The sequence below is a fragment of the Chitinophagaceae bacterium genome (assembly GCA_016717285.1).
GTDB lineage: Bacteria > Bacteroidota > Bacteroidia > Chitinophagales > UBA10324 > JACCZZ01.
Genome location: JADKFU010000005.1, coordinates 1,731,955 through 1,962,640, shown reverse-complemented (window position 1 = coordinate 1,962,640; position 230,686 = coordinate 1,731,955). Strand labels below are relative to the sequence as shown.

At 40.6% G+C, this 230,686-nt stretch carries 175 protein-coding genes, 1 tRNA gene and 1 pseudogene (1 of these 177 cut by a window edge); 115 read left to right on the top strand and 62 right to left on the bottom strand.

All coding sequences use genetic code 11. The annotated features are described in order from the left end of the window. A protein-coding gene (locus IPO83_17700) for a sulfatase-like hydrolase/transferase (GenBank protein ID MBK9733090.1) crosses the window boundary here: on the bottom strand, positions 1 to 3,563 show its 5' portion. The gene continues 40 nt to the left of window position 1, outside the view; only the first 3,563 of its 3,603 coding nucleotides appear in the window; it begins with the start codon at positions 3,561 to 3,563; its stop codon lies beyond the left edge, outside the window. Between the two features lie 472 nt (positions 3,564 to 4,035). Between IPO83_17700 and IPO83_17695 the strand changes: the two genes are divergently transcribed. Beyond that, positions 4,036 to 6,108: a dihydrofolate reductase gene (locus tag IPO83_17695; GenBank protein MBK9733089.1), complete on the top strand. Its 2,073-nt coding sequence runs from the start codon at positions 4,036 to 4,038 to the stop codon at positions 6,106 to 6,108. 158 nt (positions 6,109 to 6,266) lie between these two features. Here the strand turns inward: IPO83_17695 and IPO83_17690 are convergent, their stop codons facing one another. Next, on the bottom strand, positions 6,267 to 8,900 hold the full coding sequence (locus IPO83_17690; GenBank protein MBK9733088.1) for a TonB-dependent receptor: 2,634 nt from the start codon (positions 8,898 to 8,900) through the stop codon (positions 6,267 to 6,269). A 255-nt stretch (positions 8,901 to 9,155) separates the two neighbouring features. Between IPO83_17690 and IPO83_17685 the strand changes: the two genes are divergently transcribed. Then, positions 9,156 to 9,434 (top strand): hypothetical protein, encoded by a 279-nt coding sequence (locus tag IPO83_17685; GenBank protein MBK9733087.1) that lies wholly within the window; start codon positions 9,156 to 9,158, stop codon positions 9,432 to 9,434. 129 nt (positions 9,435 to 9,563) lie between these two features. On the opposite strand, the gene IPO83_17680 is transcribed toward IPO83_17685, so the two are convergent. Beyond that, entirely contained in the window at positions 9,564 to 11,171 is a 1,608-nt protein-coding gene (locus IPO83_17680; protein MBK9733086.1) for a peptide chain release factor 3, read from the bottom strand. Positions 11,172 to 11,350: 179 nt separating this feature from the next. On the opposite strand from IPO83_17680, the gene IPO83_17675 reads away from it, so the two are divergent. Next, positions 11,351 to 12,925, top strand: coding sequence for a T9SS type A sorting domain-containing protein (locus IPO83_17675; protein ID MBK9733085.1), 1,575 nt, complete (start codon positions 11,351 to 11,353; stop codon positions 12,923 to 12,925). Between the two features lie 156 nt (positions 12,926 to 13,081). Beyond that, entirely contained in the window at positions 13,082 to 14,158 is a 1,077-nt protein-coding gene (locus IPO83_17670) for a PA0069 family radical SAM protein (GenBank protein ID MBK9733084.1), read from the top strand. Positions 14,159 to 14,169: 11 nt separating this feature from the next. Here IPO83_17670 and IPO83_17665 read toward each other — a convergent pair whose 3' ends face one another. Together IPO83_17665 and IPO83_17660 are read right to left on the bottom strand one after the other, a co-directional pair. Beyond that, positions 14,170 to 14,685 carry a GNAT family N-acetyltransferase gene (locus tag IPO83_17665; protein ID MBK9733083.1) on the bottom strand — a complete coding sequence of 172 codons (516 nt, stop codon included), beginning with the start codon at positions 14,683 to 14,685 and terminating at the stop codon, positions 14,170 to 14,172. A gap of 4 nt (positions 14,686 to 14,689) precedes the next feature. After that, positions 14,690 to 15,019 (bottom strand): tRNA-binding protein, encoded by a 330-nt coding sequence (locus IPO83_17660; GenBank protein MBK9733082.1) that lies wholly within the window; start codon positions 15,017 to 15,019, stop codon positions 14,690 to 14,692. A gap of 150 nt (positions 15,020 to 15,169) precedes the next feature. Here IPO83_17660 and xth point away from each other — a divergent pair, with 150 nt between their 5' ends. The 3 genes from xth (at position 15,170) to IPO83_17645 (ending at position 17,848) form a co-directional block, all read left to right on the top strand. Beyond that, positions 15,170 to 15,934 (top strand): exodeoxyribonuclease III, encoded by a 765-nt coding sequence (gene xth, locus IPO83_17655; GenBank protein MBK9733081.1) that lies wholly within the window; start codon positions 15,170 to 15,172, stop codon positions 15,932 to 15,934. A 143-nt stretch (positions 15,935 to 16,077) separates the two neighbouring features. Next, positions 16,078 to 16,686, top strand: a complete 609-nt coding sequence (locus IPO83_17650) for a sigma-70 family RNA polymerase sigma factor (GenBank protein MBK9733080.1) — start codon at positions 16,078 to 16,080, stop codon at positions 16,684 to 16,686. Further along, entirely contained in the window at positions 16,670 to 17,848 is a 1,179-nt protein-coding gene (locus tag IPO83_17645) for a hypothetical protein (GenBank protein ID MBK9733079.1), read from the top strand. The genes IPO83_17650 and IPO83_17645 overlap by 17 nt, the downstream gene beginning before the upstream one ends. A gap of 189 nt (positions 17,849 to 18,037) precedes the next feature. On the opposite strand, the gene IPO83_17640 is transcribed toward IPO83_17645, so the two are convergent. Then, a complete protein-coding gene (locus tag IPO83_17640; protein MBK9733078.1) occupies positions 18,038 to 19,492 on the bottom strand; it encodes an amino acid permease in 1,455 nt (484 codons plus the stop codon). Positions 19,493 to 19,731: 239 nt separating this feature from the next. Between IPO83_17640 and IPO83_17635 the strand changes: the two genes are divergently transcribed. After that, positions 19,732 to 20,445, top strand: coding sequence for a murein L,D-transpeptidase catalytic domain family protein (locus tag IPO83_17635; protein MBK9733077.1), 714 nt, complete (start codon positions 19,732 to 19,734; stop codon positions 20,443 to 20,445). 45 nt (positions 20,446 to 20,490) lie between these two features. On the opposite strand, the gene IPO83_17630 is transcribed toward IPO83_17635, so the two are convergent. Next, complete coding sequence (locus tag IPO83_17630) at positions 20,491 to 21,171, bottom strand: hypothetical protein (GenBank protein ID MBK9733076.1); 681 nt, start codon at positions 21,169 to 21,171, stop codon at positions 20,491 to 20,493. Positions 21,172 to 21,298: 127 nt separating this feature from the next. Next, positions 21,299 to 22,255 (bottom strand): phosphoribosylaminoimidazolesuccinocarboxamide synthase, encoded by a 957-nt coding sequence (locus tag IPO83_17625; GenBank protein ID MBK9733075.1) that lies wholly within the window; start codon positions 22,253 to 22,255, stop codon positions 21,299 to 21,301. Between the two features lie 153 nt (positions 22,256 to 22,408). Here IPO83_17625 and IPO83_17620 point away from each other — a divergent pair, with 153 nt between their 5' ends. The 8 genes from IPO83_17620 (at position 22,409) to IPO83_17585 (ending at position 29,853) form a co-directional block, all read left to right on the top strand. Beyond that, positions 22,409 to 22,837, top strand: a complete 429-nt coding sequence (locus IPO83_17620; protein MBK9733074.1) for a GNAT family N-acetyltransferase — start codon at positions 22,409 to 22,411, stop codon at positions 22,835 to 22,837. Positions 22,838 to 22,843: 6 nt separating this feature from the next. After that, positions 22,844 to 23,251, top strand: coding sequence for a DUF3052 domain-containing protein (locus IPO83_17615; protein MBK9733073.1), 408 nt, complete (start codon positions 22,844 to 22,846; stop codon positions 23,249 to 23,251). A gap of 293 nt (positions 23,252 to 23,544) precedes the next feature. Next, a complete protein-coding gene (locus IPO83_17610) occupies positions 23,545 to 24,147 on the top strand; it encodes a DJ-1/PfpI family protein (GenBank protein MBK9733072.1) in 603 nt (200 codons plus the stop codon). 200 nt (positions 24,148 to 24,347) lie between these two features. Next, a complete protein-coding gene (locus tag IPO83_17605) occupies positions 24,348 to 25,373 on the top strand; it encodes a dehydrogenase (protein MBK9733071.1) in 1,026 nt (341 codons plus the stop codon). A 93-nt stretch (positions 25,374 to 25,466) separates the two neighbouring features. Next, complete coding sequence (locus IPO83_17600) at positions 25,467 to 26,048, top strand: D-sedoheptulose 7-phosphate isomerase (GenBank protein MBK9733070.1); 582 nt, start codon at positions 25,467 to 25,469, stop codon at positions 26,046 to 26,048. 64 nt (positions 26,049 to 26,112) lie between these two features. Further along, positions 26,113 to 26,817: a nucleotidyltransferase family protein gene (locus IPO83_17595; GenBank protein MBK9733069.1), complete on the top strand. Its 705-nt coding sequence runs from the start codon at positions 26,113 to 26,115 to the stop codon at positions 26,815 to 26,817. Then, entirely contained in the window at positions 26,792 to 27,352 is a 561-nt protein-coding gene (locus IPO83_17590; GenBank protein ID MBK9733068.1) for an HAD family hydrolase, read from the top strand. Before IPO83_17595 ends, IPO83_17590 begins: the two co-directional genes overlap by 26 nt. 212 nt (positions 27,353 to 27,564) lie before the next feature. Beyond that, positions 27,565 to 29,853 (top strand): CRTAC1 family protein, encoded by a 2,289-nt coding sequence (locus IPO83_17585; protein ID MBK9733067.1) that lies wholly within the window; start codon positions 27,565 to 27,567, stop codon positions 29,851 to 29,853. Positions 29,854 to 30,099: 246 nt separating this feature from the next. On the opposite strand, the gene IPO83_17580 is transcribed toward IPO83_17585, so the two are convergent. Together IPO83_17580 and IPO83_17575 are read right to left on the bottom strand one after the other, a co-directional pair. After that, positions 30,100 to 32,289: a T9SS type A sorting domain-containing protein gene (locus tag IPO83_17580; protein ID MBK9733066.1), complete on the bottom strand. Its 2,190-nt coding sequence runs from the start codon at positions 32,287 to 32,289 to the stop codon at positions 30,100 to 30,102. A gap of 475 nt (positions 32,290 to 32,764) precedes the next feature. Then, on the bottom strand, positions 32,765 to 33,763 hold the full coding sequence (locus tag IPO83_17575; protein MBK9733065.1) for a PhoH family protein: 999 nt from the start codon (positions 33,761 to 33,763) through the stop codon (positions 32,765 to 32,767). 350 nt (positions 33,764 to 34,113) lie between these two features. On the opposite strand from IPO83_17575, the gene IPO83_17570 reads away from it, so the two are divergent. Beyond that, on the top strand, positions 34,114 to 34,893 hold the full coding sequence (locus IPO83_17570; protein ID MBK9733064.1) for an SAM-dependent chlorinase/fluorinase: 780 nt from the start codon (positions 34,114 to 34,116) through the stop codon (positions 34,891 to 34,893). 154 nt (positions 34,894 to 35,047) lie between these two features. On the opposite strand, the gene IPO83_17565 is transcribed toward IPO83_17570, so the two are convergent. After that, entirely contained in the window at positions 35,048 to 35,590 is a 543-nt protein-coding gene (locus IPO83_17565) for a DUF922 domain-containing protein (GenBank protein MBK9733063.1), read from the bottom strand. Positions 35,591 to 35,762: 172 nt separating this feature from the next. Between IPO83_17565 and IPO83_17560 the strand changes: the two genes are divergently transcribed. Further along, entirely contained in the window at positions 35,763 to 36,401 is a 639-nt protein-coding gene (locus IPO83_17560; GenBank protein MBK9733062.1) for a carotenoid biosynthesis protein, read from the top strand. A 63-nt stretch (positions 36,402 to 36,464) separates the two neighbouring features. Further along, positions 36,465 to 37,235, top strand: coding sequence for a leucine-rich repeat domain-containing protein (locus IPO83_17555; protein ID MBK9733061.1), 771 nt, complete (start codon positions 36,465 to 36,467; stop codon positions 37,233 to 37,235). Positions 37,236 to 37,251: 16 nt separating this feature from the next. Here IPO83_17555 and IPO83_17550 read toward each other — a convergent pair whose 3' ends face one another. Together IPO83_17550 and IPO83_17545 are read right to left on the bottom strand one after the other, a co-directional pair. After that, entirely contained in the window at positions 37,252 to 38,166 is a 915-nt protein-coding gene (locus IPO83_17550; protein ID MBK9733060.1) for a ribonuclease Z, read from the bottom strand. Continuing rightward, positions 38,163 to 38,543, bottom strand: coding sequence for an STAS domain-containing protein (locus IPO83_17545; GenBank protein MBK9733059.1), 381 nt, complete (start codon positions 38,541 to 38,543; stop codon positions 38,163 to 38,165). Before IPO83_17545 ends, IPO83_17550 begins: the two co-directional genes overlap by 4 nt. Positions 38,544 to 38,913: 370 nt before the next feature. Between IPO83_17545 and IPO83_17540 the strand changes: the two genes are divergently transcribed. Together IPO83_17540 and IPO83_17535 are read left to right on the top strand one after the other, a co-directional pair. Then, positions 38,914 to 41,454, top strand: coding sequence for an ATP-dependent Clp protease ATP-binding subunit (locus tag IPO83_17540; protein MBK9733058.1), 2,541 nt, complete (start codon positions 38,914 to 38,916; stop codon positions 41,452 to 41,454). Between the two features lie 236 nt (positions 41,455 to 41,690). After that, on the top strand, positions 41,691 to 43,568 hold the full coding sequence (locus IPO83_17535; protein ID MBK9733057.1) for an ATP-binding cassette domain-containing protein: 1,878 nt from the start codon (positions 41,691 to 41,693) through the stop codon (positions 43,566 to 43,568). A 44-nt stretch (positions 43,569 to 43,612) separates the two neighbouring features. Here the strand turns inward: IPO83_17535 and IPO83_17530 are convergent, their stop codons facing one another. Then, positions 43,613 to 45,055, bottom strand: a complete 1,443-nt coding sequence (locus IPO83_17530) for a hypothetical protein (GenBank protein ID MBK9733056.1) — start codon at positions 45,053 to 45,055, stop codon at positions 43,613 to 43,615. A gap of 176 nt (positions 45,056 to 45,231) precedes the next feature. On the opposite strand from IPO83_17530, the gene pgi reads away from it, so the two are divergent. The 4 genes from pgi (at position 45,232) to IPO83_17510 (ending at position 50,149) form a co-directional block, all read left to right on the top strand. After that, entirely contained in the window at positions 45,232 to 46,893 is a 1,662-nt protein-coding gene (pgi, locus tag IPO83_17525) for a glucose-6-phosphate isomerase (protein MBK9733055.1), read from the top strand. A gap of 188 nt (positions 46,894 to 47,081) precedes the next feature. Further along, on the top strand, positions 47,082 to 47,435 hold the full coding sequence (locus IPO83_17520; protein MBK9733054.1) for a hypothetical protein: 354 nt from the start codon (positions 47,082 to 47,084) through the stop codon (positions 47,433 to 47,435). 82 nt (positions 47,436 to 47,517) lie between these two features. Beyond that, the gene (locus IPO83_17515; GenBank protein ID MBK9733053.1) at positions 47,518 to 49,731 is read left to right on the top strand and encodes a TonB-dependent receptor; all 2,214 of its coding nucleotides are present in this window, start codon (positions 47,518 to 47,520) and stop codon (positions 49,729 to 49,731) included. 61 nt (positions 49,732 to 49,792) lie between these two features. Beyond that, positions 49,793 to 50,149: a heavy-metal-associated domain-containing protein gene (locus IPO83_17510; GenBank protein MBK9733052.1), complete on the top strand. Its 357-nt coding sequence runs from the start codon at positions 49,793 to 49,795 to the stop codon at positions 50,147 to 50,149. A gap of 62 nt (positions 50,150 to 50,211) precedes the next feature. On the opposite strand, the gene msrB is transcribed toward IPO83_17510, so the two are convergent. Beyond that, positions 50,212 to 50,616 carry a peptide-methionine (R)-S-oxide reductase MsrB gene (msrB, locus tag IPO83_17505; GenBank protein ID MBK9733051.1) on the bottom strand — a complete coding sequence of 135 codons (405 nt, stop codon included), beginning with the start codon at positions 50,614 to 50,616 and terminating at the stop codon, positions 50,212 to 50,214. A gap of 275 nt (positions 50,617 to 50,891) precedes the next feature. Here msrB and IPO83_17500 point away from each other — a divergent pair, with 275 nt between their 5' ends. Genes IPO83_17500 through IPO83_17485 form a run of 4 tightly spaced genes read left to right on the top strand, consistent with a single transcriptional unit; the run spans position 50,892 to position 54,830 of the window. Next, positions 50,892 to 52,031, top strand: coding sequence for a type III polyketide synthase (locus tag IPO83_17500; GenBank protein ID MBK9733050.1), 1,140 nt, complete (start codon positions 50,892 to 50,894; stop codon positions 52,029 to 52,031). Between the two features lie 2 nt (positions 52,032 to 52,033). Next, the gene (locus IPO83_17495) at positions 52,034 to 52,756 is read left to right on the top strand and encodes a methyltransferase domain-containing protein (GenBank protein MBK9733049.1); all 723 of its coding nucleotides are present in this window, start codon (positions 52,034 to 52,036) and stop codon (positions 52,754 to 52,756) included. A 15-nt stretch (positions 52,757 to 52,771) separates the two neighbouring features. After that, positions 52,772 to 53,908, top strand: coding sequence for an NAD(P)/FAD-dependent oxidoreductase (locus IPO83_17490; protein MBK9733048.1), 1,137 nt, complete (start codon positions 52,772 to 52,774; stop codon positions 53,906 to 53,908). Between the two features lie 46 nt (positions 53,909 to 53,954). Continuing rightward, positions 53,955 to 54,830: a UbiA prenyltransferase family protein gene (locus IPO83_17485; protein ID MBK9733047.1), complete on the top strand. Its 876-nt coding sequence runs from the start codon at positions 53,955 to 53,957 to the stop codon at positions 54,828 to 54,830. Positions 54,831 to 54,836: 6 nt separating this feature from the next. Here the strand turns inward: IPO83_17485 and IPO83_17480 are convergent, their stop codons facing one another. Continuing rightward, positions 54,837 to 57,233 (bottom strand): glycoside hydrolase family 31 protein, encoded by a 2,397-nt coding sequence (locus IPO83_17480; GenBank protein MBK9733046.1) that lies wholly within the window; start codon positions 57,231 to 57,233, stop codon positions 54,837 to 54,839. A 196-nt stretch (positions 57,234 to 57,429) separates the two neighbouring features. Between IPO83_17480 and IPO83_17475 the strand changes: the two genes are divergently transcribed. After that, positions 57,430 to 57,777, top strand: coding sequence for a cupin domain-containing protein (locus IPO83_17475; protein ID MBK9733045.1), 348 nt, complete (start codon positions 57,430 to 57,432; stop codon positions 57,775 to 57,777). 59 nt (positions 57,778 to 57,836) lie between these two features. Here IPO83_17475 and IPO83_17470 read toward each other — a convergent pair. Further along, a tRNA-Val gene (locus IPO83_17470) sits at positions 57,837 to 57,911 on the bottom strand. 277 nt (positions 57,912 to 58,188) lie between these two features. Here IPO83_17470 and IPO83_17465 point away from each other — a divergent pair. The 4 genes from IPO83_17465 (at position 58,189) to IPO83_17450 (ending at position 61,653) form a co-directional block, all read left to right on the top strand. Then, positions 58,189 to 59,694 carry a GH3 auxin-responsive promoter family protein gene (locus tag IPO83_17465; protein ID MBK9733044.1) on the top strand — a complete coding sequence of 502 codons (1,506 nt, stop codon included), beginning with the start codon at positions 58,189 to 58,191 and terminating at the stop codon, positions 59,692 to 59,694. Between the two features lie 92 nt (positions 59,695 to 59,786). Then, positions 59,787 to 60,161, top strand: coding sequence for a hypothetical protein (locus tag IPO83_17460; protein MBK9733043.1), 375 nt, complete (start codon positions 59,787 to 59,789; stop codon positions 60,159 to 60,161). Positions 60,162 to 60,213: 52 nt separating this feature from the next. Further along, complete coding sequence (locus IPO83_17455; protein ID MBK9733042.1) at positions 60,214 to 61,245, top strand: hypothetical protein; 1,032 nt, start codon at positions 60,214 to 60,216, stop codon at positions 61,243 to 61,245. An 18-nt stretch (positions 61,246 to 61,263) separates the two neighbouring features. Further along, positions 61,264 to 61,653 (top strand): hypothetical protein, encoded by a 390-nt coding sequence (locus tag IPO83_17450; protein ID MBK9733041.1) that lies wholly within the window; start codon positions 61,264 to 61,266, stop codon positions 61,651 to 61,653. Positions 61,654 to 62,004: 351 nt separating this feature from the next. Here the strand turns inward: IPO83_17450 and IPO83_17445 are convergent, their stop codons facing one another. Together IPO83_17445 and IPO83_17440 are read right to left on the bottom strand one after the other, a co-directional pair. After that, positions 62,005 to 64,119, bottom strand: a complete 2,115-nt coding sequence (locus IPO83_17445; protein MBK9733040.1) for a gliding motility-associated C-terminal domain-containing protein — start codon at positions 64,117 to 64,119, stop codon at positions 62,005 to 62,007. 61 nt (positions 64,120 to 64,180) lie between these two features. Next, positions 64,181 to 66,955, bottom strand: coding sequence for a CotH kinase family protein (locus IPO83_17440; protein MBK9733039.1), 2,775 nt, complete (start codon positions 66,953 to 66,955; stop codon positions 64,181 to 64,183). A 204-nt stretch (positions 66,956 to 67,159) separates the two neighbouring features. Here IPO83_17440 and msrA point away from each other — a divergent pair, with 204 nt between their 5' ends. Both msrA and IPO83_17430 read left to right on the top strand, forming a co-directional pair. Next, the gene (gene msrA, locus IPO83_17435; GenBank protein MBK9733038.1) at positions 67,160 to 67,738 is read left to right on the top strand and encodes a peptide-methionine (S)-S-oxide reductase MsrA; all 579 of its coding nucleotides are present in this window, start codon (positions 67,160 to 67,162) and stop codon (positions 67,736 to 67,738) included. Positions 67,739 to 67,787: 49 nt separating this feature from the next. Further along, entirely contained in the window at positions 67,788 to 68,657 is an 870-nt protein-coding gene (locus tag IPO83_17430; protein MBK9733037.1) for a pirin family protein, read from the top strand. 100 nt (positions 68,658 to 68,757) lie between these two features. Here IPO83_17430 and IPO83_17425 read toward each other — a convergent pair whose 3' ends face one another. From IPO83_17425 to IPO83_17410, 4 genes are all read right to left on the bottom strand, one after another. After that, positions 68,758 to 69,918 carry a HAMP domain-containing histidine kinase gene (locus tag IPO83_17425; GenBank protein ID MBK9733036.1) on the bottom strand — a complete coding sequence of 387 codons (1,161 nt, stop codon included), beginning with the start codon at positions 69,916 to 69,918 and terminating at the stop codon, positions 68,758 to 68,760. A 3-nt stretch (positions 69,919 to 69,921) separates the two neighbouring features. Continuing rightward, positions 69,922 to 72,585, bottom strand: a complete 2,664-nt coding sequence (locus IPO83_17420; protein MBK9733035.1) for a hypothetical protein — start codon at positions 72,583 to 72,585, stop codon at positions 69,922 to 69,924. Positions 72,586 to 72,858: 273 nt separating this feature from the next. Further along, the gene (gene kdsB / locus IPO83_17415) at positions 72,859 to 73,611 is read right to left on the bottom strand and encodes a 3-deoxy-manno-octulosonate cytidylyltransferase (protein MBK9733034.1); all 753 of its coding nucleotides are present in this window, start codon (positions 73,609 to 73,611) and stop codon (positions 72,859 to 72,861) included. Between the two features lie 86 nt (positions 73,612 to 73,697). Beyond that, entirely contained in the window at positions 73,698 to 75,110 is a 1,413-nt protein-coding gene (locus tag IPO83_17410) for a nodulation protein NfeD (protein MBK9733033.1), read from the bottom strand. A gap of 86 nt (positions 75,111 to 75,196) precedes the next feature. Here IPO83_17410 and IPO83_17405 point away from each other — a divergent pair, with 86 nt between their 5' ends. After that, positions 75,197 to 76,084, top strand: coding sequence for a LysM peptidoglycan-binding domain-containing protein (locus IPO83_17405; GenBank protein ID MBK9733032.1), 888 nt, complete (start codon positions 75,197 to 75,199; stop codon positions 76,082 to 76,084). A 113-nt stretch (positions 76,085 to 76,197) separates the two neighbouring features. On the opposite strand, the gene IPO83_17400 is transcribed toward IPO83_17405, so the two are convergent. The 3 genes from IPO83_17400 to IPO83_17390 all read right to left on the bottom strand — a co-directional run bounded on the left by IPO83_17400 (position 76,198) and on the right by IPO83_17390 (position 79,678). Next, positions 76,198 to 78,156: a T9SS type A sorting domain-containing protein gene (locus IPO83_17400; protein MBK9733031.1), complete on the bottom strand. Its 1,959-nt coding sequence runs from the start codon at positions 78,154 to 78,156 to the stop codon at positions 76,198 to 76,200. A gap of 199 nt (positions 78,157 to 78,355) precedes the next feature. After that, positions 78,356 to 78,895 carry a hypothetical protein gene (locus tag IPO83_17395; protein MBK9733030.1) on the bottom strand — a complete coding sequence of 180 codons (540 nt, stop codon included), beginning with the start codon at positions 78,893 to 78,895 and terminating at the stop codon, positions 78,356 to 78,358. Positions 78,896 to 79,033: 138 nt separating this feature from the next. Then, positions 79,034 to 79,678: a response regulator transcription factor gene (locus IPO83_17390; protein MBK9733029.1), complete on the bottom strand. Its 645-nt coding sequence runs from the start codon at positions 79,676 to 79,678 to the stop codon at positions 79,034 to 79,036. 454 nt (positions 79,679 to 80,132) lie between these two features. Here IPO83_17390 and IPO83_17385 point away from each other — a divergent pair, with 454 nt between their 5' ends. Together IPO83_17385 and IPO83_17380 are read left to right on the top strand one after the other, a co-directional pair. Beyond that, positions 80,133 to 82,655: a M4 family metallopeptidase gene (locus tag IPO83_17385; GenBank protein ID MBK9733028.1), complete on the top strand. Its 2,523-nt coding sequence runs from the start codon at positions 80,133 to 80,135 to the stop codon at positions 82,653 to 82,655. Positions 82,656 to 83,043: 388 nt separating this feature from the next. Next, positions 83,044 to 84,573 carry a T9SS type A sorting domain-containing protein gene (locus IPO83_17380; GenBank protein ID MBK9733027.1) on the top strand — a complete coding sequence of 510 codons (1,530 nt, stop codon included), beginning with the start codon at positions 83,044 to 83,046 and terminating at the stop codon, positions 84,571 to 84,573. 120 nt (positions 84,574 to 84,693) lie between these two features. Here the strand turns inward: IPO83_17380 and IPO83_17375 are convergent, their stop codons facing one another. Both IPO83_17375 and ettA read right to left on the bottom strand, forming a co-directional pair. Beyond that, positions 84,694 to 85,647, bottom strand: coding sequence for a hypothetical protein (locus IPO83_17375; GenBank protein ID MBK9733026.1), 954 nt, complete (start codon positions 85,645 to 85,647; stop codon positions 84,694 to 84,696). Positions 85,648 to 85,689: 42 nt separating this feature from the next. After that, on the bottom strand, positions 85,690 to 87,369 hold the full coding sequence (gene ettA / locus IPO83_17370; GenBank protein MBK9733025.1) for an energy-dependent translational throttle protein EttA: 1,680 nt from the start codon (positions 87,367 to 87,369) through the stop codon (positions 85,690 to 85,692). A gap of 277 nt (positions 87,370 to 87,646) precedes the next feature. Between ettA and IPO83_17365 the strand changes: the two genes are divergently transcribed. Together IPO83_17365 and IPO83_17360 are read left to right on the top strand one after the other, a co-directional pair. Further along, complete coding sequence (locus IPO83_17365; protein ID MBK9733024.1) at positions 87,647 to 88,798, top strand: DUF2911 domain-containing protein; 1,152 nt, start codon at positions 87,647 to 87,649, stop codon at positions 88,796 to 88,798. A 230-nt stretch (positions 88,799 to 89,028) separates the two neighbouring features. Further along, positions 89,029 to 89,316 (top strand): hypothetical protein, encoded by a 288-nt coding sequence (locus IPO83_17360; GenBank protein MBK9733023.1) that lies wholly within the window; start codon positions 89,029 to 89,031, stop codon positions 89,314 to 89,316. Positions 89,317 to 89,450: 134 nt separating this feature from the next. On the opposite strand, the gene IPO83_17355 is transcribed toward IPO83_17360, so the two are convergent. From IPO83_17355 to IPO83_17345, 3 genes are all read right to left on the bottom strand, one after another. Continuing rightward, a complete protein-coding gene (locus tag IPO83_17355) occupies positions 89,451 to 91,046 on the bottom strand; it encodes a T9SS type A sorting domain-containing protein (GenBank protein MBK9733022.1) in 1,596 nt (531 codons plus the stop codon). A gap of 157 nt (positions 91,047 to 91,203) precedes the next feature. Next, positions 91,204 to 92,784 (bottom strand): T9SS type A sorting domain-containing protein, encoded by a 1,581-nt coding sequence (locus tag IPO83_17350; protein ID MBK9733021.1) that lies wholly within the window; start codon positions 92,782 to 92,784, stop codon positions 91,204 to 91,206. A gap of 197 nt (positions 92,785 to 92,981) precedes the next feature. After that, a complete protein-coding gene (locus tag IPO83_17345; GenBank protein MBK9733020.1) occupies positions 92,982 to 94,187 on the bottom strand; it encodes a class I SAM-dependent RNA methyltransferase in 1,206 nt (401 codons plus the stop codon). A gap of 265 nt (positions 94,188 to 94,452) precedes the next feature. Between IPO83_17345 and IPO83_17340 the strand changes: the two genes are divergently transcribed. Continuing rightward, positions 94,453 to 96,585, top strand: a complete 2,133-nt coding sequence (locus IPO83_17340; GenBank protein MBK9733019.1) for a S9 family peptidase — start codon at positions 94,453 to 94,455, stop codon at positions 96,583 to 96,585. A gap of 161 nt (positions 96,586 to 96,746) precedes the next feature. Beyond that, the gene (locus IPO83_17335; protein MBK9733018.1) at positions 96,747 to 97,226 is read left to right on the top strand and encodes a DUF962 domain-containing protein; all 480 of its coding nucleotides are present in this window, start codon (positions 96,747 to 96,749) and stop codon (positions 97,224 to 97,226) included. 126 nt (positions 97,227 to 97,352) lie between these two features. On the opposite strand, the gene IPO83_17330 is transcribed toward IPO83_17335, so the two are convergent. Then, positions 97,353 to 99,713 carry a TonB-dependent receptor gene (locus IPO83_17330; GenBank protein ID MBK9733017.1) on the bottom strand — a complete coding sequence of 787 codons (2,361 nt, stop codon included), beginning with the start codon at positions 99,711 to 99,713 and terminating at the stop codon, positions 97,353 to 97,355. Positions 99,714 to 99,854: 141 nt separating this feature from the next. Here IPO83_17330 and IPO83_17325 point away from each other — a divergent pair, with 141 nt between their 5' ends. The 5 genes from IPO83_17325 (at position 99,855) to IPO83_17305 (ending at position 108,765) form a co-directional block, all read left to right on the top strand. Continuing rightward, entirely contained in the window at positions 99,855 to 100,100 is a 246-nt protein-coding gene (locus IPO83_17325) for a (4Fe-4S)-binding protein (GenBank protein ID MBK9733016.1), read from the top strand. A 108-nt stretch (positions 100,101 to 100,208) separates the two neighbouring features. After that, positions 100,209 to 100,787: an NAD(P)H-dependent oxidoreductase gene (locus IPO83_17320; GenBank protein ID MBK9733015.1), complete on the top strand. Its 579-nt coding sequence runs from the start codon at positions 100,209 to 100,211 to the stop codon at positions 100,785 to 100,787. Between the two features lie 378 nt (positions 100,788 to 101,165). After that, a complete protein-coding gene (locus tag IPO83_17315; protein MBK9733014.1) occupies positions 101,166 to 106,049 on the top strand; it encodes a translocation/assembly module TamB in 4,884 nt (1,627 codons plus the stop codon). Between the two features lie 36 nt (positions 106,050 to 106,085). Then, positions 106,086 to 108,446 carry a BamA/TamA family outer membrane protein gene (locus IPO83_17310; protein MBK9733013.1) on the top strand — a complete coding sequence of 787 codons (2,361 nt, stop codon included), beginning with the start codon at positions 106,086 to 106,088 and terminating at the stop codon, positions 108,444 to 108,446. Positions 108,447 to 108,492: 46 nt separating this feature from the next. Beyond that, positions 108,493 to 108,765 carry a DUF167 domain-containing protein gene (locus tag IPO83_17305; protein MBK9733012.1) on the top strand — a complete coding sequence of 91 codons (273 nt, stop codon included), beginning with the start codon at positions 108,493 to 108,495 and terminating at the stop codon, positions 108,763 to 108,765. Positions 108,766 to 108,849: 84 nt separating this feature from the next. On the opposite strand, the gene IPO83_17300 is transcribed toward IPO83_17305, so the two are convergent. Next, positions 108,850 to 109,716 (bottom strand): EamA family transporter, encoded by an 867-nt coding sequence (locus IPO83_17300; protein ID MBK9733011.1) that lies wholly within the window; start codon positions 109,714 to 109,716, stop codon positions 108,850 to 108,852. Further along, on the bottom strand, positions 109,713 to 110,726 hold the full coding sequence (gene ribD, locus IPO83_17295) for a bifunctional diaminohydroxyphosphoribosylaminopyrimidine deaminase/5-amino-6-(5-phosphoribosylamino)uracil reductase RibD (GenBank protein ID MBK9733010.1): 1,014 nt from the start codon (positions 110,724 to 110,726) through the stop codon (positions 109,713 to 109,715). The genes IPO83_17300 and ribD overlap by 4 nt, the downstream gene beginning before the upstream one ends. A gap of 177 nt (positions 110,727 to 110,903) precedes the next feature. Here ribD and prmC point away from each other — a divergent pair, with 177 nt between their 5' ends. The 3 genes and pseudogenes from prmC to IPO83_17280 all read left to right on the top strand — a co-directional run bounded on the left by prmC (position 110,904) and on the right by IPO83_17280 (position 115,392). Next, positions 110,904 to 111,773, top strand: coding sequence for a peptide chain release factor N(5)-glutamine methyltransferase (prmC, locus tag IPO83_17290; protein ID MBK9733009.1), 870 nt, complete (start codon positions 110,904 to 110,906; stop codon positions 111,771 to 111,773). A gap of 69 nt (positions 111,774 to 111,842) precedes the next feature. After that, a pseudogene (locus IPO83_17285) lies at positions 111,843 to 113,930 on the top strand (sodium-translocating pyrophosphatase). 670 nt (positions 113,931 to 114,600) lie between these two features. Further along, positions 114,601 to 115,392: a T9SS type A sorting domain-containing protein gene (locus IPO83_17280; GenBank protein MBK9733008.1), complete on the top strand. Its 792-nt coding sequence runs from the start codon at positions 114,601 to 114,603 to the stop codon at positions 115,390 to 115,392. 80 nt (positions 115,393 to 115,472) lie between these two features. On the opposite strand, the gene IPO83_17275 is transcribed toward IPO83_17280, so the two are convergent. Beyond that, positions 115,473 to 116,024 (bottom strand): hypothetical protein, encoded by a 552-nt coding sequence (locus tag IPO83_17275; protein ID MBK9733007.1) that lies wholly within the window; start codon positions 116,022 to 116,024, stop codon positions 115,473 to 115,475. Positions 116,025 to 116,191: 167 nt separating this feature from the next. Beyond that, positions 116,192 to 116,554: a nuclear transport factor 2 family protein gene (locus tag IPO83_17270; GenBank protein ID MBK9733006.1), complete on the bottom strand. Its 363-nt coding sequence runs from the start codon at positions 116,552 to 116,554 to the stop codon at positions 116,192 to 116,194. A gap of 250 nt (positions 116,555 to 116,804) precedes the next feature. On the opposite strand from IPO83_17270, the gene IPO83_17265 reads away from it, so the two are divergent. Beyond that, the gene (locus IPO83_17265) at positions 116,805 to 117,128 is read left to right on the top strand and encodes a hypothetical protein (GenBank protein MBK9733005.1); all 324 of its coding nucleotides are present in this window, start codon (positions 116,805 to 116,807) and stop codon (positions 117,126 to 117,128) included. Between the two features lie 101 nt (positions 117,129 to 117,229). Here IPO83_17265 and IPO83_17260 read toward each other — a convergent pair whose 3' ends face one another. From IPO83_17260 to IPO83_17250, 3 genes are all read right to left on the bottom strand, one after another. After that, positions 117,230 to 117,943, bottom strand: coding sequence for an SDR family NAD(P)-dependent oxidoreductase (locus tag IPO83_17260; GenBank protein ID MBK9733004.1), 714 nt, complete (start codon positions 117,941 to 117,943; stop codon positions 117,230 to 117,232). 65 nt (positions 117,944 to 118,008) lie between these two features. Further along, complete coding sequence (locus IPO83_17255) at positions 118,009 to 118,692, bottom strand: endonuclease/exonuclease/phosphatase family protein (GenBank protein MBK9733003.1); 684 nt, start codon at positions 118,690 to 118,692, stop codon at positions 118,009 to 118,011. 112 nt (positions 118,693 to 118,804) lie between these two features. Then, positions 118,805 to 119,254 (bottom strand): type I restriction enzyme HsdR N-terminal domain-containing protein, encoded by a 450-nt coding sequence (locus IPO83_17250; protein ID MBK9733002.1) that lies wholly within the window; start codon positions 119,252 to 119,254, stop codon positions 118,805 to 118,807. A 178-nt stretch (positions 119,255 to 119,432) separates the two neighbouring features. On the opposite strand from IPO83_17250, the gene IPO83_17245 reads away from it, so the two are divergent. From IPO83_17245 to IPO83_17235, 3 genes are all read left to right on the top strand, one after another. Beyond that, on the top strand, positions 119,433 to 120,203 hold the full coding sequence (locus IPO83_17245) for an AMP nucleosidase (protein MBK9733001.1): 771 nt from the start codon (positions 119,433 to 119,435) through the stop codon (positions 120,201 to 120,203). Positions 120,204 to 120,301: 98 nt separating this feature from the next. Then, positions 120,302 to 121,318: a DNA polymerase III subunit delta gene (gene holA, locus IPO83_17240; GenBank protein ID MBK9733000.1), complete on the top strand. Its 1,017-nt coding sequence runs from the start codon at positions 120,302 to 120,304 to the stop codon at positions 121,316 to 121,318. 34 nt (positions 121,319 to 121,352) lie between these two features. Beyond that, the gene (locus tag IPO83_17235) at positions 121,353 to 121,799 is read left to right on the top strand and encodes a hypothetical protein (GenBank protein MBK9732999.1); all 447 of its coding nucleotides are present in this window, start codon (positions 121,353 to 121,355) and stop codon (positions 121,797 to 121,799) included. Positions 121,800 to 121,826: 27 nt separating this feature from the next. Here IPO83_17235 and tilS read toward each other — a convergent pair whose 3' ends face one another. Next, positions 121,827 to 123,152, bottom strand: coding sequence for a tRNA lysidine(34) synthetase TilS (tilS, locus tag IPO83_17230; protein MBK9732998.1), 1,326 nt, complete (start codon positions 123,150 to 123,152; stop codon positions 121,827 to 121,829). A gap of 243 nt (positions 123,153 to 123,395) precedes the next feature. Between tilS and IPO83_17225 the strand changes: the two genes are divergently transcribed. Together IPO83_17225 and IPO83_17220 are read left to right on the top strand one after the other, a co-directional pair. Continuing rightward, entirely contained in the window at positions 123,396 to 123,896 is a 501-nt protein-coding gene (locus IPO83_17225; GenBank protein MBK9732997.1) for a hypothetical protein, read from the top strand. A gap of 169 nt (positions 123,897 to 124,065) precedes the next feature. Next, positions 124,066 to 124,581: a hypothetical protein gene (locus IPO83_17220; protein ID MBK9732996.1), complete on the top strand. Its 516-nt coding sequence runs from the start codon at positions 124,066 to 124,068 to the stop codon at positions 124,579 to 124,581. A gap of 181 nt (positions 124,582 to 124,762) precedes the next feature. Here the strand turns inward: IPO83_17220 and IPO83_17215 are convergent, their stop codons facing one another. Both IPO83_17215 and IPO83_17210 read right to left on the bottom strand, forming a co-directional pair. Further along, on the bottom strand, positions 124,763 to 125,191 hold the full coding sequence (locus IPO83_17215) for a hypothetical protein (GenBank protein ID MBK9732995.1): 429 nt from the start codon (positions 125,189 to 125,191) through the stop codon (positions 124,763 to 124,765). A 40-nt stretch (positions 125,192 to 125,231) separates the two neighbouring features. Then, positions 125,232 to 125,480, bottom strand: coding sequence for a hypothetical protein (locus IPO83_17210; GenBank protein MBK9732994.1), 249 nt, complete (start codon positions 125,478 to 125,480; stop codon positions 125,232 to 125,234). Positions 125,481 to 125,654: 174 nt separating this feature from the next. Here IPO83_17210 and IPO83_17205 point away from each other — a divergent pair, with 174 nt between their 5' ends. Then, positions 125,655 to 126,221, top strand: a complete 567-nt coding sequence (locus IPO83_17205) for a DUF4294 domain-containing protein (protein MBK9732993.1) — start codon at positions 125,655 to 125,657, stop codon at positions 126,219 to 126,221. 17 nt (positions 126,222 to 126,238) lie between these two features. Here IPO83_17205 and IPO83_17200 read toward each other — a convergent pair whose 3' ends face one another. Beyond that, a complete protein-coding gene (locus IPO83_17200) occupies positions 126,239 to 127,219 on the bottom strand; it encodes a glycosyltransferase family 9 protein (GenBank protein ID MBK9732992.1) in 981 nt (326 codons plus the stop codon). A 36-nt stretch (positions 127,220 to 127,255) separates the two neighbouring features. Here IPO83_17200 and IPO83_17195 point away from each other — a divergent pair, with 36 nt between their 5' ends. After that, positions 127,256 to 127,888 (top strand): tRNA-(ms[2]io[6]A)-hydroxylase, encoded by a 633-nt coding sequence (locus IPO83_17195; GenBank protein MBK9732991.1) that lies wholly within the window; start codon positions 127,256 to 127,258, stop codon positions 127,886 to 127,888. A gap of 42 nt (positions 127,889 to 127,930) precedes the next feature. Here the strand turns inward: IPO83_17195 and queG are convergent, their stop codons facing one another. Both queG and IPO83_17185 read right to left on the bottom strand, forming a co-directional pair. Next, positions 127,931 to 128,854, bottom strand: a complete 924-nt coding sequence (queG, locus tag IPO83_17190; protein MBK9732990.1) for a tRNA epoxyqueuosine(34) reductase QueG — start codon at positions 128,852 to 128,854, stop codon at positions 127,931 to 127,933. Between the two features lie 391 nt (positions 128,855 to 129,245). After that, the gene (locus IPO83_17185; GenBank protein MBK9732989.1) at positions 129,246 to 131,084 is read right to left on the bottom strand and encodes a T9SS type A sorting domain-containing protein; all 1,839 of its coding nucleotides are present in this window, start codon (positions 131,082 to 131,084) and stop codon (positions 129,246 to 129,248) included. 334 nt (positions 131,085 to 131,418) lie between these two features. Here IPO83_17185 and IPO83_17180 point away from each other — a divergent pair, with 334 nt between their 5' ends. The 5 genes from IPO83_17180 (at position 131,419) to IPO83_17160 (ending at position 139,388) form a co-directional block, all read left to right on the top strand. Next, on the top strand, positions 131,419 to 132,090 hold the full coding sequence (locus IPO83_17180; GenBank protein MBK9732988.1) for a ribulose-phosphate 3-epimerase: 672 nt from the start codon (positions 131,419 to 131,421) through the stop codon (positions 132,088 to 132,090). A gap of 14 nt (positions 132,091 to 132,104) precedes the next feature. Then, complete coding sequence (locus tag IPO83_17175; protein MBK9732987.1) at positions 132,105 to 134,585, top strand: TonB-dependent receptor; 2,481 nt, start codon at positions 132,105 to 132,107, stop codon at positions 134,583 to 134,585. A 143-nt stretch (positions 134,586 to 134,728) separates the two neighbouring features. Continuing rightward, the gene (locus IPO83_17170) at positions 134,729 to 135,046 is read left to right on the top strand and encodes a hypothetical protein (protein ID MBK9732986.1); all 318 of its coding nucleotides are present in this window, start codon (positions 134,729 to 134,731) and stop codon (positions 135,044 to 135,046) included. Between the two features lie 174 nt (positions 135,047 to 135,220). After that, positions 135,221 to 135,886 carry a hypothetical protein gene (locus IPO83_17165; GenBank protein MBK9732985.1) on the top strand — a complete coding sequence of 222 codons (666 nt, stop codon included), beginning with the start codon at positions 135,221 to 135,223 and terminating at the stop codon, positions 135,884 to 135,886. Positions 135,887 to 136,169: 283 nt separating this feature from the next. Continuing rightward, entirely contained in the window at positions 136,170 to 139,388 is a 3,219-nt protein-coding gene (locus IPO83_17160) for a glycosyl hydrolase (GenBank protein MBK9732984.1), read from the top strand. Positions 139,389 to 139,499: 111 nt separating this feature from the next. On the opposite strand, the gene IPO83_17155 is transcribed toward IPO83_17160, so the two are convergent. Continuing rightward, positions 139,500 to 140,003, bottom strand: a complete 504-nt coding sequence (locus IPO83_17155; GenBank protein ID MBK9732983.1) for a DUF4251 domain-containing protein — start codon at positions 140,001 to 140,003, stop codon at positions 139,500 to 139,502. Positions 140,004 to 140,246: 243 nt separating this feature from the next. Here IPO83_17155 and IPO83_17150 point away from each other — a divergent pair, with 243 nt between their 5' ends. The 3 genes from IPO83_17150 (at position 140,247) to IPO83_17140 (ending at position 142,505) form a co-directional block, all read left to right on the top strand. After that, positions 140,247 to 141,230, top strand: a complete 984-nt coding sequence (locus IPO83_17150; protein MBK9732982.1) for an NAD-dependent epimerase/dehydratase family protein — start codon at positions 140,247 to 140,249, stop codon at positions 141,228 to 141,230. Positions 141,231 to 141,242: 12 nt separating this feature from the next. Beyond that, a complete protein-coding gene (locus IPO83_17145) occupies positions 141,243 to 142,013 on the top strand; it encodes a DUF1295 domain-containing protein (GenBank protein ID MBK9732981.1) in 771 nt (256 codons plus the stop codon). A gap of 144 nt (positions 142,014 to 142,157) precedes the next feature. Beyond that, positions 142,158 to 142,505 (top strand): hypothetical protein, encoded by a 348-nt coding sequence (locus IPO83_17140; GenBank protein MBK9732980.1) that lies wholly within the window; start codon positions 142,158 to 142,160, stop codon positions 142,503 to 142,505. 107 nt (positions 142,506 to 142,612) lie between these two features. On the opposite strand, the gene IPO83_17135 is transcribed toward IPO83_17140, so the two are convergent. After that, positions 142,613 to 144,334 carry a S9 family peptidase gene (locus IPO83_17135; protein MBK9732979.1) on the bottom strand — a complete coding sequence of 574 codons (1,722 nt, stop codon included), beginning with the start codon at positions 144,332 to 144,334 and terminating at the stop codon, positions 142,613 to 142,615. Between the two features lie 382 nt (positions 144,335 to 144,716). On the opposite strand from IPO83_17135, the gene purL reads away from it, so the two are divergent. From purL to IPO83_17075, 12 genes are all read left to right on the top strand, one after another. Continuing rightward, a complete protein-coding gene (purL, locus tag IPO83_17130; GenBank protein MBK9732978.1) occupies positions 144,717 to 146,963 on the top strand; it encodes a phosphoribosylformylglycinamidine synthase subunit PurL in 2,247 nt (748 codons plus the stop codon). A gap of 39 nt (positions 146,964 to 147,002) precedes the next feature. Then, a complete protein-coding gene (gene mqnE, locus IPO83_17125; protein MBK9732977.1) occupies positions 147,003 to 148,199 on the top strand; it encodes an aminofutalosine synthase MqnE in 1,197 nt (398 codons plus the stop codon). A gap of 176 nt (positions 148,200 to 148,375) precedes the next feature. Then, complete coding sequence (locus tag IPO83_17120) at positions 148,376 to 149,002, top strand: histidine phosphatase family protein (protein MBK9732976.1); 627 nt, start codon at positions 148,376 to 148,378, stop codon at positions 149,000 to 149,002. Between the two features lie 25 nt (positions 149,003 to 149,027). Then, positions 149,028 to 149,783: a menaquinone biosynthesis protein gene (locus IPO83_17115; protein MBK9732975.1), complete on the top strand. Its 756-nt coding sequence runs from the start codon at positions 149,028 to 149,030 to the stop codon at positions 149,781 to 149,783. A gap of 287 nt (positions 149,784 to 150,070) precedes the next feature. Continuing rightward, entirely contained in the window at positions 150,071 to 152,398 is a 2,328-nt protein-coding gene (locus IPO83_17110) for a TonB-dependent receptor (protein ID MBK9732974.1), read from the top strand. Between the two features lie 12 nt (positions 152,399 to 152,410). Then, positions 152,411 to 153,343 carry a DUF4249 domain-containing protein gene (locus tag IPO83_17105; protein ID MBK9732973.1) on the top strand — a complete coding sequence of 311 codons (933 nt, stop codon included), beginning with the start codon at positions 152,411 to 152,413 and terminating at the stop codon, positions 153,341 to 153,343. 232 nt (positions 153,344 to 153,575) lie between these two features. Next, the gene (gene trxB / locus IPO83_17100; protein MBK9732972.1) at positions 153,576 to 154,517 is read left to right on the top strand and encodes a thioredoxin-disulfide reductase; all 942 of its coding nucleotides are present in this window, start codon (positions 153,576 to 153,578) and stop codon (positions 154,515 to 154,517) included. A 203-nt stretch (positions 154,518 to 154,720) separates the two neighbouring features. After that, positions 154,721 to 155,290, top strand: a complete 570-nt coding sequence (rfbC, locus tag IPO83_17095; GenBank protein MBK9732971.1) for a dTDP-4-dehydrorhamnose 3,5-epimerase — start codon at positions 154,721 to 154,723, stop codon at positions 155,288 to 155,290. 139 nt (positions 155,291 to 155,429) lie between these two features. Beyond that, complete coding sequence (locus IPO83_17090; GenBank protein ID MBK9732970.1) at positions 155,430 to 156,380, top strand: SDR family oxidoreductase; 951 nt, start codon at positions 155,430 to 155,432, stop codon at positions 156,378 to 156,380. A gap of 136 nt (positions 156,381 to 156,516) precedes the next feature. Beyond that, positions 156,517 to 157,377, top strand: a complete 861-nt coding sequence (rfbD, locus tag IPO83_17085; protein MBK9732969.1) for a dTDP-4-dehydrorhamnose reductase — start codon at positions 156,517 to 156,519, stop codon at positions 157,375 to 157,377. A 31-nt stretch (positions 157,378 to 157,408) separates the two neighbouring features. Beyond that, complete coding sequence (locus IPO83_17080) at positions 157,409 to 158,521, top strand: DUF1972 domain-containing protein (GenBank protein MBK9732968.1); 1,113 nt, start codon at positions 157,409 to 157,411, stop codon at positions 158,519 to 158,521. A gap of 380 nt (positions 158,522 to 158,901) precedes the next feature. Next, on the top strand, positions 158,902 to 160,098 hold the full coding sequence (locus IPO83_17075) for an aspartyl protease family protein (GenBank protein MBK9732967.1): 1,197 nt from the start codon (positions 158,902 to 158,904) through the stop codon (positions 160,096 to 160,098). 25 nt (positions 160,099 to 160,123) lie between these two features. On the opposite strand, the gene IPO83_17070 is transcribed toward IPO83_17075, so the two are convergent. Next, positions 160,124 to 161,407, bottom strand: a complete 1,284-nt coding sequence (locus IPO83_17070; GenBank protein MBK9732966.1) for a bifunctional folylpolyglutamate synthase/dihydrofolate synthase — start codon at positions 161,405 to 161,407, stop codon at positions 160,124 to 160,126. 137 nt (positions 161,408 to 161,544) lie between these two features. On the opposite strand from IPO83_17070, the gene porQ reads away from it, so the two are divergent. The 5 genes from porQ (at position 161,545) to IPO83_17045 (ending at position 166,971) form a co-directional block, all read left to right on the top strand. Then, the gene (porQ, locus tag IPO83_17065) at positions 161,545 to 162,612 is read left to right on the top strand and encodes a type IX secretion system protein PorQ (GenBank protein MBK9732965.1); all 1,068 of its coding nucleotides are present in this window, start codon (positions 161,545 to 161,547) and stop codon (positions 162,610 to 162,612) included. Between the two features lie 53 nt (positions 162,613 to 162,665). Beyond that, complete coding sequence (locus tag IPO83_17060; GenBank protein MBK9732964.1) at positions 162,666 to 163,349, top strand: (d)CMP kinase; 684 nt, start codon at positions 162,666 to 162,668, stop codon at positions 163,347 to 163,349. Between the two features lie 25 nt (positions 163,350 to 163,374). Then, positions 163,375 to 164,259, top strand: coding sequence for a 4-hydroxy-3-methylbut-2-enyl diphosphate reductase (locus IPO83_17055; GenBank protein ID MBK9732963.1), 885 nt, complete (start codon positions 163,375 to 163,377; stop codon positions 164,257 to 164,259). A gap of 158 nt (positions 164,260 to 164,417) precedes the next feature. Further along, the gene (gene rpsA, locus IPO83_17050; GenBank protein MBK9732962.1) at positions 164,418 to 166,469 is read left to right on the top strand and encodes a 30S ribosomal protein S1; all 2,052 of its coding nucleotides are present in this window, start codon (positions 164,418 to 164,420) and stop codon (positions 166,467 to 166,469) included. 88 nt (positions 166,470 to 166,557) lie between these two features. Continuing rightward, positions 166,558 to 166,971, top strand: coding sequence for an EVE domain-containing protein (locus IPO83_17045; protein ID MBK9732961.1), 414 nt, complete (start codon positions 166,558 to 166,560; stop codon positions 166,969 to 166,971). A 1,261-nt stretch (positions 166,972 to 168,232) separates the two neighbouring features. Here the strand turns inward: IPO83_17045 and IPO83_17040 are convergent. Then, entirely contained in the window at positions 168,233 to 169,402 is a 1,170-nt protein-coding gene (locus tag IPO83_17040; GenBank protein MBK9732960.1) for a tetratricopeptide repeat protein, read from the bottom strand. Positions 169,403 to 169,431: 29 nt separating this feature from the next. Then, positions 169,432 to 171,954: a DNA gyrase subunit A gene (gene gyrA, locus IPO83_17035; protein ID MBK9732959.1), complete on the bottom strand. Its 2,523-nt coding sequence runs from the start codon at positions 171,952 to 171,954 to the stop codon at positions 169,432 to 169,434. 261 nt (positions 171,955 to 172,215) lie between these two features. Between gyrA and IPO83_17030 the strand changes: the two genes are divergently transcribed. Further along, entirely contained in the window at positions 172,216 to 172,794 is a 579-nt protein-coding gene (locus tag IPO83_17030) for an RNA methyltransferase (GenBank protein MBK9732958.1), read from the top strand. A gap of 289 nt (positions 172,795 to 173,083) precedes the next feature. Here the strand turns inward: IPO83_17030 and IPO83_17025 are convergent, their stop codons facing one another. Both IPO83_17025 and IPO83_17020 read right to left on the bottom strand, forming a co-directional pair. Then, positions 173,084 to 173,719, bottom strand: coding sequence for a response regulator transcription factor (locus IPO83_17025; GenBank protein ID MBK9732957.1), 636 nt, complete (start codon positions 173,717 to 173,719; stop codon positions 173,084 to 173,086). Between the two features lie 74 nt (positions 173,720 to 173,793). After that, complete coding sequence (locus tag IPO83_17020) at positions 173,794 to 176,760, bottom strand: hypothetical protein (protein MBK9732956.1); 2,967 nt, start codon at positions 176,758 to 176,760, stop codon at positions 173,794 to 173,796. 143 nt (positions 176,761 to 176,903) lie between these two features. Here IPO83_17020 and guaA point away from each other — a divergent pair, with 143 nt between their 5' ends. The 3 genes from guaA to IPO83_17005 all read left to right on the top strand — a co-directional run bounded on the left by guaA (position 176,904) and on the right by IPO83_17005 (position 181,033). Then, positions 176,904 to 178,442, top strand: a complete 1,539-nt coding sequence (guaA, locus tag IPO83_17015) for a glutamine-hydrolyzing GMP synthase (GenBank protein ID MBK9732955.1) — start codon at positions 176,904 to 176,906, stop codon at positions 178,440 to 178,442. After that, on the top strand, positions 178,399 to 179,721 hold the full coding sequence (locus IPO83_17010) for an amino acid ABC transporter substrate-binding protein (protein MBK9732954.1): 1,323 nt from the start codon (positions 178,399 to 178,401) through the stop codon (positions 179,719 to 179,721). Before guaA ends, IPO83_17010 begins: the two co-directional genes overlap by 44 nt. A 115-nt stretch (positions 179,722 to 179,836) precedes the next feature. Further along, positions 179,837 to 181,033, top strand: a complete 1,197-nt coding sequence (locus IPO83_17005; protein ID MBK9732953.1) for a DUF3179 domain-containing protein — start codon at positions 179,837 to 179,839, stop codon at positions 181,031 to 181,033. 176 nt (positions 181,034 to 181,209) lie between these two features. Here the strand turns inward: IPO83_17005 and IPO83_17000 are convergent, their stop codons facing one another. Beyond that, positions 181,210 to 182,382 carry a fibronectin type III domain-containing protein gene (locus tag IPO83_17000; protein ID MBK9732952.1) on the bottom strand — a complete coding sequence of 391 codons (1,173 nt, stop codon included), beginning with the start codon at positions 182,380 to 182,382 and terminating at the stop codon, positions 181,210 to 181,212. A 422-nt stretch (positions 182,383 to 182,804) separates the two neighbouring features. On the opposite strand from IPO83_17000, the gene IPO83_16995 reads away from it, so the two are divergent. The 4 genes from IPO83_16995 (at position 182,805) to IPO83_16980 (ending at position 189,931) form a co-directional block, all read left to right on the top strand. Beyond that, on the top strand, positions 182,805 to 184,943 hold the full coding sequence (locus IPO83_16995; protein MBK9732951.1) for an aryl-sulfate sulfotransferase: 2,139 nt from the start codon (positions 182,805 to 182,807) through the stop codon (positions 184,941 to 184,943). 79 nt (positions 184,944 to 185,022) lie between these two features. Then, the gene (locus IPO83_16990) at positions 185,023 to 187,149 is read left to right on the top strand and encodes an aryl-sulfate sulfotransferase (GenBank protein ID MBK9732950.1); all 2,127 of its coding nucleotides are present in this window, start codon (positions 185,023 to 185,025) and stop codon (positions 187,147 to 187,149) included. A gap of 208 nt (positions 187,150 to 187,357) precedes the next feature. After that, positions 187,358 to 189,457, top strand: coding sequence for an aryl-sulfate sulfotransferase (locus IPO83_16985; GenBank protein ID MBK9732949.1), 2,100 nt, complete (start codon positions 187,358 to 187,360; stop codon positions 189,455 to 189,457). 147 nt (positions 189,458 to 189,604) lie between these two features. After that, positions 189,605 to 189,931: an antibiotic biosynthesis monooxygenase gene (locus IPO83_16980; GenBank protein MBK9732948.1), complete on the top strand. Its 327-nt coding sequence runs from the start codon at positions 189,605 to 189,607 to the stop codon at positions 189,929 to 189,931. 45 nt (positions 189,932 to 189,976) lie between these two features. Here IPO83_16980 and IPO83_16975 read toward each other — a convergent pair whose 3' ends face one another. Continuing rightward, positions 189,977 to 190,699, bottom strand: coding sequence for a hypothetical protein (locus IPO83_16975; protein ID MBK9732947.1), 723 nt, complete (start codon positions 190,697 to 190,699; stop codon positions 189,977 to 189,979). Between the two features lie 10 nt (positions 190,700 to 190,709). Beyond that, positions 190,710 to 191,810, bottom strand: coding sequence for a tRNA 2-thiouridine(34) synthase MnmA (mnmA, locus tag IPO83_16970; GenBank protein ID MBK9732946.1), 1,101 nt, complete (start codon positions 191,808 to 191,810; stop codon positions 190,710 to 190,712). A 211-nt stretch (positions 191,811 to 192,021) separates the two neighbouring features. Between mnmA and IPO83_16965 the strand changes: the two genes are divergently transcribed. Beyond that, complete coding sequence (locus IPO83_16965; protein MBK9732945.1) at positions 192,022 to 192,501, top strand: ATP-dependent zinc protease; 480 nt, start codon at positions 192,022 to 192,024, stop codon at positions 192,499 to 192,501. Between the two features lie 76 nt (positions 192,502 to 192,577). After that, positions 192,578 to 193,483 (top strand): 30S ribosomal protein S6--L-glutamate ligase, encoded by a 906-nt coding sequence (gene rimK / locus IPO83_16960; GenBank protein MBK9732944.1) that lies wholly within the window; start codon positions 192,578 to 192,580, stop codon positions 193,481 to 193,483. Positions 193,484 to 193,500: 17 nt separating this feature from the next. Here the strand turns inward: rimK and IPO83_16955 are convergent, their stop codons facing one another. Continuing rightward, positions 193,501 to 194,919, bottom strand: coding sequence for a T9SS type A sorting domain-containing protein (locus tag IPO83_16955; GenBank protein MBK9732943.1), 1,419 nt, complete (start codon positions 194,917 to 194,919; stop codon positions 193,501 to 193,503). Between the two features lie 464 nt (positions 194,920 to 195,383). Here IPO83_16955 and mdh point away from each other — a divergent pair, with 464 nt between their 5' ends. From mdh to IPO83_16940, 3 genes are all read left to right on the top strand, one after another. Then, complete coding sequence (gene mdh, locus IPO83_16950; protein ID MBK9732942.1) at positions 195,384 to 196,322, top strand: malate dehydrogenase; 939 nt, start codon at positions 195,384 to 195,386, stop codon at positions 196,320 to 196,322. Between the two features lie 117 nt (positions 196,323 to 196,439). Next, positions 196,440 to 196,880, top strand: coding sequence for an aspartyl protease family protein (locus IPO83_16945; protein ID MBK9732941.1), 441 nt, complete (start codon positions 196,440 to 196,442; stop codon positions 196,878 to 196,880). 55 nt (positions 196,881 to 196,935) lie between these two features. Next, the gene (locus IPO83_16940; GenBank protein ID MBK9732940.1) at positions 196,936 to 198,402 is read left to right on the top strand and encodes a hypothetical protein; all 1,467 of its coding nucleotides are present in this window, start codon (positions 196,936 to 196,938) and stop codon (positions 198,400 to 198,402) included. Positions 198,403 to 198,839: 437 nt separating this feature from the next. On the opposite strand, the gene IPO83_16935 is transcribed toward IPO83_16940, so the two are convergent. After that, positions 198,840 to 199,412 carry a hypothetical protein gene (locus IPO83_16935; GenBank protein MBK9732939.1) on the bottom strand — a complete coding sequence of 191 codons (573 nt, stop codon included), beginning with the start codon at positions 199,410 to 199,412 and terminating at the stop codon, positions 198,840 to 198,842. Positions 199,413 to 199,514: 102 nt separating this feature from the next. Between IPO83_16935 and IPO83_16930 the strand changes: the two genes are divergently transcribed. Next, positions 199,515 to 200,210 carry an NAD-dependent deacylase gene (locus IPO83_16930; protein ID MBK9732938.1) on the top strand — a complete coding sequence of 232 codons (696 nt, stop codon included), beginning with the start codon at positions 199,515 to 199,517 and terminating at the stop codon, positions 200,208 to 200,210. 198 nt (positions 200,211 to 200,408) lie between these two features. Further along, the gene (locus IPO83_16925; GenBank protein MBK9732937.1) at positions 200,409 to 200,954 is read left to right on the top strand and encodes an NUDIX hydrolase; all 546 of its coding nucleotides are present in this window, start codon (positions 200,409 to 200,411) and stop codon (positions 200,952 to 200,954) included. A gap of 78 nt (positions 200,955 to 201,032) precedes the next feature. On the opposite strand, the gene IPO83_16920 is transcribed toward IPO83_16925, so the two are convergent. Then, positions 201,033 to 203,210 (bottom strand): sulfatase-like hydrolase/transferase, encoded by a 2,178-nt coding sequence (locus tag IPO83_16920; GenBank protein MBK9732936.1) that lies wholly within the window; start codon positions 203,208 to 203,210, stop codon positions 201,033 to 201,035. Between the two features lie 120 nt (positions 203,211 to 203,330). Here IPO83_16920 and IPO83_16915 point away from each other — a divergent pair, with 120 nt between their 5' ends. The 4 genes from IPO83_16915 (at position 203,331) to IPO83_16900 (ending at position 209,133) form a co-directional block, all read left to right on the top strand. Continuing rightward, positions 203,331 to 206,801 (top strand): T9SS type A sorting domain-containing protein, encoded by a 3,471-nt coding sequence (locus IPO83_16915; GenBank protein MBK9732935.1) that lies wholly within the window; start codon positions 203,331 to 203,333, stop codon positions 206,799 to 206,801. A 265-nt stretch (positions 206,802 to 207,066) separates the two neighbouring features. Further along, positions 207,067 to 207,888: a dienelactone hydrolase family protein gene (locus tag IPO83_16910; protein ID MBK9732934.1), complete on the top strand. Its 822-nt coding sequence runs from the start codon at positions 207,067 to 207,069 to the stop codon at positions 207,886 to 207,888. A gap of 132 nt (positions 207,889 to 208,020) precedes the next feature. Then, positions 208,021 to 208,500 (top strand): TlpA family protein disulfide reductase, encoded by a 480-nt coding sequence (locus IPO83_16905; protein MBK9732933.1) that lies wholly within the window; start codon positions 208,021 to 208,023, stop codon positions 208,498 to 208,500. 21 nt (positions 208,501 to 208,521) lie between these two features. Then, complete coding sequence (locus tag IPO83_16900) at positions 208,522 to 209,133, top strand: thioredoxin family protein (GenBank protein MBK9732932.1); 612 nt, start codon at positions 208,522 to 208,524, stop codon at positions 209,131 to 209,133. A gap of 123 nt (positions 209,134 to 209,256) precedes the next feature. Here IPO83_16900 and clpB read toward each other — a convergent pair whose 3' ends face one another. Beyond that, positions 209,257 to 211,881, bottom strand: a complete 2,625-nt coding sequence (gene clpB / locus IPO83_16895; GenBank protein ID MBK9732931.1) for an ATP-dependent chaperone ClpB — start codon at positions 211,879 to 211,881, stop codon at positions 209,257 to 209,259. 200 nt (positions 211,882 to 212,081) lie between these two features. Here clpB and prfB point away from each other — a divergent pair. From prfB to IPO83_16875, 4 genes are all read left to right on the top strand, one after another. Continuing rightward, a protein-coding gene (gene prfB, locus IPO83_16890) for a peptide chain release factor 2 (protein MBK9732930.1) occupies positions 212,082 to 213,165 on the top strand; the annotation gives its coding sequence in 2 pieces (ribosomal slippage) (positions 212,082 to 212,141 and positions 212,143 to 213,165; 1,083 coding nt in all). A gap of 248 nt (positions 213,166 to 213,413) precedes the next feature. After that, positions 213,414 to 213,842 (top strand): 30S ribosomal protein S16, encoded by a 429-nt coding sequence (rpsP, locus tag IPO83_16885; protein MBK9732929.1) that lies wholly within the window; start codon positions 213,414 to 213,416, stop codon positions 213,840 to 213,842. A 77-nt stretch (positions 213,843 to 213,919) separates the two neighbouring features. Next, positions 213,920 to 214,450, top strand: a complete 531-nt coding sequence (locus IPO83_16880; protein MBK9732928.1) for a hypothetical protein — start codon at positions 213,920 to 213,922, stop codon at positions 214,448 to 214,450. Between the two features lie 156 nt (positions 214,451 to 214,606). Then, a complete protein-coding gene (locus IPO83_16875; GenBank protein MBK9732927.1) occupies positions 214,607 to 215,335 on the top strand; it encodes a LamG domain-containing protein in 729 nt (242 codons plus the stop codon). Positions 215,336 to 215,341: 6 nt separating this feature from the next. On the opposite strand, the gene IPO83_16870 is transcribed toward IPO83_16875, so the two are convergent. Next, a complete protein-coding gene (locus IPO83_16870) occupies positions 215,342 to 217,828 on the bottom strand; it encodes a glycoside hydrolase family 31 protein (protein MBK9732926.1) in 2,487 nt (828 codons plus the stop codon). A gap of 234 nt (positions 217,829 to 218,062) precedes the next feature. Here IPO83_16870 and IPO83_16865 point away from each other — a divergent pair, with 234 nt between their 5' ends. The 6 genes from IPO83_16865 to IPO83_16840 are packed head-to-tail and all read left to right on the top strand — an operon-like array spanning position 218,063 to position 222,090. Further along, complete coding sequence (locus IPO83_16865; GenBank protein ID MBK9732925.1) at positions 218,063 to 218,683, top strand: hypothetical protein; 621 nt, start codon at positions 218,063 to 218,065, stop codon at positions 218,681 to 218,683. After that, positions 218,680 to 218,979 (top strand): transcriptional regulator, encoded by a 300-nt coding sequence (locus IPO83_16860; protein ID MBK9732924.1) that lies wholly within the window; start codon positions 218,680 to 218,682, stop codon positions 218,977 to 218,979. The genes IPO83_16865 and IPO83_16860 overlap by 4 nt, the downstream gene beginning before the upstream one ends. A gap of 44 nt (positions 218,980 to 219,023) precedes the next feature. After that, positions 219,024 to 220,562, top strand: a complete 1,539-nt coding sequence (locus IPO83_16855) for a DUF4173 domain-containing protein (GenBank protein MBK9732923.1) — start codon at positions 219,024 to 219,026, stop codon at positions 220,560 to 220,562. Continuing rightward, the gene (locus IPO83_16850) at positions 220,559 to 221,062 is read left to right on the top strand and encodes a hypothetical protein (protein MBK9732922.1); all 504 of its coding nucleotides are present in this window, start codon (positions 220,559 to 220,561) and stop codon (positions 221,060 to 221,062) included. Before IPO83_16855 ends, IPO83_16850 begins: the two co-directional genes overlap by 4 nt. Next, the gene (locus tag IPO83_16845) at positions 221,059 to 221,730 is read left to right on the top strand and encodes a DUF1361 domain-containing protein (protein MBK9732921.1); all 672 of its coding nucleotides are present in this window, start codon (positions 221,059 to 221,061) and stop codon (positions 221,728 to 221,730) included. Before IPO83_16850 ends, IPO83_16845 begins: the two co-directional genes overlap by 4 nt. A gap of 6 nt (positions 221,731 to 221,736) precedes the next feature. Then, positions 221,737 to 222,090, top strand: coding sequence for a diacylglycerol kinase family protein (locus IPO83_16840; protein MBK9732920.1), 354 nt, complete (start codon positions 221,737 to 221,739; stop codon positions 222,088 to 222,090). 44 nt (positions 222,091 to 222,134) lie between these two features. On the opposite strand, the gene IPO83_16835 is transcribed toward IPO83_16840, so the two are convergent. Next, the gene (locus IPO83_16835; protein ID MBK9732919.1) at positions 222,135 to 222,893 is read right to left on the bottom strand and encodes a T9SS type A sorting domain-containing protein; all 759 of its coding nucleotides are present in this window, start codon (positions 222,891 to 222,893) and stop codon (positions 222,135 to 222,137) included. Positions 222,894 to 223,363: 470 nt separating this feature from the next. On the opposite strand from IPO83_16835, the gene IPO83_16830 reads away from it, so the two are divergent. Then, positions 223,364 to 223,735, top strand: a complete 372-nt coding sequence (locus IPO83_16830; protein MBK9732918.1) for a GIY-YIG nuclease family protein — start codon at positions 223,364 to 223,366, stop codon at positions 223,733 to 223,735. A gap of 966 nt (positions 223,736 to 224,701) precedes the next feature. Beyond that, a complete protein-coding gene (locus IPO83_16825; GenBank protein ID MBK9732917.1) occupies positions 224,702 to 227,971 on the top strand; it encodes a T9SS type A sorting domain-containing protein in 3,270 nt (1,089 codons plus the stop codon). Positions 227,972 to 228,189: 218 nt separating this feature from the next. On the opposite strand, the gene IPO83_16820 is transcribed toward IPO83_16825, so the two are convergent. Next, positions 228,190 to 230,469, bottom strand: a complete 2,280-nt coding sequence (locus IPO83_16820; protein MBK9732916.1) for a DUF748 domain-containing protein — start codon at positions 230,467 to 230,469, stop codon at positions 228,190 to 228,192. Between the last annotated feature and the right edge of the window lie 217 nt (positions 230,470 to 230,686).

The window sequence follows — 230,686 nt, the reverse complement described above, 5'->3', positions numbered from 1 at the left end:
GTGTTACAACTTTCAACAACTGAAGGATTGATCAGTGAATTCGCATCATTGCAATCTGTATTGTTAGTTGAAAAGCCAGTTCCCGGATTATTACACAATGAATTACCTGCATCCAATAAATCACCAAACCCATCATGATCGAGATCTGTGAAATACGTAATGAAGATTATTCCCTCATCAGCCGTTCCATTGCAGTTATCATCAATGGTGTTACAACTTTCAACAACTGAAGGATTGATCAGTGAATTCGCGTCATTGCAATCTGTATTGTTCATTGAAAATCCTGTTCCCGGATTATTGCAAAGAGAATTACCTGCATCCAATAAATCACCAAATCCATCATCATCCACATCAGCGTAATAACTAATAAAAGTCAATCCGTCATCAGCCGTTCCATTGCAGTTATCATCAATCGTATTACAACTTTCAACGGCTGAGGGATTAATCAGTGGATTCGCATCATTACAATCTGTATTGTTAGTTGAAAAGCCAGTTCCCGGATTATTACAAAGAGAATTACCTGCATCCAACAAATTTCCAAATCCATCGTGATCGGTATCTATGAAATAAGTGACGAAGATTATTCCCTCATCAGCCGTTCCATTGCAGTTATCATCAATGGTGTTACAACTTTCAAGGGCTGAAGGATTGATCAGTGGATTCGCGTCATTGCAATCTGTATTGTTCGTTGAAAATCCTGTTCCCGGATTATTACACAATGAATTACCTGCATCCAATAAATCACCAAACCCATCATGATCGAGATCTGTGAAATACGTAATGAATATTATTCCTTCATCAGCCGTGCCATTGCAGTTATCATCAATCGTATTACAACTTTCAACGGCTGAGGGATTGATCAGTGGATTCGCATCATTACAATCTGTATGGTTGGTGGAAAATCCATTTCCGGGATTATCGCAGACAGAATTGCCTGCACTCGACAGATCTCCAAAGCCGTCATTGTCCAGGTCGGTGTAATATGTTGTGAAGATTAAACCTTCATCAGTCCCGCCATTACAATTGTCATCAATACTGTTACAACTTTCGAGAGCCGCAGGATTGATGAGTGCATTTCCATCGTTGCAATCGGTATGGTTGACAGAAAATCCAACTCCCGGATTAATGCAAAGCGAACTTCCGGCATCGGGTAAAAGTCCAAAACCGTCCATATCAGCATCAACATAGTAGGTAGTAAAAATCAAACCATCATCAGCGGTTCCATTACAATTGTCGTCAATGTTGTTGCAAATTTCAATTGCTGCAGGATTGACAAGCGGATTTCCATCATTACAATCTGTATTGCTGATAGAAAATCCGGTTCCCGGATTAATGCAAAGTGAATTTCCCCCATCAAACAAATCTCCGGATCCATCAAAATCAGCATCAGTGTAATATGTAATAAAGACCAATCCATCATCTGCAGTTCCGTTACAATCGTCATCAACAGTGTTACAAATTTCAACCGAGCCGGGATTGATGGTCGCAACTACATCATTGCAATCAGTATGATTAATGGAATATCCTGTCCCGGGATTCTCGCACAAGGAATTTGGAGTCGCCAATAAATCGCCATAAGTATCATGATCAAGATCGATATAATAGGTCACGAAGATCAATCCTTCATCGGTAAACCCATTACAATTGTCGTCGATGCCATTGCAACTCTCAGTTGTATTCGGATGTACGTCCGCATTATTATCGTTACAATCACCACCAATGACAGAAAAACCGACACCCGGATTACTGCAGAGCGATGTACCGGGATTTGTGAAATCACCATATCCGTCAGCGTCGGTATCAGGAAAATAAATGACTGTTAATCCTTCATCAGTGATTCCATCACAGTTATCATCAATTCCATTGCAGCTTTCAATAACATTCGGATTGATACCTGCATTTGCATCATTACAGTCATTATGAGTGGTGGAAAAACCGATGCCCGGATTGTTGCATAAAGTATCACCGTCATCTGAAAAATTGCCGAAGCCATCGCCATCAGCATCGGTATAGTAGGTTACAAAAATTAATCCTTCATCAATGTTCCCATTGCAATTATCATCCACACTATTACAAGTTTCAGTTGCCATAGGATGAATAGTAGACACAGCGTCATTGCAATCAGTATAATCCAAAACATAACCAACAGGCGGAGTCGCCGCATCTTTCCGTTGTAATGGATTACCATACTGATCGCCGTCTGCATCCTGAAAATAAGCGGATTCAAGTTTACATCCTCCAAGATCAAAAGGTACAGTATCGCCTGTTGCTAACCGGAGACTGTCAAACTTTATCCGGTAGGACTGAATAAGGGTTGCATAAGCCGGATCAAAAATGAGATTGTTATTTTCTTTTGGGTCGATGGTAAGATCATAAAACTCTTCGGTAGGACTGCTGCACAGACTATAGATGTATATATGTTGCAATGATCTCACAGCTGCCCATCTGTTTCCTCCGTCCGGATAGTTTTCGTAGAAAAAATATTTTCGATGCTCCTGTCCCTGGGCCAGTTTGTGAAGAGAAACGCCGTCCATGTTAAAAGTATCAGGTATGCCGGCCGCTTCCAGAAGTGTTTCCGCAATATCAATATTGGCCGCAATTTCATTTTCTACAACAGTACCGGCCTGAAACCATGCAGGATAGCGAATAAACAATGGAACACGAAGGGATTCTTCATACGCCATAATTTTCTTCTCCATGCCATGTTCACCAAGCAAATACCCGTTGTCACTGGAAAAAATAATGAGCGTGCTATCAAGAATTTGTTTTTGTTCGAGGTAACCTAAAACGGTATCTACGCAGTATTCTGCAGCATGTGCTGTTTCATAATAATCCCTGATTTCCTGATCAAGTTCGACGGAATCACCTAAGAATTCATGTGCAGGATATAAATAAGAGGGGAAATTTTTTGTGTATTTCGGTGTATTGTCAGGAAAATTAATTGCCGATTGCTGATACAACGTTTCTTCTCCCTGCAATGGCTCCCATGGAAGGTGCGGGTAGCGGTAAAAGAGAAACAATGCCCATGGGGCTCCTTCGGGCACTTGATTTTCAACAAAGTTAATTCCGAGATCTGTGTATACGACCGCCTCACTTTGCGGATAATAAGCACTGGTTCCATCATTGAACCTCATCACGATGCTGTCATGATCAGCTGAATCGGTAATTGCCCAGAAATCAAAACCAATGGGTTCATCCGGAACATGAAAATCGAGCAGCCATTTTCCGATAAAGGCTGTTTTATATCCATTGTCCTGTAGGATGGAAGAAATATATGTCAAGCCGGGCTTGGGCGAAGTCTGGTTGTTAAAGGTTCCATGATGGTGTGCATACAGACCCGTATAAATGGAAGCACGGCTTGGTGTGCACAGGGAAGTGGTTACACCTGTGAACTTAAAGTTGACTCCTTCATCTGCAATGCGGTTTACTGATGGTGTGCTGAAAAATGAGGGTCCTCCATTGGGTGCAAACATGTCATAACGTGCATCATCAAGCATGATGATCACAATGTTTGGTTTGGAAGAGCCAGGTTGGGCAAAGACAGCACCTTCAAACAGGCACATTAAAAGAATGAATCCGATTATCGGGGCATAAAAAGTTGCGATTCTTTTTTTAGTAGCGGTTATCGGGAGAAAGAGAGAAAGAGGGTGAAAAAGATGTCCTAAAAACATTAGCGGCATCATAATGATGTAACAGGTTAATCTATCCAATAAACAAGATAAACGGGATCTTATGGAATCAATCAATTGCTTGTAGAAATTTTCTCTCATGTTGGAGGGCAAATAAACGAAAAGTATAGTTATAACTATGCTGTTTTTATTAAGGAATTTGTCAGGTGTGCACGTTTAATAAATATGCTTTTTTTATAATTAATGCGCTACGCTATGCAAATTCAACATTACATGAAAATCATTGCTTATTTGAATAGTAATCGCAGGTAGCATTTTAAGTAGCGTTATAAATTCTCTTCATCTCCTGATTGCAAATAAAAATCAATGCACTCTTTTTTTATCTTTGAACTTCTAAAAAAAACGGATGAAACCAAAACTTCTTTTCACTGTTCTTATTGTTATGATTCTTTCTGCATCCTATTTCTCCTGTACTGATCAATCCGGGCAAAAACAAACCGCTGAACCGGTAAACGACTTCACTTTTTATTCAGAGCAGTTTGCTGATTTTAGAATACTGAGATATGAAGTTCCCGGTTTCGAACAATTGAGTCTGCAACAAAAACAACTCGCTTATTACTTGTATGAAGCGACGCTTGCAGGTCGTGACATTTTTTACGATCAAAGTTATCAGTACAATCTTGTTGTTCGCCGCACGCTGGAAGCAATCATCAGTTCAGATAATAGCGACTTGACAAGTGATGAAGGCGTTAAATTGATGGTGTATGCAAAGCGGGTATGGTTTTCAAGTGGCATTCACCATGTATATTCAAATAATAAGCTGATGCCGGAGTTTACGCAGGAATGGTTTGCCAAACAGGTTAATGCATGCGATAGTGCTAAACTTCCACTTGCAAATGGTCAGTCGGTTACTGATTTTATTGCTTTTGTTTCACCCATCATCTTCGATCCGAAAGTGGCACCAAAGCGAGTTAACCTTGATAATAAAAGTGACCTGATTCAAAGCAGTGCAGTTAATTTCTATGAGAATGTTACTGAGAAAGAAGTGGAAGCTTTCTATAAAAGCATGAATAACAAAACTGATACAACACCGCCATCATATGGTTTGAATTCAAAGTTATTAAAGCTGGCAGATGGAAAGATGGAAGAGAAAATCTGGAGGCAAGGAGGGATGTATGGTCCTGCCATTGAAAAAATTACGTATTGGTTGTCAAAAGCCGCTGCAGTTGCTGAAAACCCACACCAGCAAAACCTTATTAACCTTTTAATTGCCTTTTATAAGACAGGTGATCTTAAGAAGTTTGACGAATACTCCATTGAATGGGTAAAAGATACTTCAGTGGTTGATTTCGTAAATGGGTTTATTGAAGTATATCATGATCCGCTCGGGTATAAAGGTTCATGGGAAGCTTATGTCTCCATTAAAGATATGGAAGCCACCAAACGAATTAAAGCAATTGGCGATCAGGCGCAATGGTTTGAAGACCATTCACCATTGATGCCTGAACACAAGAAGAAGAATGTAGTAGGTGTTTCCGCGAAAGTGATCAATGTTGCTGTTGAGTGTGGTGCGTTGGCACCACTTACTGCCATTGGAATCAATCTTCCTAATGCGGAATGGATCAGGGAGGATGTTGGTTCAAAATCTGTCACCATCGGCAACATTACACATGCTTATTCCGAGGATGGAAAGACAAGTGGTGTGCTCGAAGAATTTTATTACAGCGACACGGTTAAAAACCGTTTGAAAGAATTCGGTTCGATTACTGATAACCTTCATACGGATATGCACGAAGTGATCGGACATGCTTCAGGCCAGATGAATGTTGGAGTGGGATCATTCAACGAAACATTAAAAAATTATGCGAACACATTGGAAGAAGCACGTGCCGATCTTGTGGCGCTTTATTATATGATTGATCCCAAGCTGGTGGAGATTGGTGTTATGCCGACTGCCGATGCAGGAAAATCGGAGTACGACCGGTACATTGCCAATGGCATGATGATACAGTTAACCCGTTTGCCGGAAGATGAAAATCAGCTTGAAGAATCACACATGCGCAACAGGCAGATGATCGCTTCCTGGTGTTATGAAAATGGCAAGCAGGAAAATGTGATTGAGAAAGTGTTGGATAATGGCAAGACTTATTTTGTAGTGCGTGATTACACTAAGCTCCGCACACTTTTTGGAAATTTGCTTCGTGAAGTACAGCGCATCAAATCAGAAGGAGACTACAAGGCAGGAAGTGCTTTGGTAGAAACTTATGGCGTAAAAGTAGATCCTGCTTTACACAAAGAAGTTTTGGAAAGATTCAAAAAACTCAACATCGCCCCTTACAAAGGATTTATTCAGCCGCGACTGGTGCCAGTGATGGATGGCGAAAAAATTACTGATGTGAAAGTTGAGTATCCGGATGACTTTACGAAACAAATGTTGGAGTATGGAGTCGATAACTCTTTATTGCCGGATGTGAATTGATTGAAGAATTGTTTAATTGTTGCATTGATAAATTGTTGTTTGCATCTAATCAAGACAGGTCAATAATTAAATAGTTAAACCTTTCGTCAAATTGTTTAATTGTTGCTTGGCATCTAATCAAGGCAGCCCAGAAATTAAACACTTAAACAATTTATAATTTAACCTCCTCCTCCCATTTCCTGAATCATCTCCCCGCCATTGGTATTCTTTCTTTTGAAGAGTGAGGCATCAAACTTTCCAAATTTATAACTGAAATTCAACCTGATAAACTGCGGATCGCGAAAGCGCGATGACGTTTGTGTGAAGTAATCTGTGTCGTAATAAGTAGTATAATTTCTAGTCCGGAAAATGTCTGTAAAGCTCAATGTAAGTGCCGCTGCTTTGTTTTTCAGAAATTCTTTCTTCACTGAAAAATCAACGCCATACACCGGCTTCACATAACCCTGCAAAGTTGCAGGAGGAGTGCCAAAGCCACCACCGCCGCCCATTCCACCACCTCGTCCACCGCCACCACCTCCACCGGATTGTGGAACGGAAGTTTTAGATTGATAGTCGCCGCTTAACTGTAGCGTGAAATTCAGTGGCAATTTAAAGGTGGCATTCACTTTTGCAAACCAACTGAATTGACTATTGGTCAGGTCGCTTTCAATATTGCTTCCGTCAATATAGGATTGAAATAGGTTAACATTTGTAGTAAGGTTAAACCATTTTTTGATCGAATTGCTGGAAGTGAATTCCAGTCCCATCAGGTAACTTGAATTCGCATTTTGATAGGTATTAATAATAATTTCTTCCATGGAAGCACTGTCGAAAGTAAGTTCCTGGTAACGCGTAATCAGGCCATTTGTATACTTGAAATAGGTGGTGGCCTGCAGGCTGTTCGACTTATTAAAATTCTGATCGAAGTTGAATTCAAACGTGTTGGTGAACTGCGGTAACAGGTCGGGATTCCCTTTTTGAAGGTTTAATGAATCGGAATAATCAGTAAAAGGCATCAGTTGAAAAAAGTTGGGACGGTCAATCCTTCGTGAATAGCTGAGTGATAATGATCGTTCATCAGTCAAAGCATAGCTGATGAACCCACTGGGAAAAAGACTCAATGGAAAATTATTTTTGAAAGTTTGTCCTTCATTGGTAAGTGTTCCTGAATAAAAAGAACTCTCGACGCGCAATCCTGCCTTGTACTCGAATTTTTTAATTGCACTAGTGAAGGTAGCGTAGCCGGCGTACACCTGGTCGGTATAGGAATAGTTATTGATGTCTGGAATTTCAACGAGGTAATCCAGTGAGTCATTAAGTACATACACATGGTTTTCCGCTGTGAAACTTCTAAGTGCGCCACGGGCTCCGGCTTCCACTTTCCTATTCTCTTTCACCACATTTACATAATCTGTTTGCGCAGTGAAAACTTTATTGGTGCCACCACCAGTTTGTTCTTGCCTGCCTTCTGTACCAATCGGAATTTCCTGTTCATCATAGTATTGCGTTAGATATAAAGAGGTGTTTTCACTTGTGCTTTGATTGTAATTCACATCCGCACTAAGCGTGTTGTCTTCTTTTGGGAAAAGATGTTTGAATAACAGTGAACCGCCTTTGTTTTGAAAATTGCGGTCACTTTCGGTGCTGCGGATTGCATTACTGCTGGTGATCCCTGAATTATGTAATGTGTCAGTTACAAGGAATAACTCGTCTGTTGCATTAAATTTTCCCTGCGTATAGTTTCCACTCAACGTAATGGTATTTCTGTTGTTGAGAAAATAATCGATGCCACCGCCACCAGAGAAAAACTGGTTGTTATTTATCGGAGTATCTATTTGGTAAATATTGGTGAGCGGATCTCCGTATAAATTATATCGTTCGGTGTTACTATAGCTGATGGACTTGCGTTGCATGAAATTCACATTGGCAAAAACATTCACTTTGCCTTCCCGCACATTGATATCAGCACCTGCATTCGGTTTGCCCCGTTTGTCGATGCCGGCGCGAAGGTTACCATTGTATCCGACACGCCTGCTTTTTTTCATTACGATATTGATGATGCCTGACTGACCGCCTGAAGCATCGTAGCTTGCAGATGGGTTAGTGATCACTTCAATTTTTTCAATAGCATCAGAAGGAATCTGATCAATGGAAAGGGTAGTGGGTCTTCCATCCACAAAAATCTGCGGCGTTGCATTGCGCAATGTTACGTTTCCATCAAGATCGACCAATACGGAAGGCACTTTTTTCAATACCTCATCGGCTGTGCTTCCCGCATTGGAAGGGTCCTTATCTGGATTATAGACTTTTTTGTCGATTTCGAGTTTATAGAGTGGTTCTTCCCCCGATACCACCACTTCTGACAAGGTAATAGCAAGTGGCTTTAATTTAAAGTTTCCAAGATCTTTATCGGTGGAACTCATCATTTGCTGCATGTTGCCTTGCTGGCCGGGCTTACTATCGAATGCTATTTGTTGTTCTAAGGAATCATAACCGATTGCAGTAACGAGTAACAAAAATTTAGCTTTCACAGGCAGGTTTTCAAGATTAAAATCACCATTCGATTCTGTTAATCCACCTGTAATCAGCGTTCTTGTTTGCCTTTTTTTTACAGAATCATATTTTACCTGGAAGAGTTGAATAGTAGCGAATTCTATTCCTTTACCCGTTTTATCATCGAGTATCCTGCCGTAGAAACGCCCGGTATTCATTTGCTTTCCTCTGGCATTTCCTCCATTGGCGGAAGGTGAATTTTGTGCAAAGAGTATTTGTGAAAGTGTTATCCAAAACACTGTTAATATTACATATCTCATATTGTTATTCAATTACAGCCAGCGAATCTCAGCGTGAATTGGCAAAAATAAGTCATCTGAATCGAACATAAATGTTGTGTAAAAGTTAAATACGCTGTCGTTTAGCACTTCGGCTTCGCTCAGTGTAAGCGCAGCCGAAGAGTGGCCCCTGAGTTTAGCCGAAGGGTAAGCGCATCAACAAAATCCTAATGAGCATTGAATGATTTTTAAAAGTTAGCATGAATTCATTAAATTTCACGGTTAAATTTCTCCACCATGGACATTCCACTTGTAGAAAAAGAAGAATTAGCAACGTATCATTTCATACAATATGAGGTATTAAATAGTCAGTATGAAATTGAACTCCGGAAAATATTACTGGAAGAAGCCATGCTATTGGGTAACGGAGAAAAACACAAAGTGAGAATCATCTTGGAATGTTCAGAGGGACTTCGTATGGTAGAAACCACTGTATGGGATACAAGTGACTCGCATATTGAATTGAAAGGAGGAATTGATATTCCGATCTCCTGCATCCGGGAAGTGTTGATTTGAAGAGTAGTGAGTAGTGAGAAAGTCGTGAGTTCTTAGTCCTTAGTCGTTAGAGTCATTGGGTCATTCGTCATTCGTCATGAGTCGTTACTTCTGCATTGGCACATTGGCACATCAAACCATTGGCACATCCTAATTCTTAATTCCCACTTCCCCTTCCGTTTTAAATTCACTTGTGGTATGAAACGTAATATCAGGATTCGCTTCTTTCGTAACTCTTAATAACCATTCTGAAGGCGCAAGAAAAACGAGGTGTTGGTCCTTATCGTTAAACACATTTTGTGACTTAAAGCGGATAAATTCATCGAGCTTTTTCTTATCACCGGAAGTAATCCAGCAAGCCTTGTGAATGTCTTTTGGAATAAATTCACAGGAAGCACCATATTCATTTTTAAGACGATACTGAATCACTTCGAACTGCAGATCGCCTACAACGCCCACCACTTTCTTGCTGCCATGTTGCTGATAAAATAGCTGCGCAACGCCTTCTTCTGTTAACTGCTCGATGCCTTTTTCCAGTTGTTTCGTCTTCATCGGATCGCGGTTGATAAGTTCTTTGAATATTTCCGGAGAGAAACTGGGAATACCTCTGAACTGTAATACCTCACCTTCTGATAAAGAATCACCAATCTTAAAATTCCCTGTGTCATATAAGCCAATCACATCGCCCGGAAATGCTTCTTCAATAATATTTCTTTCTGATGCAAGGAATGTTGCAGGACTGCTGAACTTCAGCTCCTTCTTTAACCTGCAATGATAAATGTATTTGTTGCGCTCAAATTTTCCCGATACGATTCTAACAAACGCAATTCTGTTGCGGTGCTTGGGATCAATGTTCGCATGTATCTTAAAAACAAATCCGGTAAAAGCTTCTTCTTCAGGGTGTACCACTCTTTTATCCGTTTCACGGCTTTGAGGCGTTGGTGCAATACGGATAAATGTGTCCAGCAATTCTTTTACGCCAAAATTATTACGTGCACTTCCGAAAAATACTGGTGCAATGTTCGCCGCTAAATAATCTTCAACATCAAAATCAGGATATACGCCGCTGAGTAAATGTGCATCTTCCCGCAATTGCGACGCATCACGAGGTACTATTTCATCCAGGAGTTGATCTTCAAGGTTATTAATTTCTACGCGGTCTTTTTCAATGGTTTGTTTTTCCGGTTGAAAAAGCTGAAGTGTTTTATCGTACAAATTGTAGACGCCTTTAAATTCAGAACCTTTGTTAACAGGCCAGCTTAGCGGCTGAACCCTGATGTCCAGTTTCTTTTCAAGCTCATCGAGTAAATCAAACGGATCACGTCCTTCCAGGTCCATTTTATTGATGAACACAATTACAGGTGTCTTGCGCATTCTGCAAACTTCCATCAACCTTTCTGTTTGCGTTTCCACACCTTTTACAGAATCAATCACCAAAATCACACTGTCCACGGCGGTAAGTGTCCGGTAGGTATCTTCCGCAAAGTCTTTGTGACCCGGTGTATCAAGCAGGTTAATCAGCGTTTGGTTGTATTCAAAGGTCATTACAGAGGTAGCTACGGAAATACCTCGCTGACGCTCAATTTCCATAAAATCGGAAGTAGCTGCCCGTTTGATCTTATTGGATTTTACCGCACCTGCCACTTGTATTGCACCCCCGTAGAGCAAAAACTTTTCAGTGAGCGTGGTTTTTCCTGCATCAGGGTGACTGATGATGGCAAATGTTCTTCTGCGGGCTAATTCTTCAGTTAGTTTCATAAATCAAGGACCGCAAAGTTATTCAAACAATTATTCTATACCTTATCAATAACTGCCATCGTATGGCCTTTTAAATTAGTGGCTGAATTATTAATGTGACCTTTTCATGGGTAAATAATACATCTCAAAGTGGGTTTTGAAATTTATAACTAACTTTTCGGCTTAAATAAATAAACAGTATGAATTCTTTTTATCGGTTAGCAGGTAGTTTTTTGTTACTGGCAGTGATACCTTTTGCAGCGTTTTGTCAGTATGGTGTTCCTGACGCAACTTTTGGAATTAATGGAAGTTCGCTGGTTGATATCAGCGGATTTTCTGACGATATCACTGGTGTCATCATGCAGCCGGATGGCAAAATAGTAATGAGCGGATCAGCCCAATACACTGACCCTGATGGAGGAACTTCAGTTCTTATTCCTATCATCTGCCGTTTTAATACGGACGGTTCTCCCGATACCAGTTTCAATTCGAAGGCATTTATAGCTTTAACTGCGCCAACATTCGCGAATTCTTATTTCACGGATTTACAATTGGAGAGCAGTGGTAAGTTATTGTTTTTTGGAAGCCGCAAGTCCGATTTTTTTATTGTGCGTGTATTGCCTGACGGCACCGTTGACAATACATTTGCTGATAATGGAAAAGCAGTAACTGATATAAATAGTTCTTATGATCTCGCACATGGATTCATCATTCAGCCGGACGAAAAGATGGTTTGTGTAGGACAAACACTTGTTGATAATATTTTAAAGCCCATTATTTTGCGCTATAAGCCCGATGGTACACTGGATTCTACATTTGGTACATCAACAGGTTATACCATAATCCAGGAAATTGCAAATTTTGGCAATTTCATTGATGTAGTGCAGCAACCTGCTGATGGAAAGTTTATTGCAGCCGGTTACTACATGGATCCTGTAACTGATCTTAATTGGTTTTACCTGGCAAGGTTTAATAACGATGGTTCAGTCGACAGCACTTTCGACAGCGATGGCATCGTAACGCTGGACTTTGGGACCGGTACCAATCAGTTTCTTACAAAAATCGCTTTACAGACTGACGGAAAGATTATTGCAGTCGGCAAAGTATATACCTTATCATCCAGTGCCTGTGTCGCGCGTTTCAATCCGGATGGTTCCTTAGATGCTACCTTCCAGGGAGGAGGCAAGCAAATGTTGCCATGGGGCATAACTTCAAGCAGTGCCACATCCTGCCTGATTCAGCCCGATGATAAGATTGTGCTCACCGGTTATGCTTCAAATGTTTCTTCCGATGAATCCTTTATCATGATGCGTATGCTGAGCTCAGGTGCTCCTGACAATACATTCGGCAGCAATGGAATTGCGGAAAATAATTTCGGATCAAATGCCGCTATTGCAACCTGTTCTACCATTCAATCAGATGGTAAGTTGATTGCGGGAGGATACAATGGACAAGATGCCATGATTGCACGCTATTCGGGTTTATTTATTGGAATTGGTTCCGTTAAATCGCCTGGTTTTTCATTTCAGTTATTTCCGAATCCCGCTTCCACATTCACATCAGTAATCTGTGATATTGAGCAACCTGCCAATGTTTCCATTTCACTTTGTAATGCTTTAGGTGTTACGGTAGCTCCTTTGTATAACGGATTTCTTCCTAAAGGAAAACAAAACCTCGCGATTTCAATTCCTGCAAACATAGCGGACGGCATTTACTATTGCCGCATTCAATCTGCTTCATCACAAGCTATGCTGCCTTTTGAAATATTGAAGTGACACAGATGAATTATTTGCAGTCCTGTTTTTTGGAATAGATAATAGCTGCATGATGATTGTTATCGCATATAGACTGTGGTAACAATACCGGATAATTATTTCAATTGGTTTTATTTGAAATTGTTTGCTACTTTATTGATACTGAATAAGGCGACAATGCAATCAATTGAAAATAACGAAGATTATTTTAAAGGACGTGGCGCGCAAATAAAACCACGTAACAAATACCTGAAGCACGAATATGTTGCAGAACATAAAGAAGGATTGGATGAGCCATTAATCTCTAATCCGCTGACAAAGGTGTTTATGGAACATCCGAAAAAAATCCTGAATAAGGTGGAAAGCCCTGATCTGGGAATGGCATTTTCCATGAATCCATACCAGGGCTGCGAACATGGCTGCATTTATTGCTATGCAAGAAATACGCATACTTATTGGGGGTTTAACGCAGGGCTCGATTTTGAAAGTCGCATCATTGCCAAACCATCAGCACCGGAATTGTTGGATAAGGAATTACAAAACAAGAAGCACATTGCACAGTCAATCATGCTGTCCGGAAATACCGATTGCTATCAGCCGCTTGAACGTAAGCTTCAGATTACACGGCGCATGCTCGAAGTATTATTGAAACACAGGCATCCGGTCGGCATCATCACTAAAAATGCACTGATCCTGCGTGATCTCGATATACTTACAAAAATGGCGGAGTTGCGTTTAGTTTCCGTCACGATTTCTATCACAACACTCAACGAAAAATTGAGGCTGCTGATGGAACCGCGAACGGCAACAGCGAAACGCAGGATAGAAACCGTTCGGATATTGGCGTCAAATGGCATTCCGGTGAATGTGAATGTCGCGCCAATTATTCCATTCATCAACAGCGATGAAATCCCGGAAATTCTGGAGCGCGTTTCTGAAGCAGGAGCACTGTCGGCTCACTACACAATGGTTCGGTTAAATGGTGATGTAGCAATAATTTTTACAGACTGGATTCATAAGAATTTTCCTGATCGTGCTGAAAAAGTACTGCAGCATATCCGTTCGCTGCATGGTGGAAATTTGAACGACAGCCGCTTTGGTGTTCGCATGAAAGGTGAAGGCGAAGTGGCAGAATCGATCCGTCAGCTTTTTACCGTTTCAAAAAGAAAATATTTTGCAGGCAAAGTGTTTCCTGAATTGGATTATACATTGTTTGATAACAGTGAAAAAAAATCTCAGTTGAGTTTGTTCTGATAACTATAAATTTAAACCAGTGTTGGCTTGCTTAACAGAAAACGAAATTCATCCATAACCACGCCATTTTTAAGCACATGGTTTTTCAATACAATCTCCAGCTTAAATCCGCATTTTTTCAGTACTCGCACGGATATTTTATTAGTTTCAAATACACAGGCGAGCATTTTGTTTACAGGAAATGTTTTAAAAGTGTAAGCCACCATTTGATTCACCGCTTCACTGATGATTCCCTGATTCCAATAATTTTCTGCCAGCCAGTAACCAAGTTCGGCATTCATGTTTTCCGCATCTTTTAATAGCACAATGCCGATTGCTCCAACAGCAAAATCATTAATTGCTATCGCGAAATTGGTTGAAGGTGCTATTGATTTGTTTTTCTCAATCCAAATTTTTGCATCTTCAGGAGTATAAGGTTGAGGTAATGAATCACGCAGATTTTTGCTTATGTTTTTATTGTTGAGAGCATTCACCAATGAATCAACATCATCGTCTCGCCATTCCCGCAATGTAAATACCGTAGTCATGCTTTCAGCCGATTCTCCATCCGTTTTGTGCTGTTCTTTCCGGTCGAATCAAGATGACATCTTTGTTTTCTCCCACAACGCCCAATACCAGGCATTCAGAATAGAAATTGGCAATTTGTTTTGGCGGAAAATTTAATACTGCAATAACCTGTGTATGTATCAACTCTTCTTTTGTATAAAGCGCAGTAAGTTGGGCTGATGATTTTCTGAATCCAAGTGTACCGAAATCAATGGTAAGTTGATATGATGGATTTCTGGCTTCCGGAAAATCATGAACTCCTACAATCGTTCCCACCCGTATTTCTATTTTTTCAAAATCATTCCACGTAATCATGTATTGGCTTAATTGGAAAGTTAATAAAGTGAATCCGGGCAGTTTGAAATTTTATTATTTTTGAATCCCTTGAATTTTTGACGGTTGCTCTGCAGCGTTCAAAATTAAAATTCTTCAACCTAAAATAATAAAAGCATGTCAGGTAACAAGATGCGAATACTTTGCTGGAATGTGAATGGAATACGGGCCGCATGGAAAAAAGGATTTCCAGATTGGTTTTCAGCGGAAGCACCTGATATTCTTTGTCTGCAGGAAACGAAAGCAAATGTCGATCAGCTTGACCATGAAATAGTAAATTTTGAAGATTATAAGAGTTATTTTAATTCGGCGGAGAAGAAAGGATATTCCGGTGTGGCTATTTATACGCAACAGGAACCTTTGAGCGTGCAGAATGGATTAAGCAATTCTTTGTTTGACGGCGAAGGCCGCGTGATTGAAATGGAGTTTGAAAAATTTGTATTGTTCAATGTTTATTTTCCGAACGGTGGGAGAGGACCGGAGCGGGTGAAATACAAACTTGATTTTTATGACGCACTCTTTCAACGGGCAGAACAGTTACGATCACAGCAAAAGAATATTATTATTTGCGGTGATTATAACACAGCGCATAAGGAAATTGACCTTGCCCGTCCAAAAGAAAATGCCAACACAAGCGGCTTTCTGTTAGAAGAGCGTCTCTGGATGGATAAAATTGTGGAGATGGGTTACATAGATACATTCAGAGAATTCAACCAGCAACCGGATTGTTATACTTATTGGGACCAGATAACCCGGGCCCGTGAACGAAACGTAGGTTGGAGAATTGATTATTTCTTTGTTTCAAAAGAAGCAAGAGGAATGGTAACCAATGCAAGAATTCATGCCGATGTAATGGGAAGCGACCATTGCCCGATTGAACTGCAGTTAACGTTATGAGTTTTGGTTTTCTATTTTCTGACTCCCCATTTATTGGTTGATAAAACAAGTATTATTGGATATTCTCTTTTTACGAAATTGCCAATGTCAACCGTTCGTTCGGGCAACTAAAGGATGGTGTAGGTCGTTTGTGTTTCTTTGTTTTGAACTTTCATTTCAATTTGAGCATTCTTCCAAATATTAAATCAGTAAGTGATCCTGAACTGATTGCTGAATATCGTGAGAGCGGTAACAATAGATACGTGGGTGAATTGTACGAAAGATACACTCACCTTGTATATGGTGTTTGCATGAAGTACCTGGAGAACACCGAAGACAGCCGTGATGCTACCATTGAAATCTTTGTGAAATTGCTGGACGACCTGAAAAAGCACGAAGTCGAAAATTTCAAAGGCTGGTTATATAGTGTAGCGAAGAATTATTGTCTGATGAAGTTCAGAAAGGACAAAGGCAGAATTGAAAATCGGCCGGAACTACAGGAAGAACTCATTGCGGTTATGGAATGGGATGCAAACATGCATCTTGATAGCGAACAGAAGAATGAAGAGGAGCTGGATACTGTAGAAAAGGCAGTCTTGCAATTACCCCCCGAACAAAGGTTGTGCATTGAGCTTTTCTACCTTCAGGAAAAAAGTTATCAGCAGGTGATGGAAGAAACAGGATTTGATTTTAAACAGGTGAAAAGTTTTATTCAGAATGGAAAGCGGAACTTAAAGAACCTGATAAACAAGCAATATGAAGCCAAAGTCTGATAACATATTTGCTGATCACCAGGGTGATGTGCCGCAGGATGTCTTGTTACGGTATGTCAATGGCTTTGCATCTCCGGAAGAGTCGCGTTGGGTAGAAGAGAAAATGGCTGACGATCCTTTTCTGTCGGATGCTGTGGACGGCATGATGAAAATAAACAATCCCGGAAAGGCGCAACAGGATTTGAAAGTGATTCATGAAGTAATCAGGAAAAAGTCAAACGCGAATTCTCGTGTAATCAGTTTGCAAAACAGATGGCTGCAACTTGCCGCTGCATTGGTGATTCTGATGAGTAGCATCTGGTTCATTAACAATAACCTGAATAAATCCGCCGAGAAAATATTTACCAATGAGTTTAAGCCGTATCCTTCGCCGTCAACACTTAACGAACCAACGGTTCTTTCAGATGCAAGTGTAAAAGAGGAACAGAAAAGTGCCTTCAGCGATTCCATTGTTGTTTCGAAAAACAAGGCAATCGTCACTACAAAGGAACCTGCCGCAGCGAACCAAAATCAAAATACGGAATCGGAGAGAGCTGAAGAGGTACAATCAGTACCTGATTTAACACTTTACAAAGATGACGTAAAATCAGAGACAGCTCTCTCTGAGGAAGACATTCAGGACAAGACGATAGTTTTCGAAAATAAAAAAATTGCCAGTGACAATTCTATTGTTCCACCATCATCTAAAGCTGTTCCCAATAGTCAGCAATTTGTTGAGCAACCTGCATCAACCTTAAGTTCTGTTGAAGGCATAAGCAGTTCGAATGATCCGAACGATGGTTATGCCATTGCAAGACAGCGTGAATTAGATGAAATAAAAACCAATATGAAAGCAGCGCTTGATTATTATCATGCAACTGATTATGTGGAAGCTATCAATGGATTCGAAAAGGTATTAAAGGAAGACAATAACAATGACGCAGCTAATTTTTATGCAGGTGTAAGTTACCTGGCAATTAGCAATGCTGATGCTGCGCTTGGTAAATTGAAGAAACTCGACAATAAGAAAAACGGTTCCTATTATGAAGCTGCGCTCTGGTATGAATCGCTGGCTTACGTACAGAAAGGGGATAAGAGGACTGCTACTGCCATTCTGCAAAAGTTGATAAACCTGAATGGAGAACATCGCGTGGAAGCGGAAGCGTTGCTGAAAAAACTTTGAGAGAATTAGGAATTAGGAATTAATTTGGGACGTATAAGATAGGATTTTGCAACAAAACTAAAGACTACTAACGACCAGGGACTCCGGACTAAGGACTTACAACGGGAAGGTGGTAAACAATTTAAACAATATAAACCCGAAACATTTCAAACAATTTAACTCCTAAACATTTCAAAACCTCATCCCTCCTTATGTCGCGGAACGCTTAAACAAATAATAAGCAGGCACTCCCAATGCCACAATAAAAAATCCAGGCCAGGTATACTGCGGCTTATAGACAAGCAAAATTCCGCAAATCAGGCAAATCATCCCAATATAAATGAGGGGTAAAACAGGATAACCGAATGCTTTATAATCGCGGGGCATATCAGGCATTTTTCTGCGCAGTATAAAGATTCCTGCAATTGTAAAAATGTAAAACAAAAGAACTGCAAAAACCACATAGTCTAGCAGATTACCGTAAGTTCCTGATAAGCAAAGCAGGCAGGCCCAGATGGAAGCAAAGATGGTTGCAACTGCCGGAACACCATTGCTGTTCAATCTTCCCATGCTATTGAAAAACAATTTGTCTTCCGCCATTTTATAAAACATCCTTGGTGCTGTCAATATCAATCCATTCAAACAACTGAAGGTGGAAAGCATGATCAATGCTGCCACCATCAAAACAGCAGTATGACCTGCCATGGCATCCGCTGCCGCCACACCAACACGATCATCTGTTGCAAACTGTATTCCGCGCTCAAATACTACACGTGTTGCTTCTCCTGGAACACCTTCCAGTGGAAGATTTGTGAGATACACAACATTCAGCAACAAGTAGATCAACGAAACCAGGCCCACACCAATCGCCATACTCAGCGGAATATTTCTCTTTGGATTCACCACTTCATCTCCGGTGAAGGTAATTCCGTTCCAGGCATCCATTGAAAACATGCTGCCCACCATGGCAGAGGCAATCGCAACAATGATAGCCCAACCACTGATGGGAATTCGATCTATCAATTGGTTGTTTTCCACCACCACTTTTTTTGCATCCCACATGTGCGTAAAATTTAGCATGATGGCGTCACTGTTACTTACAAAAATTCCAATGGCAATCAACCCAAACAAGGCAAGGATTTTTGTGCCACTGAAAAAAGTCTGGATCCATTTACCATATCGTACTCCCTGAATATTTACATAAGTAAGCAATGCAATGACGAGAATTGCCAGCACTTGTTGGGTGGTAATTTGCAATAAACCAAGATCAGCAATAACATTACCCGGTCCAAAAAATGGAATAAATACACCGGTAAATTTAGAGAAAGCAACGGCCACCGCGGCCATAGTTCCTGTTTGTATCACGAGAAAATAGGTCCAGCCATAAAGAAAACCCATCATCGGATTATAGGCTTCGCGAAGAAATACATATTGACCACCTGCTTTTGGAAACATGCTGGTCAGTTCACCATAACACAAGGCGGCAATAACAGTTAGAAATCCCGATAATGCCCAAACTAAAAGTAAATATCCTGAAGAGCCCACATTGCGCGCGATGTCTGCACTCACAATAAAAATCCCGGAACCGATCATCGTTCCGGCTACGAGCATTACTCCGTCTATCAATTTAATTTCTCTTCTGAAAGTACCTTGTGTTTGTTCCATCTGTTTCTTATATGATGGGAGTAAATGTAGAAATTTAGGATAAAGAAAAATAAGACCGCTTTTCCGTTCCCTCGGTTTTTTTTGTTTTTACGGATTGTAACACTTTAATTTGCACGAATCTGATGGTACCTTAATACTAAGGTTGTAGAAACAAAATCAAGACAGGATTTTTTGCGGCTAATGATTCCCTTACAGTTTGTGTTGATTTCCTTTTGATGAATCTATCAAGCGAATACCAAATGAAAATTTTGCGTTCTCTCTTTTTCTTACTGTTACTTCCCTGTTTCACTTTATTGTTTTCTTTCCTTCCGGGAAGCAAAGCGGTAATGGAAACTTCAACGATTGATAGCCTCGTCAGTTACAGTTCAGAACTTTATAAATCAACAGATCTTCTTAGCCGCGGATTGTCATTCGATGCATGGAGTCTTGCTTTGAAAGGACGTAATAAATTGCAGGAAGAAGGTCGTTTATCTCAAAGTAATATCATCGCCATTGCCGACTTCAGTCAATCTTCCTGCAAAAAAAGATTGTATGTGATTGACCTCGATCAGCGGAAAATTTTGTTTCAAACCTATGTGGCACATGGCAGAAATACAGGAGAGGATTTTGCGCAAACATTTTCGAATCAACCTTCTTCCTATAAATCAAGTCTTGGTTTTTATACTACACTCGAAACTTATTCGGGCGAACATGGTTTATCGCTTCGGTTGATGGGAGTGGAGCCTGGTATTAACAACAATGCGTTTGACCGTGCAATTGTAATGCACGGCGCCGATTATGTATGTGCCGATTTTATAAGAGAAAACGGAAGACTTGGAAGAAGCCAGGGCTGTCCAGCTGTTCCGGTAGCAGAGTGTTCAGGCATTGTGAATAGCTTGAAAAACGGTTCCTGCCTGTTTATATATTTTCCTGATAAAAACTATTTGGCTGCTTCTCAACTATTGAATAATTAGAATTTCCCGGATCTGTTACGTTATTGATCTGACATGAAAGGTGATTTAATTATCGAGTGCTCCGGCTTTAATCCACAAATCAATTTGCTTAATGCTGCAGTCATCGAGTTGACTTCCATTATATGGCATTGGAGTTACACCACCGTTCCAGGTAATTGAATTCATCAGCGATCCGGATATTGCCTGATCGTAAACTGCTGCGTAGCTGTTTAATAAAATTCCACCACCTGTTGATGTATTAGCATGACAACCGAGGCAATTTGTTTGCAGTATAGGAATAATGGTAGCGGTATAAGTAATATTAGTTGTATCACAAGTCATTGTAATGCAAGGCGCATTAGTCGCACCTTGTTCTATCCATATTTTTATAGTGTTAACCTGCTCGCTGTTAAGTGTTTCGTTAGGTGGCGGAGGCATCATCTCTTCTCCTTTACCATTTATTGACTCATACAATTTGCTTGAATTCGGTTTGCCTGGCTTTACAGCTTTCATGATACCATCATAATATGAAAAGTTATAACCTTCTGCCTGCGTAATAGCATCATGACAACCTGATTTTGCACAGTTGGATTGAATCAACGGAAATATTTCAGTTTCGTAACACACAGGATTGCCATAATTGGTTGGATCAGGGAAACTCTTGTCAAAAGTGCAACTTGTGAAATAAGAAAAAGTGACGGTAAAAAGTGCAACTGCCAAAGGCAATTTCAACATTGAGTTTTTCATAGTTAATGATTTAACCTGCTAATCGCTGACTCTGACTAAGTGTAATTTGATTCTTTCTGAGATGTGGCGATTTTGCTTTTTTCATAGCAAAATTAAGTGCTGAAGAAATCATTCAGCATGACTTAGATCATAGTAAATTCAATGTTGCTAAAGCTGCCACTACATTTTTTTCAATTCGGGCATTCACATTTTCTGTTGCGTTCCTTTCAAATTTATTACCGGTGATCCGTTCAAATAATTCAATGTAACGATCAGAAATGGTACTGATCCATCCGTCAGACATTTCCGGAATCTGTTGTCCTTCTTTACCCATAAAATTATTTGCGATCAGCCATTCGCGCACAAATTCTTTGGAGAGCTGTTTTTGTGGTTGCCCTTTTTCCTGACGCTCCTGGTATCCGTCGAGGTAGAAATAGCGCGATGAATCAGGCGTATGAATTTCGTCAATCAAAAAAAGTTCGCCGTTCATTTCACCAAACTCATATTTTGTATCCACCAGAATTAATCCGCGTTCGTTTGCGAATTGGCTGCCAAATTCAAATATCTTTCTTGTATAATCTTCAAGACGTTCATAAATCTCTTTGGGAACAATTTGCTGAGCAATTATTTCTTCTCGTGAAATATCAAGATCGTGACCGGCAGATGCTTTCGTGCTTGGTGTGATGATGGGTTGTGGAAAGGGATCATTTTCTTTCATGCCTTCAGGTAAAGGAACTCCGCATAAAATTCTTTTTCCAAGCTTATACTCGCGCGCCGCATGACCTGCCAGATAGCCCCTGATCACCATTTCCACTTTGAATGGATTGCACCTTTTTCCTATTGTAACATTGGGATCTGGGGTTGCAACCACCCAATTTGGAACAATGGAGGAAGTGGCCTTCAGAAATTGTGCAGCTACCTGGTTCAGCACTTGTCCTTTAAATGGAATGGGTCGTGGCAGGATGAAGTCAAATGCGGAGATGCGATCTGTTGCAACCATTACAAGGTATTTTTCAGCAATGGTGTACACGTCACGTACTTTGCCATGGTAAACACCGGTTTGCTGAGGAAACTGAAAATCGGTCTGATAGATTGCATTATTCATTTTATAAAAATTTGTGCAAAGATATATTTTCAGGAATGGTCAGGGAAAGCGTGATGTGTATCAGATCGATCCACCTGCTTCCAGCCCTTCCACTTCTTTGCGCATTTGCAATATGCATTTACAGCACTTACTTTTACTTTATAAAATAATCGAATGGAAATAAAAAAAGCCGAAACAGATAGTGAAATTATGAAGTGTTGGGAAGTTTTGTTTGCGCTTCGCCCTCATCTTATAAAAGAAAATTTTATTCACGATGTACGAACGACACTAAATGACAACCGGCAACTAATGTTTATTGAGGAAAATGGTATTGCGGTAGCAGCCAGCATTTTCGAATGGGGTTTTAATCTGTATCGCGGGAAATATATTTATATAGATGATCTTACTACGTTGCCACAGGCAAGGAAAAAAGGATATGCCTCTCAATTGCTGGACTGGATATTCCAATACGCTGAAAAAAATGAGATCAACCAGGTTCATCTTGATTCCGGTTCCAATGCAGGAAGGTATGATGCGCATCGTTTGTACCTGAACAAAGGATTTAATATCACCAGTTTTCATTTTGCTACACCAGTTAAATAATTATTTATGGCCGGAAATTCAGGCTCTCCATTGATGAAGAAATTAGGTATTAAGGAAGGAGACAGGGTATTGTTAGTGAATGCACCGGCTAACTATTTTCAACTCATTGGTCAGTTGCCGAAGGGAGCTATGCTGGTATCAGGAAATCAAACAGGCTTGGATTTTATCCACTTGTTTGTAAATAGTATGGAAGAATTGGAACTGTACCTTCCCACGCTGAAAATTCGCCTTCATTCAAACGGTACCTTTTGGATTTCCTGGCATAAGAAAACCTCCGGCATCGCAACAGATGTTACAGAAGAGCTTATCAGGAAATCCGCGCTATCACTCGGACTTGTTGATATAAAAGTTTCTGCAGTGGATGATAAATGGTCAGGTTTAAAGTTCGTGATCAGAAAGGGGAACCGGAAATAAGCTACAGCATCATTTTAAGTTGAAACCTATTATATGCGATAATAGGGAGAAATAATCTTGCTTTGAGTGGATAATTTATAACATCGTCGATGCTGTTTAGTGGTTATTTTGGAATAACTTTAAGGCAAGTATTGAAAGTGGTAGTGAGCTAACAACCCAAAAACAGTTTCTTCAGTGCCGCAGTCTTTACCGTGTAATTATTTATTTCTTTGAATAATTTGCTTAATGGGCAGCGGAAGATTTTCCTATACAAATGATATCATCCTGCATTCGAATTTTTAAATCGTCTTTTTATGAAACCTCAACGAGTAGCCATCTTTGTTTTCAATGATGCAGAAGTGTTGGACTTTACCGGTCCGTTTGAAGTGTTCAATCTTGCCAATACAGTTGCAGAGAAGCAGTTGTTTGAAGTCTTTCTCGTTGCCGAAACAGATCAAATAATTTTTGCAAGGAATAACTTTCGGGTAATACCTGATTATGATTTTTCTGAAATGCCGGAACCCGACATCCTGGTTATTCCCGGCGGTATCGGCCGTAAGGTGCAAATGCATCAGGTTCCCGTGCTGAACTGGGTGAAGCAGGAAGCAGGAAGAGCTTCCATGGTTTTGAGTGTGTGTACAGGCGCTTTCATACTTGGAAATGCCGGTTTGCTCCATCATTTGATGGCAACTACGCATCACGGCTCTTATGATGAATTCGAAAATGAATTCCCTGCTACCAGACTCATTCGCAACGTTAAATATGTTGACAACGGTAAGGTGATAACTTCAGGTGGAATTGCTGCCGGAATAGATATGTGCCTGATGGTTATTGGTAAATTGTTTGGAAGTGAACTGCAACATAAGGTAGCACACCGGATGGAATATCCGGTTGTTGCCGTTCCTTCTCCTTCTTAAATATTTACTGATTTGAAGCAGACTTAAAACAGGTGCACTTATAGGTTTTGCATTCCAGTGTATGGCGCTGTTTTTTGCATTCGCAATGAATACTTCTTTTGCAATTAGTTTCCATTCAAATTCAATTCCTGTCAAGTCTTCCGGATATACGCTACCAACTTATTTTCATTTTTCTATTTTTGTCGCCAAACTGGCAAAGTATGATGATCAGAAGCAGGGCACCGTTAAGAATAGGACTGGCGGGAGGAGGAACGGATGTAAGTCCTTATTCCGACCAATATGGAGGGGCGATTTTAAATGCCACTATCAGTCTTTTTGCGTACGCAACCATTGAGCCGCTTGACACAGGTAAAATCATCATTCATGCCATAGATAAAAAGGAGATGGTGGAGTTTGATGCTGCCGATGAATTGCCCATTGATGGAGAATTGGTGTTGGCCAAAGGAATTTATAACAGGATTGTAAAGGAATTTACCCACAAGCCATTAAGTTTCCGGCTTTCAACTTACGTTGACGCTCCGGCAGGTTCAGGTCTTGGAACTTCATCAACATTGGTTGTTGCCATCATCGGTGCATTTGCTGAGTGGCTTAAACTACCACTTGGCGAATATGATATGGCCAAACTGGCTTTTGATATTGAACGTAAAGACCTTGCAATGGCCGGCGGGAAGCAGGATCAGTATGCAGCCACTTTTGGCGGATTCAACTTTATGGAATTTTATAAGGATGACAAAGTGATTGTAAATCCGTTGCGGATCAAGGAGAATTACCTGAACGAAATGCAATCCAACCTGCTGCTGTATTACACAGGTACCAGCCGGCTGTCGTCAAAGATCATCGAGATGCAGAGCGTGAATATCACTGCTAAGAAAGAGAAATCAGTGGATGCAATGCATAAATTAAAGGAGCAGGCCGTGCATATGAAAGAGGCTATTTTACAAGGGAATCTTGGTGAGATAGGAGAGATACTCAACTTCGGCTGGCAGTTTAAGAAACAGACGGCAGATGGCATTTCAAGCCCGATGATTGATGAGATTTATGAGGCAGCTTTAAAGGCAGGTGCAAATGGCGGAAAAATTTCAGGCGCGGGTGGTGGTGGATTTATGTTTTTTTATTGTCCGGGTCATACACGCTATGCAGTGCTTGACCGTTTGCATCAGTTCGGCGGTGAATTCCGCAGGTTTCAATTTACAAAAACAGGAGCTACTTCCTGGCTGGCAAAATAGTAATAAAATAAAGTCACGCTTCTGTAGCAACTTAGTCAGATGCTTCAACAATACCTCTTCATTCAATTTTAAAATTTAACCTCAACAAATAGTATGAATAAAATCAAGGAAATAATTACCGCTTCTATTTCCGTAAAGGAAAAAATACTGCATGATCCGGAACTGATAACTGTGCTGCAGAATGTGGCAGATGAAATTGTAAAATGCTATGCGCATGATGGCAAGGTATTGTTTTGCGGGAATGGGGGAAGTGCAGCCGATGCGCAACACATTGCCGCTGAATTAAGCGGCCGTTTTTATTTCGACCGCGATCCGTTGGATGCAGAAGCGTTGCATGTTAATACTTCTTATCTCACGGCTGTTGCTAATGATTATTCTTACGAACAGGTTTATTCACGACTGATCAAGGCACGTGGCCGCAAAGGTGATGTGCTGGTTGGCATTTCCACATCAGGTAATTCAGGTAATGTGATAAAAGCGTTTGAACTGGCCAATGAGATCGGAATGATTACAGTTGGAATGACCGGTGAGTCTGGTGGTAAAATGAAACCGCTTTCAACTTACTTACTCAATGCGCCTTCATCAGATACACCACGCATTCAGGAATCGCATATCATGATGGGACACATAATCTGTGAATTAGTGGAAGAGCGGATGTTTGAAAGAGGCAGTTAGTTTCAGAAGTAAAGCATAGCAATCTTTATCAGCATGCAATTCAAACGGCTCACTGCTAACATCCATGATTAATACTGCAATCATTCTCGCTGGTGGTTTTGGCACACGTCTGCAAACGGTTGTAAAGGACCGGCCAAAACCCATGGCAGACATTAATGGAAAGCCCTTCCTTCAACATCTCCTCGATTTTTTGATTTTGCAGGGAATCAATAATTGTATTCTTTCTGTGGGATTTAAATGGGAAACCATCCGTGATTATTTCGGAGAAAAGTACCTTTCTGTTGATCTCAGCTATTGTGTGGAAGAAAGTCCCCTCGGAACAGGTGGTGCTATTCTGAAAGCAGTACAAAGCGTTAACGTGGAGGAATTTTTTGTATTCAATGGTGACACTTTTTTTGCAATCGATCTCAACACCTTTTACCTCGCATATAAGGAAAAGAACGGATTGCTTTCGCTCGCTTTAAAAAAGATGTCTGACTTTGATCGTTACGGTGTTGTGATAACGGATAAAGCAGGTAAAGTATCGTCGTTTGAAGAAAAGAAGTATTACAGCAGTGGAAATATCAACGGAGGCGTTTATCTTTTGAACCGCAAACTTTTTGAGCACCTTGAATTTCCTGAAAATTTTTCGTTTGAAAAAGACCTGATGGAAAAGTATTGCACGGCACTGTCATTTTACGGAGTAACGTTTGACGATTATTTCATTGACATTGGCATTCCTGAAGATTATGAAAGGGCAAAGCATGAACTGGAAAGATTTACACATTGATAAATCGTGGACTTTATTCCTGGACCGCGACGGCGTACTCAATAAAAAAATTGATGACGACTATGTAAGGAGTATTGATCAGTTTGAGTGGTTGCCTGGTGTTCCGCAGGCAATTAAAAAGTTATCAGGTTTATTTGGAAGAATCATCATCATTACCAATCAGCAAGGTGTTGGAAAAGGATTGATGATGAAGGAAGACGTTGAATCAATTCACACAAACATTATTGAGTCAGTTAAAATAACAGGAGGCAGGATTGACGCTGTCTATTATGCACCGCAATTGAAATCTGAAAATTCGGAATATAGAAAACCGAATATTGGAATGGCTCTTCAGGCAAAAAAAGATTTCCCCGAAATAGACTTTTCAAAATCAATTATGGTTGGCGATTCCATGAGTGATATCGAGTTTGGGAAGAAAGCGGGAATGAAAACGGTATTTATCCTGAATGATAAAAAGCACGCTCCCGAATTGTCAATGATAGATGGAATATGCAAGGATTTGAAATTCTTTTCTGAGCAAATAGTGACTCAATGACCATATGATTAAACGGTGGCACGAATGCCATTGTTTGTGAAGACCGGGATGGTAACAATAACCATTTAGCCATATAGCTCTATTCCGCACGTTATCATTTCCTTAACAAACATTTAATAACCATTAAGCATTATTGAAAGGCGCTTAATGTAAGACTCGGAAACCACAGTTATATTTGCCCGCTTAAATTTTATTCACTCAACCAAACGTCCATGAAAAAGGGTAGAATACTCTTTCTTGTTTCAGCAGTCACTGTTGTACTGTTGGGAAGCTTTGTGTTTTTTAAGATGAAAACCAAAGCAAAATCAGCTTATGCTAACCTGAAGATTGAAAGCACTACGATGCCGGAAATCTACCAGGAAATTGTGAAGGAATCTGATCCATTCACACTTTATGGCAGAAATAATGAAATGATTCCCATTCTTGAAAAAAGACTTGAGAAAGATCCTTCTAACCAACAGCTTCAGTTCAATTTGGGCTTGCAGCATATTTTCAATGGTACTACCCAAAAAGGCATCGATTACCTGCTGGCACTTGAAAATGATGCTGCTTACATGAGTGATCCTGTTAAAGCCAAACCAAATGAGAAAGGTTGGTCGAAGCTTGATTCGCTTGAAAGTTTTCTGGCGATTGCTTACCTGCGTCTTGGCGAACAGCAAAATTGTATTGAAAATCGCAATGATGCTTCCTGCGCTTTTCCGATTGAAGGTGGAGGTATTCACACCATGAAAAAGCCGGTAGAAGAAGCTATCAGGAGATATCTGAAAATTGTAGAAAAGAAACCCAAGGATTATCTTTCAGTATGGTTGTTAAATATTGCCTGCCAGGCCAATGGATCTATTCCTCCTGAAGTTCCTCAGAAATTGATTCTGGATAAATCACTCTATAAAAACGAATGGGATTGCCCTCGGTTCAATGAAGTCGCAATGGACCTCGGTATTGAAAACACCGGTTGGGCCGGTGGCGTTTGTGCGGAAGATTTTGACAACGACGGATACATTGACATCATTAGCTCGAGCGCAATTCTTGATGATAATGTTAAGTATTACCACAATAACGGTGATGGAACATTTACTGATTATACGGAACGTGCTAAGCTGAAAGGAGAGATGGAAGGATTGAATGTGGTGCATATGGATTATAACAACGACGGCAATATGGATTTCTTTATTCCGCGTGGCGGCTGGAAATATGAAGCTGGTCATTTGCCTCCTTCATTAATGCGTAACAATGGCGATGGCACTTTCAGTGACGTTACCATTAAAGCCGGACTTATGAATTACAATCCAACGCAATCGGCTGAATGGGCTGACATTGACAAAGACGGGGATCTTGATTTGTTTCTTGGACATGAAATGGGTTATCAAAGCAATCTTTACCTGAACAATGGAGATGAAACGTTTACAGATATCTCACACGAAGCAGGTGTTGATTTCAAACTTTACATCAAAGGCGCATCATGGGGAGATTATAATAACGACGGATTTCCGGATCTGTACGCTTCCAGTTTCCAGAAACCTGCACGCTTATACCGAAATGATGGGTTGAAAGATGGGAAGGTTCATTTTACCGATGTTACCAAGGAAGCAGGTTGTTCAGGTACACCTTCTAATTTTCCTTGTTGGTGGTTTGATTATAACAATGATGGTTATCAGGACTTGTATGTATCAGCTTATCAGCCCGGTTATACGATTAACAGTTGCCGTGAATTTATGGGATTACCAATGGATTCGACTTTATTTCCATGTTTGTATTTGAACAATAAAAACGGCACATTCACCAATATCGCCCGGCAAGCGCATATTCAGTACGAAACATTTACCATGGGTTGCAACTACGGCGACCTTGACAATGATGGCTGGCTGGATTTTTATCTGGGTATAGGTGCACCAGATTACAAGGCTATTTTCCCAAACAGAATGTTTCACAATCATGAAGGACAATACTTCGAAGATTGCACGATTTCAGGTGGCTTTGGTCAGTTACAGAAAGGACATGCGATTGCCTTCTGTGATTTTGATATGGATGGCGACCAGGATGTTTACGCAGACTTTGGTGGATTTTATTATGGAGATGTTTATGAAAATGCACTCTATGAAAATCCGGGATTTAGCAATAATTGGGTGAATATCAAATTCGAAGGGGTGAAGAGCAACAGAGCTGCTGTAGGCACGCGCGTCAAACTTACATTTACTGAAAATGGAGTGAAACGTTCAACCTACCTGGCTATCAGTAAAGGCGCCAGTTTCGGAGGTAACCCAATACGGCTTCAAGCCGGTGTAGGCAAGGCGGCTATCATTGATGAAATTGAAGTTACCTGGCCGGCAACTGGTCAAAAAGATATTTATACCAATGTGGCTGTAAATAAAGTTTACAAAGCAAAAGAAGGAGATAAAGAATTAACGATTTGGGATATCAAGCCATTTGAATTCAAAACAATGGAGCGCAGAATGGCAACAGGTGATTCGACCATGAATCACCATCACATGATGAATATGTAGTTGTTAGTAATTGCAAAGGGCCTCCGGATTGTTTTTCGATCCGGAGGTTTTTTATTTAAGTTAATGCTGTTGCGGATGCATTATTCAGTCGTTGTGAATAGCTCTTGAATTTGTTCAGCAATTATTGATTTCGTACATTATTTATTTCATCCGGTCAGGATGTGGCGCATTGGCTCCATTCTATTGCATGTTTCATGGAAATTAAATCTGATCAACTCACGATAAAAAAATTAGTGTGGCTGATATTCATTCTGTTTTTAAAAACTTGGATATTGTTGCCATTCCGTTTTTATAGATAATCGCAGTGATGTACATGCCGGCTGGTAGTGACAGGTCATGTAAAATATTTTCTACCTCTGAGTTTTTTAGGTTCGCAGCATACAAAACATGTCCGGAAAGATTCATGACTTGCATAAGTACCTGTTCGTCAGAAATGGTTACATCACAAACCGTTGTTTTTAATTGTTGAGCATGTCCGTTTTTGTCGGTTTGAGATAAACGGTAGTAATTGTTTCCCGGATATGGATGATTGTCTAACATAAAATAATTGCTTGGCAAACTGCTGAATGCTTTTCCCGGAACAGTTGCAAGCGTTTCATAATGCTCGCCATCATATGATTTTTCCAACAGAAAATGATCATTGTTTAATTCACTGGCAGTAGTCCAGTCAATCGTGATTACATTTCCTTGTGGATGGCATTCAAATGAAGTCAGTTCAATAGGTAATATCGTGCAGTCAATGCCGGCTCCACCGGTTAATGTCCAATTAAGATTAAAACCGCTTCCACCTGCAGACCATTTGCTCACGCACAAATAATAGATCTGCCCTGTGGTTACAGCAAGGTCATTTACCCAACCATTACCACAGGAGGTCTCATTGAAATCATTTGTAGAAGCGCATGAATATCCGGGATAAAGATTATTGCTTGCTGTTCCAATGCCGGTATTGCCCATACTACCTGTATTATTCGTCTGATTTTGAGTAGTCGCTGTTGAACAACGTATCGGTTCTCCCAGGCTGCCACACGAAACATTGGGACCATATAAAGCCCAGTCATAATCATCCGGAACAGTATTGCCTGTTGAAAGCGGATCAATGGTCATTCCCAACGTACCGCTTGCAGAAATTGTGAAAGTATACCAATTGGAATACGTCTCGGTAATTAGGCAGTCATCCGATACATCGGCAGCTACTCCGGGTCCTGTGCTTGCATCACTAAAGCCCGTATTGGTGCAAATCGGAGTTATCAGATCACAATCATTATTGTCGGTGCCATTGGGTCCGCTTGCACACGGAATGCAATCAAAAGTAGCTACCCAGCCAGCACCGTTGGCTGAAGCGTTCGAGTTGAAAATGAAGGAGATACACCCGCTTTGATCACTTGAAAGATAAGGTCCGTATCCGAGTGCCATGCAGGCTTCATAAGTTGAACAATTCGTATTAACAAGCGGTGATCCGGTGCTGAAGGCAGTACTCTCCATCGTAGGTCCATTCATGATTTCAAGTTTGTCACCATTTTTTAAATCAACAGAAAAGAAGTTGGCCCGAAGGCAGGTGTTGATGGAAGCCGGACAAAATGTTTTATAAACCTGAAGGGTTACACCATTTGCATAATTGCCGGCCGTACCTCCGTTATCTGTATAAGTTCCGCCACATGTAGCCACCATAGGTCCGCCAAGATAAGAACCACCGAGACCAACGATTGGCTGTGTGTAGTTAGCCGGACTACCGGGCAGGGAAGGACACGAGGTGCAGGAAATAGCCGCTGTCCAGCCTGCACTGTTACCACTTGCGTCGGTTTTAATATTGAAGGTAAGGCAACCACTGAGTGAAAGTAAAGTTGGAGGTAAGACGGTGCCTGAATATTTACCGATAAGTGTTGCAGCAACTGAAGCGCCATCGTAAATCCTCAAAGTATCTCCCGCAGATAAATTCATCGAATAAAATGTAAACTGTATGCAATTGGATGAATTTGAACAATACGTTTGCGTGAAGTTTTCAAGGTTTCCATAAGTTCCTCCTACGCCACCACTATCGTAAAATAAACCATCACAGGTGTTGATAGTTGAATTGTTATTTAATACATAAAGCGTTCCGCAACTTCCGCAACTGATCGTAGCCGCCCAGCCTGCTTTATTTCCCGTGGCGTTTGAGACAAACTTAAAAGTGATGGATGATGTGCTGGCGATGATGGTTCCCGGCGATATATTACCAGAGTAATTTCCGATTACTGTGGAGGAAGTGGAAGGTCCGTCATAAATGGTAAGTATGTCATTCCCTGTTTGCGTAAGAAATGTTGAAAAAGTGAAAATAAGGCAAGTTCCTGTGCTGCTTGTAAATGTTTCAATAATGTTAGTGTTGCTCGGGTAAACGGCCGCAGAACCACCATTATCATAAAAAGTGCCTGAGCAGGTTGTAACTGTTCCTGTCGCCATGTTATATGTTTGTCCATGGCTAATGGCCGGAAATATAGTTCCGAACACTAGGATGCTAAAAAAAATGTATTGCTGTAAATGTTTGTTCAAAAGCGGGTGTTTGTTATCTCTTCTTTTTCCAAAAAAATCTAAAGCCCTAACTGAAATGCAACATACTGTAACATTCTTAAAAAAAATTATGTAACAAACGAAAATTAAACAAAAAACGGATATGCTATTCGTACCGTGCTAAATAAAATGAAGAGTTGGAATTATTAAGTACTGATAGCATAGTGAAATGCAAACTGTCCCATTACATTTTGAATGAAAAATCCTCACATTTTAGGGTCATGGTCTGAAAGGATTAGACAGATCGCCAGGTTTGATTTCTGTTTACTGGAGATAATTCATCCCTAAATGAAAAAGATTCGCTCAAAAGTCCGCAATTTTTCATTTTAAAAGTCCGAATCGGGCAAACTGAATAATTCCAATACGGCTAATTCAAAGGTGGATCAGGAGAAAATTGTGGCGGAGGTAACCGATCTTCTTTCGGATCAGAATTTTCATAGGCCGTAATTATTTTCTTAACCAATGGATGACGAACCACATCCTGTTCGGTGAGTTTAACGGTACCAATACCCTTGATATCAGAAAGAATATCCAAAGCACGAAAGAGTCCGCTGCGTTGCGACTTAGGTAAATCTATTTGTGTTATATCGCCCGTTACAATGCATTTGGCTGATGATCCGATCCGGGTGAGAAACATTTTCAACTGCGAATCAGTAGTGTTTTGTGCTTCATCAAGAATAATATAGGCATGATCCAATGTGCGGCCACGCATGAAAGCAAGAGGCGCAACTTCAATCACGCGGTTAGTCATATAATAATTGAGCTTGTCAAGCGGAATCATATCATCCAAAGCATCATACAAGGGTCGGAGATATGGATCAATTTTTTCTTTCAGATCGCCTGGAAGGTATCCAAGATTTTCACCTGCTTCCACAGCAGGTCGTGTAAGTATAATTTTTCTGATTTCTTTGTTTTTTAATGCCCTTACCGCAAGCGCTACGGCAGTATATGTTTTGCCGGTTCCGGCCGGACCAATGGCAAAAATAATATCATTGTGTTCCGACAATTCAACCATTTTTTTCTGATTGGGAGTCCTTGCTTTCACAACAATTCCGTTAGGTCCATAGACCAATCCATCATCATTGGGCTTTGGCATATTAAGGTCAAATGGATCGATGTCGTCCAACAGATCTTCCGCAGCTTTGTCTGTAAGCCGTCCATATTTCTCTATGAAATGCACTAGACTGTTGATCTTGTCTTCGAGCAATTCCAGGTCCTGTGTGTTGCCTTCAATCTTAATCTTATTGCCACGGGAAGTAAACTTAACCCTGGGAAAAGCATTTTTTAGAATCTGTAATCGCGAATTATTGATACCGAGCAAATCAATAGGTTCAATGGAGTCCAGGTGAATAATTAGTTCTGTCAATGGAAGTATTTCTTTTTGTTTTGTAAAGTTAATGAAAAGTTGAAGTCAGCCCGTAAACGTAATTCACGCCTTAATTAGTTCACTGTATTGTTTTTGATTAAGTCATGTTGAAAAAGTAAGTGAACTCATTGTAGGATTTAAGCAGCATCCGGAAACCTCAGATTGAATCTTTATTTTTCCTTCCGTTCTAAACCATGATGTGGATATTCTTCATCATAAATTTTAAACTGTTTCTTTGCAAAACTTTTATTTTCAACACCAATGATTTTTCCTGTTTTGCAACCATCAACAGCACTTGCAAAAGAGTGCAGTAGTGATTTTCTTAATTAAAGAGTCAGTAACATTTTTACATGCCCCTCATTACACTCACTACGGACTTTGGCACCCGCGATCACTATGCGGCAGCAGTGAAAGGTGAATTACTGAAGGCCATAAAGAGTGCAACTATTGTGGATATCTCTCATGATATTACGCCGTTCGACATCATGCACGGGTCTTTTGTGCTCAAAAACAGTTACCATCATTTTCCTGATGGAACATACCACCTGATCGGCGTTAACATGAATAGCGAAGAAGGAATCAGCCATCTGGTAGTGATGAAAGAGCAGCATATTTTTATTGGTCCGGACAATGGCATTTTCGGATTGCTTTGGGATGGAGAAATGCCGAAGGAAATTTTTCAGTTGCAACCACGTAAAGAAGAAAGTACCGGCACTTTACCAATGATGGATCTGTATGTAAGAGCAGTGAAACATCTTTCTGAAGGCGGAAAACCCAATGACATTGGAGTGAAGGTTGCTTTTTTCCGTCAATCAACTATGGGACGACCCATTATTTCAACTGATTATATCCGTGCTTCGATTATCTATTTCGACCGTTTTGAAAATGCAGTGGTAAATATCCGCAAAGCTGAATTTGAAAGCATTCAACAGAACAGAAAGTATGTACTCTATTTTAAAAGATATGATGACATCGATATCATTCATGATAATTACTTTCATGTTCTGGAAAGTGAAAAGATCTGCCTTTTTAATTCCAGTGGTTATCTGGAGATTGCGATCAATAAGGGAAATGCCATGGGGTTATTAAATCTGAATGTAGGAGATATTGTGCAGATAGAATTCAAATAATCCCGCCTCATTGCAAACCTTACTTTTTTGCTCAAAGAGCATTGAATAGAAAGACTGAAAAAAGGTATTGATAAATTTAACAGGCAGTCCAATTTTAATTTATGGAGCAAGCAGCAAACATTCATTGATGTTTGTTGGCAGAAACTTGCAAGGCTTAATCAGTAATTACCGGATAGGCTTGATATTCTTCCAACATACTTTCTACTTTCTTTTTCCACCTTGCCTGTTCCTCCGTTTTTACACCATGCTCGGTTTCGCTGTCGTATGTTTGTTGTAATTGGTCGCAAGCCTCATTTATGGATTTAAAAAGTTTGTTTGCGGCAACAGAAACATCTCCGGGTTTTTCCTTTAGCAGTTGTGCATCAGCATATAACTTTCTTGTATAATATTCAGCGATTGCAAAATGCAGTTGCTCATGTCCCAAAACATCTTCACGATTAGTCTTCATCCATGATTCATTCTTTTTGAATGCGGCATAAACCTTAACAGTGCTTATTTTACCATTGGTGGTGCTATAGGTAAAATAAATATAGCTGGCGGTAAGGGCAGCCCAGGGTGAGTTCTCAGGCACTGCACCTTTAAAGTCATCATACGCAATTTTGCTCCGGTCATTCCATCTGATTTCATTTTCTGCATCAGAAGGAATCGCGACAAATGTTGTCCACGAAAGTGACACAATTAATAAGAGTAGGTTCATGCGGCCAAATTTAATGTATAAATGTTTTACATGTACAGGTCGATGTTTTTATTGACATTGCCTGGCATACAAAATACTTATCCATGGTAGCATGTATTGGGACAATGTGTCGCAACAAATAGTAATGCTTTATATTGCCACCATTCTGTAATCAGTTTTTTTGAATAACCAGATGGAAGGGAAGAAAAATAAAAAGTTAATCGCCGGCATCATACTTCTTGCTATAGTATTCATAGCGAGTTTCGCAGGATTGACAATTCCGGTGACCACACATTTGTTTGAGCAATTGATCCCTATTAGTATCCTGGTTTCCATTGGAACTTTGCTCACTTTTCACCGGTACTGGAATAACAAAGCCGTTTTTTCACTTCTTACTATTGTGCTGGCTGGATTTCTAATTGAATGGATAGGTGTCCGTACAGGAATCATTTTTGGAAAGTTCGCATTTGGCAATTCGCTTGGTTGGAAAATCAATAATACACCATTGATGGTTGGATTGAATTGGTTGGTGTTGGTTTATATCACGCATGTTGCAGTTAAGAAAATTGGGATTGGCAGACCTTGGATAGAACTCACGGCGGCGGCTTTAATGACAGCTCTCGATTATCTGATTGAACCAGTTGCAATAAAATATGATTGCTGGAATTGGGAAGCAGGAGTAGTTCCTGTTCAGAATTTCGCGGCATGGTTTTACATTTCCTTTTTCATGCAGCTTTTTTTTAACCGGATGAAACCAGTTGAAGAAAATCAAATCGCCATTCCATTGCTGATGCTAAACATCCTTTTTTTCGCTGCACTCAATATCTGGTAAGCATATAATATACTGTTTTCGTTTTCATGATATTGATTGCAATAAAAGTTTCAAATTTGGCAGATGCATTCACAGGTAACCAGGTATTTTAACGCATACTTACTGCTTGGCATTTTCTTTTGCCAATGCTGCAGTTGCTCTACCTTTAAAACATATACCAGCCTTGATAAAGCGCTCGATAATCCGGCTGCTGTTCAGCGTTTAAAGATTTCAAACAAAAATCTTGGTTCTCTTCCGGCTGAAATTGGCCGGTTAAAAAATTTAAAGCAACTCATTTTGCTTCGGGTACATATTGATTCTCTGCCCCCGGAAATCGGACAATTAAAGGAGTTGGAATATCTGGCTGTAACCAGCAGCAGGCTTCAAAAGCTTCCGCCTGAAATAGGGGAACTGAAAAAACTAACACGGTTATCTCTTGAATACAATCAGCTCGAATTTCTTCCCGTAGAAATTGGAGCACTCAATAATCTGCGAGAACTAAAACTCACCCATAATTTTCTTCAATCACTTCCACCTTCCATCGGCAGGCTTACCAATCTTGAATTTCTCTATCTGAATGAAAACCGGCTTGGTTCACTGCCCGTTGAAATTGGAAATGTGATAAACCTCCGGTTTTTATATGTTGGTAAAAACGCGCTTGAAGATTTACCTGCTTCAATAGGAAATTTAACCATCCTTAATGAATTGGATCTTGCAGGTTGCGGACCCATGGTATTAGTTCCTGAATCATTGTGCACACTACACAGCCTCGAAGTTTTGTACATCGATAATTCACTTCTTATTCCCGGTTGCCTGCAGGGAAGGATGGGCCATTTTCAAATAATCATGAAGTGAATGCAATGTGTAAAATCTAATTGCTGATCTGAATGGTAAGGCCCTCAATAGCGAGTTGCGTATCCGGAAAAATGGATGCGGCCTCCTGAAGCACTAATTGAAGATCCTCATATTTTGCTGAGAAATGACCTATCAGCAGTTTTTTTACTTCTGCCTTTAACGCAATTTTGGCGGCCTGCAAAGTGGTTGAATGAAAAGTGAGTGAAGCCCTTTCAGCAGATTCTTCCATAAAGGTTGCCTCATGATATAAAAGGTCGACTCCCTTCACCTGCGTTAGGAAATGTTCTGAATATAAGGTGTCTGAACAAAATGCATAGCAGCGTGGTGCAGGTGGTTCGCCGGTAAGTTCGTGGTTAGCAATTGTACGTCCTCCAACCGTCACATCTTTGCCTGCTTTTAAGTCAACAATATTTGAAAGGGGAATTTCAAATTGCTCCAGTTTTTCTGGAAGAATGCGTCGGTCGCGTGCCTTTTCCCTGAATAAAAAACCACAGCATGGAATGCGGTGTTTCATCGGGATAGTAGTAACAGACAGGTGTTCATTTTCGAAAACCAGTTTGGATGATGAGCAGTCAATTTCATGAACCACTAGTTCATACGTAAGATGCGTGTCGGAATACTTGAAATTTAAATCAAGAATTTCTTTAAGACCTTTCGGACAAAAAAGATGTAAGGGTTCAACCCGCTTTAATAAGTGATAAGACGTAAGCAAGCCAATGAGTCCGTAATAATGATCTCCGTGCAAATGGCTGATAAAAATCTGATTGATCTTTGAGCGTTTGATCCGGTAATTGGTTAATTGGATCTGTGTTCCTTCCCCGCAGTCGATCAGAAATAATTTTTCATTGTGATTCAGCACCTGCGAAGTGGGATGCCTGCCATGAGCAGGCAGCGCAGAATTACTGCCCAGGATAGTAACTTCAAACGTCATACTTCACTTTCATCATTAATATCACGTTCAATTTCTTCCATCATTATAAGATCTTTTGCTTCCTGTAAGGTGGGAACAATCTGCAGGATACTATCCAATTGAGAGATATTAATTAACCGCATAACGGTATCATTTACTCCGGTCAAAACAAAAGTGCCATTGGCATTCTTGCATAACCGGTTGGTAATAAGAATAGAACTAAGTCCTGATGAATCCACGAACTTGATTAATCCCATATCAAATACAATGTTGCGAATACCTTCGGCATTTAACAGGATCATTTCTGATTTCAGAAGTGGAGCAATTTGGGAATTTAGCTTCTCATTTTCTAATGTAAAAACACTGAATTTTTCCTCTTTATCAATACTGAACTTCATAAGCTGCTTAATTGTTTTGCGTGCAAATTAAGTAAAAACAAATGTAAACATTCGTAACAGGTAATTCGTGTGGCATTCGTCATTGAAATTAAGAGCATACGTTATCTGGTTACTTACTTGATGTTAAACTAAGATCAGTTGAGTTGATATGAATAAGTTGGGAATGAGCACTTGATAGAATTGCAACTGTATGCTTTTAATTTAAACAAATCAAAAAATAGCAACAGACAATTTTTGGCTACCCTGTTGAAAACAAAAACCAAATAGGGTAGAAATTTGTAAATAACTTTAACTCTTGTTAAGTTTAACGCTCAAACTGACATTTAGACATTTTGATTTTGTTGGTTCACCCTTTGATTAAACACGGCACATGGAAGCAAAGTTTTCACCGAAAGTAAAAGAAGTAATCTCGTATAGCAGGGAAGAAGCCCTGAGATTAGGCCACGATTTCATTGGTACCGAACACCTGTTGCTTGGACTCATCCGTGATGGAGAAGGTCTTGCAATTAAAGTGCTTAAGTCAATGGATATAGACATCATTCTGCTTCGCAAAGCAATAGAAGATTCGATTCGCGACAAGGCCATACACCACCATAATGTCAATGTGAATAACCTTCCACTGACAAAACAGGCAGAAAAGGTTTTGAAGATTACCATCCTGGAAGCTAAAGTGCAGAAGTCTGATACCATTGGTACCGAACACCTGATTCTTTCTATACTTAAGAATAAGGATACTGTAGTTACAGAGGTATTGGCGCGTTTTGAAATTGACTACGATTCCTTTAAAGCTGAATTGGACTTTTTGCAACAGGAAATGAAATCAGAATCGCCCCATGAACATTCCGATGAGGATGAAGGATTTGAAGAAGAAAAAGCACGGCCCGGATCAGGATCACGTAAAGCACCCGCTGTAAAATCACGCACTCCGGTACTGGATAATTTCGGTCGCGACATCACCCGCCAGGCTGAAGAAGGATCTCTTGACCCTATTGTGGGTCGCGATGTTGAAATTGAACGCGTATCTCAGATTCTTAGCCGTCGTAAAAAGAATAATCCCATTTTGATTGGCGAACCAGGTGTAGGTAAAACCGCAATTGTGGAAGGACTTGCACTCAGAATACATCAGCGCAAAGTTTCACGTGTCTTGTTTGATAAGCGTATTGTGATGTTAGACCTGGCTGCACTTGTTGCTGGCACCAAATACCGTGGTCAGTTTGAAGAGCGGATGAAAGCGATCATGAATGAGCTTGAAAAAAATCGCGATGTTATTCTGTTTATTGATGAGATTCATACTATCGTTGGTGCTGGAGGAGCAACCGGCTCACTGGATGCATCGAATATATTCAAGCCGGCTTTGGCTCGTGGAGAACTTCAATGTATAGGTGCTTCAACACTTGATGAATACCGCCAGTATATTGAAAAAGATGGTGCACTGGATCGTCGCTTTCAAAAAGTGTTGATTGATCCGCCGTCTCCTGAGGAAACAATGATCATTCTTAACAACATCAAAAGCAAGTATGAAGATTTTCATAATGTGAATTATACTGATGAAGCGATTGATGCCTGTGTAAAATTGAGTAACCGCTACATCACTGATCGCTTATTGCCTGATAAAGCTATTGATGTGATGGATGAAGTGGGAGCAAAGGTGCACTTAAAAAATATCCACGTGCCCCAAAGTATTATTGAGCTTGAAAAGAAAATTGAGGATATCAAGGTAGAAAAAAACCGTGTTGTAAAAAGCCAACGGTATGAAGAAGCTGCAAAATTGCGCGATTCTGAAAAGCGTCTCATTGAAGAATTGGACCAGGCAAAAGCAGCATGGGAAGAGGAAACAAAAGTGAAACGTTACCCTGTTACTGAAGAAGATATTGCTGAAGTGGTAGCCATGATGACAGGAATACCAGTGAAACGTGTTGCACAAAGTGAAAGCACTAAGTTGCTGAATATGGCTGAAGAACTTCAGGGCAGCGTAGTCGGCCAGGAAGAAGCCATTCAGAAAATCACTAAGGCTATCCAACGCAACCGAGCCGGATTAAAAGATCCACGTAAACCAATTGGATCATTTGTATTCCTCGGTCCCACCGGAGTTGGTAAAACGGAATTGGCAAAAGTATTAGCGCGTTATTTGTTCGACAGCGAAGATTCGTTGGTTAGGATTGATATGAGTGAATACATGGAAAAATTTTCTGTGTCGCGGCTTATCGGAGCGCCTCCCGGATATGTTGGATATGAAGAAGGAGGACAACTTACCGAGAAAGTACGCCGTAAACCTTACAGTGTGATTTTGCTGGATGAGATTGAAAAAGCGCATCCGGATGTGTATAGTATTTTGCTGCAGGTGCTGGACGATGGTATACTGACAGATGGCCTGGGACGTAAAGTGGATTTCAAAAATTCACTCATCATCATGACTTCGAATATTGGTGCACGACAACTTAAAGATTTCGGGCAAGGCATTGGATTCAGTACAGGCGTAAGAGAAGAAGCTGCCGATTCACATTCGAAATCAGTGATTGAAAGTGCCTTGAAACGAACTTTCTCCCCTGAATTTCTGAACCGGATTGATGATGTGATCATATTTAATTCACTCGGTAAAGAACAGATACACAAGATTATCGACATTATGCTTCGCGAAGTATTCAAGCGTATCCACGCACTGGGCTATGCACTGGATATCACTTCAACAGCAAAGGATTTCATAGCAGAGCGCGGTTATGATGCCAAATACGGTGCCCGTCCGTTGCAACGCGCGATTCAGAAATACCTTGAAGATCCGCTCGCTGAAGAATTACTGAATGCTACAATGAAGGCTGGGGATACCATCATGGTTGATCTGGATCCTGCGGATGCTGAGAAGCTGAAGGCCTCCATCAGGAAACAACCCCGGGAAGAGAAGATGGATGCGTAAGTGTTTAATAAATGCATAATAAAAATTGCAAAGCCCTTGAGAGAGGGCTTTGTTATTTTAAGGAATATTGTTTTCAAATAGTTGCAATTTGAAGTAGCTTAAATTCGTCATAATTATTTGTACTACAACAGCAGGTACACTTTCAAATTTAAGATAACATCATCGCATGGAAAGCGGCAAGGTATGCTGTTGGTGGCAACGTAAACAATGTATTTTTAACATTTAACAATTACTAATTGGCAGCATCAACCAATAATATAGACAAGCTTAAAGTAGAAACTCCAAAAGCAAAAATTAACAGGGAGACGCTTCGTGAGGCATTATTGCTTTTCAGTTATTTAAAACCCTACAGGTGGAAGTTTATTCTTGGGTTGGTATTCATTGCATTGTCTGCCTTTTCAACAAGTATATTTCCGTTTTTGATAGGGAAAATGATTGATGCGGCAGCGCCCGGTACGGCTGGGGCATTGCCTATAAATGGACAAGGAATGACCAGCAATTTCGGATTCAGTATCAAAGATGTTACCTGGAGTTTGAACACAATCATCCTGCTGATTTTTTCTCAGCTCACCATCCAAATGTTATTTTCATTCATGCGTGTATATCTTTTAACTGAGGTTGGAGAAAAATCACTGGCAGATATGAGGAGAGATGTTTATAAAAAGCTGCTCAGCATGCCGATGACTTTTTTTACAGAGAAAAGAGTGGGAGAATTAAGCAGCCGGATTTCCTCGGATCTTTCTCAGATTCAGGACGCACTTTCTTTTACGCTTGCTGAATTTTTGCGTGGCATTTTCACTTTGTTGATAGGTCTTGCATTTATTTTTTGGATCAGCGCCAAGCTTGCACTGGTGATGTTGTCCGTTGTTCCTGTGATTGCTGTGCTGGCTGTAATATTTGGTATCCGTATCCGGAAAATGTCAAAAAAAGCGCAGGATCAATTGGCGGAAAGCGGAACGATTGTGCAGGAAACATTTCAGGGTATCTCCATTGTAAAAGCATTCACCAGCGAATTTTTTGAAATTTCAAGGTATACGAAAAGCATTTATTCTGTAGTGGAAACAGCTATTCGCAATGCCCGTTACAGGGGTGCATTTATTTCATTTATGATTTTCAGTGTTTTTGGAACGATTGCATTTGTGATGTGGGTCGGAGCAAACATGATTCAGACGGGAGAACTTACAACAGGATTATTGACGATGTTCGTTATTTTTTCAGTTTTTGTAGGAGGAACTTTTGCAGGATTTGCTGATATGTTCAGCCAGTTACAGAAGACTTTGGGAGCCACACAAAGCGTGCGTGAAATTCTTAGATCGGAAGGTGAAGATGTTGACCTTGATCAACAACCTGTGGAGCCAGTTTACAAGCTTGCAGGGAATGTAAAGTTTGAACATGTTGCCTTTAGTTATCCTTCCCGGAAAGATGTAACTGTTTTAAAAAACGTAACCATGATGACTAATGCGGGCGAACAAATAGCATTGGTCGGTCCGAGTGGTGCAGGAAAAAGCACGATTGCCTCTTTGCTTTTACGGTTTTATGAACCGGAAAGCGGAAAGATTTTATTTGACAACCGCAGTGCAATGGATTTCCCGCTCAGCCAGTTAAGAAAACAAATGGCCTTTGTGCCTCAGGATGTGATATTGTTTGGCGGAAGCATCCGCGAGAATATTGCTTACGGAAAATTTGATGCGACAGATGAAGAAATAATGGAGGCATCGAAAAAGGCGAATGCAGATGAGTTCATCAGCCGTTTTCCTGAAGGATATGCAACAATAGTAGGTGAACGCGGAATTAAATTGTCAGGTGGTCAACGGCAACGAATTGCCATTGCACGCGCTATTCTCAAGAATCCTGCAATATTAATTCTCGATGAAGCAACCAGTTCGCTGGATAGCGAAAGCGAACAACTGGTTCAGGAAGCATTGGACAACCTGATGCGCAACAGAACGTCATTTGTGATCGCGCATCGTTTGTCTACCATTCGAAATGCCGATAAAATTGTTGTGCTCGACAAAGGCGAAGTGGTGGAAACAGGAACTCATGAATCACTCATGAATTCAGAAAGTGGTCTCTATAAAAGATTAAATGAATTGCAATTTGAAATTATTTCATAGCAGCATTTTGCAGGTACTTATTAAAATTACAATCCTGTTTGAGTTCAGTTACTGAGTTCCACAAGTAAAACTGAGAAAGGTCTCACTTCAAGTTTTGTTGAATAATTTTCCCACGTTGTGGCCTTAAGATCAGCACTGCTAAGAGATTCTTTTACATGCACATTCAATAATTTTCCATCGCAGGAAATCTGATCCGGAAGTTGAACAGACTTTCCACTTTCGTTATAAATGACCAGCTTATAATGACCGTTGGCCTTTACACCCACCATTTGAATTCCTGCAATTTGGTTTTTAATATTGAGAACCGTTGCCGGTTCAGAAAAAAGCGGAGCCACAATCCTGCAAACTTCATATTCCATACTGGTGATTCCTTTGTTGCCTATCAGTTGTTTCAGGTTTTCATATTTCGCGGAAGCAATCACATTGTTGTGATCGCGGTTGTATTCAATCATGAATTGCACCATGCGCGGAATGTAACCCGTTCCAAAAAATGTTCGTTTGTAAGGATTTCTTCCCCCATCACCTGTTAGTGAAACGCTCCATTGATCAACAATTAATTCTTTACCGGGAAACAATGCTTTGTTTTTTTCGATCAATGACGGAATCTCAGTAGTAAAGATTTCATTCATGGTACGCTGATCCCTGGTGATATCTCCTTTAAACTGTCCTCTGCTCGTCCAATGGAGATGCCAGTAATCACGTATGCCGTCTGCCTTTAAACCTGACTGAAGTTCCTTTACCCATTGTTGATCAGAGGCAATATCGGAATGCGCGGGAGGAACGTCGGCAATAATTTTCACTTTCGGGTAAACAGCACGGATAGAATCTGCCCAACGATTAAATTTGTCTTTGTATTTCGCAGGATCCTTTTTCCAGTATTCGGTATATGCATTCCCACGCATTTGTTCGAGCCCTAACTGCACATATTCAGGATTGGCGCGCTTTATCATCCAAATCACTTCTGCACACGTTCCGGTCATGATGTTACCAAGGATATAACCTCTTGCAGGAATTTCATAAATCAACTTTACATAAGCGTTAAAAAAATCGTAGGATTTGCCATTGACATAGAACTTTTGTGAACTCATTCCCTGTAATATATCTGAGGGCACCCATGAAGGAATGTTAAACCCGTTTCCTTTTCCACCGAAAATTAAAGTATCACCAATTACCTGCCGTGCCCAATCACTGGTTTTTCCTTCAGAAAATGCAACGGCATAAGGGTGGAGGTTGCGAACTTTATTTACATACTCAGGTTGTGTTACATCGTAGGAAGCAAGTCCCTTTACATAAAAAATATCGGAAGTGGAAAAGGTCCAGATACGCCTGTTCAATTCTTTTTTTGAATCTGTGATGGTAATCTCTCCAGCGGAAACAGATTGTTTGGATGCAACAGTTGTTATGCCTGCATTATGATTCGCGGAACCATTACAGGAAAAAGAAAACAATGAGGCTGCTACTACGAGCAGGTTGGAAATGAATTTCATAAGACAGAGGTTAGAGCTCAAAGTTAAGCATTGGCTTACATGCATCAATTGGGCCGTAATTTTAATATTGTTCATTCATAAAGAGCTTTTCAACACATTAGCGCTATTACCATAGCGATTTGTGCTAAAAAACTAAACTCATAGACTATCCTTACTTTTGAAATTCAATTTAAACTATGTTCCCGAAAGTTAATCCCGTAGAAACATTTGCCTGGAAAGCGTTGACCTCGCATTATCATGAAATAAAAACACATCACCTGAAAACTTTATTCCATGAGGATGCTGATCGCTTCAAAAGGTTCTCCATTCAACTGGAAGATATTTTATTTGACTATTCGAAGAACCTGATTACTGAGGAAACGCTCAGGTTATTACTGCAACTTGCTAAGGAATGCAATTTAAAAGAAGCCATCGCTGCCATGTTCAATGGCGAAAAGATCAATGCAACGGAAAGTCGTGCAGTGCTGCATTCAGCGCTGCGGAATTTTTCCGGCCATCCCGTTATCACTGAAGGAAAAGATGTGATGCCTGATGTGCAAAGGGTTTTAAATCAGATGAAAAATTTTTGTAAAAAAATTCATGATGGTGAATGGAAAGGGTACACAGGCAAAAAGATCCGTTATATCGTAAACATCGGTATCGGCGGTAGCGATCTTGGACCTGTGATGGTGACGGAAGCATTGCGTTTTTACAAAATGGAAGGTATTGATACTTTCTTTGTTTCAAATGTAGATGCAACACATATTGCTGAAACACTGAAAAAAGTGACACCTGATGAAACGCTGTTTCTGATTGCTTCCAAGACATTTACCACGCAGGAAACGATGACCAATGCACATACCGCGCGTGATTGGTTCCTTCATCAGGCAATGGACAAATCGCATGTCGCTTTACATTTCGCCGCACTTTCAACTAATGAAAAGGAAGTAGTAAAATTTGGAATCGCCCCCGAAAACATGTTTGAATTCTGGGATTGGGTAGGAGGTCGTTACAGTTTATGGAGTGCCATCGGATTGTCTATTGCTCTTACCGTTGGCTTTGAAAATTTCGAACAATTACTGAGAGGCGCACACAGTACGGATGAACATTTCCGCACTGCTCCATTTGAAGAAAACATTCCGGTTATCATGGCACTGCTCGGTATCTGGTATACCAATTTTCATGGTGCGCAAAGCGAAGCTATTTTACCTTACGATCAATACATGCATCGTTTTGCTGCCTATTTTCAACAGGGGAATATGGAAAGTAACGGCAAACATGTTGATAGGAACGGCGATGCTGTTACTTATCATACCGGTCCCGTGATTTGGGGAGAACCGGGCACCAATGGTCAACATGCATTCTATCAATTGATTCACCAGGGAACATTGTTAATACCGTGCGACTTCATTGCACCTGCCATCAGTCATAACCCAATTGGAGATCATCATGTGAAACTATTGTCAAACTTCTTTGCTCAAACCGAAGCATTGATGAATGGAAAAACAGCGGATGAAGTTGCTGCAGAGTTATCGTCTATGGATACGGCACAACGTGACGCGCTCATACCTTTCAAAATATTCGAAGGAAACAGGCCCACCAATTCCTTCCTGTTAAAAGAAATAACTCCTTATTCGCTTGGGCAACTCATCGCATTGTATGAACACAAAATTTTTGTACAGGGAGTGATCTGGAATATCTACAGCTTCGACCAATGGGGAGTGGAATTAGGTAAGCAACTGGCGAATAAAATATTGCCTGAACTGATCGACGCTACAGAAGTAAACTCGCATGATGTATCTACTAATGGATTGATTAATACGTTTAAAAGCATGAGAGAAATACCAGCGGCAGTTTAAATGTCTTCCAGAGATTTTTATATTTTATAAGGCACTTCATATTAGAATGGTCTGATGGGCATTTTAATTTCTTCAATGTTTTTAAACTAGGCAGTAACTGTTCTTTTAGATTAATTCCGCTTTTATGAATTTATTACGAAACAGGATTTATATAAACAATTGGTGTATTTTTGCCTCCTATTACACTCATGAAGAAAATCATTTCCATCGGCATCCTGGTAATGTTCCTGTTCTCAACAATAGGAGTAATCGCCAGTTCCTACAAGTGCAGGATGGCGATGCCGGTTAGTAAATCGTGCTGCAAGACGAATGATAAAGGATGCTGTGAGAAAAATTCCAAGCTGCTTAAAATTAACACTGATTTTATTGCGGTGCCCTCTCAGCTTCCCGTCAAATCAATTAATGAATTACCTGTTGCTATATTAACTTCCTCCTTTGATATCCGGAGTTATCTTGTAGGTGGAATAAGTTTTCTTCAGGATCATGGTCCACCTGATTTACCTGTTGATCTCCTGCTGCTCACGCAGTCCTTCCGTATTTGATTTTGTGAAATTTATTTGGTGCCGGCTGCATACAGCCGTTGCATGAATAATTTTTTTGCATCCATCAAAATACGAGATCAAAATGAAATATGCTCATTGGATTTTTTTAATCCTTCTGCTTTTTAGCAGGATGCATCTTCAGGCACAAGAAATTGCAGGTGCTGTATTCGGAAGAGACGATATGGGTATGGAAATGCCTTTAGCGGATGCTAATGTTGTTCTTGCCGGAACCGGAAACGGAACTTCAACAGATGCAACCGGAAAGTTTCACCTCTCCAAAACTGATACTTCTTCGAATCAACTATTTATTTCGTACACCGGATATGTAACGGATACATTAAAGGCGGAAGGCACCAGTATCAAAGTGGTATTGGAAAGGGCTGTTGTTTTGAATGGAGTAGAAGTAGCAGGCGACCGGCCTGATTCTTACATTTCATCGCTGAAAACACAAAAGACAGAAGTGATTACGTCAGGAGAGTTGAAGAACAATGCCTGTTGTAATCTTTCTGAAAGCTTTGAATCGAACCCGACTGTTGACGTTTCTTTTTCTGATGCCGTAACCGGTGCCAGGCAAATTCAGATGCTGGGCTTATCAGGAAAATATGCTCAGATCCTCACTGATGTTTTGCCGACTGTTCGCGGTTTGGGAATTACCTATGGACTGAATTTTATTCCCGGACCGTGGATTGAATCGATCAACCTCAACAAAGGTGCAGGAAGTGTTTCCAACGGCTACGAATCTATTACAGGGCAGATAGATATAGAACTTAAGAAGCCGGAAAAGAGTGAAAACCTGTATGTGAATCTCTATGGAAATTCAGAACAACGGTTGGAGGCCAACATTTATTCCGCTCATAAGCTGAATGATAAATGGCATGATATGTTTTTAATCCATGGCAGTACAATGCAGCGAAAAATGGATGAGAATGGTGATGGTTTTCTTGATCTGCCACTCAATAAAACAGTTTCACTCATGGATCGCTGGAAATATGAATCAGGCAAACGCATTGAAGCAATGTTTGGTGTTAAATTTCTGCACGATGACCGTATAGGCGGCGTAATGGATTTCAATCCGGAAACAGATAAACTGACCAGCAATGCATACGGTCTTGGTGTGAATACTAACAGGGTTGAATTGTTTACGAAGACCAGTTATGGTTTTCCTGATAAGAAATTTCAGAGCATCGGACTTCAACTCTCCGGTATTTATCATGATCAGGATGCGTACTATGGACTGAGAGCATATAATGGAACCGAGCAATCATTCTATGCCAATTTGATTTTTTTGTCCATCATCGGTAACACACAACATAAGTACAAAGCCGGACTCAGTTACCTGTATGATAAGTATGATGAAAAATTTGATGTGATTGAAATGAACAGGGTAGAATCTGTCCCGGGTGCTTTTTTTGAATACACGTATGACAACCTGAAGAAGCTAAGTGTGATTGCAGGAGTTCGTACAGACTGGCACAATGAATTCGGCTTCCTGGCTACCGGAAGGTTGCACGCCAAATACAAACTTGGACCAACATCCACTTTACGCGCTTCGATTGGCAACGGATTCCGTGTGGCTAATATTTTTGCAGAAAACGCGACTTACATGGCGAGCTCCCGCGAATGGGTGATCGTGGATGTATTGAAACCCGAACGTGCCTGGAATTACGGCATTAACTTTACACAACAATTTTTTCCCGGTACACATGAAGGAACATTCAGTCTTGATCTTTACAGAACTGATTTCACGAATCAGGTGATTGTAGATGCGGATGCTGATCCATCCAAAATTTTCTTTTATAATCTCAGTGGTGCATCTTATTCAAACAGTCTGCAAGCTGATGTGAGTTATGAATGGTTCAGGGGATTTAATACAAGATTGGCCTTCAAGGTTTATGATGTAGCGCAAACGTATGGAGATGAACTGAAGCTTGTTCCATTGGTGCCTAAGCAAAGGGCATTGCTGACCATTACTTACAAAACACCGGACAAGCATTGGGAATTTAGTTCCACCAGTCAATGGGTCGGTGTGCAGCGATTACCTGATACACAGTCCAATCCTGAAATGTACCAGGCGCCAGATGAATCACCTTCTTATTTCCGTTTTCTGGGACAGATTTCTTACCTCATCAAATCATGGGAATTTTATGTTGGCGGTGAAAACCTTGGCAACTATGTTCAAAATGACAGGATCATTGCTGCTGATGATCCGTTCGGTCCTTATTTCGATACATCTATCGTTTGGGGGCCGATTACCGGTCGCACAATATATGGAGGACTTCGGTTCTCGATAAAATAGCTTACGCTTAAAACCTATTACTTTAATTAACAATTTTTTTAACCTTAAAATCAAAATCAAAATGAAAAATTTCAAAATTATTGCCCCTTTGTTTTTATTGCTTGTATTGCCTTCATTGATGAGAGCAGACGATGCTAAAAAGAAGACAGAGATTATTTACATTCAAACTTCGGCGGTTTGCGGTGAATGCAAAGAGAAAATTGAATCTGCTGTGAAAGAGTTGAAAGGCATAAAAAATGCCGAGCTCAATCTGACCGACAAAAAGTTAATGGTGGAATATACAGTGGGAAAAACCACACCGGAAGCTATTAAGGCTGCTGTGTCAAAAAGTGGATATGATGCAGATGAGGTGAAAGCTGATGCAGCTTCTTACCAGGCTTTGCCGATGTGTTGCAAGAAGGACGCGGAGAAGCATTAAGCGTCTGTATTGTTTCAGCGATTGCTAACGGCCGGATTCGTCATTTCGAATCCGGTCTTTTTTTATTCTTTGTCTTCTTTCTTAAAATCCAACGACAAAGAATTTACACAATACCTGGTGCCTGTTGGATGAGGTCCATCATCAAATACATGACCGAGATGACCACCACATTTTGCACAGGTGATTTCTTTACGGATCATTCCATGACTGTAATCTGTATTTGTTTTTATCATTCCATTGTCAATGGCATCATAAAAACTTGGCCAGCCGCAACCGGAATCATATTTTGTAGCTGATGTAAAAAGTGCCGTTCCACATCCTTTGCAAACATAGGTTCCTGCATCTTTATTTTTATAATACTTGCCCGTAAAAGGACGTTCGGTTCCCTTTTCTCGCAGAACATAATAGCTTTCGGGATCCAGTTCGATCTTCCATTCTTCGTCTGTTTTATTCACTTGATTTTCCATCTATTATTTTTTTTTGAGTGTATTTACAAAACTATTGCTTTTTAAAATTGTGGTAGGTAGAACATTTAGGAGCAGATTTAGTTTCAAAGGTTGGAAAGTGCCTGGAAGCTGTTGAGAAATGATTCATTCTGTCACGAACCTTATTCATTTAGACAACATTTATAGGTAGAGAAGTCGAAGGGTAGTTGAAAACTTATGAAGAAAGAGGATACGCTGATAACTATAGTGAGATTTTTAACTCCTCACTTTTACTTAGCTTGCCATCTCAAATTGGTATGAAGAAAAAAAGGAACAAGGATAGTTTATTAGTCGCTATCGGTACTGCGGTACCTGAAAACCGCTATCATCAGCAGGCGATTGCTGATTTTATGATCCGGTATTTTGATGTGGCTGAAGATGCGTCGCGTAAACTGTCTGTCATTTATCATAAGAGCGGAATTGATTTCAGGCACTCTGCGCTTCCTGATTTTTTTAAGAATGGTCATGTTCCTTTATTGTTTGAAGCGCCTCAACAGAATCCTCCCTTAAGCCGGCGAATGGATATTTACCAAAAAATTGCGGTTAAGCTGGCTGCTCAGGCGGCAAAAAATTGCATGAATGAGTTGGAAAAGAGCGCGACTAAACAATTGTTGCCGGTAACCCATCTGATCACAGTGAGTTGTACCGGTATGTCAGCACCGGGACTTGACCTTCAGCTAATGAAAGAACTTGAATTGGAAGATCATGTTGAAAGAACGAGTGTAAATTTTATGGGCTGCTATGCCGCTTTTCATGCATTAAAAATGGCAGATGCAATTTGCAGGTCAGATCATCATGCAACAGTTATGATTGTGCTGGTTGAATTGTGCTCTTTGCATTTTCAACCAGAAATGGACAATCAGAACATGGTGGTAAATTCTCTGTTTGCTGATGGTGCTGCTGCTATGCTGGTTACATCAAAGCAAAAGAGTAAAGGACTAAATTGCCCTGCCCTCCGGATTGACGGATTTCATTCAAAAGTAATTCATAAAGGAGCTACCATGATGACGTGGCATCCTTCAGAAAATGGTTTTCTGATGGGTCTTGACGCGTTAGTGCCGCAATTAATTGAAGAGTATGCTGGCGGATTAATCGCGGAGGCATTGAATAAATTCGAGTGTAAACGTTCAATGGTTACGCAGTGGGCGATTCATCCCGGTGGAAGGAAAATCCTGGAAGCAGCGCAGAAAGGAATGTTGCTCACTGATAAAGATCTCGAAGAATCGTATAGTATATTAAGAAATTTTGGCAATATGTCTTCGCCAACCATTTCATTCGTTTTGAAATTGATGATGAAGAAGAGATTGGACTGGAAAAAGAAAGACCGGATTCTTGCCGCTGGTTTCGGTCCCGGCATTACCATTGAAACGGCTATGTTTAAACCAGTGATTAGCTGATTATGAATACCAGCATCCGGCACCCGGGACCTGAACTTATGGACGGGACAAATATTCCTGATAAGGATCTCTTCCTCAATTATCAGGAACTTCATTCAATTAATAAACTCCTCGGAGGCTATAGGATTACACTAAAAGGGCTGAAAAAGATTGCGCAAGGAGTGAAACAACTTTCCATATTGGATGTTGGGTGCGGAGGAGGAGATATGATGAAGATTGTAGCGGAGTGGGGCAGAAAAAATAAAATCCAAATGGAATTAACCGGTGTTGACGTGAGTGCATCAGCCATTCAATATTCGAAGGAAAATTGCAAAAAAGTGCCTGAGATTGAGTGTATGCAAGCCGATGTTTTCCAGCATTTGAATTCCGGCAAAAAATATGATGTGATCATGAACACGCTTTTTATGCATCATTTCAATGATGATGAAATTGTCAGGTTGTTGAAGCTGATGAAAACAAATGCGACTAAAGGATGTGTAATCAACGATCTTCAACGTCATTCATTAGCCTGTTATAGTATTCAGTCGCTAACAAAATTATTTTCCAAATCTTATCTGGTAAAGAATGATGCTCCATTATCCGTGCTGAGGGGTTTTCGCAGGGAAGACTGGTTGAAACTGCTCTCCAATGCTCTCATTGATCATGCTGAAATAAGTTGGGAGTGGGCTTTTCGTTATCTTGTTATTTTTAGAAATTATCATCAGGATTCGTCAACGAACAATTAATTGCCGTTATAAACAATGCAGGATTCTTTCGATGTCATCATCATCGGTGGTGGCTTGGCCGGACTTTCACTTGCTATTCAGTTGGCTGACACCAATTTCACCGTAGCAGTATTGGAACGAAATAAATATCCTATTCACAGGGTGTGCGGTGAATATATCTCCATGGAGTCATGGAATTTTCTGGAAAGAACAGGAATGCCGCTGCGTGAAATGCAATTACCATTCATCAACGAATTACATGTTTCTTCAGTAACCGGAAAAATCCTGACGCATCCACTTAATCCTGGTGGTTTTGGTATCAGTCGTTACCTGCTTGATGCTACTTTGGCAAACATCGCGCGTGCAAAAGGAGCTGTGATCCTCGAAAACTGTAAGGTGGAAGATTATTATCAGCAAGGCGAATCATTTACTGTAGCTGCAGGTGAAAAAAAATTGAAAGGTAAGATTGTGATTGGTGCTTTTGGCAAGCGATCAAATATGGATAAGAAACTGCAACGCTCAGGTTTCGATTCCGCAAATTCAATTACGCAGAATTGGGTAGGAGTGAAGTACCATATTAAATCTACGTTGCCGGATCACGTAATTCAATTGCACAATTTTGACGGAGGTTATTGCGGAATTTCTAAAGTGGAAGGTGAACAGCATTGTCTTTGTTATCTTACAAAGGCCGAAAATTTAAAAAGATTTGCAGGCAACATCAGGCAAATGGAAGATCAATTGCTTTCAGTAAATCCATTTCTCTCAAAAATATTTGAGAACAGATCTGCTTTTCTCTTTGATGCGCCGGAAACTATCTCACAGATAAATTTTGAAAACAAACTTCCTGTTGAAAAGAATATGCTGATGGCAGGCGACGCTGCAGGTTTGATCACTCCATTGTGTGGCAATGGCATGAGCATGGCGTTGCGTGCATCGGTCATCTGCTTTTTTGCGATTGAAAAATTCTTATCAGGAAAAATTTCCCGGAAGGAAATGGAAATACAATATGCTGCTGATTGGAGGAGAGAATTTTCATTTCGGTTGAAAGCCGGACGATTCCTGCAGCCATTGCTCGTCAATTCATCGCTTTCAAAACCTGCTATTGCTTTGCTGAAGCATTTTCCAATTGCAGTTAAGCAAATTGTGGGAGCCACACATGGAAAATCTTTTTAGCGAATAAGAAATTTCGTTTTTTCATCTGACAAACAAATAGCTTTTGATGGAACCAATACCTATAAAATGGCGGAATGCTTTGCGCCTGATGCGTATTCCATTTTCCATTTTTTTGATGCCCATCTATTGGTTTGCATTATTGCACACCACAATAGATGTAACGAAAGCAGTTTCCGTATTTATGATTTTGCATCTGATTGTTTATCCCGCCAGCAATGGTTACAACAGTTATTTTGACCGCGATGAACAAAGTATTGGTGGAATGAAAATGCCACCAGTTGTTACAAAGGAACTCTGGTATGTTGTGATAATTTTTGATGCGCTTGCAGTTTTGCTGTCACTGCTTGTTAATTATTTATTCGCCGTGATGGTATTTATTTACCTCATGATTTCGAAAGCGTATAGTTATGATAAAATCAGGTTGAAAAAATATCCTGTCGTCGGTGCACTGACCGTAGTGATCTTTCAGGGATTTTTCACTTACCTGGCAATACAGGCAGGAGTGAGCGAATCATTTACTATTTCAGCAGATAACATAGCATTTGGTATTGTAAGCTCATTTTTTTTGTTGGGCAGTTATCCAATGACGCAAATCTACCAACACGAAGAAGATGCAAAGCACGGTGATGTTACACTTAGCAGGATGTTAGGCATCCATGGCACTTTTGTTTTTACAGGAATTGTATTTTTCATTGCTACTGCCGGAATTTTTATTCTCTTTTACAAGAACCGTGAATTTCAAAATATCATCATCTACTTAATCGCGTTACTTCCTGTCAATATTTATTTTTTGAAATGGTACAGCGATTTCAGAAAAGGGAAACCGGTTATAACATTTGAGCGTACGATGTTGTTGAATGTCCTGAGTTCTTTATTACTCAGTCTTGCGTTCATTGTGATGTTGTATCTGAAACGCAGATAAAAAAATTTACTGTAGCACCTCCAGCACTGTTTTCTTCCCGGTGAAAGAAAAAGTAAGCTCTGTTTCTCCGTTAGCGGTGAGCTGCTTTTCTACAATCAGATTCTTTGGGTGATTAACAGTTGCAATTGCCGGAAAACCATGAATTATTACATGAAACACTCTTTTATCCGGAGCTCCTTTAAATGTGCCACCATTGCTGGTAAATTCAATAATATATCCGGTTTTTGCAGGAGTAAATGTTGCTGTTATCAGTTCATATTTTTTATCCTTTATTGAATTTTTACTGATACCATCATCATCAAAGAGTACAGCATTGCTGGATTTGGCAGACGCGTAGTAATGCCAGGTAATCTCATCCGTGGTGTATTCAGTTGTGTTTTGAATCTGTTTGTTGTCAGGTAAGAAGGGTAATATGCTTCCTGCTTTTACATAAATAGGAATCTCAGCGAGGCTGGTTGATTGTTGATTCCATGCGCCGCCTTTAACCAATGCATTTTCATTGAGCTGATACCAGTTTCCTTTGGGCAGATAAACGTTTCTTGAAGCAGCACTTTTTTCAAGCACCGGTGCAACTAAAATGTTTTCTCCCCACATGTATTCATCACCAACAGAGTAAGTAGCAGTGTCACTACTGAAATAATAATAGAGCGGACTTACTAATGGTTTCGCTTCAGTGGCCTGTAAATAGCTGAGTGTGTAATTGTATGGTAACATCCGGTAACGCTGAATAGCGGCATTCTTTGCAATTTCACGGTAGGGCTGTTCAATTAGTGCGATCTCACTTGGAAAATTGAAAGTATTGTTATCTATCCCGAACAATCCTGTGCCATGCGGGCGAAAGATGGGAGTGAATTGTGCAAACTGCAACCAGCGGACATAGAGTACGTTATCTCCATCGCCGCCCGCAAAGCCTCCTGCATCAGCATGTGCATACGGAATACCGCTCATAGTCATGCCAAGCATAACCGGAAGTTGTGCGCGCAGTCCACTCCAGCTTCTGCTTACATCACCACTCCATGGAAAGATGCAATAACGTTGTGAACCTGCAAATCCACTTCTGTTTAAGTTGAATAGTCTCTTATCAGGAAAGTCAATAGCATACTGATCGAACAACATTTTAGACCAGTAATGTCCATAAATATTGTGCACTTCATCCGCGCTGAATAACCTGCTATAGCCAAAATCATTCAATTTATGATACAATGAAGAAGGATGATTCTCAGGTTCCCCTAAATCGCCCCACCAGCCTTCCACGCCGATGTCCATTTGTTTTTTATAATACTTCCAGAATAGATTTTGTGCATCTTTTTGAAATAAGTCGATCAATCCGCCGCGTCCAAAATAAAATTTATCAAGTGTATATAAATGGCCAATACTGTCCACCCCGAGATAAGGTTTGAACGCATCATAAGTTTTGGTTCCTTCTAAGATAAATGGCTCTGTTATAAGTATTGTCTGCACGCCCGCTGATTTAAAATCGGAAATCATTTTTTGAGGAGCAGGCCATTTTTCACCATTCACCCAATCAAGATTTCCAAGCGTTCCTTTGATACTGTCACCGAACCAGAACAAATCAAATATCACCGCGTCAAATGGGACATGTTCCTGCTTCATGCTGTCAAATATTTCGCGAGCCTGCTTTTCCGAAGTGTATCCAAACCGGCTCATAAAAGATCCAAGTGCCCATCTTGGTGGCAAAGGCTGCGTGCCTGTGAGTTGGTGATAAGAACTAAGCAGTTGCGGATAGTCAGCACCTGTGATGAGGTAAAAGGTAAGGTCGCCGGAGAAAGTACCGTATTGCAATGTTGATGAATTTGCTTTGCCAATGTCAAGATATCCTTTAGCAACATTGTCGAAGAAAAGCGAATACATTTTAGAAGAGGTTATAAAAGGAACCGAGTAGTTAAGATTTTCGGCACCTTCACCATATCCATAAGCAGGACTGTTATAAAGATTAAAACGGTATCCGCGCCTGTTGAGCGGAAGCGCGCGTTCACCGCCACCGAAAATTTTTTCATTGGTTACCAGATTGAAGTTAAAACCCCTGTAATTATTGGATTCCTGGTAAGATGCTTCGAGCGCAACTCTTTCATTTGTAATATGGATGGTTGATCCTGTAACTGTAATGCTGCAATACGGAAGTTTAGTTCTTCCTTCATCCGTTGCCACAGTAACTTTTTTTATGTCGGAGGAGAAAGCTGGTTTCAGGATGACTGCATCGCTTATGTTTTCATTATGGAGGTAATCATCAGGCCTGAAGGTGATCCTGATGATGTTTGCATTATATTGTTGAAATATCCATGTTCCGGGTTTAAATGCGCTTGCAGTTGTTTCCGCAGAAGTTTGAGAAGAAGCGGAAGTTGTAACAATGAGTAAAAGCAGTAGAGGAAAAATTCTTTTCATGAGGTAATGTTTTCTGTTGGACAAAATAAAATATTGCTTTGTCAATTAGCGTAAAATGTTTCGGTTATGAATCAGGATTTAAAATGACTTTTTTCTGGAAGCAGATTTACATTGGCGGTTGACTGTTTGAAAATGAATCTTTTGCGATATTTGACAACTGCCAATCGCATTTTAATCCATCTACAAATACCTGATTATGCCCTTCATCGACTTTAATACCAGGAAGAAAATAATCCTTTTTCCGGGAATCAGCGGACCAGTCTATCATTCAGAACAATTAACCTTCGGTCATTTCACCTTGGAAGAAGGAGTAGAACTTCCGGCGCATTCGCATGTTCATGAGCAATGGACGCATGTGATTGAAGGTGCCATTGAATTTTCATTGGCAGGGGAGAAGATGTTGCTTACGCCCGGAATGGCAGCCTTCATTCCATCGAATACAATTCACTCTGCCAAAGCAATCTTGTTGAGTAAAGTAATTGATTGTTTTATGCCGGTGAGGGAAGATTTCAGGGAAAAGGAAAAGGTGAATGAAGCGATTTGAGCACGAACTTTATCATGGATTTAAAATGAAAATGCCTCACTTTCATGAGGCATTTTTTGTGGGAGCTACAGGGCTCGAACCTGTGACCCTCTGCTTGTAAGGCAGATGCTCTGAACCAACTGAGCTAAGCTCCCTTGTGGGATCGCAAAAGTAATTTCAATTTCCGAATTTGCAAACAGAATCTTTCACAGGGTGTATTTCAAAATGTAGTACCTCTGCGAAAACTAATAGTGCTCCTATTTTTTACCTTAGAGATTGCCACAGAGCAATCAGTCCTTTTGATGCGCAGAACTGGTAACATTCAGCTTTTACACTATAACCTGATCAGCCTGTTTTGAAAACAACAATTTGAAATGCACGCTTTGCAAAGCGTTAGAGTCGCATTTTCGCAGAACCTGCTACCTTTGAACTATGGGTATAAAATCAATTCTTGCGGGTCCTTTTGCTGCTATTATTGCCAAACGGATCGTACAATCCGCTAACGATGCAGTGCGTACTCAGGAGTCGTTATTCAACAAACTTATTATTGAAGGAAGGAAAACCGCATTTGGCAGAGAGCACGGCTTTCAAAAAATTAATTCTTATCAAGAATTTACAGACGCAGTACCGATTCGCGAATACGAGCTTTTTAAGCCATACATTGAAAGGATAAAGCATGGTGAGTTGGAGGTGTTGTGGCAAGGCAGGCCTATCTATTTTGCAAAATCTTCCGGCACTACTTCCGGAGTAAAGTATATTCCCATTTCGCGCGATTCAATTTCCAACCATATCAATACAGCCAGAAATGCCCTGCTGATGTACATCAACGAATCGGGGAAGCGGCAATTTGTAGATGGCAGGATGATCTTTTTATCAGGAAGCCCAGCATTGGAGAATACAGGAGGGATACTTACAGGAAGACTTTCCGGCATTGTGAATCATCATGTGCCCGGGTATCTCAGAAGCAATCAACTGCCCTCATTCAAAACTAATTGCATTGAAGACTGGGAACAAAAAGTAGATAAGGTAGTTGAAGAAACCTGGGATCAGAATATGACACTTATCAGTGGCATTCCACCCTGGATGCAGATGTATTTCGAAAAACTTTTGCAAAAGACAGGTAAGAAAACAATCAAAGAAATTTTCCCGAATTTATCGGTGCTGGTCTACGGAGGAGTAAATTTTGAACCTTACAAGAACAAACTTTTTAACACAATCGGCGAAAGAATTGATTCGATAGAAACCTACCCTGCATCGGAAGGATTTTTTGCATTTCAATCCTCCCAAAAGGAAGAAGGACTAATGCTAAATGTTGATTCAGGAATTTTTTTTGAATTTGTTCCTGCAGGAGAAATTAATTTAGAGAAGCCCACAAGACTTCAATTGAAGGATGTTCAGGTTGGAATAAACTATGCATTGGTGGTAAGTTCCAATGCAGGGCTATGGGCTTATTCTGTAGGAGATACTATAAAGTTCATTTCCATTGCACCTTATCGTTTGGTTGTGACTGGCAGAACCAAACATTTTATCTCCGCATTTGGCGAGCACGTTATTGGAGAAGAGGTAGAAGGTGCTTTGATGAAAGTAGCACACGATGAAAAACTGGAAGTACTGGAATTTACTGTTTCACCACAAGTTAATCCGGAACCGGGTGAATTGCCCTATCATGAATGGCTGATCGAATTTTCAAAGCCACCTGCGGATATAAATGCATTCCGGTTAAAGGTTGATAAGGTGCTTCGTGAAAAGAATATTTACTATGATGATCTTATTACAGGCAATATTCTGCAACCCTTAAAAATTGTAGTGATGGAACAGGATGCTTTTCGGAACTATATGAAATCAGTAGGTAAGTTGGGGGGTCAAAATAAAATGCCGAGACTTAGCAATGATAGAAAGCTTGCAGATGAATTACAGAAATGGACTGTTAAAAACTGAGATGGAAAAGCAACCACACTTTAAGTTTTATTAAGAAAGTAAATCAGCAGTTGCATGTCTTATAACATTTTATACTTTACTTTTGCAACCGCATGAAACAATTTAAATCATCCGCGGCAAGTGTTATGGCAGCCATGATAGTGCTGCAATCACTTTCGCTATTGTATGTTCAATGCGAATTTAATATTAACCAGGCCTATATTGCCAGGGTACTGTGCATTAACCGTGATAAACCACAAATGCATTGCGATGGAAAATGTTACCTGAAAAAGGAAATTGACCGGAACGCAGAGAAGGAGAATAGCCATCAGAAAGAAATTTCTTCTTACACTTCGATCACATTATTTTTTTACCAGCCTTCAGAGCAGGTAATTTATCCGGCGATGCTGCAAATTTTCAAAGACTTAATCCCGGGTTATTTTTCTTCCGGTTTCAGGATCAGAACAGATCATCCACCTACTGTATAAGGTCGTTGCAGCCATAGGCTGGAGTTATTTTACTGACCTAAATCTTTTAATCATGTGTAAAGCATTTTTCTTTGCATTGGTTATAGTTTGTTTCATCATTCATCCTGTTAAGTCCCAGTGTTTGGGAGGTTGTTGTGCAGTGGCAAATACAATGGAAATTTCACAATCGTTAGAGCTGCCGAAACACAAAGAATGGATGTTTGGTGTGAGCCTGATCACCATGCAATACAAGCCTTTGAGTGACGAGGAGTTGCTCAATTATGCAACTTCAACGGCTTCTGTTTACAGTGTGAGATCTCACGGAAGTTTTAAGGGAATGATTAGTTACGGGATTTCAAAACGAATATCCGTTTGCGCAATATTGCCTTTTAATCGTTCTACTGAAAACAGAGAAGGGCATTATCATGTTGAGGAAGGGGGAGCAGAAATCCATTCTTATGGCAGCATTCACGGGCTGGGAGATGGAATAGTTTCCTACAACTTTCAGTTCTTAGATAATAAAGACAAAGGATGGAAGGCTTTCGCCGGTGCAGGATTAAAAATTCCTACAGGGAAAACGGATGCCTATTCAACCTATGCGGTCGTATTACCCATTCACCTGCAACCCGGAACCGGTTCATGGGATCCATTATTGAGTGCTGTTGTTCAAAAAAAAATCGGAAAGTTCTCATGGTTGTCTGATGCACGTGTCAAGTTTGCTACTACCGCGAAGGATCACAACATGGGAACTTATGTGAATGCAGGAATTGCCGCCGGTTATGAAATGCTTCCTCTTAAGGAACGGAAAATCCTGCCATTGCTTCGTTGTTCGGCCGGACTTTCAGGTGACTATAATGCTGCCATGAAAGTGATGGCAACAGAAGAGCATCAGCATGGAGCAGACAGCACAACTTTAGAAGGCAGCATGATAGCTGATCCAAATACCGGATTCATGCGACTCTTTGCCAATGCATCTGTTACTGCTTTTATAACAAAACGTCTTTTTATTCCTTTCACATTTTCTTTGCCGGTAGCTCAGCACGTGAATGGCTATCAGGCAAAGAATATATTTAATGCAACAATTGGAATTTCATTCATTTTTTAACAAAAAAATAATCTTAACATGAAAAAATTAATCATTTTATTTTCAGCAATTTTGATTGCTGCAGTTACATTTTATTCCTGCACTAAAGCAGGATTGGGTGGAGAAGCCACCATTGCGGCCTTTCCTAAGCATCATGAAAAGCCCATTCCAAACACAACCCTTTATATCAAGTACGATGCAAAGGATTTTCCGGGTACGGATGTGAGCGTATACGATGACGCAAAAATTGCCATAGCAGAAATGGGGGAGGATCCGCATGTGCATTTTGAGAATTTGCAAAAGGGTAATTACTACATCTATGGAGTTGGTTTCGACAGCGCGATTAACCAGATTGTAACCGGAGGAATTCCTGTAGAGATTAAAGAGAAAGCGGGAGAAACGGATATTATTGTTCCAGTGACCGAATGATTAGAACGGATTGAAAATAATTCCAGGCAAATACATTTCTATTTTGGGAGTTCAATCATTTGCTGATATCAGCAGGAGTTGAGTCGACAGACATTTGTGGAAGGGGAATTGAAAACTGTTTTCAATTCCCCTTTTATACATTTTGCTACATTAAAAAGATGGTAACAATATTGATTTTTCCCCCGATTGAAATCGGACACAATAGATAATTTTTTTGTAGGTCCGTTAACTATTGCCATTGAATTTATTCATCGGCTAATTGATCACCATCTTGACCGGTTTTATTCTAGTGATTGCGCAAGTCTGGAAACGTATATGAATTTTTCAGTTGAAAAATCCAGGTTAAAAAGGTTACCTGATAAGGGTAACATTCCCCTTATAAATTTCTTCCTGCTCATGTTCAGAACACTTTGCCCTGATATAATAGATATAGGTTTCCATTGGTTGCGGTTGTCCGTGTACAGTGCCGTTCCATTCACCTCCGCCGGATGCCCTGTAGTCATAAACCAATTGTCCCCACCTGTTAAATACAAAGCAGTCCATTATATCATAACATGGATGGACGATCAGTTGCCATGTATCATTACGTCCGTCGCCATTTGGGGTAAATGCCGTGGGAATCTGAATGGAGGGTTCGGGAATGGTAACATTTACGGTAACACAGGCAGTATCAATGCAACCGTTGTAACCTGTTGCAATCACACAGTATTCAATAGTATCTGCGGGAAATGCAATAGGATTGGGAACAGTGTCATTGTCTAAGCCGGATACGGGAAACCATTGATAAGAAGCGTTGCCGGTTGTATCAGCAGACAAGTGAGTGCTTTGTCCGACTATGATTGAATCAGGGTAGGCAGTGGCGATTACACTGTTCGATATTACATCTACAGTTACTTCGCCTGTTAAAGAGCAACCACGAGAATCCGTTACGGTAACCTTATAAACAGTGGATTGATTGGGTTTTACAACGGTTATTGAATCAGTTGCTCCATTACTCCAATTATAGGTGATGGTTCCGGTACCCGTTGCATGTGCTGTAAGTGTTGCCTCAGTTCCTACGCACACAATAGTGTCCTTAAATACTTCTAAAGTAAGGGGAACAAAAGTGATAGTACTTTCAGGAATTACCAATCCGCTAAGTGTTCCTCCTGCACTGCCTGCCGTTGCACCATTCGAAAGACCATTGCAGACAGCCGGAGCGTTTGCATTTAATGTTAATCCTGGAAGTCCACCGGCAGCATTCAGGACTACGTTGGCAGGAATTCCACCACCATTCATCCAAAGTAAACCGGCACCACCGCCTCCACCGGGGCCGAAACAAGAATCGGCTATACCGCCATTGTCAACACTTCCGCCATTACCGCCTGCTACTGCAGTATTCACAATAGAAGAAATTGTTTGAATGTCGAGAAGAATCGCACCGCCACCACCGCCGCCGCCGCCGCCATCACGCATGGCGGTAGTTAATGGAGTGGCGCCGTTCGATAGAATGGAAAAACCATTTCCATTTATGGTATTAGCTGTTATCAAAACAATTCCTCCGCCATTTGCACCTGCAGTAGCTTCATTGGTATTATCGTCACCACTTCCTCCACCGCCCCCGGCAAATACTTTGTTGTCGGCATTAGAATAATTCAATGCATAGCCACCAATTCCGGGATTCGTTCCTTTGCAATCAGCAAGGCCTGTATTCAGCCGTTGCCCGCCAATTCCGGCCTGTGCAAAGTTACTTCCACCACCGCCACCGGTATTGTTATCATTGCCACCACCACCACCATTAGCCGGTGCGCCGCGTCCTAATTCAAAACCGCCATTGTCTGCAATACCTTCCCCTTTATTTCCACCGCATAGATCAACGATATCGCACCGGTAATTAGGTGAACCTGATCCGCCACCAAAGCATCCGTTATGATGTTGCACTGCTCCGCCTCTTAATCCTTTTCCAGAGGCATCAATATTTGCATTCATAGTAACGGTACCTGAAGCCTGGAATGCAATTACGCCGCCTGTTTTTCCATTCCACGCAGGAGCGGTAATATCACTTACCACATCGGCATCCACATATTGCGGTACGGAAATCATTTGCACTTTTCCATTGAAGATGTCATAGTTGCGCAACATGGTTTCCTGGAACGTGATGATGTTATTATTGACATTGGCAACCGTTAACAGTTCATAATTTCCGGCGTCCTGATAAGAAGTTATCGTTCCATAAGTGGCGGCATCTGTCTGATTAATTTCTGCTCCTGTCATTTGTATCAACATCACTTTATCGCCATTGGCAATACCGACAGCTATTGCAGGCAATGCGACAAGGTTATTGCAAAAGTCAACTGCAACCACTTCCCAGTAATTGTTGATGATGCCGGAAATATTCGTCTGTCCAAAAGATGGTGCAGCAAATGACACAAGCAGGCAAAAAATAAAAACGATAATCTTTTTAAGCAGCGTACACAGGATCTTCATTAGGTGTCTTATCTGAGTGCTTGATTAGAAAATGTGGTCACAAAATACCATTCATTTTCAATTACGGTCGTGGTAACAATACAAGTTTAAATGTTTTGCTGAATCCTGGGAAATCGAATTGCAGAAAATACATTCCCGGTGTGAGATCTTTATCCTTCATGCTGATGTTTAAATCGTGAAGGCCGGGTTGTGCGAGTGAACCATCTTCCTGAATCAGATCCTGCACTAATTGTCCTGATAAGGAATATAACCTGACTTTAAGATCAACTGCGTTTATGAGTTCATAAGAGAGATGAAACTGATCTGTAGTGAGTGTAGGATAAACTGATAAGGAAGTAACATCAATATCATCTATTCCCACCAAAGCTTTGAAATGTGCCAGCACATCGTCACCGGTTGCGAGAACAAAATAAACGTTGGGGTCCGTTGAATTTGGATTAACGAAGTTGTTATCAAGACTCCAGTAGTCGAAACTATAGCCAGGTTCCGGAATAGCCGAAAGTTGTACCACCTGACCACTCGAATACGAAGCCGCGTACGGATAAGCTGTCGGTAAAAAACCCTGCACTTTTACATCGCCTGATGCGGCCGGTGTAACATCCACTGTAACATTATAGGACGGAAGTAAATTTTCAAAATGCGCAATTACGGTATCACCTGCCTGAAGATTCATCGTAACAGTGTCGGAAGTAAGATTTGGAGCTACCACATTGTTAGCAACCTCCCAATTCACGAAAGCCATATTGGTGGCAGGAGTGGCTTTAAAATTCAAATCGACATTCCCGAAATAGGTGCCAGTCCACGGATAAGACGCTGGATGAAGCGTGCTAATTTCTACTTCGCCAAAAAGTGGCGGATCAACAATAACAGTAATATCAAACGGTCCCGTGACATCATAGCAATCCACAAGGGCAGAATCAATATAGCTGCAACGGCCATTGATAAAATTCTGAAGGAAAGACAAATTATTTTCCCAACCGGTGGTGGAACCACCCCAACGCCCGATCTGGCCAGGCATTTCAGGAGTTAAAATGTCAATAAAATCCTGTAGCACAGATTGAACAGTATCGCAGTCCAGCACTGTATTCATCAGGTCTGCATATCGGTTGATATAGGCACTTTTGAAATCTTCATTCAACATTAATTTTGTCAGCATGTCCATGCTGCCCATGGCAGGACCGGCATTACTGAATACAGATTGCAAATCGCACGGATCCGCTGTATAATTAGTTGTAGGCCAGCCGGAATAATTCTGTCCAAGACCAAATACATTGTCTTCATCCCACAGGCAATACGTCCACTTTGTCCTTTCACCGTTAGGGTTTCTTCCACGCCACCACATTGTATTCCAACTGATCCAATCACTGTTTACTATATAGGTGTTGAAAATGCAATAATCAATAAATCCCGGAATGTTTAAACGTTCATCAACGTGCGCGTAATTCGCGGGAACAGTTAATGAATTAGTCATCATGAAGGTGTAAAGGTTATTCCATGCGGTGTCACTTCCATACTTAATGTTGAGCCCACCCCAAAATGCAAGCACATCAATATCATTTTCACCCTGATTGTAATAATGATCTGTATAATCCGGTTCATCCATCTTTTCACGCAATTCATACACGCCCCAATACTGACCATTGATATAAATGATTACCGGTTCATAGGTTCTGCAATCCATGTCAAGATCAAATTTTTGAGAAAGCGTTTGCACGAATGCATCGCGCAAGTGACAACCACCGCCAGATCCCCAGCTAAAAGGGTAGTTATCTGAAGCTCCTGCTTTTAGAATGATGTGGTCATAATTATCGCGGTCCTTGGTTTCAAAAAGCGGATAGTCAATGGTATGATCGTATCCATAATCATCTTCCATTTCAAAGTCAATTCCTTTTTGAGGAAATGCCCAGGAGTCGTTGCCATGTGGATCTACCTTGCCTTCACCTGAAGATTCAAGCACATGGTCTTTACCAAATAATTGGATATAAGCATCAATATCCCAGGTGCCCCAGCTATTAAACAAAGCATCAAAATCAGTGGAAGCAAGAGAAATCACATAATACTGAGGATCATGATTTACACTGATAAAGTAGGTGTTCGTTTCTGCAAAACTTGGTAATATAGCCGGATCTGAACTGAAAGCAGTTGCCCTGATAACTGTAGGCGAATTAACAATCACCGGGTAAGCATACATGGTAGATGCTGCGGTGGGTGTGCTGCCATCAATGGTGTAGCTGATCGTTACATTGGGATCAGCATCGGTGATGGTAACTCCCTGAGTGTAATCATAAAATCCAGGTGGAATATCCATTATGGGCCTTGGCGCATATGCAGCATAACCACTGTTGTTTGATGTGCCGGGAGTGGGTGTTGTAAATATGCCCCACGTAGAAGATCCGTTAGGCATTCTTCCACGTGAATGATTTTTTTGTGTAAGTTGTAAAGTAACGCTGTCGATGATAATGCCCGCGGGATCACTTAGTGCAATATGCTCGAATTTTGTTTGGGTGAGTTTAAAATTAGTGTGGATAAAAGTGCCCACCACTTCATCTTTTGAAGAAGCCCAAATACGCAGGAATCCGTTGGCGTTAATGTTCACAGAAGCAGGAAAACTCCACTTCATCAGGCTATTGTAATCATCCGTAAGATAATAGCCTCCCAGATTTACTGGCGAACCAGAAGTATTATACAGTTCAATATAATCTTCATAATCGCCATCCTGATCGGCAAGAATGTCACGATTAGAAGCAGAATACTCGTTTATTACAATTTGTGAAAAGCTCAAAAAAGGAAAAGCGCTGATCAGCGTGGCTAAAGCAATTTGTAAAAGTTTACTCATAACGTGTTCTTTGCTTGGGATTTAAAGCATTAAAAATAGACAATAGCATTGAGAATAAAAATCCAATTTATCTACATGCGGGAATAGACCGCATCCTGTGTTCTGCAGTCAGTCTCATACGAAGTGAACTTGCAGGCGAAAGATTTGTTTACAACTCCATCAAAAAGGAAAAAATCGTAACGCGTTAACCATCAAATTCCGCATATGGATTCAACAATCTTAGAAAAGGAATTATCGACCACACCAACAGCAACTGCCACCTTTGGCTCCGGTTGTTTCTGGTGCACAGAAGCTATTTTTCAACGCTTAAAGGGAGTAGAAAAAGTAACCTCCGGCTATACCGGCGGTAAGTTTGAAAATCCTTCCTATCGGGAAATCTGCACCGGCACAACCGGTCACGCCGAAGTGGTGCAGGTAACGTATCATCCGGAAATTGTGAGTTACACAGATCTGTTGCATATTTTCTGGAAAACACATGACCCGACTACTTTGAATCAACAAGGTGCAGATATAGGAACGCAGTACCGTTCCGTCATTTTTTACCATACCGAAGAACAGCGACAACTGGCCGAAGAATATAAAAGGAAGCTGCATGAATCCGGTGCGTATAAAAAGCCGGTTGTTACAGAGATCTCACCACTGAAAAAATTCTATAAGGCAGAGGATTATCACCAGGATTATTTTAATGCCAATGGTAATGCACCCTATTGCCAGTTTGTGATTGCACCTAAGATTGATAAATTGGAAAGTGTTTTTAAAGACAAATTAAAATACAATTCATGACGTAGAGACGCAAAGCATTGCTTCTCTACATGATAAAATTTAATTCAAAATGAAAACAAACAAAACTGTTCTGGCAGTGCTCCATGCCGATGAAATTGACATGGGAGAATTAGCCGTGCGCCAACCCTTTCCAACTAATAGGTTTCCACAGATCGACCCGTTTCTATTGCTACACCATGCTGATGTGAAAGTGCCTGAAGACATTGATCCTGGTGATGCAGGTGTTGGGCCACATCCGCATCGTGGATTTTCACCGGTCACCTTTATTTTTAAAGGAGGTGTTCATCATCGTGATAGTCGTGGGAACGACAGCGTGATTTATGAAGGTGGAGTGCAATGGATGCGCGCAGGAATGGGTATTATCCACAGTGAACGTGCACCGGAAAATATTCATGAGATTGGTGGAAGACAGGAGATTATTCAGCTTTGGGTGAATACGCCTGCAAAATTTAAAATGGATCAACCGGTTTACTATCCGCTGAAAAAAGAAGAAATGCAGGAAGTAATCAGTGATGATCAACTGGTAACCTTAAAAGTGGTTTCAGGATCTCTGGCAGGGAAAAAAGGAAGCATTCCCACCCAATCACCGGTAAATGCAGCAACTATTTATTTCAGTAAAGGAGGCCACATTACAATTGATATTCCTCCGGAGCACAATACGTTCATCTATCTGCTTGATGGAAAGCTTAATCTATCCGGTTATGGAATAGTGGAAGGGCTTAATGCAGTTATTTTCAAAAATGATGGTGATCAGCTTTCGATGGAAGCTTTGGAAGATACACGTGTATTGCTGATGTCCGGTGAACCGTTGCATGAAAAAGTGGAATCTTATGGTCCGTTTGTAATGAATTCGCAGACAGAAATTATGCAGGCCATGCGTGATTATAAGATGGGCAAAATGGGAGTGTTGATTGAATGAATTAGGAATTAATTTGGGACGCACAAGATAGGATTTTGCAATAAGACTAAAGACTACTAAGGACTAAGGACTAAGGACTAAGGACTCACTACTCACTACTTTAACGCAGCACAATCCTGAACGTAGTTCCCTTACCCAACTGCGATTCTTTTACAAAAATTTTTCCTTTGTGAAATTCTTCAATAATTCTTTTGGCGAGCGAAAGTCCTAATCCCCAGCCTCGTTTTTTAGTCGAGTAGCCGGGTCGGAATACCGTCTTTAATTTTCCGGGAGGAATGCCTTTACCACTGTCTTTGATATCCAGGAAAGTTTGTTTCCCTTGCCTGATTACATAGATATCGATGTTGCCGGAACCACCTATTGCATCCAATGCATTTTTCAACAGGTTCTCGATCACCCACGCGAATAAAGGAGGACTGATACGTGCTTCTATATTTTTCCCTTGGGGTGCATGGAGGTTGATTAATACTTTTCCCGAAGCACGGCGGCGAATGTACGCTGTACTTTTTTCTACTTCATCATATAAGTTAGTGGTTACGAGATCAGGTATGGATCCGATTTTGGAAAATCGTTCGGCGATCAGTTCGAGTCGCTCAATATCTTTCTCAACTTCCGGAAGCACTTGCAGCGTTTCATCACCTTCATCCAATTGCAACTTCATATAGTCTACCCAACCGGAAAGGGCGGAAATAGGTGTTCCCAATTGATGTGCGGTTTCTTTTGCCATGCCGGCCCAGACACGATTCTGCTCTGCGCGCCGGGCTGTGCTGAAGGTTAAATATGCTACGGCGAGAAATAACAGAATGATGCTGAATTGAATAAAAGGAAAGTAACGCAACTGCACCAGTAAATATGAATCACGATAATAGATATATGAATGCGCATCTTTTGAATACTCAATATCAATCGGAGGACGATCCGCTTTCATCATCTTGAGTTGTTGGCGGAGGTAATTACTATCGCGCTCAATTTTTAATGAATCAAGATTTTTATGACCAATCACATTATCCGCTTCATCAGTAAGAATCAGTGGAACCGTTTCGTTGCTTTCAATAATATGAAACATGAATCCAAGATCCACATTCCCACTGGTGGCATTGAGTTGTTTGTACACATCCGCCAGCAATTCCATTTTTTTTCGCTCTTCCCTGGCAAGCTTTCCTGCAAGAAAGTTGGTATATAGGAGGGAAGTGATGATGATCAGCAGGAGTGTGATGAGCAGGATGAGCTTCCAGGTATTTTTCTGTTCGTAGATGTTCATCGCTTATTTAGGTACGGTATCTTTAGGTTTGAAAAGTTTTTTAAAGTTGTCTAATTCCTTTTTCTGATTCTCTTTTGTGATCGTTGGTTTGTTTTCCTGTTCATCAGTTGGAAGCGAATCTTCCTCAAAGTCCATGTATTGAATCTGGTCAGGCGCTTTCCAGTCTTTGATTTTCTGTTGGTCCTGCTCTTGTTGATCAAATTCTTTTTTCAATACATCCTTCAATTCATTTTTTTCTTTCTTCAAATCTGCTGAGATTTTTTCCTTTACTGCTTTCTTATCATATTTTATAAGCGGATTGTCCGCTGGTCCTGTCATGGTAAGGTAGAGATTTAAAAATCCTTCCGTTGTTTTATCAGTTTCCGGTAAATTGCCTGCTGACTTTTCAAACTTTGAAGTCAATAGCTTCAACAGGTTCAGTTGAATTTTATAATCAATGATATTCTCAAAAGAATGTGTTCCTGAAAGCTGAAGGTTCAATGCATTGGTAAATATCTGCATCTGCGGAATATAAATCTTTTGATTTTTGATCTCCACCTGGTTTTGCAATTTGGAGAAGCGTATGTTTTTCAACTCGCTGATCTTCACAAATTTTGCAAGCGCCATCATCGGATCGAAATTGTTCAATTCACCATTGTCAATTGTTACATCAGCTATAGCATATAGTTTACTCCTGTTAAAAATTCTTTCGTCCCAGGTAGCTTGCAATGCAAGTTCAGAAGTAATTAACCCTTTCAGATTTTTATCGGTTAAAGAGACTTGGCCGAAATTGTTGAATTCATAAAATAATTGAGTGATGTCCAGTCTATCCAAAGTAGCAGTCATCTCCAGCTTGTTACGTTTCATATTGGAGATATCGAGCTTTCCGTTGGCCACTACTTTTCCTTTTTCAGCTTTCAACCCGAAGTCATTAAAATAGATCGCGTTACCCAGAAAAAGAATCTTGCCGTGTATTTCAGCCGCATTGAATTTGTCGTAGCTGAATTTATCAATAGCACCGGATATTGAACCGGTAAACACGTAGAAAAGAGAAGGAATGGAATAGTAATTTCCTTTGGAGTGATTTCCCTCTTTTGAAGGGCTGCCTGAAACACCAACCAGGTCAGTCCAGGCAAGTGAGCGCGAAGAGAGTTGAATGTTCAATCCGATTTTATGATTACTTTTTGTTGAATCAGTGAGTGAACTCAGAAAATAGGGGATGAAGTTGTTGATGTTGCCGGTAATACTGAGGTCACTTTCATTTGCATTGAATGAAAGCTGGTTGATCACCACCTGGTTATTATTGATGTCAAAAGTACCATTCAGATTTTCATAGGTTGTAAGGTCGGTACCAATCTTTACATCAGACAGGTTAAAATATCCACCTGCTTCAATCTTTTGGGGTGTAGCGGTTTTAGTCAATTGACTGACCGGGCCTTTAAAATAGAATTGTCTGAAAGTCACCACACCTTCTAATTCTTTGATATAATCGGAAGGGAAAAGTGGTTTGATCTTTTGGAGTGTAATAGCTCCATCCAGTTTCATATCAAGGAATGGTTCTTTAAAATTTTGTAAAAGGATATTACCACTCACCACATTACCGTCAAATGAGGTGGAAAATTTGCTGAGGTTAAACGAGGAACTCACCAGAGAATTTAAAGCGCCGTTGGAGAATGCGCCTTGAAGGTTGAGAGATTTAAATGGCTCATTCATTTCATCATGTGACAACGTTCCGTTTTTCACATCAAACGAAATGCTCACATGTGGTTGCGTATCAGCGTTTACAAGGCCCTTGATACTCCCATCAAAACGAATGGTTCCTTCACTTTTAAAATGCGCAAGGTATACTGCATATTCATCTGGAAGTAAAGCCGCCAGTTGTTCGATCCGTAACTCAGTGCCTCCAAGTTTCAAGTCCAATTTATTACCATTCTCCAATGATTGAATAGTACCGGAAACAGTGAAGGAATTGTTTTCAATCGCTATTGATGACTCTTTAATATTATAATTATTGATGGAAAGATCAACATCCAGTGTTCCATTTATCTTAACCTCGCGATTGCTGAAATAATCTATGCCGTCGATCGAAATTTTTTTACTGGTGAAGTCCGATTGAATCTTCAATAAAAAATTTCCGGAAGAAAAATCACCGGAGAGTGAGGATTCCCTCGTATCGAAGAGTAAGTGCTGGTTGGAGCGAAGGTTGTCGTATTGAATAAGAATATTTGAAAGTATGGCCTCTTCAATCTTCATTGAAAACCCTTTGCCGGAAGAATCTGCAGAGGGTTTGAAAATGTTGTAATTGGCGATTCCTGATTCAGTAACTTTTAGATATAGTTCGCCTTCCTGCACCAATATTTTCTTCATGGTATAATTACCTTCGAAAATATCCAGGATATTAAACAGGAGTGTTATTTTTTCGCAAGTCAGCAGATTGGTTTTTTCAGGTAATGTTTCCTTAAGACTTACCTGGTTGAACGTGATGGAAGCGGCAGGAAAATTAGTTAGCACAGAAAAGTCAATCGATCCATTTACAGCTACTTCAGTAGCCAGGCGCTTGTTCAGTTCTTTTACAGCGAGTTGTTTGATTTTATCACCAAATACAACGCCCACCAACATACCGGTGGCAACCAGTGCCAACAATACAATTGCTGTAACTGACAGGATTTTGATAATTCTTCTTTTCAAGGAATTTTGCACAGGGATGTATAACTGCTTTTCGGGAAAAATATTTTCTCAAAGTTAGACCATCATACGCGGGCATTGATTGATGAATAAATGGGTTTTGAACAGTGGGGATGTTAATTGAAATGTTGCTAATAATGAGTGAACTGCAACGATTGAATAGTATGGAGCCCCACAAAGGAGAAATCTAATTCATATAGTCAGATGATTCGCGCCTGTGCATGACAAAAACTAGTTGAAATAAAGAGCTATTGAATAGAAAAAACGCAGGCATTCTTATTTTGAATGTTCCTTCAAATATGCATTGGCTATTTCCAAATCTTCCGGCGTATCAATACTAATTGTTTCAGACTCTGTAACTGCTGTTTGAATCCGGTAACCATTGGCCAGCCAACGCAGTTGCTCAAGTGATTCGGCTTCTTCTAAATTATTGACCGGTAGTTGAATGAGCTGTTGTAAAACTTTTGTCCGGTATCCGTAAATGCCAATGTGCTTATAATAGTTTGTTGATGCAGCCCATTCATGTTCTTCAACACCTCTGAAATAAGGCAAGGCGCTTCTGCTGAAATACAAAGCCTGGTATTGTTCACCAATCACTGCCTTCACAATATTCGGATTCGTCAAATCTTCATGTTTTGTAATTCGCTTTATCAGCGTTGCAATGCTCACCATTGGATCTGCAAAACATTTTACCAAAAGGTCAATCTGTTCCGGATCAATAAAAGGTTCATCGCCCTGCACATTGATAATTATTTCAAAATCACTATCCAGATTTTGTACGACTTCAGCACATCGTGAAGTGCCCGATAAATGAGTTACTGAAGTCATCATCACCTTTCCGCCAAATAGTTTCACTGCTGTTTCAATGCGTTCATCATCAGTAGCTACCAGAATTTCGTCCACGGTAGTGCATTTTAATACCTGTTCAAATACGCGTTGAATCATGCTTTTACCACCGATCATGGCCAATGGCTTACCAGGAAAACGGGTGGAAGCAAAACGCGCAGGTACAATTACCAGGATTTTCAAGATTTGTTTGATTCTATGATTTCTGGGATGAAATATTTGTGATGCTTAATTAAAATTATAAAAGAAGTTCCGCGAAATGTAAAATGTTACGCCATTCTAACCACTAAAATATTTCCGCTGATCTCTATTACTTTCACTTGAGTTCCTGCTGTTATTAATCCGCTTTCTGCCATTGCATCATATCGCTCCGATTCAATTTCTATCTGACCTGAAGGTCGCAGCGACGTTATTGCAACACCTTGCTTGTGAAGCATCGTATTCAAAGTTGCAGTTGATTCATGAAAACTTGTAGTGGATGTCTGCGTGTCTGTGAGTACAAATCCCTTTAGCATGCGGCTTTGCAAAATACTTTTGCCGAATGCAATAAACAGGAAGAAGGAGAGTCCCAATGGAATTACAACTCTTAGCAACGCCAACCATATTTCTGTTGCATTGGTGAGTGAAAAATCGAAGTTGATGTTGCGTATTAAAGCAAGTGTTAAGCCTGAGATAACCAACACAATTCCTGATATGCCAGGCAAACCAAAACCGGGAGTAATAAAGATTTCGATGGCAATTAATGCAAGCCCGACTATGAAAAGCAGAATTTCCCAATGTTCTGCAAGTCCATCAATATATAAAGGAGCAAAATAAAGAATAGCGGCAAGGCCGGCAGCCAAAATCGGAAGTCCAATACCCGGATGCTGGAACTCGAAATAAATGCCTCCGAGAATAATGAGCAGAAGAATTCCATTCACCAATGGATTCAGCAGAAAAGCGATAAAATTATCCAGCGCGCTGGATTTATGTTGAATAACTTCATAGTCCCCAATCCCTGCCGCTTGCAATACCGCTTCCTCAGTTTCTGCAATACCATCGCAATAACCATGTTTCAGCGCTTCACTGGCCGTAAGGGTGATGATTTTTCCGGAATCCGCGATGTCATGTAAATAATTATTTGGAGTTACCATCCCTTCAGCGATTCTCGGATCGCGCCCCTGGTGCTCTGCTGTGGACCGCATCATGCCGCGCATATACGATTGATATTTATCCGGCATAATTTCTCCTTCCTGATTCACGACAGAAGCTGCACCAATGGCTGCTCCTTGCTTCATGTAAATACTATCGCAGGAAATAGCAATCAGCGCGCCCGCTGATGCAGCGTTTTGAGTGATCCATACGATCACCGGAAGTTTAGCGTTCAGCAATCTTGCTCTGATGGAATCTGCCATGGAGAGTTCACCGCCGTAAGTGTTTAGTTTAATGAGAATGTAATCACAGTGTGCCAGTTCAGCAGCTTCCATAGCAGTTTTGACCAGGCGCCAGGCAGCAGGAAAAATTTCCTGGTTGAGCTCGAACACGTACACTTTTTTAGGCAAGGTGGAGGGAACACTTTGCGCAACCGGAATACTGTGTAGTAAACAGTACAACATCAGAAAGATCGTGAATAACTTCTTCTTCATAATAGTATGATGGCCTTCAAGCAGCGATACTTTTACTTCAGCTTTTTTTCGTTGCACTTCGGATGTATTGGTATGAAGTTTGAAAAAGCGCGCCCGCTTCATAGATGTTTTGGTTGACCCCTAAAAAATGGTTGTTAAAAGGAATGGTAAAGTTAATTTTTTCTTTGGTGGTGGGTTCTTTACTGATAATGCCTTTTGATGGCTTTTCGCAAACCATGAAGTGGAAGGGGTCAGGAACAAAGGAGCGCGCCGCTGATTTACATGTTGTAGTAAAAGGAGAAACTGTATACAGTATTTCGAAAGCATATCAGATTACTGTGGAGGAACTGTTGCATTTAAATCCTGAAATTATTGATAACAATCTTCCGATAGGAGCTAAAATAAAAGTGCCGGTGGTGAATGGTGAGCCGGTTATTCCATCGAATGAAATCAGGAATGGCCATGCAATCTTGTATACAGTGCAGAAAAAGGAAACGTTGTATGCCATCAGTAAAAAATACAATACCAAAGTGGACACTCTTTTGAGGTGGAATAATTTAATGTCACCTGACATTGAAGAAGGCTCGCAATTAATTGTTGGGTATGAAATAACGTCATTTCAATTAGACGGTCCGTTACACGTTCAGGAAAAAGATGTAAAAGGAACCATTACCGATTCAATCGCAACGGTATCCAATGATACAGTCGCCATTCACATAAATGATGCAGCATTTTTTCCGGATGCCTTGTCTGTGAAAGGCATCGCCACCTGGGTAAAATCGGGCGATGACGGAGGAGATTTTTTTGCATTGCATCCAACTGCACCAAAAGGAACAGAAGTAAAGGTTAAGAATATGATGAATGGCAAAATGGTGACAGTGAAAGTAATTGGAAAGTTGCCGGCAACTTCTGCCAATGATAATGTGATGATTAAAATTTCCGGATCAGCCGCTAATAAATTAGGCGTATTGGATGATCGCTTTTTAGCTGCTTTATATTACGAAGGCATGAATGATAAAAATGTTGAAGAATCTTCCATCGAATCAAAATAATATCGAACTATGAAAAATGCAATGCAGGAAATCAGCAATTTTGACTACATCTGTTATTGATTGGTCAAATTGGTTTGAGTGAATTTATATGGAGTAGAAATTTAATTGATCAATTAAAATTTCACCATTCGCTCAACATATTTATTTTTTGAAGTCTGTACTTCAAGAAAATAATAACCGCCTGAAAGATTGGAAATATCAATGGTTATGGGATTGTAAGCGCCTGTAACAGCAGTAGTTATCGCCTTCATTTTTTTTCCGGAGACGTTGTAGATCGTGATATGCTGAATGGCATCTTCATCACCATGATATGAAACAGTGATGGCATCACTGGCAGGATTTGGAAAAATGTTGATGATATTTGACAACGATACGTCATACACAGACGGTTTCTTTTTTGCAAGCAGCCAAAACCCGGGATCAATAAATATGCTGTCGGGTGTAAATGAAAACGGACCTTCCTGGTAAGTTAAATCATTCGCATTGTTTTGAATGACGATGGTGGTATCATGCGTTGCATCCTTCAGCAATACCGGAACCGGCATTTCAAAGAAAGAAACTGAAGGATGATTTTGTGTTTGATGCAAAGCGATATTTACTTTTCCATCAGCAAGGTTAGCCCACTTGACATAATACGTTGGATAACCCTTTCCATAAAACCAATCATTGAAAAACTCATCTAAATTCTGACCGCTTTCAGATTCAAGATGATCTTTCAGGTTTTGAGTGCGTGCGAATCCATAACAGAGATCAGGATCATTGATATAATTTTCAATCGCATTAAAGAAAGCTTCATCGCCCATTTTCCAGCGAAGCATATGAAGCAAATAAGAACCTTTTGCATAGGATAACGATCCACTGAAGATGCGCGCAACATCGGTGGTGTCTTCACAAAAAACAGAACCTGTGGAATCTTTAAAAGCGCGTCCTTGCTGTGTGTCAAGAAATGGAATCCAATAAACAGGGGCAATGTATTCATAGCTTAATCCTGATAAGTAAGTAGCAAATCCTTCATTTAGCCAGATATCAGTCCAGCTTCCGCAGGTGATCTTATCGCCAAACCATTGATGGCCAAGTTCATGGGCAACCAGTTCAAAGAAACCCGCATTGAATACAAAGCTCATCGTCTGATGTTCTTCGCCACCGCCCCAGTTCCATTGTGCATGACCATATTTTTCATTGGCGAAAGGATAATCTCCAAACAAGTCAGAATAGAGTTTGATGAATTTTCCGATGAGTGTTGTATCATTCATGTATGATGCTGAATCTTCCGGATAGATGTATTGAAGTACCGGAACACTTTTTCCACTATTAAGTAGCACTGATTGGTGAATGACGGAATAATTAGTGACAGCAATACCGATCAGGTACGTTGCAATAGGGTAGCGGTGGCGCCAATGAATGAGTGTGTTGTTCCCATTGTCAACGGCAGTTTCACTTGTCAATTTGCCGGCAGTCCCGGCATGATTTCCTATTGGGGCTTTTATGAAAATATCAATCGAATCAATTTTATCCGCCAGGCTGTTTTTGCAGGGAAACCAATCACTGGCGCCATAAGGTTCTGACAGTGTCCATAAAATAGGTGCTTCATTGTGTGTTTCCTGTACAAAGCTTCCGAATCCGGTTGATGGTGGTTTCCCTTCGTAACAAAGTATAATGGAATCCTGAATGCCTGCACCGATTGATTGCGGAAGATGCAGTTCAATTATATTATTTCCCGGCCGCGTGACATTGAAACTTGTATCACCGTGATACACAAAACCGCTGAACAAAAGTGAATCTGAAAAGTCAAATGAGATTGCAGTTAACGGATCATTTACCGGTTGAAAATAATAGGTGAGGGCACCTTTGATGTAATAAATAGCCGGATCAATTTCCCAATATGCGTTAAGGTAGTTAAGGTTGTAATTTTCTGTAAGTGAAGATTCGCGAAAGGAAATAACCGGCTCCTGACTGATCTGTTCACGCGAGATGATTTTTTCCAGGTATGACGGATCATAAATCTCCTGTGCTACAGAACATTTACAAATCATCATCAGAATAAAAAATATACCCGCACTGAAATGTCGCATGCTGAGAGTTCTCCTGTTTGGAAAATTAGTAAGAAATATTTTGGGAGAAAAAGAACGAACCAGCATGTGATATTCGAAACATCTTTATACTGCCGATGATCGGTGTTTTCACCGACCACTTCAAATATGCTCCATAAAATGAGTTATGAAATCAAAATTTAATGGGTTGATTTAGTGAATCAAAAGTGAAGCACCGTTACTATTTCACAAGTTTTACATTCGGCCGCCAGCCTTCGACCACAAAAAATTTCATCTTATCAGAAAAGAGTTCTTTACTCATCAGTACCGCACTGCTCGCAGCGAGCGCAAGTCCTGCACTTTCCCAACTGACGATATCACCGCTTTCTGATATTTGCAAAGTAGCCAATAACCCAAGTGCTGAACTCAGTATCAGGCTGCCGGTTTTCGCAATTGGTCTCAAGGGACTATACTTCCTGAATGATTCTATTCCGTCATGTGGTATTGCAATGGAAGCGCGATCAAAGTATTTGTTCTTAGTTGCGAGGTAGATCGCGTTGTTGCTAATGGATTCAATGGTTCCAAAAACGGTGATGTCATTTACTGCCACATCAAAAGGAGCGTTCACAGTATCCTGAACCGTGAACCGCAATCGAACTTCATCACCTGCTTTTAATTCAGTCTTTCTTCCAGTAAAAATATTTTCAAACACAAGAACTTTATCCTGAGCTTTTAAAATGACAGTATGCAGCAGCAGGAAATAAATTGTGATTCCTGCCATCGCTATTCGGCATCGGTTTTCCATGATGCATGTAAGACGGGAATGAAGTGCTTTTTTGTTACAAGTGTAATACTAAGCTCAGTACAAGCGGAGTCGAAGGGTGGTCCCGGAATTTCTTAATCATTTTCCGACAATCTCTCAAACCCAACCCATTTTATTGGCATACATTACAAGCCCTGCAGTGTTGTGCACATTGATTTTATCTAGCAGGTGATTGCGGTGATTTTGTACTGTGTTGACAGAAATATGAAGTTGCTCTGCAATTTCCGTCATTGATAATTCTTTGCAGATAAGCAATAACACTTCTTTTTCTCGCTCTGAGATATGGATAAAAGCATGCTTGCTCCAGGAAACGATTTCTTTCAATGAGAATTGGTTCATGATTTTCCCCAATACATAAAGTTTGCCTTCAAGAACAGTATTTATAGCACTGATAATTTCTGTACCATCAACATTCTTAGTTACATAAGCGCGAGCACCTGCTTCAAACATCGCGGTCATACTGGTTTCATCTTGAAGCATACTGAGTGCAACTACTTTTACAGTTGGGTGTTGCTTAAGTAGTATACGTGTGGCTTCAATTCCATTTAATTTCGGCATCCTCGAATCCATTAAGATCACATCTGCCGACTGGTTATTATAAGCCGAAAGAACTTCTACACCATCTGCTACTTCATAAATGGTGCAGTCGGGAAAGTTTTTACTCAGGAGTTTGGATAACCCGAAACGCATCGCCCAGTGATCATCAGCAATAATGAAATGAAGCGGCGTATTGACAGCCATTTTCCGGAAAGTTTACTGGCAATTAAGATAGCAATTATTATAAGAAATGAATGGAATCAGCTATTGAGAAATGAATGATTTCAGTCTTGTATCGGGTATATCGTGCAATGCATCTTTGTCGAGCCGTGATCAAGTAAAGTGAATTAACCTTTTTTCAAAAGAGCTGTAAGGGCCGCTTTGCGAACCTCGATGCATTGGATGATAAGATTTTGTTGTAGGAATCAGTGCTTTTATGTAAAGATATGTACCTGGATAATTGCAAAGTGTCCGCAGTATTAAATGATCTGAAATCGTGAGAATCAATCAATGACAAAAAACAAACACAGGATGATGTTCAAGTACCTGTAAAAATTGTGCAACCGCCAAAACAGGTGTTTATCACAAAACCTCCCTTCAAGGGACGATATTCATTTTCAATACTTTTTTTTCATTTAAACATAAACAATCAACACACATGAAACCACTGAATAAAATTATGGTTGACCAACTTATCAAAAACATCGCGTTGAACCCGGCGCTGAAAGTGCAAATTCAGCATCAGGGTTTGGCGGTGCAGGCATTAAGGGGACCACTGCAAAAACTGTCAGCCAATACGCTGTCAGGATTAAAGAAGGATTCTAAAGCATTTATCCAAAAAAATCGCAGCTATTTTAATTCCTTCTCTACATCAGGGTTGCAATTGCTACTCGAAGGAGAGGACATTAATAATGGCAAAGCCGTTACATGGCAACAATATCATGGTAAAGCAAAAGTGGAGGGAGCGAGCATCCGTTTTCACTCAAACTCAAAGGGAATTATTGATTCAATCACCAACTATCTTTTCCATGATCTTTCAAGATTGCCGTCCTCTCCAAAAATATCGGAAGCCAAAGCATTGGAGTTGGCGCAAAAAACGGTGAAGTGTTATGAAAAATCTTCCCAAGCACCTGAACTGGTTGTAGTACGCTATAAAGAAGTGCCCTACCTGGCATGGAAGATTGAACTGCGTGAAACAATTAAAGGGGGAAAATCAAAGATCCGGACAGATCATTCAATACTCACCCATGAACACGGAGCGCCTCACATTTGGATTGTATATGTAAACGCAATTAGCAGTAACGTCATTTATTTCTACGACAATGTGCAAACGGCAGGTCCGACTGTCGGTGCTGGCACCGGTTATTATTCTGGTGGTGCCGCGTTAAATACCTACTATAATGATATCACGTATCAATTGCGTGATCTGACACGCACAGGTGCCGGTGGTTCTGAAATCAGAACGGATGATGAAGATGGAACAACTCCATCTTCTGATCCTGATAATAATTGGAATACTGCTACCACTGCTCCTCGCGACTCAAACCAGGGAGCCGAAGTAGATGCGCATCGCTATACTGGTAAAGTGTACGATTACTATCAAACTGTTCATTCAAGAAATGGCTTTAATGGTGCCGGTGGATTGTTTCGAATTGTAAGTCACTTAGGCAGTAATTACAACAATGGCTATTGGGACGGCAGTCAGGTAAACCTTGGCGATGGAACGGGTTCAGCAGCAACCGGTGATGATTACGAATGCAGTGATGACTGGCTCGCTCATGAATGGACACATGCCTACACTCAATATACATGCGGACTACAATACTTAAACGAAGCAGGCGCATTGAATGAAGCATTCTCCGATATCATGGCAGCCTTTATTACCGGCGACTGGCTTGTGTTTGAAGATACATGGCTGAAAGCTTCTGCACCGGCATGGCGTAATATGATTGACCCCACTAATGGTGGTATGTGGAATGTGGCAGATCCGATCAATAGCGTACTGGCAGGCCATCAGCCAAGTCATTACTCTACGCGTTATATTGGAGGTTCAGATAACGGAGGCGTTCATATCAATAGTGGCATCATCAACAACTTATATTATTTGCTTACTGTTGGTGGAACTCATACGGTAAGCAGTGTAAGTGTAACTGGAATCGGACAGTCAGCCTCCGAACAACTTCTTTGGAAGTGCATGTCAGATAACTTAGTCGGGCACTCCACGGCTACCTTCCTTGATTTCCGCCAGGCAATGCTTGATGCCTGTCTTGAATTATTCCCCACAGATCTCGTAAAGTTATCTCAAGTGAAAAATGCATTTCATGCAGTAGGAATTGGACCTGATCTTTTCGTGCGTGATAATCTCGCTGATAGCGGAACCGAGCCCTTTGGAGGATCGTACCTCTGGGCAAGCCCGGATATTATCAACCGTAAAATAGCAGTGTCTAATCCTGTAGTGGCTTTTGCTGACTTAACCAATGATTCATTATGGGAAAACGTGGAATACGGGCAAAATAACTTTGTGTATGTACGTGTTCAAAACCGCGGCGATGTGACAGGTGATACCACCGTAAATGTTTACATGTCCGGAGCGACCACTTTCGGTACTCCTGCTTCATGGATTCATGTAGGTTCCACTTTGGTAACATCTGTTGCGCCAGGCACAATGAAAGTGAGCAATGCCATCACGTTCGCATCAGCTCTGATTCCTGCTCCGGGTCATTATTGTATGATTGCTGTGCTTTCAAGTCCGCTCGATCCCGCGCCTGACCATTCACTGATTACGAGCGTAAGTCAATACCTCGATTTTGTAAGGAATACAAACAATATTGCTTACAGAAACATGGACGTTGAAGACATCATGCCAGGCGTTCCGGGTAGTTATGGTGCGGTTATTCAAAACATGAAAGATCAACCTGAATATTACGATTTGAAGATTGATCTCCGCCGTTTTGTACCAGGTGTAAAGATGCTGTTGAAAGGAGACAGGAAATTTTTAGACGGTGCCATTCCACAAGGATTAAAGTTGATTGCCCGTGAAAAAACATCAACGTGTATCAGTTGCTCCAGGGAAATAACTACTTCAAAAACCGGTTGTTTATTGGAGCCTGCGAAAACATTCATGCTTTGGAACATGGTTTTAGGAATGTGCTTGTGGACAAACCCTTTAAACTTGAAGTGATCTATCAGGTAGATGAGGACTTTCAAATTCAGAGAAATCAAGATCGCATTTATGAACTTCAGATTCAGCAATTCTGGAAAGGTGAAAATGTGGGGGCAGCCGGCATTCGCCTCCAAGCAATTGTAGGAAAAAAGATGAAACCCAGAAATTAAGCACGGTATAAAAATAAGGTTGAAAATTGCAATGGTGAAACCACTTCAGGAAATGAGGTGGTTTCGCTATTTAGTTTTACGCAAAGATGATTTGCAGCAGCAATCTTTTTTTTCGAACAGGTAGGTATCTGTTTCTGATACACGTATTTGCCTGTGACGATTGCACCCTGAAGCTAAGTAGGAAGTCATCCTAAATACTGTTTTAGAATGTGCAAAATACAAGCTAGCTTACAATCATGAAAAAGGCTTTGGTTTTAATATTATTTTTCTTGCTTTTAATAGATAATATTTCCGGCCAGGTAACATTTCAGAAATCTTTCAGCACAGGTTCAAATGGAAATCCTTCTGTTGCACAAACAATTGATGGAGGTTACATCATTGCCGGAGATCTTCTCATCAGGACGAATGAATCAGGAGATACACTCTGGACAAGGTACTATAACTACGGAACCAGCAACTGCGCAACACCAACCTTTGACGGAGGATATGCAATTGCAGGATACACGAGCATTGATGGCGCTAGCAACGATTACTATCTGACAAAGACGGACAGTCTTGGAAATATACTTTGGTCTAAAGCTTATGGTGGAGAATCCTATGATGAAGCTTATACGATGCAGCAAACATCTGACAGCGGGTTTATTCTTGCTGGAAATACCTGGAGCTTTGGCTCGGGTGGATGGGATTTTTATCTGGTGAAAACGGATGCTGAAGGCAACATACTCTGGACAAAAATAATTGGGGGTGCTGAGGAAGATAAAGCAGCAACCATAAAGCAAACTTCGGATGACGGATTTATTGTTGCTGGATACACCACCAGTTTTGGGTCTGTTGGTCCCGATGCTTTTTTAATAAAGACTGATGATAATGGAAATATCGAATGGGCGAAAATATACAATGGGCCGGGCGGAGAATTTGTGACCTGCATCCGGCAGTCAGAAGATGGCGGATATTTTTTTACCGGACACGCTGTCAATTTCACCACCACCGGCCAGGATTTATTTTTGATTAAAACGGATGCAGAGGGAAACGTTCAATGGTCCCGTTTTTTTACCCACACCAATAATATTGGAAATGCGGTTGCACAAACCAATGATGGAGGTTACATTATTACCGGCAGCACATTGGAATCTTCAGCAAATGGCAATGATGTGCTTTTAATAAAAACGGATGCTGCTGGAGATACACTCTGGACTAGAGTTTTTGGAGGAACAGGCTACGATGCAGGGACCGATGTTAAGCAAACAAACAACGGAGAATATATTATTGCCGGAAAAATCACCAGTTTCGGTACAGGTTTTTACCTGCTGAAAACAGACAATCTTGGTAACACCGGATGCAATCAAGCTACTGCTTCCATTCAAACAAATAACTCACCGGTTTCAGAATTGAATGTTACTTGTACAGTTTATTCCGCTGGCGCAGTTACTCCGTTCGACGTTACGGCAGGAAGTGGAACTGTGGTTAATGACATTTGTTTTACGGCAATAGAAGAATTGTCAATTGCTAATTCACTACAACTTTTTCCAAATCCATCACAGGGTTTCTTTTCAATAACTCTTGGGGAAAGAATTGTTAAAGGCTCTGTCAGCATTTTCAATGCACTTGGCAAAATTGTTTTTGAAGAAGAGATAGTTAATACATCAACTAAAGAAATTCATCTTCAGAATTTGCCTGAAGGAATTTATTTTGTGAAAGTGTTTAGCAGAGACAACTACTACAATATTAAATTGTTATTGAACCGTACTAAAACGGCATTATTATGATTTACAATCCGACATCGTTGATCATGTAATTAGTGTGTGCAAAATTAATTGTTAATTCAATGTTCTGTCCTCACGGGTTTTTAGAAGTAATTATCCTATGCCGTATAGTTTTCTGGTTTTTCACGTTTGAGAACAATGTCTGCACTGATAACCTCGGTCAAATGTTTCGAATGGATAGGAGGCATTAGAAAAAAAATCTGTTACAAGATATAATGTCCCTGTAAAGGAATTGCAATGTGGGCAGGTATTGGCTAAATATTGACCACGGGTTGTCTTAGTATCGTACCATTTTAGAACAACTCCCTCGTCCCTCGCAAACGCTCGTTCACTCTTGCTAAAACTGTCAGGGCCAAGAGGAGTCGATCCCCTTTTCATGTCAAGGTTTACTATTGCAAGCTTCATTTTTGAGGAACATTTCCAACATGGCGCACTAACAATTGTCATTGTTCTAGCCTTCAACAAGAAGTGACCACAATTGCTACACTTGGGATTCAAGCAATCGTCTACAAAATCTGGGTTGGAAATTTTTTCCTTTAGCAATTCAATGTCTTCATCGGTTTGCAAATTGATTTGAATAAGAACGATGCTATTATCAGTATAAAATTTAATAGTTTTCTCATTTGGCACATGTGTAACAATAATTTCAATCACTGCAATAACTTTATTGTCTTCATCAAATAGGGCGATATCAGGCTTGCATACTAGGAGATCATGTTCAAGTTTTATTCCATCGATTTTTTTTAGTAGGTCGTCCGTATGGGCTTCAAGACAATAATGACATTTCCATGAAAAATATAGAGGAGAGTTTTTGGAAAGATGATCAGAAATTTCCCTTGCAACGAGATGCTTGAATACAAAATGTAAAGCTGATTCTGGAGAGCAATTTGAACTAAAGGCTTTGTGTGCAAAATGAGGGCGCTTGGAATTTCTGCCGGTTTTGCCGCTCTTTCGTAAGATTATATTACTGTTGCAAATTGGACAGAAAAAATCAATTCCCTTTGCCGCATCTTTTGCCTTGATTAGATTTCCATTTTCATCTTTCGCAACAGTGTAAAGGATTGGCTTCCCATTCATTTGATTTGCTCAGTTTATAGCTCATAGTTCATACTTCACACTTCAACTCCCCACCAACTTCTTATACCTGAACCTATGCGGCTGCACATCTCCCAATCGTTTTTTCTTATTCTCTTCGTAGTCAGAAAAACTTCCTTCAAACCAATATACATTTCCATCACCTTCAAATGCAAGGATATGCGTACAAACCCTGTCCAAAAACCAACGGTCGTGGGAAATAATGACAGCGCAGCCGGCGAAGTTTTCCAATGCTTCTTCCAGAGAACGCAAAGTATTTACATCAAGATCATTCGTGGGCTCATCCAGTAAAAGAACGTTTGCCTCTTCACGTAAGGTGAGGGCAAGGTGAAGTCTGTTCTTTTCTCCACCCGAAAGCACTTCTACTTTTTTCTGCTGGTCATTTCCCTGGAAATTAAACTTGCCAACATAAGCTCTGGAAAGCACTTTGTATTTTCCGATCTCAATCCATTCCGTTCCACCGCTGATGACTTCATACACTGTTTTACTCTGATCAATTTTGGTATGGTGTTGATCAACGTAAGAGATTTTCACCGTTTCACCGATTTTTATTTCACCCTGATCAGGAGTTTCCAGGCCTAAGATCATGCGGAATAAAGTTGTTTTACCGGCACCATTCGGACCAATGATGCCAACAATACCACCTTGCGGAAGGCTAAAATTCAAATGCTCGAACAATTCTTTATCACCAAATGCTTTCATCAGATCTTTAGCTTCAATCACCTGGGCGCCGAGACGTGGGCCCGGCGGAATAAAGAGTTCCAGCTTTTCCTCTTTCTGTTTCGTTTCTTCACTGGCCATCTTCTCGTAATTCTGAATGCGGGCTTTCGATTTCGCCTGCCTTGCTTTTTGTCCCATTCGCACCCATTCCAATTCGCGTTGCAGCATTTTCTGGCGTTTCGATTCCGTTTTTTCCTCTTGCGAAAGCCTGATTTGTTTTTGATCGAGCCAGGAAGAGTAATTTCCTTTCCAGGGAATTCCTTCTCCGCGATCCAGCTCTAAAATCCAGCCTGCAACATTATCGAGGAAGTAACGATCGTGTGTAACGGCGATAACGGTGCCTTTATAATCCTTAAGATATTGTTCAAGCCATAAAATTGATTCTGCATCCAGGTGATTCGTTGGTTCATCCAGCAAAAGAATATCAGGTTGCTGCAGCAGTAATCTGCACAAAGCAACTCTTCGCAGCTCTCCGCCTGATAGATTTTTGGTAGGTGAATCACCTTCCGGACAATTCAAAGCATCCAATGCTCTTTCCAGTTTTGAATCAATCTCCCAGCCATCCACCGCATCAATTTTCTCCTGCACTTCACCCATGCGGTTGGTGAGTTTTTCCATGGCTTCATCAGTCATCGGTTCAGAGAACTTATTGCTGATGTCTTCAAATTCTTTTATCAGATCCATTACCGGCTTCACACCTTCTCTTACAATTTCCAAAACGGTTTTGGAATCATCAAGGTGCGGCTCCTGTTCCAGCATGCCGATGGAATATTCTTTTTCAAACTGAATTTTCCCCTGGTACTCTTTATCTGCACCTGCAATGATTTTCAGCAGTGTTGACTTACCACTGCCGTTGGAACCGATGATACCAATCTTGGCTCCGTAATAAAAAGAGAGATAAATGTTTTTAAGGATTTCCTTATTGTTTGGTGGAATGATTTTTCCAACGCCCTGCATTGAAAATATGATCTTGTTATCTGCCATGAATCGCTTGAAATTTTGCGCAAAGGTAGGATTAAACGACGGAAGGTAAAAGTGACGGTGAAAGATTGTTGCAAGGTCACCGATTTCTATTGTATCACGGGAAGTGATATACCGGCTAGTATGGTGGTTATGAACCCTGCCAAAACTTATAAAAGAACATTATACCAACTGGTCGATGTTGAGGTGCTGCTGGTCGAAGGTTTTGTGCTATCCACCGAATTGATTGTCCCGTGAAGCGTGTAAGCGGTAAGTTTGAAACAAACTTAAATTACCTGCCATGAAAATTACTGCTACTGTCTTCCAATTAATAATCGCTTTTTTACTGATTGGAGCTCATCATTCCGCGTTTTCACAAGGCCTCATTCAACCGCCTAATGGTGAAAACAACCGTTGCCTTGTAACCCAATATATCGGCTCACTGGTGTCTGTTACCGTTACTTACAATAGCCCGAACGTGACAGGCCCCGGCGGAGAAGACCGCAAAGGAAAAATCTGGGGCGAGCTTGTTCCTTATGGTTTCAATGATTTGGGTTTCGGCACCAGCAAAGCAGCGCCGTGGCGTGCAGGATCCAATGAAAATACGGCGATTACCTTTTCACACGATGTGATGGTACAGGATAAGCCGCTTAAAGCAGGAACGTATGGATTTTTTATCGTCGCGGAAAAGGAGGGGCCATGGACATTAATTTTTTCTAATAATTCAACTGCCTGGGGAAGTTTCTTTTATGATCAGTCGCAAGATGCTTTGCGAGTGACTACTACACCTCAGGATGCTCCCTTTACCGAATGGTTGACTTATGAATTTACGGATCGTGAACTTGATCATGCCACTTGTGCATTGATCTGGGAGAATAAGATGATTCCGTTTATCATTAAAGTTTCGAATATGACACAATTGTACGTTGACAATATGCGCCGTCAATTGCAAAACTCAACAGGCTTTAACTGGCAGAGCTGGAATGATGCTGCGACTTATTGCCTGACTAATAAAACCAATCTTGAAGAAGCCTTGCAATGGTCGGAGAATTCCATCAGTCTTCCTTTTATCGGGCAGGAAAATTTTGCTACTCTTTCCACTAAATCTCAAATCCTTTCAGCATTAGGAAGGGAAGATGAATCAAAAGCAACGATGGAAAGAGCAATTAATCATCCCACCGCAACTGCTTTACAAGTGCACTTTTACGGACGTCAATTGCTGACTCAGGGTAAGAAGGAAGAGGCATTGAAAGTATTTCAGAAAAATGAAAAGGATCACCCGACAGAATGGGTAGTAAATGTGGGACTTGCGCGCGGCTATTCTGCGATGGGAAATTTCAAGTCAGCATTGAAGTATGCGAAGATTGCGTATGAAGGAGCACCTGACCCTCAGAATAAAGAGAGTATGAAGCAGGCTGTTGCGAAACTGGAAGCAGGCAAGGATATTAATTGAAATATTCGATCGGATAAAGCAGCGCATAATGGCAGCATCGCTACAATCATAAAAGGTTTTTCGGTGAGTGAATTAGAGTAGATTTAAAATGTCCTTGTTCGCTTACAAAGATGGAATGTAGAGACACAATACTTTGCGTCTCTACTACTTGTTAAAAACCTGTTAAAGAACTTTAACATTTGTTCTTCTGGCACATCATTGGCAAAACGCGGCTCAAAAATTATTGATTTATGAAAACCCTGAAATGTTTTTTGTTCGCTACATTGTTTATCTCTGCAACGGCCTTTGCTGATTCACCAAAGAGCAGTAAGGTCAGTATAGTTGCTCCGATTTATGAGATGTTTAAAGACTGTGATCTTACGTATTACAAGACTAAAATTAACGGAGAAAGTGTGTTGGTGGACAATAAAGGAAGATTTGTGAAGTATCTCTGTGACGATGAAGAAACAAAAAATACAAGGCCTGTGATTTTTCAAGTGATTATGGTTCCTGTAACACTATTTACCGGACTGAAGTAGTGTTCTTGCAAGAACAGGTGTTGGGTTCAATAAAATCAATAGCAATGCGATTTTCTTAATCGCGGGAGGTAGATTACCTGACAAAAAAAATCCCGCAACATCATTGCGGGATCTTTTTTTGAAGTAGCATCACTTTAATGCTGCACTACAAATTTCTTAGATACCTGCTTGCCATCACACACCAATGTGCAGAGGTAAGTACCGTTTTCAAATTTACTCACATCTAAAGCATTTCTATGCATACCTGCACCGGTGATCGCTTCATCTTTCACGGTAGTTACCCATCTTCCTGATAAGTCATAAACATATAAAGCGAAAGGACTGCTCTTTGGAAGGTAATAAGTTAACCAGACTTCATCGGTACCAGGGTTAGGTGAGGGGCCATATAACTGAGGAGTGTTAACAATACCTTCAACAGGGGCCACACCTACCGGATGCCAGGAGCTATCGAGCACAATGTCTTCATCACCAGGCATATAGGGAAGGAGATTCATAAAATACTTGAACATTTCATCAAATGACGATTCTCCATAGCCGATATTGACGGGAGGATTATTTGGGTTGTTGGGATTGTTGGCTGTATTGTCGTAAGTGGCCGCAGCGTAAATGGTTGTTCCTTCTTCCAGTTTAATCATGAATGGATAACTGTACAGCATCTGCCAGTTAAAATCCCATTTAGGAAGATAAATGAGTGGAATAGAATCTCCGTCTGGTGTAACCGCCCAGATTTTAAAATCTTTTCCGATAAGATGCTGATGAGGAGCAATGCTGAAGATTGAATACGTAGTGTCAAGCGGATATTCAGTATGGAAAGTGAGCACCTTATTTTTGGGAATAAAAAATACAGGTTCTGTAATGTATTGTTCACCCACACGCTTTGCTTTTACTTTTCGCAGATCAGTTTCATTGGAATAAAAAAGATTGATAGAACTCTGATCGGTAGTTGGCTCTGTAACCGGCGCATAATGCACTTGTATCAAAACATCTGTGCCTGCTTTAAATTTTACTCCTGAGCCGTCGGGATAGAATCTGGCTTGCAATCCCGGAGCATAAAGGCCTAAAAAGTCAGCGTTAACGCCTTCGCCGGCTCCTCCGAATGATTCATAACCATATTCGGGCGTTGTGGCATCGAGCGCTGCTGCTGAACCATCTTCACAAGTATAAATGAAAACGTGGTGTACCACTTTAGCATTTCCAGGACGGAATTCAATGGCTGAAACATCGCGGTCAACGAACAAATTAGCGGGCAAAACAAAAACCTGGTAATGATCGCTATAGTCACCGGGAACGGTAAAAGGCTCCGACATGGTAAGTGTGGCACTCGGTATACCTAATTGTGATCCGGTTGCAAAAACAGGAGGATCAGGAGCATCTGCAGTATCGCCGGCAGGGCCTTCTGCATTCACCCATTCGGTAAGTTTATCAATATCACTTTGCGAAAGGATTCGTTCGCTGAGAAAGTGCCTGTAGTTGGGGTCAGCTTTCCAGGGCGGCATTAAACGCGCCTGAATCTGAGTAGGGATGCTGTAAAAAAATGGACTACTAACAAGCGATAGATATCCTGTGGCATTAAGATAATCAGCGCCAATTTCGCCCGGCCGGTGGCAGGTGGTGCAGTTGTCGTAGATGATGCCTGCAACATCTTTCCAAACCGGGGTTTGAGAAAAGGCAAACGGAAGATTTATAAAGACTGCAAAGAAAGTAAGAAAAAGTAAAGTACTTTTCTTCATGTTGGTTGGTTTGTTATTTTCAATTATCGAATTCATACTTACGATTAATCTTCAAATTAGGATGAGGCCGCAAAAGTACGACATCGCATTAAATCAGAGATGTTGACATTCCGATAATTATGGAGAACATTGTTTATGCCAATTTCGAAAAGGAGCATCATCGTTGTATAACCAATTGTTTTGAAACTTCTCTTGTATTTGTTTTCATGGTAATAAAATAATTACCATTTATGAAACCTGATACATCCAGTGACAGTTGGTTGAATCCAACATTATTTGTTCCGCTGATTTTGTACAGAAAATGTCCGCTCATATCATTTACAATAAAATCAACTGTTTCTTTTTTTGGAAGGTAATAAGAGATGTATGTTGCTGACGTAGCAGGGTTGGGAGAAAATGGATATAATTGAGGGCCCGATACAACACCTTCTATTGGTACAATGTTGGTTGAAACATAATTACTATCAAGAATGAGATTCTCATCACCGGCCTGATATTCAAGCATGTTTAATAAAAACTTACACATTTCATCTGTTGATGATTCGCCATAATGGATATCTTCCGGAGGGTTGTGCGGGTTATTCGGATTATAAATAGTGTTATCGTAACAGGAACGGGCATATACTTTTGAGCCTATTGGAAGTTTAATCATAAACGGATAGCTGTAAAGCAGTTGCCAGTGAAAATCCCACTGGGGAATATTAACCATTGGTATCGTATCGCTCTGTGGTGTTACTGCCCATATCATGAAAGATTCACCAATCAGGTGCTGATGCGGAGCAATCGCAAACAGTGAATAATCTTTAATGATTGGATATTCCATATAAAAGGTATCACGTTCATTGGCAAGTATTTTAAACGGAGGATTCGTGATATAGCCTTCTCCGACTTTCTTGGCAAATACATAGCGGACATCTGGCTGTTGCGAATAGAAGAGATTGATGGATGACTGATCAGTATCGGGACTGATCAGCGGAGCATAATGTATTTGCACCACCACAAAACTGTTGGCAGGAAATTGAATGCCTGATCCGGGCGGAAAATAACGTGCCGTCATTCCCGGACCGTAAAGCGAAAGAAAATCGGCACTTACGCCATCACCCAAACCTCCAAAAGAAGAGTATCCATATTCCGGAGTTTCCTGATCCGCAAAAAAAGCGGAACTGTCGTCGCACAGGTAGATAAAAGAATGGTGGACTACCGCAGCATTGCCCGGGCGAAATTCTATGGCAGAAATATTTTGACTGTTCAGAAAATTGGTAGGAAGTACAAAGCACATGTAATGATCTGAATCATCGCCGGCAATATAGTAGGGTTCCGACATTGTTAATACCTTATCAGGAATACCGATTTGCGAACCAGGCACAAAAACAGGTGGAAGCGGAGCTAATGCGGTATCACCTGCCGGTGCGCCATTATCAACCCATTCACTGATTAATTCCTTTTCATTGGTTGTTAAAACACGTTCATCCAGAAAATGCCGGTAGGAAGGATCCGCTTTCCAGGGAGGCATTAATTCGCTGTTAACAAAAGATTGAATGGAGTAAATATGGTCGGGGTTCGAAGCATCTTTATACGACATAATAGAAAAAGGACCGATTTCGCCGGGACGGTGACAGGCAGAACAATTATTGTAAAAGATAGAGGCAACATCTTTCCAGTAAACCTGAGCATGGAGGGAATTGCTGAAAGAGGAGAGTACAAAAAAACACAGCAGCAGCGTAACCGTTTTATTCATGGGAATCAGATTTAAAAGATACTCAGAGGTATGTTTTCCGACACGAAGGTAAAACATCTGATGAAATTTGCAAATGACAAATTGAAAGGGTCGGAAACAAATTCTCTTACCGACTTTCCAGAGCAGCGGGATTTGAAGGATTACTGCTATTCAACCGGGATTATCAGAAGGGAGATTCCGACAAAAATGTTTATGCATCAGTCAGGAGATATGGTGAGTTCTATAGTTGTTTTTTGCTTTTTCGTTCCTTCGTACAATTCAAATTCAAGCAGCTTGCATTTCAGTTGCCCGTTGTAAAAATCAATTTTACGTTTTGCTTTGAGTCCGATTTTTTTGGCGAGGTCAGGGTTCGCTGTGAAGATATAACCCCAATAACCTCTGCATTTTTGTTTTAGAAAATCTCCCATTGATTTATAAGTAAGTTCGAGTTGTACTGATGAACCGAGTCTTTCTCCGTAAGGTGGATTAAATATTACGACACCAAATTCTTCAGGCAGTGGTGTGTTTTCAAAATCACTTTTTATGAATTGGATCAGGTGTTCAACACCGGCCATTGCTGCATTGCTTCTTGCTGCGTCTAAAGCTTCCCGGCTATTATCTGTAGCAATAATTTTGCAATCAATAGCAGGCAATACTTTTTCAGTGGCTGCTTTGTGCAGTGTCTCATAAGTTGCAGGATCATATCCTTTCACATGCATGAAACCATAATTGGTTCGAATAAGTCCGGGTGGTTTTTTACAAGCCATCAACGCGGCTTCAATAGCTAAAGTCCCACTTCCGCACATTGGATTGATAAAAGGAGCTTGTATGTTCCATTTCGTAGCCATAATCATGGCGGCGGCTAGCGATTCCGTCAAAGGAGCTTTCATCGAGATTTTGCGATAGCCGTGTTTTGTAAGTGGCTCACCGGTGGTGTCAATGTACAGATACGCTTCATTGTCTTTCCAGAAAATAAAGATCACGGCACGTTCTTTCTCCGATCCGGAATCAGGACGTTTTTCAAGCACTTTCATAAAACGGTCAGCGATGGCATCTTTTACCCGGAGATTAAGGAACATGGTATTGGCTGCTTCTACATGATCAGTTACATTGTGGACACTGAAATAACCCTCAACAGGAAGGATTTTTTCCCATTCAATAGCTACCATTTTCTGATACAATTCTTCCATAGTAGCCGCCGCAAAATTTTCTATCAGGAAATAAACGTGGTTGGCTGTACGCAAGTGAAGGTTAAGAAGAATGGCATCTTCAAACTTGCCTTTTGTTTCAACTGTGGTGAATCCTTCATGGATAACCGGAAAACCAAGTTCCTCCAATTCCTGAGTCACATACGTAGTAATGTGCGGTGAGGTTGAAATCAGGATGGTTCGTTGTTCGGAAAAAAGTGGGTGAAGGTTTTCCATTAGGAATTTGGAATTAAAGTGGGACGTACAAGATAGGATTTTCTAACAAGACTAAAGACTAAAGACTAAAGACTAAAGACTAAAGACTAAAGACTAGGACTAAGGACTAAGGACTAACGACTCATGGAGAGGGTGTTAAACAACCTAAACAATATAAACTCTCTAAACATTTTCAAACCCTTAAACCCTTAAACATTTCAAACCCCAAACAACAACAGTTAATGCTTCGATTCCTATCTTCGCCAACTTACAACAAAGAACCACTATGAAAAAAAGTTGTTTTCCCCTATTGCTTATGATCGTCATTCAAGGTCTGCTGACCTCATTGCCTGTAGCTGCGCAGTTGAAATATCCTGACACAAAAAAGGGTGATCAGGCAGATGATTATTTTGGTACAAAAGTGAGTGATCCTTATCGCTGGCTCGAAGATGATAACTCGGCTGAAACCAAAGAATGGGTGACTGCTCAAAATAAAGTGACTTTTAATTACCTGTCGCAGATTCCTTATCGCGACCAGATCCGTACTAGAATTACCGAGATTTATAATTATCCGAGAACGTCGGCGCCGTACCGTTCAGGAGAATATTATTTCTTCACGAAAAATGATGGCCTACAGCCTCAGAGTGTTTATGTATATCAAAAGGGATTGACAGGAGAACCTTCCACTTTCATTGATCCAAATGCAATGAATGCTGCAGGAACAACATCCGTAAATTTTATCGGCTTTTCCAACGACCGTAAATACCTGGCTTACACAGTTGCAGAAGCAGGAAGTGACTGGCAGATTATTTATGTAATGAATGTCGCAACCAAAACCAAACTTGAAGACAAGTTGGAATGGACAAAATTTTCAGGTGCTGCCTGGTACAAAGACGGATTTTTCTACAGTCGTTATGATGCGCCTGAAAAAGGAGAAGAACTTTCAGAAGCCAATAAATTTCAAAAAATTTATTACCATAAACTGGGAGAAGCGCAAACCAAGGATGAACTTATTTATTCAGATAAGGAACATCCGTTGCGGTATCTGAACGCCCAAACAACGGAAGATGAAAAATTCCTGATCATCAATATTGCAGAAGGTACTGATGGTTCAGAAATCTGGTATATGGATTTGCGTAACCGTGCTGAAGGATTTAAAATGTTGTTTCGGGGATTCAGGTATAATTATTCAGTACTGGATAATGAAGGAGAAAACCTGCTGGTGCTCACCAATAATGAAGCACCAAACTACCGTGTTATTTCCGTTGATCCGAAAAACGCTGTGGTAGAAAACTGGCAAACTGTTATTCCTGAAAAACAGATGTTATTGCAAAATGTATCTGTAACTGGCGGAAAATTATTTGCTGAATATCTCCAGGATGCCACTTCGCGCATTTATCAGTTTGACCGAGGCGGGAAACTTGAGCGGGAAGCTAAGATGCCGGGTTTCGGCACAGTGGCAGGATTTACCGGAGAAAAAGACGATAAGGTGCTGTTCTATTCTTTCACATCCTTCACTACACCTTCCACGATATATAAATATGATATCGCTACAGGCGCATCTGAAGTTTACAAGAAGCCGGAAGTAAAATTCAATCCGGATAATTATGAAACGAAACAGGTTTTTTATCCCTCAAAGGATGGCACTAAGGTTCCAATGTTTATTGTGTATAAAAAAGGAATGAAGCTCAATGGTGAAAATCCAACACTGCTGTACGGATATGGAGGTTTTAATATTCCGCTTACGCCAAATTTCAATCCGTCCCGCATGGTATTATTGGAGAATGGCGGCATCTACGTCGTGGCCAACCTGCGCGGTGGCAGCGAGTATGGTGAAAAATGGCATGAAGCCGGAATGCTGTTAAAAAAGCAAACTGTGTTTGATGATTTTATTGCTGCATCAGAATATTTGATCAAAGAAAAATATACCTCGAGTGAAAAACTGGCGATTATCGGTCGCTCCAACGGCGGATTATTAGTGGGCGCCTGCGAAACGCAACGACCTGATCTTTATAAAGTGTGTTTTCCCGGCGTGGGAGTGATGGACATGTTGCGTTACCATACATTTACTGTTGGATGGGGTTGGGCTGTTGAATATGGTGCCAGCACTGATTCTGTCAACTTCAGAAATTTATATCACTATTCTCCCGTACATAATATCAAATCGGGAACAAGCTATCCGGCAACGTTAATAACTACTGCAGATCATGATGATAGAGTGGTGCCAGCGCATTCATTTAAATATGCGGCCACTTTACAAGCAGCGCAATCCGGTCCGGCGCCAACCCTTATCAGAATTGACACGAATGCAGGTCATGGTGGCGGAAGACCTGTTGCCAAAGTGATTGAGGAGGATACGGATATTTATTCTTTCATGTTTTGGAACATGGGCATAAAGACTGTGAAGACTCAGAAGTAATTGGGAAATATTAAAAGCAAAGGATAGGCATTAAAACAGTTAGATCGATAAGAATAATTTGAACATCGTTTGCCTGCGTATTCTTACGATTTAAATGTTTTTTTTCCAATGCGTACGTGCATAAATATTTCTATTTTTAAGTGCATCAAAAGTCACTCAGCATGAGCCAGATTCAATCACTATTGAATGAATACGGAGCAAGTCATCAAAATCCGACCAACAAAGCGGTGCATTGGATTTGTGTTCCGGCTATCATGGTTAGTTTGTTTGGTTTGTTGTGGAGCATTCCAATACCTGCTTTTTTTCAGCAGTTGCACTTGGGTCCGGTTGCACTTAACTGGGCAATACTATTTATGGCTGTTGCAATGATTTATTATTTACGGTTATCCATTCCACTTGCTATCGGAATGCTGTTCGTCGTTTCATTTTTTCTACTGATCATTTATCAATTATCACAAGTTACCGCATTGCCTTTATGGGCACTGTCACTCATCATTTTTGCAGTTGCCTGGGTCGGTCAGTTCTGGGGACATAAGATTGAAGGAAAGAAGCCGTCGTTTCTAAAAGATATTCAGTTCCTTTTAATCGGACCGGTTTGGCTGCTTCATTTTATTTATCGGAAAGCTGGGATTGGATATTAGTAATGAGAAGTGAGTAGTGAGTGAATAGTAGTTTGTCGGGAGTCCTCAGTCATTAAATAGGTATGATCTGCACTAATCCTGACAATTATAATCATCCGCGTTCCATTTTTTGTATTCATCCCAGGCTCAAAATTCAATCTTATAATTCAGCACCGGAATTAAAGTGGTCTGATAGGAAATAACAATCCGTTCCTGCTCCGGATCGTAATATTGATTGTATACATTTTCACGATTGGTTGTATTCTGAATATCGAGTGACCAGGTACTGGTTGTTTTCGGACGGTTTCGTTTGTAGCTGATTCCCATATCTACACGAAAATAATCCGGAATCTTTTGGGAGTAAGCCAAATTATTATAATAAACACCTGATCCGCTTTCAATGGATGATTGCAAATCAATTGGCGTTGTCCTGAAACCTCCTGAGTAGATCACTTTCGTATTGATTCCCAATACGCGGTTTTTGAACTTTCCTGATAAGATGAAATCTTTACCTGCTGTGAGCGAAGTAGCAAAATGACCATTGAACCGACTGTCTCTTTCAACACCATCAGATCCTTTGTATTTTGCCTGGTACAAAGACGTTGAAAGCAATGCATAGTAGTTGCGGCTGAGAAATTTTTCCAGTGTAAACTCAACGCCATAATTTTTTCCTGTGCCTGCATTAACCAATGCATTTGTAACATAATCACCGCCTCCGATATTAAGCATGCTGAATGAACTCAATTCATTTGCATCAACCGGTACATCAAACAAGGCCTGGTAATACAATTCGGTTTTCAGGTGCAGATCAGGAGTGAACAAATAATCATAAGAAACTACGAAGTGATTCGCTTTGGTGAATCCAAGATCGTGATTGGGTAAACTGATGCTTCCATCTTCATTCACTGTTTGCGAGAAGTAAGTGCCAATCGGTTGCAACTGGCTTACGAGTCCATACGCTGCACTTAAGGTTTGCCTTTCACCGATCTTGTAACTGATAGCTGCGCGCGGTTCCAGTGAATTTGAGTTGTTCAGCAAGAGGTGGAGGTAATGAAAACCTGCATTGAATGTTATGGCTTCATTCAATCTGAATTGCCATTGCGCATAAGTCTGCAGCGTGTAAGTATTTCCGTTGGCGTTGATCATTTCCTCAAGCTGATCTGTGCTGTCATTGACCGATTTGCCTGATAAATCATAGTGAAGATTTGAAACAATGACTCCTGCACGGAGTGCATTTCTTGAATCAAATTTATAGTTCAACACAGAGTTCAGTGTTAGTTTTTTCTGCGCGTAAGCAAGATCTTCATCTGTGATGGTGGTATAATCTTTTGTGAAGTATTCTTCCTTGTAACCATTTCCTGTATACGAATATAACAATGCCGATTTCAGATATGCTTTCTTGTTAAGGATGATGCCGTGCGTTGCACCTGCTGCACCGGTGTTGGCGTAAAAACGACTGCTGTATTTCTGATAGTCATATTCCCATTTTGTAGAATCCTTTTCCGCGATACCGGTTTCGTCGCTTAATCCGCCGAAACCGAATAAGGTGAAGTAACCTGCTTTTTTCGTTGGCAAATAAATATTGTAAGAAAGGTCCTGGAAGTTGGTTACATAATCATCCGGCAGTACGCCGATTTTTCCAAGAATGCTCAAAGTGGAGTAGCGATAATTCACCAGGTAGGAACCTTTATAATTGTGAGAGAAGGGACCTTCAGCAGCAACATTAATTCCGAGCACGCCAGCGCTGATTGTCCATTCCTTCTGTTCATTGTTTCCTCTTCTGAGTTTCAAATCGAATGCTCCGGATAATGCATTCCCATATTCTGAAGCGAAAGCACCGGTAAGAAAATCAGAGTTGGCCAGCAATTGGGAACTCAGAATTGAAATTCCGCCGCCTGAGCTTGCAACATCTGAAAAGTGATTGGGATTTGGAATGTCAATTCCTTCCATGCGCCATAAAATTCCATTGGGGGAATTACCGCGGATCACAATTTTGTTGTTGCCGTCATCCGCAGTTACTACTCCGGCAAATGAAAGCGCCATGCGCGCAGGATCATTTACAGCAGCAGCATACTTCTGTGTTTCAGCAACAGAGAAAGTGCGGGCGCTTACTGTTGACATTTCATTCAAAGGTTTTTCTCGTGGTCCCTCTGCAGTAACTACCACTTCTTCCCCTTCAATAATATTTTCTTCCAATTTAATAGTCAAGACTGTTTCCTTACCCGAATTCACTACGATATTTGGCAGCGTCAGCTCTTTATATCCAACATAAGATATCTTCAGAGTATGATTGCCGACAGGTACCTTTTCCAATTTGAAATTTCCGTTTTCATCGGTATAAGTTCCGATGAGCGGGTTGGTATTCAACAAAACAACGCTTGCATCTGACAATGGTGTTTCAACATGTTCAGCAGCAATAGAACCGCGTATCGTTTGTGTAATAACCTGCGATTGCGCAGTTCTTAAAGTAATGGATAATAAAATGACTATACTAAAAGCCTTTTTCATGAATTCGTTTATACCATAACGTGGTTCTTGAAAAAAGTAACAGCCTTGTTGAAAAAATATGCCCTTATGGATTGTTTTTTTGTGGCTGAACCAAATGCTGATAAAGTGGTTTTTATAACTTTAAAACCTCAATACGCGGTTATGGATAGAAAGATCACGAAAAAATACACCAACGGTGAAGTCACAATCGTTTGGAAGCCGGATGCCTGCAGGCATTCTGCAAGGTGTTTTACAGGATTGCCTGAGGTTTTTGATCCGGGAATAAGACCCTGGATCAATCCACAAGGCAGTACCACTGAAAAAATTATAGCACAGGTGAGCAAATGTCCTACAGGCGCGCTTTCCTTTTTCATGAATCAACAAGAGGAGACAAGTACTGAACAGTAACAACCCTGTTTATTTGCAGTTGATTTCAGGTATCCGGTGTATTTATGGCGTTGACTTTAAATAGTGAATTGAATAGCATAATAAACGTTATCAAACGAATCTTAACAAATGAATATCATTATTGTCTCAGGAAGCATTCGCGAAAATGCATCCACCAAAAAAGTGGCACTTAATCTCTTTAATCATTTTCAAAGGCACCACAATGTGGTGACTGAAGTGGTGGATCTGAAAGAGTACGATTACCCGATCTGGAAACAGGTTTTTGACAAGGAAGAAAATCCACCGGCAAAATGCATTCACTTGCATAAAAAGCTGAAGAATTCCGATGCCATGGTTTTTATAACACCTGAATATAATGGCGGCTATTCGCTTGCTTTGAAAAACATGATAGACTATTTCGGATTGAAAGTTTTTGAGAAAAAAACAATCGGAGTCACTGCTGTTTCAACCGGTGGCATGGGTGGCATTCGTGCAGGCCTGCAACTCCAGCAGCTTATCCTGGCTATTTACGCCATTCCTGTTCCGCAAATGCTCCTGGTTCCGAATATCCAGCAACGTTTTGATAATGATGGTGTTTTGCTTGATGCTTCATTTGAAAAGAATGTATCGACTTTCACGAATGAGTTTATTTGGTTGGCGGAAGCTGTTTATGAGAAGCACAGGGCGGTTGGGGTCAGTAGTGAGTAAAAAGTCGTTAGTCCTGAGTCTTTAGTAACTTTCATCTATTACTTCATATTTAATACTTCCCACTTACTACTTTATCCTTGATGCCAGCATGAATGTTTACGACGAAAATTGATTGATCGGAATATTAAAGGACATTATTCCCCATTGATGTGAGCAAATTCTTATTATGACTCATGTGATTCAAATTGATGGATTAAATTTATGGCGGGAAGATTGTTAATGGCGATTCCCGTTATTCAATCCTGAGATTTTATCAATAGACTTCCGACATACCTTCGAATTACCCTCAAAGCTTTGCTGTGGTGCATTGCGGGCATTGTATTTTTATTCATTACCCTTTTAATCTTATTGCAGACCTGTTGGTTTCAGAATTTTATAGTGGGGAAAGCAACTTCCTGGCTATCGGATAAATTAAAGACTTCTGTGCAGCTGGAAGAGATCAATCTTACTTTTCCAAAATCTGTTTACCTGAAAAATTTCTATATAGCCGACTTAAGGTCCGATACCCTATTGTTCATACACGAGCTTTCAGTGGATATCAGCATGAAAAGTTTGCTGAAGAATCAAGCTATCATTAATTCGGTTACCCTTAATGGCGCAACCGCGCACCTAACACGCACCTTGCCAGACAGCAGTTTTAATTTTGATTTTATCGCAGCAGCGTTTTCTTCTTCAAGCCCGGAACCGGAAGTGGCAGACACCGGCGCTTCATCGTTTAATTTATTGCTTGGTAAAGCCACGCTCGATAATATTCATTTCACTTTGCAGGATGCAGTGGGTGGTATGGTGGGTGTAGCAAACATTGGACATTTGGATGTGAATTTTAAAGACTTCGATCTTGCCAATCAAAAAATGCTGGTGGATGAGCTCAACTGGAATAATTCAATGGTTCATTTCTATCAAAACAAACCAGTAAAAAGTGATACCACCGCTTCTTCACCACTTACTATTCAGTTGGGAGCAAAGCATATTCATCTTGCTAACCTTGACTTGGTGTATGCTGATACTACGACACAATTAAGTTTAAGCAGTAAAATAACATTGCTGGAAGCTGATCCGGATACCATTGATATTTCAAGACTGATTTTTGATTTTAAGAAACTAAAAGCGGAACAGACTTCCTTTTATGTTGCCATTGGCACTTCATCAACAGTTGACACTTCATTTTCCGGAACATCAGACAGCAGCGCAACAGCTCTTATGGCCAAATGCGATCAGTTGACACTTTCAGGTTTCGATTTCCGCTTTGATGATAAAACTGCTGTTCCCGTAACAGACGGGATAGATTACAGCCACCTTGATGTGAAAGATGTTACCGGAAAATTCAGTAACATTTTTTACCAGGGAATAAATATCGCTGTGGATATTAACGAGATCAAAGCATCAGAAAAATGTGGTTTGAATATTAAAGAAGGGTTTGGAAAATTACGGATGACAGAAACCGGAGTCAGCTTCGACAGTTGCCTGCTCGTAACAGATAAGAGTACGATCCGGAATGGAGCAGGCATCCGTTACTCTTCACTGGAAGATATCAGTGATGATATTGGAAAGTTAGGAGTGTATGGAAATATGAAGAACGCGACGATTGCAGTGAGTGACATTTTATATTTCTATCCGCCGTTGGCGGAAAATGAATATGTGAAACCTTCCATTAACCGTTCATTGACCATTGATGGAAATATTTCCGGCACGCTGAATAACCTGCAATTCAAAAATCTGAAAGTGCGTACCGGCGCGACGGATGCTTTGGTAAGCGGCAGCATCAAAGGGCTTCCTGATGCAGATAAAATGGTGATGGATATAAAACTCTCACGTTTTTCTTCCACAAAAGCGGAACTGATGGCTCTGCTGCCTGATAGCTTATTGCCTTCTTCTATTGAGATTCCTGCATCGTTTACCCTATCGGGAAATTACAGCGGTACCATGGAAAATTTTAAGAGCGCATTGTTTCTTGAAAGTTCATTTGGCAACGCGATGGTGGTGGCCAATATGGAAAAGGTTGCAGGAAAAGACATTCAGCACTACGATGCGAAAGTGGACCTTGAAAATTTCAATCTTGGAAAATTACTGAAGCAGGAAGAAACAATAGGTATTGTAAATCTTTCAGCTACGGCTGAAGGCGAGGGATTTACTGTTGAAGAAATGAATGCAACAGTTAATGCGCATATTAAAAGTCTTCAGCTAAAGGATTATGAATACCGTGACGTGGAAATAAACGGAAAAATTGCTGACAAATCTTTTAATGGCGACGTATCCATAAATGATGATGCGATTGCATTTACATTTGATGGCGCGGCAAGCCTTAGCGCTGACAGTCCGGCCTATAATTTCCTGCTCGATGTTAAGTATGCTGATTTGCAGGCATTACATTTATACGATGATGATCTGAAATTTTCCGGTAAGGTAACAGGCAATTTCACAGGAAATGACCTGAGCACATTGAACGGTACCATCTTTGTTTCAGATGCTGCGATTGCTTCCGGCGGAAAAATTACAGCGCTCGATTCCATCAGTCTTAAAGCATCTTCCAACGAGGGAAAATATGACTGGACCTTCCGTTCACAAATTGTGGATGCAGACTATGCAGGCACCTCAAGCGCGGCGATTGGTATTCCACTTTTGATCAATCATTTCAACTATTATTTTAACAGCCAGACCTACCGGGAAGCAGATACACTTGGTCAGCAGTCATTTGATTTTGCAATCAGGGTGCATGATCAGAAAAATCTTTTGCCTGTTTTTATCACAGACCTTAATCGTATCGACCCTTTTCAAATATCAGGATCATTTAATAGTGCTTCAAAAGAACTGAAAGTAGTTTCCACACCTACTGACATTATTTATTCAGGCAACCTGATCGACTCACTTGTGCTGTTTGCTGAATCCACACCGGAGAAGCTGTCGTACAGCGTTGCAGTAAATAAGTTACAGCACGATACGCTTCAGATAAACCGTTTATCGTTAACCGGATTCGTTAGAAACGATTCCATCTATACAGTGTTTGCGATCAAGCCTGATACAAATCATGTTGATCTGGTAATGGGTGCTTCATTGTCGTCGTCAGGAAATAATATTTATCGTATGCACTTATTCCCTGATCAGTTAGTATTCGACAATCAAAAGTGGTTGGTGCCTGAGGATAACTTTCTGCAATGGGGTCCGCAAGGATTATGGTCGCACAACCTGAAAATTTCCAACGACAGCAGTTACCTGCTCGTGCAAAGCACGGAAGAACACGAGAACGCGCCACTGAATTTCACTTTTAATAATTTTGATCTTAGCATATTCTCGCAGATTATCGACACTTCGGCCCAGGTTTTCACTGGAATTATCAACGGCGATTTCCTGCTGAAAGATTTTAAGACATTCACCTTTAATTCAGCGCTCACCATCGATGATTTTTCTTTTTTGAATAATGAATATGGAAATCTTGCATTGAATGCTGAAAATAATGATCCGGGAAAATATGATGTTAAGCTCACGTTGCTTGGTGCCGGAAACGGGGTGAATGTAGAAGGGTTTTACCGAAGTAACGCCGAATCGAGCGAACTCCATTTCGACGCACTTATTGACAGCGCAAATTTTTCATTGGTCGCACCATTTGCCTATCCATATGTCCGTGATTTGAATGGCACGGTAAAAGGAAAACTTTCTATTCGCGGTAGCACAGATGCACCTTTAATAAACGGTTCCGTAAGTTTTGACAGTGCCGGCTTTGTGCTTTCCTATACCAATACTGCATTAAACCTTGGTAAAGAAACTATCTCACTGGATGGCGCAGGTATTCATTTTAATGGGCTTTCATTAATCGATCTGAATGGAAACAAAGCAACAATTAATGGCGCTTTGTTTACTAAAGATTACAGGAATTACCAGTTTGGTATTGATCTGAAGGCCAATGATTTTACTTTAATGAATTCGACCTCCGAAGTTATTACGGATTATTATGGACTGTTGAAAATTGACTGCAATGCTTCGCTGCGAGGCGATATCGACCGGCCTTCTGTTGATGTAAGATTAAAACTGAGGGAAGGAACGAATGTCACTTATATTTATCAGCGTTCTGATACCACCTTCAATACAGAAGAAGGCATGGTTGAATTTATCAGTGGCGGAGACCGGCTCGATTCAATCCTTGCAGCAGCACTTGATACGGTGCCATCTGTTTTCTCCGGCTATAGTATCACTGCTGCGGTGGAGGTAGACGATAAGAGTCAATTTAATATCGTGGTAGATCCTGTTGCAGGAGACAAGTTGCAGTTGAAGGGCAATGGATCCTTCAATTACGATGTAAACCCTTCGGGCAGAACGACACTCACCGGCCGCTATGAAATTTCCGAAGGCAGCTACAACCTCACTTTATATAATGTGGTTAAGAAGCAATTCATTCTTGATAAAGGCAGCTTCATCAGTTGGACCGGTGATCTGCTTGACGCCGACATAGATATCAGAGGACACATGGATGTTCGAACTTCCCCTTATGCATTAATTGGAGCACAGGCAGCAGGTGCTACAGATGAGCAACAGGCGCAATATAAAAACCCACTGGATTTTGATGTGTTTCTGATCATGCAAAACAAGTTGTTATCGCCGGACATTTCATTTGACATACAATTGGATGACAGGGACGCAGGTGCTCTCGATGGTATTGTAGATGCAAAACTTGCTGAATTACAAAAACAGGAGGGAGAGATGAATAAACAGGTATTTGCATTGATGGTGTTGGGAACTTTTGTTGCAGCTGATCCGACGGCCAGCACCGGAGCTTCCCAATATTTAAATGATGTAGCAAAAAGCAGTGTAAGCAATATTTTGAGCAGTCAGTTGAATAAACTATCAAGCCAGTACATAAAAGGAGTTGATGTGAATTTTGATCTTAAATCAGTTACTGATTATTCAAATGGTTATGAGGAGGAAAAGACACAACTTAATGTCGGTGTACGCGAACAACTCTTTAATGACCGCCTGCAAATCTATGTGGGAACAAATTTCGATATCGGCGGTAGCAGCGCTTTCACTGCTAATCCGAGTGATCTGAGCGGTGATTTTTCAATGGAATACCTGTTGCGTCCGGACGGTCGCGTACGTCTTAATCTTTTTCGTAAAGGAAGTTATGAAGGAATCTTTGAAGGTCAAACGATTGAAAATGGATTATCAGTAATCTACAATCGTGACTTCAACAGCTTCCGGCAACTTTTTATTGCCGGCAAAGAATTAGCTGCTGACAAAAGGAAAAAAAAGGAAGATGAAAAAGCAAAATAGAATTTAGAAAGCAATGAATATTTATTGAAGTTGAAAATGGTAGTAAAGAATAAAGTAAAAACAATGGTATGGTTTTGCTACGGATTTTCCACCCGTATCAGAATCGCTATATGGTGTAATGTTATTACCGGGGTCATTTTATTTTCTTCCTGCAGTAATACAAAATACCTTGCCACGGGAGAGGAATTGTATACGAAAGGGAAAATTGAACTGGATCAGTCATCAAAAAAAATTGCTACGAAGGATGTTATTGCCTCTTTAGAATCAGTAATGGTGCCTGTTCCTAATAAAAAATTCCTGGGAACTCGTCTTAAGCTGGCTATTTATAATCGTGTGAAAGAACCTAAAAAAGAAACAGGCTTTAAGCATTTTCTGAAATATAAATTAGGTGAACCGCCGGTGATTTTGAACGGAGCTGATATCAGGCGCACCGGTTTATTGATGGAAAACAGGTTGAATACTTATGGACATTTCAGAAGCAACGTAACTGATACCATTGCTCATAAGAAGCAAAAAGCAACCGTTACTTATTTTGTACATATTGCTCCGTCCTATGTGATTGATTCCGTATTTTTTCCGGAGGTAACTGATCGTCTTACCAGGAAAATCGATCTTGCCAAAGACAGTTCGTTTCTGAAACCAGGTGATACCTATAATCTTGAAACCATCAGCGCCGAGCGGTTGAGGATTGACAGGCTGCTTAAAATTGAAGGATACTTTTACTTCAATCCGGACCTGATTATAGTAAGGGTGGATACAACCATCGGCAACCACCATTGTAAAATGCACGTTGACCTCAAAAGGAATATTGCTCCGGAAGCACTTCGTTATTATACCATTGGCGACATTTATGTTTTTCCTGATTATTCTTTAAACAAAAAACCGCGGGAGCAGAATCAGACCGATACTATACTTGTTGACAGCATTCACTATGTTTCTTCCCAACATCTTTACAGGCCACATGCGATTTTAGACAATGTTTTTTTTCAAAAGGGTTTGATATATGATGTAAGAAATTATAACCTGACAATCGGGCGTTTGATGGCGCTCGGTGTATTCAAATATGGAAACATTCGCTTCGACGCGGACTCATTGCATGACGGATGGCTTACCACCAGAATCTTTCTTACACCATTTCCAAAAAGATCTATCAGGGGAGAAGCGCAATTCATTGGAAAGGACAACGGGTTTGCCGGACCCGGATTAAGTCTCAGCACCCGCAACAGGAATACTTTTCGTGGTGCTGAATTGTTTGTATTGAATTTTACAGGCAACTACGAATTGCAATTCTCGAAAACGCTACCGCCATTGCAATCCTTCAAATTCGGAATCACGCCACAACTGATCTTTCCAAAGTTTCTGGTTCCATTCAACCTAAAACGGACATCGAGCATATATGTACCCAAAACAAAAATTGAAACCAGTTACACCATTGAAAACCGGGAGGGATATTACCTGCTCAATTCATTTTATGTAAACTTTGGTTATAATTGGAAAGAGACCATCACCAAAGAACATTCCTTGATACCATTCAGCATTAACTTCGTTAACACGACCCAAACCACCGCTGCATACGATTCCATCATCAATCAGAATGAAGCCCTTCAGGAAAGTTTTGAACAGCAGTTTACGCTCGCTATTAATTACTCTTTCACTTTTACTGACCAGGTGTATGCATGGCGTAAAAACCCTGTTTATTTCAAAGGAATCGTGGAAACTTCAGGCAACGTGGCCTATGCAGCTCAAAGTTTGTTTAACGCTGAAAAGGGAACACCTGAAAATCCTTTTACCCTTTTTAACAATGCCTATTCGCAGTATGGATGGTTGTCGTTGGATTTTCGATACTACCTCGCAACGGGAAAAAAAACAAAGATTGCCACGCGCGTATTTACCGGATTAGCGCTGCCGTACGGAAATTCAGATGTGATTCCCTATTACAAAAGTTTTTCAGCAGGCGGCGTGAGTGACCTTCGGGGTTTCAGATCCCGTTCGGTAGGTCCCGGAACAGTTTACGATCGTGAGATTGACAGTGTTGGATTCTTTAACCAGGTTGGTGACATCAAATTAAGTCTGGCCATGGAATACCGTTTTCCGATAGCAGGTTATCTGAAAGGTGCTTTGTTTGCAGAGGGCGGAAATATATGGATGCAAAGCACGAAAGTGTATGGTGAGGAAGGGGTTTTTAAATTCGATCAGTTTTACCGGCAGTTGGCGATAGATGCAGGCATTGGACTCCGGTTAGATATCAGTTACGTTGTTATCAGACTTGACCTTGCAACAGCATTGCACAAACCATATGTGACTGAAAATAATGGTTGGATATTCAACCCATTTGCCAAAGATGATTTCGGCAGGAACAATTTGATTTTAAATTTTGGAATCGGATATCCATTCTGAAAATTGTCATTCAATTTTAAGCACTTCTTCATTTTTCTGAAACGCCATGAAACTTTACATCAAAATAAAACCCAACAGCAAATCCACTCAATTGCTAAAAGATGCAGCAGGAAACTGGGTACTGAAAGTGAAAGCTCCGCCGGTTGATGGAAAAGCAAATGAAGAGGTGATCAGGGTGTTGGCTAAAATTCTGAAGTTGCCTAAGTCAGCGGTTACATTATTGAGTGGACAAACAAATTCAAATAAGAGATTTGAGATTTCTGTATTAGAAGAGTCAAAAATTTTAAACCTGCTGGAAGATTTCATATTTGCTCCGTAGGAGCATGCCTTTGGTAGAAAAAAATGGCAGCAATTTTTAAGTTCGGATAGGAACGTTCATTTGGTAAATCTCCTTTACCGACAATTATGCAATAATCATTAATGCAATAGATAATAACGCAATCACAATACCTGCAATGTTAATTCGTGAAAGATGCTCCCTGAATAACAACCAACCACAAAATGCAGTCAGCACTACGATGCCCATATTGTTCACCGGAAATATTACTGAACTTTCCCAACCGGGAATGTTCAATGCCTTTAAAAGAAAATACATCGAGAAAAAATTCGGAATGCCTAATAATATTCCACCCACAACTGCTTTCCAGTCGGGTCGCTTATGCAGGAATATTCCGCGATAGATCAAAGCAATACTTCCAGCCGTGGCGGCAATTCCGAAAATAGTAATGTTGAAGACGTTAAATTCTTCCGCTGTAAGTAATTTGGCAAATGCATAATTCACTATAGAATCATTAATACCACTCCCTATAAATATGATCAGCGCAAGCAGCAACCCACGTGTATGCAGCGCATGTTTTTTTTCATCCGGCGTTACTGAAGTCAGATAAACTGCAACAATCGCCAGCAGCAATCCGAGCAACTTCACGATAGTTATTTCCTGATCATAAAGATAAATGGCAACGGTAACCGGAATGGCCATCGAGAGTTTACTGGCAACCGAAGTAAGTGTAACGCCGATGTTTGCCGCAACAAAAGCCATCATGTTGAAGATGAAGAAAAACATACACCCTAGAAACGCAGCAAACGGAAACCAGTCTTCGTAAATAATTTGTGCGGATGGAACAGCACCGGAAACGATCATGCCGGTAATTACACAGGTAATGTAGTTTACTACAATGCCCTGCATCATGTCAATTTTAAAGTGCTTGAAAATCCTGAATGTTATCACCAGGTAAGTTGAGCAGATGATGCTGAGAAATAGCACTATCATCGTGACGGATATTGAATGAACAATGTATCATCACCGACGTGCTCTTGTGAAAAAACAGAGGCGCTTATCCTAGGAGCAGCAATACCTTTTCCCAATACTCCCGGTGTAATAAAAATCCGTGCTTCATCCCACAATGCACCGTCAATAAAAGATTGCAATAACTTTTGCCCGCCTTCTACAAGCACCGATTGAATTTGACGCTCATATAAAATTGATAGAAGGTGATTCAACAATTGATCATTAAAATCAATGGTCACAAATTCCATATTTTTTAATGCTGCTTTCTTCTTTGAAGTAAACACAAGCGTAGGAATACTTCCATCAAACAAATGCAATGTTTCCGGAAGTCGGAGATGCCTGTCCAAAACAATTCGCAAAGGATTGTGCTGGCTCCATAACCTGCTGTCGAGTATAGGATCATCAACCAAAGCGGTTTGCGTGCCAACCATAATCGCAACTTCTTCACTTCTCCATTTATGAGTGAGTGTTTTAGAGAAATGATTGCTGAGGGAAACTTCCTGGTTTACCTCTCCTATAAAACCGTCTGCTGATTGCGCCCATTTCAAAATAATATAAGGACGTTTCTTTTCTATAAAATTCGCAAACCTGCGATTAAGGATCAGGCACTCTTCTTTTAATACGTCAACGCTCACTTTACAACCAGCCTCACGCAACTTTGCTATTCCCTTACCCGACACTAACGGATTGGGATCCTGCATTCCGATAATCACTTCAGGTATTTGCTTCTCAATAATGAGGTCGGCGCACGGTGGAGTTTTTCCGGTATGCGAACAAGGTTCAAGATTTACATACAGTCTTGACTGCGATAGAAAATGTAAATCGTCCTCTTTCACCGAAACAATTGCATTTACTTCCGCGTGTGGCCCGCCATATTGCTGATGAAAACCTTCTCCGATAATTTTATCACCATGCACAATCACAGATCCAACCAAAGGGTTTGGCGCCACGTTCCCGCTTCCCAGCATAGCAAGCTCTAAACATCGACGCATAAACAAATTATCAACCGGCGACATGCAACAAACCTAATAGAATTTGAAATAAGGTGTGGAAAAGATCAGTGCCCCGGTTACTCCACTTTACTTATTTCGAGCTCTCAAGACCATAAAACACGGTTACAACATTGTCCATTGACCATTGCCAATTATCAATTATCCTACCTTCACCGAATGACCTTCCGTCACGTTTTCAACCACTTCGTTAAATCTCTGACCCCTCTTTATGACAAGCAAGAGGCCGAAAATATTACGTCTTGGATTTTTGAAGAGAAACTAGGTATTTCAAAGACAGCTCTGGCAATAAGAGAGCAGGAAACTATTTCTGAAGTAAAAGCAAATGACCTTGCATATAAATTGGTTCGGTTATTAAAGGGTGAACCGGTTCAGTATGTTTTGGGAAACACGGTGTTTTATGGATTAAAATTTAAGGTGAATAAAAAAGTGCTCATTCCGCGACCTGAAACAGAAGAGTTGGTGGACTGGATCATTAAAGATCAAACAGTCAGTCAGCCAATAAACTTAATTGACATTGGAACGGGGAGTGGTTGCATCGCTATTGCTTTAAAAAAGAATTTAACACACGCAAACGTAATGGCCATCGATATCAGCACCGAAGCCCTGGAAGTAGCCAGGGAGAATGCGCGGTTAAATGAAACTGTTGTTGACTTCTTCCAATACAATATTTTGAATGCATCTGAAGAGGAAGCACCTGAGACATTTCTGCAGGGAAAAAATTTCAATGTAATAATGAGCAATCCGCCATATATCCCTCAAACAGAAATAAGCGAAATGCACCGCAATGTGGTACAGTTTGAGCCGCACCTTGCTTTATTTGTTCCTGATGCAGATCCTTTAATTTACTATAAAGCAATTGCTGCGTTTGCAGTTGGTAGGTTATTGACGGACGGCTTTATTTATGTAGAATTACATGAAAACAAGGCTGATGAAGTGACAGAAGTGTTCAGAAGTCATGGTTTTCAATCAATTACTATACGTGCCGATATGCAAGGCAAACAACGAATGTTAAAAGCCGGGCGGTAAAATATCCGCCAAAAAGTTCCTTTTTCATGCTTTCCCGACTATTTTTGCGGGCTAAAATTTAATACCCCTATGAATAATTTGTTTTACGTAATACCCTTGTTTGGAATAGTAGCCTTGATCTTCACCGCCATCAAATCATCATGGGTGTCGAAGCAGGATGCCGGTAACGACCGCATGCAGGAAATAGCTAAATACATTGCCGAGGGCGCCATGGCTTTTTTACGGGCTGAATGGCGGATACTTGGTTTCTTTGTAGCCATTGCTGCTGTTTTACTGGCTGTACTCGGCTGGTCAAATCCTGAATCAAGCTGGCTGATTGCCGGTGCATTTATAACAGGCGCTGTTTTTTCAGCCACTGCCGGTTATATAGGAATGCGCATTGCCACGAAAGCAAACGTGAGAACAGCTCATGCTGCACGCACTTCCTTATCAAAAGCTTTGGCCGTTTCTTTCACCGGTGGTTCTGTTATGGGATTGGGTGTTACCGGACTTGCTGTATTGGGTTTGAGCTCGCTCTTTATTGTTTTTTATACGATGTATGTTGATCCTTCCACCAATCAACATCTTACAACCGCACTTGAAGTGCTCACCGGATTCTCCTTAGGTGCTGAAAGCATAGCGCTTTTTGCCCGTGTAGGTGGCGGTATATATACCAAAGCTGCCGACGTAGGCGCTGATTTGGTAGGTAAAGTAGAAGCAGGAATTCCTGAAGATGATCCACGCAATCCTGCTACCATAGCCGATAACGTTGGCGATAACGTAGGTGACGTAGCCGGAATGGGCGCCGATCTTTTCGGATCTTTTGTAGCCACTATTCTTGCAACAATGGTATTAGGCGGTGAAACAAAATCCGTAGATGCTTATAATGGATTAGCTCCCATCTTATTGCCGATGATTATTGCAGGTGCCGGAATTATTTTCTCCATCATCAGCATGTATTTCGTAAGAATAGGAGAGAATGCTGGTTTGAGCACCGCAACTGTACAAAAAGCATTGAATAATGGAAACTGGGGTGCTATTATTCTAACCACCGTAGCTTCCTATTTTATAGTGAAAGCAATACTTCCTGAGTCATTGATTCTTCGTGGATTTGAATTCACCAGCAATGGCGTGTTTGGCGCTATCGTAGTGGGTTTGGTGGTTGGAACATTGATGAGCATGATTACTGAATATTACACTTCAATGGGCAAGCGTCCTGTTAAAATGATTATCAAACAATCTTCTACCGGTCATGCTACCAATATCATAGGTGGGCTTTCTGTAGGAATGGAATCTACTATGTTGCCTACCATTGTGCTCGCGAGCGGAATCTTTGCTGCTTATCAGTTTGCAGGAATTTACGGCGTAGCGATAGCAGCAGCTGGTATGATGGCAACCACCACCATGCAATTGGCTATAGATGCTTTCGGACCTATTGCCGATAATGCAGGCGGCATTGCCGAGATGAGTGAATTGCCAAAAGAAGTACGTGAAAAAACAGACATACTCGATGCTGTGGGAAATACAACTGCGGCTACCGGTAAAGGTTTCGCAATTGCTTCTGCTGCATTAACATCACTTGCTTTGTTCGCAGCTTTTGTTGGCATCTCCGGCATTGATTCCATTGATATTTATAAAGCGGATGTGCTTGCAGGATTATTCATCGGCGGCATGATTCCATTCCTTTTCTCCTCACTTGCTATTGCGGCGGTAGGTCGTGCTGCCATGAGCATGGTGCAGGAAGTGCGTCGCCAGTTCCGTGAAATTCCGGGTATTATGGAAGGAACAGGAAAACCGGAATATGATAAATGTGTTGCCATCTCTACAGAAGCATCGCTTCGTGAAATGATGTTGCCCGGCGCGATTGCTTTGACAGTTCCTGTAATTATCGGATTCCTGTTTGGCCCGGAAGTATTGGGTGGTTTGTTGGCAGGTGTTACCGTTTCAGGTGTACTGATGGGAATGTTCCAGTCCAATGCAGGAGGAGCCTGGGACAATGCAAAGAAATCTTTTGAAAAAGGAGTGGAGATCAACGGCGAAGTATTCTACAAGAAATCAGAACCGCACAAGGCATCTGTAACAGGTGATACTGTTGGTGATCCTTTCAAAGATACAAGCGGACCTTCCATGAATATCCTGATCAAGCTGATGAGTATTGTAAGTTTGGTAATAGCACCATCCATTCCTATCAACGGTTTGCTTGGACTTCATAAAGGTGAAGCTCCAATGGAACACAGCGATATGATGATGCAAACACCAGTGCTTCAGGCTGGCGAACATATGGGAAGCTGTTGTACAAAACCTTCGAAATCAGAAGCGATAACTACTGTGGCTGCGATCTCTGAACCAGCAGACCAAACGACTGTGGTTACTACTACTGATCCTGTTATTACTACTTCAGATCAGAATTCTTCTTCCGGATCTAAATAACCAGTGCAAGAAATAATTGAGACTAAGAATCCGCCACACGGCGGATTTTTTTTTGCCGGATGACTACTCCAAACAGATGTCGTCCCGGATTAACGTCATCCCAAACTTGTTTCGGGATCTCCAAATCCAAACAGATGTCGTCCCGGATTAACGTCATCCCGAACTTGTTTCGGGATCTCCAAATCCAAACAGATGTCGTCCCGGATTAACGTCATCCCGAACTTGTTTCGGGATCTCTAAATCCAAACAGATGTCGTCCCGGATTAACGTCATCCCGAACTTGTTTCGGGATCTACAAAATCCGAGCAGATGTTGCCCGCAACTTTTTCGGAAAATAAATTCCGATGGCGGTTTCATGCTGCCCCTTTTTATTCATAAACCATTTATTTATATTTGTTCATACTCAAACATTTCCACCATGCGCCAGATCTCTATATTCCTCACACTCTTCATTTACACGCTGTTAAATTTCACCCCTGTAAAGGCTCAACCTTACTGCAATCCAACCTTTGGCTACGGTTGCTACTCCTGGAACAATCATTCCATTCAACTCGACTCCATTAACTGGATAGCCGATCCTTATAATTGCGAAGCAAATGATTACACCACATTCAGTACAACACTCGCTGCCGGCAACACTTACAATATGCAGGTTACAAATGCCAACTGGTGCGGATGTGGTGTATGGATTGACTTCAACCAGGATTATGCATTCGATAACTCAGAAAATTTATTCTACCTCTATACACCCAGTGAAACCAATACTTACAATTTCAGCATTACGATGCCGGCAGTCTTGAATCCGGGTACCTACCGCATGCGCGTTATTGCAGGCTGGGGAACCGATTGTCTTTCTGAAAGTGCCAATGGTTATGGTGCCTGTGGAAGTTATCAATACGGCAACTTTGATGACTTCACTATTCATGTAGCAGGTTTTCCAACAGGCATCAACACTACTGCAAACAGTGATGTGAATTTAATTGCAGCAAGTCCTAATCCGGTGGTAGATTTTCTGGAAGTAACTGTAATTGATTTTCACCCGGGAAATAATGCGCTCCTTCAGCTTGTTGATGTTACCGGCAGCATCATTCAATCGTTTCGGTTAACGAATGAAAAGGAAACAATTGACATGAGTTCATTGGCCAGGGGCATTTATTTATTACGATATGTGGAAGGACAGCATACGGAAATTATTAAGGTGATCAGGTAATTAAGGATTGTGTCTCACATAAAGCGAGAGGATCGTTGGACTCAATGACACCAAAAGTCAGCGCCAGATTCATACAGCATTTACTTTTGCTGCTTCGTTTCCTGGTAGGGCCTGATCACATAATAACTCCAGAAAATTCCGGTAAGCTGAATCATGATAAAGCCAATCGTGCTTAGCCACATATCCTTTTCAGCAACATATTTTCCCGAATCAATAATGATCATTTGAATGGTGAATGGAATAGTTGCAATCAGGGAAAAGATACGGAGCCAGACAGGAAACCCTGAGTAATAGCAAATAAAAGCCATGCCCGGAAGGAAAGCCATAATGCCTGCTGCAAACAGTGCTACATCTTTTTCATCAGAATTGGCATTTTGAAGGGTATAAAAAATTCCTTGCCCTATGGTAAGCATAATAAATCCCGCTGATGAAATATGCCATTTTTCAGTATGCAGTTTCGCTGCATACAGCGAACAACCCGCCATAAATAAAAGTGAACCCCATTGCCATGCTAAAATTCGTCCGAAAGAAGAGGCAGAAAAGGACTGTCCGATGCCCCCCAAAATAAAATTGCCGATGAAACACATAGCGATAATGATGGGCAAATGTTTTTCTTCTCTTGCTAAACTCATTGGTAAAGATTGGAGATGTGAAAATAATCAGAGAAAAAAACTTTTAGTAATCCTAAAATGAAAATTAACCCAGATGCAAAGATCGCTTACAAAACCATGCTTGCTCTGTCCAACGCTTCTCCGGCTTCGCCGCAACCATGTAACCATTTAACAATTTAACCATTCTATCACCCATGATACACCCTCGAAGCCACAATCAAACCTTCTTTAATTTCCAAAACTTCACCCACCCGTAAATCTTCTTCTGCATCAACCTGCCGGATGTATTCCATAAAAACACGTTGCTCATTGGCAGTTAGTTGAACAACTTCGTAACGGAGCGTAGGCAACCGTTCAAATGCTCCCTGCCACCAATCATGCAATGCCTGTTTGCCCTTAATCAATCCATTAGTTGCCGGTTCACGGATTTTTAATTTAGGACTGTAATGCTCCGCATCCTCAGCATACAGCGAAAGAAGCATTTCCAGGTCGTGACTGTTAAAAGCATTAAACCATTGCTGTGCAATTGCACAAAGTTCATCAGGATGCATACATTTAATTTGGTGTGGCAATAAAGATAACGGAAGCAGTAATTATCTGTCTTCAGCCTTAAATTGATTACTACTCCAAACTATTCACCAGCTTTGCCGCAACCATTTAACCATCTGGCCATGCAACCATTCAGTCCATATCACAAACACAATTCGACCTCCCAAACACCTCCAATAACCACTACCTATAAACAACCCAATAATTAGTCGTAAATTGAAGCAATAATGATTGTTCATCAAACTGATAATTATGTGCGCACTTAAAGTTTCACTTACTTTTCTGGAAGGTCCGGTTAAATCAATTATTGCCAGGGGAACTACCATTGCTTCCTCCATGAATGAAAATAAATTTTTCCCTGTTCCTCCCATATCACCTGCGGGGCTGCAGTCGGTTATTGACGAACTTAAGGCATCTGAAAGTAAAGCCTCCACACAAAAACGATCTCAGATTTCAGACAGGGATGTCGCATTGGCCGATGTACGGGATTTCATTGAGCAGAACGCATCGTATGTGGAGAATGCTTCTAAAAATGATTTAGCTGTCTTACTTAGCAGCGGATTTGAAGTTCAATAGGCATGGTTGAAATGTCAATCGCTAAGTTGAAAGTTTAATCTTCACGGTAGCAAATATTTTAGGGAAAGAATATTCCCGATCAGGAAATAAGATTGGAATATTCAGATCCTGTTATAAATCCAGCCGGGAATAGTTTTTAAAACCTGTGCTGCCAGCCACCATCTTTTGGTGATGTATGCTTTGTGCTTTTTATTTTCAATGGCGCTAAACATTTGTCGTGCTGCTTTATCGGCAGGTGATTCCCAGAAGCGTCCCTTTCCCTTTGCCATATCCGTTTTTACAAATCCGGGTTGAATATCTGTAATATGGACTTTCAGTTTTTTATGCACTGCCATCTTCCGCAACCCTTGTAAATAATTTGCCTGGTACGATTTGCTTGCATTATAAGCAGGAGCACGGCCTTCACCACGTATGGAGGCAATAGAAGTGATGGCCACAAACTGTCCGTGGTTTTGTTGTTTGAAAAAATTAAAGGTGAAGTCTGCTATCTGCGTCCATGCAGTCACATTCAATTCTAAAGTTCCCTGTTCAATTTTCCAATCAAGCGATGTATTTATTTCTCCGTGTCCGGAACTTAATACCAGCAAGTCAAGTCCCTTTAACTTAGAGATCAAAAGCTGAAGGTGGTATTCTACATCATCTTTCGTATTGTCAAACGACAATGGAATAATCTGATCAGGATATTCATCACGCAGCTCATCCAGCAAATCTTTTCTTCTGCCCGTAATGCCAACCAGGCAATTTTTCTTTGCATATAAAATCGCCAGCTCGCGACCGATGCCTGAGGATGCTCCAACGATGATTACTTTTTTCATGTAACTAATTAAGTGGGAAAGTTAACGATTGCAGTTGTTTCCTTCCCTGAAATCCGTAAGACTCATCAGAGGGAAAATGTTGCAATCAAGGGTGAATGATCACTGTATTTTCCCCATTTGTGATGTGTGCCGATGGAAACACTTGCAAGTTTGTTCGTAAAGTAAGCAGATGCGAAACAATAATCGAGGTGATAAGGCTTGTCTTTGTGACGGTATAAATAAAAGGTGGAATGTTTTTCTTTTCCTTGCTGCTGATTAAAATATTGATGATAAGCGCTTGATATTTTATGTTGTGCTAAAAGTGCCACTACATGAGAATGGTTCCAATTCCTTTTGGGCCGGTCCCAGATGGTATTGCTGTTAAAATCACCTGCAAGAATTATCTTTTTCTCCTGCAGAAAATCTTTGTAGTGGTGAATTGCTTTCCATACCTGGCCAACATACTGATACTTTGGTTCGGAAGGATTATTTGCCCATACCGCCAGCAAATTAAAATCGGTGTTGCCATTTGATACCTGCAATGGCACAATGGTTTTAATTTCAGGCTGATAATTATCAATCGGTTTCAGCTTATAATTATTGAAAGCAAAAATGCCAAGACCTTTATGTCTGTTGGTTCCAAACCAGCAGCAGTCTGAGAGTTTTCCAAGACCGCTCAATAAAATCTTATCAGGATGTTCGCATTCCGGTATAACCAATACATCAGGCCTGTATCGGAGAATCTTTTCGCTTTTATAGCGGAAAGCCATGTTACAATTCCATGTAATCATTCTTAACATACAGTTTGCTGTGGAATTGATTGGTTGCGATTGCATTTTATGATTTCGGAAAGTAACACGAAATTAGCTATCTGTAACGTGGTCAGAAGAAGTCGGCAGGAGCGGGCAGGTCGTGCATAAAATGATAACTTCCCTTTTCCACATCTATCTCGCAGCAGAAGCTCTTGCTACCGTTTGAAACCACTAAGTACTTCACTTTCAGTGTAAGGTTATACCGTGCAATCTGATCGAATACTTTTTGCGTCATTTTCACATCCCCTGCTTTGCATTCTACAATCAGTTGTGGCTTTCCGTTTTTTCCATATACCACAATATCACATCGTTTTGAAAGCTTATTCAGCTTCAGCGACATCTCCACTGCAATCAAAGAACGCGGATATTTTTTTTCTTCAATCAGGTAGCGAAGCCAATGCTGTCGAACCCACTCCTCCGGTGTCAGCGCTACAAACCTTTTTCTGATCGCATCAAAAATTTGTGATTGACCTTCACGGTTACGGATGTTGAATTCATATTTTGGGAAAGTGATCTGCATGCAACAACCGTAAATATAGATATCGAAAATGGGTGGTTGGGCTAAACATTTTAATTGGTCAGTCTATTCTCCGGTTTTGCCGCCACCATTTAACCATTCAAAAAACCTTTATCCAGATTCTCGTCTTATTCCACCAACACCCTTTGGATCAGCAACAAATTACTGTATTTTTGATTTTATGAAAACGAAGAAAGAAATCGTTGACAACTGGTTGCCTCGTTATACTGGTCTCGCCCTCGGAGAATTTGAGAAATACATCATTGTGGTGAATTTCAGTCATTACGTGGAGCTTTTTGCCAAATGGAATGATGTGAAAATAAAGGGTCGCGACCGCACCATGATGAGTGCCAGCGCGAAAGGAATGACGATCATCAATTTCGGAATGGGGAGTGCGAATGCAGCCACCATTATCGATCTGCTTTCAGCAATAGAACCGAAAGCTGTTTTGTTTCTCGGAAAATGTGGTGGACTTAAAAAGAAGAATGAGATTGGTCACCTGATTCTGCCTATTGCTGCTATCAGGGGAGAAGGAACCTCCAATGATTATTTTCCACCTGAAGTCCCGGCACTTCCCGCATTCGCATTACAGAAAGCCATCTCCACAACAATCCGTGACTACAAACGTGATTACTGGACAGGAACCGTTTACACCACCAACAGAAGGGTTTGGGAATATGATGAACCTTTTAAAAAATACCTGCAACAATTACGTTGCATGGCCATTGATATGGAAACAGCAACTATTTTTGTGACTGCCTTCAAAAATAAAATCCCTGCCGGCGCATTATTGCTGGTGAGCGATCAGCCAATGGTTCCTGAAGGAGTGAAGACGGAGATCAGCGACAAGAAAGTAACAGATCAGTTTGCCGAGTTGCATTTGAAAATCGGCATTGATTCATTAAAGCAATTGATCAATAATCGCGATACGGTGAAGCACCTGCGTTTTTGATTGATGTAAGTTGTTGCTGTTAATTTTTTTTAACACCCGGATAACTATAGGTTACTTGATATCGTACTGTTACTTAAATTTTCGAAATAACATTTACTATGGTCAGCACACACGATGTTATTCTTCGTGACATAAAAAATAAAATATTCCATCCTATCTATTTGCTGGAAGGAGAGGAGCCTTACTTTATTGACCTCGTAAGTGATTACATCGAAAATAATTTATTGCCCGAATCTGAACGCAGTTTTAATCAAACTGTGCTGTACGGAAAAGATACTTCTGTAAACGAGATTCGTCAGCGGGCCATGAATTACCCGATGTTTTCGAATTACCAGGTGCTGATTGTGAAAGAAGCGCAGATGCTGAAGAAGTGGGACGAATTACTTCCTTATGTCGAGAAGCCGGTGAAAACTACGATCCTCGTGCTTTGTCACCGGTACGATAATTTTGACAAGCGAACAAAGGTGGGAAAATTGCTGAAAGACAGTAGTGCCAGTGTGTTGATGACCACTAAAAAACTGTACGACAACCAGGTTCCGGACTGGATTCATCAATACTTACAGGAGCGAGGATTTAAGATTGAACAGCATGCAGCATCCTTGCTGGTTGAATATGTAGGAAATGAACTATCAAGAGTTTCCAACGAATTGGAAAAGTTAATGCTGAATGTGAAATCAGGAAAGCAGATTTCTGTTGATGATATCGAGAAGAATATTGGAATCAGTAAAGAGTACAACACTTTTGAACTGAGTAAGGCGCTTGGATTGAAAGATGTATTAAAGGCCAACAGAATAGTCAGTTATTTTAATGCCAATCCGAAATCAAGCCCTTTGGTGCTTACAATTGGCTCGCTCTTTGGATATTTTTCAAAAATTTACCTGATGCACCAGGCAAAACCAAAAACTGACAGTGAAATAGTTTCTGTATTGGGCATCAAATCTTTTCCAATGATCATAAACGAATACAAATCAGCCTCACGGAATTATTCGCCACAAAAAACAGAACAGGTGATTGCACTGTTGCAGGATTATGATTTGAGGTCGAAAGGAGTAAATGATACAGGAAGTGAAGAAGGTGCATTATTGAAAGAACTGGTGTATAAAATTTTACATTAGATAGTTAAATTTTCAATTGTAAAAATAGTTTGCTATGAAAAACATACTGATGCTTTTGGTTTTACTCACCTCAGAAAAAACTTGCGGTCAGCAGGAACAATTACCGCTCTTAAAGGCAACTTCACAGGCATGGTCCGGAGGCGCAGCGGGTTCAGGCAGAGGGACTAATTATGAAATCTTTTTGGGAATTCACAACAGCGCAGACTATACATTCGATTCACTTTGGGTGCAGGAAAGAAGAATTAAGGTAGAAGTGAATGAAAGAAAATCTACTGGTGACAGTTTGATCCTGGCTGCAACAGACATGACGCAGTCCATCAGAAATATGCAGGATATGAATAAAGCTGCAGAGGAAGTACAGCCTATTCCATTTCCAATTGCCGTTACTGCAGAAGGCGTGCTTGGTTATCACTACAAAGGCAAACAGCAATATCTGGTGATTCAGAACTGGATTAAATTAAAACCCTTGTTCTATCCATAAAAGTGGATTTTCATATTGCCCCAATTCCTAATTCTTCGTAATCACAAATACCTTTTTCGAAGAGTCCTCCACTTTAAACCGCTCATCAATCCGTTCGCCAATAATGCAAGCGATTCTTTCTCCTGATTGAATCACCCATACCTGTTCCTTTTTGTGCAGGGGCATTTTTTTATCAATGAGATAGTCGCTGATTTTTTTCTTCTTTTTTTTCATTCCCAAAGGATAGAAGTAATCTCCCTTTTCCCATTTCCGGAGCAACAATGGAAACTGAAGCAGTTCATAATTTAAGCAGCTTACAGAAGCATCGGAAGTAATATCAAATGACTTTGCATCATGAATGGCAATTTTCAGATGAAGCAATTCATGCTGAAGATTGCGATTTGCGGAATCAATCAATATGCTTGAACTGCTTTCCTTACTGATTTTTGTGATGATCAGTTGACTACGGTCCTTTAATACACGATGTGTTGGAGAATAAAATATTTTCCCCGGCAGCGAATCAAAAGAAGCATGCACATCCAATGCTTGCTCAGGAGAAAATCCATATTGCTTAAGCAATTCATACAGCACAGTTTTCGAAGCCGTAAGCAAACGAAGTCTTGGAATAGAAATTAAAGTTTCCTCTGTTTTTTCCACAACCAACTTCTTTTTTAGCAACCTGATCTGTTCGTCATATAAATCACCTGCTTCATCCCACCGGCGAATGTTTTCCGAAAAAGTAGTTATGAAACCCGGATAATATTTTTCTATTGCCGGAATAATTTCCAAGCGGATCTTATTTCTGTCATAGTCCGTTTTGAGATTAGAAGCATCTTCTCTGAAAGAAATGTCTTGTGTTTTCGCGTAAGCAGTAATTTCATTTTTATAGAATTCCAGCATCGGACGAATAACTTTTTCATGCTTCGGCCGGATGCCATGAAGGCCATGAATTCCGGTGCCACGGAACATATTCAACAGCACGGTTTCAATTTCATCATCCTGATGGTGAGCTGTAGCAATGAAATGAAATCCATGTTCTTTTCTGGTTTGCTCCAGCCACCGATATCGTAATTCACGCGCTGCCATTTGAATAGAAATTTTCTGTTCGGAGGCATATTGATCCGTATTGAATCCGGTTGAAAAAAAGGGAACTCCGAATGTTGTTGATAACTCTTTTACAAATACTTCATCAGCATCGGAAGCATAGCCCCTTAACCTGAAATTAATATGTGCCACCCCAAAATTGAATCCTGCTTTTTTAAATAAATGCGCTAAAACAGTTGAATCAACACCTCCGCTTACGGCTAGAAGAATGGGATCTTTGGCTTTAAAAAGATTCAGGGTTGAACAATATGCAGTGAGTTTATGAACCATTACTTAGCTGTTAAAGGAGTGTTAGTGCTTTTGATGAATGTTTCCGGTTAAGGTAGAAAAAAGGTGTGTGAAGGAGAATTGCAAATAAAACCGGTCCATCGCTCTACAATGTGGGCTTTACTTTTAAAAAGTGCAGCGTGTGTACAACCCAATTCTCCAGTCGGTTGTCTATTCAAAGTAATACCGTTATATTTGCTGCTTAATAATTTACACCTAAAACTAAAAACCTTAAATTAAAAGTCTATGAAAAAAATTTCAATCCTTGGCGTTTCTTTTCTTTCCATGATCGCCTTAGCAACCGTATTACTCTTTAACTCCTGTGATGACGATCCATGTAAGGATGTTGTATGTGTAAATGGTGATTGCGTAAGCGGAACCTGTGCTTGTGATTTAGGTTATGAAGGTAGTGATTGCGACATCAAGAGCGTAACCAAGTTTGTTGGAAGTTATGCTGCCATTGATGTTTGTTCTTCCGGAACTTATTCTTACAACGCTATTGTTTCAGCTTCGTCTACCACTATCAATGGATTGATCATTACCAACTTCGGTGGTTTCGGATCTACACTTACCGCAATTGCTACTGTTGATGGTAACAATGTAACTGTTCCAAGTCAAAGTCTTGGTGGTGTGAATGTAAGTGGTTCAGGCGCTATTAATGCGACTGCCACCCAAATTCAATTCACTTACAGTGCAAACGACGGAACAAATTCCGACAATTGCACTTCAACCTGGAATTTACAATAACCTTTATTGAAACCTAAAAAAAACCAGCCTCTACAAAGGCTGGTTTTTTTTTGCCGTATTTTTTTGCTTTGTGATTCCTTTCAAAGACTATCTTTGAAAAGAAAGCAGGGTGCTGATTAATTTTTATAATCAATTTTTTCGCGTTGCTCAATTCGCTCAAACAAAAAAAGTGAAACGGAGACATAAAAACTTCCACCGGTATTTCCTGATAAGTATGCTTTTGTTTGCAGGCACTGCGTTTGTTCTTCAGTCTTGCTCGGATAAATGCAAGAAAATTATTTGTTACAATGGCGCGCTTTGCCTCGATGGCTACTGCGGTTGTACACCGGGCTTTGAAGGCGAAGATTGTAGCCTGGAAGTGAGGGAAAAATTTCTCGGCACCTACAATGTATCAGATAACTGCAGTGTTACTGGCAATGCATCATATACAACCAATATCGGAGCGATAGATACGAGTGTAACGATGGTTGGTATTGCCAATTTCAACGGCGATTTTGCGAACCTGGTGACTGCTGTTATTTCCGGAAACAATATTACTATTCCCATTCAAACACCTGATTTAAATGGAAGGGTGGTTACCGGAACCGGAATCTTTTCCGGAGGTTCCACTATCATATGGAATTACACGATCATTTCCTCTTCAGGTGTTTCCAATAATTGCACGAATTCTGTTTGGGAAAAATGACTTTCAAATAATTATTGACGCTTCATTCTTGCAGTAATCTGACTGGCAAGACAGGAACAGCATTCTGATAAGATGTGCCTATAAATTCCTTCTATTTGTAAATTATCAACTACCCATAGAATTAATGAAAATAAAAAAGCCACCCTGTTATAAGGATGGCTTTAATTTTCAGGAACTTATTTCAGAGCTTAGGAGGTGTAACAGTAGCCGGCTGTGTGGTTGCACCCGGACGATTGCTGATAGTAGGCTTTGCGGCGTCCGTTGTTCCGGGTCTGTCAGTTACTGTTGGTTTAGCAGCATCAGTAGTACCCGGCCTGTTCGTTACAGTTGGGACAGCCGGATTAGCAACAGGCTTTGGTTTTGGCTTGGAGCCGGGAGCGGTCTTTTTCATCGCTGCAGTCATCATTGAATCTGCTCTTGCCTGCGCTAACACCATAATGTTATTCATGCAGACCAGATTTAAAGAATCGTGGTAGGAAGTAACCTTAGCATTGGCTAAGGAATCGATCATGGCCATTTCTTTGGCCGTATCAACCTTCGGCTGGTTGCAACTTTGCAATGCAAATGTGATTGCCAGTCCGGAAGAAAATATGCTGAAAAGTTTTTTCATTTTTTTTGAAAATTGAATGTTTTGAAATCGGTTGACTGGATTATTTTTTAGGGCTCATTGCTGCAACTGCAACATTGTAAAGTGAGTCCGCTTTCATTTGCACCATCATCGACTCGTTGGTAGTGCATTCATTCATTGCGGCTTCTGCAACAGCCTGCATTTGTGATTGTGCTATAGAGTCCGCTTTTGATGACATCGTTGCGGCATCCATGGGCATTTGTTGCTGGCAACTTACCATGGTAAGTGTCAGTAGAAAGCCTCCGACAAGGAGGAAATAAAGTTTTTTCATTTTTTGAGGAGTTTAAATATTTACTCGCAAAAGTAGCATATTTAGGGCTTCTAAGCAAAATCTAACTTTTCCATTTCGTGTTACAATAATAGGCCTATCCGGAAGTTAGTTCCGGTTACTTGGAATTGGAACGGAAGTTGACTGGAAGCGACGTCTAATTGATCTTGATTTTTCATGAAAAACAAATTGCTCTTACTCCTTTTTATTTTACCGGTACTTTCCCAGGCCCAGACGGGAATGTTGTTGCCTGCCGTAATCATTGGTACCGATACTTTTCCGGCATATCAAATTCAGGATATCGTAGTTGTTTCCAAAAGAATATTTAAAAGTGGGGAGGAACAGTCAAGGTTCAATGCGCTCAAGCGCAATGTGATGATCGTTTATCCTTTTGCCAAAGAAGCCGGTGGAATTTTTAACGAAGTAAATGCTGCGATGTCTTCAATGGATAAGAAAAAGGAACGCAAGAAATTCATGAACCAGAAAGAAGAGGAATTGAATGTGCTTTTTGAGGGTGAATTGAAGAATCTTACAATCACCCAGGGAGAAATTTTATGTAAGTTGGTGGCGAGGGAAACGGGTAACAGCGTTTATGATTTAATTCGCGAATTTAAGAATCCTTTGTCCGCTTTTTACTGGAATAAGATGAGTCAGTTTTTAGGGTACAGTCTTCGTTATGAATATGATCCTCAACAGGAAAAGGACATTGAGTTTATTGTGAGGTCAATAGAAGGAAATTATTAGTCTCCGGGAAGATATTGCTATAAGCCCTCCGTAATTTTTAAAATATCTTTTACATTAATCAGGTTCATGCATTTGAAATGACCTTTTGGACATTTTTCAAAGCCAATCTTTGAACATGGACGGCAATTCAGATTATTTATTTCAACCATTGCCTGGTTAATTGCTGCATGGCCATAATAAGGCGACATGCCAAATGCCGGTACCGTATTTCCCCACACAGAAATGATTTTTTTACGAAATGCTGCAGCAATATGCATCAGCCCCGTATCATGTGTAATCACCAGCTTTGATAGCTTTAACAAGGAAGCGGATTGACTGATCGAATACTTCCCACAACTGTTGGAAATCTTAACAGGATCTGTTTTCGCGAGTGCGTCCCCTGTTTCCGCATCTTCCGGTCCGCCAAGAAGCATGATAGGATACGGCAACAGATTACATAGCTCCACCAGTTTTGCAAAAGGTAATTTTTTAGTGGTATGCTTTGCACCAATTACCAGTGCGATGAAGCCGTGAAGGTGTGTAAGCGGCAATGCATCTACCTGAATTTCATCTTCGGAGCGGATAAAATAATCAAGTCCTTTCCCGTCATTTTTTACACCAAGCATCCTGACAGGTTCGAGATACCGGTCAATGATATGCACATCGGGCAGCACTTTCCATTTCAGATTTACATACAACCACTTTTCAATATTCAGCTTATTGAAGGTATTGGATGGTCTGCGTAAATGAAGCCTTACTATCAGTGACCGGATGTTGGTATGAAGATCTACAATGAAATCATATCGTTCCTCCTTTAATTGCTGAATGATTTCACCAAAGTTATCCTTGAGATAAAACTTCTTCGCCAGGTATGGATTGTTTTCTATGATTTCCCGGTAGGCAGATAAAGTGAGGTAATGAACCTCTGCATCCGGCAATTGAGTTTTCAAACAACGTATGACAGGTGTGGTGAGTACGATATCACCAATAGAGCTGAACCTGATAATGAGAAATTTCATTGCTGTAAAATTGTGTATTCAACTTCACAAATCGAAATGCAATTGCATGATGCATGTGTTGCATACTGTTATCTTCGCCAAAAAAAAATGTTCCGACTCAAATTACCAACTGATCCGCGTTGGGTCGATCTGGCTTCCATGTCGCTGGAAGAAATTCTGACTGATCATGCTTATTGCGAACAAAAGGCCACATCAACCTGCATTTCCCTGATTCAGAATTATCCTGATCGAGAAGAACTGGTGAAGCAACTGGCACCCATTGTAACGGAAGAATGGGGACATTTCAGAATGGTGATGACGGAACTAAAGAAAAGAAAACTTAAATTAGGAAGACAACGTAAGGATGAATATGTGAATGCATTGCGCAAGATGATCCGCATGGGCGATCGGGTGGAACGACAGTTGATGGATAAACTGTTGGTTTCAGCATTGATTGAAGCCAGAAGCTGTGAAAGGTTCAGATTGCTTTCTGAAAAATTACCCCAGCCTGAACTTCGAAAATTTTATCGATTATTCATGGAATCTGAAGCAGGTCATTATACTGTTTTTATGAAGCTTGCTAAAAAATATATGCCCTCCAAAATTGTAAATGAACGTTGGAAGGAGATGCTCGAAGAAGAAAAAGAGATTCTTATATCACTGGAAGTAAGAGGTGAGAGGATTCACTGATATTTGTTTTTTTTTACCGTATTAAGATTTGAAAAAGGGTTTTCATTCCTTTAAAAACGAAATGTTACGTCTTATACCTTCAAACTTTGCTCTTTTAAGTGGAGAACCTTTGAAAATCTTTTGATAAATTTCTTCTGTAAGTTCTTCCCAATCCTTTTCCTGCATATCCGTTAATGCAGGTGACGGAAGAAATTGATTTTCATGGTGGCTTTTTGCAAAACGATTCCAAGGACAAACATCCTGGCAGATATCGCAACCGAACATCCATCCTTCGAATTTCCCTTTCATGGACACTGGAATTTCATCGCGCAATTCAATGGTGAAATAAGAAATGCATTTGCTCCCGTCAATTATCTTATCAGGAAGAATTGCGTCCGTCGGACAAGCATCTATGCACTTGGTGCAAGTACCGCAATAGTCATTAACCGGTGAATCATACATCAATTCCAGGTCGAGGATAATTTCGGCAAGAAAGTGAAAAGAGCCATGTTGTTTGTTAATCAGGTTGCCGTTTTTGCCCACCCAGCCCAAACCGCTTTTAGCTGCCCAGGCCCGTTCCAATACAGGACCAGAATCTACAAACACACGGGCATTTATTTTTCCAACCTGTTCGTAAATGGTATGCATCAGCTCATATAATTTTTCCTTTATAACCAGGTGATAATCTTTTCCAAAAGCGTATTTCGAAATTTTAGGAATTGTTTTATCAAGCAGTGTTTCTTCATTATAATAATTATACAATAGAGAAATGACAGATTTTGCTCCCGGAACCAGGCGGGAAGGATCAATTCGCATATCGAAATGATTCTCCATGTATTGCATTTTTCCATGCATGCCATTATTTAACCACGATTCCAGGCGTCGCGCATCTTCATCCAGCTGCTCCGCTTTTGAAATGCCACAGTAATCAAAACCCAGGCGTTGAGCTTCCTTTTTGATTGATGCAGTATGTTGAACACTATTCAAATGTAATTGGGAGGATTTACTTTTTTAAAAGTAAGGTTTCCGGATTGATTGCCACGGAAGACAAAAAATGAATTGCCACGGAGGCGCGGAAAGGCACGGAGGATTTTATCAGTTTTATTGTTTGAGCATAAATCAACAGGTTACGAAATCAATTGCCACGGAGGCGCGGAAAGGCACGGAGGATTTTATCAGTTTTATTGTTTGAGATAAATCAACAGATTACGAAATCAATTGCCACGGTGGCACGGAAAGACGCGGAGCATTTCTTCCGTACTTTTCCGTGCCTCTATAGCAACAACTATTTACAAAAAGCCACCTCGAGCAAAAAAAAAGGAAAAGTGATGCTCAGATCATTTTTCCTTTTTTGTTAAAAATATAGCTCTGTAAAAACTTAATTTCCTACAACCAGCTTTTCCATCTTTTTTATTTTTCCTGAAAACAATTCTACCAGGTACATGCCGGCTGCATAATTACGTGTATCAATGGAATACGTATGATCTCCACCGGTTGCGGTTCCAATGTTCCAGCGGCTTATCAGTTTGCCCTGTAAATCAGTTACCGTAAGCCATACCTTTTCATTGGTGGCAGGAATGGTATAATTAATAATGGCCTGATCACTCGCAGGGTTAGGCGACAATTGCATTTGCAGGTCTGCTGCTGTTGCAGTTGAAGTTATGCCGGTAGGAAATCCTTGTATAACTGTTGCATTGATCAAAGGATCCTGTGTTTCGCGGTAGCGGAGGATGCCCCAACCATTGTTAAATACTTCAAAGCTCCTGTTGGAAAAAGGCGCGGCAAGTGACATTCCCAAACTAATGCTTGTACCATGCATGTCCCACGATAAATAGAATCCACCGCTTGTAATTGTTACAGGGTTGTCTAAAACAATATCCGTCCATCCGTTTATTACAACATCCGGAGAGGATACATAGATGGAATCGTACATACTATAAGGCAGGCCATTAATTCCATCATCATCAAAAACACGCGCTGAAAAATCAGATCCTGCATTAGAAAGATTCCAATAGTGTATTTTAGTAATAACTGCGGGATAGAAAGGTGGAATAATATAAGTGCCTGCTCCTCCTTCGCCGCCTACCCAATTAAGAGGTGTCAGTTGATTTGTGATACCACCATCATATCCGAGGCGTATTTCGGGCAATGAAGGATCTACAGTTACAATTTCCTGCGTTTTGGAATTATTGGTTTGGGGATAATCGCCCGGTAACTGAGTTACAGTGAAATATTTATAAGTTCCTGCCAAAGCCGGATTCAACTGCTGTACAAATGTGAAGTTCTGTGTTTCCTGCGCATTTAAGGTATCAGTAAGAAAAAAGTTGGATACAACCTGGGTTCCCATGGGATCTTTTACAACCCCTTGCACATTAAAAGGCGCAGTGGTTACAGTACCATAGTTTTTAACCTGTGCTTTTAAATCATGCGCAGTGCTCCCGTTATTAGTGAGAAAGATGGCACCGGTTTCGGGATTGTCAAGGTAAATTGTGGCCGCATCGTTTACCTGTAAAGTTGGATTTGTCGGGGGATAATACTTAATGGCGAAAGACGCCGGCGGACTGGTATAAGTGAATTGATTATACCATAATCCAAGACTGCCGGAATAGTTCTCAATTCCAACAGAACTGTTGGCTCCATTGTAAGGATTTCCCGCTGTGATCTCTTTATACTGAAACGTGATGGAGCTATCAACTTTGCTAAGTATGAGTTGGAAGGTATTATTGCCTGACTGACCGTTAGGATTAAAAGCATCCCAATAAGGCACATTCACCCAACTTACGATGAGTGTATCTTTGGCCGCATTAATTTTATAATAGCATTCGGCAGAATCATTAAGTCCTGCGAATGTTAAATCATTCATGAATATTCCAAGTACATCATTCGGCAGCGCGGTGGATGGGCCGAAAGTAAACGGAGAAGCAAGTTGTCCGTTCTGAAATAATAAATAACCATTTGAGCCTACCCAAAAAGTATTTACATCGTACCAATAATAACGGAAATCAAAATTCATGGGAAATGGGCCACGGGAGTTATCATCGCCCAGTAATTTTACTTCAACGCCGCCTTCGTTTACAATATCAATCCAATTATAAACGGGACCACCGGGTTCATTGCTGTCTTTCCAGGTATAACCCCATGTATCCGGTCCACCTTGTCCGGCAAAAACACTGGTGGAAATTAAGAAGCACAGTAATAGTGTAAAGAGTTGTTTCATGGCGATTGGATTTATGTGAGCATGATTAGCGTTTGCAATTTAAGTTTTGTTTAGTTAAAGAAAAAGTATTCCCGGATAAATGTGAGGATGGTCTTAATGTGAAATATCTACCTATTAGCATAATTGATTACATGAAGAGAACTTCATGGGGGAATTGTTATTCAATTAATTAAAATAACGAACATCTGTGATGAGGTGAGTTTGCGAATTGTATGTGGTGGAAACATGAATACGCAATTCAATAACCGTAACCGGTATGTAAAGGCGGGATTTGCATTTTGTGATTGTGAATATCCGGAAGCCCGTAATTCCAAATTCAGGTTATCTTCGCCGCATGAAACCAATTATTGCTCCGTCAATCCTGTCAGCAGATTTTGGCAGACTGCAGGAAGATATAGAGATGATTAACCGCAGTGAAGCAGACTGGATTCATTGTGATGTGATGGATGGACGATTTGTTCCAAATATTTCCTTTGGGTTTCCAATACTAAAAGCAGTAAAAAAAATAGCACAAAAGCCGCTTGATGTTCACCTGATGATCCTTGAACCGGAAAAATATATTGCTGAATTCCGTAAGGCAGGTGCCGATATCCTGAGTGTACATATTGAAGCATCACCACATCTTCACCGCACGATTCAGCAGATCAAAGAAAATGGTATGCTGGCAGGCGTGGCTATCAATCCGCACACACCCATCAGTCAGCTCGGGGATGTGATTCAGGACGTTGATGTGGTGTGCCTGATGAGCGTGAATCCGGGTTTTGGAGGACAAAAATTCATTCAGCATACTTTCCATAAAGTATTTGAATTGAGAAATTTAATAGCCGCTAATAATTCAGCCGCTAAAATTGAAATTGATGGAGGTGTGGATCTCCATAATGCAGGTGCTTTGGTGTCAGCCGGTGCCTCTGTGCTGGTAGCAGGAAACACCGTCTTTAGTGCGGCTAATCCTTCAGAAGTGATCGCTATGCTGAAAAACAATATCATAAATACTTCTGCAGTGTAAACTGCGTTTGCCCGATGATGATCCGAAACTTACTTGTGTTATTGTTGGCTTTAATGAATCCCTGTGTTTCATTTTCACAAACTGCAACAGTGTATGGGAATGTTCGCAACGAAGTGAATCAACCCTTGCAATCGGTCTCCATCAAAATCTCAGCAGGCGGTGGAGTAAAGTTTACAGACGGTGCGGGTGATTATGAAGTTACAATTGCTGCAGACAAGGATGTAACCATTTCATTTTCGTCAGTCGGTTATGAAAATTACGAACGGAAGGTGAATTTAAAAATGGGACAGCGCTTTCCGTTATATGTTGTTTTAATTCAGCAGACTTATGAAATTGACAGCATAACGATTGAGGACAAAGAACTGCGTGATCAACCAAGCATGGTTCGAATAGATCCGAAATTATTTGATGCACTTCCATCTACTTCCGGTGGAGTGGAAGCAATTCTAAAAGTGCTCGGCGCTTCTTCCAACAATGAATTATCGTCACAGTATTCTGTTCGCGGTGGAAACTACGACGAGAACCTCGTGTATGTAAATGATTTTGAAATTTACCGGCCTTTCCTGATAAGATCAGGACAGCAGGAAGGATTGAGTTTTATTAATCCTGATCTGGTAGGTTCACTCTTGTTTTCTGCCGGCGGATTCGCTGCAAAGTACGGTGATAAAATGTCGAGTGTGCTGGATATTGAATATAAGAAACCCAATAAATTCGGCGGCGTTGCCACGATAAGTTTGTTAGGTGGAGGATTGAGCCTTGAAGGAAGTTCTAAAGATCACCGCACTCACTTCTTGTTTGGCGGTCGTTATAAAACCAGTCAATACCTTTTAAATACCCTGGAAACAACGGGCGAGTACCGGCCTTCATTTTTCGATATTCAGGCAGATATAACGTTTGATATTTCTGATAAGATAACGCTGGAAGCAATCGGTAACTACTCGAAAAATAACTACGTTTTTGTTCCGGAAGACCGCGTAACAACTTTTGGTACTATACAAAATACACTTCGGCTTACAGTTTATTTTGACGGACAGGAAGTAGATGCCTACAGCACAGCAATGGCAGGACTTTCGCTCAATTACAAACCAAGAAAAAACCTCAACCTGAAATTTCTGGGTTCAATCTATGGTGATCAGGAAGATGAAACATTTGACGTGATAGGTGAATACTATTTAGGAGAGGTGAACAATAATTTAAATGCTGAAGATTTCGGACAGACGCTTTATTATTTCGGCACGGGCACCAACCAGGAATGGGGAAGAAATTATCTTGATGCCTATATTCTAAAATTTGCGCATAAAGGAAGTTATTTAGTCAATAAGCACTATGTGCAATGGGGCTTTGATATTAACTACGAAAACATCGATGATAAACTAAGTGAGTGGGTGCGATCGGATTCGGCAGGATTTACATTGCCTTATTCGACATCTCAAATTAATCTGCAGGAATTAATTCATACTACAAACCTTTTGTCGAGTATTCGATACAGCGCTTACCTGCAGGATAGCTGGACTTTAAATGAGGACAGAAATCTTACGTTCACCTACGGAAGCAGAATCAGTTACTGGGATTATAACAATCAGTTGCTGTTAAGTCCGCGGTTGCAATTGGCCTACCAGCCAAAGTGGGAGAGTGATATTGTTTTCCGTGCCGCAGTAGGAGCATATGATCAGCCTCCGTTTTATCGTGAGTTGCGCGACCTGGAGGGAAATCTGCATCCGGAGGTTTTGGCTCAGCGTTCCATCCATTATGTGATTGGAGGTGATTACAATTTTAAGTGGTGGGACCGGCCCTTTAAATTTGTTTCTGAAATTTATTATAAACAATTATACGATCTGAATCCATACGAACTGGACAATGTGCGGATCCGTTATTTTGGAGAAAACAGTGCAAAAGGATATGCCGCGGGAATTGATTTCAGACTGAATGGTGAGTTTGTAAAAGATGCGGAATCATGGATTTCACTTTCATTGCTTTCCACAAAAGAAAATCTAAACAATGATTTTGTATATACTATAGATACTACTTATACTGATCCGGATCAAAATGAATTTATTCTCGACAGCACTATTGTTTATCCGGGCTACATCCCAAGGCCAACAGATCAGTTTTTGAATTTCGGCATGTTCTTTCAGGACTACCTTCCGGGGAATGAAAATTTCAAGGTGCATTTGAACTTTCTTTTTGGAACAGGATTGCCAACAGGACCACCTGATCATGTTCGCGTGCGGGATACTTTGAGATTAGCTCCCTATAGACGTGTAGATATTGGTTTTTCTTATTTACTGCTTAATGGGAAAAAGCAAAAAAACCAGGATAGTAAAGTATTAAAGAATTTTGAAAACATATGGGTGTCACTTGAAGTTTTTAACCTGCTTGGTGTATCCAATGAAATTTCTTACACCTGGGTGAAGGATTATGCAAATACTATTTATGCCGTACCCAATTATCTGACAGGGCGACGACTTAATATTAAGATGAGCGTTCACTTCTGACGACGCTCTCGGAATAATAATTACAAATTGAATTTGTGTTTGCTGAAATTATTGGCTTCATGCCGATGTCTACTATTATGGGATTGATACGGGCTGTTCATCATAGTATTTTTGACAGAAATTAATAATTAAAAACAAACACTATGAAAGCAAAAATCAATTTTTTTATCCTGGCATCTTTAATGAGCCTCGGTTGTATTATTACATCGTGCAGCAAAAATACAGACATGCTGCCATTGCAGACACAAAACGCTTTATTGGATGATACATCAGCGGAAATACTTCAGAGTTCGCAACCTTATGTTGAGCATTACGAGCTTAAGAAAAATCACCCGGATGTTAAAAAACAGATCCAGCCATTTGAAATACCGGCAGGATATAGTCTGGAAAAGAAAGGTAAGAAGCCCAGGTTGATCAGAATGGATCCAGTTGAATTTGTCGGCCCGCCGCTTACAAAGTAATTGCAAACAGCGTTATATCTGGCAGGTCACTTATAAAGAGCAAGAAATAGTTTCTTGCTCTTTTTTTATAGTGCATATTTTATTTATCGTGCACGCCGTAATTGTTCCTCGTTATTCAAATTGCAATTTCAGAAATAGGGCGAGCGCTTTAAATTCCCGAATATTGTTTCGCTTATGAATGATTTGGATGAAATTTTAGATGAAGGAACCGGAATTGCCAGGCAGTCATTTCGAACAGCGAATGGCATCTGTCGGGTAAGTGAAGATCGTATAGAGCTCATCCGTAATTTTAATGATACCACCAGTTCCCTTATCTCGGCATCTTTCCTTATAAGAATCATACTTTTCCTTGCCATTTCATTTTTGTTTATTTATCAGCAATTCATATTGGGTTCAATGAATTTCCAGTTAATATGGGTTTATGCAATTCCTGCATCTGTAATTTTAATTTCCATTATGGGTAACCTGAATGCAATGCTATATCGCGTAAGGTCCATCTTGTTTATCGTATTGTTCTTATGGTTTATTTACCTTGAATATGAAAGAGCGAACACTTATACAGCAGTGATCTACCTGATATTTGCAATTCTGCTTTCCATGAGTTTTATCCGCAGTTTTAATTATTCCTATGACACGGTTATTGAAAGAAAAAGAATCGTACAGGTTCGGTTCATCAATTCCATTCCTGCGATAACGCGGGCTTACTTTCTCATAAGTTATAAAAATGAAACAGGAAAGGAACGTAAACGGCCTATATTGTTGCCGGGGATACTGCAGAAAGGAGAAAGTGAAAAACATCATGCCATTGAAGTGATGAAAGCAGCAGGCATCATGTTGTAATGGTGGATGAATCAACATTGTCTGTTTTGATTTTTTACAATGGGGTTATGTATAAATTCTAATCTATGCAGGCTATAAACTGCTTTACGCCCTCTTACCTTTATCTTTTTAAGTTTTTTTGATTCCGGCAAATGGCCACCATTATAGGATTGATATAAGTACCTTCTATCCCAAATAAAAGGTGTCAGTTAAAAGAAACAAATCGTCGTCAACGCTGTGCGGTTTGTCTATTGCAATTGCAACTTGATATTTCATTCCTATTTTTACGATCTAATCCTCAGCCATGAAGCCATTCATTCTACTTTCTTGTGTACTTCTATCTGTTATTAATTTTCCTGAGACAGCAGTTGGTCAAAAAGCTAAAAGCAAAACAACTGTTGCAGCAGACAAATATCCTGGTGGATATGATCCATTGTTTTTACAGGGCATGCGATGGAGATCTATTGGTCCATGGCGCGGTGGCCGTTCGCTTGCAGTTTGCGGTGTAGCAGGAAATCCGCAACTCTATTATTTCGGAGCAGTAGGCGGAGGAGTCTGGAAGACAACTGATGGCGGTCAAACATGGCTTCCCATTTCCGACAGTGCTTTTAAATCAAGTTCTGTCGGAGCCATTGCTGTTGCACCATCAGATCCGAATATCATCTATGCAGGAATGGGAGAAGCAGAGATGCGCGGAAATATTTCTTTCGGAGATGGTATTTATAAATCTATGGATGCAGGAAAAAGCTGGAAGCATATAGGACTGGAAAAATCCGGTGCTATACAAAATATCATTGTTCATCCACAACATGCTGACTTGTTATATGCTTCCTGCATGGGAAAAATTTTTGGAGCGAACAAAGAACGTGGATTATACCGGTCGAAGGATGGTGGCAGCACGTGGGAACAAATACTTGCTAAAGACGACAGTACAGGTTGTTATGATGTAAAGTTTGATCCGACCAATCCACTGATATTATATGCAACACTTTGGCAGGCGCATCGAACTCCTTATTCATTGAGCAGCGGTGGAAAGGGGAGTGGCTTGTACAAATCATTTGATGGTGGTGACCATTGGAAACTAATTTCAGAAAATCCGGGATTGCCGGTTGGATTGTTGGGTAAAATTACGGTTGCTATTTCCGCAACCAACCCTGACAGGTTATATGCGATGGTTGAAAATGAAAATGGCGGACTCTTCAGAAGTGATGATGCAGGAGAGCATTGGTCGCTGATAAATAAAGATAAAAATCTCCGGCAGCGGCCCTGGTATTTTTCTCAAATCTATGCAGATCCGCTTAATCCGGATGGGGTAATTGTTCTGAATGTAAGTGCATGGATTTCAAAAGATGCAGGTATTACTTTTTCACGAATAAACAATAACCACGGTGATAACCATGAATTATGGTGGAATCCTAAAAACAGCAATAACTGGATACAGGCAGATGATGGTGGTGGTGAAGTAACCTTCGATGGCGGACAAACATTCTCTGAACTTGATTTTCCCACAGCGCAGTTTTATCATGTTAACCTGGATAATGATTTTCCTTATGGTGTATATGGTGCGCAACAGGATAATTCTTCTATAAAAATTAAAAGCAGAACAGATGACTTCAGCATTGGTGAAAGCGATTGGTATCCTGTTGCCGGCGGAGAAGCAGGTTATATCGTTCCGGATCCTCTTAACCCTGATATTACATTCGGTGGTGAGTATGATGGACAACTGAGCAGATACAACAAGAAGAACAATCAGTACCAGGTTATCTCCGTATATCCGGAGGCATGGATCGGCAGCAGTGCAGGCAGCAAACAATTTCGATTCAACTGGACTTTCCCGATTACTATTTCACCGCATAATCCCAATGAGGTATTTGTTACCTCTCAACATGTACACCGCAGCTTTGATGCAGGCCATAGTTGGGAAACCATTTCTCCTGACCTCACACGGCATGAACCTAAAACGATTGCATTAAGCGGAGGACCTATTACGAAAGATAATACAGGAGCGGAAGTGTACGCTGATGTATTTGCATTTGCGGAATCGTATGCTAAGCAAGGTGTATTGTGGGCAGGCAGTGATGATGGCTTGATTCATGTTTCAACAGATGATGGAAAGAATTGGAACAATGTGACCATTCCTTCTTCCCAACTTGCAGATTGGGCATTGATTTCCATTATTGAGCCTTCGCATTATGATGCAGCAACAGCATTTGTTGCCGCTACACGATATAAAAGTGATGATACGAAACCGTATCTGTTTCGAACCACTGACTATGGCAAAACCTGGAAGCTGATAGTGACCGGAATTGTTGCGGGAAATTACACACGCTGCATCCGTGAAGATCCAAACAAACAAGGATTGCTTTATGCAGGAACAGAAACCGGAATCTATGTTTCGTTTGACAATGGAGATCACTGGCAATCGCTTCAGTTAAATCTTCCCAATTCTCCTGTACATGACATTCAAATTCAAAAACGCGATAAGGATCTTGTGGTAGCAACGCATGGCCGTGCATTTTGGATATTGGATGATTTGACTCCATTGTACCAGATGAATGACCAGTTAAAAAATGCGACAACCTATTTACTAAAACCGCGTGATACTTATAAAGTTGGCGGAGGGAGTTACTATTCTCCGGATATGCAGACAGGAGAAAATGCACCTGCCGGCGTGATCGTTCATTACTTTCTGAAAAATAAACCAGCAAAAGAATTGAAGTTGCAATTCAGCACTGCAGCGGATGACAGCATCATCACTTACTCGAGCACAAAAGATAAATCAGGCGATCCTATAAAAATTTCAAAGGAGTTTTTTCCTGATAAAAAAATAAAACGTGTTGGTGTGTTGCCCGTTGATTCAGGTATGAATTCCTTCACTTGGGACATGCGGTATCCTGATGCCACAAAAGTGGATGGAACAAATGTGATGTGGGCAGGCAGTGTAACCGGTCCGCAGGCCGTTCCAGGAGATTATAAAGTCAAAATGTTTATTGGTGACTCGCTCGTGGGTGAGCAATCATTTACCATCATAAAGGATCCGCGTATTACGACAACCAATGCTGATTATCAGGAGCAGTTGGCGCTGTTACTGAAAATCAATAAGAAGTTGACAGAAACGCATGAGTCTATCAACAAAATCAATGGTTCCATTAAAAGCATCAATGGATATTTGGATAACGTGAAAGACACAGCACTCCTCGCTAAATTCAAAAAATTTACGACACCTTTAATCGATTCGCTTACTACCGTTAAAGGTCAGCTCTATCAATACAAAGCATCAGCACCGCAGGATATTCTTGCAAATCCGCTCATGCTGAATGATAAGCTGGCTGGTATTGGATCGGGTGTTGCTGCCGCGGATACACGGCCGAGCAAATCTTCCATGGAAGCTTTTCAGGATATTTCAAAACGCATTGATGCACAGCTTGAAAAAATGAAAAAACTGTTTAACGAAAAAATTCCTGAATTCAATAAGATGGTGGATGATGCAAAGATTCCCGCGGTGATTATTGAGGTGCAGTAGTTGTGATCGTAACAGAATTTCGGCAAGTTAAGCAGGTCGCAGTAACAGCACTGATGCGTCAGTTTCAAATTAATGAACTGATAAATTGTTTCATTGATGTTCGCAAAACAGCTAGTTTTCATTTAGGTTTCCTGAATAGGAAATAGAACTGCGGCTCATGCTGTTCACGCTTATGGAAATGCTTCCACTTTCAAAAATGGTAAGAAAAAATTCTGCGTTTTCCGGCTGATCTTTGGTCTTGATGCGAATTTCCCAGCCTCCCTTTTTGCGGGGATCACTGGAATAATCAAAAGAAGTAGAAGTAAAAACATAACCGCTGCCTGATACTCCGGCCGAATTGTATGCTTGTCCAAAATATGGAAGGTTGCTGATCAGCGAATCTCCGCTAACTTTCAATATATAGCCTGGCGATAAATGTTTCATGCGGCCTCCCGATGGTGTTGCTGTTTTTATTTCACAGGTGTAATGTCGCGCCTCTGCTTTCTGTTTTACCCATTGTGTGTTTGAATCGGTTTTGTCTTTTCCGGATTTCTGCGCAGTAGCCGTTGAGGTAATGAAAATAAAAATCAGGGTGATGTGAATCAGTTTGCTTAAAACTTTGGATGCTGCTTTCATGATAACCTCTTTTAAAAATCAAGAATAATTATTCAGTGTTTTTAGAACGCAAGGGGAAAAGCAACCTGAATATAAAATCACATTGAAGCTGTAAGCCGCAATTTGCGTAATAAGTATATAAAACGAAAAAAAACTTTTTAGTTTGCGAAAGAATAGATGACTTAACCTATAAGGATATAGGACAGAACTGAAAGAGAAATTCCGGGATCTACTAATTGTTAATTACGATAAACTTCCTTCCAATTGAAAATCGCAGTAACCGGAGCCTCAGGACATATTGGAAATGTGGTAATTCATAATCTTATTAAAGAAGGTCATGAGGTTAAGGTGTTGTTGCATAAAGGAACTCTTGCATGTGAGCATCCGTCAATACGGATTGTGAAAGGTGATGTGCTTGATAAAAATGCAATCATTGATTTACTGTCGGGAGCGGATGCCGTAATTCATGCCGCGGCAGTTATTTCTGTAACAGGCGACCGTGATGGAATTGTTCGCAAAGTGAATGTGAATGGAGTTGAACTGATGCTTCAAACTGCATTAGATTTAAACGTGAAAAAATTTGTACACGTAAGTTCCATTCATGCCTTTCGTCAATTGCCTGCTGATCTGCCTTTAAATGAATCGCGATCATTGGCTGATCAATCTGCCCCAGCTTATGATCGGTCAAAACGCGACGGCCAGCTCCTCGCGCTTTCCTATGCAAAAAAAGGATTGGATGTTACCATTGTGAATCCGACCAGTGTAGTAGGGCCTCCGGATCATCGTCCATCGTTAATGGGTAAAGCCATTATTAATCTTTGCCATGGTACAGTTCCGGCATTAATTCCGGGTGGATTTGATTTTGTTGATGTAAGAGATGTTTCAACAGGAATAATAAGTGCTTTATACAATGGAAAAAAGGGCAACTGTTATTTGCTTGCGGGAAAATGGCATTCCATAACAGATATAGCGAAAATGCTGAGCGCAATTTCAGGGAGAAAAATAAATCCTCCTTTGATTCCCGAATGGGTAGCACGGATTGGATTGCCATTTACAAAAGCAGCAGCAATGATTACAGGTAATCCGCCGGCTTATACGAAAGAATCTATTGATGCGCTGATGGAAGGCAACAGGAAGATTGATTCCACGAGCGCCAAAAATGAATTGAATTTTTCCCCAAGACCATTTGAAGAAACCCTGGCAGATACCTATAAATGGTTTGTTGAACAGGCCTATATCAAAAAATGATTTTCTTGTGCCATGCATTTACCGCAACTTAGTTATGAATTTTTCAGTTTGATCAACCTGATTTGGATTGGTGTTGGAATAATTACATTCATTATTCTGCTGAAAATTAATGCTCCATATGGCAGGTACAGCAATACATCCTGGGGACCAATGATCAGTAACCGTCTAGCATGGTTCCTGATGGAAGTGCCGGTATTGCTGATTGTATTTACACTTGTATATATAAACAATACTTCATTATCTGTTCCTGTAATGATCATGGCAGGTTTGTTTTGCCTTCATTATGTCCACCGGAGCATCATTTTTCCTCTAAGGATTCGCACGAGTGGCAAGAAGATGCCGCTGGTGATAATGACCTCTGCCATCGTTTTTAATCTCTTCAACGGTTTTTTTATCGGGTACTATTTCCGGTATTTCGCACACTATAATGATGGCTGGTTAGCCGATCCAAGATTCATTGTTGGGGTTCTCATTTTCATAACCGGGGCCATCATTAATTTACATGCAGATACATTACTTATCCATCTCAGAAAACACGGTGGAAAAGAATATTTGATACCGCAGGGAGCACTGTTTGAGTGGATTAGCTGCCCCAATCACACAGGTGAAATGCTTGAGTGGCTTGGGTTTGCGCTATTGTGCTGGAATTTGCCAGCGCTGTCTTTTTTTATCTGGACGGTTGCGAATTTATTGCCAAGAGCCATTGCGCATCACCGTTGGTACAAGGAAAAATTTGCTGATTATCCATCACAACGAAAAGCCTTCCTTCCATTTCTGCTTTAGGAATTTGCAGTTGTTTTTTGAATTTCCCCTATGAAACTTACAATTGCCTGTTGATAACTTTTAATGCATTTTCTCTTAAAGTCTCTCTTCTGTACTTAATTTTTCACTCTCAAATATTATTTGTTAACCTAAAATTACCTAACTGTGGCAACAAAAAAGAAAGCTGCTAAAAAAGCAGCACCAAAAAAAGCGGCTCCTAAAAAAGCAGCAAAAAAAGCAGCACCAAAAGCAAAGGCGAAAAGAACGCCTAATGCTGCCTTCATGAAAGCGATGAACATCAGTGATGCACTTCAGGCTGTAGTGGGCAACAAACCCATTCCGCGTACTGAAGTCACCAAGAAAGTTTGGGCTTACATCAAGAAAAACAATTTGCAGGATGCTAAAGAAAGACGCAACATTAATGCGGATGCAGCATTGCAAAAAGTTTTCGGCGGCAAGAAAACCGTTAACATGTTTGAAATGACTAAACTCATCAACAAACATCTCAGTTAATTTAGTTGCCCTTGAAAATAAAAAAGCGGACTGAAATTCAGTCCGCTTTTTATTTATTGCCATTGATAAATGCATTGATTCGCATTCATCCATCCGATTCTTTCTATTTACTGAAGATGCTTCTTCAGAAATTTTTCCATAGCACTATAAAACTCAAACCGGTTTTCCTCATTGTGAAAACCATGACCTTCATTGTCCTTCACTATATATTCGACTGCCACACCTTTTTTTTGCAACGCCTCAACAATCTGATTTGATTCATTGATATTCACGCGGGGATCATTTTTACCTTGCACCACTAACAAGGGCGCTTTAATTTCGGCTACATGAAATACAGGGGAAGCCGTTCGTAACAACTCTTCTTCAGCTATTGGATTGCCCACCATTTCATACATCATCTCCAGGTAAGGTTTCCAGTAGGGTGGAATCGTATTCATAAACGTGAAGAGATTGGAAACACCGACATAATCAATTCCACATGCATATTTATCCGGCGTAAAAGCAAGCCCTGCTAAAGTTGCATATCCTCCATAACTGCCGCCATAAATTGCAACACGCAGTGGATCAGCAATGCCTTGTGAAATCAACCAATCAACGCCATCTGTAAGATCATCCTGCATTTTTTTTCCCCATTGCTTAAAGGATGCTTCCCAGAATTTTTTGCCGTATCCGGTTGATCCACGGTAATTCACCTGCAAAACAGCGTAGCCGCGGTTTGCCAGAAATTGCACTTCCGGATTAAAACCCCAGGTGTCGCGCACCCATGGACCACCATGCGGATTGATCACAACGGGTAGATTTCTTTGTGATGTATGAACGGGAAGTGTTAAGTATCCATGAATGGTGAGTCCATCTTTTGCCTGAAAGGAAACCGATTTCATATTCGCGAGCTCCTCTTTTCGCAACCAGGGACTTACTTCCGATAGCAATTCCACTTCGTCAGTAATGGTATCGCAGAGATAATAGGCACCAAGCGTTTTATCACTGTGCGTTCTTATCAGGAAGCGTGTTTCAGCTTTGTTATGTGAAACGATAACGATTTCCTCATCTTCCACTTCCTTTTCAAATCGTTTGTAAACTGCTTCCACAGCTGCATCAAGAAAGACAATCTTTCGTTTCCAGTCAGTATAGGAATAACCCGTAAGCACTTTTCGCTTGTGCGAATAACTCAGTCCGCTCAGATCTACTTCATCATGAAGAAACAGGACTTCTTTTTCTTTACGGACAGCCAGATCGAATAATACAATAGCTGACTTATCACGCCCGATATTGGACAATGCATAAACATCCTTGTTATCGAAAGTGAAAAATAAAGGTTGAAGTGTTTCACGGAAACTTGTAGTGACAAGAATCTGAAAGGGATCGTTTTTCTGCTCACGATAGAGAATGCTTTGATTCACTCCATCGGTAGTGAGTGCGAGGCGGATCTCTCCATTGTGATCTGTGATCCATTCCGTTATGTTGCCTGGATTTTCAGCAATCAATATCAGCTCTCCGCTGTTGCTGTTAAGTCTGTAGGCATCAAAAACTTCCTTGTTCCTGCGATTCATGCCAATAATCAGCTCATCGTCATAATCGACGAGATCATCAATAACCTGAACAGTAACCGATTCATAAGGAGTAAGATCCTTATCGTCATTGCCGGTAACGGTGACCGAAAAGAGATGAAAATTTTCATCGCCACCTTTGTCTTTTAAATACACAATCCTGTTGTTGCTGCCCCAGAAATAACCGGAAACATTTCTTTCTGATTCACTTGTTACCTGCCATTCTTCTCCGGAATCGAGATGGCATGTAAAAATGTTCAGCCTGTTTTTCCAGGGAGCCATATAAGCAAGATAATCGCCATTGGGAGAAAGCTGGTAACGGGTCTTTTCCGGATTCCTGAAAAAATCTTCCAGTGGAATATTACGATGGATGAGAGCGTGGGTTGATGAATCTGCGATGTTCAAAATAATGGTGGCAATTTGTATGGGTTAGAAATAATAGAAACTGCAAATCTAAATGTTGCTATAAACATTGCCATCCGTGGATATGCAAAGGAGTTGTTAAACTATTGTTGGAATGGAAAATTGAAGATAGTTCATATACCAATGCACACTTCCACCAAACGTTATCATTCATGCGCATTTCAGCGTTCTTCATCAATGTTCACATTTTTACACTACACCTAACTGTTCATTGCCTAATTTTGCAGCGCAAATAAATTTTATGAGTACAATAGTAAAAGAGCCGGAAGTAACCTTAGAAATTGCACGTGAACTCGGACTGCTGCCTGAAGAATACGAACAAATAAAAGTCATTTTAGGCCGTAATCCGAATTTCACCGAGATCAGCATTTATTCAGTGATGTGGAGTGAACACTGTTCTTACAAAAACTCCATCAAATGGCTGAAAACTTTGCCACGCGAGGGTTCCGGACTGCTTGCAAAAGCAGGAGAGGAGAATGCAGGATTGATTGACATCGGCAATGGTTGGGCCTGTGCCTTTAAGATTGAATCACACAATCATCCATCTGCTATTGAGCCTTACCAGGGAGCAGCAACCGGCGTTGGTGGCATTCACCGCGATATTTTTACCATGGGCGCGAGACCTATTGCAGCATTAAACTCACTGCGTTTCGGGGACCTGAAAGAAGAAAAAACGAAGCATTTGTTGCGCGGTGTAGTGAAAGGCATCGGTGATTATGGAAATGCTTTCGGAGTTGCGACCGTGGGAGGCGAAGTTTTTTTTGATGCCTGCTACAATACCAATCCGTTGGTAAATGCCATGAGTGTTGGTATTGTTCGTATCGGCAAAACCGTTTCTGCCATTTCTTATGGTGAAGGTAATCCTGTGGTCATTGTTGGCTCCGCAACCGGAAAGGACGGTATTCACGGAGCAAGCTTCGCCTCACAGGATATTACTGAAGACTCACATGAAGATTTACCCAGCGTTCAGGTGGGTGATCCTTTCCAGGAAAAATTATTGTTGGAAGCTACGCTGGAAGTCATTCAGACCGGTGCGATCATCGGCATGCAGGACATGGGAGCCGCGGGCATTATTTGTTCTACTTCTGAAATGTCGGCCAAAGGAAAGCACGGCATGAAAATCTGGCTCGATAAAGTTCCGATGCGCCAGCAAAACATGAAGCCATTTGAGATACTGCTTTCAGAATCACAGGAACGCATGTTGCTCGTGATAGAAAAAGGCAGGGAAGAAGAAGTGTTCAGCATCTATGAAAAATGGGACTTGCATTGTGTGCAGATTGGCGAAGTAACTACCGGCGATCAGCTTCACTTTTATATGAATGATCAACTCGTAGCTGATGTAAATGCGGATTCACTCGTGTTAGGTGGTGGTGCACCGGTCTACGATCGCGAATTCAGGGAGCCTGCCTATCTGCAACAGATTAGTAATTTCAATATTGATTCAATTGCAGAACCAACGGATCTTAAAGCCATTGCATCGCAACTTGTGGCGCTTCCGAATATTGCATCTAAAAAATGGATCTATGAGCAATACGATTCAATGGTTGGAGTGGGCAATACTTCCACCAATACACCTTCCGATGCAGCCATCATCAGAATCAGCGGCACCAGGAAAGCGCTTGCATTAAAGGTAGATTGTAATGCACGTTATCTTTTTGCCGATCCGAAGAAAGGTGCCGCGATTGCAGTGAGTGAGTCGGCAAGAAATATTGTATGCTCCGGTGGAACTCCGGTGGCCATCACCAATTGTCTCAATTTTGGAAATCCATATAACCCTGAAGTTTATTGGCAATTCGTAAATGCGATACAAGGAATGGGAGAGGCCTGCAAGAAATTTGATACGCCTGTCACCGGTGGAAATGTGAGTTTCTATAATCAATCAACAGATGACGGTCCGGTGTTTCCTACACCAACTATTGGCATGTTGGGCATCCTTCAGGACTTTGATGACCGCATGACTTTGACCTTTAAAGATTCCGGTCATTTGATTTATTTAATCGGCGAATCAGGAAATGATCTTGGCTCATCAGAATATCTCGCCAACATTCGCGGTGTACAATATTCTCCAGCTCCGCATTTTAATTTGGATGAAGAATTTACAGTGCAACAGGCGATTCAGCTCCTGGTAAAAAAACAATTGATTGCATCAGCACATGATTGTTCTGATGGTGGTTTATTTGTTACCCTGCTTGAATCAGCGATGCCTGACAATTTAGGGTTTGATATTTCCACCGATGAATCACTTCGGAAGGACGCATTTCTGTTCGGTGAGCGCCAAAGCAGGGTGGTTGTTTCAGTGGCGCCGGAAAAACAAGATGATTTTATTGAACAGTTGATGGAAATGGTTGTTGAATTCAATTTACTCGGTGAAGTAACGTCTTCACAAGTTATAATTGATCAGCAGAATTGGGGAGAAATTACTGAATGGAAAGAGATGTATGAAGAAGCAATTGGCAAGGAAATGAATGTACAGGAAGTTGTAAGCTGACTTGTGAGATGAATACAACTTAAGAACAATGATATTTATATGACGAACACAACATCATCAATAAAAACGCTCAGCAATAATCTGAATCTTTCAGAAAACCTAAAGCGTATTGTGGAGAAAGTGGAAAGCCAGGAGCGGATTACTGCTGCAGAAGGTTTGATTTTATATGAAGAAGCCGAACTCGGATTGCTTGGTACGCTTGCCAATTATATGCGTGAAAAGAAAAACGGCCATTTCACTTATTTCAATCGCAATTTTCATATTGAACCGACTAACAAATGCGTCTTCGATTGCAAATTCTGTTCTTATTCACGGCTTGTGCAGCAGGAAAAAGATGCATGGGAATTGAATGAAGAACAAATGTTGCACATCGTTCATAAATACGATGGCGTTCCTGTTACGGAAGTACATATTGTAGGTGGCGTTCATCCCAGGATGAACCTGATGTTCTTTGCCAATCTTATCAGGAAGATCAAGGAAATCCGTCCCGACATTCACGTAAAAGCTTTTACAGCCGTTGAGTTGGAATACATGTTCCGCAAGTCAAAAGTGAGTGTGGAAGAAGGATTGAAAATTTTAAAAGAGCATGGAATGGATTCCATTCCCGGCGGTGGCGCTGAAATATTTGATGAAGAAATCCGCAACATGATCTGCAAAGACAAAGCAACTTCTGCTGAATGGCTGGAGATTCATGAAACAGCACACCGGCTTGGCATGCATTCCAATGCAACGATGTTATACGGACACATTGAAAACTATACGCACCGAATCGATCACATGAACCGGTTGCGTGAATTGCAGGATCGCACACACGGATTTAATACGTTCATTCCGCTCAAATTCAGAAACAAGGACAATGAAATGTCACACCTAAACGAAGTAACCGTTATAGAAGATCTTCGTTGTTATGCAGTGTCAAGAATTTTTCTCGACAATTTTCCGCATATCAAAGCCTATTGGCCCATGATCGGACGCTCCACTACACAATTGCTGTTAAATTTTGGAGTAGATGATATAGATGGGACAATTGATGATTCCACAAAAATTTATTCCATGGCCGGAGCAGAAGATCAGCATCCTGCCATGTCAACCAAAGACCTTGTAGAATTGATTAAGCAGGCAGGAAGACATCCGATTGAACGTGACACGCTGTACAATGTGGTGAAAGATTATCAGGATGTAACGTTTGCAGAGGAGAAGGCTGCATTTTATGAATTGCCTGTAATTCAGAATTGAGATGATCATAACGTTATTGGTGCTATGAAATGTTTTTTTGCTTTTATAATAATGAATAGTCAACATGCTTCGACGTTTTCCGATTCGAAGCAGCAAACACTGAGCGATTGGAAGGGTGTGTGCTTGGCATAAAGTCTTCACTATTTCAAAACACGTTCTTAAACATTGTGTAAATATTGAAAAGAGAAATATTTATTGTCCGGCATGGTGAAACAGATTTTAACCTGCAGGGAATTGTGCAGGGCAGAGGCGTTGATCCTTCGTTAAATGATACAGGAAGAAAACAAGCAGCACAATTTTTTGAGCGATATAAGAACGAGGCTTTTGATGTTATCTATACTTCTTCTCTTAGACGTACGCATGAATCTGTTAAAGGATTTATATCAAAGGGAATAGAATGGAAGCAATTTTCTGAACTGGATGAAATAAGCTGGGGCATCTTTGAAGGTAAACGTGCAGCTAACGAATTTAAAATTTTATACCGTGAGCTGATTGAAAGCTGGAACATGGGAAATCTGGATGCTAAAGCACCCGAAGGTGAAAGTCCGAAAGAAGTTCAACTGCGACAAATGGTTTTTCTGAATTTCTTTCAGCAGCAAACGCATAAAAAAACCCTCGTCTGCATGCATGGCCGTGCGATGCGGATTTTTCTGCCAACACTTTTACAGCAGTCATTGCTGACGATGGATGAATTTCCCCATCATAACCTCACACTTTACAAACTGAATTATGAGGAGGAGAAATTTAAAGTTGAACTCTTTAACAACATGGATCATTTGCATTATTCAGATGGAGCCGCATAATTTCAAGAACTGATAACAGAACAGGATGGAGAAAATTAATGTAACGGCAGTTTCCTATTTAAATACTAAACCATTTTTGTTCGGACTGGAGCAAAGTGGAATCATGAAGAAGATCAACCTGGTGAAGGAAACGCCTGCTTTGGTTGCTGAAAGCTTAATCTCAGGAAAAGCAACCATTGGCCTCTTACCCGTTGCCGTGATCCAGGAAATTTCGGGTGCGCAAATCATCTCCGACTTTGGAATTGCCTGTAACGGAGCCGTTGGTTCTGTTTGCATCTACTCGCAGGTTCCTTTAATTGAGATCAACACTATTTTTCTCGATTACCAGTCGCGCACTTCTGTGGAATTGGCAAAAATCCTGATACGGGATTTCTGGAAAATAAATCCGGAATTCAAAAAATCAACCAAAGGATATGAATCCGAAATCAGGAACAATGTAGCAGGGCTCATTATAGGCGACCGCGCTTTGCAATTAAAATCACATTTTGCTTATTGCTATGATCTTGGGGAAGCATGGAAAGAATTTACGGGCTTGCCATTTGTGTTTGCAAGTTGGGTGACGAACGAATCACTGCCATCGGAATTTTTAAAACCATTTAATGCTGCCCTTCAGTTTGGGGTGGATCATATTAAGATGGTGGCCGACAGTAACCAGCCGGACTATCCTGGCATTGATACACTTGATTACCTCAGCAATAAGATTCAATATCAGCTTACCGCAGAAATGAAAAAGGGGATGCAACTATTCCTCGAAGAATTAAAAAGTATAGCTGCAATCTGAGCGTTACATAAAACGTCAACCCTTTAATGGCAGAATTATTTTTTGAAAAAACCAGAAGCTGCAATTTAATTGATAGAGTGCTGTTATGGTCATCCGAATAGTTTTACTGGCCTCACTTTTGAACATTCCGCTTAACCCATTTAACTTTGCTTCGATTTATTAAACCTGCTCCCTCCCAAATTGTGATTAAAACAGAAATTAGAATGTACTTCCTGAAGTGGAGTTTAGTTAATAGCAGGTCATCCCAGACTCTCATTAATTGGCAATTGATTTTTCCCTCGCTGTTAATGCTGGTCCTGTTTTCAATTCCATTAAAGGCCCAACAGAAGGTAACCCTGAGCGGCTATGTTAAAGAAGCTGCTACCGGCGAAACCCTGATAGGAGCAACGATAGGTGTTAAAGGAACCAGCAATGGAACATCAAGTAACGATTACGGATTTTATTCGTTTTCTATAGCTCCTGGAATTTATACGTTCGTGTTTAGCTATCTCGGTTTTGAAGAAATTGATACCACAGTTACCTTATCACAGGATCTGCGAATAAACATTAACATGAAAACGGCAGTAAACCAGCTTCAGGAGATTACGGTGGAGGCCTCCGATACGAAAGACGAAAACATAAGAAGTTCCCAGATGGGAAAGTTTGATCTTTCCATGGATAAAATCAAAACATTACCGGTCATCTTCGGTGAGCAGGATATTCTGAAAACAATACAATTGCTGCCCGGTATACAGGGCGGCGGAGAAGGTTCGTCCGGTTTTTATGTGCGTGGCGGAGGACCGGACCAGAATCTGATACTCCTTGATGAAGCAACTGTATACAATGCATCGCATCTGTTCGGATTCTTTTCAGTGTTTAATTCTGATGCCATACAAAACACCACACTATATAAAGAAGGCATGCCAGCGGAATATGGCGGACGAATTTCGTCGGTGCTTGACATTTCAATGAAGGACGGAAACAATCAGGCTTTTTCCGGATCAGGTGGCATAGGTGCTATCGCATCGCGGCTTACCTTGGAAGGTCCTATCGTGAAAGGAAAAAGTTCATTTATCGTTTCCGGCAGGCGGACCTATATTGATGTGATCACAAAGCCCTTTATTACCAACTCGGAATTTGCAGGGTCTACTTACTATTTCTATGATCTGAATGCAAAAGCCAATTATAATTTTTCAGATAAAGACCGCTTGTATCTGAGTGGTTATTTTGGTCGTGACGTTTTTGCCTATAAAAGTGATGACATTAACCTATCTATTCCATGGGGAAATGCAACAGCTACCTTGCGCTGGAATCATTTGTTCAACAACAAATTATTTATGAATGCATCGGTGATTTATCAGGATTATCACTTTGAACTTTTAGCCAATCAAAACCTCTTTGAATTTTCTCTCTTCTCAGGTATTCGTGATTTTAATACCAAAGTAGACTTTGACTTTTTTCCAAATGTGCGGCACCAGGTTAAGTTTGGTGTAAATTATATCTATCATAATTTTCAGCCCAGCAGCGTTTCGGGAAAAAGCGGTGATGTGGAGTTTAATCCTGAAGGCATTCAGCATCTCTTTGCGCACGAAGCCGCAACATATGTTCAGGATCAGTTTGATATCTCTGAAAATTTTCAGTTAACCGGCGGCATCCGATTCTCCTACTTTGAACAGATTGGACCTTATAAGCAGCTAATTTATAATGATTTTACAGGCGCACTGGAAGATAGTATCGTTTACAAATCAGGTGAACATATCAAAACATATGGTGGCATCGAGCCACGGTTAATGGGAAGGTTTGCACTGAACAGATCCTCTTCACTCAAAGCAGCATTTACAATCAACAATCAATACGTTCATCTTGTAACAAACAACGGTACCACACTGCCCACCGATGTTTGGGTGCCAAGTTCCACATTGGTAAAACCACAGATTGGTTATCAATATTCTTTAGGCTATTTCAAAAACTTTAAGGACAATGCTTTTGAAACTTCTGTAGAAGTGTATTATAAGCAGTTAAAAAATCAGATTGAATATCGCGAGGGATATACGCCGTCGCCGAATGAAGTGCTTGAGGAGAGTTTCGTTTTCGGTGAGGGCAGTTCGTATGGGATAGAGCTTTTCATCAATAAAAAGTATGGTGACTTTACCGGCTGGGTGGGATACACACTGGCATTCACAGACCGTACGTTCGCGGATCTGAATAATGGCGAAACCTTTCCGTATAAATATGACAGGCGCAACAATGTATCTGTAGTTGGTTCTTACAGGATAAATGAGCACTGGACTTTAGGAGCAACTTTCGTTTTTCAAACCGGAATCGCTTTTACATTGCCTGATTCAAAATATTTTATTGAAGGAAATATCCTGACACATTACAGCGGCATCAATGACATCCGTTTGCCTTCTTATCACAGGATGGATATCGCAGCCACCTACGAAGGAAGAAAAGACAGGAAGTTTCAATCAGGTTGGAGCTTTTCAATTTATAATGTGTACAACAGGGCCAACCCTTATTTTGTATACACGACATACGATGGTACTTTTTTACAGGATGAACAAATTACGATTCAGGCAAAGCAGGTGAGCCTGTTTCCGATTATTCCTTCAATTACCTGGAACTTTAAGTTTTGAAAACAAAATGATATGATTGATCAGTCTGAAAATAACACCATCAAAAAAGTCAACAGCATTCAACCTTTCCTTTCGGGAATGATCAAAGGGTTGACATTGCCATTGTTTTTATTTTCGATGGTGCTAATGAGTTCCTGTGAGAAAGATATTAATATCAATCTTCCGCCATCAGAAGAACAATTGGTAGTGGAAGGCTACATAGAAACAGGTTTACCTCCCTATCTTTTGCTTACGAAAACAACAGATTACTATTCCACTTTTTATCTCGATTCATTAGGAAGCCTATTTGTGCATGATGCTATTGTAAAGGTTTCTGATGGCACTAATACTATCACGCTTACAGAATTTTCTATAGATACATTTGGAAGTTCCATATCCGCTTACGTGGGATTTGGAATGGTAGGAGAAGTCGGGAAAACATACACGCTCACTATTGAAGCAGAAGGCAAAACCGTTACTTCCATCACCACCATTCCTCAGGTATATCCGCTTGATTCAATCTGGTATGAACCTGATAACGATGAAACCAACGATTCCCTTGTAAAGCTGATGTGCAGGTATGCCGATCCTCCTCAATTGGGGCAGTATGTCAGGTACTTTACTGAAGTAAATAATCAAGGTTTTTTTCCGGGTTATAATTCGGTATTTGAAGATAACCTCATCAACGGAACCACTTTCGATTTTCCGCTCGACAGAGGTGTAAGCAGAAATGATTCGGCCGCCTTTGATAATTATGGACTATTCAAAAAGGGCGACACCATCACTGTAAAATGGTCAGGCATTGATCGTGCAACTTTTGATTTTTGGAGAACCATGGAGTTTGAATTAGGCGGACAAGGAAGTCCATTTGCGGCTCCTGTAATTATTCAAACCAATATAACGGGCGGACAGGGTGTGTGGAATGGTTATTCTTCTTCTTTCAAAACGCTTATTGTTCCAGAGTAATCAGGATTGCTTCTGAAGAAATTCAATGGTAGGAGATTTTAATTGTTGACAAGGAAAATCCCCGGAGTGGCAACCGTATGGTAGAAAAAAGCCCGTAAGGGTGACATTTTTGTTTTAATTGGCCACATTCCCGATTGTGGATTCTTTTTCCAATTCAAATTCCTGTTGAAACTTTTATTTGATGATTTTTGTCTTTCATCATGATTTCTATTTATAAATTTCAAAAGAACAAATGACTGATTCAAAAATTCATCATTGCGTGATTGTTGGTTCCGGGCCGGCCGGATATACCGCCGCCATTTATGCTTCGCGTGCAAATCTGTATCCTGTCATGTACCAGGGCATTGAGCCTGGCGGACAATTGATGCTTACAACAGAGGTAGAGAATTATCCTGGTTATCCAAAAGGAATTCAAGGTCCGGAGATGATGGAAGAATTCCGACAACAGGCGGAGAGGATGGGAACAGATATAAGATTCGGTTACATCAGCAAGGTGGATTTCACCGGACCCATTCATAAATTATTTCTTGACTCGGGAGAAGAAATACAGGCTTACACTGTAATTATATCAACAGGTGCAACTGCCAAATGGCTGGGATTACCATCTGAACAAAGGCTCAATGGAAGTGGTGTTTCCGCTTGTGCAGTGTGTGATGGATTTTTCTATAAAGGGCAGGAACTCGCCATCGTTGGTGCAGGAGATACGGCTTGCGAAGAAGCTTTATACCTGTCGAAGCTTTCCCCAATGGTTCACATGTTAGTGAGAAGCGAAAAAATGCGCGCTTCAGCTGTAATGCAGGAACGTGTGATGATCAATCCAAAAATAAAAGTGTATTGGAATACTGAAACTTTAGAGGTTTTAGGAGATAAACTGGTGGATGGAGTTCGGGTAAAAAATAAAACCACCGGTGAAACACATGATATTCCTGTAAAAGGTTTTTTTGTTGCTATTGGTCATGAACCCAATTCAGGTCCATTCAAAGATTTTATTGAAACTGATGAACAAGGTTATATCAAAACCATTTCAGGTTCTGCCAAAACAAATATTGCGGGAGTTTTTGCTGCCGGTGATGTGCAGGATAAAAATTATCGCCAGGCAGTAACTGCTGCAGGTTCCGGTTGTATGGCAGCGCTGGATGCTGAAAGGTATCTATCTTCTATTGGTATTCACTGATCTTTCAGAAGCTTTATTTACAAAGCACCCGAAATAAGAGCATTGTGGTAGTACATTGTCAGTGGATGATTTCATATTGTAAGTATTGCTACTAACATACTGTCGTTGGTAATTCCGCAGGCACAAAATGTTTCATCATTCGGATTTCTTATCGTTTCGTTTATCTTTGCGCCGTCTTAAAAAAAGCCCTCAACAACCAACGAATGAAGATCGAAATTGAATCAAAACACCTCAGCGACGGGGTGGTGGTTTTAAAACCCGAAGTGTTTAAAGATGAGCGCGGTTTCTTTATGGAAACCTTCAGAATGGACCAATTTAAGGAAATGGGACTGCCTACGGATTTCGTACAGCATAATCACAGTGGTTCAGTGAAAGATGTCGTTCGCGGATTGCACTTTCAATGGGAGCCTGGCATGGGAAAGTTGATGCGTGTTCCTGTCGGAGCAGCTTTCCTGGTGGCTGTTGACATTCGTAAAGGTTCACCCACATTCGGAAAATGGTATGGTCGTGAAGTTTCTTCCGAAAATAAACTGATGATCTATGCACCGCCAAGCTTTGCGCGTGGATTTGCTGTATTAAGTGATTATGCAGAAATTCAATACATCTGTTCAGGTATGTACAACAACAAAGCAGAAAGCGGCATTCGTTGGAACGATCCTGCAATCGGCGTTGAATGGCCGGTTAAAGAACCGATTCTTTCAAAGAAAGATGAGATCGCACAGACATTGGCAGAATGGAATGCCCGTCCGGAATCAGATTTCTTTAAGTATTAAAAGGATGCTGAACTTTGGCGGGGTTTGTAAGCTGCTGTCATAAAAAACTTAATTGAAATGAACCCTGCCAAAGTTTACTTCATTGAAGACAGAAAAAATTATAAAAATTAAACTAATTAACTTCTAAACAACAATAACGATGAAAATTCTCATTGCAGGCGGAGCAGGTTACATTGGTTCTGCGCTTATTCCAAAAGTACTTGACAGAGGATATGAAGTGGATGTAGTGGATTTACTCTGGTTTGGAAACAACCTTCCCAAAGAAGTGAAGGTGATCCAGAAAGACATTTTTGATCTTACAGAAAAAGAACTGGAAGGTTATGATGAAGTGGTGTTTCTTGCCGGCCTTTCGAACGATCCGATGGCCGAATTTTCTCCGGCCAAGAATTTTGTCAGCAATGCTTCATCACCTGCTTACCTCGCATACATCGCAAAACGTGCAGGCGTAAAACGGTTCATCTATGCAGGTTCCTGCTCAGTGTACGGTTACACGGTGAATGAATTGTATGATGAAAGTTCTCCCGCTGTTTCCAACTATCCTTATGGAATTTCGAAACTTCAGGGTGAGCAGGCTGTCATTCAGATGAGTGATAAAAACTTCTCAGTTATCGCATTCCGCCAGGGCACGGTGAGCGGTTACAGTCCACGCATGCGTTTGGATCTTATCGTGAATACGATGTTTAAAACTGCTGTAGCTACCGGCGAAATCATTATTAATAATCCGAGTATCTGGCGCCCGATCCTCGCTTTGCAGGACGCAACAAGCGCTTATATCAGGGCCATTGAATCGGCAGCAGAAATTTCCGGCATCTTCAATATTGCTTCGGGAAATTATACAGTTGGAGAGGTGGCTGATTTTGTGAAAGAAGCGGTGGATACCAAAATGAATAAGAAGATCAAGTTGAATATTAAGAATGTTCAGGATTTTCGCAATTACAAAGTAACCAGCGAAAAGGCAACGAACATGCTCAGCTTTAAACCCACTCACAGCGTAGAATCTATCCTTGATGAGTTAGTACACAACTACGACAAGTTCAAGGATTTTGATAACCCTAACTACTACAATATCCAGATCTTCAAAAAAATCTGATCGGGTTTTCAATCTCTTAACTGAAATGATTGTCGCTATCGGATTTGAAATAATCCTGTATTCCTTCAATCCTAAAAATTCCGGCCAATTGGATTCGTAGTAATCCTATCATCCTTCAATCCTAAAAATCCTAGTCATGAAAGTAGCAGTAATAGGAGCCAACGGCCAACTCGGCACCGACGTATGCGAAGTGTTCGCTTCAAAGCATGAAATAGTGCCGTTGACGCACCAGGATATTGAGATTGGCGACATTGACAACGTAAAGAAAGTGCTCAGTGAGATCAAAGCGGATGCTGTGATCTGTACTGCTGCTGCGCACAACGTTCCAAAATGCGAAACGGAACCTGACAACGCTTTTAAAATTAATGGCATTGGTTCACTTAATCTGGCTAAAGTTTCCAGTGAGCTTGGATGTAAACTGGTGCAATATTCAACCGACTATGTTTTTGATGGAAGAAAGATGAAACCGTATGTTGAATCTGATGCCGTCTTCCCGCAAAGTGTTTATGCCATTACGAAATATGCTGGCGAGCAATTTATTCTGAATTACTCCACTAATCATTTTGTGCTTCGCGTATCCGGAATTTACGGTAAGATTCCCTGTCGCGCCAAAGGAGGAAATTTTATTTCTACGATGGTGAAGCTGTCGAAAGAAAAACCTGAAGTAAGAGTAGTAAATGATGAAATACTCACACCTACACCGACAAGAGAAATTGCTAAAAACACTTTGTCGCTGATTGAAACGGAAGCGTACGGCTTGTATCACATGACTTGCGAAGGTGAAGTTTCCTGGTACGAATTTGCACGCACTATTTTCGACACATTGCAATTAAAAACACCGTTGTTTGAAGCAAGCGTGAAGGATTTTCCATTGGTGGTGAAGCGTCCTTTTTATTCCGTTTTGGAAAATCAGCAATTGAAAAAAATCAACCTCAATCAAATGCCGAACTGGAAAGATGCATTGATTGATTTCCTGAAAGAAAATTATCAGTCGTAATAATTCATAGAGCAGAACTGTCAGATCAAGCATGAAAATAGCAATACTCGGCACAAGAGGAATTCCTTCAGGTTACAGTGGTTATGAAGCATTTGCTGAAGAACTGGGCGTGCGGTTGGTAGATCGCGGACACGAAGTAACTGTGTATGCTCATAAAAATATGTTCACGGATTTTCAACCGGAATACCGGGGCATCAAGTTGAAATATATTCCTTCTATGAAAGGAAAAAACACTTCTCAATTCTCACATTCTTTTCTTTCAACCTGGAAAGTCATTTTTTCAAATACAGATGTTGTATTGTTTTGCAATGCGGCGAATGGTCCATGGGGACTGTTGTTAAGCATGTTCGGAAAACGCAACTGCATCAACGTAGATGGATTAGAATGGATGCGCCCCAAATGGAGCAATGCCGGCAAGAAATATTTTTATTTTGGTGCATGGTGTGCTACTAAATTCTTCAACGTAGTCATAACTGATGCTAAAGGCATGCAGGATTATTACAAGAAAGAATTCAATTGCGATTCTACAGATATTGCCTATGGAGCTGATCTGAAATATGCGGAGAATCCTGATTCCATTCGCAAACTCGGACTGGAACCTTATAATTATTACCTCATAGCTTCCCGCCTCGTGCCCGATAACAATGCGGATATTATTGTAAAAGCTTTCCTGAAATCCAATTCAAAAAGAGTGCTTGCCATTGCCGGCGGAACCGTTTATAAAAACCCGTTTGAAGAAGAGCTGCGTGCAATTGCAGATCCTGACAGGGTAAAATTTCTTGGTCACATTAACGACAGCACACTCATCAAAGAGTTACATGCCAACGCGTATGCCTATACGCATGGCCACGAATTCGGCGGCACCAATCCCGCCTTGCTCAAAGGCCTTGCTTATGGTAATTGTGTAATTGCATTGGACACCGTATTCAATCGTGAAGTGTTGAAGGACGGTGAGTATGGCGTTCTTTATAAAAAGGATGTTGCTGATCTTGCAGAGAAGATCAACATGATTGATGCTGACGAAAAACTTGCGCAATCATATAGAGACAAATCACGCAATCGTATTACAGAACGTTATACCTGGGAACACATCACTGATCAATATGTGGAGGTGTTTGAGAAGTTGCTTAATAAGCGCAAGTGATCATTGTTTGTAAACTGAGTTCAGTGGGTGATTGCTCAATTGTTTAATTGCTATATGGTTAAATTGTTGCGGCGAAGCCGGACAGCAGGCAGACAAGCCAATCCTCAACTTCATACTAATCTTGTAAACCTGTTCCAATTAAACCTGTCATTGTCCGAAGGACTCTTAGAGCGATCCGCCCTCCAAAAACTTCCACTTGTCATACTGTTACAGCTAATTAAACTCAGGCACTAAGCTTCGCAGAATCCTCCAACTACCATACATCCAACTATAGACCTTATGTTTGCGTCTACTCACTGATTATGGTGCAACCTGCCAGATTCTTATGCTATGTAAATATTTTCTCACGTCGAATCGCTCGATCAATCGTCTTTATTTGCTTGTTATTATTGATGTTTGCAACAGGTGCAATTGCACAGCCTTATCTTCATTTTTCCAGGAATCAAAAACACATTTCCATTGCCTATAAATTCTACCGCAACCTCATAGTAATTCCTGTTAAGTTAAATGGAAAAGGTCCGTATAATTTTGTGCTCGACACAGGTGTGGGCGTTCTCACCATTACAGATCCGGCAATCAAGGATGCGCTGAGATTGCAGACAGGAAAAAAATTATTGATCAGCGGTCTGGGAGAAAAGGAAGGCGTAAATGCATTTACAGTAAGCGGCGTTTCTGTTTCCATGCCAGGACTTGAAAGTCTCCCCATGACAGGTGTGGTGTTTGAAGAAGATCCGTTCTTTCTCTCTACCTACCTCGGAGTAAAAATCACCGGCATTATTGGTTATGAATTCTTCAGCAGTTTTGTTGTCAAAATAAATTATGGAGAAAGAATTCTGACACTGTACGATTACAATCATTTTAAACCCTCAGAAAAGTATGAATCATTGCCGATAGAAATCCGCTCGAATAAACCATTCATAAAAGCGTCCTGTTCACTCAATAATGAAGATATTCCACTTGACCTGCTGCTGGATACAGGTGCAGGATTTCCACTTTCATTGCAAAGTAATTCTGACAAGCGGATTAAGATTCCTGAACGACATCTTGAAACGCAACTGGGACTTGGTTTAAATGGAATCATTAATGGAAGTCTTGCCCGCACCAATGAAGTAAGAATTGGGACATTCAATTTTTTCCAGGTAATAACTTCGTTTCCTGATTATAACAATTGGGAAAGCAAGGCCGAATCGGGCAAGCGAAACGGAAGCATCGGAAATTTTATCCTGAAAAGATTTTCTGTGATCCTCGATTATAACAACAGGAAATTATACCTGAAGCCCAATTCAAAATTTAAAGAACCATTTGAATACGATCGTGTAGGAATTGAAGTGGTAGGTGGGGGTGAAGCTTACAACCGGTTTATTATATTCCAGGTGAAACCAAATTCACCTGCAGCCGAAGCCGGCATTCAACCCGACGATGAATTGGTAGAAGTTAATTTCGTCCCGGTAAAAAATATGGAGCTGGGAAATATTGACCACCTCTTCAGTGATCCCGGAGCGAAAAGCATCATGCTTAAAATTATTCGCGGGGAAGAATTCAGGTACATCCTGTTAAGAATGCATGACCTGATTTGATGAATAAGGTAGAAACACATTTAGTCTAAATTACTTCTGCCACCACAAACGTGCTTCCCCCAACATAAATAATATCTTCTACAGATGCATTCTTTTTAGCGGCTTCAAATGCTGCTGCAACAGAAGCATAACTTATTCCATTCAATCCAAATTCGATTGCCGCAGCTTGCAAAGCTTCCGTTTCCAATCCTCTGGGTATATCAGGTTTGCAGAAGTAATAAATGGCCTTATCAGGAAAAAGCGACAGTATTTTCCGGATGTCTTTTTCACGGACGAAACCTATCACGATGTGCAAATTTTTGAATGAATAATTTTTCAATTGTTGAATGGAATGATTGATTCCTGCTTCATTATGCGCAACATCAGCAATTATTAACGGAGCAGTGGAAAGAATTTCCCAGCGACCACTCAGACCGGTGAGTTGCTTCACCATTCCAAGCGCAGCGACGCACTTTTGCATTTCTAAAATGAAACCTTGTTCTATCAATAATCTTTGCGCTTCAAGTGCAGTGAGTATATTTTTTTCCTGGTAAGCACCCATTAAATCCAATTCAATTTGCCATTGTTGCTGGTGGTGACCTTCAATGTTCATCAATAATGATTGCGCATTGTATTTTGAACCCGTCACTTTCCAATGGTCGCCGGCAAAGCTTAGCGGAGCACTTTTTTCCGCAGCAGTTTTAATGAATACAGCGTCTGTTTCCATGGAATGTTCTCCGATTACCACAGGAATATTATGTTTGATAATTCCCGCTTTTTCAACCGCAATCTTTTGCAATGTTTCACCTAACAAATCCATATGATCGTAACTCACGTTCGTAATTACAGAAAGGAGAGGAGTGATCACATTCGTGGAATCCAGTCTGCCACCAAGTCCTGTTTCAATCACAGCAATATCAACTTGCTCTTTTCTGAAGTAGTCAAATGCCAGCCCGACAGTCCACTCAAAAAAAGAGCAGCCGATCTCTATCACTTTTTCCTGATAAGCATTTACAAAATCAACTACTTCTTTTTCCGGAATCATTACTCCGTTTATCCTTATCCTTTCGCGAAAATCTTTAAGGTGAGGGGAAGTATATAATCCTGTTTTATAACCATTGCTTTGCAACATGGCAGCCAGCATGTGGCTCGTGGAACCCTTTCCGTTCGTTCCGGCAATATGAATACTCCTGAATCCATTTTCAGGATGATCGAGCAATGCACACAATTTTTGAGTATTAATTAAGTCACTTTTGTAAGCAGCTTTCCCAATGCGCGAATACATCGGAAGTTGGGTGTACAGAAATGCGATGGTCTCTTCGTAATTCATTTTGGGCGATCTTCAGCAAAAGTATATTTTTGGAGCATTCAAAATATTGATGTCAAGAGGCCGTTTAACAAAAGTTTAAAAAAAGAACCTATCAGCACTCATTCCCTGAAGTCCGCTTTCAGCCAAATTACCTAACCATGAACAAACACATTACGTCTTCACTGCTTATTGCGTTGTGTCTGCTTTGCATGTCATCGGCTTCATTTTCCCAAACCGGCGGTTCCAATATTTTTCTTTTCATGAATGAAGCGCCTTCCGCACGCATTACTGCCATGGGAGGCACTTTTATTTCTGTTTACGATGAAGATGCTTCAACTGGCTATCAGAATCCAGCATTGCTGAATGCAAGCATGAACAACCGCCTTTCACTCAACTACATGGATTACATCAGTGACATTAAACGAGGATATGCAGGATATGTACACACGGTGCCAAAATGGGAAACTACTTTTAATGGAGGCATTCAATTTGTCAACTATGGTAAGTTTACATCTACTGACCCGATTGGAAATATAACGGGTCAGTTTGATGGTGCTGAATATGCGATTACCATTGGCGCAGGGCGTGAATACATCAATCGCTTTTCCTATGGTGCCAATCTTACTTACATCAGTTCGCGGTTAGAAACTTATCGTTCAAATGGCATGGCACTTACTGTCGCAGGTGCCTATCACGATTCCGCGCAAGGATTTACGGCAACCATACTTTTTAAAAATGTTGGCACGCAGTTTAAAACCTATACTGGTGGTAACAAAGAACCTTTGCCCTTTGATATTCAGGGCGGCGTTTCAAAACGGTTGCAGCACACACCCTTTCTTTTTTCACTTGTATTACATGATTTATATCGCTGGGATCTCAGGTACAACAATCCCAATGAAGACAATCAGAATACTATTCTTATCGATTCTTCACAGCAAGCAGAGGATAAGAAGTATATCGTCGACAACTTTTTTCTTCATACGATAATCGGTACGGAAATTAATTTCGGAAAAAGTTTCCGCATCAGCATCGCATACAATCATCAACGCCGCCAGGAACTTGCAGTTGAATTACGTAAAGGACTTTCCGGCTTCAGCTTTGGCGCCGATGTGCGTATTAACCGTTTTAATATTGGCTACGGAAGAGCTATCTACAATGTAGCAGGAGGCGTCAATCATCTGACACTTGGTGTGAATCTCGACGAATTATTCGGGAAGAAAATGTAATTCTTGTTAATTCTTATTTCTTTAGTCTGCTTTCTTTCTGCTTATTTTGCGACATGCATCCGATTATCATTGCTATTGATGGACCCTCTTCCAGCGGAAAAAGTACACTTGCCAAACATTTAGCCGCCGCACTTCATTACAATTATATTGATTCAGGAGCTTTCTATCGTGCCATTACCGTGTATTTTCATGAACATCAAACAGACTTCAAAAAAAAGCAGGAAGTATCCAATGCCCTGAGGCAAATTACTTTTAATTTTCAGCACGACTTTGAGTGCAACGAATCTCATATTTATCTGAATGGAAGAAATGTAGAAGCAGAAATCAGAGGTATCACCATCGCGAATCTTGTAAGTGAAGTAAGCACCATTCCTGAGGTACGGAGCTTTATTGTTTCAAAACTCAGAATCTATGGAAAAGACAAAGCGGTGGTAATGGATGGCCGCGATATCGGAACCGTCGTATTCCCGGATGCAGAACTAAAGATTTATATGACTGCGGATAAAAAGGTGAGAAGCGAACGGAGATTCAATGAAATGAAGAAAAAGGGATTGAATGTTACAGAATCGCAGATTTCAAAAAACCTTTCGGTGCGCGATCTGTTAGATAGCACCAGGGTAACGGCTCCTTTAAAAAAAGCGGCAGACGCAATTGAACTCGATAATACTTTGCTTTCGGAGCAGGAACAATTCGAACAGATGCTTCAGCTTGCGAAAGAGAAAATCGCATCAGCATGATAGTTACAAGGTTTAAATTTGCACGATGACGGTAACCATTGATCAGAACAGCGGGTTTTGTTTTGGAGTGGTTTATGCCATTCAAATGGCAGAGGACGAACTTGATTCCGGAGCTGAATTATATTGCCTGGGCGACATCGTTCACAATGATGTGGAGGTGAAAAGACTCACCGCAAAAGGATTAAAAATTATCAACCATGAAAACCTTCGTCAGTTACGTGATTGCAAGGTGCTGATCCGTGCGCATGGTGAGCCACCGCAAACATATATCACTGCAATGGAAAACAATATCGAATTACTGGATGCCTCCTGTCCGGTAGTATTGAAATTGCAAAACCGTGTGAAGCTTTCTTACGATAAATTGCTTGACAAAAATGCACAGGTTGTTATTTATGGAATTCCCGGTCATGCGGAAGTGAACGGCCTGATGGGACAAACTGATCAGCAGGGAATTATTGTGACCACAGAAGATGATCTCGATAAACTGGACTATACACGTCCGATTGCTTTCTTTTCTCAAACCACTAAGAGCACAGAAAAATTTTATCATTTCAAAAACCTGATTGAGCAACGTGCGGCTGCTGCAGGAAATGAAGAAATAAAAGCCAACGATACCATTTGCCGGCAGGTTTCTAACCGCGAACCTCAATTGCAAAAATTTGCTGCCCAACATGATGTGATTGTATTCGTTAGTGGAAAGAAAAGCTCTAATGGAAAAGTGCTCTACAATGTTTGCAAATCTGTGAATCCAAAATCCTACTTCGTTTCAGAAGAAAGCGAGCTGCAGGAAGAATGGTTCGAGAATATTTCGTCTGTTGGAATTTGTGGCGCAACCTCCACTCCGTTGTGGCAGATGGAAAAAGTGGCGGAAACTTTAAGGAATGAATTTTCCAAAACGCTCCTGTCTTAGCTGTATATACAGCGCATTTGTTCCTGATAAATAGGAGGGTCTACCTGTCATTTCCCCCAAAACACTTCTTCAAAAATCACCTGATCAATATTTATATAAGAGTTTGCCTTTTTCCGTAATTCCTTTACCTTTGTCGTCCCGTTTAAAAAACACGGGAAATCTCACCTAAAAGGAGGACCCAAAAATTGGAAGAAAACAAAACTGAAATTCCACAAGCAGAAACTACCAACGAAACACAAAATGGAGCAACAACTCCGCAAATTGAAGTACCAGTAGAAGTACAGGCAGAAAAGCCCGCAAAAGTTGAAACATCACACGATGATTTTGACTGGAATGTATCGAAGCGCAACGTCAAGACCTATACACAGGACGAACGCGAAAAATTAGAAGAAATCTACAGCAGCACCTTCGTTACCATCACGGACAATGAAATCCTGAAAGGTACCGTAGTGTCATTAACGCCCACTGATGTGGTGCTGAACATTGGATTCAAATCCGATGGATTGGTGCCGCTTTCAGAATTCCGCGACATGCCTGAACTAAAAGTAGGCGATGAAGTGGAAGTTTTAGTGGTTGAAAAGGAAAATGTGAAAGGTCAGCTTTCACTTTCCCGCAAGAGCGCCAAAATGGAGCGCGCCTGGGAACGGATTGTCAATGGCTACAAAACCGGAGAAATCGTTACCGGAACCATTACCAGCAAAACCAAAGGCGGACTTATAGTTGATCTGTTTGGATTGGAAACTTTCCTCCCTGGTTCTCAAATCGATGTGAAGCCGATCACTGATTATGATTCTTATGTTGGAAAAATGATGGAATTCAAAGTGGTGAAGATCAACGAAACCATTAAGAATGCCGTGGTTTCTCACAAAGCCCTTATTGAAGGTGATCTTGAAAGTCAGCGTCAGGAGATTATTTCCAAGCTGGAAAAGGGTCAGATTCTCGAAGGTACTATCAAGAATATCACTGACTTCGGTGCATTTATCGATCTCGGTGGTTTAGATGGATTGCTTTACATTACCGACATCTCATGGGGACGCATCAGTCATCCGACTGAAGTTTTAAAGCTTAACCAAAAGCTACAGGTGGTAGTATTGGATTACGACGAAGAGAAGAAACGTATCTCTCTTGGTCTGAAACAGTTAACTCCTCAGCCTTGGGATATTCTTGATCCCGCAATAGTAGTAGGGTCAAAAGTAAAAGGCAAGATTGTAAACATTGAAGATTACGGCGCATTCCTTGAAATTCAACCGGGAGTAGAAGGTTTGATTCACGTATCTGAGATTTCGTGGAGTAACACGCCTATCAACTCTAAAGAACACTTTAAAGTAGGTGATGAATACGAAGCAATGGTGGTGACTATGGATCGCGCAGAACGCAAAATGTCATTGAGCCTGAAGCAACTTACTAAAGATCCCTGGAGTGATATTGAGCAGAAATATCCGGTTGGCACACGTACAAAAGGTGTTGTCAAGAACGTCAGCGGATATGGTGTATTTGTAGAATTGGAAGATGGCATTACAGGTTTTGTGCACATCTCTGATCTCTCATGGGTAAAACGCATTCATCATCCGAATGATGTTACCAGGATTGGGAATGATCTCGAAGTTGTGGTGCTTGACATCAATAAGGACGAACGCAAACTTTCGTTAGGTCATAAGCAGGTGGAAGAAGATCCATGGGATACTTTCGAAAGTGTATTCCCAATGGGTTCTGAACACCAGGCAACGGTGATCAAGAAAGATGACAAGGGCGCGATTTTGCTGATGCCTTATGGATTGGAAGCTTTTGCACCAGCCAAGCACCTTAAAAAGGAAAATGGAAAAACGGTGGAAGTGGACGAAACATTGCCTGTAAAAGTGCTCGAATTTGACCGCGGCAATAAGAAGATCATCGTTTCACATGCAAGAGTTTGGGAAGAAAAAGTAGAGAAGGAAAATGAAGATGTGCGTGAAAAGAAAGCGGTGGAACGTAAAGATCAGCGCACTGAGCTGAAGAACATCAACCGGAAAGTGGAGAAATCTACACTCGGTGATCTAGGTGTGCTTTCTGAATTAAAATCGAAGATCGAAAAAGGCAATGCCAAAGCGAAAATAGAATCTGAAGAAGCCGCTGATGCAGAGTTGGAAACTCCTGCAGACGCCGCTCCGGAATCTCCAGTTGCAGAAACGCCTGAAGAAACATTGACTGACCAAAAGCCGGTTGACGAATAATCTTCTCGCAAATAGATAAACCAAAAGTCCTGGCAGTTCGCCGGGACTTTTTTTTACCCCTGAAAACCTCCCGAACGACTTTTCACCTATGAAATACTGGCTTGTTAAATCAGATCCCGAAACCTACGGTTGGGATCATTTAGTGAAGGATAAAAAGACAGATTGGTCCGGCGTAAGAAACTATGCGGCCAGAATTCATTTGAAAGCAATGAAAAAAGGAGATGTGGTTTTGTTTTATCACAGTCAGCAATCACAGGCGATTGTCGGATTGGCAAAAGTTACAAAGCAATTTTTTCAAGATCCAACAACTACAGATGATGCATGGGTTGCTGTTGAAATAGCTGTTTTAAAACCATTAAAAAATCCGGTTACACTTGCTGATATTAAAGCAATTAAGGAGTTGAAAGAATTTCCGTTGGTGAGAATTTCAAGATTATCTGTAATGCCGGTTAGTGATGTTGAGTTTGAAAGGATTTTAAAAATGAGTGGAACAAGTATTTGATTGTTTTGAAGAGGTTTAATCCAGATTCACTATTGGACAATGCTAAACATAACGTTTAATTATAGGCGACTTGTCTTGGCAATTAATGAATTTACTAGACAAAAGTTGCCTATAATGTGAGATACGTTATGTTGAGTAGAAAAAACCGGGGGGATTTTTTATTTTTTTTTTTTAAAAAAAAAAAAATTATTTCCCCGGGGCCCCACCCCCCCCCCCCCCCCTTTTTTTTTTGGGTTTTTTTGCCCGGGGGGGGGGCACCGGGAAATCCGCGGGGGGGGAAAAAAAAGAAAGGGGGGGGAAAAAAAAAAAAAATTCTCAAAAAAAACCAAAAACCCTTTCTTTCTTTTTTTTTTTTTTTTTTTTTTTTTCCTTTTTCCTTTTTTCTTTTTCTTTTTTTTCTCGGGGGGGGGGGGGGGGATTCCTTTTGGGGGAGCCTCTTTTAAATAAATTTATTAGCGGGGGCGGGCGGGGAAGAAACCCCTGGGCCTTGGGGAATTTGGGGGAAAAGATTTTTTTTTTTTTTTTTTTTTTTTTTTTTTTTTTTTTTTGAAAAAAAAAAAAAAAAAAAAAAAAAAAAAAAAAAAAAAAAAAAAAAAAGGAGAAAAAAAAAAAAAATTAATTAAAAAAATTTTTTTTTTCATCCTCTTTTTTTTCTTTGGTAAATTTAGGGCACCCCCCCCTTTCTCCCCCTTTTTTTTTTTTTTTTTTAAATTTTTTTTTTTTTTTGGAAGGGGCCCCCTTTTTTTTTTTTTTTTTTTTTTAAAATAATAAAAATTTTAAAAAATTTTTTTTTTTTTTTATTACAAAAATAAAAAAAAACAATGGATGTTTAATTAATTTGGACTCAAAATTCTACCTTGGTTTTTTAAAAATTTTTCTTTTTTTTTTGTTTATTTTTCAAACCCCAATAACTAATTAAATTTCTCCCCGGGGCGCCCCCCTCTTCTTTTCTTAACAAAAAAAAAGGTTTGGGGGGGGGGTCTTTTTTTAAAGAGGGGGGGTTTTTTTTTTTTTGTGAAAAAAAAAAAAAAAAAACAAACCCCGTGTTGGGGGGAAAAAAAAACCACATTAAAAAAAAGAAGACAATTTATTTAGCTTCGTTGCCTATAATTAATATTATGTTAAGTAAGAATTGTTTGAATCAATTTATCAACTGAACTCAATGAACTGGAACATCTCCTGCTTTTACATTATATACTTGACTGACATAAAAAATCCCGGTCACCAAAACATGACCAGGATTTTTTTTAAGACCACCTATTTACTGTTTGGCAGCATCAATTTCTCCTTTTATCATGGTAAGCTTTTCAGTCATATTTAATCTCGCATACAACTCTTTAAGCGCAATCATAGTGTCCATATCCTTTGCATCCTGCCGGTGTGCATTCTCCAGGTATGGTAAAGATTTTTTGAAGGTCGCATCCCGTTGAACTTTCAACAAGTCATATTGCTTCTGCTGGTTCAGGTCAAGCTTATTCATAGTATTGTTTAACTCAACAGCCTGGTTATAGTACATCGCCCCGAGTCTGTATTGCCCATCAAAATTGTTAGGATCTATGGCAATTGCCTGCTCATAGGTTTTCCTTGCATTTGCAGTATCTTTCTTTTGCTCATAGATATTTGCCAACTGAATATACAAAGGGATAAATTTGGGATCCTTTTGAATCGCATCCTTTAACTTTTTCTCGGCTTCATCATACTTCTTAGAAAAAAGGTAGACATTCAATTCCTGAATCATAAGCCCTTTGTCATTAGGATAAAGCGCTGTTCCTTTCGAAATCACCTCGATTGCTTTGGTAGTATCACCCATTGCCAAATACATTTCTCCCATATTAGTATAAACATCCGGATCCGAAATTCCTTTGTCCAGAAGTGATTTATACAAAATTTCGGCCTCGTTATAATTCTTCAGTTTTGAGGCAGCATGAGCTGCATACAATGTGGATAGCGTATCGGCAATTTTTAGATTGAACGTCTCATTCATGTATTTATACGCATCAGCCGATTGCTTAAAAGAGTTATAGGCCTTCTGATAATCTTTCTCGTTATAGGGTGTAACTCCTTCATTAAAGGAATTCAAGGCACATTCCTGTAACCCTGCAATAATCTGATCCTTGTATTCATTTTTGCCTCCTGCACTTACTTCTATAGATTTCTCATACGACTTGATCGCTTCCGGTAAAGCATCAGGATTTTTCTTTCTGAAAGTAGTGTCGTCGTAAATAGCCAGATAAATACTTCCCCGATAAAACCATGTTTTTGGCCATGTACTGGTTTTAGGATCCAAAATAGCCTGATTGATTGCTGTTTTTGCTTCTTCAAATTGCCCGTACTTAACATAATTCCAGGCGCTAACTACTTGTGATGATTGCGAGAATACTGTTCCGTTAAAAATAATTGTCAGGACGAACATCCAGAGCACTTTTTTCATGAGTCGCGTTTATTGATTAGTTTGGTTAATTAATTGGGGCTGAACATATCCCCTTGTTTTTCATTAGGCTTATTTTCATCATCATCTTCATTATCAATACCTTTATCAGCATCCATCTCAATCTTTGCCACACTTGCTATTTCATCGTTGCTGGTAAGCTTTATCAATCTCACTCCCTGAGTTGCCCTGCCAATTACCTTAATGTCTGAAACTGACATTCTGATGGTAACACCAGTTTTATTGATAATCATCAGGTCATCCAGATTGGTTACATTCTTAATCGTAACTAATGTACCTGTTTTTGGCGTAATGTTCAATGTCTTAACACCTTTGGCGCCTCTGTTGGTAATGCGGTATTCATCAATATCAGTTCGTTTTCCGTAACCCTTCTCCGAAACTACCAGGATGGTTTGCGAATCATCACTCTTATCAACACAGATCATGCCCACTACTTCATCTTTTGCAGAACAGTCAATGCCTTTTACTCCGGCAGCAGTTCTTCCCATTGGGCGTACCTTCTCTTCATTAAAACGGATCGCCTTTCCGGACTTCACTGCCATCAAAACTTCCTTCTTACCATCAGTCATCTTCACTTCAAGCAATTCATCTCCTTCACGAATAGTGATGGCGTTAATGCCAGAAGATCGCGGCCGGCTGAATTCTTCCAGTGTCGTTTTCTTGATAATCCCTTTTTTAGTACAAAAAATCAGGTAATTGGATTTTAGAAATTCTTCATTGTCCATCTTCTTTACATTGATAACTGCCCTGATCTTATCGTCAGGCGGAAGGTTGATCAGATTTTGAATAGCCCTTCCTTTTACTGTTTTGTTTCCTTCAGGAACCTCATATACCTTCATCCAATAACACCTTCCCTTTTCAGTAAAGAAAAGTATGTAATTATGGTTGGAAGCAATAAAAAGATGCTCGATAAAATCTTCTTCTCTTGAACCACTTCCCATCGAGCCTTTTCCGCCTCTGTATTGGCGTTTGTAACTTGATAATGTGGTGCGTTTCATATAACCAAGGTGACTGATGGTGATTACCATTTCTTCGTCAGCAATCAGGTCCTCGATATTCATGTCTTCCGCTGAGTAAACAATTTCAGAACGCCGCTCATCACCGTATTTCTTCTTCATTTCCATCATCTCATCGCGTATAATATCCATCCGAAGTTTTTCATCAGCAAGCACGTCTTTGTAGTAATCAATTGTTTTCATCAGCTCTTTGTATTCATCGCGGATTTTATCGCGTTCCAGCCCGGTCAATCGCTGCAAGCGCATTTCGAGAATCGCTTTGGACTGAATTTCTGTGAGCTTAAACTCGGCCATCAATCCGGTCTGAGCTTCATCGGGCGTTTTGGAGGCACGAATAAGTGCAATTACCGCATCAAGGTGATCCAGTGCTATCAGCAGACCTTCGAGAATATGTGCCCTCTTTTCGGCTTCGGCCAATTCATACTTTGTCCGCCTTACAACCACTTCATGTCTGAAATCAACGAAGACACTGATCATGTCTTTCAGATTCATTTGCTTAGGTCTTCCACCAACCAAAGCAATATTATTTACGCTATATGAATTCTGAAGTTGAGTGAAATTGTATAGTTGATTCAAAACCACATTTGGAATGGCGTCTCTTTTAAGTTCAACCACGAGCCTTATGCCATCACGATCGGATTCATCCCGACATTCAGAAATGCCATCAATCTGCTTTTCCACTACCAGTTCATGAATCTTCAGGTGCACCTGAGCCTTGTTAACCTGGTAAGGAAATTCGGTTACGATAATCCGTTCTTTACCGTTCTTAAGCGTTTCAAAAATTGTTTTAGCTCTCACGACCACTTTGCCTCTGCCTGTCAGTAATCCTTGTTTCACACCATCATATCCGTAAATAGTACCTCCAGTTGGGAAGTCTGGAGCCTTTACATGTTTGATTAATTCCTCAACCGTAATATCTTTATTATCAATATAAGCATTGATGCCATCAATGACTTCTGAAATATTGTGCGGTAAGATGTTGGTGGCCATCCCAACTGCTATACCTGAAGACCCATTTACCAGCAGATTTGGAATCCGGCTTGGCATCACGGTAGGTTCTTTCAAGGTATCATCAAAATTGAACTGAAAATCAACGGTGTCTTTGTCGATATCCGTCATCATGTCTTCTGCCATTTTCTCCAAGCGCACTTCAGTATACCTCATGGCAGCAGGTGGATCATTATCCAATGATCCAAAGTTACCCTGGCCATCTACCAGCGGATAACGCATTGACCACCATTGTGCCATCCGGACAATCGCATCATAAACAGATGCATCGCCGTGAGGGTGATATTTCCCTAACACCTCTCCTACCAATCGCGCCGATTTTTTATAAGGTCTGTTGGAAGCAAGTCCCAGTTCATTCATTGCATACAGAATGCGCCGGTGCACAGGTTTTAATCCATCCCTGGCATCCGGAATTGCTCTGGATACGATAACCGACATCGAATAATCGATGTAGGCTGTTTTCATTTCTTCTTCAATATTTACCTGTATTATTTTCTCTCCGTTTGCCATGCTAACTTGTTAATTTTCAATGGTTAATTTCACTTTCAAGGAACCTTGAAAGTCTCCTTGAAATCGCTCGCGAAGTTACACATAATAAGGTAAGTTTAAACGTCAAAAAGAAGCGAAAACCCAGTGTGTGGAAAACTGCCCATTAATGTGGATTTCACGATCAGAATATGTGATTTTTTGTAATTTCCTGATAAAGCTTAGTATGAATTTGCGTACTGATTTAAAAAAAGTATTACGTACTGATTTCTATCTTTATCGATCATGACAGCAGAAAGAGAAAAACGACTCAGCGTGGTACTGCAAAAACGGCAGTTCGACATTACGGTAGTACTCGAAAATGTGTGGGATCCTCACAATGTATCGGCAGTGCTTCGCTCATGTGACGCAGTGGGCATTCAGGAAGTTTATATCATTTCACCCAAAGACAAAAAAGAATCAAAGCTTGGAAAAAAATCATCTGCCAGTGCGAGCAAATGGCTGACGATTCATCATTTTAAAGAGGTGACCAGCTGTTTTGAAATATTGCGAAAAAAATACGCGAAGATTTATTCAACGAGACTTAGTCAGGATGCAGAGAACTTGTATGCAATGGATTTCACACAATCACTTGCACTTGTTTTTGGAAATGAAAAGGATGGAGTTTCCCAAGAAGCCGCAGTGCTCTCTGATGGAAACTTCCAGATTCCGCAGACAGGAATGATTCAGAGCTTAAATATATCGGTGGCTTGTGCTGTTACCCTTTATGAATGCTACCGGCAAAGGAGTTTTGCACGTATGTATGACAGCACGGTAGAGAATCCGGAAAGACAAGCTTTGTTTCAGCAATGGAAGTCGAGGTGAATTTTTAAGCCTGAATCACTTGTTTTATTGCAAGCAAAAAGGGTATTTAAAATATAAACTGCAGGAATTCTGTCTCACTCTCTTGAAACATCCTTCCTGCAGTTTTACTATATATAATATGATAACCAATCACCTTTGCCGGAACGTTGAATAGTCTGTTTATAAGGTCAACAGATTGTTATATAAATGAAGTTCAGGTAATTCATTATCCGGATCAAAGATCGTTTGAAACAAACGGTTGTCAATACCTAAAAAGGCTGATTTTGAAAAATAGGATTAGCCACAGGAATTAATTCCTGTAAATATTTTTCCTGGCTTTATTTAGTGCTTCTACACGTGAATTAACCTGTAGTTTTAAGTAGATGTTCCGGATATGAGTTCGTACAGTGCTTATGGTCAAATATGTCTTGTCCGCAATTTCCTTGATTTTATCGCCTTTTGCAAGTAAATCAAGAATTTCGTTTTCACGATCTGATAACAACTGACATGCTTCTGTATCTATTGGCTTGGGAAAGAATGAAGCGACTACTTTACGAGCAATAACCGGTGTCATTGGCGAGCCACCAGTTAAGATGTCATTAATCGAAGCGAAGATTTCATCAATTGCAGATCGTTTGAGCAAATAACCACTGGCGCCTGCTTTGAGCGCCTGAAATATTTTCTCTTCATCTTCATTTACAGTACACATCAAAATCTGTATAGTTGGATATTTTTGTTTAATCCTTTGTGTGCAGTCAATACCTGAAATTCCTGGTAAGTTAATGTCCATGATCACAACTTGAGGCATATCGTTAACAAGATTTAACATCGCATCCTCAGCCCTTCCATACGCTTTACAAATAAACTGTTTATTAGAGTTTAATAAGAAGGATAAGCTTTCCCGAAAGTCTTTATGGTCTTCAATCAGGACAATATTAGTAGACATTGGATATTTTTTAGTTTCATTAATAGTAAAAACAGGAAGCAATAACTAACATAATCATGGTCAAGTGCTTGATGCTAAAAACAGGGTACTTTAATGTTGACGACAGTTCCATTGCCAATTTTCGATTCAAGGCTAAAAGTGCCACCGATTTCCTGAATGCGCTTATGCATGTTGAGAAGACCATCACCTTCACTTTGGTAGTTATTAAGGTTGAATCCGTTGCCATTGTCTTCGATTATTAACTCAAGATCGTTGTCTTTGAATTGCGCTATAATAGAAATACAATTTGCATTTGAATGTCGAACAATATTATTCAATGTCTCTTTAAGTACAAGAAAGAGGTTTCTTCTGAAAACTGCTGAAATATGATGATCTGGAATTTCATCTGGAAATGTAATTTCGGCAAGGATGCCACTCAAGTGTGATACCTTTTTAGTGTAACCATACATAAAGTCGATCAAACCTTTCAAAGTATCATTTTTGGGGTTTAAAGCCCAAATGATTTCATCTACCTTTCCAATTAGCCCTGTTGCGAAATCTTCTAAATTATTAAGATCCCCATAATCAGGTGTTTCAGAATTCGCGTCATTGGTTTTCATACGTGTCATGAGTAACAGGTTACTAAGATCCGCACCTAAGTCATCATGCATATCAGCAGATATTCTGCTTCTTTCATCTGCCAGCGTTTGTTCTTCCTTTAAAATACGAAGTTGCAACCTGTAATTTCTTTCTGTAAAATATTTCAATAGGGAATAGCCAAATCCTATGAGCAGGCTGACTAGAAATGTTCTAAACCACCATTGTTGCCAAATGGGAGGAATAATGCTAAATTGAATTACGGTAGGTTTACTCCACTCTGAGTTGTATTTTTTTGCTTTGAGCAAAAAAGTATAATCACCTGGTGACAAAGATGAAAATGAAATCGAATTATTTTTTGTCTCTGTCCAGTTCTTATCACTACCGGTAATCTTATACTCATAGCTAATTTTATCAGGCTGCTCAAAAGTAATAGCAATATAGTTAACGTTGAAATCAGTATTATATAGAAATTTTAGCTGCCGGAAATCTGTTATACTACTATTTCTTGTTGTAATTGATTGAACATATACCGGAGGCCGGGAGGAGGATAACTGAGAAATCCGCTTGTTGACAACGCATAATCCTGCTGAAGTAGCAAGATAGATTTTTTCACCTTTAACACAAATGTCCTTAATGTCATTTGAAACAATTCCATCAGAAGTTGTGAACGTATTTATATCTGATATGCGATTGTTTACGTAACTAAAATAACTGAAACCTTGGTTTGTTGCTACATAAATTACAGATGAATCAACAAAAACTTTGCGGCATAAATCACCCGCAAGACCATCAGCCATAGTAACGTGGTTGATGATTTTTCCGTTTTTGAAGAAATGTACTCCGTTACCGTAAGTGGCTATAATAAGAGTAGAATCGCTGAAACCCTGAATGCAAGAGATTTGGGATTTAAACTCACTGGCAAGGTTTGAATACTTTTTCACCAAATTACCATTGTAAGAGTTCAGGACATTGAACTTTTCGTACCAAAGAAAATTATCATTATCAAAATATAGGCAAAACACACGGCCAGACAGATCAAGACTTGTTGGTATAAAATTGCTAAAAACATACTTGCCATTACGTTTAAAAACCTTTTGAACTCCTCTAAATGAGGTAAAGAAAATCTCATTGTTTCTATCGAAGCCAACGTATTTAGCATTGAAATTCCTTAAATTTGATATAGTAGTGACTTCTTCAATTGAAAATGCATTGGACGAATCACGGTGAACACAAACTAATCCATTACTTACTGAGCACCAAGCGTTATTAAGTTTATCAAACACAATTCTTGTTATTCTACCCATCCTATACTTTTCATTTCCAAGATCTATCTCCAGCTTTATTGAGTCTTTGATAATACAATATAGATTTCTTGCTCCCGTCCCAAACCACAAATTATCATTGCTATCAACATTTACGCTCCATATTTCGGTTTTATCAATAACTGAGTTTCCTTCAAATAATTTAATTTGATCTGCATCATTTGACAATTTAAAAATACCTTTCCCGACAGTACAGAACCATTTATTTCCTTCATTGTCCATCATTACCGCACCCATATATGTCCCTTTTAAAAAGGATGTTTTGTATTTATATCCTTTGGTTGTCCTTTCAAAATACATAGTGTTTAAATTGGATGTAAGCAACCAAAGGCCCTTGTTTTTATCGATGTACATCCTTTGTATCGCCTCATAATCTGGAATCATTTCTTTGCCGAGTATTAAGGTGCTTTTCCCATTTTTAATTTCGCGAATTCCATCTTTAAAGCTAGTTGCCACACTTTGAGAATCCAACTTTTCAGTTACTACAAATGGTAAATTTTTGGCAACATAACATGCAGTATCAATTAATGAAAAACGTAAATCTTTAATTTGATATAAACAAGATCCTACAATAGCCATTACTTCATTTGCATTTTGAATAGGATATACGAGTCTATTTGAAGTGAATCTTTCCAACGTATCAAGGTTTAATACTTGAACATTATTTTTGGGTGTGATTAGTATCATTTCCTTCCCAGAGGAGCCAAACCATAGATTATGCTCAGTATCTTCAAGAAATGACATAAGCTCTAACTTTGTTTGAGCATTCTTTAAATTTTCAGTATTGAACGAACTATAAATCTGTCCGTTTTTGAAATAACTCAGAGTGCCATTAAGCATAAGGAGCCATATTCTGCCATCTGAGCCTTGATAAATTTTCAGAACCTCATTATCCGACAACCCATCCCTACTTGTAAAATTTTCAAAATGTTTCCCGTCAAAGCGGCTAACTCCTGCGTCTGTTCCAAACCACATGTATCCTTGTTGATCCTGCAATGCGCAATAAACAACCTGACTGGGTAATCCATCATTGACTGTATAGTTTTTATAGACAGGAGATTGCCCACTTACATTAATACTGAACATTAATAAAAGTAACATTAAGTGAAGCCTAAACAATTGCTGTATGATAGTGAACATAGTCAGTGATAAAAGAACTTCGAAAAAATAGCAAAAAAATTAATACTGCGCATTCACTTCGTATGGATTTGTAATAATTATTGTGGATACATTACATATCAGCTCTTTTGAACCCTCCCCTCTTTCCAATACCTTTGCATTCCATGGAAAGAATCCTCATTATAGATTTTGGTTCACAGTACACCCAACTGATTGCACGGCGGGTGAGAGAGTTAAATATTTATTGCGAGATATATCCGTTTCATAACTTTCCTGCTCCTGATCAGGAGGTGAAAGGTATCATTCTCTCAGGCAGCCCGTTTTCAGTGCATGATGCAAACTTTGCTGATATTGTTCTTGATGGGTTGCTAGGCAAATATCCTGTACTGGCTGTTTGTTATGGTGCACAGCTGATCGCAAAAAAATTGGGTGGAACGGTGATGCGGGCGCAAAAACGTGAATACGGAAGGGCGATGGTACACCTTCTCTCACAGGACGATGCTTTTTTAAAAGATGTGCAGCAGGATTCACAAGTATGGATGTCCCATGCTGATACCATTTCGAAACTTCCCGCCGGCTTTGAACTTATCGCGAATTCAGGAAGTATCGATATCGCTGCCTACAAAAGTTCAAAAGACGTTTTTGATCAACCTGTATATTGCCTTCAGTTTCATCCTGAAGTGATTCACTCCACCGAAGGCAAAAAACTACTCCATAATTTTTGCGTTGCTATTTGTGGTTGCCATCAAGACTGGACACCGGAATCTTTTATCACAAGCACCATTGATGAGATCCGAAAAAAAGTGGGCGATGATCATGTGATGCTGGCATTATCGGGTGGTGTTGATTCTACCGTGGCTGCGGGATTGCTCCATCAAGCTATTGGCAAAAACCTGTTTTGCTTTTTTGTAAATAACGGATTGCTTCGGAAGAATGAGTTTGAGCAAGTGCTTAAAACGTACGAGCAAATGGGACTTACTATTGACGGTGTTGATGCAAGTGAGCGGTTTTTGAACGCATTAAAAGACGTGACCGACCCTGAAACAAAAAGAAAAATTATCGGCGAACAATTTATCAGGGTATTTGAAGAAGAATCACACAAGCTTGATCATATTCAATGGCTCGCTCAAGGCACAATCTATCCGGATGTAATTGAATCCATATCAGTGCACGGACCTTCTCAAACTATTAAGAGCCATCACAACGTTGGCGGCCTTCCGGAAAAAATGCACCTGAAAATTATTGAACCACTTCGTTTGCTTTTTAAAGATGAAGTGCGGCATGTTGGTGCAGAATTAAAAATCCCTCCCGAAATTTTGAACAGGCATCCTTTTCCCGGCCCTGGCCTTTCAATTAGAATCCTCGGTGCGATCACACCTGAAAAGATCAAGTTACTGCAGGAGGCCGATGAAGTTTTTATTACCGCGCTCAAAAAAATGGGCCTCTATAATAAAGTGTGGCAGGCGGGTGTTATCTTGCTGCCGGTGCAGTCAGTTGGAGTGATGGGTGATGAACGGACATATGAAAATGTGGTTTGCCTGAGAGCAGTTGAATCAACGGACGGAATGACGGCAGACTGGTGTCACCTTCCCTATGATTTTCTTTCTTCGGTTTCCAACGAGATTATTAACAGCATTAAAGGAATCAATCGTGTAGTGTATGACATCAGTTCAAAACCGCCTTCAACCATTGAGTGGGAGTAAAATCCTGGCGCTTGCCTTTTGCTGTTGGCTTAGCTCTTGCACGACTACGAAAACAGGAACAGGTTCAAAAGAAAATATTCCTCTTCCTCAGAATAAAGAAGGAATTTCTAAACAAGCGACCAAAGAGGTACCCGTCACAATTCCTGATAAGAAACCATATAAAAAGACCTCGTATACAATTGCCATGCTGTTGCCATTCGGGAGTTCTAAGGCATATATCAGCAATCTTGATGAGCCTGGTGGTTACAACTTTCCCGAAGAAAGTCAACTTGCAGCGGAATATTACCAGGGGGCATTAATGGCGTTGGATTCGCTGCAACAACTTGGATTAAATGTAAAACTATTGGTGCATGATGTGGGATTGGATACCATTCAACTTAAAAAAAATCTGATGGCTCCTGATCTTATTTCTGCAGATTTGATTATCGGTCCTGTTGGTAATAGCAATCTTAAGATTGCCTGCGATTTTTCGTTATCTCATAAGATTTGGCTGGTGTCTCCCTTTTCTGTAATGGTGAATGGACATTCACCCAACCCCAATTACGTGCTTGCAAATGCAACCCTCAGGTCTCATTGCGAGAAGATTTACGATTATATTAGCCGCAAGAATTACAACAGCAAAGTTTATCTTATTTACAAAAAACGCCCTGCCGATCTCGAATTGGTAAACTATTTTAAAGAATACCAATCTTCGGACCAAAGCCCAAATAATCATGCGATTCAATTTGTTGAGCTCACAGACAGTAGCAAAATCAAATTCAATCAGGTAAAAGATGCTTTGTCTGACTCCGGACGCAATATTATTATAGTGCCTTCCAATGATGAGATTTTTGTTCGCTTTGTCTTAAGGCAACTGAACGGCCTTACGGACGCATTTCTGATGGAAGTTTACGGAATGCCTACTTGGGTAAACTTTGATTTGATACCAAGGGAGCAATTTGTAAATGTATCTACTCACATTACTCAAAATTTTTGGATTGATAAGTCAGGCGCAGCTGCTGAAAAGTTTAAGAATGCCTATGTTGAGAAATTCAAGGTGAATCCCACTGATTATGCCGTGAAAGGTTATGATCAACTCTTGTATTTCGGCAACATTCTGATAAAGCAGGGAATTGATTTTGAAACTGCGTTCAAACAATCGGAAACTACTGAATTGGCCGAACGGTTTTCTTTGCAACCTGTGTTATCAAACAGCGATCAGTCTTTCCTTTATTATGAAAATAAATCAGTATTTATGCTTCAATATGAAACTGATAAATTGCGAAAACTTACCTACTAAACTTTATAAGAAAGATCAAATCCGGTGTTTCTATAATCAGCTTTTACTATTTGGAAATGTTTTCCTCCAACCTCCTGCTAATCGCTGATTGATTAGTTTCGCAGCCTGAAAAAAAATGATGAAATCAGTTTTAGTATTCTTATCAGGATGGTTGCTATTGGTGATACCTGAATTGCTTCGTATATATTTTATTATGCCATTTCCGGGAAGCCAAAACTCAGATACCGTAAGCATTGCTTATTTTTTGCATCGTTATATTCTTTTATTCAGAATAACCGGAGTAATAATTATTGCTATTCCTTTATACAGATTTATATTAAGTGGGAAATGGTGGCAAAAAATTATGGTTGTATTATTAGCCGGATTCGCAGGAATTGTTTTCTATTTAACAACACAGGTGATGCAGGCAGATAAAATGTTTCTGACTCCTCATCATAGGATTTTTGCTAATGTAACTGATAATGCTGTAAACGAAAATCAATTAGTGACAGGGTGTGAAATAAATGGAGCAGCCAGTTGCTATCCGATCCAGATAATCGCCTATCATCATAAAGTGTACGATACAGTTGGTGGCACTCCTGTATTGATTACTTATTGCTCTGTTTGCAGAACCGGTCGTGTTTATAGTCCGATAATTGATGGAAAATTCCAGGACTTCCGGCTTGTGGGCATGGACCATTTCAATGCAATGCTGGAAGATGCGGAAACGAAGAGCTGGTGGAGGCAGGAAAACGGAGAGGCTGTAGCAGGAATGCAAAAAGGTAAATTCCTTACAGAACTCCCCTCGCAGCAAATGACACTTAAGGCATGGATCAACAGGTTTCCACAAACAAGAATTATGCAGCCTGATCCGGATTTCAAGAAAGAATATGCTTCACTCGAAGGGTTTGATTATGGAACTATCAACGGTAGTCTCGAAGGAACATCGCATAACTCGTGGGAGCCAAAATCGTGGGTGATTGGAATCAACATTGCAACCAAGTCGCGTGCTTATGACTGGATGCAGTTGAAACAAGAACTACTTCTGAATGATACTTTAAATGAAGTGCCACTTCTTTTGGTGATAGAAGAAGACCTGATGACTTTTCATGTGTGGAGCAGAATTGTGAATGAAAATACACTGAACTTTGTCAAAAGTGATTCAGGAAACGTATTTTATGATTCGAACACAAATTCAACCTGGAACTACAAAGGCGAATGTGTTGCAGGACCATTAAGTGGAAGTAAACTTTCGATACTTCCGGCTTACCAGGAATTCTGGCATTCATGGCAGCAGTTTCACCCAAATACATCAAGGTTTAGCAGTAACTAATTATCACTCAAATGATGATCGTTTTATTCATCCGGGTTTTCAGGTTGCAAATAGGGAATCAATAAGTCGTAGCGAGATATTTCATTTAAAAATTCCGGTTGAATGTGGGTTTTTACACATAGCTCCAAAAAAAAATCCCGGACTTGCCGGGATTTTTTTCTGAAGTTTTTTGATATTTATTTAATCATCAATGAAGTTTTGAATTCCTTACCTTCTGATCTGATACTCACGAAATAAAGTCCTGCCGTAGCATTCCTAAGTTCAATTTTCTCTTCATTAACACCTTCAGTTGATTGCCTTTCAGCACTGAAGACAACCTGGCCGTACATGTTTTGAACATTAATTTCAACCGGTGCATTTGCAGTCTGGTTGCTATATCTAACAACAAATGTTCCGGTGGAAGGATTTGGAAATACTTTGAAAGATGCTTCCATCTCAGCACTACCTGCCACTTTGAAATATTGTGTTTCCCAGATAATGGAAGCGGTGTAGGCAGAATTAGTGATTCCACAATCATTGGCCACCTGGGCTTCATACAAGGTAGCGGCAGAAAGACCAGTCAAATTTATATTGCTGGTAGAAGTTGTAAGTGGAATCCAGTCGGGTTCACCAAAAGCGCGATACTGGAACAAATAGCCTGTTGAACATAGCGCATCATTCCAATTCAGAGAAGAAGTTGTTAATCCAATATCTGTAACAATGAAACTTGTTGGTATAGGACAGGCGCTGGTGGTTTTAGTAACCTTTGACCAATCGCTCTTTTCACCATTTTCACAAATTGCACGAACCTGAAGGTCGTAAGTGGTTGATGAAGCCAGCCCGCTAAAAGTGTAACTGTTTGCTAATGCCGCATCAATACTTGAAGACCAATCGGTGGTACCGGCAACTCTGTATTGTACCTTATAGGAAGCGGCGGTTGACACGCTTGCCCAATTAAGCGTAATCTCACAAGCTGTGATGCCACTGGCCGATAATTCATTCGGTTTGGGATTGATCGATACATTGTTAGCGCAAGGCGACCCTATAACAGCAGGAGTGCTTGAGATAACCCTGATTTTGTACTTTTTACTGGTTACCAATCCCGCAGGTAGCGTGCAGGAAATGTTTCCGCTATTTTTTTTTGTAACAGAACCTATTGTTGTCGGGGATGCAAAATTTCCGTCCTTGTCACTCAACTGAGCGGTAAATACATTCCCGGTGATGGCCGATGCATCTATATCATAGCCGACGGTTAAAGCAGCACCGCCGCAAAAAGGACCATCAAGCACTTTTTTTGTAGTGATGGAAGTAAGAGCGTAAGAATGAATACTAAAAGCAAATACCATTAAGAAGAGAAAAGTTTTTTTCATGGGGTATGTTTGTTTAGGTTAAAAAAGCATTTCAAAATTAGAAAGAAAAAACAAGGAGGAAAACTATTTTATTAAAGTGATTTAATCATGATTACCGATAAAGTATAATGTGTGATGATGACTCATTCCGAAAGATGCGCAATGTTGGACAACTTTTAATGCATTGGACCTGATCGCATGCATGATAAAAACAAACATTTCATAACTTCCTTTGTTACCTTTTTAGTACTGCTTAAGATACTGTGTGGATTAAGTTAGAAATCAATTCTTAAAAATCAGTTAATTTGCACCGTTTTTTGATCCGGCAACAGGGTTGATCGATAGCTCATAAGTTTATAAAAACAACTTAACGAATCGGATTTTAGGCCCGCGGAAAATTTCTTCATGAAGCTTTTTTACTAACACAAAACGAATACCCGAATATGAATTTATTCTCTAGTATTGTACTGACACTTTTTCTGAATTTATTTTTTGCCGGAAGTATTTTTGCGCAGTTTGAATATATCTCTCCTAAACCGAACAGTCTGTATCACAATCCGGAGACCAATATCATTTTGAAATCCGGCAGTGAGATGGACCAGCATTCTCTGAAGACTGAGTTAGTACAAATTACCGGATCCATAAGCGGAGTACATGCCTTTAAGATCGTGCTTTCAAACGATCAAAAAACAATCCTCTTCTATCCTACCGTAAAGTTTGAATTTGATGAAACCGTTACCGTAATTATAGCAGATGGATTTAAAATAAAGTCCGGGGAAGAAGTGAAAGGCACAAGCTTTACCTTCCAAATACATCCTGCCAGGGATGCCGCAACTATTGAGGCCATTCATCTGGCAGGAAAACACATTCGCGAAGAAGAATACGGAAACGAACTTTCCTCAACAGATTCCGGAAATGGAGCGGCAAATAAATTACAGCCCGATTGTATTTATCCTGAACTTGAGATTACTTCAACTGGCAATGAATATAATGCCCCCGTGTTTATGCGCAATCAGCGCCTTAACGATAATATTTGTTTTTCGCGACACATTGCCAGCAATGAAGGAGATTCCGTATATGCCGTCTTTGATGAATTCGCTGGTATTGATTTCAAAATTAATTATAACGGATACCTTACGTATTTTGATAAAGGTGACAGCACCTTTGTGATGATGGATTCTGCCTATAACGAAATCAAGAAATTTCACATGGGGAATGGATATCCCTGTGATGAGCATGAATTTCTTGTGTATCCTAATGGTCATTCTTTTCTGATGAGTTATGATCCGCAGATCATCGATATGTCTGTGATTGTTTCAGGCGGAGCCACTGATGCCGTTGTATCAGGGCTGGTAATTCAGGAATTAGATGAAAACGACAATGTTATTTTTCAATGGAGAAGCTGGGATTATCTGGAGATTACAGATGCGGTGATGCAGGTTTGTCTCACATGTCTTGAAATTGATTATGTACACGGAAATTCCATTGACATAGATGTTGATGGCAACCTATTGGTTTCCTGCAGGCATTTGAGTGCCATTCTGAAAATTAATCGGTCCACCGGCGACATCATATGGCAGATGGGCGGTGAAAACAACGAATTTACTTTCATCAACGATCCGGGCCCTACTCATTTTTACTATCAACATCATTTTCGATTGTTGCCAGATGGCAATTATTCGATGTTTAATAATGCGAATTATCAGATTCCCCAGGCATCAGGGGCAAAGATTTTTTCATTGGACCAGGTTACAAAAACAGCAACGCTTGTTTGGGAATATGTGCATCCTAAAGTAGTAGGTTATAACGAAGCCTTTGATTATTATGTTTATGGAAGAGCAATGGGAAGTGTACAACTCTTACCGAATGGGAACTGGTTAATCGGCTGGGGCTTGCTTACCAATCCGAACTTTGCTCCCTATCCGAATGTATCGGAAGTTGACAGTGCAGGTAATATTGTATGGGAATTAAGATACACCGACAGCACACTTGTTTCTTATCGTGCTTTTAAATTTGATTTTATACGTTGCGGATATATTGCGGACAGTTCTTTGATGCCGACTTTTGTTGGGTCGGATTCAGTGGATCTGTCGTGGGATAATTCCAACAATGCAACATCTTATATTTTTCAATATAAGTCATTTGGCGCAACAGATTGGATTACTATGACTCTTTCAACTAATTCTGTTTCACTCAATGGGCTTATTCCGCAAACTGTTTATGAATGGCGTGTGCAGGGTATTTGTGATGCCTACAACGACTCTTCTGCTTTCACGGCAACACACGTGTTTAACACAATTTTTGATGGAATCGTTAATGCATCTGTAAAGAAGCTTCTCTGCAACATCTATCCTAATCCCGCAACATTGCAAACATCAGTAACTGTGTATTTGCCGGAGCGCGGTAAGTTGAAGCTGGTCGTTATAAATTTACTTGGCGAAATAGTTTACCAAAATGAACCGGAAGCTATTGCAGGCAAGAATTTGTTCACCATTCCCGTCGGTTTCTTACCTCGCGGAATATACACAGTTCAAATAGCTACCAGCCAATCACAGCATACTGAGCAGTTGGTGATTCAATAATTAATTTCAGGAGGCACTCAATATCATTCATCATTAAAATCCCTTTTTAGTAAAAGAACTTCTTTAAAAAACCTGTTACATGAAAATCACCTGTACCTTTTTTGCATTCGCACTTAGCATTCAAATTGTTTCCGCTCAATTTAGCTATGTAAGTCCGATGCCGGGATCACTATATCACAACCCGCAAACAAACATTATTCTGCTCAATGGACAGACAATTGACGCGGAGTCGGTGTCAAATCCTGACCTGCTTGAGATTGTTGGTTCTGTAAGCGGAAATCATACCTGGAAGGCACGCTTATCAGACGACAATAAAACTGTTGTCATTAAACCTGTTCCTCTGTTTGCTTACGACGAAACTGTATATGTAATTGTAAACAACGGCCTTCGTAAAAGTACAGGTGAGGTAATCAATGGCACGTCTTTCAGTTTTCAGACCCGTAAAGCAATTACACCTGAACAACAGGCACGTTACAAAAAAGATAAGCTGGAAGATTTCATAGAATCGTTCGGATACAATCCAACTAAACCAACTGGACCAATCGATCCAAATGACGATCCTCAGGATGGTTTTTTTGAAACTCCGGATTCATTTCCGAGTTTTAAGATCAATATAAATAACAACCCTGCACCCGGAAAAATATTTTACGGATCACAGCAGGAACTTGACGAAGAAGACACCAATTCCTTTCCAACCATAATTGAAAATGACGGCACATTAGTTTGGGCGCGGGACGAGGGAAAAGATGGTCATGATTTTAAAATAAATCCCAGCGGTTACCTGAGCTACTATAGTTACGCTTATTCCTGGTGGAAAATACTGGACTCAAATTATAATGAGATTGATTCTGTTCATTGCGGAAATGGTTATGATGATGAAACCAACGGACATGATTTTCAGATGTATGCCGATGGCCATTATTATGTTCCTGCCTTTAATGACCTGACAATTGATATGACTGCCTATGGAGGTCAGCCGGATGCATTGGTGAAAGGATATATTCTCCAGGAACTTGATCAAAACAAAGATGTCATTTTCCAATGGAGAAGTTGGGATCATTTTCTTTTTACTGATGCAAATCAATGGACACCACTTACTAACTCTAAAGTGGACTATGTACATGGCAATGCATGTAGCAGAGATCTGGATGGAAATGTAATAATCTCCTGCCGTAACATGGATGAAGTAACTAAAATCAACAGGCAGACAGGAGATATTATCTGGAGAATGGGCGGCGAAAACAATCAATTTACTTTTGTAGACGATAATATTCCTCAACATTTCAGTCAGCAGCACGATGCACGCAGAATTGCGAATGGAAATATCACGCTTTTCAACAATGGCAATAAGTTACCTCCTGAAATCAGCAGTGCAAAAGAATACCAGCTTGATGAAGTGAATAAGATTGCAACTTTGGTTTGGTATTATGAACATCCCGATGTTCCACCAAATCATGTGTTCGGACGTGCTTCGGGCAACGCACAACGGCTTCCCAATGGTAACACGATGATTAGCTGGGGAACCATTTATTGGAATAAAGATATTCCTTCAATGACTGAAGTTGATTCTAATAAAAACATTGTGTGGGAAATGACATTTGATACAGCCGGGCAAAAAAGTTACCGGACCTATAAGTTTGAATGGATCCGTTGTGCGGTTCCTGTAGACAGCACTTTAACCTCAACTTTTTACGAACCGGATTCTGTGGTGGTTAGTTGGGGAGATCCGAATAATTCTTCATCTTATATTTTTGAATATAAGCTTTCCACTGAAGTGGATTGGATAACCATTCCAACGACAGAAAACTTTATTTCCATAGATAATCTGATACCTCAATCCGTTTATGACTGGAGGGTGCATACAGTCTGTGAAAAATTTACGGACACTTCCACCATTTCAAACGTGCATCAATTTAATACGATTGGATCAGGTGCACCTGTTCAACAAGAAACTACAGCTTCATTTAGTCTTTATCCAAATCCCGCTGTTTCAGGGGTTACGATCTCATTGAATTTACAAGAGGCCGGAAATATTGTGATTTCATTGACGAACGCTTTAGGCCAGGAGATTCATGAAGAATCCTTTAAAGCTGCTGCAGGAAAAAGTCAGCGCGAGATCAAGTTAAAAGGATTACCGGCAGGGGCTTATACCGTTCAGATGAGAACTGAAAAACTGGTCAGCAAGCAGCAGTTAGTAATTCATTAAACCTGGTACTATAATCTTGTTACTTTATTCGGAAGGCATACCTTGTTGGTATGCCTTTCCTGTTTCATTGAATTCCAATCATTTTATCCATAGCCATTCTGAAGTGTTATTCCTCCTCTCAATAGATATTCGCTATCAATACTTTTATTGATGTTTTAATTTTATCTTTCTTTGGATTTTCAATGCATGCTTCAAAAATAAATTCTTGATGATGAAGAAAATTTCTACCCTCTTTGCTTTTTGCCTGATTGGTAGTACTACAATGGCACAATTCAACTATATAAGTCCGAATCCGGGCTCACAATATCATAACCCGGAAACCAATATCATTCTCAAAAACGGTCAATTTATAGATCAGGCAACAGTATCTGACAAGCAACTGCTGAATATTTCAGGATCACTGAGCGGCGCACATGCATGGAATGCGCGACTATCAGATGACAGGAAAACCATTATAGTACATCCTGTTCCCGAATTTGCTTACGGCGAAACAATTTCAGTTACAGTGAATGCGAAATTGAGAAGTGAAAAAGGATCGAGAATTGAAGGCACGACCTTTTCATTTAGTACAAGGAATCAGATAACGCCTGAAGAAAATGAGCGTTACAGGCAAAGCAGACTCGATAATTTTATTGAATCATTTGGTTACGACCCAACAAAGAAATTAGAAAAAGAACAATTTGAAACTCCTGACTCCTTTCCAACATTTGTAATTAATGTAAACAACAATGCAACTCCCGGACAAATTTTCTACGACAATCAGAATGAAAATGATCCAAATGACTCCAATTCTTTTCCCACAATTATAGAGAATGACGGAACACTCGTTTTTGCCAGAGATGAAGTTGGCAGCGGACATGCATTTCAACTCAATCACAATGGCTACCTGACTTTCTTTCAATATTCTAATTCCCATTGGAAAATTATGGACTCCAACTATAATGAAATTGACTCATTTACCTGTGGGAATGGTTACTCGACTGTAACCAATGGACATGATTTTCAAATTTTTCCCGATGGTCACAGTCTGATAATCGCGTTTGATGATCAGACCATTAATATGACCGCTTATGGCGGAAGTCCTGTTGCAGATGTAAAAGGATTGATAGTGCAGGAACTGGATGCTAATAAAGAAGTGATCTTTCAATGGAGAAGCTGGGATCATTTTCTTTTTACGGATGCCAATCAATACACGCCATTAACCAACAGTCAGGTAGATTATGTGCATGGAAATACGGTGGAGCGGGATTTTGACGGTAACATCCTGATCTCCTGCCGCAATATGGATGAGTTAACGAAGATTAACCGGGAAACTGGCGATATTATCTGGAGGATGGGCGGAGAAAACAATCAGTTTACTTTCGTGAATGATAATATTCCCGAACATTTTCACCAACAACATGACGTAAGAAGAATTGCCAATGGCCACATTACCATCCTGAATAACGGTAACTACCTGCCCATACAGATTTCCAGTGCCAAAGAATATCAATTAGATGAGGTGAATAAAGTGGCAACACTGGTTTGGTTTTATGAACATCCGGATGTCAATGGAAACAAAGTTTTTGCGCGTGCTTCAGGTAATGCCCAACGGTTGCCCAATGGAAATACCATGATCAGTTGGGGAACCATTTATTTCGATAAGGGAATACCTAATATGACTGAAGTTGATATGAATAAAAATATTGTCTGGGAAATGACTTTTGACGAATCAGGTCAGAAAAGCTATCGCACCTTTAAATTTGACTGGGATCCGTGTAGCCGTGTTTCCGGCTTTACCATGAAAGCAACCAAGAAGCCCGGTAAAATGATTTTGAGCTGGCAGCCTGCAACCGGAGCTATAAGTTATAAGGTGAATTACCGTCCGCTTGGAACTACAGCATGGCAAACTAAAAATATAAAGGCTCCCAAAATAAACCTCCTGGGACTTCTGCCTGCAACTACCTATGAATGGAAAGTAAAAACCGTTTGCGAGAAATCACCGCTGGTCAGCTCTTTATTTTCAGAGATCAAAACTTTTGTTACTCCTCAAAAAACTGCTGCTATAATTGACGAAAATTTGCACTTGACTATTAATGCTTACCCGGTTCCTGCAAGCAACTTTTTAAATGTAGCTATTGATAACGCATCAGACGAAACCATACTGGTGATTCGGGATATGATGGGAAGGGTTATTTATCAGAAAAAAAATGAAGCAGATGAAGAGACACTGCTTACGATTGATGTAAGCAAATGGGAAAGAGGTATATATTTTCTGGAAATAAAAGAAAATTCAATTTCCAGTATTCGAAAAGTGGTTGTTGAGTAATTTTTATAAATAAACATCTGCTTATGAAATTCAAGACAACATTGCTCAATTAAAATACCTGGAAAGTATTTCTCACCATAATTTTTTTAGTTCAAGGTTGAATTTCTATTCCAATAATCGAACGATAGTACATTAAATAACAAACTGATGATAGCCCCGACTCCTCCTGTTCCCTACTATGCCGTTGTTTTTACGTCCATTAAAACCGGTGACATTGAAGGTTACGAAAATATGTCAGAGCGAATGGAACTTCTTGCAAGGGAGCAACCTGGATATCTAGGCATGGAAAGCGCAAGGGAAGAACTTGGAATTACCGTTTCCTATTGGGAAAGTTTAGAAGCCATCAGTAACTGGAAGAAAAACAGTGAGCACGTGTTTGCGCAGTTAACGGGAAAACAAAAATGGTATGCTGCTTATAAAACCCGAATCTGCAAAGTTGAACGTGATTATGGGTTCGAAAAGGAAATACTATAAATGGAAAAACAGATTCCGTCTTTTTCCTGAGCATGCACAATGGTATTAATTGTGCTCCTTAATCTTCATGGTTAAGATGTAACCATTCTTATAATGAGGCGGAGGTTGCGTTTCAAAATTTTGTTCTTCCTTATAGATTAGCCCAATATTTTTCGCATACTTCTCCTGATAAAATGTTGTTTGGATGGCATTGATATCCTCGTACTGCGTTACTGTAACAACGGAATCATAAGACGCAGTATCAATTTCGAGTATCGTATTTACGTCAGTATATTCATATTCCCAATCAGCAAGATACACCAGAGGGCTATCAGTATTTATAAGGCTGTTCCCTTTCCATTTTTTATCCAACAGAACCGGAAAATTCAGTTTTACAAACCGAAGATTCTCTTCCACTTTTTCAGCAGTGTTCTCAGTTAAGTTAGCTGACCAGATATCAGTAACCACCCAGTCATCAACCGGAGTGCTTCTCCTGCTCCTTATAATCCGGAATGCCTCTTGATTTGATGCATCCAGAAATGAACTATCCACTAATTCCATCAATTGATAATGCGCCGTATCAGTTGTATCAAAGAAATCACTAAACACAATGGAATCAACATCATAAATAATGTATTTGCCTGTTGTTAACGGGAAATAACTTTGATCTATCGGGACAGGATCGATGGAAGATTTTTTACAGGCTGAATAGATAAATGCAATGCATAGCATTAGGATACAGAAAAAGACACACTGAATTATTTTTCCTGAGTTTCCTGCAATCTTCATCCTGATTTAATTAAACTGTAAAACTTGAGTGAATGATACCGCCGCCAATCACATCATTTCCTTCATAAAAAACTGCTGACTGACCGGGTGCAACACCCTTTACTTCACCTTCAAATTCCGCCCTGATTTTTTTTCCATCATTATATAAACGGCAGGATGTTCCTGCGTCTTTATAACGAACCTTTGCCGTTGCTTCAAGTCCATCAATGATGGTTGCGTACTTCTGAAGATTGATCCCTCCTACTATCATCCCGGTCCGTTGCAGGTCTTCTTCTTCTCCAAGCACGACAGTATTTGTTTCGGCAATAATATCTGTAACAAACATGGGTTTGCCGAAAGCGATGCCAAGCCCTTTGCGCTGACCAATAGTGAAAAAAGGATATCCTTCATGCGTTCCAACTACTTCTCCTTTTGAGTTTACAAATTTTCCACCATTCACTTTTGCTTCCAGGTCAGGCACTCTTCGCTTTAAAAATCCGCGGTAATCATTGTCAGGAATAAAACAAATTTCATAGGATTCGCTCTTTTTTGCAAGATCAGTATAACCCCATTCCATACACATTTTGCGAATGTCCTTTTTATGAAATCCACCTAACGGGAAACGGCTCATTGCAAGGTTTTCCTGAGCAAGTCCCCACAAAACATACGACTGATCTTTCCAGTCATCCACTCCCTTTGAAATTACATAGCGTTCATTTTCTTCCCGCAGTTGAGCATAATGCCCTGTTGCGATAAATTCACAATCCATCTGTTTTGCACGCTTAAGCAAAGCAGTCCACTTAATGTGTGTATTACAAAGCACGCACGGATTCGGTGTTCTGCCTGCAATATATTCTTCCACAAAATTCTCTATCACGGCATCGCCAAATTCTTCCCGAATATCAACAATATAATGAGCGAAGCCCAGGTCAACAGCAAGTTGCCGCGCATCATTGATCGAATCGAGATTACAGCATCCTGTTTCCTTTTTAGAACCTCCGGATGAAGCATAATCCCATGTTTTCATGGTAATGCCTACCACTTCATATCCTTCATTGTGAAGCATAACAGCAGCCACCGTACTGTCGATGCCGCCACTCATAGCCACCAATATTTTTCCTTGCTTGCTCATTTCTTCTTTTAACGATTGCTATTTCTTTGTCTTTAAAATTTGCTATCCAGCTTTTAAGATGCGGAGAAGGATTAAAGATACTACTACCAACTTATACTGAAGGAATCAGACAGAAAGAATTTCTAAATCAAACAGTAGCTTAAAAATTTTAAAAATGCATTACAACCTGAGCACAGCTAAAGTTCCTTTCAAAATTTACAATCTTTACCAAATGAAAAGCAGGCAAAAACTTACCATCGGCCGGACAGACAAAATTGATTTTCCGGAATGGGGACTTTATAACATTGATGCTAAAATAGACAGCGGCGCTTATACCTCTTCCATTCATTGCGATAACATTACCGCCTTTTACAAGAATGGCGCACATACTGTCCGATTTACAGTTTATGATGCAGATAAACCGAATACGCAGGAATGCAAAGTTTTCGCCAGCAAGCAGGTTAAAAATTCATTCGGTCAGATAGCCTATCGGTATACTATTAAGACCACCATTTGCCTGTTCGACAAAAATTATGTAATAGAGTTAGCACTTACTGACAGGTCAACAATGAAAAATCCGGTTTTGTTGGGGAGAAAAGTTTTGCGCGACAGGTTTATTATTGATGTGACCAGGCAGAATTTATCCTATCATGAAAAAATGAAAACAATGCGAAGCGAAAAAAAGAAAGAAATTAAATATGGAATTTTATAGACAATGCGATTCCTTAAAATCAAGCATGAATTACATCCCGTAGTTTTTTAGTTTCAATCTCAATCTTTTACACAACATGCGAATCGCCATCCTGTCAAGAAATTCAAAGCTCTATTCAACTGAAAGGTTGATAGCCGCTGCAGTTGCTGCTGGTCATCAACCTGTGCTGCTTGATCATACAAAATGTTATGTTTCTATTGAGAAAGCAAAACCATCTATTCACTTTGGGGGCAAAGAGGTAAAAAACATTGATGCTGTAATTCCAAGAATTGGCGCCTCGGTTACTTTTTATGGAACTGCTATTGTCCGACAATTTGAAATGATGCGCATCTTTTCAGCCAATGAATCTCAAGCAATTGTACGATCGAGGGATAAGCTCAGAAGCCTGCAGTTGCTATCACGTGCAGGTCTTGGCATACCTAAAACAGTATTTGCCGACAATTCACGCAATGTAGATGACCTCATAAAAATGGTGGGTGGAACACCATTGGTTGTAAAATTACTGGAAGGCACACAAGGCATTGGTGTGGTGCTTGCGGAAACCAATCGCGGAGCCAAATCAATTATTGAAGCCTTTCTCGGACAGGATATTTATATTCTCGTGCAGGAATTTATAAAAGAAGCGAATGGTGTTGACCTTCGCGCTTTTGTAATTAACGGCAAAGTAGTTGGCGCTATGAAGCGTCAAGGCGTGGACGGAGAATTCCGTTCAAATCTTCACCGTGGTGGATCAGGAACTATCGTGAAGCTATCAGTAGAAGAGGAACTTTCTGCTATACGTGCGGCTGACCTGCTCGGGTTAAAAATTGCAGGAGTAGATATGCTTCGTTCGTCACGAGGCCCGATGATATTAGAGGTGAATTCTTCTCCCGGACTTAAGGGCATTGAACAGGCAACAGGTTTAGATATTGCGGGAAAGATTATTGAATTTGTAGCACAGCATGCACAAAAAAAAGAAGTGGAAGACAAGATCAGGCTTTAGTCCAATGCTGATAGTTGTTATTGCATTACGATAACTTTTTGCTGGTAAATATTGCCTTCAGACCGAACGTTTATCAGGTACATACCACTCGCAAATCCTTCAGTTGAAATTTTCCAGTTGTTCTCTCCCGCAACCAAATTTGCAGTCATTTCTGTCAGAACAATTCCATTAGGTGAAATAAAGCTAACTACTGCATTCCCGCTTTTCATAGCGTTCAGGGAGATTGATAACTGATTGCCTGCTTTGAAAAGAGTTGGATAAATCGCAAAGTTTTCTTCAGGATAAACCGTTTCATTCAAACCTGTTCCCAGTACCGTAAAAAAAGTTTCAGTAGGAGACCATGTGGTGCAGGTATATCCATCCTTCAACGGTAAAACTCTCCAGTGATATTTTTTATCAGGATCAAGTGCTGTAGTAATTGCAGTGCCATGAATCAGCATATCCATATCAGTAGGTTCTCCTGCAAAAGTTGGAGCTCTTGTTACCTGAAGATGATAGTAATCAGCACCCGTTACAGGTTGCCACTTGAACTCTACAAAATCGTGAGGAATATTGTTGACAGAATCAATAGGATAAGTTAATTGCTCAACTCCTGTAATCGGAGTAATATCAGGAGGCGGATGATTCAACAAGTCAGCACGCTGGAATGTAAGATTATAATTCATCGCAGCAATTTGCTCATTGGAGAATTTATTTTGACAATTGTCATAAGAGTAACTCATGAACAACGTTTCATCAGGATCATACACATCTCCATTTGGATCAGTATCAGAACCTGTAAAAGGGCAACTCCAACGGTAGTCGAGGAAATCAGCACGGGTATCACAAAACATATCACCAGCGAAACTGCAATTGCTTCCATTCACATATTCTTTCTGACTTCCTACAATATCAAACGGATGAGGCAATGAGAAATAATGACCTAACTCATGAGCAAGTGTGGTACTTCCCGGAGCATTGCAGCTTTTTGCAACTGAAATGGCATCCTGGCCATAAGTGTAATAACCACAATAACCTGCAGGATCATCAACGATGTATATGTTTGCAACGTCACTAACATTGTTATCATTCATCATCTGATCTCCTGAATTAAAATCATGATCAAAATATTCATCGTTGTCAATATAATGAACGTCACCAAATAGATAAAAGTAGAATCCGGCCGGAGCATATTTTGTATTTAGTTCGCAAAGCAATGGCCAGATGTCGGCTAAAAGATAATGGCCCGATCCATTTGTTTTCCCTACAATATGGAATTTGATGGGAACAAACCGCATTACCCGGTCACTGTTTGATCCTTCATAATCAGACTTATGAAGACTATATTCAATCAGCCTGGCTTTCATTTCATCGGTTAATGGCGTTCCGCAGGGTTGTTGTGCATTAACAGTGAAAAAACTAATCAAAATTATTGTCAGGAAGAATGAAAATTTCATGGAAGTTTTTGTTGGGGTAATAAGCGGTAAAGATATTAAAATCACACTAAATTACCATTCGCTTGTTCGACAGGGTTGCATAACAAATTGTCGCGTTGATGGTTGGAAAAAAGTAAAGTCATAGCTGTCATTCCGAATTTATTTCGGAATCTCCCGATTTGGCAGAGATGCCGTCCGCAGCATCTTCCGGAAAATAAATTCGGCATGAAGGTTCCATTTAGTGACAATTTGGTATGCACCCGTTCGGCAAATAAGCATAGTGCAATCAACAGTGATTGCAGCATGTGTTTGGCAAAAAAATACAGTGATAAGATAGCGGAATGCGCCTGGTATTATCTTGATTTAAAGATTATCGACATCAGAAAATTTCAGGACTTTCAGAAAATTTCGCTGCCTACCGTAGCACGTGGATTTTGTTTTCTATTTTTGCGCGCACTTTTTTAACGCGTTAAAACTCAATTCAAATGAAAGTTACCGTAGTAGGAGCAGGAAATGTTGGTGCAACATGTGCTGATGTGATTGCACGCAATGATTACGTTCATGAAGTGGTATTGGTAGACATTAAGCCGGGAATTGCTGAAGGCAAGTCACTGGACATCTGGCAAACTTCACCGATCAACATGTTTAATACACGAGTGAAGGGTGTGACCAACGACTACGCTGCAACAAAAAATTCAGATGTAGTAGTTATTACTTCAGGTCTTCCGCGTAAGCCGGGCATGAGCCGTGATGACCTGATTTCAACCAATGCCGGAATTGTGAAATCGGTAACAGAACAGGTGATGCAACATTCGCCGGATACTATCATCATTGTGGTGTCGAATCCATTGGACGTAATGACCTATTGCGCTTACCTTACTGCGAAGATTGATCCGAGCCGTGTTTTTGGAATGGCAGGCATTCTGGATACAGCACGTTACAAAGCATTCCTTGCTGAAGCACTCAATTGTTCTCCTAAGGATATTCAGGCTGTTTTAATGGGCGGCCATGGCGATACGATGGTTCCTTTGCCACGATATACTACCGTTTCCGGCATTCCGGTTACCGACCTTATTTCAGAAGAGAAACTTAATCCTATCATTGAAAGGACAAAAAAAGGCGGTGGTGAACTGGTTAACCTCATGGGAACCAGTGCCTGGTATGCTCCCGGAGCAGCAGCAGCGCAGATGGTGGAAGCCATTGTTAAAGATGAGAAACGCATTTATCCATGTTGCGCCTGGCTGCAAGGTGAATACGGATTGAAAGATATTTATTTAGGTGTTCCGGTTAAGCTTGGAAAAAAGGGCATTGAAGAAATTATCACACTGAACCTGAATGCGGCAGAAATGAAGTTGTTGAGTGACTCGGCCGCTTCCGTAAAAGAAGTGATGGCGGTATTGGATAATATGAAGTTGATTGCGTAGAATTTTTCCACAAGGTGATCGTCAACTTGAATAACACAAACAGGTAAAAGGCGCAGGAGTATTGCTTCCTGCGCTTTTCATTTTTATTGCAATTGTTTTCCCCTCAAGACTACTACTATGAAAAAAAATAAAATTCATATTCCGATCAAAGCTGTGAGCTTGCAGGAAGAAGGGTTTCACCTATTTGTGAAAGGAAAATTAGGTAAGCACGCTCTACGATTATTGATTGACACAGGTGCTTCCAAAACGGTGCTCGATAAGAAATTCATCAGCGAAAGACTTCCTGAATTGAAACTTGAAATAAATGAACAACTTACAACGGGTGTAGGCACAAACACCATTCAAAGCGAATTCACTGACATTGAAAATCTCAGTGTCGGGAAATTGAAATTGAAGAAACTTAAAGTGGCTGTGCTTGATCTTCAGCATGTGAATGAAACTTACAACCTGATTCAACTGCCTCCTATTGATGGCGTGCTGGGCTGTGATGTGCTGGTGGATTATGGCGCTGTAATTAATTTAGATAAGAATGAACTTCGTATAAAAACATACAAGTGAGTATGTTTAAATCTATTTTGTAATTTCGGGTGCGAAAAAAATTATCTCCCTCCTCATGAATAAGTATTTGATTGCAGCATCTCTCCTGCTGTTTATTATTCAGGGTTGTAAAAAGGATAAGTCATCGGAAGTTGATGTTTCCAATTTCCCTTCTGAGGTTGGAAAAATATTAAACACCAAATGTTCGATCAGTGGTTGCCACAATGAAAAATCCAAAGGCGCTGCCGGAGGATTAGCCATGGAAACCTGGGAGCAGTTATTCCAGGGTGGCACTGGTGGTTCTGTTGTAATTCCTTACCGTCCCGACCAGAGTTGGTTTATGTACTATATAAATACGGATACAAATCGTGGCGTTGCTTTGACGCCAACCATGCCCTTTAATGCTCCTGCCCTTACAGATGCGGAATATTATACCTTGAATGATTGGATTACTGCCGGTGCACCAGACGTAAATGGCCATATCGCATTTTCAGGTGACCCGAACAGAAAGAAATTTTATGTGTCGAACCAGGGCTGTGACCTTGTTGCGGTTTTCGACACGAAGACTTTGCTGGCCATGCGATATATCGATGTTGGTGTTTTAACTGGCATTGAAGTACCACATCAATTAAAAGTATCACCTGACGGACAATACTGGTACGCTTGTTTTGTTGCCGGTACGGTGGTTCAGAAATTCAGAACATCTGATGATTCTTTGGTTGGTCAAATAGAAATTGGTCCTGGAAACTGGAATACGATGGCAATTTCATCAGATGGAACAAAAGCATTTGTAGTTGATTTTGATGATGAAGGTAAAATTGCTTATGTTGATTTAGAAAACATGTTGTTTAAACAATATTATCAGGGCAGCGGCTTATTTGCAAATCCACATGGCAGTTGGTTGAATAATTCTTTTACTACGCTGTATGTTTCCGCGCAGTATGGCAATTATATTTATAAGATTGGGATCAGCAATCCATCCTTTCCTGAAATTGACAAAGTGGTTTTAAAGCCCGGACAGCAACCCAATACTATTCAAGGCACGTTAGATCCGCATGAAATTATGTTGTCGCCCAATGAGTCAAGATATTTTGTAACGTGTGAAGCTTCTGATGAAGTAAGGGTGATGGATGCGCAAACAGATACCTTAATCGCCATTATCCCGGTAGGCCACTACCCTGTTGAAATGACAATGGCAACTACCAAACCATATCTTTTTGTAACCTGTATGGAAGATCCCTGCAGTGAATCCTTGTGCAAAGGTTCTGTGTATGTGATTGATTACAATGATCTGACTGTATTGAAAGTGCTGCAGTCGGGATTGTTTGAGCCACACGGCATTTCAGTGGATGAGGAGGAAGGACTCGTGATGGTTGCCAACCGCAATGTAAATCCGAGTGGACCGGCACCACATCATGTGTCGGATTGTGGCGGAAGAAATGGATACATGAAATTTATTGACCTGAATACACTGGAGTTTATAACACCATATCGTCCTGAAATGAGTGTGGATCCTTATTCGGTGGCGGCGAAAACAAAGTGAAGTTCAATTGTCAGATTAATTTTTATAGTTCTTCGGCTAATGGTGATTGCATGATGCATGCAAATCTTCAGCAGTTCCGGTATAAAAAAATGGGGGGAGAAGGGCCAAAAGGGGGGGGAAAAAGATTTCCCGTTTGGGGCCGGGGGGGGCGCCGGGGGCCCCCCCCCCCTTTTTGTCTTTTTTTTGGGCGCCCCGGGGGGCCCCCCCCCCCCCCCCCCGGCGCCTCCCTTCCTGGGGGGGCCCCGTCTGCCCCCGCCCCCTTGGGGGGGGCCGCCGGGCCCCCGGGGGTGGCGCGCTTTTTTTTTTTTTTACCGGGGGCCAAAAAAGGGGGGGGGGGGGGGGGGGAAAAGGGGCCCCCCCCTGAATGACTTAGCGTGAAGATGAAGTTGAGATTAACTTATCGCGCCGCCTACGTTTAAAATTTGTGAAAGGCAATTTCAAAAGGTTCCAATCTGAATCGTGCGGAAATCATATTTGGTGCGCGGGAATCTTTTCTTGATAAAATAATTGGGGACTAATAATGCCGCGCTTACAACCGTGACTCCAACACCGCTCCAGAATGCAATGTTTTCACCGTCAGAACGCTCACCATCCTTTCCTCCATTAGCCGTTATTGCAATGGTTACAATACCCGCGCAGGCACCAATGGCTGCGGCTGCACCAAGTACAGTTCCGGGATTGAACCGGAATTCAGTGATGTCCCGCAAGCCATAAAATCTGCTGTCAATGTAAATGGAATCCCTGGTAACTGCCTTTACTTTACCTGAAATGTCGGTTCCATTAACAAGTGTTGCATGCACCTTTGTATTACGGAATAAGGTGTAAGGTTTTCCGCCGTCCAAAGGCGTTAAATTGAGCAGGTAAACAGGAGGAGGTTTCGGCCGCTGACCTGTTGGTGGCAAGCCCGGATTTTGAGCTGTTGCAGACTGAAAAATAAATAAAATCAGCAGACTCGCGACCGCAAGAATGCTTCGGAAATATTTTATAAAAGTATTATCTGTCTCCGGCAATGTCACCAATTATTTGCGACAAAGTTAACCGAAACCTATTCTATAAAAAGAGGGCTGTCTGCTTACTTTTGCACAATGATTTCAAAATGAAATATACACAGGATGAAAAAGAATTTGGTAGTGCTCACAGGAGCAGGCATCAGTGCTGAAAGCGGTTTAAAAACATTTCGTGATTCCGATGGATTGTGGGAAAATTACCGGGTAGAAGATGTTGCAACACCGATGGCATGGATGAAAGATCCTGTCATGGTACTTGCTTTTTACAATGAACGAAGAAGAGATGTACTTAAAGCGCAACCCAATGCAGCACACAAGGCATTGGTAAAATTGGAAGAACATTTCAACGTAACCATCATTACACAGAATATTGATGATTTGCATGAGCGTGCAGGTTCTAAAAACATTATTCACCTGCATGGAGAAATTCTGAAATCAAGAAGTTCCGCTGATTCCGATCTTTTGTACAAATGTCATGGAGATATTTTATTAGGTGATAAATGTGAATTGGGATCACAGTTGCGTCCTCATGTAGTCTGGTTTCATGAAGCCGTTCCGATGATGGAACAGGCCGCCGCTGTAAGCAGCGAAGCAGCAATATTAATTGTGGTTGGAACATCGCTCCAAGTCTATCCGGCAGCCGGATTGATAAATTATGCACCTTACAGTTCGCTTAAATTTTTAGTTGATCCAAACATTCCGGAAATACCTAAGTTGAACAACCTTGAAATCATTGAAGCGAAAGCAAGTGATGGCGTGCCGGCATTGGTGGAAAGAATTGTAGAGAAGTATAAGCGATGAAGTAATTCAACCATAGCTCTGAATAATTAACTGATTACTTTGATCGTAGTGGGTACAACAACCTAAACCCTCTCAACAATCTAAACATGATCAACTAAAGTATGAACTGTTGACTCACATTATTAACTAATCGATTGGCAGTAGCGACGAAACAATATAAACCTTCTAAACAACCTAAACATTTTAAACTCTTTCGTTATGAATCCCTGGAAAATACTTTCGACTAAAGAACACTACGACAATCCCTGGGTGAACGTGGTAGAACATCAGGTCACCAATCCTGCAGGCAATCCCGGAATATACAGCGTGGTGCATTTTAAAAATCTTGCTATCTGCATCTTGCCTTTGGATGACGATTACAATACCTGGATTGTTGGTCAGTACCGTTTTCCCATGGAAGAATACAGTTGGGAAATTCCGGAAGGTGGTGGCCCATTGGGAACGGATCCTTTAGATTCCGCCAAGCGTGAGTTGCAGGAAGAATGCGGAATTGTGGCGCAGCAATGGACTCAGATTGCAACCTGCCATCTCTCTAATTCCGGAACTGATGAAAAAGCAATGATCTATGTAGCCAAGGGATTGAGTTTTCATCAGTCATCACCTGAGGAAACAGAAATTCTGCAAGTGAAGAAAATTCCGTTTGAAACTTTATTTCAGATGGTGATGAACAATGAAGTGATGGATGCTCCAACCGTAATTGCTGTATTGAAAGCTAAGCAATTGATGTTGACCGGAATTATTTGACTCATCTTCGTCAAACTTCAAACTGTTCATGTCAACCGCTCCCTGAGTTTGTCGAAAGGCGCTAATTATTATCCGTAACTATTCCTCAGTAATAATCAGTTTCTTCGTAACAGATGTCGCGTCATTAGAAAGTTGCAGATAATAAATTCCGGCTGCAAGCGCAGGGAAATCTATTTTGCTGTAAGTTTCTTCCAGCTTCCACTTACCTACTGCTTTTCCAAATTCATTATACAGAATGGCATCGGCCTGCTTCCATGGAATATAGACTTCAATGTTATCACGAGTGATGGTTGGATAAACAAGTGGTGTGGTTTGCGGCTCTTCTGAAGCATCCAGCATTTCTTTCAGCACATAAGGGTGCGAAATGTAACAGGGTTTGATAGGACCCGGACTAACATCACCGAAAGCCAACCTGATGGAATCATATTTTTCCCGGTAGGTTTGTACTAAAGCATCATAATTGTGATTGTTCACGAGGTTGGTGAGTTCAAGCGAATCATTTACCATGTCGAAAAATTCTTCTACCGTATCAGTAAAGCAGGTGTAATGAATGTACTTGTAATGCAGATCGCGAATAGCACGCTTCGATGGTGAGCCATTGCCTTCATTCAGCATCAGGTAGTAAAATGAGGAACGGTTATAGGTTCCATCATAAATATTTTTCAACGATCCGCCATCCAATGGTTCGGTATAATTGATTCCCGTAAGTTGGTAAACAGTGGGCGCGATATCAAGGTTGGTGACGATCTGATCTGAAACAGAAGTGCCTGCAGCAAACCATTCCGGATACCGTATCAGTAATGGAACTTTCATTGAGGGCTCATAAGCTACGGATTTGCCATTCAGCCAGTGACTTCCCAACGTAAATCCGTTATCAGACATAAAAATTAAAAGTGTGTTGTCAAGTTTACCTGTACTCTCCAATGCGTCGTACAAAATTCCCACACAACTATCTAAACCTTCAATTACTTCCAACAATCTTTTGTAAGTAGAATCCATAGCCTTGCCATGCAAAAGATCTTCATTATTGCCATCATACAAAAATGAAGGATAGTTTACGGAATATTTAGCAGTGTCCGGCTTCCAGGGAAGCGCTGCATTCGCCATGTTTCCTTCATACGCTGCCAACGGATCATTTGGGTAATGTGGTGTTCTGTAGGCTAACCAGAGTAGAAGTGGATCATCTACCCTGTTGATGATTGCAATCGCCGAATCAGTGAGCGTTTCTACATTCGGCTTGTCAATAATTTTTATCACGCCGTTGAAGAGATAATTGATCTGTCCCTGGTTCTCGTCATGCGATTCCAGTGAATAATCAAATTCATCTTTTCCTTCCTGCAAAAACGTGTTGTGGTTTTTTCCGATCAATGCTGTATAATATCCGTTGTTATGAAGTATTTCGGGGAAGGTTGTTTTTGAAGTATCCAGCGAAGTGCCATTTTCAAATACCCCTGTTTTCAATGTAAATAAGCCTGTGGCAATAGAAGCACGACTGGGTGCACACATCGAAGTAACCACATAACTTCTCTTAAAATTTACACCTTCGTTAGCAATACGGTCGATGTTGGGTGTATGAAAAAACGGAAATGCCCCGCAGCAACTGAAATAATCTGAGCGTGCATCATCAATTAAAATAAATACAATGTTGGGCAGCTTCGGAAGGTGAATGGGTTGCGCTGCCGTCCAGTTATTTTGATCGAGCTTGCAGGTAGTCACTTCAAACAGGTAGGTAGAATCAGGCAGCAGATCTGTGATAAGATAAGTGGACGCCGGTTGAAAAGTCTTAATGGTCGAAACTCCTGTTGCGGTAGTGTACCTGACGCTGAATTTTGCAAAAGGGCAACTTGTTTGTGCTGTAATCTTCACCGTGGTGCTGCTGGCTGCAACTATATTCAGAACATCAGGAAGCGTGCAAACAAGTGTTTTTCCTGACTTACTTACAGCAGCGCTTTGAGAGCCGTCCGTGCATTTTGACTGCACATTGAAATCATATTTCTTTCCCGCTTTGAGGCTGGAAAAGGTATAGAAGGTATCCGTGCTGGTCTTTATCCAATTAGACCATTGAGTAGCCGTAGCCGGCTTATACCGCACCTGGAATTTTGCATTAGGCGCACCAGGTTTCCAGGTAAGTTTAATACTGCAGGAAGTGAAGTTGCTAAGCTTTAAACCACCAGGCGGATTCGTTTGACAGTTTTGTGCCTGCAGTTGAAATCCGCAAATAATGAATACAAATAAGAATGTATAAAGACGCTGCATGTTGTTTTTTTTGTAAAGTTAATTTATTCGAAAGTAATGATAGGAATGCGTTAGCCGATACGTGTGTTTGATGGGAATACAATAACTATACCTTTGCATCCACTTCTAATAAATTCCTCCATGAAAAAAATTACAATCATCATTGCCGTTCTGTGTTTTCTTTCCATTCAATCAATCGCGCAATATTCACAACCTAAAATAAATGCTGATGATCCCAATCTCCCGCAATGGGTGAAGATGATGTATGATGAATCTGAAAGTGTATTTGCAGTGGACAGCGCATATGAAGCGTACTTTGAAGGTCGTGAACCGGAGAATGATATCTATGCGCGACTGTACACAACCTGGCGCAGAAGAGTGAGTTCTTTTTTGGATGAAAAAGGATTTATTCGCTATCCTTCTGCTGAAGAAATCAATCAGCAATTAAGGCAACGCACCGATTTATCAAACAATGTTCGCAGCGGATGGACACATGCCGGCCCTGATATTCATTATTCAACAAAAACAAATGAGAACAGTCCGTTTGAACCCATTTCTGAACAAGCGAATATTTATGGAATAGATCGTTCTCAAAGCAATCCCAACCTATTGATTGCGGGAAGTGAAAGTGGCGGCATTTATAAATCTGTTGATGCCGGCGAATCGTGGAATTTAGTTACGCCCAACCTGCTCATCTTTACTTCAAGAGCGGTGCGTATTCATCCCACCAATGAAAATGAAATGTTGTTTGCCGGTGGTGGTAAATTGTATAAAACGAATGATGGTGGCTCAACCTGGAACGCTATTGGTGATGCAGCTTTTCAAGCTCTTAATTTCACTGCAGATGATCTGATTTATAATCCGGGTGATCCAAACATCATTTACATCGGTACCAATAAAGGAATGTTTCGCACTACAGATGGCGGTCAAAACTGGACAGAGATTTTACCTGATTACTGCATGTCTATTAACATCAAGCCAAATGATCCTTCCACGATTTATGCATTGCAATATGATCCTGCCACAAAGATTTCTTATTTCTACAAATCAATAAACTACGGTGCAACATTTACCAAATACAGCGATGGTTGGTTTGAAGTGCCTCCCGTTGATGCGGGAAAAATTGAAAGCTATGGTGGAAGAATTGCTGTAACAGAAGCCAATCCTGAAAAAGTGTATGTGCTGCTTGTAGGCACGAGTCAATCCACAGCACAGTTGCAACTCGGAGGATTTATTGGCACCTATGTAAGTAACAACTCCGGTGAATTATGGAACAACCCACATGTATTAATTGGTGAGCCGTATGATTTTGACACACATCCATGCCTTATGGATTTTGACGGCCATTCTGCTGATTACAACCAGATCTACTACAACACATTTATCGTTGCATCGCACCTTGATGAAAACAGAATACTTATCGGCGGATTAAACATGTGGCGCTCTGATGATGGTGCTGTTTCCTACCAGGGCGTTGGTGGTTACATCGGCGGATTGCCATTAATGCACGTTGACATACAAACAATCCGTAACTATAAAACTTCCGATACTACTGAAGACGTTTGGTGGAGCAGCGATGGAGGCGTAAATCATTCCACCGATTTCCTCGAAACACATCAATCAAAATGCAATGGTATTTATGCGACAGAACTCTGGGGCTTCGACCAGGGATGGAATGAAGACATGATGGTAGGTGGACGTTATCATAACGGCGACATGGGATTTGCTGAAGGATTTCCTGATGGTGAATTTCTTGCACTTGGTGGCGGTGAAGCAGCTACCGGTTATGTCAATTACAGTGATGAACGAAAAGCTTTTTTCTCAGATATCGGAAGTGTTGTTTTACCTGATCAGATTGATGGACTTGCAAAATATACCGGCGGATCAGGTCAGCCGAATGAAAGTTATTACCAGGGAGAAAGTTCACGCATCATCTTCGACTGGAACAACTATCACATTGCTTACCTGGGAAAAGAAAACAAACTCTATAAAAGCACTGATGGCGGATCCAGTTTCTTTACCTATCACACTTTCGGCACTAATGTCAATCAAAAAATTCTTTGGATCGAACAAAGCAGGGTGAACACTAATATCATGTATGCACAGCATTTACAATCATCGAAAAGTGTGCTTTGGAAAACTACAGATGGCGGAATAACGTGGGCACAACTGACTTTACCGGTTGCCAATCAGAAGTATCTCAACTTCACCTTAAGCGGAAATAATGAAAATGAATTGTGGTTGTCATTTACCAATGGACCGAATGGATCAAAGATTTATCATTCAACGAATGGCGGCACCACCTGGACAAACATCTCCACTCCTGCTCTCGACAATATGAATGTGTGGAGTCTAACACATCAGTTTGGTACCAATGGTGGAGTTTATCTTGCAATGAAGCAGGGCATTGTTTTCTACCGGAATAATGTAATGACAGATTGGGCAGTTCATGGTAATGGGTTGCCTGCCGTTTCAGAACCGTTGAAGATTGTTCCGTTTTACAAAGGTCAGAAGATCAGGTTGGCAACATGGCATGTAGGTGTTTGGGAAAATGATTTTTATGAACCCTCTGATTTAATCGCTGATTTCGCAATTGGGAATCATACCATTTATTGTTCCGGCGATACGATTTACTTTTCAGATCATTCAGTGGCAACTGCTGCTGCAACCTACCAATGGCAGATCAATGGCGCGAGTCCTTCAATGTCCAGTATAAAAAATCCTGCTGCAATATTTTCCGTACCAGGAACTTACGATGTCACTTTAATTGTAACCGACGGCACTTTGAGTGATACCATCACTAAAACAATTGTGATTGATGGAGTAAGTGTGCAGTCATTGCCGATTGCTGAAGGTTTTGAGCAAGGTCAGTTTGATGCTAACTGGTTATTAACGCAATGGAGCATTAATGAAGAAGTGGGTGGCTACGGATTGAGCGATCATTGTATGTACTACGATAACTACGACAGTGATTTGCAGGGAGGTTTTGTGGACGTGCATACGGCAAAGTACAACCTCAGCAATTTTGCGGATGCGCGATTAACATTTGATGTGGCCTATGTTCCTTACGGATATCCATACGTGGATTCGCTGGCAGTGCTGGCCTCAACAGATTGTGGTGCCACTTTCACACAACTTTATAAACGCGGTGGCGATGATCTTTCTACCGTACCCGGAAACAACGGCAACTACTTTATTCCGGGAAATGATGAATGGAGAACTGATACTGTTTCGCTTGATGGATTTACGGACAATCCTGAAGTGGTGATTGCTTTCCGCAACATTGGCTATTATGGAAATGTGCTTTACATAGATAACATCAATCTGACTTCTTCCGTATTGATTGGAATCGATGAATTGAACCCTTCAACATCATTCACCATTTCACCCAATCCAAATGATGGCCAGTTTATTGTAACGAACGCTTCTTCTGCTAAAAATTCGATTACCGTGATGAATTCACTCGGATCAGTCGTACTCAGTTATTCATTGTCGTTGAGTTCAAAAGATGAAACGATTCCTGTTGATCTGAGACCATTTGGTAAGGGAATTTATTTTGTGAAGCTGGAAGGCAAGGATGGAGTGAGTGTTAAGAAAGTGGTGGTAGAATAAGGTGAGCTTCCTTACAAAAGAATTCATCTCAATAATTCAGATGGCACTAAAACAACGCTCTGTAAAGTAAACTTTGGCAGGGTTCATATCGAATAGCTTCATTGTTATTAACTTTTGAAATCCTGCCAGGTTAACCTCCATTCAAACTTAACACAACACCAGAAACTAAAAAATTTCAATCGCCTCAACAATTTGCCGATTGCTGCGTTGCATGTAACTTTAAACCATAAAACCAACAATCATGAATAAATTACCATTTTTTGTTATGACTCTTATCTCACTCTCCACCTCTACTTTCGCACAGCAATCAAAATCCTGTTGCCAGGCTCCTTCCGCTACCGCCACTTTCGCTTCATTGGCAGGCAATGCAGGATTTACCGGTGCTCATGAATCACCAATAGCTTTTACCTATGCAGCGAAAGGAAACATGATTACTTATCCTACCCAGGATGGAAAGACTGCGAATGCATACTTCATTCCTTCAGCAACAAAATCAAACAAATATCTTTTTGTTTTCCAGGAATGGTGGGGATTAAATGACTACATCAAAAAGCAGGCAGATACTTATTCAGATTCACTGAAAGATGTAAATGTAATGGCTATTGATCTGTACGACGGACAAGTAACTTCAAACCCGGAAGAAGCAGGAAAAATAATGCAGTCGGTTAATGATGCGCGCCTCAGAAGTATTATAACAGGTGCTTTTACGCATGTTGGTAAAGATGCTAAAGTGGCAACTGTTGGCTGGTGCTTTGGTGGCGGATGGTCGATGCAGGCAGCTTTAATAGGTGGCAAACAAACAAAAGCCTGCGTGATGTATTACGGAATGCCGGAAACCGATGTTGCCAAACTGAAAAATCTTAACAGCGATGTGCTTTTTATGTTTGCTAATAAAGATCAGTGGATCAATGAAGAAGTGAAAAATAATTTTGTTAAAAACATGGAAGCAGCAGGGAAAAAACTGACGGTGAAGGAATATGATGCTGATCATGCCTTTGCAAATCCTTCCAATCCACATTACAATAAAGAGTTCTCTGCTGATGCGCAACAGATTGCCATCCGCTACTTTAGAACCGCGTTGAAGTAGTATTTCTTCCCGACAGGAAATAATTTTGATCGAGCCTTTGGCAATAGCTGTTTGGCAAATTAAATAGTTGGTCGAATTATTGCCTGCCGTTGCGATCACTTCAAAAATTAATATCCAATTTTGAATCGAATAATGAGATTAGTATTCATTTTAGTCATCATCAACTGTTTTGTGAAGCAAGCTTCAGCGCAGGAACTGAAAATTTTGAAGTACACAGAACTGGAAAAAATACTCACTTCGGAACCTGGAAAACCGAAGCTTATTAATTTCTGGGCAACCTGGTGCAAGCCCTGTGTAGAAGAGCTTCCTTACTTCATGTCATTGCAACAGGAGGCAAAGAATGAAAACGTGCAGTTCATTTTTATTTCGCTCGACTTTATGTCGCAGACCACAAAAGTGAAAGAATTGATTAATAAGCTTTCATTAACCGGCACACTGCTGCAATTGAACGAATCCGGTGGCGAATGGATCGATGAATTTGACAGCAACTGGTCAGGCGCCATTCCCTACACAGTGTTGCTTTTGCCGGATGGAGAAAAGCGTGAACATTATGATGCATTCAACAGTCCTGAAGAATTAAGGACCTTCATCAATAAAAACATTTCTAATTAAACTCCCTTAAAAAAAATGAACATGAAAAAATCAGTGCAGATTTTTGCTATGGCTATTGTAGCTGTTGCATTTCTTACTTCCGCTGCCACCACCGGATATAAAGTTGGTGATACGGTGAAAGATTTCAGTCTTAAAAACATTGATGGCAAGATGGTTTCTTTGAAAGATTATAACAGTGCCAAAGGCGCTATCGTGATCTTCACCTGTAACCATTGCCCATATGCAAAAGCTTATGAGCAGCGTGTGATTGCATTGGATAAAATGTACAAGAGCAAGGGTTATCCTGTAATTGCCATTAATCCGAATGATGTAGTGGCTGTTCCGGATGATTCATTCGACAACATGGTGAAAAATGCCAAAGAGAAAGGTTACACTTTTCCTTACCTGTTAGATGAAACACAACAGGTTGCCCGCCAATTCGGAGCTGCTAAAACACCACATGTGTTTGTGCTTAACAAGACTGACAAAGGTTATGATGTTGCTTACATCGGCGCAATTGACGACAACACCGAAGATGCCGGTGCTGTACAACATAAGTATGTAGAAGATGCGGTGAATGCATTGATTGCAGGTAAATCCGTTCCTGTTACAACAACCAAAGCGGTTGGTTGTACCATCAAATGGAAATCTTAATATTTTCAAATTCCAAGCAAAAAAAAAGAGCATCCGAATGTGGATGCTCTTTTTTATTCTTGCCATGCTAATCAACCTGAATAACCTTTTATAATTTCTCGCTCGCCGTTATACGCGAGAATATTATCCCACAACTTCCGCTTTTACTTTAGCGCTGTTTTTGAAAACTAAACTTCCTTTCTTGTCTTTCATAACCATAATCTCACTATCGCTGCTCACTTCACCACTTAAAATCCGTTTCGATAATTCATTCACAATATCTTTTTGAATCACCCGCTTCAATGGACGCGCGCCAAACTGTGGATCGAATCCTTCTTCCGCCAATTGCTCTACCACTTCTTCTGTAAATCCAATCCTGATGTTGTTCTTCATCAGCATTTTTTCCAATGCTTTCAACTGCAACCGCACAATCTCTTTAATCTCATCTCTCATCAATGGCATAAACAGAATGATGTCGTCTATACGGTTCAGGAATTCAGGTCGAACAGATTTTTTCAAGAGGTCCATCACTTCGATCTTGGTAGTTTCCATAATTCCCTGTTTATTCCTTTCATCCACTTTTTCAAAATTCTCCTGGATAATCTGCGATCCGAAATTAGATGTCATGATGATGATCGTATTTTTAAAATTCACCACTCTCCCTTTATTATCGGTCAATCGTCCATCATCAAGCACCTGCAACAAAATATTGAATACATCCGGATGTGCTTTTTCAAATTCATCGAGAAGAATTACCGAATATGGTTTCCTGCGAACCGCTTCTGTCAACTGCCCGCCTTCATCATATCCAACATAACCCGGAGGCGCGCCAATCAATCTTGAAACGGCATGTCGTTCCTGGTATTCACTCATATCAATGCGCGTCATTGCATTGTCGTCGTTGAACAATACTTCGGCAAGTGCTTTCGCTAATTCAGTTTTTCCAACGCCGGTTGTTCCCAAAAATATAAAGGAACCGATTGGTCTTTTCGGATCCTGCAAACCTGCACGGCTTCTGCGTATGGCGTCACTCACGGCAACAATCGCTTCTTCCTGTCCGACCACTCTTCTATGCAATTCTTCTTCGAGATGAAGCAACTTTTCTTTCTCCGATTGTATCATCCTTGAAACAGGAACACCTGTCCACTTTGAAACAATTTCTGCAATGTCTTCTGCATCCACTTCTTCCTTCAGCATGCGGCTTCCTTTGTTGATCTCCGCAAGATTTTGCTCTGATTCCTTCAGCTTTTGTTCTGCATCCCGGATCTTTCCGTATCGCAATTCTGCAACCTTACCATAGTCGCCGCTACGCTCAGCCTGTTCTGCCTGTAACTTAAATTCCTCTATGGATTGCTTCGTTACCTGCACCTTATCTGCAATATCTTTTTCCGATTGCCACTTTGCTTTCAATTCATTGCGTTCATCAGTCAGGTTAGCGATTTCCTTGCTGAGTTCATCCAGCTTTTTTTTATCATTTTCCCGCTTGATGGCTTCGCGTTCAATTTCAAGCTGACGGATTCTTCTTTCAATTTCATCCAGCTCTTCAGGAAGCGAATCCATCTGCAACCGCAACTTCGCTGCTGCTTCATCAATCAGGTCAATGGCCTTATCAGGAAGAAAACGATCAGAAATATAACGGTGCGAAAGTTCTACCGCGGCAATGATGGCTTCGTCTTTGATCCGCACTTTATGATGCGTTTCATATCGTTCTTTCAATCCACGAAGAATAGACACCGCATCTTCTTCATTCGGCTCATCAATAATTACTTTTTGAAAACGACGCTCCAGTGCTTTGTCTTTCTCGAAGAACTTCTGATACTCATTCAAAGTGGTTGCACCAATAGTACGCAACTCACCACGCGCCAATGCAGGTTTTAATATGTTGGCGGCATCCATCGCTCCTTCCGTAGCGCCGGCACCCACCAACGTATGAATCTCATCAATAAACAAAATGATTTGTCCATCGCTGTCTGTCACTTCTTTGATCACTGCTTTCAACCGCTCTTCAAATTCACCCCGAAATTTTGCACCGGCCAGCAAGGCTCCGGTGTCCAGCGCGAAGATGCTTTTTGACTTCAGGTTCTCAGGAATATCTCCATTCACAATACGATGTGCAATACCTTCAGCAATGGCCGTTTTACCTACGCCTGGCTCACCTACTAAAATGGGGTTGTTCTTGGTTCTCCTTGAAAGAATATGCAACACTCTTCTGATTTCTTCGTCGCGGCCAATCACAGGATCGAGTTTGCCGGACTGTGCCAGTGAATTTAAATTCTTGGCATATTTGTTTAAGGCGTTATAGTTGGATTCGGCAGACTGATCTGTCACCTTTTTTCCTTTTCGCAATGCTGCAATGGCAAGCTTGAGATCCTTTTCGCTTACACCTGCATCCTTCAGCAATTTTGAGGTTTCGTCTTTACCATTCAGCAAAGCCAATAGCAAATGCTCTACGGAAACAAATTCATCCTTGTATTCTTTCAGATAGCTCTGTGCTTTCAGCAGCACCTGATTTCCATCATTCGAAAGATATTGACCACTTCCACCGCTTACTTTTGGGTACTTATTGAGTTGCTCATCTAACCTTGTTTCAACATGACTGATATTAACACCAAGTTTTTTGAGCAAAAAATCAACTACGTTTTCATCCACTAACAACAACCCTTTCAGCAAATGACCTGTTTCGATAGATTGATTTTGATTCGCAAAAGCCAATTCTTGCGCTTTTTGAATTGCTTCCTGCGATTTTATAGTTAAGTTATTTGGGTTCATTTTTTTTGAATTACAGGCGGTTGTCGTCAAATACATTGCCATGGCGGTATTGGGATTGCCAATCGGTAATTTTGGCGCTGATTCAGTAATTAACTTGACTTTATGTCAATTAAATTTTTAAGATGAAGAATTATGTGGAGGAAGGCTGTAAAACAGAGACGTTACCATTTCTTACCAAATAATTTACCTTTGCCCGCATTATGACCATAGATCAACTTAAAGATATAAAGAGCCGCACTGAGGCCCTGAGGAGGTTTCTTTGACTACGAAAACAGAGTAGAAAAAATCAAAGAAGACGAACAACTATCCACCGCTGCTGAATTCTGGAACGATCCGAAAAAAGCAGAAGGTGTGATGAAACAGATTCAATCCAACAAAAAATGGGTGCAGCAATTCAATGATGCCCAATCCAAAGTGGATGAGTCGGAAGTGTTGTTTGAGTTTTACCAGCAAGGAGAAGGCAATATTGATGATATTGAAAAACAATATCAGCAGGCACTGATTGCTGTAGATGAACTTGAATTCAAATCTACCTTCACTTCCCAGGAAGATCAATTGGGTGCCATTCTCGAAATAAATGCGGGAGCAGGAGGAACAGAAAGTTGCGACTGGGCAGCAATGCTTATGCGCATGTATGTTATGTGGGGAGAAAAAAACGGATATAAGATTCATGAAATGGATGTGCAATACGGCGATGTAGCCGGAATCAAATCCTGTTCGCTGGAATTTGAAGGTGATTTTGCCTATGGTTATCTGAAGTCGGAATCAGGCGTACATCGATTGGTCCGCATCTCTCCTTTTGATTCCAATGCACGAAGACATACTTCTTTTGCTTCTGTGTTTGTTTATCCGTTGGTGGACGACAGCATCAACATCGAAATCAACCTCAATGATATAACCTGGGAAACTTTTCGTTCCGGTGGTGCAGGCGGACAAAACGTAAACAAGGTGGAAACTGCAGTCCGGCTGCGTCATAAACCTTCCGGAATTGTGATTGCTTGTCAGGAAGACCGCACGCAAATGGGCAACAAAGACAAAGCGCTAAAAATGCTGAAGTCTAAATTATATGAAGAGGAAATCCGCAAGCGCAATGAAGAACGGGACAAGATAGAAGCCGGTAAAAAGAAGATTGAATGGGGTTCACAAATCCGTAATTATGTGCTGCATCCATATAAACTTGTGAAAGATGCGCGCACAGGCTACGAAACAAGCAATCCACAAGCCGTGCTGGATGGTGGTTTGGATGAATTTATCAAGGCATTCCTCATGGCTGATAAGAACTAAGATTCAGGATGTGCTCTTTCAAGAATATGTTACACGCTTTATAAATGGTTCCATTGCTAAACCCCTTTGCGAACTTAGCGCCTTTGCGCGAAAATGCTTTCGCTAAGGCTCTAAGTTCGCAAGGACCGTTTAAGAATCTAATTCCAATCTTCGCGAGGAATTTTCAGAAATTCCGATTACCTTTGCCGCCCTTCCGGGAAATGACTTCGGAAGTTTTCCCTAACCCATAAAACTTTTTCTAAAGTACAATGGCTGTAAAAATCAGATTACAAAGAATGGGCAGAAAGCAAAAGCCTTTCTACCACATCATCATCGCTGACTCCCGTTCACCAAGAGACGGCAAATTTATTGAGCAAATCGGTACCTATGATCCAACTACCATTCCTGCTTCTGTTGACATTAACAAAGACAAGGCGTTAGACTGGCTTCAAAAGGGTGCTCAACCAACTGACACTGTTCACAAAATCTTATCCTTCAAAGGCATTCTTTACCACAAGCATTTGCTTCGTGGCGTAAAGAAAGGCGTTGTTCCACAGGATGTGGCTGATCAGAAATGGCTGCAATGGGAAGATACCCACCGCACTGCCATCCTTGATGCAAAAGAGAAAGGCCGCAAAGGCCTGAAAAAGAAAAAAGGAAAAGGCGGACCTGCTGTTGCTGCCACACCTGCTTCTTAATTCGAATTGACTTTATTTGGAAAGCTACTTCAACTGAGGTAGCTTTCTTTTTTTAGTGCAACCGATCAAAACCATTCATGGAAAATCCAACCTACATCAAAGCAGGCAGGCTGAATAAAACATTTGGATTAAAAGGACATTTGCGCGCTTATCTTGATCCTGCCGTTATTACCCGATTGAAAAAATTACCGGTGATTTACTTGTATTCAAAAAACAGTTATCTCCCCTACTTTCCAGACGAAACAGACCTTAATGAATCAGGACATTGCATGTTTCATTTTGAAGAAGTAAAAGACAAAACCGCTGCAGATCAATTAGTCGGTAAAGAAATTTATGTGGATGAAAGCACCCTGAAAAAAACAAAGCCTTATTCTTCGCTGGCAGATTTTATCGGATTCAACCTTATTGATGAAACGGCCGGATTGCTTGCACCTTTAGATAACATCATTGAATTACCGAATCATGATGTTGGACAGTTTATTTATTTGGGAAATGAAGTATTGTTTCCGTGGAATGAACAGGTTATCTTGAAAATTGACAAGCGAAAAAAGGAAATTCGTATTCGATTGCCGGAAGGTCTCATGGATATTTATATGACGAAGCCATAAGGTTATTTGCTATATTTTTTAATGAAGTTGAATTTTTAAATGACTAAAAGGTTGCATTTTAAAATTGTCTGATTGTTGCTTGACGCCATTCCACTTCGAGCCGTCTGAATAACAGAGTTGATCTGAATGTAACACCTTGACTACACCCAATTATCAATGAAATATCTTCCTGCATTCATTTTTTTACTTACGCTCTTATCCTGTAAGAAGACAGAAATCATTACGCCTGATATTACGACCGGTCTGGTGGCAAGTTTCTCATTGGATGGAAATGGCTATGAAGAAGTAAGCGGAATAAACGGAGTCATGCATAACGTAAACCCAGCTATCAGCCGGCACGGTGAAGCCAATAAATCAATGTTGTTTAACCGCAACGATTCGTCTTTTATTGACTTTGGTGATTTGGAAGCACTCTCTTTTCCAAACAATCAATTCACCATTAGTTGCTGGATCAATGTGTCTGACAGTGTTGCACCCATCTGTATGCTGAGCAAACGCAGTGTATATGGTCCATGGGAATACAGTCTCGATAATCATTTTAATCATGCTGTATTCAATCTTGATAATTGGATACCGGATGGCAGCACGACTGTGTATGGAACTGATCCATTGAAAGCTTCCGCAATTTTGAAATTGAATCTATGGTCGCACGTCGCTTATGTTGCTGACGGTATTACATTGAAAGTTTATCTGAATGGTATTTTACAGTCAGGAGAAGATGCTCTCCATGCAGGCTTATTCTTACAGGATACAAATGCACATTTCGTAATTGGAAATGGCGGTGGCTATGGAAAGAACTATTACTTCAACGGTTCTATAGATGATGTCAGCATTTACAACAGACCGTTGGATGCAGCAACTATTCAATATCTCGCTTTACAATGAACTTGTTTACGATCTGGTATCAGCACTCTTAATTTCAATCCGTTTGAAATTCTTCGCAGCGCGTAAAACAAGAATCTTATTTTTTTTCACCTGCTTCACTCCTTTCACCTCTTTTTCATCAATAAAAACTTTTCCTACCGTGAAAGGAATGCCATATACCTTAATCCTGTAATGTTCGTACCTCGGTGAATACATGCCTTCTGCCTCCTGTTCAATCACCAGCACATGCTGATTGCCGTGTGTGCTGAATTCTTTCTCTACATAAATATCCTGCTCATAACCAAATGTGTCGCCGTTGTCTTCAAACATAAATGACTTTACGTGATAAGGAGCATAGTAGACATTGAGCAGCATTTCATCAATCTGCTGTTCCCCTACATATTGCATCACAGGATATTCGGGAATTACGGATCCTGCTTTTACAAAAACAGGAAGTTCATCCAGCGCTGCCGCTATTTCATAAGTTTTACCGCCGGTCAACACGGAGAAATCCCAGAAGTTATACCAAATGCCTTTTGGAAGATACACTTGTCGCGAAAGCGCACCCTTCTCAATCACCGGCGCAACTAACAATTTATCACCATAGATAAATTCATCATCACGTGCGAAATTTTCCTTTACCTCCTGCTCCGACATAGCGAGCGGACGCAACATCGGGAACTGATACTTGTGATTTTCCCAGAAAACAGAGTAGATATAAGGCAATAACTTATAACGCAGCTCGATGAATTTTTTCGCTATTTTTTCTACTGCCACTCCGAATGTCCAAGGTTCTCTATCGCGTGTATCACCGGAAGAATGCACACGCATCAGCGGTGAAAAAACACCGAGTTGGATCCAGCGAGCATACAATTCACCTTCCGGTTCGCCGGTAAATCCTCCAATGTCCGATCCACTGAAAGAAATGCCTGACATGCTCAATCGCTGCAACATCTGGATGGCAAGTTTTAAATGATCCCAGGTGGCACTATTATCTCCTGTCCAGGTAGAAGTAAATCTTTGAACACCGGAATAACCTGATCTGGTAATGGTAAACGGACGTTTATTTTTCTGCAATTTTTTAAGTCCTTCATAAGTTGCACGTACCATCTGCATTCCGTAAATGTTATGTGCTTTTCTGTGAGAACCACGATAGCCATCATAATTATGACGTACATCCAGTGGGAAAGTACCATTACCAAAAACTGCCGGTTCATTCATGTCATTCCACACTCCTGCCACACCTTGTTCAACAAGTTCTTTAAATAATCCGCCCCACCAGTCCCGCACTTTCGGGTTGGTGAAATCCGGAAACTGGCAACGGCCCGGCCATACTGATCCTTCCATAAAATAATCATCACCTCTGCGACAGAAATATTTGTTGTCTCGGCCTTCATTAAAAACCCAATACTGTTCATCCACTTTTATTCCCGGATCAATGATGACGATCGTCTTGAATCCATCATCCGACAATTCAGTAATCATCTTTTTCGGGTTGGGAAAATATTTTTTGTTCCAGGTAAAGCAACGGTATCCATCCATGTAATCAATATCAAGATGAATGGCATCGCAGGGGATTTTCTTATCACGAAAAGTCTTTGCGAGTTCCTTCACATTTTCTTCAGGATAATAGCTCCAGCGGCTTTGATGAAAACCCAATGCCCATAATGGAGGCATCGGATGAGATCCGGTAAGCATTGAGTAACGCTTCACAACATCCATCATATGCGGACCATGGATGTAATAGTATTGCATTTCACCTCCATCAGACCAGAAGCTCACCGTATCTTTTACTTCACCGGCAAAATCAAAAAAACTGCGGAAAGTATTGTCGAAAAACAAACCATAACTCACGTTGTTATGAATGCCAATATAAAACGGAATGTTCTTGTACAATGGATCACGTTCGCGATCGTATGCATAAGCATCTGTGCCCCACATGGTATAGCGCTTACCGAGCATGTCGAGATCCGCTGCTTTATCGCCAAGACCGAAAAAATGCTCGTCCTCCTGGCATTTCTTGGAGCAATAAACATAGTAACCACCGTATTCAGCATTTTCCTCCCAATGCATAGGAATGGAATCTTCATTGATCACCAAATCATTAACATCAGTAAATGAAATCAGAAAATCAGTTTTTCTGACGCGACAGGAAACGGAATTGGTGGCAATGATGTAGTGATCGGCGGTCTCCCTTTTTTCAACGCGTGAAAGGTGGAATTTATGGTCGTCTATTGCATAAGAAAACTCTTCGAGAAAATCTCCCATCGGCGCAACACGCACACGAATGATTTCATCACTAACCACCTTCACTTCCACTTCTGAAATGCCATCAGAAAAATAAAAACGATTGCCGTTCGGAATTAAGGTCTTAACTTCTTTGAGGTATTGCTTGGCAATCGGTTGAACGGTAATGTCCGGAATATCGCTGTGCTGTACGACTTCCGGAGCAATCAAAGACTCTTGCTCCATTTGTTTGTGCTCTTTTTTATCAGTTGGATTCTTGTGTTTCATAAAACGGCGCAAGTATAGCGGATTTTAACAGAAATCAGGGGAAATAGGACGAGATTTTATCCTCACTTCTTACTGTAATTATGTTTAAACTTTAAGAGGACAACATGGGCCATTCTAACCTCAGCACTGGTTTGAGTCAGCACTCATCAAACCACTTCTTCTATCCATTTTTCAATTCCCACAATAAAAATCCGGATTATTTGTTTTTACTTTGCACTACAAAGTACTTTTAATATGGCGAACTCATCCACCGAACAACACCTTGAGGACCTTCATGAGATCCGTTCCCTCATGGAACGTTCTTCCCGTTTTATTTCCCTCAGTGGCCTTTCCGGAATCTGTGCCGGCACCTTTGCATTGATCGGCGCTTATGTAACCTGGCAGTATGTAAACCGTGATTATTCAGGATTCATACAACATGTGCTTGATAAAGTACCTGCACTCTGGTTTCTTGCGGCTGTTGCATCGGGAGTTTTATTCATGTCGTTGATAACCGGTGTTTTTTTTACTACCAGAAATGCAAAACGAAAAGGTCAGAAAATCTGGGATGCTACCAGTCGCAACCTGCTGATCAATCTTATGATTCCGCTTTTTGTGGGTGGATTGTTTTGTTTCGTACTGCTTTATCATGCTCCGGAATTAATTGCGCCTTCTACTTTAATCTTTTACGGACTTGCATTGATCAACGCCAGCAAATACACACTTTCTGACGTACGCTATCTTGGCTTTTGTGAAATAATTGCAGGATTACTGGCAGCCGTTACGCCGGGAAACGGACTTCTTTTCTGGGCACTCGGTTTTGGTTTGCTGCACATTGTTTATGGAATTATTATGTATTTCAAATATGAACGATGAAAGAGATCATCACACTCATTAATAAATCTTTTGAAAGCAGGCAGCGGCTGGGCATCATGTCGTTGCTGATGGTGCATGACAAGATTGATTTTATTACCATGAAGGAACTGTTGCAACTAACAGATGGCAATTTAGCCACGCATATTGCAGCACTTGAAAAAAGCAATTACCTGGTTGTTAAAAAAAGTTTTCTCGGAAAAAAAACAAATACCTCTTACAGCGCCACTGCTGCCGGAAAGAAAGCATTTAAAGATCACCTCGCTGCATTGGAAAAGCTGATCAAAAACAATAAATAATTTTTTTGTCTTTTCACTTTGTAATAAAAAGCACTTTTAATTTCATGAAACAAAATGCAACTGTTTACCTGCCTGCTTTGCTGATGGCAACTATCTTTTATTTTCTTTTCAGGAATGAAACGCCTGGAATCAATGTGCTGATTTTTTTCCTTTTATCATCATCAGCACTTGCCATCATTACTCCTGGAATGCTCAGGCTTACCTCAGTCAAAGTAACATTTGCCGCTGCATTGCTGGCAGCATTTTTCATTATTGCCTTTAATACAGATATCAGTATCATTTCTTTCTGGATTCTGTTTGGGGTGATGATTGGATTCGCTCACCAGTCCCGGTTGCGATCTGCCGGAAGTGCTTTATTGACAACATTATTTGGATTAATAACTTCACCATTGTCGTGGTGGAACGGATTGGAATTTATAGGAAAATCAAGTTCACGAGCTTCATTGCTGTTGAAATATCTCCGGCTGAGCATTGTTCCCTTGCTCGTAGTTTTTTTCTTTTTCATTCTGTATTCAATTGCTGATCAACAATTCGACCAGGTATCAAATCAACTGTTCACTTATTTGTTTGATAAATTGGATTTGTTCTTTAGCTATATTTCTCCTGATACTATTATCTTCTTTATTTTCTCTTTGCTGATCTCAGCCGCCATTCTAATCAACCGCGATAATCAGCTCGTTGTAAGGCAGGAATTACTCCAAAGTAATATGCTGTGGCGGAAGAAATCAAAACCCACAGGCAAGTCAGATGAGATAGAATGGTGGCAGCTCTTTTTCAGAAAGTCAATGCGCAGTTTGAAAAATGAATATAACCGTGCCATTATGCTTTTGATTATGGTGAATGTGCTGCTATTGTTTGTGAATGTGGTGGATATCAAAATGGTTTGGTTTGAAAATGTAATTGCTGCTTCTCCTTATTCCAGGTCGCAGTCATTGCATGAAAGCACTTATCTCCTGCTCTTCAGCATTGCCATTGCAATGTGTATCCTCCTTTTCTTTTTCAGGGGCAATATTAATTTTTTGAGAGACAATAAGCGATTGCAGCAATTGTCATACTTGTGGATTGCTCAAAATACTTTCCTGGCTTTCACGGTGGCAATCAGAAATTATTACTACATCCGCGACTATGGATTGGCCTATAAAAGAATCGGCGTCATCTTTTTTCTGTTATTGATTCTTTTCTCACTCATCATGCTCTTTATCAAGATCAGAGACAAACGATCATTTTTTTACATCTATAAAATGGAAAGCTGGGCTATTTGTGCTTTGCTGGTGTTGATGAGTTGTTTTAATTGGGATCCGTTGATTGCCACTTACAACCTCACCCATTTCGATAGTGAACATGTTGACCGGGATTTCCTGATGACCTTGTCACACCGCGCACTGCCAGTCATTATTGAGTATGATCATCGGTTTGAACCTGATCCCGCATTACCTGCGGGTGAACTCACACCGCTTGAGCATTGGATAAAAATGAAAAGCCAGTCATTCATGCAATTTTATGAAAGCTCCTCATGGCCTTCCTGGAATTATGCAGATGACCGTATTTACAGGTACCTGAAAACACAACCTCAATTGCAATGAGCCATCAAAAAATAAAAAGACGCCTCCACCTGCTCATTCTACTTGTCATCATCGGATTGGTATTAAGTGGTGTTACTGCTTTTCCGCTCAATACTGAATTGCAGTTTTTTGATCAATGGTTGCTTAACAATAATATTCACAACCCATTTGCTTCCTGGATTCATCGTGTTTCAACCGGTTTGATGCTCACGGCTGAAAGATATCCTTTCATTGCCTATGGAACTGATTGGCTGGCATTCGCTCATCTTGTTATTGCCACTGCATTTCTAGGGCCATTGAAAGATCCGGTTAAAAACAGTTGGGTCATCGATTGGGGACTTATTGCCTGCATCATGGTAATTCCACTGGCCTTCATTGCCGGACCCATTCGTGAAATACCTTTATTTCACCGGCTAATTGATTGCTCATTCGGCGTTATTGGGTTTATTCTCCTTTTCATTTGCCGCAACCTGGTGCTGCAACTTTCTTTCACCACTTCTTCAACAAACTATAACTCATGAAAAACATCCTGCAATTGTTTACTTCTGAATCCCGTAAAACAAATGTTACGGTTATGTCTGTGCTGCTTACTTTATTTATGATTGTGTTGTATAGCGTCCGGACACTTTATACCAATGATACTTACTATGGGTTTTTGCTTTGGAATTTATTTCTCGCATGGCTTCCTTTTATTTTCGCTTATTGGGCCTACCGGAATTATTTCCTCGGTGGTCATATGATAAGTATTCTGTTGCCGGCATTATTCTGGTTGCTCTTTTTTCCAAATGCTCCTTACATTATTACCGACATTGTTCACATGCGGACACGTTCCGGTATTCCCATTTGGTTTGATGCGACGATGGTTTTTTGCTTTGCTTTCACAGGATTCATTCTCGGACTTTCTTCTTTATACATGATACACCGGATGTTGCACCACGCTTTTGCATCGTGGAAATCATGGCTGATGATTATGCTGCTGATTGCCATGAGCGGATACGGAATTTATATCGGTAGAATTTTAAGATGGAACAGTTGGGATATTTTTACCAGCCCGATTCCATTGTTGCATGATGTGCATGACACCATTTTAACGCCTTCTTCCCTGGCTATGATTGCGATGTTTTCTATATTAATGGGCATCACCTATCCTTTTCTTTTTTACTTTGTAAAATCTACTCACAAGAAATAATGCGCTATGAATCTGATTAAAATGATAAAGAGTTTTGTACCCGCTCTCACAGGTATTAAGTCGGCTTTCCTCTCAGAAAATAATTTGCGGATTCACCTCCTCGCTGCAATGCTAGTATCAGCACTTGGATTTTATTTTCACCTGATGCGAATGGAATGGCTGTTGTTAATCTTCGCGATAGGTTTAGTTTTCATAACAGAATATCTGAATACTGCAGTTGAGAAACTTACCGATATGGTAGCGCCGGAATTTGATGAAAGGGCAGGTATTGTAAAAGACATTTCGGCAGGTGCCGTTTTAATTGCAGCGTTAACCGCAGTAGCAATCGGAGTGATTGTGTTTTTTCCTTACATCATGTGACGTGAAAAAACAATCTCACATTCCTTAATAAAAAAACAACTTTATTAATGCATCACCTGGAATTTTGCATTTGCATGATATCCCTTTGCATTCAACTGAATAAAATAGCAACCATCCGGCAGTGAAGAAATATCAATCCAATTCGCGTGGCTCCCTTTTTTCAATTCCACTTGTTCCCGTTTTATTTCCCTACCTGAAATATCTTTCACTGATAATTCTGCAATTGTATTGATGGGAGCCGTAACCGAAATCAAAATTTTTTGGTTGGACGGATTGGGATACAGATATCCCATCTCCCAATTTCCTGATGACGTATTAGCAATTCCTGCAGGCAGTTGAATATCCAAAAAATAAAAGTCGATGGAGTCCGGAAATCCACCTATAGTTGTACCCAAAGTATCAGATACGTAGGTTGTTACATACACCTTCAAAGGATGATATCCCAGTTCTGATTCTGTAGCTGTTCCGCTGATGGAAGCACATCCGTTTTGTCCGCCAAGCAAGGTGCATGATGCCGTATTACAAGACAATGAAAACGATGGTGGCAATCCTGAATAACTTGTTATCACTAAGGAGTCAACCACTATTGGCACCGTATATGGGCCAAATTGAATACTGGTATCGAGTGGTATTTTGAAATAAATAATTTGTTCATATGGAACTCCCACGTAAGCCACCGATAAAGTATCCGGTTCTATTCCTACCACTGTATCATTGTTGGGAATGCATTGAGCGGCAAGATGATGGGTGAAGAATGCGAGCGCTCCCATAAGCATCATGAAGGATAAAAGTTTTTGTTTCATAAGTGTTCTTTTCAACTGCTAACATACTGCTTCTTGTGAAAAGGATTTCAATACCGAAGAATGCATTGTGAATTTCTACTGATATTACGCGGGTAGAATTTTCCAATCGTCATACCGTACCCAAAACCGTCATGCCGAATTTATTTCGGCATCTGCTCGAATTGGGAGATCACTAAACAAGTTCGGGATCAATCAATCGATGATGAGATCCTGAAACTAGTTCGGGATGACCGTAATTTGGGACAGAGTTAAACTACCGTCATGCCGAATTTATTTCGGCATCCGTTCGAATATGGAGATCCTGAACTTGTTTCGGGATCAGTCAATCGATGATGAGATCCTGAAACAAGTTCAGGATGACGGTAATTTGAGACAGAGTTAAACTACCGTCATGCCGAATTTATTTCAGCATCCCTCAATCAATAGAAAAGTCCAGAAACATGTTCGGGATGACGTGTATATTAGTATTCATGAAACATCCCGCAGTTTATTTTATTTCCAATAAAAACCGAACAACCATTTACATCGGCGTTACAAGTGATCTTGAAAAAAGGATGCTTGAGCACAAAGCAGGAATCGGGTCATCATTCGCAGCAAAATATAATCTTGTTGATCTTATCTATTATGAAAAACATCCTTCCATGATCGCTGCGATTGAAAGAGAAAAACAATTAAAGAACTGGCACAGCAAGTGGAAATGGAATCAGGCAAAATCCTTTAACAAATCTTTATTGGACCTGGCTCATGATTGGTTTACTCCTGATGAAATAAAAACCTTTAGGGAGGATATGCGAAAAGAGTATGAACTCCGCCGGAGAGATCCCGAAACTAGTTCGGGATGACGGTAATTTGGGACTGCGTTTGTTTGGGAGACGGTGAACCGATCGTCATATAGTACCCAAAACCGTCATGCCGAATTTATTTCGGCATCCGTTCGAATGTGGAGATCCTGCCCGCAGGATCCTTCGGAAAACAAGTTCGGGATGACGGTAATTTGTGACGACGTGTGTATGGAAGACGCGGAACCGATCGTCATACCGTAGCCAAAACCGTCATGCCGAATTTATTTCGGCATCCGTTCGAATATGGAGATCCTGAACTTGTTTCGGGATCAGTCAATCGATGATGAGATCCTGAAACAAGTTCAGGATGACGGTAATTTGAGACAGAGTTAAACTACCGTCATGCCGAATTTATTTCGGCATCTGCTCGAATATGGACATCCTGCCCCCAGGATCCTTCGGAAAACTAGTTCGGGATGACCGTAATTTGGGACAGAGTTAAACTACCGTCATGCCGAATTTATTTCGGCATCCGTTCGAATATGGGACCGAAACGCGGGAAGCGGCCCCCCTTTGGCATCTGCTCAATTGGACATTGCCCCGGACCACCTAATTGGGACAGAGTTCGAGATCCTGAAACAAGTTCAGGATGACGGTAATTTGGGACGACGTGTGTATGGTAGACGCTGAACCGATCGTCAAACCGTAGCCAAAACCGTCATGCCGAATTTATTTCGGCATCCGTTCGAATATGGAGATCCTGAACTTGTTTCGGGATCAGTCAATCGATGATGAGATCCTGAAACAAGTTCGGGATGACGGTAATTTGGGACACAGTTAAACTACCGTCATGCCGAATTTATTTCGGCATCCCTCAATCGATGATGATATCCTGAAACAAGTTTGGGATGACGATAATGTCCCAAAATTTAGTCAGACGGCAACGATTAAAATAAACAACTCCCCATTTTCATCCTAAAAATAAAAATATACATTTACTCATTCAATCCCAAAAATCCATCCCGCATGAAAAAAATTACCCTTCTGCTTCTGGCAAGCATTCTTCTTTCTGTTACTTCATTTGCAACAGTGCGCACTACTACTACTTCAGGTGACTGGAATAATCCCAGCATATGGGGTGGTACAGTGCCTGTTGCCAACGACGATGTGGTGATCAGCACCGGCCATATTGTTACCATTAATATCAATCCAAATAATATTATCAATGTAACTGTAAATGGAACATTGCAATGGGATGCGACCGGAGCAGCGCGCACCTGGACCGTATCCGGAAACTTTGTAATCAATGGAACAGGTTCTTTTATTTGTGCATCGCCTGGAACAGCGACTGTTCATACTTTTAATTACAATGGTATTGCTTTCACCAACAACGGCATTATGAATCTTGTGAACAGTTCCAACAAATGCAACATGGTGATTGGAAACTCGGTTACTCAAACCATTGGCGGTAGTCATACACTCAACCTGAATAAACTTACACTCAATAATACAGGAGGAAAATTTGTGATTGATTATGGCGCGGGTTCATTTACACCTTCTGAAACTGCTCCCACCAAACTGAATGTAAGTGTTACTACTGCAGACACTATGGTAATCAAGCAAGGTTTACTGATTGGTTGTGCTACCAACAATGCAACCATCACGCACAGCTTTGCCAATTTCAAATTAGGAAGTGGCACCGCCAAAATTACTTCGAGTGTCAATGTTTTTACTTCCGTTACAACACTTACTGTAAACGCTGCGATGATTTTGAATGATGCCTCCAACTCCAATGTAACCATGTCGGTGAATGGCTCCTTCATTTCTCCTTCTATGACGCAAGCTAATGCTGCTACTGCATTTGGTGTATTAGGGCCGAATTGTTTTGGCGGAGCAGGCAACGCAACAGATTTGACCATCAGCGGTGATTGGAATATGACAGATATTTTTGTTTTCGTAGGAAATACAAAAGTCTTCGGTGGCACAGAACCTAACAATCCTGTGATAAATGTTTCAGGTAATATGACCTGGGCCAGCAGCGAAACACACACGATTGATATTCCTTTTACTTCTGAAGATTTCCTGGTAAGGACTTGTTTTTTTGGCTTATTTGATTCACAGGGAGCTTTTCCACAAATGAATCTGAACGGAGGATCTGTTGGCACACCTAATACTTTGAGTGTTGCATTCAAAGTATTTGATGCTGATGTGCAATCTTCCAGTCCGCTTGGTTCGCTTACACTTGCGCAGATCTCTGAATCAATGGCCAACTGGACGGTGAACGGCAACTGGAAAATTACCAACGGATCAAGTCTTGCAATGCATTCCGATAACACACTTACTGTTAATGGAACACTTCGGATTGAAAACGGTGGCGAAGTTGCAGGATCAGAAACGGAAACAGAAGACATCGGTTATGTGCCAACCAATGGTCCGACAATTTCTATGGGTGGAAATGGTGTTTTGTATGTTGAAAATTCGGGTGGGCTTGGAAAAGGATTGTTGTCCGAAGCTGCCGCCGCCGTTGCTTTCAAAAACAGAACCGCTGACATCGATTGGAATCTGAATGGAATCAGTAGCGCAGGAACAGTTGACTATTCAGCCGCTGGTGTACAGTCTATAACGGACAGGACATACAATCAGTTAAGTACGAGCAATAGCGGAGTTAAAACAATGAACAATGCAATCACTTCAAACAGCACTTTAAAAATTGGCGCAGGCACAACATTGGCCGATGGCGGATTTGATGCAACAACAAAAGGGACTGTGATAAACGATGGAATGCATTCAGGAAACGGAAAAATTATTTTGGGTGGAACTACCAATCAATCGTTAAGCGGAACCGGCAGTGAATGGGGAAATCTTCAATTGAACAATGCTGCCGGAGCAACCTGTAATTCACCCGTAAATACAACCGGCATCTTCACATTGATGAGCGGGATTCTCACCACGTCCTCCGGCGCAAAACTGATATTTGGTGCAACCGGTGGCTTCCTTGGTGGAAATGCTTTCAGTTGTGTTTATGGACCCGTTTCAAAAACCACAACATCAACTGCAGAATTTTTATTTCAACTCGGCAAAGGATTAAACTACAGACCGTTGAGCGTGACGCCTGGATCAACTTCTTCTACAACATGGACCGCTGAATATTTTTCTTCTTCCTACAGCAATACCACAAGCGTACTTGCACCCATTACTTCCGTAAATACTTTCTCCTACTGGACACTTGACCGGAATGGCAGTGCCAATGCAAATGTGAAACTGCAATGGAATACGACAGAAGCACTTGCAGATTTGAATGGATTAACCGTTGCACGTTGGGATGGAGCACAATGGACAGATGCAGGTGTTACAGCTACAACAGGAACAAATACTTCCGGCACTATCACATCAGCAACCGTCAGTTCCTTCTCTCCTTTTACACTCGGAGAAGCAAATACTATAATTACAAATCCAATAAGCGGTTCACCTTTCTGTCCGGGAACAGCAGTGAATGTTTCATTTTCTTCCACCGGCACTTTTAGCGGCGCAAATATTTATACCGCACAGCTTTCAGATAAAACAGGTTCTTTCGACGCACCGGTAAATATTGGTTCGCTCAGCAGCAATGCCAATTCAGGAACAGTAAGCGCAGTCATTCCAACCAATACCAAGTCCGGCACAAAATTCAGAATCAGGGTGAACAGTAATAACCCTGCAGTAACCGGAAGTATTAACACTGGAAATTTAAAAGTTACGGCATGTGACGTGCCCACAGCAATCAACGTAAGTCCGATCAATCAAACGAATGCAACTATTAACTGGGGTGCTGTTCCATGCGCCTATACTTATACTATTAAATACCGTGTGCAGGGTACTTCAAAATGGACAACCAAGAAAGACCTCACCGGAATTTCGAAAAAGATCACAAGTCTTTTACCAAATACAGTTTACGAATACCAGATGCAAACGATTTGTACATCGGACAATAAATCAAAATCAAGTCTCACGCCTATTCAGACTTTCATGACGCAATTAAAATTGGAATCTCCTGTTGCCGAAGATCTCATTGGCGTCCAGCTTTATCCAAATCCTGCAACAATCAATACAGTGCTTTCTTTTGAAGCAGGAGAAAAGGGTGAAGCAACGATTGCAATTTTCAATACAGTCGGACAACAATTATTTTCATTGAATACATTTTGTGTGGAAGGCATAAATGAAGTGACTTTAGATATCAGTTCACTTCCTTCAGGTATTTACTTTGTGAAGTTGATGCATGGAAATGAAACTGCATTGCGGAAATTAGTGAAGGAGTAATATTTTTTAACGGATTTCTTTTCAAGAAAATTGTTGATATAACCCTGGTAGGTTTTTGAATCTACCAGGGTTTATTATCAGGAATGCTGAGTGTCTGTTCTGCTATACTCAGATTCCTCCTTCGAAATAGTTCCAACTTTAGCAGGGTTTGAAACAGGTAATAAAAAACATGCATTCCTGATGAACCTTGCCAATATTTTGTTGCCGGAATATCGGCATCATTCCTCCACCAGATAATTAACTAAATATACCGGCTGACTGATGCCATTGCTCATTACATAATCGTGATTGTTCAGCACTTTTATCCGTTCTGGTGCAATGGATTTTGTTGTAGTGAGATAGCTGATCACCTGGTCGTTTCTGTGTTTCATCAATGCGTTCAATTGCTGATCAATACTTGCCGCTCCAATCAGCCTGATGCATTTTTCCTGTGTTGACATCAGGTCAGTTGCTGAAAGTTGCAATTGCTGATTGAGGTATAAATTAAACAGGGAATCTTTGTTCGTTATACTATTGATTTGCGCGACATCTTCCGTGAAAAGACTGTCTCTGGCAGTTTTCAGAATTTTTGATTCGTAGTATTTCTGCTTTGCTTCAAACAAGCTCAACAGCTCGCGCTCCGCAAAAGTATCCGTCACCTGTTTTAGCTCCACATTCATTTCCGTTTTCGCAATCAGTACTTCTGTAACCTGGTCCAGCTTCTTATATTGATCATTTCCTAAGTCATTTTGCAGATAGTTGAAAGGAATCTGTTTCATATCTTCTTCACTGCCGCCGAACATGTTTGAAAGCAAACGGAAAGGCGCAGTGGCAGCTTTCACAAGTATGTTTTCTATAATTTGCCAGATCACTTTTCCAATTTTATATTCAGGATCATTCAAATTCCCTTCTACCGGAATATCAAGATTGATGTTTCCATGTACATCCTTCAGCAATGAAACAGCCAGGCGGATGGGAACATTGTACAATGGCTTATCGCTTACTTTCTTGCCTGCTGTAAGTTGCAACACAGAAATTTTATTGCTGCTGTTCAGCATACCGTCAGTGATAGTGGTTTGACTGGAATAGTCAAGCTTTCCATCGAGAAAAGGAGTTGCCACATAAAAACGCGAATACGGATTCATATCAGACACCTTCATATTTTTGATATCAAAGTTCATCCTGAAGTTTTTAAAATCAGGCGTAGCCGCCATGTAAGCCGTCAACTTTCCGCTTTGATTAAAGGTGGCATCTGACCTGATGATGATGCTGTCATTCTGTGAATTAATTTTTCCGGATACGAAATTGGCATTTTCTATATTGTAGCTGAACCGGTCTTCCAATGTATAATCATTGTAAAGAAAATGTCCTTCACGCAGAATAATACTGTCAGCGCTGTAATTACTAACCAGGTAATCTTTGGAAATCAATTTTATATAAGAGCCCATTAATGTAAAGATGTTGGAGTAATCCAACTCATCCGGTGCGGCGGCCATTGAATCAGGAACATCTGCAGTTTCGGAACCGGAAGTCACCAGCATCTTCGACAGATTGTTTCCATTGTCGTACAAATCAAATTTAAAGTACGGTTGGTCGAGCAGGATCTTGTGAAAATCGTAACGGTTTTCCTTCACATTCAGACTATCAATCTGTATCTTAAATTGTTTGAAAGAAGTAAAGTCTGTATCAGTAGTATCTCTAATCGCTACATCATCCATTGAAAGAAATCCTGACGTAGCGAGATTTTCCAATTCATTGAAATTGCCCCTGAACTTCAGCGCTGCATTTACAAATCCATTGAGTGAACCGATGTGCAATATCGCATTCAATGACTTGTAATATTTTTTCACATTCACCTTTTTAAGCCCGAGATCAATAATGTAATCAAGCGCATCAATATTCAGCTTCATGGTAGTGCTTACATCGCCGCCACTTCCAAAAGAAAAGCTCGCTGCCAGATCCAGTTTAGGATCGTCCCATGCATATTGCGCACAAATAAACTGAAGGCGCTTTAATTCCGTGGTGTCTTTATAGGGAACGTTAATGTGTTTTACATATCCGCTGTCAATCTGAATATTCCTCAACCAGAATTTAACCGGTGGAGCATCTGTGGTTGTTTTTTGCACTGTGTCTGATGATAATAAGTGTGCTGTGATATCATCATAGCTGAAATGATTGCCATCCTGATAAACGGTTACTTTCGGATTTACAAATTTCATTTCGTTGACTTGAAATTCACCCTGCAGCATTTTCTTTACGGTGATATTCGATGAAATTTTATGGCAATAAAAAAACACATCCTTGTCGTTGGGTTCAAACACTTTAAGATCCGTGATGCTCATAGAGCCTGTAAAGAAATTCAGGAATAAACCATCCAGGGAAACCTGCCGGCCGATCACCTGTTTGCTGTATTTCTGAATGAAGTATTTGGTGAGGGGTGAAATAAATACAGCCATAAGAACAATAGCTGTAACAAATAATATCAGGAATGAGATTCCTGTTCTCTTTAGCCATTTCATGATTCAAATATTAAATACAATGGTAACTTTTTATTTCCATTGTGTGCAAGACATTTGAAACAACATGAGGATCAAAAAAAATATTTTTGAACAGCCACTATTTTAATGGTTTATTTCCTACCTGATCTATCTCTATCCAATACATGCTGATGCGCCTGGATAAGGATCTGATAACTCACTTACGGACTTTAAAAATGAAGGCGAAGTATTGACGATG

Excerpts from the sequence above, each read along its gene's own strand:
- IPO83_17215 (MBK9732995.1), bottom strand. The coding sequence starts at position 125,191 with ATGAAAAAACTTTTCAGCATATTTTCTTCCGGACTGGCAATCACATTT.
- IPO83_17335 (MBK9733018.1), top strand. The coding sequence starts at position 96,747 with ATGAGCCAGATTCAATCACTATTGAATGAATACGGAGCAAGTCATCAA.
- IPO83_17500 (MBK9733050.1), top strand. The coding sequence starts at position 50,892 with ATGAAGAAAAAAAGGAACAAGGATAGTTTATTAGTCGCTATCGGTACT.
- IPO83_17670 (MBK9733084.1), top strand. The coding sequence starts at position 13,082 with ATGCAATCAATTGAAAATAACGAAGATTATTTTAAAGGACGTGGCGCG.
- rfbD (MBK9732969.1), top strand. The coding sequence starts at position 156,517 with ATGAAAGTAGCAGTAATAGGAGCCAACGGCCAACTCGGCACCGACGTA.
- IPO83_17110 (MBK9732974.1), top strand. The coding sequence starts at position 150,071 with ATGCTGGTCCTGTTTTCAATTCCATTAAAGGCCCAACAGAAGGTAACC.
- IPO83_16905 (MBK9732933.1), top strand. The coding sequence starts at position 208,021 with ATGAGATTAGTATTCATTTTAGTCATCATCAACTGTTTTGTGAAGCAA.
- IPO83_17255 (MBK9733003.1), bottom strand. The coding sequence starts at position 118,692 with ATGGCTTTCCGCTATAAAAGCGAAAAGATTCTCCGATACAGGCCTGAT.
- purL (MBK9732978.1), top strand. The coding sequence starts at position 144,717 with ATGAGTACAATAGTAAAAGAGCCGGAAGTAACCTTAGAAATTGCACGT.
- IPO83_16870 (MBK9732926.1), bottom strand. The coding sequence starts at position 217,828 with ATGAAACACAAGAATCCAACTGATAAAAAAGAGCACAAACAAATGGAG.
- IPO83_17225 (MBK9732997.1), top strand. The coding sequence starts at position 123,396 with ATGAAAAAAATTTCAATCCTTGGCGTTTCTTTTCTTTCCATGATCGCC.
- IPO83_17640 (MBK9733078.1), bottom strand. The coding sequence starts at position 19,492 with ATGGAACAAACACAAGGTACTTTCAGAAGAGAAATTAAATTGATAGAC.
- IPO83_16940 (MBK9732940.1), top strand. The coding sequence starts at position 196,936 with ATGAATAAGTATTTGATTGCAGCATCTCTCCTGCTGTTTATTATTCAG.
- mnmA (MBK9732946.1), bottom strand. The coding sequence starts at position 191,810 with ATGAGCAAGCAAGGAAAAATATTGGTGGCTATGAGTGGCGGCATCGAC.
- IPO83_16990 (MBK9732950.1), top strand. The coding sequence starts at position 185,023 with ATGAAAATCACCTGTACCTTTTTTGCATTCGCACTTAGCATTCAAATT.
- pgi (MBK9733055.1), top strand. The coding sequence starts at position 45,232 with ATGTTCCCGAAAGTTAATCCCGTAGAAACATTTGCCTGGAAAGCGTTG.
- IPO83_17605 (MBK9733071.1), top strand. The coding sequence starts at position 24,348 with ATGATGATCAGAAGCAGGGCACCGTTAAGAATAGGACTGGCGGGAGGA.
- IPO83_17590 (MBK9733068.1), top strand. The coding sequence starts at position 26,792 with ATGAACTGGAAAGATTTACACATTGATAAATCGTGGACTTTATTCCTG.
- mqnE (MBK9732977.1), top strand. The coding sequence starts at position 147,003 with ATGACGAACACAACATCATCAATAAAAACGCTCAGCAATAATCTGAAT.
- IPO83_17000 (MBK9732952.1), bottom strand. The coding sequence starts at position 182,382 with ATGAAAAAAACTTTTCTCTTCTTAATGGTATTTGCTTTTAGTATTCAT.
- gyrA (MBK9732959.1), bottom strand. The coding sequence starts at position 171,954 with ATGGCAAACGGAGAGAAAATAATACAGGTAAATATTGAAGAAGAAATG.
- IPO83_17480 (MBK9733046.1), bottom strand. The coding sequence starts at position 57,233 with ATGAAAAGAATTTTTCCTCTACTGCTTTTACTCATTGTTACAACTTCC.
- IPO83_17570 (MBK9733064.1), top strand. The coding sequence starts at position 34,114 with ATGCCCCTCATTACACTCACTACGGACTTTGGCACCCGCGATCACTAT.
- IPO83_17275 (MBK9733007.1), bottom strand. The coding sequence starts at position 116,024 with ATGAGTTTAGCAAGAGAAGAAAAACATTTGCCCATCATTATCGCTATG.
- IPO83_17380 (MBK9733027.1), top strand. The coding sequence starts at position 83,044 with ATGAAAAAGGCTTTGGTTTTAATATTATTTTTCTTGCTTTTAATAGAT.
- rpsP (MBK9732929.1), top strand. The coding sequence starts at position 213,414 with ATGGCTGTAAAAATCAGATTACAAAGAATGGGCAGAAAGCAAAAGCCT.
- IPO83_17280 (MBK9733008.1), top strand. The coding sequence starts at position 114,601 with ATGCGCCAGATCTCTATATTCCTCACACTCTTCATTTACACGCTGTTA.
- IPO83_17165 (MBK9732985.1), top strand. The coding sequence starts at position 135,221 with ATGAATGATTTGGATGAAATTTTAGATGAAGGAACCGGAATTGCCAGG.
- IPO83_16825 (MBK9732917.1), top strand. The coding sequence starts at position 224,702 with ATGAAAAAAATTACCCTTCTGCTTCTGGCAAGCATTCTTCTTTCTGTT.
- IPO83_17320 (MBK9733015.1), top strand. The coding sequence starts at position 100,209 with ATGAATATCATTATTGTCTCAGGAAGCATTCGCGAAAATGCATCCACC.
- IPO83_17060 (MBK9732964.1), top strand. The coding sequence starts at position 162,666 with ATGCATCCGATTATCATTGCTATTGATGGACCCTCTTCCAGCGGAAAA.
- IPO83_17620 (MBK9733074.1), top strand. The coding sequence starts at position 22,409 with ATGGAAATAAAAAAAGCCGAAACAGATAGTGAAATTATGAAGTGTTGG.
- IPO83_16995 (MBK9732951.1), top strand. The coding sequence starts at position 182,805 with ATGAATTTATTCTCTAGTATTGTACTGACACTTTTTCTGAATTTATTT.
- IPO83_16900 (MBK9732932.1), top strand. The coding sequence starts at position 208,522 with ATGAAAAAATCAGTGCAGATTTTTGCTATGGCTATTGTAGCTGTTGCA.
- IPO83_16945 (MBK9732941.1), top strand. The coding sequence starts at position 196,440 with ATGAAAAAAAATAAAATTCATATTCCGATCAAAGCTGTGAGCTTGCAG.
- IPO83_16855 (MBK9732923.1), top strand. The coding sequence starts at position 219,024 with ATGAAACAAAATGCAACTGTTTACCTGCCTGCTTTGCTGATGGCAACT.
- IPO83_17475 (MBK9733045.1), top strand. The coding sequence starts at position 57,430 with ATGCCCTTCATCGACTTTAATACCAGGAAGAAAATAATCCTTTTTCCG.
- IPO83_17345 (MBK9733020.1), bottom strand. The coding sequence starts at position 94,187 with ATGGAAAACCTTCACCCACTTTTTTCCGAACAACGAACCATCCTGATT.
- IPO83_17040 (MBK9732960.1), bottom strand. The coding sequence starts at position 169,402 with ATGAAAAAAGTGCTCTGGATGTTCGTCCTGACAATTATTTTTAACGGA.
- IPO83_17400 (MBK9733031.1), bottom strand. The coding sequence starts at position 78,156 with ATGCGACATTTCAGTGCGGGTATATTTTTTATTCTGATGATGATTTGT.
- msrA (MBK9733038.1), top strand. The coding sequence starts at position 67,160 with ATGGATTCAACAATCTTAGAAAAGGAATTATCGACCACACCAACAGCA.
- IPO83_17010 (MBK9732954.1), top strand. The coding sequence starts at position 178,399 with ATGACATCAGTTCAAAACCGCCTTCAACCATTGAGTGGGAGTAAAATC.
- IPO83_17310 (MBK9733013.1), top strand. The coding sequence starts at position 106,086 with ATGGTAGTAAAGAATAAAGTAAAAACAATGGTATGGTTTTGCTACGGA.
- IPO83_17515 (MBK9733053.1), top strand. The coding sequence starts at position 47,518 with ATGAAATATGCTCATTGGATTTTTTTAATCCTTCTGCTTTTTAGCAGG.
- IPO83_17610 (MBK9733072.1), top strand. The coding sequence starts at position 23,545 with ATGAAACCTCAACGAGTAGCCATCTTTGTTTTCAATGATGCAGAAGTG.
- IPO83_17460 (MBK9733043.1), top strand. The coding sequence starts at position 59,787 with ATGAAACAATTTAAATCATCCGCGGCAAGTGTTATGGCAGCCATGATA.
- IPO83_17390 (MBK9733029.1), bottom strand. The coding sequence starts at position 79,678 with ATGGCTGTCAATACGCCGCTTCATTTCATTATTGCTGATGATCACTGG.
- IPO83_17600 (MBK9733070.1), top strand. The coding sequence starts at position 25,467 with ATGAATAAAATCAAGGAAATAATTACCGCTTCTATTTCCGTAAAGGAA.
- IPO83_17660 (MBK9733082.1), bottom strand. The coding sequence starts at position 15,019 with ATGATTACGTGGAATGATTTTGAAAAAATAGAAATACGGGTGGGAACG.
- IPO83_17695 (MBK9733089.1), top strand. The coding sequence starts at position 4,036 with ATGAAACCAAAACTTCTTTTCACTGTTCTTATTGTTATGATTCTTTCT.
- IPO83_17205 (MBK9732993.1), top strand. The coding sequence starts at position 125,655 with ATGAAAAACAAATTGCTCTTACTCCTTTTTATTTTACCGGTACTTTCC.
- IPO83_17405 (MBK9733032.1), top strand. The coding sequence starts at position 75,197 with ATGGTAAAGTTAATTTTTTCTTTGGTGGTGGGTTCTTTACTGATAATG.
- porQ (MBK9732965.1), top strand. The coding sequence starts at position 161,545 with ATGAACAAACACATTACGTCTTCACTGCTTATTGCGTTGTGTCTGCTT.
- IPO83_16820 (MBK9732916.1), bottom strand. The coding sequence starts at position 230,469 with ATGAAATGGCTAAAGAGAACAGGAATCTCATTCCTGATATTATTTGTT.
- IPO83_16965 (MBK9732945.1), top strand. The coding sequence starts at position 192,022 with ATGAAAAGCAGGCAAAAACTTACCATCGGCCGGACAGACAAAATTGAT.
- tilS (MBK9732998.1), bottom strand. The coding sequence starts at position 123,152 with ATGGTTCATAAACTCACTGCATATTGTTCAACCCTGAATCTTTTTAAA.
- IPO83_17330 (MBK9733017.1), bottom strand. The coding sequence starts at position 99,713 with ATGAAAAAGGCTTTTAGTATAGTCATTTTATTATCCATTACTTTAAGA.
- clpB (MBK9732931.1), bottom strand. The coding sequence starts at position 211,881 with ATGAACCCAAATAACTTAACTATAAAATCGCAGGAAGCAATTCAAAAA.
- IPO83_16840 (MBK9732920.1), top strand. The coding sequence starts at position 221,737 with ATGAATCTGATTAAAATGATAAAGAGTTTTGTACCCGCTCTCACAGGT.
- IPO83_17185 (MBK9732989.1), bottom strand. The coding sequence starts at position 131,084 with ATGAAACAACTCTTTACACTATTACTGTGCTTCTTAATTTCCACCAGT.
- IPO83_17585 (MBK9733067.1), top strand. The coding sequence starts at position 27,565 with ATGAAAAAGGGTAGAATACTCTTTCTTGTTTCAGCAGTCACTGTTGTA.
- IPO83_16845 (MBK9732921.1), top strand. The coding sequence starts at position 221,059 with ATGAAAAACATCCTGCAATTGTTTACTTCTGAATCCCGTAAAACAAAT.
- IPO83_17675 (MBK9733085.1), top strand. The coding sequence starts at position 11,351 with ATGAATTCTTTTTATCGGTTAGCAGGTAGTTTTTTGTTACTGGCAGTG.
- IPO83_17265 (MBK9733005.1), top strand. The coding sequence starts at position 116,805 with ATGTGCGCACTTAAAGTTTCACTTACTTTTCTGGAAGGTCCGGTTAAA.
- IPO83_17375 (MBK9733026.1), bottom strand. The coding sequence starts at position 85,647 with ATGAATGGGAAGCCAATCCTTTACACTGTTGCGAAAGATGAAAATGGA.
- IPO83_17250 (MBK9733002.1), bottom strand. The coding sequence starts at position 119,254 with ATGCAGATCACTTTCCCAAAATATGAATTCAACATCCGTAACCGTGAA.
- IPO83_17300 (MBK9733011.1), bottom strand. The coding sequence starts at position 109,716 with ATGATAGTGCTATTTCTCAGCATCATCTGCTCAACTTACCTGGTGATA.
- IPO83_17025 (MBK9732957.1), bottom strand. The coding sequence starts at position 173,719 with ATGTCTACTAATATTGTCCTGATTGAAGACCATAAAGACTTTCGGGAA.
- xth (MBK9733081.1), top strand. The coding sequence starts at position 15,170 with ATGCGAATACTTTGCTGGAATGTGAATGGAATACGGGCCGCATGGAAA.
- IPO83_16980 (MBK9732948.1), top strand. The coding sequence starts at position 189,605 with ATGATAGCCCCGACTCCTCCTGTTCCCTACTATGCCGTTGTTTTTACG.
- IPO83_17430 (MBK9733037.1), top strand. The coding sequence starts at position 67,788 with ATGAAAACAAACAAAACTGTTCTGGCAGTGCTCCATGCCGATGAAATT.
- IPO83_17210 (MBK9732994.1), bottom strand. The coding sequence starts at position 125,480 with ATGAAAAAACTTTATTTCCTCCTTGTCGGAGGCTTTCTACTGACACTT.
- IPO83_17665 (MBK9733083.1), bottom strand. The coding sequence starts at position 14,685 with ATGACTACGGTATTTACATTGCGGGAATGGCGAGACGATGATGTTGAT.
- IPO83_17200 (MBK9732992.1), bottom strand. The coding sequence starts at position 127,219 with ATGAAATTTCTCATTATCAGGTTCAGCTCTATTGGTGATATCGTACTC.
- IPO83_17540 (MBK9733058.1), top strand. The coding sequence starts at position 38,914 with ATGGAAGCAAAGTTTTCACCGAAAGTAAAAGAAGTAATCTCGTATAGC.
- IPO83_17170 (MBK9732986.1), top strand. The coding sequence starts at position 134,729 with ATGAAAGCAAAAATCAATTTTTTTATCCTGGCATCTTTAATGAGCCTC.
- IPO83_17325 (MBK9733016.1), top strand. The coding sequence starts at position 99,855 with ATGGATAGAAAGATCACGAAAAAATACACCAACGGTGAAGTCACAATC.
- IPO83_17510 (MBK9733052.1), top strand. The coding sequence starts at position 49,793 with ATGAAAAATTTCAAAATTATTGCCCCTTTGTTTTTATTGCTTGTATTG.
- ribD (MBK9733010.1), bottom strand. The coding sequence starts at position 110,726 with ATGCGTCGATGTTTAGAGCTTGCTATGCTGGGAAGCGGGAACGTGGCG.
- IPO83_17180 (MBK9732988.1), top strand. The coding sequence starts at position 131,419 with ATGAAACCAATTATTGCTCCGTCAATCCTGTCAGCAGATTTTGGCAGA.
- mdh (MBK9732942.1), top strand. The coding sequence starts at position 195,384 with ATGAAAGTTACCGTAGTAGGAGCAGGAAATGTTGGTGCAACATGTGCT.
- IPO83_17135 (MBK9732979.1), bottom strand. The coding sequence starts at position 144,334 with ATGGCTCCCTGGAAAAACAGGCTGAACATTTTTACATGCCATCTCGAT.
- IPO83_17305 (MBK9733012.1), top strand. The coding sequence starts at position 108,493 with ATGAAACTTTACATCAAAATAAAACCCAACAGCAAATCCACTCAATTG.
- guaA (MBK9732955.1), top strand. The coding sequence starts at position 176,904 with ATGGAAAGAATCCTCATTATAGATTTTGGTTCACAGTACACCCAACTG.
- msrB (MBK9733051.1), bottom strand. The coding sequence starts at position 50,616 with ATGGAAAATCAAGTGAATAAAACAGACGAAGAATGGAAGATCGAACTG.
- IPO83_17565 (MBK9733063.1), bottom strand. The coding sequence starts at position 35,590 with ATGAACCTACTCTTATTAATTGTGTCACTTTCGTGGACAACATTTGTC.
- IPO83_16975 (MBK9732947.1), bottom strand. The coding sequence starts at position 190,699 with ATGAAGATTGCAGGAAACTCAGGAAAAATAATTCAGTGTGTCTTTTTC.
- IPO83_17455 (MBK9733042.1), top strand. The coding sequence starts at position 60,214 with ATGTGTAAAGCATTTTTCTTTGCATTGGTTATAGTTTGTTTCATCATT.
- IPO83_17385 (MBK9733028.1), top strand. The coding sequence starts at position 80,133 with ATGAAACCACTGAATAAAATTATGGTTGACCAACTTATCAAAAACATC.
- IPO83_17545 (MBK9733059.1), bottom strand. The coding sequence starts at position 38,543 with ATGAAGTTCAGTATTGATAAAGAGGAAAAATTCAGTGTTTTTACATTA.
- IPO83_17105 (MBK9732973.1), top strand. The coding sequence starts at position 152,411 with ATGATTGATCAGTCTGAAAATAACACCATCAAAAAAGTCAACAGCATT.
- IPO83_17365 (MBK9733024.1), top strand. The coding sequence starts at position 87,647 with ATGAAAATTACTGCTACTGTCTTCCAATTAATAATCGCTTTTTTACTG.
- IPO83_17270 (MBK9733006.1), bottom strand. The coding sequence starts at position 116,554 with ATGCATCCTGATGAACTTTGTGCAATTGCACAGCAATGGTTTAATGCT.
- IPO83_17080 (MBK9732968.1), top strand. The coding sequence starts at position 157,409 with ATGAAAATAGCAATACTCGGCACAAGAGGAATTCCTTCAGGTTACAGT.
- IPO83_17680 (MBK9733086.1), bottom strand. The coding sequence starts at position 11,171 with ATGAAACTAACTGAAGAATTAGCCCGCAGAAGAACATTTGCCATCATC.
- IPO83_17465 (MBK9733044.1), top strand. The coding sequence starts at position 58,189 with ATGGGTATAAAATCAATTCTTGCGGGTCCTTTTGCTGCTATTATTGCC.
- IPO83_17005 (MBK9732953.1), top strand. The coding sequence starts at position 179,837 with ATGATGAAATCAGTTTTAGTATTCTTATCAGGATGGTTGCTATTGGTG.
- IPO83_16880 (MBK9732928.1), top strand. The coding sequence starts at position 213,920 with ATGGAAAATCCAACCTACATCAAAGCAGGCAGGCTGAATAAAACATTT.
- IPO83_16875 (MBK9732927.1), top strand. The coding sequence starts at position 214,607 with ATGAAATATCTTCCTGCATTCATTTTTTTACTTACGCTCTTATCCTGT.
- IPO83_16835 (MBK9732919.1), bottom strand. The coding sequence starts at position 222,893 with ATGAAACAAAAACTTTTATCCTTCATGATGCTTATGGGAGCGCTCGCA.
- IPO83_17115 (MBK9732975.1), top strand. The coding sequence starts at position 149,028 with ATGGAGAAAATTAATGTAACGGCAGTTTCCTATTTAAATACTAAACCA.
- IPO83_16850 (MBK9732922.1), top strand. The coding sequence starts at position 220,559 with ATGAGCCATCAAAAAATAAAAAGACGCCTCCACCTGCTCATTCTACTT.
- IPO83_17580 (MBK9733066.1), bottom strand. The coding sequence starts at position 32,289 with ATGGCGACAGGAACAGTTACAACCTGCTCAGGCACTTTTTATGATAAT.
- IPO83_16920 (MBK9732936.1), bottom strand. The coding sequence starts at position 203,210 with ATGCAGCGTCTTTATACATTCTTATTTGTATTCATTATTTGCGGATTT.
- IPO83_16860 (MBK9732924.1), top strand. The coding sequence starts at position 218,680 with ATGAAAGAGATCATCACACTCATTAATAAATCTTTTGAAAGCAGGCAG.
- IPO83_17625 (MBK9733075.1), bottom strand. The coding sequence starts at position 22,255 with ATGAATAATGCAATCTATCAGACCGATTTTCAGTTTCCTCAGCAAACC.
- IPO83_17055 (MBK9732963.1), top strand. The coding sequence starts at position 163,375 with ATGACGGTAACCATTGATCAGAACAGCGGGTTTTGTTTTGGAGTGGTT.
- IPO83_17395 (MBK9733030.1), bottom strand. The coding sequence starts at position 78,895 with ATGGCAGGAATCACAATTTATTTCCTGCTGCTGCATACTGTCATTTTA.
- IPO83_17235 (MBK9732999.1), top strand. The coding sequence starts at position 121,353 with ATGAAAAACATACTGATGCTTTTGGTTTTACTCACCTCAGAAAAAACT.
- IPO83_17425 (MBK9733036.1), bottom strand. The coding sequence starts at position 69,918 with ATGAACATCTACGAACAGAAAAATACCTGGAAGCTCATCCTGCTCATC.
- rfbC (MBK9732971.1), top strand. The coding sequence starts at position 154,721 with ATGAAGATCGAAATTGAATCAAAACACCTCAGCGACGGGGTGGTGGTT.
- IPO83_17485 (MBK9733047.1), top strand. The coding sequence starts at position 53,955 with ATGGAACCAATACCTATAAAATGGCGGAATGCTTTGCGCCTGATGCGT.
- IPO83_17560 (MBK9733062.1), top strand. The coding sequence starts at position 35,763 with ATGGAAGGGAAGAAAAATAAAAAGTTAATCGCCGGCATCATACTTCTT.
- rimK (MBK9732944.1), top strand. The coding sequence starts at position 192,578 with ATGCGAATCGCCATCCTGTCAAGAAATTCAAAGCTCTATTCAACTGAA.
- IPO83_17070 (MBK9732966.1), bottom strand. The coding sequence starts at position 161,407 with ATGAATTACGAAGAGACCATCGCATTTCTGTACACCCAACTTCCGATG.
- ettA (MBK9733025.1), bottom strand. The coding sequence starts at position 87,369 with ATGGCAGATAACAAGATCATATTTTCAATGCAGGGCGTTGGAAAAATC.
- IPO83_17020 (MBK9732956.1), bottom strand. The coding sequence starts at position 176,760 with ATGTTCACTATCATACAGCAATTGTTTAGGCTTCACTTAATGTTACTT.
- IPO83_16925 (MBK9732937.1), top strand. The coding sequence starts at position 200,409 with ATGAATCCCTGGAAAATACTTTCGACTAAAGAACACTACGACAATCCC.
- IPO83_16865 (MBK9732925.1), top strand. The coding sequence starts at position 218,063 with ATGGCGAACTCATCCACCGAACAACACCTTGAGGACCTTCATGAGATC.
- IPO83_17350 (MBK9733021.1), bottom strand. The coding sequence starts at position 92,784 with ATGAATAAAACGGTTACGCTGCTGCTGTGTTTTTTTGTACTCTCCTCT.
- IPO83_17555 (MBK9733061.1), top strand. The coding sequence starts at position 36,465 with ATGCATTCACAGGTAACCAGGTATTTTAACGCATACTTACTGCTTGGC.
- IPO83_17160 (MBK9732984.1), top strand. The coding sequence starts at position 136,170 with ATGAAGCCATTCATTCTACTTTCTTGTGTACTTCTATCTGTTATTAAT.
- IPO83_17440 (MBK9733039.1), bottom strand. The coding sequence starts at position 66,955 with ATGAGTAAACTTTTACAAATTGCTTTAGCCACGCTGATCAGCGCTTTT.
- IPO83_17490 (MBK9733048.1), top strand. The coding sequence starts at position 52,772 with ATGCAGGATTCTTTCGATGTCATCATCATCGGTGGTGGCTTGGCCGGA.
- IPO83_17090 (MBK9732970.1), top strand. The coding sequence starts at position 155,430 with ATGAAAATTCTCATTGCAGGCGGAGCAGGTTACATTGGTTCTGCGCTT.
- IPO83_17045 (MBK9732961.1), top strand. The coding sequence starts at position 166,558 with ATGAAATACTGGCTTGTTAAATCAGATCCCGAAACCTACGGTTGGGAT.
- IPO83_16985 (MBK9732949.1), top strand. The coding sequence starts at position 187,358 with ATGATGAAGAAAATTTCTACCCTCTTTGCTTTTTGCCTGATTGGTAGT.
- IPO83_16830 (MBK9732918.1), top strand. The coding sequence starts at position 223,364 with ATGAAACATCCCGCAGTTTATTTTATTTCCAATAAAAACCGAACAACC.
- IPO83_17495 (MBK9733049.1), top strand. The coding sequence starts at position 52,034 with ATGAATACCAGCATCCGGCACCCGGGACCTGAACTTATGGACGGGACA.
- IPO83_16910 (MBK9732934.1), top strand. The coding sequence starts at position 207,067 with ATGACTCTTATCTCACTCTCCACCTCTACTTTCGCACAGCAATCAAAA.
- IPO83_17145 (MBK9732981.1), top strand. The coding sequence starts at position 141,243 with ATGCATTTACCGCAACTTAGTTATGAATTTTTCAGTTTGATCAACCTG.
- IPO83_17450 (MBK9733041.1), top strand. The coding sequence starts at position 61,264 with ATGAAAAAATTAATCATTTTATTTTCAGCAATTTTGATTGCTGCAGTT.
- IPO83_17530 (MBK9733056.1), bottom strand. The coding sequence starts at position 45,055 with ATGAAATTCATTTCCAACCTGCTCGTAGTAGCAGCCTCATTGTTTTCT.
- IPO83_17155 (MBK9732983.1), bottom strand. The coding sequence starts at position 140,003 with ATGAAAGCAGCATCCAAAGTTTTAAGCAAACTGATTCACATCACCCTG.
- IPO83_17630 (MBK9733076.1), bottom strand. The coding sequence starts at position 21,171 with ATGAAAAACTCAATGTTGAAATTGCCTTTGGCAGTTGCACTTTTTACC.
- IPO83_17550 (MBK9733060.1), bottom strand. The coding sequence starts at position 38,166 with ATGACGTTTGAAGTTACTATCCTGGGCAGTAATTCTGCGCTGCCTGCT.
- IPO83_17645 (MBK9733079.1), top strand. The coding sequence starts at position 16,670 with ATGAAGCCAAAGTCTGATAACATATTTGCTGATCACCAGGGTGATGTG.
- IPO83_17260 (MBK9733004.1), bottom strand. The coding sequence starts at position 117,943 with ATGAAAAAAGTAATCATCGTTGGAGCATCCTCAGGCATCGGTCGCGAG.
- IPO83_17595 (MBK9733069.1), top strand. The coding sequence starts at position 26,113 with ATGATTAATACTGCAATCATTCTCGCTGGTGGTTTTGGCACACGTCTG.
- IPO83_17360 (MBK9733023.1), top strand. The coding sequence starts at position 89,029 with ATGAAAACCCTGAAATGTTTTTTGTTCGCTACATTGTTTATCTCTGCA.
- IPO83_16930 (MBK9732938.1), top strand. The coding sequence starts at position 199,515 with ATGAAAAAGAATTTGGTAGTGCTCACAGGAGCAGGCATCAGTGCTGAA.
- trxB (MBK9732972.1), top strand. The coding sequence starts at position 153,576 with ATGACTGATTCAAAAATTCATCATTGCGTGATTGTTGGTTCCGGGCCG.
- IPO83_17445 (MBK9733040.1), bottom strand. The coding sequence starts at position 64,119 with ATGAAGATCCTGTGTACGCTGCTTAAAAAGATTATCGTTTTTATTTTT.
- IPO83_17690 (MBK9733088.1), bottom strand. The coding sequence starts at position 8,900 with ATGAGATATGTAATATTAACAGTGTTTTGGATAACACTTTCACAAATA.
- IPO83_17340 (MBK9733019.1), top strand. The coding sequence starts at position 94,453 with ATGAAAAAAAGTTGTTTTCCCCTATTGCTTATGATCGTCATTCAAGGT.
- IPO83_17635 (MBK9733077.1), top strand. The coding sequence starts at position 19,732 with ATGAAAATTTTGCGTTCTCTCTTTTTCTTACTGTTACTTCCCTGTTTC.
- holA (MBK9733000.1), top strand. The coding sequence starts at position 120,302 with ATGGTCAGCACACACGATGTTATTCTTCGTGACATAAAAAATAAAATA.
- IPO83_17685 (MBK9733087.1), top strand. The coding sequence starts at position 9,156 with ATGGACATTCCACTTGTAGAAAAAGAAGAATTAGCAACGTATCATTTC.
- IPO83_17175 (MBK9732987.1), top strand. The coding sequence starts at position 132,105 with ATGATGATCCGAAACTTACTTGTGTTATTGTTGGCTTTAATGAATCCC.
- IPO83_17355 (MBK9733022.1), bottom strand. The coding sequence starts at position 91,046 with ATGAAGAAAAGTACTTTACTTTTTCTTACTTTCTTTGCAGTCTTTATA.
- IPO83_17520 (MBK9733054.1), top strand. The coding sequence starts at position 47,082 with ATGAAGAAAATCATTTCCATCGGCATCCTGGTAATGTTCCTGTTCTCA.
- IPO83_17195 (MBK9732991.1), top strand. The coding sequence starts at position 127,256 with ATGCAATTGCATGATGCATGTGTTGCATACTGTTATCTTCGCCAAAAA.
- prmC (MBK9733009.1), top strand. The coding sequence starts at position 110,904 with ATGACCTTCCGTCACGTTTTCAACCACTTCGTTAAATCTCTGACCCCT.
- IPO83_17245 (MBK9733001.1), top strand. The coding sequence starts at position 119,433 with ATGAAAACGAAGAAAGAAATCGTTGACAACTGGTTGCCTCGTTATACT.
- IPO83_16915 (MBK9732935.1), top strand. The coding sequence starts at position 203,331 with ATGAAAAAAATTACAATCATCATTGCCGTTCTGTGTTTTCTTTCCATT.
- IPO83_17030 (MBK9732958.1), top strand. The coding sequence starts at position 172,216 with ATGACAGCAGAAAGAGAAAAACGACTCAGCGTGGTACTGCAAAAACGG.
- IPO83_17615 (MBK9733073.1), top strand. The coding sequence starts at position 22,844 with ATGGCCGGAAATTCAGGCTCTCCATTGATGAAGAAATTAGGTATTAAG.
- IPO83_16955 (MBK9732943.1), bottom strand. The coding sequence starts at position 194,919 with ATGAAATTTTCATTCTTCCTGACAATAATTTTGATTAGTTTTTTCACT.